Consider the following 166,973-nt stretch of genomic DNA (forward strand, 5'->3'; position numbering starts at 1 on the left):
GGTTAGCTGTTCTACCTAATGCTTCTGCCGCAAAGAATCTTACACGTGCATTTGAGCTTTTCAATAATGGGATTAGTTGACCACTTAAAGATTTCACGCGTGCATCACCAATGATTTTGGCGGCTTGTGCGATAATCTCCTCATCTTTATCAGCCAATAAACCACCTAATGCTGATGAATAAGAAGCATTCATACGCGTTAACTGACCAATACCCCAGATACCATGCACACGTGCCAACTGGTTTTCTCTTTGAGCAATAGCTTTACTGAATACGGCAAACCCCCTTTTATCTCTTTTCGCCAGCTCCATCTGCGCTTTCTGACGGATGCGCATATCTACGTTCATTAACAAACTATAAAGCACATCATCTGTTTGTGCAGGGTATTTCATTTGCATCAAACGTTTGGTTTCTTCGCGTTGCGCGTTCAAATCGTTTTTATCGTTTGCTACATCAATTTTCCATACTCTACCGTAATTTTTGGTTCCCCAACCATTAATCCAGTCAGCTACATACAATGCGCCATCAGGACCGAAACGGATACCTGTTGGTAGAATACCACTTACTACGTCTTTTTCGCTATCAAAATCAAATGAAGCACCTTTTGGTTTCAATCCAAATGACCAGATATGTGAGCGGTTAGGAGCTCCTACGAACTCAACAAGGAAGAATTTATTTTTCCATTCTTTCCCTAATGCTGTTCCCGGATTGTAAACCATACCAGTCGGGCCATTGTGGTAGTTTCTGATTGGTGGAATGATATAAGCGGCTTGGCCATCCCAACGAGGTTTAGATAAACCCTCGTCCATCCATACTTTGTATTTGTTGTTTTTAGGATCGGTATATTTACCGTACTGCCAGTTTGAACGCCAGCCGGCATCAGAACCCTCAACCACGTGCACTAATCTTTCGCTTTCACCCGGATGGTCACCATCATTATCTGATGAAATCAGGTTACCATATTCGTCAAAAACAAATTCGTGTGTATTTCTCAAACCTGCTGCAAAGATTTCAAAATCACTTCCATCAGGGTTTGAACGAGCAATGATACCTGAGTTTGGATGCTCATATTTCTTGCCGTCTTTCGTAGTGATATTGGCACCAATATCTCCGATATTCCAGTAGATTCTTCCATCTGGGCCTTCAATCAACCCTGACATACCGTGTCCACTAAAGCCGATATGCACACCATATCCATGACTGATAGAAGTTTTCTGGTCAATGATACCGTCCCCATTAGTATCTCTCAATCGCCATACATCAGGCGCAATACCAACAAACATATCATTTTCACGGGCAAGGATACCACCAGCTACGTCAGTGATTTCTTCGTTGAAATCGCTCAGGATACGGGTTGATACATCAGCAATGCCATCACCGTTTTTATCTTCTATACGCCAGATTTCATCCTGCTCAACGGCTAAGTCTTTCCAGTCGTGCGAGCCATCTTCGTTCAGGTCTTTTACCCATTCGTTTTCTTTGCTTTTTTCAGGAGCAAAAGTGGCTCTTAAAAAGGCACGACGGTCTTCAACAGTTTGTAAGCCAATCGAAGGTGTCATCCAGTCACGGTGCCCACGAATATCAAACTCTGAGTTTTTTTGTCTGTTTGTTCTGGTCAGGTACACGCGCCCCTGGTCGTCAATGGTCATGGCAACAGGGTCTGGTGCAAGGGAGTCAGATGCCCAAAGGGTCATTTGTAATCCATCAGCTAACTTGGCTGCTGTTTTTTCACGGATTTCTTTGGCTTTGCTAACTGCTTTGGCAGGGTCTTCTGTAATGACTAGCGGCTTGTTTTTGGTTGTAGATGTACGCATACACGAAACAACCAAACCAACTGCTACAAGCAAAAGCGAAACCTTGCTTTTGAAGAGGTTTTTAAAGGTCATGAGGTATTATAATGATTAGAAATTGAAATAGAACCGAAAATTAGCGAATTCCAATCAAATTCTGACCATTGCTAAAGCGTTTTTAGCAAAATTCTATCAATTAATTACTACTTCTCTCCAGATTATCAAAATTGAAAGGATTATTTCGTTCTTCTTTCTTTCTGAAACCAAAATTATAACGAAGATTCAAACCTACCCGACGAGTGTCGGCCTGACGGAAACCAAAGGCAGAAATACTACCCTGATTAATCGTGAAGTTATTCTTATTGGTATAGAACACATCGTTCACACTAAGGGTAGCCGTCAGCTTTTTATTGAAGAACTGGCGGTTGATATTCAGGTTGAGATTACCGAAATTGCTTAACTCATAAAACTGCTGTTGCCCTTTGAAACGAATGAAGCCATTCAGACTGATATTGGTGAGTTTATCTAATTTGAACTGGTGAAAAGTAAAGAATGTCCAGCTACCTCGTTGGAATTTTAATGGAGCATTTTCGTACAAACCATTATAATCATTATAATTAAACTGTGCTCCGGCTACAAAGAAGTAACGATTGATTGGCGGTACAGCGCCCAGGAGACGAAAATAAGTTTCCTGATTTTTTCCCAGATTATCATAGGTGCGGTAAGCAATACTCGAATTATCAGGATTCTGGTAAATCACATTTGTAAAAATATCCTGTGTATAGTTACGGCCAACAGCAAAAATAGGTCGGTCTTCTATACTGATATTCACTTCAAAGTTTCTGGTGAATTGTGGTCTTAGCGAAGGGTTCCCTGCTTCATACAAATATTGATCAATGAAACGAGGGGAAGGATTCAGATATTCATAAACCGGACGTGTAATAGACCTGCGGTGTACTAAATAAGCACGAAGCTCGTAACCTGCAATTTTGGTAACTTTACGGCTCAGATAAATATAAGGAAACAAATCTGTTCTTTTAACCTTGAAAGAGGTATCAGAAGGTATTAACTGATGCCCGTTCATATTGGTGTTTTCCAGACGTGTACCTGCTTTCAGGATAAACTCACCCCAAGTTTTAGATAGTTGCACATAGGCAGCATAAATACTTTCATTATAATTGAACTGATTCGTTCTTGATACATCAATGTTTTGTTGCTCTCCAATTTTGGTATAATAGGTAGTAGTACTTCTGAAAAGCTGATAGGTAGCTTTCAAACCAGCTTCTAAAGTAAGCTTACGGGGAAGCTTGTATTTAATATCCGATTGTGCGGAAACGAAGTTTCGGTTATTACCTAAGTCTCCTGTACCAGCCATGTTCGAAACACTTGGGAGAACATAAGCCGTATTAAAAGCCTGATCAGTGTGGTTATTGAAATAATTATAAGAAATATCGGTTATCCATTCAGAGCCTAGTGTATCAAGTTTATACTTTGCATTAATTCCCTGATTGATACCATAGTTATTTCCTTTGCTATTGGTAGTATTAATATTATTGGTTAAAACTTCTAAAGAAGTAATCTGGCGAATAGTGCTTTCGTTATTGGCAGAAGAATTATTCTGATTATAACTCAAACGGGCATCATAATTTAATTCCCATTTTTTGCTAGCCTCGTAACCTAAGCCAAAACCCACATAAGCCTGATTGCCCGGATAAGTAGTATAAGCGTTCTGGAATATTTCTTTATCTGCCGAAAATTTACGAGTGGTTTGTATCTGCTCAAAGCTATTCCGGTGCGAATAATTGGCATTCAGAAAAGAGGTCAATTTACCACTACTATTATTCAGACTCACGCCGATAAACTGATTACCATAATGCCCTTGGTTCATTCCGGCATTCAAGCTTCCAGTAAAACCAATCTTAACCCCTTTTTTCAGAATGACATTTACTACTCCGCCGCTACCACTGGCATCATATTTAGCTGAGGGTGTGCGCAGGATTTCTACTTTCTCAATACTATTGGGTGGAAGACTCTTGAGAATAGCCGCAATATCAGCCGTACTCATTTTTTGTTCACGACCATTAATATAGATAGTAGCAGGTGTAGAATTGCTTAAGTATATATTACCATCCTGATCAACAAACAGTCCGGGAATCTTCTCCATGATTTCGTAGGCGCTTGTACTGGTATTGGCAATGGGTTCTGGGTCGACAATGGTTTTATCGTCTTCCTGTTGCATCAAAGGTTTTCGGGCTGTCACTACGGCCTCTCCTAGCAATTGGTTATCTGTTTCCATCACAAACTTAAAGACTGCTTGCTTGCCTGTGGCATTGATTCCTTTTACCAGATTTTTATAGCCAACAGAAGTGGCAGTCAGCGTGTATTGCTGATTCACTGGCAGATTAAATCTGGCTATGCCGAGGGTATCTGTAGTGCTGTTGAAAACCTTGATAGTATCTGCCCGATTCACAATTCTGATCGTAGCACCAATAATAGGAGATTGGTTGTTTTCGGTCAATTGAATGCTTATAGGGGTGGTTTGGGCAAAAGAAAGACAAGAAAATAAAAGGAAAAGGTGTAATAGTAAAATAGACTTTTTCATAGAAGCAGTAATGATAATAATTTTTTAACAAAGCTAAGTAAAACCAATCAGGCAGGCGATTAAAAAAACCTAAAAGTCTAAAGCGAAGAATCTTATTGTAATAATTAAATAAAAATTTGTAATAAAAAAAGATATTAAAAAATAGGCTTAGAACGCTCTTTTATAGGGGAAACGAGTGAAAATCAGTCAAAACACTAACGAAAATAAAAATAAAAAATTTTAATAATTATATTGGAATTCATAAAAAATCCATATATTTGACTTGTCATTTCAGAAAACAAGCAATAAACCTAAACTAAATCATAATTTTTGACGAAGAAAACCTCTGCCTTAAAGCAGGGGTTTCTTTATATGGTTTTCAAAATGAGTACACTTTCTTAAGCAATTATACCTAAACACTATACATATTTAATAAAAAGAAAACCTCTACCGTCAGGCAGAGGTTTCTTTTTGATTTTGATTCTTAGAAAAGTTAAAGATTAACCTTTCACCACTTGGATGTTCATTACCAGTTTCACTTCATCACTTACCACAACGCCACCTGCTTCTGTTACTGCACTCCACGCTAAGCCAAAATCCTGGCGATTAATTTTACCTTGTAAATCAAATCCGGCTTTTGTTTGTCCGTAAAAATCCGTCATAATTCCGCCAAACTCAGCTTTCAATGTTACAGGTTTGCTTACACCTCTGATCGTCAAATCGCCTTTTACGGTATAAGTATCATCACCTGATTTCTCAAAAGAAGTAGAAGTAAAAGTTAATTTTGGAAAATTAGCTGCGTCAAAGAAATCACCAGATTTCAAGTGACCGTCTCTTTGCTCTTGTCCGGTAGAGATACTGTCGATGTCAGCCGAGAAATTAACGGTTGCACCTTCAAAATCGTTATCATTAGTTGTTTCTACAGTTCCTTCGTAAGTACCGAAAGTTCCGGTTACTGTTGAAATCATTAGGTGTTTCACCTTAAAGTGTACTTCTGAGTGAGAAGCATCGATAGTCCATTTTGCCATTGTTCTGAATATTTTATAATAATAGTGAATTAATACTGTCTTAACATTGTATGTATATACATATAAAACAAAAGTATATAAGAATAGTTTCAGAAATTGAAAAAAAATTATTCAGACTTGTAAATAAATGATACCTCTTCATTTACCTATCTATTATACTTAAAAATTACCACCTTCAGATTCATCACATTTATAGCCAGATTTATCCCATTTTTTCATAATGCTTATAGTAGTCTGATATTTTTGAATAAGATTAATTACCTTTTTATAAACAGAATTATGATAGGAAGCTATATCAAAACAGCCAAGCGCAATTTATGGCGTAACAAAATGTTTTCATTCATCAATGTGGTTGGATTAGCCATCAGTATGTCTGTTGGTTTATTATTGATTGCATTTGTCCTTGACCTTTGGTCGTACGACAAGTTTAATAAGAACGGTGAAAGAATTTATCGTATTACTAATATAGCAAAATTCAATGGGGATCGTGGCGGGAAGTTTGCCACCACGTCTATAAAAACCGGAAAGCTTATCCGGCAGAAAGTGGCAGGTATAGAAGAGGTAGCCATCATGCGAACTGATTTTTCAGGGGATGCGAAAATTGGTGAGAATACGATTCCTGTCAAGGGCTTTTGGGCAGATCCATCTGTATTCAGAATTTTTACCTATCCGATGTTAGAAGGTAATCCGGAAACTGCACTGAAAGATCCATATTCAATCGTTCTTACCGAAACAACGGCTGAAAAACTCTTTGGTAGCAAAAATGTGCTTGGTAAAGTAATCAGGTTTGATAACTCAGACTATCAAGTAACTGGCTTAATGAAAGACGTTCCTTTCTTTTCGCATATTAATTTTGAAGCGTTGGTTTCGCTTTCAACGGCCGAACAGTTGAATAAAGGCAATAAGAACTTCGACCAATGGACAAGTATGTCTTCCAATTTCGTGTATCTACTATTGCCTGAAAATGCCAACAAAATATTAATCCAATCGCAACTGGATGCAATTGCCAGAGAAGAGAATCTTGCTGATAAAAATACCACAATCCAATTAGAACTGCTTCCTTTATATAATATAGTAGTTGGAGAGAACTTTCATGCCTCGGAGGGAGGGCCGGGCTCTACAGGGCCACACATGCCACCCATCATGCTTTGGATATTGGGCGGCCTTGCATTAGTGGTTATATTGTCAGCTTGTTTTAATTATACCAATCTTTCGATAGCACGTGCTATGCGACGATTCAAGGAAATAGGTATTCGAAAGGCCATCGGTGCGCAAAAGACTCAGGTATGGCAGCAATTTCTGGTAGAATCTATCATGATTTCATTGGCAGCCCTTCTTTTATCGTTCTTCCTCTTTCTTATTCTACGACCACAGTTGATAAACCTCGCTCCGGAAATGCAGCATACTGTAAAACTGGAACTGACATTTCCTATGATTATCACTTTCGTTATTTTTTCAGTCACTATTGGGGTTGTTGCTGGTTTCATGCCCGCACTGTTCTTCTCGAAAGTTAATGCCATTAATGCACTCAGAGATGTATCTACAGTAAAAGGATTCAAACACTTATCACTCAGACGTGCGCTGGTGGTAGTTCAATATACATTCACACTTATTTTTATTACAACAACTGCCATTGGCTATGTGCAGTATAAAAACATTCTGGCTTTCGACCTCGGATTTAATACAGAAAATGTTCTGAACATCGATATGCAGGGGAATACACCCGATGCGTTTGTAAAAGAATTGAAAGAGATGCCAGAAGTAACAGGAGTATCCAAATCGCTGATTATCACCAGTGTTGGAAATGCCTGGGGTGGATTTATGAAATACAAAGATTCGCGTGACTCAGCATTGGTCATGACTAACAATGTAGATGAAAACTACCTAACTCTCCATAAATACAAATTGATTGCCGGAGAAAATTTTAAAACAAGACCTACCACAAAAGATGCCGTTAGAGAAATAATAGTTAATGAACAGGTTTTAAAGAGGTTTAATATAGCTAATAGAGACCCTCAGAAAGCAATCGGGCAAGAAATTACGTTTAGTAGTTTTGGAATACCCAACCGTAAAATGACGATTGTGGGTGTCATGAAAGATTTCCACTATGGCAAGGTTGAGAATCTGATTGAACCGGTAGCCTTTATGTCGTGGACACCCGGAGACAGAGCTGTAATTAATGCCAAAATACAAAGCAATGATATATTGGCCACTATGGCTAAGATTGAGTCGACATGGAAAAAGATTGACCGAGTGCATCCATTTGAAGCTAAATTTTATGGAGATGAAATTGAAGCTGCTTATAGTGAGTTTTCTACGATGATTAAGATTATTGGCTTCCTTTCAATTCTGGCTATTTCTATTTCATCAATGGGATTATTCGGCATGGTAGCATTTACTACTGAAACAAGACTGAAAGAAATCAGTATCCGTAAAGTGATGGGTGCCAATGAAGGTAGCCTTATTTATTTATTAAGTCGCGGTTTTCTTGTCATGCTTTCATTATCGGCATTGATTGCTTTGCCAATTACTTATCTTTTCTTTGAGAAATTTGTGCTTAAAAATTTCCCCTATCATACCCCTGTACAGATTACCGAATTATTCATTGGTTTGCTGGCAGTATTGGTGATAGCCTTTTTAATGATTGGTTCTCAGACCATGAAAGCAGCGAGGAGTAATCCTGTAAAAGTATTGAAGAGTGAATAGAGATTTATAAGGTTTGATACAAAAACAGCTCTGGTCTCCAGAGCTGTTTTTGTATCGACAATATTCAACAATTAAAATTTCTCTTTCAAAATCCCTTCACAAATATCTTTCACAATTCCGGGGCCTTCGTAGACAAAACCTGAATATACCTGCACAAGAGATGCTCCGGCTTTCAGTTTCTCAATCGCATCTTCTGCTGAATGTATACCACCAACCCCAATAATCGGGAATGCTTTCTTAGATTTTTCAGACAAATATCGGATTACTTCTGTAGAGCGTTTTGCTAAAGGTTTACCACTCAATCCACCAGCGCCAATTTCTTCTACTTCAGCTTTATCTGTTACCAAATCTTCACGGCTGATAGTTGTATTGGAAGCAATCACACCCGAAATACGGGTTTCTTTCACAATCTCTATAATATCGTCTAATTGCTCGTCTGTCAAATCGGGTGCTATTTTTAATAGAATAGGTTTCGGTTTTGATTTACGGCCGTTATCTCTTTCTAATGTTTTCAGCAAATACTTCAAAGGTTCTTTCTCCTGCAAGGCACGTAAACCGGGCGTATTTGGTGAGCTTACGTTGATAACAAAGTAATCTACGTAAGGATAAAGGTCATTGAACGATTTCAGATAATCATAAACGGCATCGTCGTTTTTGGTCAATTTGTTTTTACCAATATTACCTCCAATGATGATTTTTGACTTTCTTTTACGTATTTCATTCGCTGCCGCTCCTGAACCCTCATTATTAAAACCCATCCGATTAATAAGCGCCTCATCCTGTTTCAATCTAAACAGGCGAGGTTTATCATTTCCCATCTGTGCTCTTGGCGTAACGGTACCGATTTCAATAAAGCCGAAACCCAGATTTGATAATTCATCTGTCCATAAGCCATTCTTGTCAAAGCCGGCAGCTAAACCTACCGGATTCTTGAAACGTAAACCAAAAACCTTCCGCTCCAGACGTTTATCGTTTTTTTCGTAGATTAATCTTAAGATAGCCGGGATGAATGGAACCTTACACGCAAATTTCAGCACATCCATTACTACATAGTGAATCTTCTCGGCATCGTGGCGAGTGAGATAAGGGAAGATAAATTTTTTATAAAAACTCATTAAAATCAGGTGCCTTAAGCAGGCATTGTTGTACGTAAATTAATTGCTAAATATCTATAAGGTGGGAGGGATAAGTCTCGTGTACAAAATTACAATTTAGTGCTCAAATTCCTTAAAATTTCAACGAATAGATTTGGTTTAAAAATGTCATATCAAAAAAGTGCAATTTTTTATTGATATGTAAATATTAAATATGAAGAACTTTCTATTGCGAAACGGCTTTACGACCTTATAAACTAATCTCATCCCCAAATTTTTACAGTTCATCATAATTCCTTAGGGATTTATCTGCACCCTCTTCAATTTTGTCCCACCAAAGAGGTTCTTAAAAAAATTATAAAAACTTTGAACCTTTTAAAAGTTTCCATAGTTTCTGTCTCTAGATAACCTTACTATAATGATAGCATAAAGACTTAAACAATGTAAATGGAAATCAAAGACAGAATTTTACAGACCGCTGAAACACTCTTCCGGAAGTTTGGAATCAGGAGTGTGACAATGGACGACATAGCGTCCGAATTAGGGATTTCAAAAAAGACAATTTACCAGAATTTTGAAGATAAAGATTCAATCGTTCACGAGATAGCCCGCCATAATATGATGTGCGATATGGAAGAATCAGAACGTATACACAAAGAATCGGTTAACCCTATTGAACAGGTCTTTAAAGAAGCGTCGTTGCTCCGCAAACAAGCGTCAACAATTAATCCTGCTGTATTTTACGATTTAAAAAAGTATCATCCCAAAACCTGGCAATTTTTTTTGGATTACAACAAAGTTAATTTCCTGGAAATTGTAAAGAAAAATCTGAGAGAAGGGATTGAACAGGGGCTTTACAGAGCAGAAATCGACGTAGAGATATTAGCCCGCCTCAGGCTGGAAGAAGTAGAGTTTGCCTTTAACCGTGATGTTTTTCCACCAGAGAGATTTAATCAGACGGACGTTCACACCACATTTATAGACCATTATTTAAGAGGAATCATGAGCCCGAAGGGCCTTGAGTTTTATGAAAAATGTAAACAGGACGCAGAGCCTGAACACATCAAATTTTAATTAAACAATCAACTATATGAAAGTAAAGTACCTGATTTTTTTCCTAATCTGTGGAATATCCGCACAAGCCCAGCAGGCATTTACCTTGCAGGAGGCTGTACAGTACGGAACTAAAAACCACCTATCCGTAAAAAATGCCGAGTTAGATATTGTGGGAGCCGAGCTGACAATCAAACAAATCAAAGCTTCTGGATTGCCTCAGATAAACGGTAATTTCTCCTATACCTACAACGCAATTATTCCCACACAGCTGATTGATGCCAAAAACTTTGACCCATCTGCACCAGATGGTGCGGTAACCAAATTTAAGTTTGGTGTGCCTTGGGCAGGACAGGCAGGTGTTGGTGTAAACCAATTGATTTTTGATGCTACCTGGCTGGTAGGTCTGAAAGCCGCTCCGGTGTATCGCGAGTTAGCAAGAAAAGGTGTAACTAACTCTAAAATTGTTGTAGCTGAAAACGTAGCTAAAGCTTACTACTCAGTTTTAGTAGCTGAAGAAAGAAGTAAAATTCTGGATTTAAACATTGCGCGCATTGATTCATTAATCAAAGAAATGAAAGTAATGAATCAGCAAGGGTTTATTGAAAAAATAGACCTTGATCGTCTGGAGGTTCAACGCAACAATCTAGTTACTGAAACACAAAAAGTAAAGAACCTTATCCTATTAAGCCAGGCTCTTCTGAAATTCCAGATGGGTATGAAACTGGAGGAGCCGATTGTGTTGAAAGATAAATTGTCAGACGTTGACATCAAACCTTTTGCGATGCTGGAATATCCATCAGTTGATTATGCTGGTCGTATCGAATACGCTACTTTGATGGTACAAAGACAACTATCTGTTTTAGATATGGAGCGCACCCAAAAAGGAGTATTGCCAAAATTCTCTTTTAATGGTTCGTTAGGCGCAGGCCATAGTAATACCCGCTTCAATCCATTTGAGCGTTGGTTTGGATCTTCGGCTTTAACCTTAGGTATTCAGATACCAATTTATGATAGCGGTTTAAGAAAAATTCAATTACAGCAACAGAACCTTGCCTTAACCAAGCTAGACCAAAGTGCCCTGTTATTGAAAGAATCGTTCGATTTACAAGCTAAAACTGCGAGTATCAATATTAAAAATGGTTTAGAAAGCCTGAATATACAACAACGAAACCTGGATCTGGCTACAGAAGTAGTAAGAGTTACCAAAATCAAATACCAGGCAGGTCAGGGTTCTAATATTGAAGTAGTGAATGCAGAGTCGGCATTGAAAGAAGCACAAACCAACTATTTTGCTGCATTATATGATGTATTAATTGCCAAAGTAGATTTAGACAAGGCAATGGGTAAATTATTAGTTGAGTAAGAATCTTATAATATCACAACAGTTAACGAATATAAGCATTAAATAAAACACATTCGTATGAAAAATATATCTCTTATTTATTACAGAGCGAAAACAACATTTTCAAGTATAGCTTTTGCCTTAACATTTATCGTTCTGGTTGCTTCTTGCTCAAAAGGTGGTGGTAGCAATACTGTAGAAGGAAAGAAAGCGGAGTTAGCAAAATTGCAGACAGAAGAAAAAGCTATATCGGAGAAAATTGAGAAACTACAAAAAGAACTCAATATCCTTGACCCAAGCAAGGAAGAAGAAAAAGTGATTAGTGTAACTACTATGCCTGTTGCGGCACAGAATTTCAAACACTTTGTTGAGTTTCAAGGTCGACTGGATGCTAAAAACAATATCCTTGTTTCTCCACAAGTGGGTGGTGCTATCACGAGTTTGAATGTAAAAGAAGGTGATTACGTGAAACAAGGTCAGCTAATAGCGACTATTGATAACTCTGTTATGAAACAATCTCAACAGGAGATTGAAGTTCAACTAGAGACAGCCAAAGTTTTCTATCAGAAACAAAAGAACCTTTGGGATCAGAAAATCGGTACAGAAGTACAATATATTCAGGCGAAAAGTAATGTAGAATCCTTAGAAAAGCGTCTGGCTACTCTACAAACGCAATTGGGCATGACTAAAGTAACAGCTCCGATGAATGGGTTTATAGATGAGATCCGTCAACGTGCAGGTGAGTTAGCGGCTCCGGGTTTGGGTATCGTAAGACTAGTGAATTCAGATAACCTGAAAGTAGTAGCGCAAGCGGCCGATACTTACGCCGGAACTGTGAAACAAGGTGACTTGGTAACAATCAAATTCCCTGATTTAAGCAAAGAAACAACAGCCAGATTAACATTTGTGAGCCAAACGGTAAATCAGGCTTCTCGTACCTTTACGATTGAGGCATCGATTCCAAAAATTGACCCTCAGTTAAAACCAAATATGACGGCTGTGATGAATGTAAACGACCAGTCGAAAAGCGATGCGATCATCATCAACAGAAACCTGATTCAACAAGATGAGTCTGGCAATATTGTATATGTAGCTGTAACAGAGGGTGGCAAGAAAGTAGCACGTAGCCGTAAGATTACTACTGGTCTGACTTATGGTGGCGATATTGAAATTGTATCAGGATTACAAACGGGAGATTTGTTGATTACTCAAGGCTATCAGGATTTAGTAGATGGTCAGGCGGTAAGTTTCTAAATTAGAGAAGAAAAGATATGGTATTGAATCCACCATACTTTTTCTGTGTCTTCATATCAAAATATTTAAACAATCATAAAAGCCTTCATTGGTTTTAGATTATGGAAAAAGACAAATTTCAAGAATTACAAGAACAAGATCTTCCGCATGGTAGTGGGATGATCTACAATATGGTTCGTTGGTTAGGCAACAATCAGACCACGGTCTATATTTTTACGACCATGATATTTCTGGCTGGTTTGGGCATCTACTTCAATCTACCGAAAGAACAATTCCCAGATATTAAGGTACCACAGATCTATGTACAGACCATTTACTTCGGTACAACTCCATCAGATATTGAGAACGTAATCAATAAACCCATTGAGAAGCAATTAAAGACTATCACGGGTGTAAAACGTATCAAATCAAATGCCCTACAGGACGTATCGGTTATTCTGGTTGAATTTAACCCGGATGTCCAGATTGAGGCGGCCTTACAACGTGTACGTGATGCCATAGACAAAGCTCGCAGAGATTTACCGACAAAAGTTGATAGTGGCCCAACGGCACAAGACGTAAACTTCTCGGAGTTTCCTATCATGAACATCAACTTAGCAGGTAATTTCCCATTAGAAAAACTGAAAGATTATGCAGAAGAACTACAAGATGATATAGAGTCGTACCCAGAAATTACAAAAGTTGATATTGTTGGTACCTTGAAAAGAGAAATCCAGATAAATCTTGATTTAACCAAGATGCAATCAACCGGATTAACTTTCTACGATATTCAATCGGCTATTCAAGGCGAAAACATCAATATCTCTGGTGGTGATTTGAATGTGGATAATGTACGTCGTACCATCCGTGTAAAAGGAGAGTTCAAAGATGTCTATCAGATTCAGGATGTACAAATCCGTAGCTCAACAGGTGCAACTGTTAGACTAGGAGATGTAGCAGAAGTAGTAGATAGCAGTGAAGAGCAACAGGATTTTGCCCGTTTGGATAACAAACGCGTAGTAACGCTGAATATTATTAAAAGAGCAGGAGCCAGTGTAATTGATGTATCAGAGCGCATTGAAGTATTGTTGGAAAAATACCGTGAAGAACGTTTCCCTAAAGGATTAGAAGCGAGAGTCACAGCCGATACATCTGAACGTGTAAAAAGTGAAATTGCCGATTTGATTAATACGGTTGTACTAGGGTTCATTTTCGTTGTAATTGTATTAATGTTCTTTATGGGTGTGAGAGATGCAATTTTCGTAGGTCTTTCAGTACCTCTATCGGCATTGATTGCCTTTATTCCACTCTGGTTTTCTGGCTTTACCTTAAATACTATCGTTCTCTTTGCCTTTCTATTAGGGCTAGGTATTGTGGTGGATGATGCGATTGTGGTAATTGAGAATGCTCACCGACTATTCAATAGATTTAAGAATCTGAGCATTAAAGAGGCGGTAAGTCTGGCTGCATCAGAGGTATTCTTGCCTGTATTATCAGGTACTTTGACTACCATTGCACCTTTCTTCCCACTATTGTTCTGGCCGGGTATCGTAGGTGAGTTCATGAAGTTCTTACCAATTACCTTGATTTATACATTATTCGCTTCATTAATTGTAGCATATGTAATCAACCCTGTATTTGCGATTTCATTCATGAGACGCCACGAAGATGAGCAACACGAAGATACGAGCTTTAAAGGTATCCGTCGTCCGTTGATTATCATGGCTATCATTGCTTTACCAGCATATTTAATAAATGTAGGTATTGGTAACTTAATCGTATTAGGCGCAATCTTGTTTGTGTTTAACCACTTTATATTAACACCGAAAGTGATTTTACCATTCCAGGATAAAGCCTTACCGCGTTTCAAGGATGCTTATAGAGGTCTTATCTCATGGATTATTACAGGATATCGTCCGGTATTTGCGGTAATCAGTATGTTCGTTTTATTGATTTTTACTTTTGTAATGTTAGGTATCGTACAACCTAAAGTGATTTTCTTCCCAAGTGGTGACCCTGATTATATCTATGTATATAACGTAATGCCAGTGGGTACTGACGCCAGAGTAACGGACTCAGTAACAAAGGTGATAGAAAAGAAAGTATTCGCAGTTATTAAGAAAAATAAGGCTGAAGGCTCTATTAACTCTGTTATCTCTAACGTAGGTAAAAATGCCGGTGACCCATTCAATCCTGACCGCTCGGCTACGCCTCATAAATCGAAAGTAACGGTTGCCTTCGTGAAAAAAGAAGAGCGTGGAGATATATCTTCACAAAAGCTTCTGGATGAAATGAGAGATGTGATTAAGGGTATTCCAGGAACTGAGATTTCGGTACAACGCGAAAACAACGGCCCTCCGACTGGTAAACCAATTTCAATTGAGATTGTAGGGGATGATTTCAATACCCTGATTAAACTTGAAAAAGAAGTTCGTAAAGAAATTCAAAAACAGAATATCAAAGGTATTGAAGAGTTAAAATCTGACTTGATTACCAACAAGCCCGAAATCATTGTTGATGTAGATAAGGTGAAAGCACAACGCGAGGGTATCAGTACTTCGCAGGTAGCAATGGCCATTCGGACCGCCTTATTTGGTGCCGAGGTATCTAAATTCAGAGATGATAAAGATGAGTATCCGATTCAGTTACGCTTAAAAGCGGATGACCGTAATAAAGTTGAAAAACTATTGAGCATGAATATCACCTATCGTGATATGAATATGGGAGGAGTGTTACGCCAAGTTCCTTTGAACTCAATTGCCAATATCTCTTACTCAACTACATTCAGCCAGATTAACCGTAAAGATCAATCCAGAATCATTACTTTAGGTTCGGAAGTATTGAATGGATACAATGCCAACGAAATTGTGGCAGAAATCCAAAGCAAGGTTATTGACACAATGGAAGTGCCAAGCGGATACTCAGTGAAAATGGGAGGGGAGCAGGAAGAGCAAATGGAATCAATGATATTCTTAATGGGTGCCTTGGGTGCAGCAGTATTGTTAATCTACCTGATTCTGGCTACTCAGTTTAACTCTGTTGTGAAACCGATTATCATCTTTGTAACTATCTTACTATCATTTATCGGAGTATTCTTAGGCTTCATGGTATTTGGTATGACTTTCTCGATTATCATGTCAGGTGTAGGTATTATTGCATTAGCTGGTATTGTGGTGAAAAACGGTATCTTGCTGATAGAGTTTACCGATGAGTTAAGAGAAAGAGGCTATCCGCTTAAACAAGCGATTGTTGAAGCAGGTGGTGTTCGTTTAACTCCGGTATTGTTGACAGCCTCAGCGGCGGTATTAGGTCTCGTACCTTTGGCCTTAGGTTTAAGTATGGACTTCGTTACTTTGTTTACTGAATTCAATCCTCACATTTTCATCGGTGGTGATAGTGCAGTATTCTGGGGTATCCTTGCCTGGACTATTATCTTTGGTTTATCATTCTCTACCGTACTAACCCTGGTTATCGTGCCATGTATGTACTATATCAATGAGAGAGTAAGAGATAAATATTTCCGCAAAAACAAGAAAGCAGCATCGGCTAAAACCAAAGAAGCAATCGCTTAAAATAACCGGTTTTCAGACAATAAAACCCCATAGGATATACGTGTCTTATGGGGTTTATTTTTTTTTAATTGGACTTTTTCTAAAAAAATAGAAGTTTTTTTTGAGAAATCTTACTAAATATTAATTGTTTGATTGTCAGTTATTTAGAAATTTTTTCATCAAAAACGGTAATTTTTTCAATGAAATGTTTGTTCGGTAATGAAAAATTATATTCCTTTAATTATTGTCTCACATTCTTTTGGCACGAAAAATGTGGAGAGGGTCTGTAAAAGGCCCAATTATAAATGAAAAAACTCTACGTCTCACATGCAGAAATTAAGTCTCAATCAATCCCTTCAACAGCGGCTGTCTCCCCAACAGATTCAGTTTATCAAGCTGTTGCAAATACCTACTGCTGAACTTGAACAAAGAATAGAAGAGGAACTTGAAATTAATCCTGCCCTTGAAGAAGGAATGGACATGGACGATCGTGTGAAAGACGACTATGAGGAGGATGATTATGGAAATGATGACTACGACGAATATGGCGAGTATGAACGCTACGAGGGACTTGACGTAAAACAGTATTTGGATCAGGACGATTACGCAGGCTATAAAATGTACGGCGACGGCTGGGGCGATGATGACAGAGACGTGATGCCTGTAGTTGCGACCAGTACATTAGCCGAATCATTGGTGCAACAATTGGGTTATTTACGTCTGGATGCCAGACAGGAGTCCATCGGTTTGCAATTGATTGGTAGTATTGAAGAAGACGGCTATATCCGTCGCCCGCTTCGTTCTATCTGCAATGATTTAGCTTTTACGCAAAATATTTATACAAACGAAGAGGAACTTGGTACCATTCTAAGAAAGGTACAGACTTTTGAACCTGCGGGCATTGGGGCCAGAGATTTAAGAGAATGTCTTTTACTGCAATTAGAAAGGAAAGATATCGAAGATATTGAGGTAGAAGTAGCTGTAAGAATTATCACTGATTTCTTCGACGAGTTTACCAAGAAGCATTACGAGAAAATCCAAAGACGCCTCGATGTAGATGATAATACCATGAAAGAGGCTATCAGAGTCATTACGCGCCTGAATCCTAAACCGGGTAATACGGGCAATGGTGATAGCACAGCGGCTTATCTGATGGCAGATTTTATTGTAACCAATAGTAACGGTAAGCTAGATGTTATTCTGAATTCTAAAAATGCACCGGAGCTTCGTGTAAGCCGTTCATTTGCAGAAATGCTTGATACCTATGATAAAACCGATAAAAATGGTTCGGCACAGCATAAGAGCATTAAAGAGACGGTAACTTTTGTGAAACAAAAGCTGGATGCGGCTAAATGGTTTATTGATGCAATCAAACAACGCCAACAAACGCTTTTAAAAACCATGAAAGCAATTGTTGAATACCAAAGAGACTTCTTCCTGGATGGCGATGAATCGAAGTTAAGGCCGATGATTCTGAAAGATATTGCCAATCGTATCGAAATGGACATCTCAACTGTTTCACGTGTAGCAAATAGCAAAGCTGTTCAAACCGATTTCGGTATCTATCCATTAAAATATTTCTTCTCTGAAGGTATCGCAACTGATTCAGGTGAAGATGCGTCAAGCCGTGAAGTAAAAAATATTCTGAAAGAACTGATTGAAAACGAGCCTAAAAACTCACCACTTTCTGACGATAAATTAGAAAAAATGTTGAACAAACGTGGGTATAATATCGCCCGCCGTACGGTTGCTAAATACCGTGAACAATTGAATATTCCGGTAGCACGTCTACGTAAACAATTATAATTTTTCTTGCCAAATCTCTATAAAGACCTTAAAAAGAAAGTCAGCACTTGAAGAAGTAGCTGACTTTTTTTATAGATTTCTGAAATATGTTGTCTTTCTTACAGCTTTTATAATTAGGCGTCATTAATTGCATAATCATGCAGGCGTTTTGTTACTTCTTCAAAATCAGGATTATTATTTATGTTAGCTTTCCAAGCTTCTATAAAATCCTTAACTAAAAATACCTCAATCAGATAATGATATTTTCTTCCAGCTTCTTCTTTTATAACCCCATCATTTTCGTCAATAGGTGAAAGTATAATATCAGAATCTCGATTGTCTAAATCTTCTTGAAAGATGATGAAATTTTCATCTACACTATCAATATCTTTAATCAAGTCGATTAGTTTCATGCCTTTAGTTAATTGTTCCTTATTTACTATTGCCTATTTTAACCTTACACAATCAACTTAAACCCTTCCCCATGCATATTCATAATCTGTAAAGATGGGTCGTCTCTCAGATGTTTTCGGAGTTTGGTGATATATACATCCATACTCCGGGCATTGAAATAGCTATCATCTCCCCAGATCAGTTTTAAAGCAAAGCTCCTGCTGACAGATTGGTTTTTATTCTGGCAAAGCAATTTCAGCAATTCCGATTCTTTCGTTGTCAACTTATTCTGGCTACCATTATGCGCTAATGTATTGGTCTGGGCATCGAAAGAGTATTCGCCAATCTGGAAAGTATTTGAGGGCACATCAGATTCCTGTTTATTGATACGACGGAAAATAGCTTTCATCCGCATCAATAGTTCTTCCATACTGAAAGGCTTGGTAATATAATCGTCGGCACCTACCTTGAAACCCTGGATGGTATCCTCTTTCATCGATTTCGCCGTCAGGAAGATAATAGGCACTTCTTTGTCTTTCATGCGTATTTCTTTTGCCAACGAGAAACCATCTTTTTTAGGCATCATTACATCGCAGATACACATCTCATAATTACCTTTTTCAATAAACATCTTGATGCCCTCTTCGCCATTTTTCGCTAAGTCGGTGTCAAATCCTTTGGCATTCAGGTATTCTTGCAAGAGCATACCTAAATTTGGGTCATCTTCTGTTAATAAAACTTTCATATCGTTGCCCTTGTGGGTGTTTAAAGTACAAACAACTACACTCGTCTATTCAAAGGCAGATACACCTCAAATGTACTGCCCTCGCCCAATTTACTTTCAACATTTATCATCCCCTGATGAGACTCTACCATCTTCTTCACATAGCTCAATCCCAAGCCAAAACCTTTTACATCATGCAGGTTTCCAGTTGGTACGCGATAAAAACGTTCGAATATCTTGTTTAACTGTTCTTTGCTCATTCCGATACCTTTATCAGCAATCTTGATTTTCAGAAAGCCGTCTTCATTGGCTGTCTTAATCGTAATCTCCGGTTTTTCTGGCGAATACTTGTTGGCATTGTCGAGCAAGTTATAAATAATATTAGTTACGTGCACATCGTCTGCCTCAATTTCAGGATCATCTGCGTCCAGTTCGAGATTCACGGTTCCGTTCTTTTGTTCAATCTGCACACTCAGGTTGGTTAATACCTGCTCAATGGTTTCGTGGATATTTACTCTTTCCAGTTTTAACTTCACGTCTCCTTTGTCCAGTAATGCCATTTGTAATACCTTTTCTACCTGTGTGCCCAATCGGCGGTTTTCGTCCTGAATAATATTCAGATAACGATTCATCTTGCTACTGTCTTTCTTCACTTCGTTGTCTTTCATTACTTCTACTGCCAAAGAGATAGTAGAAATAGGCGTTTTAAACTCGTGAGTCATATTATTGATGAAATCGTTCTTGATAGTAGCCAGTTTTTTCTGTTTCAACATCGTATTAACTGAAGTATAGAAAATACCACCAATCATCAATATCAGCAAAACAGAACTGGCGAAAACCGTCCACATATTACGCAGGATAAATCCTTGTGTATTCGGAAAGTGGACATATAGGTAATGATTCTGCGGCTGTAAATCACTTGGGAAAAGCTGGGCCTTATAGGCATTCTGGATAAAGTTCGGAATGCTGTTTTCGACAAAAGAGGCAAAAATCATATTCGAAGGATTCTTCACTATATATTGATAAGGAAGCGTAATCCCCCTGCTTTTTAATTCCTTCTTCAATAAAGTATCCAAAGAAATGCGATCAAGACGTTCATGAATATCACGGGAGCCATGAATCACATCAGTCAATACATCTTTCATCAGCTCAGCCTTGTTTTTTGTGCGCTCCATATTTTCCTGCTCAGCTGTTACTAAAGGCTCAGTTTGAGAGGGCGCAACTACTTTCCGTTTTTTAGGCTTTGCATAGACTACGTGTGAACTATCGATGATTGGTGTGGTAAAAGAATAACCGAAACTGAATTCATGACTTTGGTCGTCAATACCACCAATACTGATGATATGCTGATTGTCATTGATATTTTTATTCAATACCGCTATCTGACGGTTAAACTCTTTTACTAGGTCCTCAGCAGTTTTCTGGCGCATCAGATTGTTTCTCATGGGTTGATTTAAATCTTCAACAATCATGTTCTGCTCATCCAGCATTTCTTTAATTAAATCCATCTGACGACCAGGAATTTCTAGTAAACGAGTAGCTCCGAATACATCAGTAACTGCTACTGTATTATTTCCTCTGCCATTTCTTTGTCTTACTTTTGCCAGAGGTTCTGTACCCTGCGGAGCATAATAAGCATTATATCCTGTATATGCTTGTGGAGAAACAGGATTTTGCGGAGCCTCAGGCGTAAAGATTGCACCAAAATCTTCAGGATGCTCAACTCTTACTGGTTTTATTGCGTGTTTTTTCTCCTGTTGTTTTTGCGTAATAGCCAGTAGCTTTTTCTGCTCCTCTATTTTCATTTTCTGATTAGCCAGAAAAATAATTTCCTGCTTCTCAATTTTCTTAACCGTTTCCTGCAAAGCATCGTTTACATTACGGTCAAATTGTTCTTGTCTGACAGAAATAGCATTTTCAATCCAATACCATTGAAAGGTGATGAGACCTATCATGGCAAGGAGCATAAATATGATAATATTCCTGAAGTTCATCTTTTGAATCATTTACCTACAACTAACACTTTCTAAATAAAACAAAGTTCTTCCACGAAATTAACGCCAACTAAACAAAAAGTTGTCTTATTTAACACTTTTTAACATCAAATGTTATCTTTGAGTTTATATTTTTAACCATTACTACTACCATATATGCTTTGGCTTATACTGATAGGCTTTCTGATAGCGCTAATAATTATTTTTAATTGGCTATGGCAAAAAATTACCAGTAGTAAACCAGAAAGCTACCCCACACAAAAAAACAGGCAGCAGATAGATAAATCAAAGAAGATATTGGTCTGTTTTGGTGATAGTAATACGCATGGCAATGTAAGTTATAACTGGGTAAGTGATTTGGGAAGAATGTTTCAGGATTTACAGGTATTGAATGCCGGCGTTAATTCAGATCTTACTTATTCATTGCTTCAGCGGATTGATGATGTGATAGCCTGTCAGCCCGATTTCATCACGATTCTGGTTGGTACTAATGATGTCAGCTCAACTATGACGCGAGAATTGGAAAGTAGTTTTAAACAAATAGGAAGGATTCCTAAGGATATGGTGCCTGATTTTGATTCATTCATCAAAAATTATCAGGAGGTTATTTGTCGGTTACAACAAGAGACAAAAGCTAAAATAGCTTTAATATCATTACCAGTCCTGAGTGAAGACCTGACACATGAGGTAAATAAAAGAGCCGATAAATATAGTGATTACATAAAAGAACTGGCTAAGGCGGAGCAATTGATTTATTTGCCTTTGAGAGAGAAAGAGAAAGAATATTTACTGGCGAATCCACATCCATTAAAGCATACATTTGATGAAACCTTTAAACTGCTGATTGTCTCCATAATCAACTATTATCTCTTAGGCAAAGATTGGGATTATACCAGCAAGAAACACGGATATCAGTTAACACCGGATAATATTCACCTGAATTCAGTTTCAGGCGGAATGGTTCGGGATTTAGTAAAAGATTTTATTATAACCCAAAAGTAATATAAGAACCCTATAACCTATAATTTATGAAGCAGGTCTGTATAATTGGTGCAGGTTCTTCAGGAATTGCTGCGGCCAAAGTAATGAAAGAAAATGAGATCAGTTTCGACTGTTTCGAGAAAGGGTCTGATATTGGCGGAAACTGGCGTTTTAATAATGATAATGGCGTTTCTTCATCTTATCGCTCTTTACATATCAATACCAATCGAAAGGCAATGGCTTATGCCGATTTCCCGATGCCTGATGATTACCCCATGTATCCGCACCATAGTCATATTATAGAATATTTCGAGAATTATGTAAAATACTTTGACATTCGAAAACATATAACTTTTAATACCACAGTAACAGATGTAAGCCAACGACCTGATGGTTCTTATATAGTTACGCTGAATAATGGAAAAACAGAAAACTATCAATACGTGATTGTAGCTAACGGGCATCATTGGAAACCCCGCATGCCTAACCCGGCATTTAAAGGTACTTTTACAGGAGAATCTTTTCACTCTCATTATTATAAAGAATCAGCACAGGTAAAAGATAAAGATGTATTAGTGGTAGGCATTGGAAACTCCGCAGTTGATATTGCCTGTGAAGCGGCAAGACTACACACAGGCAAAGTAGTAATCTCAACCCGAAGTGGGGCTCATATTACACCCAACTGGATCTGGAGTATGCCTTTTGATGATTTAGCTAATGCTTTTACGTCAAAATTGCCGTTAGCTGTCCAACGATTAACCTTAAGTATTGTATTATGGCTGGCACGAGGTAAACAGGAAGATTTTGGTGTACCCAAACCTAAGCGACCTTTATTGAGTGAGCATCCGACCTTATCACAGGATTTATTGCATCTGGCAGGCCGAGGAGCAATCAAATTTAAACCTAATATCAAAGAATTTCAGCAGAAAACCGTTGTTTTTGAAGATGACACCAGTCAGAATTTTGACGTAATTATTTATGCCACAGGTTATAAGGTATCATTTCCTTTCCTGAAACACTATATCGAGTTTGACGTAGAAGAGAAAAACAATCTTAGGCTTTATAAGCGAGTTATTCATCCAAACTTCCAGAATCTTTTCTTTATCGGTCTTTTGCAACCCTTAGGAGCAATTATGCCTTTGGCTGAATTACAAGCAAAATGGATAGCCAAGATTGTAAAAAGTGAATGTAAATTGCCATCAAAACAAGAAATGTTGGGTTCGATAGAAAACGATGCCCGGATACTACATAAACGTTTTGATGAATCGCCGAGACATACGCTGGAAGTAGATTTCTTTGAGTATAAGAGTAGTTTAGAAAAGGAAATGAAAAGGATAGCCGCAAATTAGAATTGAAATTAACAGCGTATATGCACAACGATTTTATTATTCATCAACAACCATCAAAGAAAATAAGGTTAGGAGAGAAGGACTATCACTTTTTTAGTGGCACCTCTTATCTGGGAATGAATCAGGATGCAGACTTTAAACAATTATTGATAGAAGGGCTACAGCAATATGGCATGTCATTCGGCAGTTCTCGGAATGGAAATCTGCAATTGGCTATCTATGAAATGGCCGAAAATAAAATGGCTGCATGGGTAGGCGCACAGAAAGCCCTCACCGTGTCTTCAGGTATGCTGGCAGGGCAATTGGTGGCTCAATACCTGAAGACGCAACAAGTAGCCTATTTTTACGCCCCACAGAGCCACTCTGCTAATTTTCATGAGCCGATTATCCAATTGCCTGCCATGGGCTTTCAAGAATGGACAAAACAGATAGCAGAGCAAATAAAAGAAACCAATGCTTCACATTCGGTTGTCGTTTGTAATTCAACGGATGGCTTGCGGGCTACCGCCTATGATTTTGACTGGATAAATGATTTGCCCGAAAATCAGGCTATTACCTTAATTATAGATGATTCGCATGGATTAGGAATTACAGGTCAAAACGGCGCAGGGATTTTTCAGACTATCAAGGTAAAGCCTAATATAAGGTTTATAGTAGTTTCTTCTTTGCACAAAGCAATGGGTATTCCGGGGGGAGTGGTTTTTTGTGATGAAGCAACAATTGAGACATTAAGACATACCGCCTTTTTTGCTTCTTGCTCACCAATTGCTCCGGCATATTTATATGCTTATGTAAATGCTGACGAAATCTATCAAAGGAATTTCGAACGACTATTGACAAACATTGAGCGTTTCTCTTCGAAATCGCAAGAGGCAAAATCTCTATTTAGCTTTCAACCTGCTTATCCTGTATTTTATACCTCACAAGATGCGCTATATAATTATCTGTTCAGAAAAGATATTTTCATTTATAGTTTCGCCTATCCTATCAAAACAGGAAAACCCAATACCAGAATTGTGATTAGTGCCTGGCACGATACCGGGCAGATAGATTTATTGGCAGAGAAATGCAATGAATTTGCAGAGAAAATGAAAGAAGGGCAGGGCGCATAGGTCTTGTTTTGGAACAAGAAAAACGGAGAATGGAAAAAGTAAGAATTGACTTCCTTTCTCATTCTTCTTTTTCCAAACAAAATATCAATCAACCAACCAGATTTTGTCTTCTTCGTTGCCTTGTTCTTTCCATTCTACCAATACGCGTTGGGTATCAAGCGTATTTACTTTCATACCGGTGTAATCTGGCTGAATAGGCAGGTCTCTCACATAACGGCGATTAATAAGGCAAAGCAACTCTATTTTTTCAGGTCGTCCGAATGCCTGCATGGCATCTATAGCAGCACGTACCATCCGTCCGGTAGCTAATACATCATCTATTAATATCACCTTTTTGTTTTCAATCACAAAAGGAACTTTGGTTTCATTGGGTTTTAGTGGCGTATCTCTCCGGCGGAAATCATCACGGTAGAAAGTAGCATCCAAATAGCCAAGCTTTATAGAAATACCCGTTTCCTGTTTCAATTTCTGCGTAATGCGTTCGGCTAAAAAAATTCCTCGTGGTTGTAAACCCAGGATAACAGAATTTGAAAAATCTTTATGGTTTTCAATCAGCTGCTGGCATAAGCGGTTCAGGGTAATGTCAAGAAGCGGATTGGCTAAAATAAGTCGTTTCATACAAAAATGATAAATGATACTTGTGTGATTGCTATGGTAGCTACAAGATTCTCGCTAAATTTTCGGAACTTTGCCAACAAATTTATCGACTCATTCTCTTATTCACTAATTCACTCGTTAAAAAAAATGAAATATCTCATTGCCGGGCTCGGAAACATTGGTCCTGAATATGCTTTTACTCGTCACAATGTGGGTTTTATGGTACTCGATCGCCTGGCGGCGCAAAACGATTTCTCTTTTAAAATGGAAAGGCTCGCCTACACAGCCGAGTTTAAACATAAAGGCAAGCAGATACACTGCATTAAGCCTACTACTTACATGAACCTGAGTGGCAATGCAGTCAACTACTGGTTACAGGCATTGAAGATACCTGTGGAAAACCTTTTGGTGATTTGTGACGACCTGGCTTTACCATTTGGCAAACTACGCTTGAAAACCAAAGGTTCGCATGGAGGGCAGAACGGTTTACGAAATATTGAAGAAAAACTGGGCACACAAAATTATAATCGGTTACGCTTCGGAATTGGCAATAATTTTCATGCCGGAAGGCAGGTAAATTACGTTTTAGAGGCTTTCACCGAAGACGAAATGAGCCAATTGGTCGCAAGATTAGACCGGGCAGACGACATAATTACCAGCTTTTGTAGCATTGGGGTAGAGCGAACAATGAATTTTTTCAACGAATGATTGTACTTTTTAAAGAATTTTTGTGTTTGTTAATTTTGGAATAATATATAAGTTGTATTTTTCTAAGACAAATAATATTCTGATTTATGAGTATAAAAACCTATAAAATTCTCATTTTTGTTTCGTATAACAAATAAAATTAGAACAATATTCGGCGAATGGGTTTGATGCGTATTTGGATTATATTAATTTTCGTTGTAGTTTTGCATCATCATCCACAAAGGAAAAATAGAACAAAACAATGAAGAATTCATTTAAATCCGTTATATTTGCAGTTACACTTGGGTCATTCTTGATTTCTGCAAATATTGTAAAAGCAAATGACCGTGATTCAGCTAAGAGCGAGGTAATATTGGTAAAAGGAGCTGAAGTAAATTTCGCAAACTTCATGTCGAAAAAGGCGAAAAAATTTGTAAAGACCGAAGATTGGGTTATATTTGTAAATGTTGTGAAACTATACAACAACTCACCAGCCAAATTTATGGCATTGAGTTCGGCACAAAAGGCAACATTTAACGAAGCAGCAAGTAATATAGAAGCGAAAGTTTCTGATTTGCGTGGCACAGAGGCGAAAGTTTGGAGAAGTAAAGTAGTAGCTACGACAAAAATTATTAATGTGCTTTGGAATTACCAATCAAATGTTGGGCCATCTGACCAGGAAAACGCAGTAAGTCCGGTTGTGACTGAAATGTTAGGTCGCTAAGCTCAACACTTAGTAAAGAAAAAAATATTAAGTTTTTCATAGTTTAATAGGTTAGGGTTGAATAGATGGACGCTTACCCCACTGCTTCTGGCGGTGGGGTTAAGTTTTTTTATAGGGGTTCTGTATTGATTCAGGAACAACCACACCTAGAAATTACGTTACACACTTAGACTCAAAACCTATCTTTCTTAATCAGATGCGCAAAGTTCTCATTCTGTCTCTTTTTTTAGCTTCCTGTACCCAAAGCGAAAACAAAATCCAATCGAAATCTTATTATGACCTTGCCGGATTAATCAATCAGCAAATCGGCGATTTATCAGTTAAAAAACCTTTGGTCGAAAAAACAGTAGCATTGGCGGATAAACAGGAGCGTATTGAGACCAAGGACATTGACTGGAGTAAAGAATTAGAGCTATTCTTACAAGCCGACCTGAACAAGCAATCTTATCAATCAGGGTATACTATTGATGTAAAAGACAAAAGGACTAGCTATCAGCTAAAAGAAGGGGAAAAACTGCCTGTTACGCAATTGATAATAGAATTTGATGAAAAGGATTTTCCTAAACATATAGAAGCCACCATGCGCACCAGTAATTATCTCTATGAATCAGACAAAAAACTAAGCGCAGATTTGGTGAATAACCAATTGAAAGAGTATAAGATAGAGGGTTATCAGGAGTTGTTTATTGGGAGTAAGAAGAATTTTAGTATTGAGGGGAAAATAAAATGAGGATAGAGTTAGTTTAAAACATAATTAAATAATCAATCTATTATTCGTCAAATAGGTAATCCCGTAGGGATGGTATATCGGTAGAAAGGCATATAGAAGCGAAGTAAGAAGTCCCGTATGGACGATATATTTTTTAATATACCGTCCATACGGGACTTCTAATTTATTTGTTATTAATCTTTTCTATCGATATACCATCCTTACGGGATAAAATTCAAGCCTTTTACTTAAATTTAAGGAGTTACCCTTAATAGTCTCCTCCAGCACCACCGCCACCAAAATCTCCTCCGCCGAAGTCGAAGCCTCCACCGCCTCCTCCTCCGCCACCAGACCAGCCGCCTGTTGAGCTTCCCCAGCCTGTATAAGTAGTATATGGAATCCAGCCACCTCCACGGTTTCTGTTATTACCCCCGCCCTTATTGTTTTTACCGATAATGTAGAAAACAATAATCAGAATGATAATAAAGATAAGAATACCAATAAAGGCACCTCCGCCATCATCTTCATCATCAGGGTCTGCCTTAAATTCTCCTTTGGCATAACGAATGATTTTATCAACAGCCGCGTCAAGTCCTTCATAATACTTCAATTCCTTAAAATTCGGCTTTATATCCTGCTCAATGATGCGTTTGCTATAGGCGTCAGTAATAGAACCCTCCATGCCATATCCTGTGGCAATAAATACCTTTCTATCGCCCGGAGCCCAGAGGATGATAATCCCGTTGTTTTTGCCTTTTTCACCTACTCCCCAGGCACGGCCTAGTTTAAAGGCATATTCGCTGATATCATAAGGCTGAACAGTCTTAACAATCACAATCGCAATCTGAGTCGAGGTAGAGTCATAATAAGCCTTTAATTTTGATTCTAACTGGCTTGTTTCGCTTTGGCTTAACAGCCCCCCTACAAAATCATTCACAAATCTGGCAGGATTTGGTTTTTCGGGTATATCCTGTGCAAAGGCTATGCTTTGCAACAAGCATATCAATATGACGAGTTTCTTAAACATTTTATAGGCTAAGGTATAGGTTCTGTTGAAATATCATCAGAAAGCTCATTGATGTCGTCCTGACGATACGGAAAAAATTTCTTTAACTGATTGCCGGCTTCACGAATACCCATCTGTAAGCCTCCAGCAAAGTCTTCCTGCAAAAAATACTGTCTCATACTATCTCTGATACCCTCCCAGAAGTTGATAGGTACAACCTTATCGATGCCCTCATCGCCTAAAATAGCAAACTTCTGGCTTACATGTGCCAGATAGAATAATACGCCGTTTCTTTGAGCGGTTCTATCAATACACAAGTACTGAAATACCTGCTTGGCACGATCCATAGGGTCTTCTGTCGGGCAAGTTTCTTCTACATGAACCTTTATTTCTCCCGAAGTATTCAGTTCTGCATCTTTGATTGCCTTCACAATCCTTTCTTTATTGGTCTCTGTAAGAAACATGGCTTTAAGAGATAAGATTTTCTGAAAAAATAAATAGCACTTACAGGATTATAAGGCCCTGTAAGTGCATACTGTATGCTTGCGGGATTAGAACTTAACCGTAGGAGCCGACTGAGCAGCATCTGAGGCCTGGAAGAATCCTTTCTTGTCGAACCCGAATATCTTAGCGAAAATAACCGTCGGGAAACTCAATGCCGAAGAGTTATAGGCCTGAACAGAAGTGTTAAAATCATTGCGGGCAACACCAATGCGGTTTTCAGTACCTTCTAGCTGAGACTGCAATTCCAGAAAGTTCTGATTGGCTTTTAAATCAGGATATTTCTCTACTGATACCAATAAACGGCTTAAAGCGCCGCTAAGTTGATCCTGTGCAGCCTGAAATTTCTGAATGTTTTCAGGAGTCAGATTATCAGGACTGATTTTCATCGACGTAGCCTTTGCACGGGCTTCAATTACTTGTGTCAAGGTACTTTTTTCAAAGTCAGCGGCACCTTTTACTGTATTTACTAAGTTAGGAATCAAGTCTGAACGACGTTGATATTGTGTTTGTACATTTGCCCATTTGCCATTTACTTCCTGGTCTTTATTTACCAGTCCGTTATAAGACGAACAACCATATACACAGAAAACCAATACAACGCCAATTATAATTAAGGTGCTTCTTTTCATTACTTTAACAGAGTTTTGTGTTTAAACTAATAATTTTGCTCAAATGTAATAATTTGAAAATAATATCCAAGAAATAGATAAGTATAAGTGGGTTAAAACCTCTATGAATGGATATTTTCGCCTAGCCACAATTTTACGTATTCCTGCTCAGGGTCATAAAAATCAGCTTGTTGTTCTGCATCAAACTTTCTGCCATCCTGTGGATCATTGCCTACACCTGCCACATAATTCCAATTGCCCCAGTTGATACAAACATCATAGTCAATCAACATGCTTTCAAAATAAGCCGCTCCCCATGTCCAGTCAATGCCTAAGTCTTTAGCTAAATAACTGGCCACATTCTGTCTGCCACGGTTAGACATATAGCCGGTCAGTTGAATCTCACGCATATTGGCATCAATGAAAGGAACACCTGTTTCTCCTTTTACCCATGTTTGAAAAGTCGCTTTATTCCGGCTCCATTGTTTCATCAGATCGTTTTTAATACCGCTGGCCTTAAACATACGAGTCCCGTGTTTCAGCGCTGTGAAATAGAAATAATCACGCCACAACAACTCAAAAATCAACCAGTAGGTTGAGTCATTAGCTATTACCTCAACTTCATACTTTTTCACCTCTTCATATATTTTGCGGGGAGACACACATCCCAGACTTAACCAAGGGGATATTTTAGAAGAATAATCCTCTCCGATTAATCCGTTGCGGGTCTCTTTGTAATTTTTAAGTAAGTCTTTCTCCCAGATATACTCGTTCAGGCGCTTTAAACCTTCAGTTTCGCCGCCTTTAAAGTTAAATGCTGAGCGCTCATCTATTATAGGTTCTGCCTCAAAGCCTAATTCCAGATAAGTAGGAATGTTGCCGGGCTCAATACCCTCAACTTTTGGTAATTGTGCAGGCTCATCGAACGTTTTACGAACCTTGGTAGCTGTTTCTATCTTTTTTCTGAAATCAGTAAAAACTTTAGGCAGGAAATTAATCTGGAAAGGTAAATCGCGTGCGTGGAAAAGAGTAGCCGACCAGATAAGGTCAATATCTATATTAAGCGGTTTTAGTGTTTTAGAGAGCTGTGCCTCAATAGTTGTTTCATCCTGCGTTACCTCCTTACTGGCAAATACAGCAGCCGCTTGTAAATCTTCGGCTATTTTTGCAATGATTTCTTCGGCATGGCCGACTCTTATAATTAGATCTGAACCTTTTTCTTGTAGGTTTTTTCTTAAATCTTCAACGGTTTCTAATAAAAACTTTGTTCTGAAAATGCCCGTTCTTTTAAAACCCAGAAAGTTTTTTTCAAAATAACGTGTATCAAAAACATAAACCGGAATCACGTTACCAGCTTTTGAAGCCTCCAAAAAAGCCTCATTATCGTGTAATCTCAAATCGTTTCTAAACCAGAAAATTATATTTTGCATGAGTGTAATTAAGATAAATGATTATGTCTATTGCTTCAAACCTGATATTGAGGCATAGCAATAAGCCTAACAAATATTTATGTTGCAAATATCTGTCGGTACTGACACTTTTCAAACCTTAATTACATAAATAAAAAAAACGGACGCCGTGCGGATGGCTTATGGAGGAGCTGAATTCAGTCTTATAAGCAAACAAACTCAAAGGCGATTTTTCTTGATGTTTTTACATTATTGGCATCAATCAATGTTTGGTCGGCATTGGTTACAATACCACTTTTATCATATTGATAGTTCGTTTGAGTAGTCTCGTTTAGCTTCCCGTTATCATCATAAATCTTTACCATAGTTGGATTATTTTTACCCAATGATGCGAAGAAATTATTGGCCAGACCTATAAACCCTAAGGCCATTGTACGGTAGCCACTTGGCAGATATTGTGGTTTATTATCATAGCTTACTCCTTCAAAGGTAAGTAATTCTGGATAACCGTCTATTTGAGTGTATACTTTAGAAACATTCTCTCCCAGGTACTCTACTCTGGTAGTGCCTTTTGCTGTACTTCCAAAAATATCAAATTGCGTTTTAACTCCTACAATATTCTCCCCCTCATAAGTAAACTCATTCGTCATGAACTGATAGTCTCTGATAGAAGTCTTTGATTTGATGATTTTTCCGGCAGCGTCATATTCAAAAACAACTGAGTACTGGTCTGACGAAGCATCAGACTCAATTACCATCTTATCTACTTTGTTTTTGATATTATAAGTAAAAACAGTAGAGACTTCGCCGTTTTCGCGGGTAACAATTCTTTTGATACGACCAAGGGTGTATTCAAATGAAAATACTGGTGCTCCTGCTCCGGAAGTAACGCTTTTGAGCGGGCATTTCGCTAATTTCGATAAAGCATCGGGGTCAATGTCGCCGTCTCCAACGCGCGTACAAGAGACTATAAATCCCAAAAGGGATATAGCCAGAATGATGGCAAAACGTTTCATGTAATGTTTATAGTAAAGATTCTTTCAATAGCAATTGAAAATAAAGCAAAAAACGTGCCTGTTTTGCCGGAGGGAGGGACTTTTAATAGCACAAAAAAGCCCTCTGAAAAGAGGGCTAAATGACTTATAATTTGGTCTTTAAGAAGGCTGTTAAGATGCCCAGACCTTTTTCGAAGTGAGTATTGTTGTTTATGATGATATCGGCATCATATTTGGTAGGCTCGATAAATTTTTCGTAAGTAGGCGCTACGTGGTTTTCCCATCTGTATAAAACATCGGTCAGGTCATATCCGCGCTCATTTCCGTCTCTGATAATCCGACGCTTGATTTTTACGTGCTCGCGGGCATCAATAAATACCTTTAAATCAAGCTGGCGGGATAATTCAGGCGAATGGAAAACAAAAATACCTTCGACTACAATAATTGGTGCAGGGTTAAACGTAAGCATATTTGGCACAACCGCCGGATTATTGAAAGTATACTCTTTCTGCTGAACCACCTTTCCGTTTTTCAGATCCTCAACGTGTTGGGCATATAACTCAAAGTCAAAAGCCTCCGGTAAATCGTAATTCTCCACATTATTCACATCTTTAGGCACCATAGCCTTCTGACGGTAATAATTATCCTGAGAAATCAGGCAAGTTTCCTCAGGAGAAAAAGAACTTAAGAGTTGATGCAAAAAATAGGTTTTTCCTGACGCACTTCCACCCGTAATACCAACAATAAATGGTTTTTTCATACTCAAGCTAAAACTTGTATAACTTGTTCCAGAATAAATCGTCCGTCAATATTGCCCAAAGCTTCGTCAGAGGCACGCTCAGGGTGAGGCATCATACCAAATACATTTTTTCCGGCATTAGTTACACCTGCAATATTCTGGATACTTCCATTATGATTAGCTTCCGGTACGATATTGCCCAATTCATCACAATAGCGGAATAATACCTGATCGTTGTCGTTGATTTGCTTTAAAGTATCTTCATCGGCAAAATAACGGCCATCGCCATGCGCGATTGGTATTTTATAAGCTCTGTCTTCTAATCCTGCTGTTAGCAATGCTGAACTGCTTTGCGGTTTCAGATAGATATTACTACAGATATATTTACGCTCAATATTTCTCAATAAAGCTCCCGGTACCAATCCAGCCTCAGCTAAAATCTGAAATCCGTTACAGATACCCATCACATATCCTCCTTTATTGGCATGTTCAATCACTTCATTCATGATAGGAGAGAAACGTGCAATGGCACCCGAACGCAGGTAGTCTCCATAAGAGAATCCACCCGGTAATATGATAAAGTCACACCCTTGCAGGTCGTGGTCTTTGTGCCAAAGTTTAACGATTTCTTGTCCGAGGTTGTGTCGGAGTGTAAAAACGGTATCGTCTTCACAGTTAGAACCAGGAAATACTACTACGCCGAATTTCATAAGCTACAAATCCCGAAGATGTTTCTATAGGATTGATTTGAATTTGAATGAAAAGAATTTTTACACAAAATTACGAAAAAACTATAGGATATAGCCTAATAATTTTCAGAAATTGCTATCAAATATTATCGTATATCAACCTTTACTTACATTATCCTGATGAAAACTGCTAAAAAAGTATCGTTTTATCTGGCAACAACGCTTTTTCTGCTAATAATTATCTATTTGGCATGGGCAAATATCGGGCTTGGATCAAATGCCCCGCAAACCCTGAGATTAGATGCAACAGAAGCATTTGGTGACTCAAGCAATAAGGGTAATCTACTAGGCGTACAAGCTTTTATGGAGCCGATTGATTATGCTTCAAAGGAAAACTTCAGCAAGAAAGTACGCTTTTATCTGGCAGAAGCAAAAAAGAAAGGCTGGTTGATTCCGAAAAAAACAATTGTGGTTTTTCCTGAATACTTCGGCACGTGGCTGGTAACGTTAGATGAAAAAGAAAGCATTTATCAAACGCCAAAAATTGAAGAGGGTTTACAAACAATGGTAATGCGGAATATCGGTAAGTTCGCTAAAACCTATATAAGCAGCCCTGATTCGGTAAAAGACAAGGTAAAATACAGTGTTTTTGCCATGAAAGCACCGACAATTGCCAGAGTTTATCAGGAGGTCTTTTCGGCATTAGCCAAAGAATATCAGGTAACAATTGTAGGAGGTTCTATTTTATTACCCGAACCAAGCGTAGAATATGGGATGCTAAAAACAGGAAGCGGACTATTATATAATACCTCAGCAGTTTTTGAATTTGACGGACAAATCAATTCAAGATTAATCAAGAAAGCATTCCCAACAGCAGATGAATTAGGATTTATTTGTCCAGTAAACCCAAAATCAATTCCGGTCTTTCAAACGCCGATTGGTCGTATGGGTGTATTAATCTGTGCCGATGCATGGTTTTCTGATGCTTACAAAGTGTTAAAAACCAAACAAGTTGATTTTGTGATAACTCCGTCTTATTCTAATGGAGTTGGTTATTGGAACAAACCCTGGAATGGCTATTCAGGTGCAGAAACACCTGAAGAAGCAAAAACAGATGTAGGTAAAATCTCTCTGGGTGAGGCATGGGTAAAATATGCCATGGGCACACGCGCCAAAACCGAAGCCGGCGTTAGAAAAGGTATCAACGTTTTTCTACAAGGCAACTTATGGGATTTAGGTGCCGATGGCTCAACGATTGTGCTGAGCGATTCGGCACGGGCTACGCCTTATGTTGGTAAGTCGGCTTTGATTAATCTTTGGTTGTAATTAAGAAAATTATTTATGGCCAACTTTACCCGGCTCATACTTATTAAAAGCCTGTAACCAGATAGAACGGGATAAACGATACAGAAAAGGAAACAAAAGAAAAGTAAGCGCCAGATACGCCAGAATATACCAGAGCCAGTATACACGTTCTTCAAAGAATAAGTAATAGGCTACTGTTGCGATTACAAATAAGGCGATATTAAACATATAGCTTACATACATAGCGCCATAGAAAAAGCCTATTTCTTTTTCGTACTTTAAGCCACATTTCGGGCAATGCTTATACATGGCCGTCATTTTGCTCAGGTTGTAAGGGTTTTTGGTTTCAAAAACCTCTCCCTCATGGCACCGAGGGCATTTCATTCGGATAGCAGCTTCTACTTTATTCATCTGGTTTTACTTTAATAGCGTTTCTTTAATAATAATCCAACAGCCCATTACTAGGATAAACCAACCGAAAGCCGGTTTTAGTTTCTCTCCGTCTACTCTTTTTGATAAATAACTACCCACCAATACACCACTAATGGTGCATCCCACAAATTTCAGAAGAAATCCCCAATCTAATACGACACCGGCTGAGAAATCGCCTATTGCTCCGAACAAAGAATTAATGGTAATAATTAATAATGAGGTTCCTACGGCCTCTTTCATCGGTAACTGGGCAAAAATAACCAAAGCCGGAATAATCATGAAACCGCCACCTGCACCAACAAACCCGGTTAATATCCCTACGATTATACCCTCCAGAAATATAATCCAATAGCTTACGTTCGGTTTTATCAATTCTTTGGCTTCCTTACGGGTTTTGATAACGGAATAAGAGGCTCCAATCATCAGCAAACCAAAAAGCAACATCACCATCAGGTTTTTGGTAAAAGTGAAGCTTTCAAACTGATAGATTACCTCTGGAATGCGGTGCATTATAAATTTCCGCATAATAAATACCATAATAAAGGCAGGAAAAGAGAAATATAATCCCTTACGAACATCAATTAACCCTTTTCTTAAATAATCAATAGAGCCTACTAGTGAACTAACACCTACAATAAAAAGCGAGTAAGTAGTAGCCGTAGTTGGACTGATACCCATGATGTATACCAATACAGTTACGGTAAGAATAGAGCCTCCGGCACCAATCAATCCCAGGGTAATTCCAATCAAAAAAGCCAAGCCAAAGCCTATTATTTCCATAGATTTGAATGAGAGAACCTTTGTCTTTTTCGAAGATTCATATGGTGGAAAAATGGTGCAATTTAAGGAAATGGAATGAAATTGCCGAAATAAGATTGTATTTTTCGAATATAGCCACTTTCAAATTGATTATTTTTTAGATTCCAATAGAATTATACCAAAACCTGATTATTTTTGTTAAAAACCTGAACTAACTATGCATAAAAAAATTACATTTCTCCTCAGCTTCATTACAACTACTTTAGTCGCCCAGATTGAAAAAGCTCCACCAAGAGCCGAGGGCGAATATGCCAATCGTTTAATTATCAGAGGCGTTATATTAATCAATAGTACTGGTGCGCCACCAGTTGGTCCGGTTGATATTGTAGTAGAAAAAAACAAAATTGCTCAGATTCGTCAGGTAGGTTATCCGGGTGTGCCTATTGAAGAAGGCCGACGCCCGAAACTGAATGCAGGCGATAAGGAATTAGATTGTACAGGCATGTATCTGATGCCGGGCTTTGTAGATATGCACGGCCATATAGGAGGGAAATCACAAGGTACTCCGGCAGAATATGTTTTTAAGCTATGGTTAGCGCATGGTATTACCACTATACGTGACCCTTCGGCAGGAAATGGTTTAGATTGGACACTCGACCAGAAAAAGAAAAGCGAAAAGAATGAAATAACGGCTCCACGTATCAAAGCTTATACTGCCTTTGGCATGGGGTCAGACAAACCAATTAATACACCCGAAGAAGCTCGCCAATGGGTAAGAGACAATGCAGCGAAAGGAGCTGACGGTATCAAGTTCTTTGGCGCATCGCCTGATGTATTCAGAGCAGCTTTGGAAGAGAATAAGAAAATAGGTTTACGATCAGCGTGCCATCATGCTCAATTAGAAGTAGGGCGTATGAATGTATTGGCTACTGCTAAAGCAGGCTTAACAACCATGGAACACTGGTATGGTTTACCGGAAGCTCTATTTGACGAAAGGACTTTACAGAACTATCCGCCGGATTATAATTATAATAACGAGCAAAACCGTTTTGAAGAAGCCGGAAAGCTATGGAAACAAGCAGCAGAACCGGGGTCGGCCAAATGGTATCAGGTAATGGATGAGTTGTTGAAACTGGATTTTACGCTTGATCCAACCTTTAACATCTATGAGGCAAACCGTGAATTGATGCTGGCTCGCAGGGCAGAATGGCATGATGAATATACTTTGCCTTCGGTTTGGCGTTTTTATGGCCCAAGTCGCCTTTCTCATGGGTCTTATTGGCTTAACTGGGGAACAGAGCAGGAAGTAGCCTGGAAAGAAAATTACCGTATCTGGATGCGTTTTGTGAATGAATATAAAAACCGAGGCGGACGTGTAACCACAGGTTCAGATTCAGGATTTATTTATCAACTATATGGCTTTGCTTATATCAGAGAATTAGAATTATTACGCGAAGCAGGATTCCACCCGTTAGAAGTAATCAGGGCCGCTACTTTGAAAGGAGCAGAAGCTTTGGGCATGGCCGACCAGATTGGTACTGTAGAAGTAGGTAAATTTGCTGATTTCGTGATAACTGAAGAAAACCCATTGGCCAATTTGAAAACTCTTTACGGTACAGGCGCAATCAGAGTAAATGAGAAGAACGAGGTAGTGAGAGTTGGTGGCGTAAAATATACTGTAAAAGATGGAGTAGTATATGATGCCAAAAAACTTTTAGCTGATGTACGCAAAATTGTAGCAGATGCCAAAGCTAAAGAAAACTTTGAAATTACACAGCCGGGTCTTCCGCAGAAAGGCGCTTCTAAAATACAGGGTTCTGAAAAGAATCAATAATCATAAAAAAGGCTCTTAGTTTTCGCTAAGAGCCTTTCTTTTTATTTCTTCATATAATCTCCACGAGAGAAGTGTTTCTCAATCCAGCAATACATCAGGATAAAGAAATACCTGCTACCCATTTCTTTAATCTTCAATTTCGATTCACCGTATTTGCGGTTTGTCCAGCTATTAGGCACCACGGCATAGGTATAACCTCTTACAATAGCTTTGAGTGGCAGCTCAACCGTTAAATTGAAGTGAGGAGATAAAAAGGGCTTGATGCCCTCAATGGTTTCTCTTTTATAGAGTTTAAAAGCATTCGTGGTATCGTTATACTTGATACCCATCATGTTTTTAATAATGAAATTGGCGATACGGTTAATAAACTTCTTTAAAGGCGGATAATCGATCACTTTTCCTCCTTTTACCCAACGGCTACCATATACTGCGTCTACATTCTCACTAAGCATGGTTTTGTAGTATTGTACTAAATCTTCCGGGTCGTCAGACATATCGGCCATAAAAACGGCTACGCAATCACCTGAAAAGCGTTCTAATCCATAGCGAACGGCATACCCGAATCCATTAGGCCCTTTATTGGTTTCAAAAACTAAGGTTGGAATCTCTCTCGAAAGTTCATGTAATACATTCAACGTCTGGTCTTTCGAATTATCATTCGTTACCCAGATTTCGTGCGGAATATCGTATTTTTTGAGCGTAGCGTATAAAGCGCGAAGTGTTTCAGGAATACTTTCTTGTTCGTTATAAGCAGGAATAACAACGCTTAGTTTCATTATTTTTTCTTCGGATATAAAATGGTACAAGGTCTCTAACAGGTAAAAGCCTTGAAGTATGGTTCAATGATTGAAACGCAAAGGTCTGAAAACTAAGGGTAAAATCAAAATGGGGTTAAGAAATGGAACCCAGAGAATAGCAATAAACTTATTTAAGGGTGAATTTATTAATTATGTATCATAGGAACCATCCCAAGGAGAAAAAAAGGCAATTGTACTACTTGGCATCAATTCAATAGATTCATCTTCTTCATTTGGAATTAAACCGAAAATTTCACCATCAATTTCTACTTCGAAGGGTTTTACAATAATATCGCAAAACTCATACTGCCCTACACTTTCAATCATGAGTTCTAAAGCTGCATTAGTGTCTTTATTCTCAGATGTTGTGCCGGCATACCAGTACTTAAAATCAATGAAATTACCTTTGTAGTCAAAAATATATAAAACTACATACTCTTTCCTGTATTTTTGCCAATCTTCATTAGGTGGGAGAGGTGGCTTAAATAAAAAAGTCTCATAACCAAAAAACTGATTACCGTTGTTGTACTTTCCAATATAATGCGTATGATAATCTTCTTCTCTGTTTATAAGAAATTTCTTCGGAATCGCCATCGTAGTATTTTTAGGGTAAATATATTAAGTAAGGTTAATGAATAGCTTTCCTTTTTTTTTCATAAAGAACCCAATCTGAGTAAAAGCTAAAACTACTCTGATCTCTCACAGCTTCAATGTATTTACAATAATGTGCACTAATAAAAATTTGAAACATAGCAAACAATCATCGGCTAGCTGTAAGCCAACTATCTATAATAATCCTGATCTGGCGGTTAATTACCTTTTCATCAACAGGTTCAACCTCAGCGGTTCGTTTCCTGTAGAAAGCAATATTCTTATTTCTTGTATCTAATACGCAACAAACAATGGTAGAGTTAGATTTGATGGGTATAGGCCTTACTAAACCCAGCGTAAGAAGCCCGATACCAAGACCTTTGGCTACTTGTGTGCCGTAATTACTTGCTGTGCGGGTGAATCCTGCCTGAAAAGTGAGAATAAGATATTTCGTGTTTTTGCTCTCTAAATAATTGACCAGGTAACTACTTAGTTTGATTCCTTTAATTTTTTTTTCCCTTTCAACCATGTTTATTATATCAAAAAAACTTTTAATCATCTCTTGTTCTTCTTCTGGATTCTTAAATTCGAAAGATACAGGTGTCATATACTTAGGAAGATGTTGATTAAAATCACGACTTCTGATGTTTAATGAAGAGTCTGAGTAAATTTCGTTAAATTCCTGACGATTAGCCTTTGCTATGGATGTAATCATACTCGGTAAATGATAAACAGAGGCAGTATCAACTTCATACGATTTTCGGTTTGATAATAAGGGCACAGTTGTACCACAGCTAAATTGAAAAAGAGAAATAGTTACAACAGCAATTGAGAATAAAATTCTTTTCATTAAAGGATTATGTTTGAAATATATAAGGTAAATGCGAAATTTAATGCGAATACTCTTTGAACAAATGTTCGAAAATGATGAATAATAATGGAGATATTCCCTAGAAATTATTTTTTCTTCTTAGGCTTGCAGGTTTTACAGAAATCGGGTAACTCTTCTATCTCTTTTAATATCAGCTGATGTGCCTCTTCTATACTGGTTTCAGATTGTCCCAAGTTTGTTAATTTTCCTATCTCAGCAATTTTTGCATTATATTCTATTTCTATTGGTTTATATGCCTCCTGAAAAAAGTTTACTTCCGATAAAAATCCTTTGCTTTCGTATAAGTTTTTTCTGAATTTTCTGGCGTACAGTTCAGTTAAATCAAAACTCAATTGCGCATATTTTACAAGTTTTAGGGAAAAAATACTATCTGGAGCAATAAGCACAGAGGCGCTTTTTGTAAAGATTGTTGCAACTTTTGAATTGAAATTCTTAGTAAACATAAATTCATACGAACTCATATAAAAAGAAAAGTCCATACGGGCAGCAAGCAAAACACTGTAATGATTTACATCGCCAATCTGAGTTGATTTAGATTTAAAATCAGCAATTGTTACTTTATAATCAGGAGACCATTCTATAATATCTTGAGCAAACGTAGAAAAGGCAAAAAATAACTGAAGAAATAGACAAAAAAGGAACAGCTTCATGTTAATGAAATAAAATAGGAACAAATAGAGTCACAGTTAATTGCAAAATTCACAAATATCGCTTAGCTAGACAAGAGTTCTGTCTTATTAATTATTTTTTGGTATTTTTTCTTAGGTTAATTTATAAACTCCATAATCTCCAAATTGACTCGCAAAATCATACATATCGATATGGATGCTTTCTACGCTTCGGTAGAGCAAAGAGATTTTGCCGATTTGCGAGGCAAACCGATTGCCGTAGGTGGAAGCAGTGAACGTGGCGTGGTAGCCGCTGCCAGTTATGAAGCCCGGAAATTTGGCGTTCGGTCGGCTATGTCTTCCCGGATTGCCAAGCAAAAATGTCCGCAATTGATTTTTGTGAGGCCACGATTTGAAGTCTATAAGCAGGTATCCAACGAAATCAGAGAAATTTTTCTGGAATATACACCTTTGGTTGAGCCACTCTCTTTAGATGAAGCTTATCTGGATGTAACCGAGAACCTGAAAGGTATGGATACGGCTACAGAGATAGCACAGGAAATAAAAGTACGTATCAAAGAAAAAACAGGTTTAACGGCATCAGCTGGCGTTTCGGTCAATAAGTTTTTAGCCAAGATAGCCTCAGACTATAAGAAACCGGATGGCTTATTCGTGATAAAACCAGCCCAAGCTGAAAAGTTTGTAGAAGAACTGGAAATCAACAAGTTTCACGGCATTGGGAGAGTAACAGCAGAGAAAATGCACAAAATGGGCATTTTTACAGGCAAAGACCTGAAAGCTAAAAGCATAGATTTCCTGACCAATCATTTCGGTAAAGTAGGTAGGTATTATTTCGAAATAGCGCAAGGGCTGGATAACCGACAGGTAAGTCCCGACCGCATCAGAAAGTCTATCGGTGTAGAGAATACGTTTGATAGAGATTTTACTGAGCCTGACGACTTGTACAGAGAAATAGACGATATTCTAGAGCAAATCTGGCGACGCATGACGAGAATAAAAGCCTATGGCAAAACTATCACCTTAAAGATAAAATTCGCCGATTTTGAAAGCATCACCCGTAGCCGTACTTCTCAATTGCCTATTCTGGAAGAGAAATTGCTCGCAAAAATCTCATACGAAATGCTTCATGCCTTACTTCCTATGCCCAAAGGTGTGCGTTTGCTAGGAATTTACTTATCTAACCTAGAATTTGAAGATGAGATGCTGGGCCGGCAATTAACCTTAAGCTTCTAAGCTAAGGGCAATAAAAAAGCCCATCTGTTAAGATGAGCCCTTCTATGTATTTGATTCAGATTAGTATTATTCTACTTTGCTAAGCTTTATCGTATTCGTACGATTGTTTTCCTGTAAAGGCATGCTTAGGGTATTGATAAACAAATCACCGGTTTCTAACTCTCCTTTTTCTACCAGAAAATCGCGGATATTAGCTACCACTTCTTCTACAGTTTTATCTTGTAGGTGATTGTATTTAAACGCATTGATACCTGAGTAAAGGCTCAATTGAGTCAAAAGTTTTTCGTTACCTGTGAAAATAAATGTATTAGCTTTCGGTCTGTGATGAGACAAACGAACCGCTGTATAACCCGAAGTAGTAATGCCGATAATAGCTTTTACTCTTAGGTCACGGGCTAATCTGGATGCAGTCATTACTACATTATCATTTTCTTTTTCATCCGATACATAATCAGCCTCAGTAACACGTGTATGATGGCGATAATACAATTTCTTAGCATCTGCGTCTTCATCGTGCTCTACTTTCAGAATAGTATTAACCATTGTTTGTACGGCCAATATCGGGTATTTACCCGAGGCACTTTCTGCACTTAACATCACAGCATCAGCACCATCTAATACGGCATTGGCTACGTCACCTACCTCGGCACGTGTCGGGCGAGGGCTGTCAATCATGCTTTCAAGCATTTGTGTAGCAACAATTACTGGTTTAGCTGCCAGATTTGATTTTTCGACCATACGTTTCTGAATCATAGGCACATCTTCCGATGGAATCTCAACACCCAAATCACCACGAGCGACCATGATACCATCAGTAGCGGCAATGATAGAATCCATATTCGTAACTGCTTCTGGTTTTTCCATTTTAGCAATTACTTTTGCTTCGCTGCCTTGTTCCCGAATATACTTCTGGATATCTATAATTTCTTCCGCTGTTCTCACAAACGATAGCGCAATCCAGTCTACATCATTTTTCAAACCAAATTTCAGATCTTCCCAGTCTTTGTCAGTAACTGATGGTTGCGAAATATTGGTATTCGGAAGGTTTACACCTTTCTTTTGTTTCAATAGACCACCGTAAACTACTTCGGTAATTACGTCCATCCCATCAACGCCTACTACCTTTACTTCTAGTTTACCATCGTCCATCAAAATTCTTTCACCCAATTGTACGTCTCTGTACATACCTTTATATGGTGTACTTACACGTTGGCCATTTCCTACTATATCTTCGTTGGTAAAAACTAATTTATCACCTGCAAAAATCTCAACTCCCTCATTTCCTTTCTCCATTAAACCAATTCTGATTTTCGGCCCTTGTAAATCCTGTAAGATGGCACATTTGAAACCATGCTCGGCATTTACTTTGCGAATTCGGTCAATACGTGCCTGATGATCTTCGTGTGTTCCATGTGAGAAGTTTAAACGGAAAACATTTACGCCAGCTTTGGCTAAGGCCAGTATCATTTCTTCACTTTCTGAAGCAGGCCCTACGGTAGCTACAATTTTGGTTTTTCTGTGCATATTTAAAATAAAATATTTCTTTGCCTTGAGAATCTCGCAAAAGTAATAACTATTTATGAGAATTACCGAATAAAGTAATTTGAAATCTATAATTCAATTCTAAAAAACTGAAAAAAGCAATAGGCTAAACAATTTATAGTCAATCATTTATTGCTTTATTAAATTATAATAAACAAAGTATGGCAGATATATTAAATTAGACAAATAGTCCTTATCATCAGGTTATTCGTATTATAGAAGAAAAAGAACGATATAATTTTTCTAAGATTGGGCCTGAAATTTTAATGTGAGTTTTTGGATTGAAAAAAATGTTTGGAAGTCTTTGCCAGAAAAAAATATTCTACTAAATTTGTGTCCTTGGAAAATTCAAAACCCATTGAAACAAACAGCAATCGCAATTTCACTTCTCCTTCTACTCAGCTATACAGTGTGAGAAACGGAGACTTTGTATAAATCAAAAGCCCTTTCTTACACTCAGTGAGAAAGGGCTTTTTTGCGAGTAAAAAGAAGTAGTAAAAATAACTAAACACCTCATTCAGCGATGAGCCAAAAGATTTATGTTTTCGACACCACCTTACGAGATGGAGAACAAGTTCCCGGTTGTCAGTTAACAACCGATGAAAAGGTAATGATTGCTAAACAACTCGAAAAACTGGGTGTCGATATTATTGAAGCAGGTTTCCCTATTTCAAGTCCCGGTGATTTCAAGTCGGTTGTGGAAGTATCAAAAGCTGTAACCGAGCCAACCGTTTGTGCCCTGTCAAGAGCGATTAAAGGCGATATTGAGGCCGCTGCAGAAGCACTTCAATTTGCTAAACGCCCACGTATCCATACCGGAATCGGGGCATCTGATATCCATATTAAACATAAATTTAATAGTACCCGCGAACAGATTATCGAGCAAGCTATTGCGGCGGTAAAGCATGCTAAAAAGTTTGTAGAAGATGTAGAGTTTTACGCAGAAGATTCTGGTCGTGCTGATCTGGAATTTTTGGCAAAACTAACTGACGAAGTAATTAAAGCAGGTGCAACAGTAGTAAACTTACCGGATACTACCGGATATGTACTGCCTCATGAAATGTTTGAGCGCATTTCATACATCATGAATAATGTGCCTAATATCGATAAAGCAATCATTTCGATGCATAATCATAACGATTTAGGTTTGGCTACGGCTAATACAATTGCAGGTATCCAGGCTGGTGCAAGACAAGTAGAGGTAACGATAAACGGTATAGGTGAGCGTGCAGGAAATACTTCGTTAGAAGAAGTAGCGATGATTCTGAAAGTACATAAATCTTTAGGATTACATACTAATATTGAAAGTACATTGCTTTCTCCTTTGAGTAACCTGGTTTCTCAAACCATGAGAATGCCTGTACAAGCCAATAAAGCGATTGTTGGACGCAATGCTTTTGCACACTCGTCTGGAATCCATCAGGATGGTTTCTTAAAGCATACCGAAAACTACGAGATTATCAATCCGCAAGAAGTAGGGGTTGATAAATCTTCTATCGTATTGACAGCCAGAAGTGGCCGCCATGCTTTGAAACATCGTCTTGAAATTTTAGGATATAAATTGGAGAAACCTGAGATTGATGATGCTTATAGCCGTTTCCTTGATTTGGCTGACAGAATTAAAGAAGTAAATGATAAAGATCTGGTTATCTTGATGAAAGAAACCATTACTGTAGAGTAATAGTATAACAAAATTTGGGAAAGGGCCTGGTGAATCGTTCATCAAGCCCTTTTTTTGTTTACTTTGCATTGATAAATCTTTTAAGAAATCCTACTTCATTATAATCAATGACTAATCGTCGCCATTTTCTTAACTCTACTTTATTAGCAAGTCTGGGCTTGGCTAATATGAATTTTTCTTTCTCAGATACTAAAGTAAAAACCTTAAAACCTGCTGCCTTGAAAAAAGGCGATACGATAGGCTTGGTGTGTCCTGCGTACTCTGCTTTTGTTAAAGAAGATGTTCAGATAACCATTGAGAGTTTAGAAGTATTAGGCTTTAAAGTAAAAAAAGGCGATCACATATTTGATAGATACGGCTATCTGGCGGGTAGCGACGAAGACCGGGCAGCAGATATTAACAAAATGTTTGCGGATAAGAGTATCAACGGAATTATGGCGATGCATGGGGGCTGGGGTTGCGCCAGAATACTGCCACTACTAGATTATAAAACCATTCAACAGAATCCAAAGGTTTTTATTGGTTATAGTGATATTACAGCCTTGTTACTGGGTATTTATGCCAAAACAGGTCTTATTACCTTTCATGGCCCTGTGGGTTCTTCTACATGGAATAAGTTCTCAGTCGACAACTTCAAAAATATGCTTATTGAAGGTAATGTAGTGCAAATGGATAATCCAACAAGCAAAGGAGATAATCTGGTACAAGTTGACGATAGAATTTATACAATTAATGGAGGGAAAGCCACAGGAAGATTAATTGGTGGAAACCTTACCGTATTAAGCCATATTGTAGGCTCTCCTTATTTGCCGGATTTTAAAGGCAGTATCTTGTTTTTAGAAGATGTAGGTGAAGACCTTTACCGCATTGACCGGATGATTACCCAATTAAAACTGGCAGGTATACTCAATCAGCTTTCAGGCTTTGTGTTTGGAAAATGTACAGATTGTCCACCTTCGAAAGGCGGCTATGGCTCATTAACGATGGAAGATATTTTTGAAGACCATATCAAGCCTTTAAAGATTCCTTCTTTTTCAGGAGCAATGATAGGGCATATTAAAGATAAATTTACCGTTCCGGTTGGCTTAGAAGCTACTATTGATGCCGGAAGTGGAAGTATTACATTAAGTGAAGCGGCGGTTAATAAATAGCCGCTTCACTTATTTTTAAATATGATTCAGAACCCGCTATTACTTAGCAGGCGGAGGAGTTCTTCTTTTAAGTACCAAGCTATCAGCAGGATAATGTGCTTTTAAGGTATCCATTTGTGCCTTAGCCCAATCGATTATGACCTTTCTTTCTTCATCACTCAGATTAGCTTCTTTATGGAAACCCAGAGCAGTATAAGATTCTAAAGGCATTCCTTTTTCATCAACTTCATCTATAATCTCTTCAAATTTATGATTTTGCACAGCAATAGGACGTGAAGTAAAAGTAGAAAAATTAAGCTCGCCTTTGCCTTCTTCTATATGATGATTCATCCACCACGCTACAGGTTGAATTTGTGAATACCAAGGATAAGTAGTTTTGTTGCTATGGCAATCGTTACAAGCTACGGCTAATAAATGATTCACATTGGTCGGAACTGCATATTTGGTAGAAATATCGTGTGTTTTCTCATTAGATTCATTTTTTTCAGGACGGATAAACTGAATGAGTATCAGAATGACACCAAGCCCTAGGAGAATTTTCTTGATCATTTGTGTAATAGATTAGTGTTTAAATTAGTTTGATAGGGGTATTTATTGATAAATATAAAATATGTGTGTGATAATTATAGCCTGCTAGTAAATTTTGTTTCTAAATATTGATGTTATTAAAAGCAAAAGCTCTTTCAAGAGAACTTGAAAGAGCTTTCAGAATAGCTAATTATCAATTATTCCTCTCCAACAAATCTTCCGCCACCAATAATATGACCAAAGAAAAGGCTGTTAAGGAATAGTTTATTAGTTCCATACCAGAATGCTCTGAAATTCGGGTTTTCAGACATTAATATGATTTTCCCTGCACCCAAAGTCTGTGTAATCACTGCCGGAGAATTTTTGATTAAGGCTTCATTTTTAGGATGTACATATCCGGCTATCAAGGGGTTATTCGTAAAAATAAGTGGCGTATTATACGGGTTTTTAGTGTCTTCAAAGAAGATATTATTATCCTTAAACAAAGCTAGTTTATCTTGTGCATAACCAAAGCAGATCGGGTGAGTCGGGTCTATTTTCGCTTCAAATATAGTCCCTGCTGTTTCCATAGCACCACTATATTTTTCTTGCAGATAGTAAGGGCGTTTTTCTGCCCCATCATTTGTTGGGCGTGCTTTTACGGTGATGGAAGCTATTTTCTTGTTAGCTGCCCATTCTGCCGCTTCTGTCATGGCTACCAATACACCACCACCTTGCACAAAGCGTTTAATTTTCTCGTCTGACAGATTGTTATAACCACCTCCGGCCATCACTATATGGGTATATTTATCCAGATTTACACGGTTGGCTGTTTCAATATCTGAGAATGTAAGCGGGATATTGATTCTTGTATCTAACAAATGCCATATTTCACCTGCATCATTAGCATTTACACCCGGTCCGGCCAACATTAATACTTTGGGTTGTTTCAAACGACGGAATTTCTCACTGCCTAAGTCAATACCATTAGGTGTTAAGCCTGTTGCCGTAGCATAAAAGTCAACACCATCTCTTTCAGCGAGCGTTTTCAATATGTCGCTAGGGTCGCTTCCATTGCAAACAATCTGAATAGTGCCATAATCAAACTTCTGTTCTTTTCCATTGACAATGGCTGTTAATGGCTCAACCGCTACCTTTAAAGTATAGCCTTTTTTGAGTAATTCATAGGCTGTTCTTGGGGCATAATAGCTATTCCATTCAAAGAAATAAGCATAAGTGCTGCTACCCACTACCTTTCCTTTCGGAAACTCATTCACACTTACTTTTTCACCTAAAGAAACAGAGCCTTTGGCTTCTGCTGTTGGGGTGTTCATACAATATTGGAGCGACCATGCCGAAATATCATAAAATAGGCTATCCTCAAACTTGGTGCGTTTCTCAAACAATGATTTAATCAATCTATGTTGTGGCTGATTCATAGGCACGGCATAGGAAGCATTTTTATCGAATGAAGTACCATCTATCGTTTCGTCTTTACCCAGTTTATAAACATCAATCTGGTTTCTTTTCAACATATTTATCATTTCCCAGGTTTTTACGGCATCCTTGCTTCCACCAAAAACATAGGCTTTCACGGCATCGGTAGAGCTTTCTTTATAGAAATTACGCATATGCTCTAATAACTCTACACGCATGGCTCTGGCTGCCTTTAGGGTTGACATAGTGGCCGATACCTGATTACGAATCGTAAAAGGAAAACTCAACAAACCATTTGATGTTTCCTGTAAATGCCCGCGAGAAGAAGCCTGCTCAAACAAAATGCCGATTGAACCATTCACATCGGGTAGAGTAGAACCTTTACCATAATAGAAATCGTCGTAATTTTCCTGCGTATAATAAGCCGAATTAATCTTGTCTAAGCCGGCGGCATGGAATTTGCCTATTTTGGCTGTCAATTCAATATTGCTTTTGGGAGTAAGTGGGTGCGTGCGGGCAGGAATACCTGGTTGGAAAAAGAAAGAAGAAGCGCTTCCCATTTCGTGGTGGTCGGTTAAAATATTCGGTCTCCACTCATAAAACTTTACTAAACGACCTTTACTTTCAGGCATTTGTTGATAGAGCCAGTCACGATTCAGGTCAAACCAGTAGTGGTTGGTACGTCCACCCGGCCATGTTTCGCTGAACTCCCGGCTGTTTATATCGCTTACAAGCGTGTTGCTTCTGTTTATATTTACCCAGGTCGCAAATCTGTTACCACCATCAGCATTAATACAAGGGTCGATTAAGATAATGGCTTCATTCAACAAGGAGTCTACACTTGCTCCCTGTGCTGCGGCTAAGTAATAGGCCGACATCAGGTTTGAGTTCGTACCACTAGGCTCATTGCCATGTACCGAATAGCCCATCCAGACCACAATCGGCATTTTTTTGGTATCTACACTACCTGATTGAGAAGGATTAACCAATTTCTGATGCTCTGCTTTTATTTGTTCTAACTGTGAATGGTTTTTAGGCGAAGTAACAGTCAACAATAAAAGCTCACGGTTTTCAAAGGTTTTGCCGTATACCTCAACTTTAAACCTGTCTGACAAACGAGCCAATTCTCTCATATAGGCATATTGCTCGTAGGGTGTTACGTGCTGTTCGCCTACCTGATAGCCCAGGAATTGTTTCGGTGTTGGAATTTTAGGGTCATACTTTACGTCCTGCGGCAAGTAATAACTATCGGCTACTTGTCCGTAAGTGTATGAGTTTACAATGATGAAGAGTAAGAGTAGTACTTTTTTCATGAAGAATGGGGGTAGTTTATTTAGCAATTAAGGTAATTTCCAGCTAAAAATACAAAAAGCCTCTGACACAGAGGCTTTTTGTATAGACAAAGAATCTACAAACCTTAAAAATTCCGTTCAAAGAGTGTGGTTGACACCTTTTCTCTATTATTTTAAGGCATTTATTTAATAAGGTGGTCGAAAAAGATTAGTTCGACGCTTTTAATTTAGCTTCAATAGTTTGCTGCGTGTGCGGCACTGCTCTCAAGCGCTCTTTTGGTATCAATTTACCGGTATCTTTGCAAATACCGTAAGTACCATTTTTAATCCGGATTAATGCAGCTTCCAATTGCTGAGCAAACTTTTGTAAACGTCCAGCCGATTGACTCAATTGTTCTTTTTCACTTACATCAGCACCATCTTCCAATAGTTTTGTGCTGCTTGATGTGTAATCAGTACCGTTGTCATTTTTACGACTTAGCGTTTCTTTAATAAAGTTCAACTCATTTCTTGTTGCTTCCAATTTGTTGGTAATGATTACCTCAAACTCCCTCAGTTCTTCTTCTGAATAACGGGTTTTTTCTTCAACTACGGCCATAATCGTAATGCAGTAAATTGTTAAAATTGGGTACATACTCTAAAAAAACGCCACAAAGATAGCGTTTTTTGCCCGTTTAAGCAACCGCCCAATTAAAATATTGACAAACCCTCAAAAAAATTTATTTAAAGGTAATTATTCAAAAACAGTAAATTATTTGGCGAACGATAAAATTGTCAGTTCAGGACTAAAGTATAAGTCTAAAAATTAAGAGAAAGTTAAGTTTTTGTAAAATTTAACAATTTTAAGAAATACTTTCTTTTTTCTAAGTTTGCACCCTAAAAAAATCATCAACAATAGAAAATTCTATTATGAATTACATAGAACCGGCTCCGATTAAGGATACAGAAAATCCTTTGGAGTCAATGATGTCAAGGTTTGATGCAGCAGTAAAGATTTTAGGAATCAGCGAAGAGATGTATTATATCCTGAAAGTTCCTGCGCGTCAAGTAACAGTTGGATTGCCTGTGACGATGGATAACGGGCAAATAAAGGTCTTTGAAGGATACCGGGTGATTCACTCAACGATTTTAGGGCCAAGTAAAGGGGGGATTCGTTTTGATCCGGCAGTAAATATTGATGAAGTGCGTGCTTTAGCGGCCTGGATGACCTGGAAGTGTGCGGTGGTGGATATACCTTATGGGGGAGCTAAAGGCGGAATTGCCTGCAACCCAAGAGAAATGTCTTCTGGTGAAATGGAACGTTTGATGCGAGCTTATACCTTATCAATGCTTGATATATTTGGTCCTGATAAGGATATTCCAGCACCGGATATGGGAACAGGTCCACGTGAAATGGCCTGGTTGATGGATGAGTACTCAAAAGCCAAAGGCATGACGGTAAATGCGGTTGTAACCGGAAAACCACTGGTATTGGGTGGTTCATTAGGCCGTACAGAAGCCACCGGACGTGGGGTAATGGTTTCAGCGCTTTCGGGCATGGAGAAATTACGTTTGAATCCTTATAGAACTACTGCGGCTGTACAAGGCTTTGGTAATGTGGGTTCGCATGCAGCACAGTTGCTACAAGAAAAGGGTGTAACTATTTGTGGTATCAGTGATATATCTGGTGCATATTACAATGCCAAAGGTATTGATATAGAGAAAGCGATTGCCTACCGTAATGCGAATAGAGGTAGTCTGGAAGGCTTTAAAGAAGCAGAATTGATAAGTAATGAAGATTTATTGGCGCTGAATGTAGATGTATTGGTTCCGGCGGCAAAAGAAGACGTAATAACACATGAAAATGCGGCGCATATACAAGCTAAATTGATTGTAGAAGGAGCTAACGGCCCTACTTCTGCCAGTGCTGATGATATTATCAATGAAAAAGGAATTATGGTTGTGCCGGATATTTTAGCGAATGCAGGTGGTGTAACGGTTTCTTATTTTGAATGGGTACAGAATCGTATTGGTTATAAATGGGCATTAGACAGAATAAACCGCCGTTGCGACCGCATGATGAAAGATGCTTTTGATAAAGTATTTGAAACATCACAGAAGCATAAAGTTTCGATGCGACTGGCGGCTTATATCGTAGCTATTGATAAAGTTGCGAGCACCTATAAGTTCCGCGGAGGGTATGGGTGATACCAACACTCTTTAATGACATATTAAAGGCCCATTTGTTGAATAAAAGACAAATGGGTTTTTATTAATTCAAAGTCTTAAATTTTTACATAATCTTAATAAAACGTATACAGTTAAGTTAAATTCAGTACTTTTACGAAAATTCAAAAAACTAAAGATATGGCAAGTAACAGAACTTTCACAATGATTAAACCTCACGCAGTGGCTGATAATCATATTGGTGGAATCATAGCTATGATTGAGGCAGCTGGCTTCAGAATCGTAGCTATGAAAAAGACTCAATTGACCCCTGCTTTAGCGGGTAAATTTTACGAAGTACATAAAGAAAGAGGTTTTTATGGTGAATTGTGCGAAATGATGTCTTCGGGACCAATCGTTCCAATGATTTTAGAAAAAGACAATGCGGTAACTGATTTTCGTACTTTAATCGGAGCAACAAATCCGGCAAATGCAGCAGAAGGTACTATCCGTAAAAAATATGCAAAATCTATGGGAGAAAACGCTATTCACGGTTCAGATTCAGATGAAAACGCAGCTATAGAAGGTTCATTCTTCTTCGGTGTAACAGATCAATATTAAGAGTTTAGTCTATAAAAAAATAAGCCTTGGTGAATCTCGCCAAGGCTTATTTTTTCTGTATATTTATTAAAAACTTTACCTGAGAATAACTCAATCGTCAATCCCGTCATATTTAATACCTGCTTTCAGGCGGATTTCATCCAACAGGCTCATCAACTTCACACTCATCGAAAGCGGCATTTTTACACTTTCCTTTTTGTTGTTTCTAAGGCAATTGTTTACTTCTTCAATTTCAAAGTTATATCCCCGGCTTTCTCTCTCAAAAGTAAAGGTTATAGGGTCTTTATCAGTTTCATAAAGTACCACCGTTCTACTTTCATGAAAACGTTCAGGTAAATGAATATACCCTTTTTCTCCATATATTAATGCTTCTGTACGTGTGCGAGATGCAAAGGTTGCATTCATTAATGCTGTTGCCTGTGGATACTTGAAAACAAAGCTGGTGGTTTCATCAACTCCTGTTTGTCCGAATGTACTTACGGCATGAATAGCTGTTGGGTAATCTAACAGTAAAAGACTTAAATAAGCAGGATAGATACCAATATCTAATAAAGCGCCACCACCCAATGCCGGATTTAAGGTTCTGCGTTCAGGTGTAAAAGGTGCTACGAAACCAAAATCAGCATGAATGGTCTTTATTTTTCCTATTCTATCTTCGGCAATGAGCTCCTGTGTTTTCTGAATAACCGGGATAAACCTCGTCCACATTGCTTCCATCAGAAAAGTATCATTCTCGCGGGCAGTGTCAACCATCTTCTGCACCTCTTTCAGATTCATGGCAAATGGTTTTTCACAAAGCACAGGCATTTTGTTTTTCAGGCAGAGAATTGCGTTTTCTGCATGCAAACTATGGGGTGTGGCAATATAAATCACATCCAGATCAGGCGTTTTGAAAATCTCCTGATACGAATCATAATGATAGGGTACATGAAACTTCTGGGCAAAATCCTGCGCCCGTTCTATTGAGGTAGATGCAACAGCATGTAATTGTGTATAAGGCACTTTCACTAAGTCATTGGCAAATTTCTCTGCAATTTTTCCTAGCCCTATAATACCCCATCTGATTGGTTTGGTCATCTTCGTGTTTATATATAATTCAGATAACGACTATAGTCTCTGATTGATGTTTGAAACAGCTTGAAATATTGATTTAAATGATAAATGTAGGCAAAAAAATGCTTTATGGAACAATCAATTTTTTAACCACTTTATGCCCCTTAGTATCTAATATAAGAAAATAGATTCCGGCATTCAGATTTTGTTTGAATGAAATCCGACTTTGAGAAGCATCTAGTGCATCTGTTTCTATGGCAATGGGTATGCCTTTGGCATCAAGGAAGATAACATCGGTTAATTCTTTAGTTGATTTTAGCTCAAAAGAAGAACCTATGACAGGATTAGGATAAACCGTGATTGTAGGATTGGTTTCAGTTTCATTGGCTAATAGCGCCACAATAGCCGATACGGTTTTATAGATAAATTCCTTGTTGGCCTCATCATAGAATTTTAAACGATAATAGTTTTTACCAATAATGGGTTTTGTATCAGTAAATGAATAAGATTTTGAGCTACTACTTGTTCCGGTAGCATTTACCTGACCGATAACAGTAAATCGGATCAGGTCAAAACTGCGTTCAATGACAAAGTTTTTAGCTTTGGTTTCGTTTAGCGACGTCCACGAAAGTTTTACATATTGTTCGTTAGTTAACGCAGCTGAAAAAATGCCTAAAGTAGCTGGTAAAGGTAAACCTGTTTTTATAAGCCAGAAATCTGTATTTCCTTTGTTTTGTGTCAAGTCTCCATCAACAGAATTGGCACTGGCGGCCACAATAAAACCACCATCAGAAGTAGGATAAGCTCCACGAGCGATTTCAATATCGGCTCCGCCGAGTAATGTACTTTCTTTCAGAACCCCAATATTTTCTTCTATCTGAGTAATCCAGACATCACCAAAAGAACTCTTTGGTTTAACACCTCCCATCGTTGAATTACTTTGTCCGAAAGCAAAGGCTTTGCCTGTGTTAGATTGTCTGATAGCATACAGTCCATCTGAATAAGTTCCTCCTACTTGTTTTTTCCATTGCAGAGAACCACTATTAGCTAGTTTTAAAATAAAACCATCCTTTTCGCCTAGATTCTCAGCTAAATCTCCATTAGTAGAATTACTCTCTCCCACTATAAAAAAAGAACCGTCAGCTAACTGCAAGCCAGAAAACGCTTCGTCCAGATTTGAGCCACCAAAGCCTTTTTGCCATTGTAAAGTGCCAGCAGCATCTATTTTTAAGATATAAATATCAATATAGCCTTTGCCTGCTCCGGGTATTTCGCTATTACTGCCTTCTGTTCCTCCTACCATTAAATAGCCACCATCCGTGCAAACGATTACTTCATTCACCCAATCATTCTGATTGCTGCCATAAGTTTTTGACCATAGTGTCTGGCCATTTTCAGTAATTTTGGCTAACCATATATCTGTCTTAATTAATGGGAGTATATTAGCTCCTATAATATAATTACCGTCGGCAGTAGCTTTGATAGTTGGTTTTGAGTAAGCATCGGCTTTGGTGAAAGCTAAGTCACCAACATTAAATCCTCCGGCGAAAACCTTCCGCCATATCATGCTCCCGTCGGTTTTGAGTTTTAATAAAATTAAGCCTCCGCGAGTACCATTACCCAAGGCGTCGCCATCAGTTGAGGTTGTTGTAGCTAAAATCAGGATATTTTTATCCTTGGTTTCTATTATATCAGTTGCAATATCATCTTTTGTGCCTCCAAAAGTTTTAGACCAGAGTATTTCTCCCCAGTTATTTACTTTAACCACCCAGATGTCGGTACCACCAGCGCCATTAAATGCCTTGGAGGCAGGAACATCTCCATCATTATTGCTTGTGGTTGAACCAACGATAATATAGCCACCATCGGTTGTAGGAGTAGAGGCATAGGCATATTCGTTATTTTTGCCTCCCATGCTTTTCTGCCATTGAATGGCATTTTGTGCAATGGTTTGTAAGGAGCATATGAGGCTGCAAAAGTATAATAAGCCTATTAAACGCGGTTTCATCTGATAATCCTGATAGGTAATTATAAAATTTCAGCAAACATCATACCATAGAGGTACCCAAAACAAAACGCCCTGACTACAAGAGCCAAGGCGTATAAAAGAGGCACCGTAAGTAGAAAAATCTTACTTACCTAATTTGATTTTCAAGTTTTGGTCTAATGCTTCCAAAAACTCTTCAGTATATAGGTAATGTTCGCCATGGTTTACTTTGTTACCATGAATACAAACTGCTAAATCTTTGGTCATTTTGCCAGACTCAACCGTTTCAACACAAACTTGCTCTAAAGCCTGGCAGAAATCGATCAACTCCTGGTTGCCATCTTTTTTACCACGGAATTCCAATCCACGAGTCCAGGCAAAGATAGAAGCAATCGGGTTAGTTGATGTTGGTTTTCCGGCTTGGTGGTCACGGTAGTGACGTGTTACAGTTCCGTGAGCTGCTTCTGCTTCCATTGTTTCACCGTCTGGCGTAACTAATACAGAAGTCATCAAACCTAATGAACCGAAACCTTGAGCTACTGAATCAGACTGTACGTCGCCATCGTAGTTTTTACAAGCCCATACGAATGAACCATTCCATTTCAAGGCAGAAGCTACCATATCGTCAATCAAACGGTGTTCGTAAACGATACCCGCTTCTGCAAACTTAGCTTTATAATCTGCCTGATAGATTTCTTCAAAAATATCTTTGAAACGACCATCGTATTTTTTCAGAATGGTGTTTTTGGTAGATAAATACAAAGGCCATTTTTTGTTCAGGGCAACATTGAAACATGAGTGTGCAAAACCACGGATAGATTCATCTGTGTTATACATACCCATTGCTACTCCGCCTCCTTTGAAATTATATACGTCAAATTCTTTTACAGTACCATCAGCACCTTCAAACTTCATAGTTAATTTGCCCGGGCCATCTACTACGAAATCTGTCGCGCGGTATTGATCACCAAAAGCGTGACGACCTACGATGATAGGAGAGGTCCAGTTAGAAACCAAACGAGGTACGTTCTGACAAACGATTGGCTCACGGAAAACAGTACCGTCCAGGATATTACGGATTGTACCATTTGGTGATTTCCACATTTGTTTCAGATTAAACTCTGTTACACGTGCTTCGTCAGGAGTAATAGTAGCACATTTGATACCCACGCCATATTCTTTAATAGCATTTGCTGCATCGACGGTTACCTGGTCGTTGGTTTCATCACGATATTCAACACCAAGGTCATAATATTTAATATCTACATCAACATATGGTAGAATCAATTTGTCTTTAATAAAACGCCAGATGATTCGAGTCATCTCGTCTCCGTCTAATTCAACAACGGGATTAGCTACTTTAATCTTATCCATGATTATTTGTTTAATTAATAAATGCGGTTGTAAAGTTATGCACAGAATATGAAAAAATGTATAATTAAATCGAATTTTCTATCGGAAACCATAAAAAAAGAGCCTCCAATCGGAAGCTCTTTTTAACTTAAACCAAAGAAAATTATGAAAATTAATAAAATCTTATTTATTCAGAAGCTCATCAAATGATAGAGCTACATAATACATCGAACCTACTAATGCACTACCATAAGCCTGTATATATGGTTTACCACCAATGTTTGTTCCTCCAAGCTTGATAATCGATTTCATCGCCGGAAGTTTCATACTCACCTGTGCATCGATATTATTGATGGCAGGTACTGTAGTATTGGTAAATAGAGTTAAACCAGTAGTGGTTGGTTGGTTAAAGCTAGCTTCCCACAAAAATGCATTCTGATGTTTGAAATTGATGTTGAAACCAAATTTATCACCACTTCCGATTCTCTTACCAAAGCCTAAGTTATAACGATATTCAGGTGTGTTGAAGCCCGCGTATTGTTGTTCAGGGCTTGGTACAAATCTTTTCAATTCATTATTAGCGATATTGGCATTAATAAAGAAGCCTTTGTCTAAAGAATAATTCAAGCCGATTGCCCAGCCATTTACTTTGATTTTCTCAGAAGTATTGGCAGGTCTTGAATAACCCTGACGAGTAGTAGCACTAGATACACCAGATTCGATAGGTAAACCAGCAGCAGCAGGTTGAGTTGGAACTACTACAGAAACACCACCAATGAAGTTTCTGTAAGTACTGGTGTAGTAATAAGCATCAACAAATAATCTTTTAGCAATTAAGCCTTTATAGCCAATTTCGATAGATTGAATACGCTCTGGTTGAAGCGTTTTTGCCTGATATTTGGGCAAAGTAGCTAAAGCAAATGCAGGAGCAACCTGTTGGGTAACCCCCGGAACATTAGCAACTAATACCTTTTGTAACTCTGCATTAAAAGCGGGCTGAAAGTTGGCTGCCAATGCACCCGGTAGAGCCGCAGCAACACCCGGTTGTAGGTTTTGCGCTAAAGCACCTGGTAATGCACCAGCAACGCCGGCCTGAATAGCCGCAGGTGCATTAGCTGCAGGAATTTGCCCCGCCTGCACTGCCGCATTTACCTGTGCTGTAACAGCTGCAGTAACTTGTTGCGTAATAGCAGCCGTAACAGCTGCTTCAACTTGTTTAGTAATAGCGGCGTTAACCCCTGCAGTAATTGCTGGTGTTGCCTGAGCTGTTACTGCCTGAGTTGCATAAGCCTGTGCTTTGGCTATTACATCAGCCGTAATGTATTTCAAAGGATTCGCCTGAAAATCATTTAAAACGGCTAAAGAAATACCATTGCTTAAATTATATCTTGAATTGAATTCAGGTAGGCCACCAATTAATGTACCTGCAGGAGTTTTCAGGTCAATATATTGATTTTGGGTGGTCGGGATTCTAAAACCTGATTGGTAAGATAAGCGAACGTTGTGGTCACCAAATGAAGCTACACCAGAAACACGTGGTGTAAATTGGCCATCAAAGTTTTGGTTTTTATCGTATCTGATTGAAGCAGTCAGTTTGAAGTGGTCTGCAAACATACTTTTTGAAGCTTGTAAGAAAGCGCCATATTCATTGATATTAATAGTACCGTTTCTGCCATCTTTCTGATCAGCAAACAGAGTTCCTTCCGAACGTAACTGATAAACTCTATAATTAGCACCCCCTAAAAGGTCGATAAATTTAATCTGATTTTTGAAGTTATAAACCCCTTCAGCATGATACAGGTTTGTTTTGTCTAGGAATGCACCGCCTCCATCAACAATCGCTTTTTCTCTGTATTTATCTAATAATGCTTCATAAGCGGCAGTTCCTGGTTGCGGCATACCTTGATCGGCTGCAGCACGAGCTGCCAGGTGTGCATCTGTCTCAGCCATTCCACCACTTCTTGCTTGTACAAAAGCGCCTACATATTGGCCAAACCAGGTAGCGTGAGGCTTAATTTCATTGAGCATATTCACAGCCGTTAAGCCAGAGAAATACGATTGTCCTGAACGTTCTTGAGTAGTATAGGCTCTCAGTGTAAAATTATCTCCTTTCAATTCAAGCTTAGCTTGCGTAAGGTTGAAGTTTCTTAAAGAGTAACGACCTGTTCCGGTATAAACAGTAGTACCATAGCCATAGTTGACCTGTGCAATGGCTTCTACTTTTTCGTTCAATCTATAATGAAGTGCAACATTTGTTTTAAAACTCTTCGTATTATAGTCAACCATATCTTTCTCTAAATAACCTGTACGGCTGATATTTGTATTAGCAGGAATCAGTGCAGTAGCAGCAGATGGCAATAAACCGGCAGCAACTAAACCATTGGCAACGGTTGTCATATTAGCCTGAATCTCATCACCATAAATATTCATACCATCATAGTCGTTTTTTACACCTGCGCCACGCGTACCATTTTGTAAACCGCCCAGATTCAGGTTAGTATAATTAGTGGCTTCCCAGTCTTTTGCGGCTATGTAAGACAAGTTTACTTTAAAGGCAAATTTATCGTTGAATGCTTTCGCATAGCGTAGAGACATATCATAGAAAGGAGTAGTAGCTGTAGAGCGATTAGAGGCGTTCATTACACCACCTTTAGCAGTAGCACTTAAGCCTTGATATAAGAATGGACTTTTGCTGTTCATCAATATTAAACCATTGATGGCATTAGGGCCATATAAGGCAGAAGCTGCACCTGGTAGTAATTCTACGCTTTCAACGTCTAATTCTGGCATGCCTACAATATTATCAACAGGGAAGTTTAAGCCGGGAGCCTGGTTGTCCATCCCATCAATCATCTGCACAGTACGGACGTTACCGGTTGCACCGAATCCACGCATGTTGATAGATTTAAAAAGCAATCCTTGAGTGGTCATGTCAACACCCTTCATATTGGCAAGTGCATCATAGAATGAAGGAGAGGTTGATTCGCGAATAGCACGGATGTCCATTTTTTCAACGGCAACCGGTGATTTCATCACGGTTTCTTCCACACGTGAAGCAGCTACAACTACTTCCTGGCCCAAGATGGCCTGTTCTTTCAAGGAAATGTTGATAGCAGCATTGTTGCCTGAAACGCTTACTTCCTGACTTTCATAACCCACCGAGGTAATTACTAATGAGAAAGGAGGTGGTGTTGAAGTGCTGAAAGAGAAATTGCCTTTAGTATCGGTAATGGTTCCGATTACTTTTCCTTTCACTTGTACACTTACTCCAATTAGAGGTTCTTTTGTAACAGCGTCTGTTATTGTTCCTGAAACTTTGGTCTGAGCTAAGACCGCTTGTGTAATAAAAAAGCAACAGATTCCGAACAACAATTTTTTTACGGAAAGTTTCTGCATGAAGGTATTGGTTAGTGGGTTAACAAAACGTAATTTTGTTTCAAACATAGAAAAGAAAACAATAATATGCAAGCATACTATTGTTAGATTTTATAAAAATTTTACAATTTTAACAAAAAATAATCATATAAGATGAGAAAAGGTTTTTTTTCATATTTATTTTTGTTTTTCTACTTATTTGAAGCCCATTTGTACGCTCAGAAGTACGTAATTCTGCCCTCAGGGTTCGATTCTGCCAACATTCCTCCAGCACCGGATTATGGCTTAAATGACACTTGGGCAGCACTTCCGGATAAAGAAGATGCCGCCGATAGACTACCCTTGAAGTCGAACCTGAAAGATGGACAGAAAGACGCGAAAGTGGATGTTTTCTTCCTTCATCCTACTATTTACACCTATACTCCCAAGAACCAATATCTCTGGAATGCCGACGTAAATGATGCAGAGTTAAATTCAATGGTCGACAACTCAACTATCCTGAATCAGGCCACTGCTTTTAATGGTTCGGGTAGGGTATATGCCCCTCGTTACCGGCAGGCGCACTACTATAGTTTTCTGACAAAAAATGCAGATGATAAAAAACAGGCATTAGATTTAGCTTATTCTGATGTAAAATCGGCATTTGAGTATTATCTTAGCCATTGGAATAAAGGGCGCCCCATTATTATTGCTTCTCATAGCCAGGGAACAGTTCTTGCCAAACGCCTGTTGAAAGAGTTTTTTGACGGAAAACCATTGCAAAAACAGTTCGTAGAAGCTTATCTGATTGGCATTGCCACAGCAGCCGATACCTTTGACAATATCAAACCCAGCCAATCGGCAGATGAAGTCGGTGGGTTCGTTTCGTGGAATACTTTTGCGCGGGATTTTGTTCCACCCTATTATAAAGACGGCTTAGATAAAGCAGTTTGCACGAATCCGCTATCCTGGAAACTGAATGAAGATTTTGTTTCAAAAAAAGAGAATAAAGGAGGCGTAGGCTTAAAATTTACTTTTGTGAAAGAAGCTGCCGACGCACAGGTGCATGAAGGTATTTTGTGGATTAATAAGCCTTATGTACGAGGAAGGATGTTATTACATACTAAAATATGGCATCGGGCTGATATAAACTTATTTTGGATGAATATCAGAGAAAACGTAGCTTTACGAACAGAAAAATACTTTCATCAACCATAAAAACTTATTTAAACACTTCAAAAACAATACAATTGATAGTTAAATCAACCCTGAAAACTATCCGGCAATACATTAGTTTTAATCGTTGGATTAAAATTTGCTAATAGATTTCTGATAATTAAACCAGATAAAACATTCATTTACTCCATAGTACGAAAACTAAAAATATCAGGTGTTTCAGATTAAGTATCTCACCTTTAAATTTTATGAAACGTACATTTAACATTTGAAGTATTATTAATGAAAGATAATTATGTGATTATAATGGCCGGAGGCGTAGGGTCAAGATTCTGGCCTTTTAGCCGTACCAACAACCCAAAACAATTTCATGATGTGCTAGGTGTAGGTAAAACCATGATTCAACAAACTGTTGAGCGTTTTGAAGGTATCTGCCCGCAAGAAAATATCTATATCGTTACGAGCGAAGAATACTACGATTTATGTAAACAGCAGATGCCGTATCTCTCAGACGATCAGATATTGCTGGAGCCAAGCCGCAGAAATACAGCGCCTTGTATCGGATACGCCTGCTATAAAATTGCCTCTAAGAATCCGGATGCCAATATTGTAGTGGCTCCAGCCGACCATATTATTCTAAAAGAAGAAGAGTTTCGGACAAGAATTAAAATTGCACTTCATTTCTCAGCTAAGAATGATGTATTGGTAACACTGGGCATCAAGCCTACCCGCCCCGATACAGGTTATGGCTATATCCAGTTTACAGAATCGGAAGGTGATATTAAACGCGTGCGTACTTTCACAGAAAAACCAAATCTGGAGTGGGCTGTCAAATTTATTGAAAGTGGAGAATTTGTCTGGAACGCTGGTATTTTCATCTGGAATGTACAGACAATAAAGAAGACCTTTGAAATGTTTCTGCCAGAAATGGCCGAAGCCTTTGAAGAAATCAAGAAAGATTTTTATACTGACAAAGAGGCTGATGCACTGAAGAAAGCGTATCCTCAATGCAAAAATATCTCGATTGATAATGGCGTGATGGAAAGAGCCGAGAATGTATTTGTCGTACTATCGGATATTGGCTGGTCAGATTTAGGAACCTGGAAGTCGCTTTATGACGTATCGCCTAAAGATGAGAACCATAATGTAATAGACGGCGAGACATTGTTGTATGATACTAAAAACTCTATTATTAAAACACCTCAGGATAGATTAGTCGTAATCAATGGCTTGGATGGCTATATCGTAGCTGAATACGATAATGTATTGATGATTTGCAAGAAAGAAGACGAGCAAAAGGTAAAAGAGTTTGTAGCAGCTGCCGGAAATAAAGGAAAAGAATTTGTATAAACTGGTGATTTTTGCCACAATGTACATTAAATGCACAATGTTACACAATTGATTCTGATAGTGAAACATAGTGACTTCTTGTGTACATTGTGGCAATTTCATTTTTACATAGTATATAAAGATTAAAACATGAAAAAGAAAAGTATCTGGATAATAGGTTTATGTCTGACGCAATTCGGTTGTTCGAATGTAGAGCGTCTAGACACGACCGAAGTAAAGCAGGAAATGGAAGACTATAAAATCAAGCGTGTTTCACCTGCACAGATTATGGAACAGGTCGAAATCCTGGGTAGTGAGATTGCCGTTACGCTAACGAATGATTTTGAGAAACAGATGAAAGATGTATCGCAAGCCAGAACAGAGGAAATATGCGCTTTGAAAAATATGCGTGTAATAGATTCGCTTGAAAAAAAATATAATCTCAAAATCCGTTTATTAGGTCAGCCGGATATTGGCAGTAATAATAGTTTATATCCTAAAGAAAAAGAAGTATTGGAAGCTTATGCTGATAATGCTATGCGGAAACAAGCTTTAGGTAATAATATTCAGGAGATAGACGAGGCAATATTTGTTTATACAGCCCCTATTGGCGCAGATAAAGGTGTAGGGAAATTATGTTTCAGTGATGACTCAGGTTTTGCTATCTGGAGTATCGTTCTGAATAAATCGGAGGTAATTAAAAGTATTAAACCTAAAAAATAGAAAGAGAGCTACCTAATAGGTAGCTCCTTTAAAAACAAAACTATAAAAAACCTAATTTTGAAAATCCTTAGTTGTTATTATCTCCTCCCGATTTCACATCATCATTCTTCACTGATTTCGTTTTCTTTTGCTCAACCATTCTCATATTACCAATTTTATAGCTGAAAGTAAGTTTCACATTCTGGTTATAGATATTGTTGATATTCACCTGATTAAATTGAGCCGTATTTAAGGTCGATTTCATCACCATTCCACCAAAGAAGTTTTCTGTGGCTAAACCAAGACTTCCTTTCTTGTTTTTGAAATCTTTTCTGAAACCAAGTGAGTACATATAGAAACTACCTTGTGTACCTTGTAATTGCACTTGTTTGCCTCTGTAGAAACTGAATGCCTGAATACCCCAGCCACCTTTCAATTGTATCTGTGTTTGTAATCGGCCACCTACTACTACCCCGGTATTACTCATCAGGAATGATTTACCATCTACACCCTGTACTTGTCCTTCCAGATAGTTATAGTATACATCAATACCACCGTTTACAGACCATTTTGGTGTGATATTGAAATTACCGAATAGATTAGAACCAAAAACTTGTTGTGTACCGATGTTCTGGAATGTCGTAACAATCGCACCAATCAAAGTATCTGAAGGCGCACTCAAACGAAGGATTGAGTTATTTGTTGAACGACCAAACACCGAAGCATTCAAATATACTTTCTTGATATTCGCACTGGCGCTTAACTCGAAGTTATCGGTGATTTCTGGGCGTAAACTTGGGTTACCAATTGTGATATTCTGAGGGTTAGCCAAATTGAAATTTGGGTTCAATTGTTGTAAACCCGGACGTTGAATACGTTTATTATAAGCAGCTTTCAAGGTTGTATTACCAAAAGTCTTCGAAATGTTTACACTTGGTACCAGGTTTCCGTAAGCCGGAATATTAATGTCTTTATTCTGGTCATTCGCATTAATAGTGGTATATTCGTAACGAGCACCGGCTTTGATGGTATATTTATTCTTGGTTGAATAAGTATAAGACAAATACCCAGAAGCAATATTCTGTGAATAATCTAATAAACCAGCAGGGTTTCTTACATCAGAAGCAAAATCTCCGGTTGCACCAGCCACCAAATAGCTAAAATTACTATTTACCTGACGGAAAATTCCTTTCAAACCCACTTCTAACATCTGATTGGTTTTGATTGGAGTCTGAAAATCCGTTTGCACGGTTACCTCTTGGTTTGTGTTACCATTTATGTTTTTCTGACGGCTGGCAAGTGTACCTGATTCGTTTAATAAATCAGCTAAGAAATTATTCGTCAGATTACTTTTACTATATTGTGTTGAAACTGACCATTCTTGCGAAGGCTTGAAAGTGCGGATATAATCCAGGTTAACATCAACATTGTTTGACAAGTCTTTGCTATCTACATTTCTGAATGCAGTTGAGTTCAAGACATTGTTTAAATATAAATTTGTAGTATAATCCTGAGTTCTGATGAAATTACGTGTACCGAAGTTAACACCTGCTGTTAATGACTGGTTTTTAGATATATCGTAATCAAAACCTAAGTTATAGCGACCAAACAAGCCATTATCAAAAGCATCAGCTGATTGTTTGGTTAATACTGTGTTGCCATTTACTAATGTGCTTTGGTCTAAAGATGTAGCTGCTTTATTGTAGAAAGCACGGCCACCACCACCTAAGGTTACACCTAATTTACCTTTACGGAAACTACCATTTAAACCCAGGTTAGAACCACGGATACCCACACCTGCATCAATACCCAGTGTTAGACCTTGAATCGAACTTTTCTTGGTAATGATATTAATAATACCACCTGAGCCTTCTGCATCATATTTAGCCGATGGTGAAGTAATCACCTCTACTGTTTTAATCAGGTCAGAAGGAATCATTTTTAAGGCATCAGCTACACTGCTGGCAATAATAGTAGAAGGCTTATTGTTAATTAAAACCTTAATATTAGAAGTACCACGTAGGGATAGGTTACCATCCAGATCAACGGTTAATAAAGGTACTTTGCGTAATACGTCGGCAGCATCGCCACCTTTTGAAGTAATATCTTTTTCTGCATTATAAACCAAACGGTCAACTTTCTCTTCAATCATCGCCTTTTCTGCTGTTACCGTTACCTCATCTAGTTGTTTCGCACTGGTTGCTAATTTAATTACGCCTAAATCAATGTCTTTCCCTTTTTCAACTTTGATATTATCAATCGTTTTATCGGCGTAACCTATAAACGTCACTACTAATTTATATTCACCAACGGCTACTCTTGATAAAGTGAATTTACCTTTTTCGTCAGCCATTGCTCCGTCTACGGCTTTGTTATCTGCTTTATTATAAAGCGCCACATTGGCAAACTCAACTGCCGTTGTCACGGCTTCGTCAATGATAAAACCTGTAATTTTTGAATTTCCTTTTGGGGCGTTACCTTCAAGGTTTACGGTTGGTCTTTGTTGTTGTTGATTTCCAAATCTTCCATTGCCATCGCCACCTCTCTGGCCGCCTCCTGGGCCACCGCCAGGGAACTGTGCCATTGCAGAAGTACCAACGAAGGTGGTTAAACTTAGAATAGTGATAAACTTTTTCATTCTCTTTATTTTTTATATTTTGTTTTTTCTGGTGCTAATGATTTAACGATACAAAATAAACGTGCGTTTTTTGTACAATTTTAGTGAATAGATGAAATACGCAAGATTGAAGATGAAAGTGAAAACAGTGCTTATGTAGATAGAAAAACACCTCAAAACAGACTAAAATGGGGTTTTGATTGCGCTTTACGGATTTTTGTCGTCGGACTCAGCGTTTTTGTCGGCTTCCTGATAATTGAATTATTTTAATAGTATAGATTTGTTTGTGGTTTGTACTTTCCCCTTCCTCTAAACTTACTGAACTGTAAACTTGGTAAAGTACAAGAATTTATAAAAACAATTTAACAATTAATGACTATACTTAATAGAAAAATATCTGTTGAATACCTCTTTCGATTGCTGTTTCATGTGTTATTCTGGGGCGTTTGGGTAGTATGGCCGATTATTAATGCCTACCTAAATGACACCGAAAGAGACAGATGGTATCTAGAGCATATTGCGCCCTTATCAATCACTCATGTCCCTCAGTTTTTTATTAATACATTGGTTCTGATGCCTTTTTTCCTTAGAAAAAGGGGGGTGGGGTCTTATGTGTTCTCCGTAATTGTATTAAGTTTTGTGTTCTTAATTATTCAATATCTTCTAAAACTCTGGTTGTGGGAAAATCCTGTTGATATGAATGGGCATGAAATCAAACTTTTTGAGATGAAGACCATGTTTCCGATTCTTTTTGTCAGTGCCATAAGTACTGTCTATGGGCTCATTCTGTTCATGGCTGATCAGGAGAAAACAAAACGGGAAGAGAAACAAGAGAAATTACAAGCCGAATTATCTTTTCTTCGTTCACAAATCAGCCCTCATTTTATTTTCAATGTCTTAAATAGTATTGTTTACCTGATTCGGACGAAATCAAGTGCGGCAGAACCTGTAACCATTCAGTTATCGGAATTGATGCGCTATATGTTATATGAGGCAGATGATGTGCAGGTATCTTTAGATAAAGAAATCAATTATCTGAACAACTATATTGAATTACAAAGGGTAAGATTTGAGGAGGATGTAGAAATTAACATGAAAGTAGAAGGTAATATAGGCTCCCAGATTATAGAACCTATGCTTCTGATACCTTTTGTAGAAAATGCCTTTAAGCATGGGGTAGGGATGATAGACACACCAATAATTGATGTATTAGTGCAATGCGAAGGTAATGGACTGTACTATGAAGTAAGAAACAAAATAGCTCCCGAATTACCCGAAGACAAAGACAGTAGCTCAGGCATTGGTTTGAAGAACGTAAAACGTAGATTAGAACTTTTGTATGCAGAAAAGCATATGTTAGACATTAAAAAAGAGGATAACTGGTTTATTATTTCTCTATTTTTACAATTAAAAACGATTGGCTCATGATACTCAGATGCATTGCCGTTGATGACGAAAGTATGGGACGCAAACTCCTGGAAGAGAATATCAAACAGATACCTTTCCTGGAGTTGGTTCGTACCTGTAAAAATCCTTTTGAAGCCATGCAGGCTTTGCAAGAAGAGAAAATTGACCTGATGTTTCTGGATATTCAGATGCCCGGAATGTTGGGTACCAAGTTTCTACAGAGTTTAAGAGAAAAACCACTCGTTATTTTCGTAACAGCTTATGCCAACTATGCCGTAGAAAGCTATGACTTGGATGTGGTTGATTATCTGATGAAGCCTGTTAGCTTAGAGCGTTTTACCAAGGCTACCTACAAAGCCTTAGAGATATATACAAAAAATCACATGGTTGCCACAGCGCCGGCTACTTTATCGGCTGAAACTGTCGTAAAAGCCGACGAATTTCCTGAGTTTTTCTTTATCAATGTAGAATACTCTTTAGTAAAGATTGTCATTAAAGATATTACTCATATTGAGGGCTTGAAAGACTATATCAAAATTTTCCTGACAACCCAGACCAAACCCATTCTTACTAAATCTACCATGAAGGCAATTGAAGAAAAATTGCCTTCTAAGCAATTTATGCGTATTCATAAGTCTTTCATTGTGAATACCGATAAAATAGAATCAATCAGAGGGCAACGAATTAAGATAGGTACACATGATATTCCGGTAAGTGAATCAAGTATTGACGACTTGCTGAAACTATTAAATTACTCAAAGTAGTGCAGTTGTTTCAAAAGGAACTTGTCGAATAACCCCACCCTAGCCCTCTCCAACAATGGGAGGGGACTAAAAGCCACTCTCCCCATTGTTGGAGAGCGGATGCCACGCGGAGAGGTTGGAGAGTGGGCGGACGCCGCGCGGGTTAAGTTTTATCTCTAATATTTATTTTTACTTATACAAAACCCGTTTACCAGTTCAAACTATGATGAACAAAAAATTTACAAAACTCTTTGTAGGGGGGATTTTTATTGTCCTCCAAAGCCTTGCCCAGGCGCCCGAAGAAAATCGTTTTACCAAGGTTGTACTTGGTGAAAAACTAGACGAACCGATGGAAATGGCTCTGCTGAAAGACGGTCGTGTACTATTCGTAGAGCGTAAAGGGGCGTTGAAACAATATAGTCCTGTTACTAAAGAAATCAAAACATTGGCTACTATTCCGGTTAATACTAAGTATACCAACCGCGAAGGAGTAAAACGAGAGGCAGAAGAAGGATTGATGGGTTTAGTACAAGACCCAAATTTTGACAAAAATCACTGGATTTATATGTATTATGCTGATCCTGAGGTAGCTAAACACGTGTTAGCTCGTTGGGAGTTGAAAGGCGAAGAGCTGGTAGAGGCTTCAAAGAAAGTAATTCTGGAGGTACCAACGCAAAGACATGAATGTTGCCATACTGGTGGCGGGATGGTTTTTGATAAAGCAGGCAACTTATACCTGACCGTTGGAAATAATACAAGTAATAGTAATTCAGACGGCTATGCAACGATTGATGAACGCCCGAATCAGGAAGATTGGGACGACCAACGCGGAGCATCTAATACCAACGATTTACGTGGGAAAATCCTGAGAATTAAACCGGAAGCAAACGGAACATATTCTATTCCAAAAGGCAATCTTTTCCCTGAAGGTACTGCTAAAACCCGCCCTGAAATTTATACCATGGGTCACCGTAATCCGTGGAGACCAAGCATTGATAGTAAAACAGGTTACCTGTACTGGGGAGAAGTAGGCCCAGATGCCTCTAAAGATTCAGAACGTGGTCCGCGTGGGTACGATGAGTTTAATCAGGCCAAAGGCCCGGGTTATTTTGGCTGGCCGTATTTCATTGGTGATAGCAAACCCTATACCGACTGGGATTTTGTAACCAATAAACCAAAACCAGATTCTAAGTTTGACCCAGCAAAACCTATCAACGATTCTCCAAATAACACAGGTTTAAGAGAATTGCCTCCTGCACAAAAAGCATTTATCTGGTATCCTTATGCTATTTCAGAAGAATTCCCATTGGTAGGGAGTTCTGGTCGAAGTGCCACGGGTGGCCCAGTCTATCACCGTTCAGATTTCCCGATTGCTAAACGTCCTTTCCCTGACTATTATGAAGGTAAATGGCTGATAGTCGAGTTTATGCGTGGCTGGATTATGAGTGTAACGATGGACGAAAAAGGCGACTATAAATCAATGGAACGTTTTATGCCTAATACCGATTTCGGTAGTGCCATTGACATTGATTTTGCACCTGATGGAGATTTATATGTATTAGAATATGGTACAGCGTGGTTTAAAGGGAATGACAATGCACGTTTAGTAAAAGTAGAATACAATGCAGGTAACCGTAAACCAGAAGTGCAGATTGCTTCGGATAAAACAGGTGGAGCTATTCCATTAAAAGTAAACTTCTCATCAGCCGGAACAAAAGATGCGGATGGTGATGCCTTGACCTACGAATGGAAAATAAGCAATAAAACTGCCGGAACAAGAGTATTCAAAACCCCAGATCCAACCGTAAGTTTCGACAAAGCAGGTGTTTATAAAGTTACTTTGACAGTAACAGATGCCAAAGGTGCTAAAAACAGCCAGTCATTAGATATTAAAGTGGGTAACGAACCTCCGATGGTAGCTTTTGATATTTTGAAAGGGAATAAAACTTTCTACTTCCCGAATAAACCGATCGAATATGATGTAAAAGTAGAGGATAAAGAAGACGGTAGCCTGAGCAATGGTAAAATCAAACCAGAGCAAGTAGCAGTAAATATCGACTATATGCCTATCGGTTATGATAAAATTGAAGTTTCTCAGAATCACAGAGGCGCAGATGCCGTAGCTTTTGCATCAACCGGACAACGTTTAATGGAAGCCAGCGACTGTAAGGCTTGTCACGTAATCGACAAAAAGTCAGTTGGTCCAAGCTATACCGATATTGCTAACAAATACAGAGGCAATGCACCAATGGTTGAAACATTGGCTAAAAAAGTAATCAGTGGTGGTATGGGTGTTTGGGGAGAACATGCCATGAGTGCTCATCCAACCTTGTCACAAAGCGATGCTACTTCGATGGTTGAATACATTTTGAGCATTGGTGAGAAAAAAGATGTAAAAACTTTCCCAACGAAAGGTAGCTATACAACTGCCATTCCGGCCGGACAAAAGGAAAACGGTTCTTTTGTATTGAGAGCATCTTATAAAGATAGAGGTACTAAACTGATGCCTGCGTTGGCTTCTGAGCAGACAATTGTATTGAGACACCCATTCTTAGACCCGGAATTAGCTAATAAAGCTAAAGGCACACAAAAAGTAATGACTCCTTCTAAATCATTCTTTGTAGTAGGTGATAATGCGTATATCGGGTATGATAAAATTGACTTTACGAACATAGATCAGATTGACTTTTTGGTAATGGCTACTACACGTGTAGGTGCCGCCGGAGGTGTGATAGAAGTGCACTTAGATTCTCCGAATGGTCCGCTAGTAGGTAAAACAGAAATGGTAGAGGTGAAAGAACCAGCACCTTTCCGTCCGCCAACAACTACACCAGCTGCTCCGGCACAAGGTAATGCAGCGCCTCAGCAACAACAAAGACCAGCTACTGCCCCGGCTATGCCTGATATGAATGCCATGATGAGAAGAGGAGCAACCAAAGCGACGGTTAATGTTTCAGCTAAAGGAGCGCACGATGTGTATTTCGTATTCAAAAACGAAAAAGCATTACCAACACAAATATTAATGCAGGTTTTGGGAGCAGAATTTAAAAGTAGCTCTAACTTGTAATTCTTTTCAACTCAATTACTATTTAACCTCATTAAGTATGATGAAAATCGCACATTATAGAACAATCCTACTGGGGATTGTTCTACTCTCATTTCAACTGATTTCTTTTGGGCAAAAATTAGCTTCTGGCCCACAAGTACTCACCTTTCATTCTGATGTTGATGATACTGAACAACCTTATGGTCTGTACCTGCCGAAGAATTATAACCCAAAGAAAAAGTATCCGTTTGTGGTGATGCTTCATGGTGCCGGCTCTAATCACCGTCTGGCTTTGCGTCGGGTTTTTGGTAAAAGCAATGCCGAAGGAGAATCAGATGTAGAAGCAAGTCGTTATTTTCCAGAATGGAAAGAAGTTGATTATATCGTGGTAAGTTCTTTTGCCCGTGGTACAATGGGTTATCAGGGTGTAGCAGAAAAAGATGTAATGGACATGATAGCTGATGCTAAAAAGCGTTTCTCTATCGATGAAAACCGAATGTATCTCACTGGTTTATCAATGGGCGGTGGCGGAACTATGTGGATTGGCCTGAGCTATCCTGATATGTGGGCTGCTATTGCGCCTGTTTGTCCGGCTCCTCCCGGCGGAACGCTTGAAATAGTGCCTAATGCCGCTAGTTATCCTGTGTATTTCTTTCAGGGAGATGCTGACCCGGCTGTAAAAGTAGATTCTACCCGCAAATGGGTACAACGCTTTAAAGATGCAGGTGCTCAGGTAGAATATACCGAATATCCGGGTGTAAAACACGATAGCTGGGTAAATGCTTACAAAGATGAGTTTATCTTCGATTGGTTTGCCAAATTTAAACGCAATCCTCATCCTGAACGTGTACGTTTTGCTACCAGCCAGTATAAGCATAATAAATCGTATTGGGTAACTCTAGATGAATTTACGCCGGGAACTACTGCCTGGATTGATGCCAATTTCACAGCTAAAAATCATGTAGAAATTAGCACCAAAGGCTTGAAAGCCTTTACCTTGAATCTGACAGACCATCCAAGCTTCAAATCTAAATCTCCTTTAGAGTTAGTAATTAATGGTCAAACCATTCGTGCAGAAGCAGGTTCTACACTGACATTAACACAGAGTGGCAACTCATGGGCAGTAAATATGCTGAATACTTTAGCGTCAGCCAAAAAAGCAGGTGCAGAAGGCCCAATGACAGAGGCGATTGCCGACCGCCATATCTATGTATATGGTACAGGTGGTAGCCCATCAGCCGATGAACTGGCCAGAAGACGTGCCGAAGCTCAAAAAGCGATGGAGTGGTCGTTATATAGAGGCGATTTCATTGGTAGAGTAATGGTGTTCCCTCGTTTACTAAGCGATAAAGAAGTGCGCCCGAGTGATATCGAAAGTTCAAATCTGATACTATTTGGTACAAAAGAAACCAATACATTGATTGAGAAATATAGTGATAAATTACCTGTAACACTAAAATCATCGGCCGAAGGCTATGGTCTGGCTTATGTATTTCCGGTAGGTAATCGTTATGTATTGGTCAATTCAGGGTTACCTTGGTGGACACTATCTGATAACCCGAATGCACCTACGCGTCAGAATACTCCTGCGCCTATGAATGTTCTAGGAAGATTTCAGGATTTTGTACTCTTCAAAGGAACGATTAACAATGTAGTTTCAGGTGGAAGATTCAATAACGACTGGACATTGCCCAATGCAGAAGTAGATAAAATGAAGGCTTCCGGTGTAGTGGTTTTTAAATAATACAATATACGTGCTTTGTTCCGGATATAATTTTCCGGAACAAAGCACGTTTTAGTTTAAATCATGGAATTTTTGGTATTAGATTTGACTTATTTGGAGAAATTCTTGTAGCTTTGCAACCCTAAATGAGAAAAAACTCTTACATATCACGTTCTCTCGGACTTTTGATGTTCATCACGGTGGTAGTGACAAGTGTTTTCGGTAAACAGATTTACCATAAACATTCAAACCAAGCCCCTGTTGCAGCACAGAAAGTAAAGCCTAAAAAAGCCGAGAAAGGAGAGCAGTCTAAAGAACAGACTGTTGTGAGTGAAGTTTCTCTTGAGGTAGTTGTACCGAGCCATGCCTTCGATTTCGGACATTATGCTATCATTTTACCTCTTCCGCAAATCATTTATGTAATCGTTGAGACCTCTGTTAAAACGTTTACAAAACCGCTTTATAGGTTATCATATTTCGACAAATTGTACGAGCACCATATTGCTCCCAATGCCCCATAAATCTTTGACCCTGCAAAGGGTTTCTCCTTCTTTTTATTCATGAGTTCTTCATGAAATTATATCTCATTAAATTTTATTTTTTTAAACATTCCCTATAATGAACAACAGAGGTGGAATCATAGCACTTTTAGTGGCGTTCCTGTCACTTAGTGTTTACTTTTTATTACGTACCTGGAAAGCAAACGACATTAGAAATAGTGCAGAGGCATTTGCTACTGATAAATCAGGTAAAATAGATTATGCTAAAAAACAAAGATACCTTGATTCCTTGTGGAAACAACCAGTGTTTTTAGGCACAACTACCGAAGACCTTACCAAACAAGAGCTAGGCTTAGGTCTTGACTTGCAAGGAGGTATGAGTGTGATTCTTGAAGTTTCTCCTGCTGAAATCGTTCGTTCTTTGGCCGGAAGCTCGAGAGATCCAAGAGTAGCAACTGCGATTGCCAATGCACAAAAAAGAGCAGTAGCAAGCACAACAAACTTTGTTGATTTGTTTGCCGAAGAATTCAAAAAAGTAGCACCTGATACCAAATTAGCTAATGTTTTCTCAAACAGCTCTAACCGTGGTACATTGAACCTGGAGTCGTCAGATAGCCAGGTGACAAGCTATATCAAAAAAGAAGTAGATGGGGCTTTTGACCGTGCGTTCAGAATCATCCAGACACGTGTGGATAAGTTTGGGGTTGCCAACCCTAATTTACAAAGATTATCAGGTACTAACCGTATTCAGGTAGAGTTACCAGGTGTTGATAATCCTGACCGTGTACGTAAATTATTATCAGGCTCTGCTAAATTAGAGTTCTGTGAAGTATATACCATGCAGGAAATTGCTCCATCATTTGATGGTTTAGCAGGTATCTTGCTACAAATGGATATTGATTCAAAAGGTAAAACAACAACTGGTGCGAAAAAAGATACAACTGCTACAGCAACTAAAACGGCCGCAGATACTACTAAAAATAGCTTAAGTTCTCAGTTAGCAGGTGGTGGTGCGAAAGGTGATTCTACGAAGAAAGATTCAGCTTCATTGGCGCAACGTCAGAACAATGCTTTCAGTAACTTGTTCATTCCAACGGGTTATGGTGTGGCTGTTCGTACGAAAGACGTAGCACGTGTGAAAGAAGTAATGGATCGTTCAGATGTTCGTGCTTTATTCCCGGCTAATGCTAGCTATGTATTTGATATTAAACCACGTGCGAATGGTACAAATGTGAACGAGGAAATCGTGGATATGTATTTTGTGAAAGATTTAGGCAAAGCACCTTTGGAAGGTGATGTGGTTACAAACGCAAGTCAGGATTACGATGAGCGTGGAAAACCAGCCGTAGAAATGCAAATGAACGCAGAAGGTGCAAGAAAATGGAAAGCCTTGACGGGTGCAAATATCGGTCGTCCGATTGCCATCATTCTTGATAATTATGTATATTCTGCACCAAACGTAAATGGTGAAATTGCAGGTGGTCGCTCAAGTATCGCAGGTAACTTCACAGTTGAAGAGGCGCAAGACTTAGCCAACGTATTAAAAGCCGGTAAATTACCAGCTCCGACAAATATTATCTCTGAAGATATCGTAGGTGCCAGTGTAGGTTCTGAAGCTGCTCAGGCGGGTATTATTTCATCTTTAATAGGTTTATTAGTAGTATTAGGCTTTGTATTGATTTATTATAACAAAGCAGGTATAATTGCAGATATTGCCCTTATCGTCAACTTGTTCTTGTTGTTAGGGGTTATGGCATCATTTGGTGCTACGCTTACACTTCCGGGTATTGCAGGTATGGTATTATCAGTAGGGGTATCTGTCGATGCTAACGTACTGATCTATGAGCGTATCAAAGAAGAGCTGGCACTAGGTAAAACCTTTAAGGATGCTGTAAGAGACGGTTTCAAAAATGCGATGTCATCAATCATTGACTCAAACGTAACAACGTTGATCACAGGTATTGTACTATTTGCTTTCGGTACAGGTTTGATTCTTGGTTTTGCAACAACCCTTTTGATTGGTATCTTCACGTCTTTATTCTCTGCGATTTTCGTTTCAAGATTGTTGTTTGAATATTATATTGGTAAAGGAAAAACCATTTCATTCTCGACGAAATGGTCTGATAAACTATTCAAAGATTCACAGTTCGACTTCGTTTCTAAACGTAAGTTATACTATACTATCTCAAGTGCTATTATTATTGCGGGTGTTATCTCTATTGCAGTAAAAGGATTTGGTCTAGGGGTTGATTTCAAAGGTGGTCGTACTTATGTTGTTAAATTTGCAAAAACAATTAATTCTACTGACGAAATCAAAGACGCTTTGAAAGAAACGTTCCAGGGAGAAAATACTGAAGTTAAAACATTCGGTGGTTTTGATCAGGTGAAAATTACAACCTCTTACAAAATTGAGAATACCAATACAGATGTTGAAAAACAAATTCAGGCAGATGTAAATAAAGCCCTGACTAATGTAAATGGTAACTCTGGTAAAGTAATGAGTTCATCTAAAGTAGGGCCAACCATTGCTAACGATGCTATCTGGGGTGCGGTAAAAGCCGTATTGCTATCAATCGTATTAGTGTTTGCTTATATCTATATCCGATTCCGCAAACTGGCTTTCGCTTATGGATCATTAGTGGCTCTGTCTCACGACGTCTTGATTATCCTTGGCGTATTCTCTATTCTACGTGGTTTCTTGCCATTCTCTTTAGATGTGGATCAGGCTTTTGTAGGTGCGGTATTGACGATTATGGGTTATTCAATGAATGACACTGTCGTGGTATTTGACCGTGTACGTGAGTACTTATCTGAAAAACGTGGAGTAAAAGAAGATATTCCAACTGTTATCAACAATGCCTTGAACAGTACTTTGAGTAGAACGGCTGTAACTGGTTTTTCAACCTTGTTGGTACTTTTAGTATTGTTGATTTTCGGTGGTGAAACCATCCGTGGTTTCGTATTCGCGATGTTTATCGGGGTAATCGTGGGTACTTACTCATCATTATTCGTAGCAACACCAATCGTTGTAGACGGTATGCAACGTGATATTAAGAAAGAAGAAGAAAAACTGGCAGCTGCTCCGGTAGTAGTTGAAACCAAAAAGACTAAGAAATCTTAATAAGTAATGTTTGAAAATAGAAACGCCCTGACTTGCAAAGGTCAGGGCGTTTGTTTTATATAGTCTTTAAAAATAGAAATTATCCCTTTTGCCCAGCAATCTCAACCAACTGATTAATATGAGTAATAATCTTTGTATCTGGTCTGGTTTCTATTCCTTGTCCGATTACCTGATAGCCTGTCAATAGAATCTTTATGTCAGGGAATCTTTTTTCTAGTTTAATGACCAATTTCTGCGTTTCATCCTGAGCAGGGCAGGAGGTAATAGCAGTAAATATATAATCTGGTTTTTGAGCTTCACATACGTACACCAACTCTTCGAAAGGCAGGGTTTGCCCCAGATAAATCACTTTATTATTTCTGGCTTTTAATACATAGTTGGCAAAGAGTAAAGAAAGTTCGTGCAATTCACCTTCCGGAAGAAATAATACATACTTTTTAGCGTGAGGATTGGGTCTCATTACTTGTCCGTCAATGGCTACAATCAGTTTCTGACGAATCAGGTTAGAGATAAAATGCTCTTGTGCGGGGCCGATGGAACCTGTTACCCATAATACACCTATTCTGCTCAAGAATGGATAAATGATATTAATCATCATCTCTTCAAAACCGAATCTAAGGGCATTTGTCGCCATGATTTTCTCAAACCTCTCTTCGTCAAGGTCAATCATGGCAATGGTAAGCGCATGAATCTGATCAGGATAACTTTGTTTTTTTTCAGTAATACCAATTACCTCTTTTGACAGCTTTTCAGCCGACAATTTGGCAATTTCAGAAATCTTGTATTCATGTTCTTTGAGCAACGCAATATTTAGCACTAGTTTTAAATCCTGGTCATCATATATACGTATGTTCGTATCTGTCCGTTTGGGTGTAATAATATTATATCGTTGCTCCCAGATTCTGAGAGTATGAGCCTTTATGCCCGATAGTTGCTCTAAATCACGTATGGAGTAATTACTCATTATTCTTTGCAGGTTTTCCCTTAAAAAGGTGGTGTATGACTAGGTGGTATTTCAGAATAAACTTAACACAGCGTTTGTTTATAGTATACATATAACATAAACCAATAAAATTTGTTTAAAATATTAATCTATTGGTTTTTATATGAAAGTGATACGAAAGATAATGAATAAAATTGAGTAATTTTGCACCCTGATTTTGAAACGGCGATTTAGCTGATTCAAGTATAATTATTTTTAAAACGCATAATATGACTACCGAACAATTGAAGGAGTTAAAAGCCAGAGTAGCGGCTTTAAGGGGGTATCTTTGACTACGATAGTAAGAAAGAACAACTAGATGACCTCGAAAACCAGACTGCTCAGCCGGAGTTCTGGACGAATGCCGAAAAGGCTGAAAACGTAATGAAACAGGTGCGTGCCCTGAAAGGCTGGACCGTAGGCTACGAAAAGGCAGAAAGTGCCATAGGAGACCTCGAAACCTTGTTTGAGTTTTATACAATGGGCGAAGCTACCGAAGAAGAGGTAGACGAAGAAGGAAAGAAATTTGACGAGATACTGGCAGAACTGGAATTGAAAAAAATGCTTTCGAATGAGGAAGACCAGTTTAGTGCAGTATTAGAAATAAATGCAGGCGCAGGTGGAACAGAAAGTCAGGACTGGACGAGTATGCTGATGCGTATGTATATGATGTGGGCCAATAAAAAAGGCTATAAAGTATCAGAACTGGATTATCAGGATGGTGATACTGCCGGGGTGAAATCAGTTTCATTGCAGATTGAAGGCCCGATGGCGTATGGCTTCCTGAAATCAGAAAATGGGGTACATCGTTTGGTAAGGGTCTCTCCTTTCGATTCTAATGCCCGTCGTCATACTTCATTTGCCTCTGTTTATGCTTATCCTTTAGTAGATGATACGATTGAGATTGAAGTAAAAGATGCCGATATTGAAATTCAGACTTCACGCTCAGGTGGGGCAGGTGGGCAGAACGTAAACAAGGTAGAAACCAAAGTTCAGTTGACGCACAAACCAACTGGTATTATGATTACCTGCCAGATAGAACGAAGCCAGCATGCCAACCGCGAACACGCAATGCAGATGTTGAAATCTAAACTCTATCAGCTGGAGGTTGAAAAACGCAATGCGGCAAAAGCTGAAACCGAAGCAGGTAAGATGAAAATTGAGTGGGGGTCGCAGATTCGTAGTTATGTATTAGACGACCGTCGGGTGAAAGACCATCGTACCAATATTCAGACATCAAATACCGAAGCAGTGTTAAATGGTGAAATTGATGAGTTTATCAAAGGTTTCTTAATGGAGAACTAAGAGTAAAAATTATAAATAAAAAATCCTTGTAGGGGTTCTGCATCCAGAACCCCTACAAGGATTTTTTATTTAGATTTGTTTATTTTCTCCGTTTCAAACTTATGAGTTGAATAATACTCAGCATCTTTTTTGCCTTTGGTAAAGGCATAATACAATATACCAATACCTAATAAAACAGCGGGAATACTTAATATCTGCCCCATGTTTAAAGTCATACTGTCTTCAAAAGCTTCCTGATTTTCTTTCAAAAACTCGTAAAAGAAGCGCAAGGTAAATACCCAGATAAGAGATATGCCTAATAACAGGCCGTGAGGCATTTTTTCTTTCATCCGATTCCACAAGTAAAATAACAGTCCCCATAGAATCAGGCACGAAAGTGCTTCATATAATTGTGCAGGGTGTCGGGTAAATGCTTCTGGAGTCATTTTCAAAGAACCATCAGTGCCCATACTGAATGTATTGAAGCGAAAAGCCCAGGGTACATTGCTCGGTTTACCTAAAATCTCATGGTTCATCAGGTTTCCTAAACGAATAAATGCCCCACCTAAAGCTGCAGTTATCACAATCCTGTCTGTAACCCATAAAAAAGGTTGGTCTTTATGCTTTCTGCCATATAGGAATAAAGCTAAAAGGGCACCAATAAGAAACCCATGACTGGCAAGGCCACTATAAGGCGGCATAATCATATCTACCAGAAATTTACCGGGATTTTGCTTGAAACTATCAAATTCATAAAAGAAGTAATGACCAAAACGAGCACCGATAACCGTAGCGATTATCATCGTAAATAGAAGAGAATCAAGGTCTTTTAAGGGTTTATGTTCTTTCTTGAAAATATGAGTCATAATCTGGAATCCAATCAGGAAGCCCGACGCAAAGAGTAATCCATACCAACGCAGTTCGAATCCACCAAGTTTTGCGATAATGGGATTGACATTCCAAGGAATTTCTAAAAATATCATATTATAGTGGTTTGATTTTTTCGCAAAATTATAAGTTTTATCTGATACTTATATGACAGGCACTTTTACTTTAATATAATGTCCGGATTATTTTATAATAATAGCAAATAGTTACCTTATATAATAACAAGCATCGATCAATGCTCAAGAATGATGAATCATTGTATGAATTTGATTATGATGTTTAGCATTTACCAATAGATTGATATTGAAGCAGATCAGGTTTTAACAAAAGTACTTAGGTGTCTGAAAAGTTCTCTCAACAAATGATATTTGTGCATTGATTTTTCAAACACCTGAATTTTATTTCGGCTTGGCGGGTTTATCCGTTTCGAATGTATGAGTAGAGTAATACTCTGCATCTTTTTTACCTCTGGTAAAGGCATAGTAGAGGACGCCAATCCCTAATAAAATAGCCGGAATGCTTAGTATCTGTCCCATATTTAAAAACATGCTATCTTCAAATGCTTCCTGGTTTTCTTTCAAATACTCATAGAAGAAACGTAGTGTAAATACCCAGATTAGGAATATGCCTAATAGTAATCCGTGAGGCGTTTTTTCTTTCGTGCGATTCCATAGATAAAACAATAATGCACAAAGAATAAAGCATGACAAAGATTCATATAGCTGAGCAGGGTGCCTTGTAAAGGCTTCCGGGATCATTTTCATAGAGCCATCAGGATTTGTACCAAATGTATTAAAACGAAAAGCCCATGGTACGTTACTTGGTTTGCCAAGAATCTCATGGTTCATGAGGTTTCCTAAACGAATAAATGCCCCACCCATAGCTACTGTAATTACCACCCTGTCTGTAATCCATAAAAAAGGCTGGTCTTTGTGTCTACGGCCATAAAGAAATAAGGCTGTAAGAATACCAATAGTAGCCCCATGACTGGCCAGTCCATTATAAGGCGGCACAATCATATCTATCAGGAATTTACCGGGATTTTGCTTAAAACTATCGAATTCATAGAAGAAATAATGACCAAAACGAGCCCCGATAACCGTAGCGATAATCATTACGAACAACAAAGCATCCAGATCCTTTTCAGGTTTATGTTCTTTTTTGAAAATATGAGACATAATCTGGAAACCAATCAGAAAGCCCGAAGCAAATAATAACCCATACCAACGCAGTTCAAATCCACCAAGTTTTGCAATAATGGGGTTGACATTCCAGGGAATTTCTAAAAATATCATGTTGTAGGTGTTTGATTTTTTTCAAAATTATAAGTTTTATCCGATAGATGGTTGTAAAATTCGTAAATTGCACCAGAAACTTCTGCAAACTATCTGTTGTTATACTTCATACCCTGTTAATAGGGTTATATATCTTTGCACTAACAATATTTAACAAATACATTAAATTCGCAATCAGCTATTGATCAAACGATTGGTATTGCTTTAAATTTTTACTTGTTTATGAAAATAAATATCGGAATCATCGGAGGAGCAGGTTATACAGGTGGAGAATTACTAAGAATCTTATTAAATCACCCGAATACAAATATCGCTTTTGTTAATTCTAAAAGCCAGGCGGGTAAACCTGTATATGCTACGCACGGCGATTTATTTGGTGAAACAGACATTCGATTTGCCGATGAGGAGGATTTCAGCAAAGCAGATGTATTGTTCCTTTGTTCTGGTCATAACGAATCGAAGAAATTCTTAGCAGAAAACGCTATTCCCGAAAACATAAAAATTGTTGACCTGAGCACCGATTTCCGTGACGAAAGTAATGGCTTTACCTATGGTTTGCCGGAATTGCAGAGAGATAAGATAAAAACGGCAGCTAAAATCGCTAATCCCGGTTGTTTTGCTACGAGTATAGAGTTAGCTGTATTACCTTTAGCTAATGCAGGCGTTTTGAAAGAAGATGTGCATGTGAGTGCCATTACGGGTAGCACAGGGGCTGGGCAATCATTATCAGCCACTACACATTTCAGTTGGAGAAATAACAATATTTCTATTTATAAGGCATTTACGCATCAGCATTTAAAAGAAATCACGCAAAGCATTAAATCTTTGCAGGCTGATTTCGGAAAAGCCATCAATTTCATTCCTTATCGTGGAAACTTTACGAGAGGAATTATGGCAAATATTTATACCAAATTTGATGGAACGATAGCAGAAGCGCAGGACCTATACCAGCAATACTATGCCGCTCACCCATTTACTTATATAAGCGACGAGGCAGAAATAGATTTAAAACAAGTAGTAAATACCAATAAATGTATTCTACATCTTGAAAAGCATGGTGATAATCTGTTAATCAGCAGTATCATTGATAACCTTACCAAAGGGGCATCAGGACAGGCCGTTCAGAATATGAACCTTATTTTTGGGCTCGATGAAACAGCTGGCTTGAAATTGAAACCGGTTGGCTTTTAACATAGCATCCTTACTTGATAATTTTATATACTTTCTGACTACTCTTGGCTTGAATAAAATAGATACCTTCAGGCCAAGCAGACGTATCAATAGCGTATTGGCTTTGTTTCTGTGCTGTATTTAACATACACTTTCCTGCTATATTATAGATACTTATATTATCGGGAGCTGGTAGTTGGATATTAATTTGGTTCAGAAATGGATTTGGGAAAACCTTAATATTTTCAGTTAAGTTTTCGGTAGATGTAATAGAAACCTCCACACTATTTGATATTATTTCATTGAATCCCTGTTGGCGTACCCGATAATAAGTGATTTTGCTTAAAGGTACATGGCTGATAAAGCGATATTGATAAGTATAACTTCCTGTGGCTGCTGTCTGGCTTAATTCAGTCCAGGTTTTTTCTTTGTCAGAACTGAATTCGATAATAAATCTATCTTCTAAATCGTCATAATTGGTTCGCCATTCAAAAGCAATACTATCCTTTTCTAACGCATAGCTAAGCGATATTTGTGAACACTCATAAAGCAGCTTTCGTTGGTCTAAATTGTCTAAAGCAGCATTAATAGAGTCTTTACTTCGTTTACTCCAGTTAGTAGCACTGTAGCTGTAATTTGGTTGCATTAATGATCCGCCTCCTTCATCGTGCTGAGCACCAAAAACGTGCCCCATTTCATGGGAAGCTACCCATGTTGATTGAGATGAATCAAGAAAACCCTTTATGATAAATGTTCCCATTCCGAGTTCATTTTGCATAGATTTAGCATAACCTATATAAATGCCCGAAAAATTTATGCCGGTTATTCCTATTACAATAAGAGATTTATGCTTTTTCCATACTTCAGGTTTTTGCCAGTTTAAATATAAATCGGCAAGAGGTTCACTCAAGATTTTATTAGCATTGATTGTCCAGGGTGTAGAGTCTTCATCGGTATAAATCATATGCCCGATTGCTTTAAAAACAATATCAGTCTTAAATGTAAAAGGAGAGAAAATAATTTGTATAATAGCAAGCCTCTTAAGGTTTTCTGCTTCTAATTTAGCAATATTAGCACCAGATGATATGTATTGCTTGTAATCACATACAAAGCCTACCGGAAATTCAACACATATTGCCATTGCCGGAGATTTTACTCGGGCTTTGGATGTACTGAGAGATTGTTGTGGAAGATCATAAGCACATATACCTTCCAAATCTCCGGTTTTGCTTATTTTTTGATAAGTATAAAAAGAATCATTTTGCATCTCTATACTCCAATATTCCTCATTTTCTGAGAAAAAAAGCCCATAAAACTGCTTGTTAATGCTTGTAAGGTAATATTTATGATTGCCATTAATGGCTTCATACAGTTCTGCCTGGCTGGGATGTTCACCATCTGATGTATAGATTTTATCGTATTGCTTAATCTCACTTGGTCTGAATTGCAGATTAAGCTTTCGGTCAGGTAATTCAAGTTGTACTTCATTGCTGAAATCATTACCTATTTGCTTTATTTGCCCACTAACTAAAGTTTGAGAACTGCTACTTTTTAATGATTTATCAGGCACAAATCTGATTATGGTCTGAGATTTTGCCAGAGTTGAGAAGCTTAAAATAAGGTAGGTTAATAAAACATTTTTCATAGCAAAAGGGTAGTTAAACAATATGCGCAGGGAATAATACTCAAGTTAAACAAATATAGAAAATCTTTATGGAAACTGTTCCTTTTAATAAAGTTCTTTTGTATGATAAAGTAAAAATAAAAAAGCCCATCTTCTCACAAAAGGAAGATGGGCTTTGGGATTATAAAGACAAATCTTTTACCTCTTTAAAATATTTTCATCCATTTCCCTTGTTCCTTCATTACCATCTCTATAATCTCTCTTACTGCTCCTTTGCCTCCATCTTTTGTTGATTTGTATAAGGCAACTTCCTGAATTTCGTCTACGGCATCAGCAGGACATACAGAAAGTACATTTCTATGCTTCATAATTTCCCAATCAGGCAAATCGTCTCCCATATAAATGGTTTGGTCAGCTGTTAAATTGTTATCTATTAAATACTGGTCGAAAACTGATAGTTTCTGATCGGTTCTTACGCCTAAGAAAATATCTTTTATACCCAATGGTGAAAGACGTTCTCTGACACTTTCCTCTTTCCCGCCTGAAATAATAGCAATATGGTATCCTGAACGTACCGCTTTTCCCATCGCATAACCGTCTTTTACGTTAAAGGTACGGGCTAATTCACCGCCTCTCAGGGCGAGTACAGTAGAATCAGTTAAGACACCGTCTATATCAAAAATAAAGGTAGTGATTTTACGAAGTTTAGATTTTAATTTTAGGTTCATGAAAAATTATAGTGATTTGGAATCACAATATTCGTGTAAATTCGTTTAATTCATGGCAAATTCTAAAAAATAAATTCGTGTTTAAGTCTCTGTCTCAAAAACTTTTCCGCTTCTTATTCAAAAGCATTTATGGGAAAACTATTATGGTGTTACTGGGATTGATGATAGTATTGAACCTGATTTTCCCGTTAAGAATAAACACGAAATATTCCACCTTAATTACTTCTTCTGATGGCACGCTATTACATGCCTTTCTAAGTCCCGATGATAAATGGAGAATGTATGTAGAGTTGAAAGAAATTACGCCAACGCTCCGCAAAGCTATTATTACCAAAGAAGACAAATATTTCTATTATCACTTTGGGGTTAATCCCATAGCTATTATCAGGGCATTCTACAATAACGTCACGAAAGGAAGGCGCACTTCTGGGGCGAGTACGATTACAATGCAGGTTGTGCGAATGCTTTATCCCAACGAAAGAACCTATTGGAATAAGATTTCTGAAATTGGCAAAGCTATACAATTGGAGGTGTTTTACTCAAAAGATGAGATTCTACAAATGTATTTGAATCTTGTGCCTTATGGGTCTAATATTGAGGGGATAAAATCCGCGTCTTATTTATATTTCCAGAAATCACCTGATAGATTGAGTCTTGCAGAAGTAACTACTTTGGCGATTATCCCTAATAGACCCACAAGCTTGCAATTGGGTACTAAAAACCCTCTGATTGTGCAAGAAAGAAATAAATGGCTGGAGCGATTCAGGAAAGAAAAGGCTTTTGAAAATCAGGCGATTAATGACGCAATTAAAGAACCACTTTATGTAAGCCGACACGAAGCTCCTAAAATGGTGCCGCATCTTGCTTTAAGGTTAAAAAAGCAATATCCTGATGAGCCAACTATCCAAACATATATTAAACAACCAATACAGGCGAAAGTAGAGCAGATTGTTGGGAATTATGCCAATCGGATTCGGGCGATGAATATCCATAATGCAGCAATTCTGATTATCAATAATGAGACTATGCAGGTAGAAAGCTATGTAGGTTCGGCGGATTTTTATAATAAAACTGATGGCGGACAAGTAGATGGTATACAGGCTATTCGTTCACCCGGAAGCGCGCTAAAGCCTATTTTATATGCTACGGCTTTCGATAAAGGAATTATTACTCCCAAAAATATCATTAATGATGTACCCACGAATTTCAGCGGTTTTGAGCCTGAAAACTTTGATAAGAAGTTTAATGGAAAAGTAACCTTAGAATTTGCATTGGCTAACTCATTGAATATTCCTGCGGTAAAGATTGTAAGAGATTTAGGAAAGAAAGAATTAATAGAAGTACTAAAGAAAGCTAATTTTCAGACAGTAAAGAAACAAGAAAAGGATTTAGGTCTCTCGATAGTGCTTGGTGGATGCGGGGTGACTTTGGAAGAAATGACTCAATTGTATGCTGTTTTTGCAAATCAGGGAAAATGGGAGAAAGCAAGATTGAAAAAACAAGAGAAAGATAGTAGGAGTGCCTCTCCACTGATTTCACCTGAATCCTGTTTCCTGACTACGCAGATTTTATCTCAAATCAAACGACCTGATTTGCCGAACAATTTTGGTTATACCTATCGCTTACCCAAAATCGCGTGGAAAACAGGTACCTCTTTTGGTAAACGAGATGCCTGGAGTATTGGGTATAATAAGAAATATACGATTGGGGTTTGGGTAGGTAACTTTTCAGGAGAGGGTGTTCCTGAACTGAGCGGTGCTGAAATTGCTACGCCTTTATTATTTCAGGTATTCAATAGCATTGACTATAATTCAAACAACGAATGGTTTCAACAGCCCAGGAATGTAGTCTCTCGACAGGTCTGTGCCGAATCAGGAGATTTGCCGAATGAATATTGCCTCAATAAAATTCTGGATTATTCAATCAAGAATGTCTCGCATACACGTAAGTGTAGCCATATCAAGAAATTTTTCGTCAATTATTCAGAATCTATCAGTTATTGTACTCAATGTTTGCCAGTTGATGGAAATTATAAAGAGAAAAACTACATGAATTATGCACCGGAGCTGATTAGCTTCTACGAGTTAAAGCATATTCTATATGAGCGGATTCCACCACACAATCCGGCTTGTACAAGAGTATTCGGGGCTACCAATAACCAGCCCGTTATTACAAACCCTAATGAGGGAAGCGAATATTACATCAATGCCAAAGACCCTCAGCAAATGCAACTGGCTTGTCAGGCGGCTAATGACGTGAAAGAAGTATATTGGTATCTGAATGATAAGTTACTAAAAAAAGCCAAAGCTAATCAACCTGTCTTTTTTGTGCCAACCGCAGGTAAATTACGGATTTCATGTACTGACGATAAAGGCAGAAGTAGTACGATTTCGGTGACCATTAAGCCAGAATAAAACAAAAGAGAGGAATTCTTGCGAATCCCTCTCTTGCTGTGAATATATCTAAGATATTAATAACGATACATTTCTGCTTTATATGGTCCTTCAACTGCTACACCGATGTAAGCAGCTTGGTCAACATTTAAAGTATCTAATTTAGCACCTACGTGAGCTAAGTGGAAGGCAGCTACTTTCTCGTCTAATTGCTTAGGCAATACGTATACTTTCTTCTCATATTTATCACTGTTAGTCCATAATTCGATTTGTGCCAATGTCTGGTTTGAGAACGAACATGACATTACGAAAGATGGGTGACCCATTGCACAACCTAAGTTTACTAAACGACCTTCTGCCAAGATAATGATTTCTTTGCCATCGATTTCGTACATATCAACCTGTGGTTTGATAGTCGTTTTAGTGCTTCCGTAGTTGTTGTTCAACCAAGCCATATCGATTTCGTTATCGAAGTGACCGATATTACAAACCACGGCTTTATCACGCATAGCTTTGAAGTGACGGTCGCGGATAATATCGATGTTTCCGGTAGCTGTTACGAAGATATTTGCACGTGTAGCTGCTTCGTCCATCGTAACTACTTCGTAACCATCCATAGCTGCCTGAAGCGCACAGATTGGGTCGATTTCAGTTACTAATACTCTACAACCTGCTCCACGAAGTGAATCTGCCGAACCTTTACCTACATCACCATAACCTGCTACAACTGCTACTTTACCAGCCAACATCAAGTCAGTTGCACGACGAATCGCATCAACTAATGACTCACGACAACCGTATTTGTTATCAAATTTAGATTTTGTTACAGAGTCGTTAACATTGATAGCCGGTAGGTGTAAAGTGCCGTTTCTTTGACGCTCGTATAGACGGTGAACACCAGTAGTTGTTTCTTCTGATAAACCTTTGATATCGCCAATTAACTCAGGATATTTGTCAAAAACCATATTTGTTAAATCACCACCATCGTCAAGAATCATGTTTAATGGTTGTTGTCCTTCACCAAAAAACAAAGTTTGCTCAATACACCAGTCAAACTCTTCTGCAGTTTGTCCTTTCCATGCATACACCTGGATACCCGCAGCAGCAATAGCAGCAGCAGCGTGATCTTGTGTTGAGAAGATATTACATGACGACCAAGTAACTTCAGCACCTAATTCTACCAATGTTTCAATCAAAACCGCAGTCTGGATAGTCATGTGTAAACAACCTGCTACACGTGCACCTGCTAATGGTTTCGACGGACCGTACTCTTTACGAATAGACATCAAGCCCGGCATCTCTGCTTCAGCTAATTTGATTTCTTTACGACCCCAATCGGCAAGGGCTATGTCTTTTACTTTGTAAGGAATGTAATTTTTTGTTGACATTATCTTTTAAGTTAATTTATCCTTATTAAATTGTTAATTTAGTTGGTTTTTCTAAATTACTGACAAAATTAGGATAAATTATTGTGAATATAAATTTTATTTGGATAATTTTATTTAGGGGTAAAAAATAACCCCTGTTCCACGTGGATAAAACAGGTGTAAAGGTATGATGTCAAAAAATGATAGATGATTTATAGTTCTTTTATCCATTCCTGGGCTATTTCTCTAAAAGCCATGGTAGCAGGTTTGCCGATTCTATAGCATTGTTTCCAGATTCTTGATTTTTCTTTGTAGGCGTCACTTTCGAAATCTTCTCTACCGCTTGATTGTTTCACTACTTTGGCTCCGAAGTCTACCTCTGCCGATTCATCCAGAAATTGTTGTAATTGAGATTTAATATTGGATTTGTAATCTTTCTTTTCCGCGGCTTCTGCCATTATTCGTGCATTGTCTTCTCTTTTACTATCCAATTCTGACTGTACTGATTGCTCAGCCATGATTTTGGCGTATTGCTTACTAAATTCAGCAGGATTTGATTTTACCATAGGTTTTAATTTCAGAATAGCATCTGCATTATCAGCACTTCTTTTAAATAAGGTTTGCATACTCTTTACCTGCTTTACATCTTCTGCCGATGCACTACTTAAATCTTTAGCGTTCAAGTCAGCTAATGTTTTTTTACTGGTTTCTGACATATTTTGTTGCATATCAAAAAGCTGATCAGTAAAATTCGGAATCTTCAACATGGATTCGATTGACTGCATTTGGCTATTATATTCAGACTCATACCGCTCTTTCATTTCCGGCGAGTTTCTATCAACAGTTTGCAGGTTTTGCACCAGATTTTTCTCATAATCCGCTTTGAAACCGGTACTCATAATCAATGATTTTACCATTTTGCCCAATGCTTTGGCGGCACTGGCCTGTTCAGCAGCTGGAATACTCATACAAGCCTTTTTTATAGCGGGCGAATAGTAAAACTTAAAGCCCGGAAACTCCTTTAAGGTAGCTAGGGTTGTTAACTGACTTTTAAATTCTTCCTGATTCGTTCCGTAGCGACTCAAATCGTCAAAAGTAAAATGGAGTGAAAGTACTCCAATCAACAAGGCAGATAATAAGGTTATTTTTTTCATGTTTCTTTATTTAATAATTTTAAAGCCTTTGCCAATGCCTTCACGGCATCAGTATTGGGCTGATTGGCTCCATTACATCTACTATCAGGTGGGTTTTGTTCTTTTGTTTAGATACACATAACTATTAATATGCAAGTAAGAATAACCCCCATCATATCTGTTAGTTGATACAATATAATACACTTCAGAACTTTTTAGCCATAGCAATAAAAGAGAAGAAAAGCGATACATTTCCCCCAAGCCTTAAATATCTTTTATTGAAATTTGATTAGTTGTTCTTCAAACGCATCTTCCCGTCTGTCAAGACAATCTCGTCTTTTTTGTCTTGTTTCTTGTAGCCGTTTCCTTCTGGGTCAATGTTTGAGTCGAAACCAGTAGCTTGGGTAATGACTTTGCTTTCCATTTTGTCTTTCAAACGACCTAAGCCGCCTAATACAGTTGCAGATGTTTTCTCTTTCCAGTAAGTGCCTGTCAGTTTGCTACTAAAAGTAATATCTATGAAACCATCTCCATTATTTTTCACTTCCAGTGTTTCATCATTATTCTGTGATTCACCCATGTGGTATTCCATGCGGGGTTCTTTGATTTCTTCTACATATCTTATAGCCGCAATACCTTTATATTTACCTAAATCCTGTGCCTTTTTTATATTTTCTTTCGTATCAGGGTGATCTGCATTCACAATCAGATAAGTGCCTGATTCTACTGCCGAACGACCATAGAAATCACCTAACCAGATTCTAACCATTTTATCTGGTTTGTTAGAGTTACCAGTAAAATAGCCGTAATTGCCGATTTTAATCTGGCGAGGCTGTGTTTTATATTCAGTGCCATTAATCATGACACTCATGGTATTATCGTTGGACACCTGGGCAAAACTACTTGCTGTTACAAAAAGGAGAATAATAAATGCATAAGAGGTTTTCATGTCTTTACTGATTAAATTTATTAGATAATGATGGGAAAAAATTCCCGAAAGATTATGCTAATAACGCCATTCTTGATTGTGCCAATGAGTTTTTAATGATTATTGGTCGATAAAATTTACTGAAAGGTCGAAAGTATTTATGTTCGGTCGTCTAGAATTTAATAGACGCTCTATTTGGTTTAACCAAGTGTATAATTGAATCAATAATTGGATTGATACCGAATTAAAAATTAGACTATCTGATTGAATAGCAAGGATTTGTCTTTTGATTTTTGCTATATTTGATTATTCTATTTCAACTATTCTAAACCTTAACTATGAAAAAATTACTCTTCACCCTGCTTGCCTGTTGGCAAGTGACTGCTTTTGCTCAAACTCCCGAAGAAAAATATACGGAAGACCCTGCCTCTGTTGAACAAGCGGGCGTACCTAAAGGAGAAGTATTAAAATTTGAATTTGCTGACTCCAAGATTTTTCCGGGTACCTGGCGGGAATACTGGGTATATATTCCGGCACAGTATACGCCTGATAAACCTGCCTGTGTATATGTCAATCAGGATGGGATTCAGTGGAAAGCCCCGACGGTATTTGATAATCTGATTCATAAAAAAGAAATGCCTGTAACCATTGGCGTTTTTGTGATGCATGGAAGAGTAAAAGCAGCCAATGGAGAAACGGCTCTCGATCGTTTTAATCGAAGTTATGAATATGATGGTTTGGGAGATAATTATGCAAGATTTATACTGGATGAAATTCTGCCCGAAGTAGAAAAGAAGAAAACGAGCGATGGTCGTGCCATTCGTTTATCCAAAAACGGTAATGATAGAGCCATTGGTGGCTCGAGCAGTGGAGCAGTTTGTGCTTTTACTGCTGCATGGGAGCGTCCAGATGCCTTTTCGAGAGTATTTAGTGCTATTGGTACCTATGTAGGTTTAAGAGGTGCTAATGAATATCCTACGCTTATCCGTAAATATGAGCCAAAGCCTCTACGTGTTTATTTGCAAGATGGTACAAATGATTTGAATATTTATGCAGGCGATTGGTGGAAGTCTAATGAATTAATGGAAAGGGCCTTGATTTTCGCAGGCTATGAAGTGAATCATGTCTGGGGTGAAGGAGGACATAATGGTAAACATGGAACAGCGATTTTTCCGGATGCTATGCGCTGGCTTTGGAAAGATTATCCGAAACCTATCGCAGCAGGAAAAACAAAGAACCCTTTTTTGAGCGATATTCTGATTGATAATGAAGGCTGGGAGTTGGTAGGTGAGGGCTATACTTTTACAGAAGGTACAGCAGCCAATGCAGCAGGAGAGGTATTTTATCAGGATATTCCTAATTCAAAAACTTATAAAGTGGGTTTAGATGGTAAGTTAACAACTTTAGACATTGATGCTAAGAAATCAAGCGGTACTGCGTTTAGTCCAGATGGCAAGCGCTATGTAGTGGCAGGTGGAACGAAACAAATAATCAGCTATGATGCCACAGGAAAAGAAACGATAGTGGCCGATAACCAGACAGGCAATGATATTGCAGTGGCTAAAAACGGTAATGTCTATATCACTGCCCCGAACGGTGTAAGTAATCCAAGTAAATTATATCTGATAAGACCCAATGGAGAAAAGGTAGAAGTTGATGAAGGATTGAAATTTGCCAATGGTTTAACACTCTCGCCTGATCAGACACAATTATATGTAACCGAATCAGCCTCTCATTGGGTTTGGGTGTATCAGATTCAACCTGATGGCAGACTTTCGCATAAACAAAAATATGGCTGGCTACATGTACGCGATACGGATGAAAATGCGTGGTCGGATGGATTAAAATGCGATAGAGACGGAAGAGTATATGTTACTACGCTCTCAGGTATTCAGGTACTTGACCAAACCGGACGGGTAAATGCTATTCTACCAGTGCCTAAAACCAAAGGGCAAGTATCAAACCTATGTTTTGGAGGACCAAATTTTGATATAATGTATATTACTTGTGTAGATAAAGTATATCGCCGGAAGGTAAAGGTAAAAGGAGCCAATACTTTTGATACACCTAATAAACCGGCTGCGCCAAAACTCTAAGGTCCGCGTGTCACGCCTTTAGTGTTCCGGTCAAATAAATGAAGTCCGTCATTATTCATCACCCATAGTCTGTTCTTTGAATCTTTGAAGATGTTACAATCCCAGTTGTCTGATAAGCTTTTGGGGTTTTTCGGGTCGTGTACAAAGTTTTCAAATACTTCAGAAAAAGGATTAAAATGGCTGATTCCGCCCTGTGTGCCAATCCACAATGTGCCGTCTGTATCTTCTACTATTGAGTTCAGGCGGTTATCGGGTAAAGAATTCCCTTTCTCTGATCTCCGGTAGATTTTTATATTAATCCCATCATAGCGATTCAGACCATCTTTGGTACCAATCCAGATAAGCCCTCGATGATCCTGATGTACAAACGTAATGTCTTTAGACGAAAGGCCATCTTTTAGCGTAAGATTATCGAAACGAAGATTTTGGTAAGGAAAAACGCTCTCTACTTTATCGGGTTGTGCGATAAGTGTGAATGAATAAAAGAATAAAAATAGAGAGAAAAGTTTTGTCAAATAGCTGGTTTTTGATTTATCAAAGATGATAAATCAGGGAGCTACTTGCAAGTTGCTTTAATAAATGGGCAGAATTATTTTATTTTTGGTGGTTAGAGGAAATAAAAAAGCTGTGTTTCAGAAAACACAGCAAATAATTTGTGGCGCGAATGTCTCGTTCGCGGTGGATATCAGAAAAACTTGTTGCAGATTAAGTAGGAAAATAACTACAAAGTAATACTTATTTTGTTGCTTTATTCACCTCAAAAAAGCTTCTGTTTCTCAATATTCACTGCGAACGAGACGTTCGCGCCACAAATTTTACAATTTATGCCAATGTAATCCTCTTACCAGTTTGCGCTGCTTCATAGATAGCAGTCAGATACTTCATGTCTCTTAGTCCTTCTTCTCCTGAAATATGGCTCGGGAACATTTTAGTTTCCTGAAACTCCCGGGCAATGGCTTCTAACATATTGGCTTGATGATGTACAATAGGCATATTCAATTCTCCTTTACTTGTACGACCCTTAATTGGTCCGTAGCTATAAGCAGGGCTCAATTGTATAAAGCCTTTCTCATAGGTTATCAATAATTGCTCAATATTGGTTTTATAAGAAGTAAATCCATTGACAGTAACCGCATCAGGAAAATCGAATTGCCATGAAAGCGATTCTTCAACATCTTTAAAACGCGTTGGGTCAGTTATCGGGCCGAACTGGGCTGTTACAGCTAATGGCTCTTTACCCGTCACATAACGCGCCCCTTGGATACAATAAACGCCTACATCCATTAACGGGCCACCGCCTGCCATTGCTTTTTTCAAGCGCCATTGGGTCGGGTCACCGATGGTAAAGCCAAAGTTTGTATTAATAAATTTAACCTCTCCAAAAACTTTCTCACGGCTCATCCGGATGATTTCCTTCGTAAAAGGCTCAAAGTGCATCCGATAACCTATGCCTAGCTGTACTCCGGCATCTTTGCAGGCTTTTATCATCTCTTCACATTCCTTTACCGAATTGGCCATTGGTTTTTCACACATCACGTGCTTGCCTGCTTTAGCCGCCCGAATTACGTATTCGTGGTGCATGGAGTTAGGAAGCACGACATATACTACATCAATATCTTTATTATCCGCTATCTGGTCGAAGGTCTGATAGTTATAGACATTCTTTTGGGGGATATTATACTTTTTCATCCATTCTTCTGCTTTGGATGGCGTACCTGTTACGATACCTGCCAGATAGCAATTGGGTGTTTGCTCCAGACCAACAGCTAGCTGATTTTTGGCATAACTCCCTAAACCCACTAAGGCAATACCTAATTTCTTGCCTTCAAATTTAGGTTTTGGTTCGGGAACGCTCACGAGAGAAGGCACAGCAAATGCTGCTGCTGTGGTGCCGAGCCCGACACCCAAGTTTTGTAAAAACGAACGACGAGATTGATCTTCTGCCATTAGTATAGGGTTTTAAATAGTTTATTTATCGACATGGTAAGTTACAAAAGCCAGTTGCTTACTATCCGGCGACCAACTCGGTACATTGATAGTGCCTTGTCCACCAAAGAATACTTCGGTCAAGTCTTTTATCTTTTTGGTTTTCAAATCCATCAGGCGGAGTTTGACGTCTTTACCAAAAGGATGAGAGGCTTTCTGATCTTCTATATACGTAATAAAAACAATTTGCTTACCATCGGGTGAAGGGTGTGCAAACCAATTGCTATACTCATCGTTGGTCAATTGTTCCTGCTCACTTCCATCAGGTTTCATGCGGTAAATATGCATTTTCCCGCTGCGATGAGAATTGAAATAGATGTATTTACCATCCGGTGAATATTCTGGGCCATCATCCAGACTTTGGGCATCTGTTAATCTTTTTTCTTCACCACCATTTACAGGAATGCTATATATATCAAATTCTCCGTTTCTTGAAGCGCAATATACTAAGGTTTGTCCATCAGGCGAAATACCATGCCAGTAGGAAGGAGATTTTTCTGTAATGAGTTTCGGCGTACCTCCCTCAATAGGTAAAGTAAAGATTCGGGAAGTACCTCCTTGTGTACCTTTCATCCGGTCATCGTTATGACTGATGACTATCATTTTGCCATCAAAGCTGATGCCGTGGTCGTTATTGCATTTATTGGCGAAATCAGTATTGATATTGCCTAGTTTTTCACCGGTGGTAGAGATTTTTTCTAATAATCCTTTGGCATTGATGATAAAGTATTTACCGTCTCTCGACCAATTGGGTGCTTCAAAATGGCGCTTTTCTTTGAGGATAACTGTTCGTTTGCCAGATTTAACGTTTATGGTTTCCAGCGTGCTTTCCACGTTCTGGGGTGTCTGGGCAAACACAGCTATGGGGAAGATAAAGAGTAAGATTTTCATAGAATTGAATACATTAGGCTTATAGTTGAATAGAAACCAAATGTATTCAATTTTTATGCAATTTGCTATAATTATAAAACGGAATTCTCGGGCTTACCACCTAATTTATAGGGATAGTCAGTCGTGTAATGTAGACCGCGACTTTCTTTGCGTTTCATAGCGCAGCGAATCACTAATTCGGCGCATTGTACCAGATTGCGCAATTCGCAAAGCTTTACCGAAAGCTTGGTTTTTTTATAGAATTCTTCTGTTTCGTCTTTAACCAGTTTCAGACGGCGTAAGGCACGTTCTAAACGGAAATCAGAGCGAACAATACCTACGTAGTCAGACATCATGCGTTGTACCTCACGCAGGTTGTGTGTAACCAGGATTTCTTCGTTCGATTGCTCAGTTCCAAATTCATCCCAATCAGGTACGTTTTCCTGAAATCTGATTTTATCTACATCTTCAATCGCCTGGTGTGCAATCCGATGTCCAAAAACAGCTGCTTCTAATAATGAATTGGAAGCCAGACGATTCGCCCCATGTAAGCCTGTAGAAGAACACTCACCACAGGCAAACAAGCGATGAATAGTTGAATGCCCATATTCATCTACTAAAATACCTCCACATAGATAATGCGCTGCCGGAACAACCGGAATCATATCTTTGGTAATATCCAACCCTATGCTCAAGCACTTTTCATAGATATTCGGAAAGTGCTGCAATATCAATTCTTTAGGTTTGAATGAAATATCCAGATATACATGGTCTTCTCCAGATTTCTTCATTTCGGCATCGATCGAACGGGCCACTATATCACGAGGAGCCAACGAGCCACGAGGGTCGTAGCTTTGCATAAATTCCTCGCCTTTTTTGTTTTTCAAAACCCCACCTTCACCACGTACAGCCTCAGTAATCAGGAAACTTGGGTACTCACCCGGATTATAAAGTGAGGTTGGGTGAAACTGTATCATTTCCATGTCCCGTACTCTACCTTTAGCTCTGTAAATCATGGCAATGCCGTCTCCGGTAGCAATTACAGGGTTAGTTGTGGCAGAATAAATGTTTCCTGCGCCACCCGTAGCCATCAAAGTAACTTTCGAGAGAATCGTTTCTACCTGATGCGTATGTACATTTAAGGCATATACCCCAAAACAGGTAATATCATTTGTCTCACGGGTAACTTCAATACCTAAATGGTGTTGGGTAATGATTTCAACGGCATAATAATGCGTCAGAATCTCAATATTCGGGTTTTTGCTTACCTGTTCAAGTAAAGCGCGCTCAATCTCTTTGCCCGTAATATCTTTATAATGTAGGATTCTCTTTTCTGAGTGTCCACCCTCACGAGTCAGATCATATTCCGAGCCGTGTTTATCGAAGTTCGTTCCATAATCAATTAATTCCTGAATACGGTCGGGGCCTTCGGTTACCACTATCTCTACAATTTTGCGGTCGCAAAGTCCGTCGCCGGCAATTAATGTATCGCTGATATGTTTTTCAAAAGAATCGGTTTCAGGGTCAAAAACAGCAGCAATTCCACCTTGGGCGTATTTGGTATTGGTTTCGTCGGCGTTTACTTTCGTCAGAATCAATACCTTTCCTTTGGCTGCCGCTTTGAGTGCAAAACTCAAGCCCGCAATACCGGAACCTATCACTAAAAAATCTACTTTCTGCATCGAGATAAAATTTGAATACTTTTCAATCAAATGTATTGAAAGCGGTCTTTAAATTATTCAAATAAAACTATTAATTATTGAGCTTCACAAAGCCTCCGTCAATCAGGTAATCACAACCCGTAATAAAACCTGCTTCATCAGAACAGAGATAAACTGCCAATGAGCCGATTTCTTCAGGTTTTGCCATACGGCCAATCGGTTGCGTTTTAGAAAGTTTGTCAAACATTTCTTTCTCTTTACCCGGATAAGTCTTTTTCAGGAATCCATCCACAAACGGCGTATGCACACGAGCAGGAGAAATACTATTACAACGGATATTATGTTTCAGATAGTCTTTAGCTATCTGCAAAGTCATGGTATAAATAGCGCCTTTGCTCATCGAATAAGCAAATCTATCAGGAATACCCACAGTTGCCGCAATAGAAGCGATATTCAGAATTACGCCACCGCCTTTAGCTCTGAAATGTGGGATAACGGCTTGTAAGCAATTATAAGTCCCTTTTACATTGACATTGAATACCTTATCAAAATCTTCTTCTGTTGTGCTTTCAACTGTGCCAATGTGAGCGATGCCCGCATTATTTACGATAATATCAATGGTATTTTCTTTCGCTATTTTATCAATCGCTTTTTTTACCTCTTTCTGTTTCGAAACATCTACTTTATGAAAGTAGGCTTCACCACCATTGGCATTAATCAGGTCGGCCTCGCGCTCTGCCTGGTCGATATTTAATTCAAATATATGTACTGCTGCTCCTTGTTTAGCAAAAAGTCTGGAAATCGAAAGGCCTATGCCGCTTGCACCTCCGGTTACGATGGCTACTTTATTATCAAGACGAAACATTTTACGGAAAATTAATGGATTAAATTTGCTGACTAATACTTTAAATTTTCGTCAAAATTAGCAGTCAATTCGGTAAGTAAAAATATTTCTAAATACATTTGTTAAAATGATACTCGTATCAACCTTTTATATATTGCCTAAAAGATTTTATTTCTCATAAAATATTATTTGAAAAGGACTTATGAAAATTCAATTCTACGGAGCGGCGCAACGGGTTACCGGAAGCAAACACCTGATTACCACCCAAAAAGGAACAAAGATTTTATTGGATTGTGGACTGTTTCAAGGTATCAATACCTCGGAGCTAAATCTGCAATTTGGCTTTGACCCTAAAGAGATAGATATTCTGATACTGAGCCATGCACATATAGACCATACAGGCCTGGTGCCAAGGTTGGTAAGAAAAGGTTTCAAAGGGCAAATATATGCCACTCACGCCACCAAAGATTTATGTGACATTATGTTGTTTGACTCTGCCTATATTCAGGAAAAAGATCTGGAGAGAGTGAACGAAAGAAGAAATAAGAGAGGAGAACCCCTTTTGGAAATACTTTATGGCGAAGAAGATGTAAGAGCGGCTCTATCGCTATTTAAAACCATAGATTATCATACACCATTTTATCTGGAAGAAGGTGTAAAAGCAGAATATTATGATGCAGGGCATCTTTTGGGTAGTGCAGGCATCTACCTGACATTTGAGGAAACAGAAGGTACTAAAACATTATTCTTCACAGGTGATGTTGGACGGCCAAATGATAAAATATTACGTAGTCCGGAAGCATTTCCGCAGGCTGACTATATTATTTGCGAGTCAACCTACGGCGATAGATTGCATGAGCCGGAGATTGATATGAAGGCCCATCTCTTGCAGATTGTGCATGATACCTGCGTGGTTCGCCGAGGTAAACTGATTATCCCGGCCTTTGCCGTAGACCGTACACAAGAGTTAGTGTATGCCTTAGACCAATTAGAAAGCGAAGGCCGATTGCCGAAAATACAGGTTTATGTAGATAGCCCATTAGCTGTAAAAGCGACAATGGCTATGAAAGAAAACGAAGAATGTTTCAACCCTGAAATTCTGGATTATATCAAGCACGATGGTGATGCCTTTGACTTTGATAATTTGCATTATATCAGTGAAGTGAATCAGTCTAAAGCCTTAAATTCATATAAGGAGCCTTGTATTATTATCTCGGCATCGGGCATGGCAGAAGCCGGACGAATCAAGCATCATATTGCCAATAATGTTGAAGACCCTCATAATACTATATTATTAGTAGGATATTGCTCACCTGAAAGTTTAGGGGCAGTTCTAAAAGCCAGACCTGAAAATGTAAAAATATTTGGTGAGTTACATAAATTAAACGCCAAAGTAGAAGTAATGGATTCATTCTCTGCCCATGCAGATTATTCTGAACTGATAACATATCTGGGTTGTCAGGATGCTTCGAAGGTAAAGTCTCTGTTCCTGGTACACGGCGAGCTCCCAACGCAATTGGCATTTAAAAATCGCTTATTACTGGCTGGGTTTAAGAATATCCTGATACCTGCCCAGGGCGAAGGTTTTGATTTATAGAAAAGAATACATACAGAAAAGAAAAAACTATATATCCGCTTATTCTATCGGGAAATGTACATGCTGAGCCATGAATTTTTCCCGAATAGAGAAATTAATCATAGCTTTGTATAAAATTTCAGGTGTTATACATGATTAACACTTTCACATTTCATTTGCTATGGTTAATAGCGCTAACAAACTTTCCAAATGAAAATCGCCATTCACGGCCGAAAATTCAATGTGGAGTCTGTACAGTATGTACAGCAGGTTTTTGATGAATTACAAAAATATAAAGTTGAAATTCAGCTTTCAGAAACTTTCAAACGTGTTTTGCTGCAATCGGGCATTCAGTTGCACTGCAAGAATGTCTACACTACTTCTCAGGAGATATTTAATGCTGATCTTGCCTTCAGCCTTGGCGGAGACGGTACATTTCTTGAAACGCTCTCGCACGTAGGAAAAAGAGAGATTCCAATTCTTGGGTTCAATTTCGGACGTCTGGGTTTCTTGGCAGCAGTTTCATCTGAGCAAATTGAGACAACAATCGCGCAATTAGCAAATAAGCAATACGATATTGATGAAAGGACCATGCTTTCTGCCTCTTCTGAAACAGAATTGTTTGAAGAGGGCATGAATTTTGCATTGAATGAAGTAGCTATTTCAAAAACAGATACTTCTTCAATGATTGTGGTGCACGCCTATATTAACGGAGAATTTCTGAATACGTATTGGGCAGATGGATTGATGGTTGCCACAGCTACCGGATCAACCGGTTATTCATTGAGCTGTGGCGGGCCGCTGGTAATGCCTCATTCGGCCAATTTTATTATTACTCCTATTTGCCCGCATAATCTGTTTGTAAGGCCTATGATTGTTTCTGACGACAGTGTCATTTCTTTAAAAGTAGAAAGCCGAAGCAACAACTATCTGGTTTCGATGGATTCCCGAGCCAAAATTATTGCTTCTGAAGAAGAGGCCACGATCACTGTGAGAAAAGAGAATTTCAAGGCAAGAATGATCACGATGGAGGGTAATAATTTTCTAAATACTTTAAGGAATAAACTAAAGTGGGGTGTAGATGCCCGCAATTGATAATAAAACTTTTAATCTTACGTTAATACTCAGACTAACATTGCTATTCCATTATGAAATTTTTAGACTTCAAAGGAGCATTATTAAAGACTATATTTTGTTTTTCGCTGATACTGTTGGTTGCTGGTGAGAACTTCGCTCAGTTCAGTAAGAGAAACAAAATGAATCAGTATTCTACAATTGGCATTGGTGGAGGGTCTTCTCACTATTTCGGTGATCTGTCTCCTTATAGTACTTTCTATTATGGTTTATATACCAACGTGCAATGGAATGCAACGATTAACTATACCCGTCAGTTTACTCCTCAATTTGCAGCCAGAGTAAGTTTTACCTGGGCTCGTATCATGGGAGACGATTTTACGTATTCTCAAAGAAATCTGGAGAAGTTTCATAGCTATTATTTAAGAAATCTGCATTTCAGAAACGATATTAAAGAATTTTCTCTTACAGGGATAATCAATCTTTTGCCGCAAACAGGTAAAGGTCAACAGGGTAGAAGAGGTTTCATGCCTTACGCCTTGCTTGGATTAGGCTTTTACGGTCATGCCCCTAAAGCAAGAGAAGTGGCTACAATTGATGCCAATGGAAATGTGACTTTAGGTGGTTGGTTGAATTTGAAAGAATTGCAAACTTCAGGTCAGGGGATTATTCCAGATCAACCTAAAACCTATTCTCTTTTGCAGCCTGTATTTCCAGTCGGTCTTGGTGTAAAATTGAAACTTACCGAAAAACTGGATCTGAATTTAGAAGGTGGTTTAAGAATAACGCCATTTGATTACCTGGACGACGTAGGCAGCACAAAGTATCCTAATCCAACTACCTTAGCCTCTACCTCACCACTAGGTGCATTGCTGTCTAACCGTGCTGGTGAAGATATTTCGGCAAGAACGGGTAAAAGCAGAGAAGAAATATTTGCTCAGATTATTACCAATGCTCCTTACAATGCAGCAACCGTGAACCCTAAACCAAGTACATTGGGGCAACAATATGTAGGGTATACAGCCAATACGCAAAGAGGTAGCTCAAGATGGGATAGTTATTTTGTAACACAGATTACTATTAGCTATATCATCGGTAACAACAATATTAAATGTCCACCAATAAAATAATAGAACCCATAATTATTTCATAGCTTATTTGATTTTTTGTGAAAAAAAGCCTTTTTCTGATTTTACTTATTGGAGCATTACCTGAACTGCAAGCCCAGATGTGGGAGATTGGCGGAGGTGTTGGTGGTATGAATTATAAAGGTGATGTATTGCCTAAATATAAGCCTTTGGTGGTTGGCCCAGGAGCCAACATATTTGCCCGGATGAACTGGAGCCGTTCGCTTTCGTTAAAAGTGAATGGTCTGATTGGTAAGATACATGGAAGTGATGATGACATGAATGATCCATTTCATCGAATGAGGGGTTTTAGCTTTAATGCAAGTATTATAGAAGCAGGCGGGCAGATAGAGTATAATTTCATGAATTTCAGAACAAGTGCTTCTCGTATAGTAAATAACTGGTCGCCGTATGTATTTGGTGGAGGTGGTATTACTATGAGAAGCACTAACTATACCATAAGCAATTTAATAGATACAGGTAATGGGTTTACATTTAATGGTACTACTTCTGGTAGTAGTAATACCCGTATCAACTCATGGATTTTAGGAATTGGCTTTAAAAAAGAGCTGAGCCCCCGTTGGAACTGGGGAATGGAATTTGGAACCAGATGGATTAACGACGATTTTCTGGATGGTTTGGGGTACTATAAAAACGGTACTTATGATAATGACCCATTGCCACCAATTATTACAGATTTTGTTTTACTGAACCGCAAACGGAGCGTGCCCGGCACCAGAGCGAAAGATATGTACTATTATACGAATATCTCAATCAGCTATTTATTCTATAAAGTACATTGCCCGCCAAGAAGATAATCAATCTACTTTACGCTTAGATGCGAAAGATTCTGCTGTTTTTTGTTAAAAAATCATAACAAAAGTCTACAAATCAATAAAAACTTATCAAACAAAGTTCTTTTTTCCTAACTTTGCAATCCTTTTTATTAATTAGCACCATTGTTGGTTAATATTTCACCAATTGATAATTGTTTTTTACGTGAAAGAAAACATTAATTTAAGCAATTTACCCAAACACATAGCCGTTATAATGGATGGTAATGGACGCTGGGCGAAGAAACAAGGTGCTATGCGCATATTCGGTCATCACCATGGTATAAAATCCGTAAGAGATACCGTAGAGGGTTGTGTAGAACTAGGTGTAAAATACCTGACACTTTATACGTTTTCAACCGAAAACTGGAATCGCCCTAAGCTCGAAGTAGATGGCATTATGCAGTTGCTTATTAAAACAATTGGAGAAGAAGTACCCGACCTGAATAAAAACAACGTTCGTCTGAAAGCTATTGGCGACTTAGAATCACTACCCAAGTCTGCACGAAAAACATTACAGGATTCTATCGACCTGACAAAAAATAATACTGGTCTTACATTGACCTTAGCCCTGAGCTATAGTGGTAAATGGGAGATTGTAGAAGTAACCAAAAAAATTGCTCAACAGGTAAAATCAGGAGCATTAGCCATTGAAAATATAACAGAGGAGGTATTTTCTTCACTTTTAGCGACAGAAAATGCCCCAGACGTAGATTTGATGATTCGCACAGGTGGCGACCACCGGATAAGTAATTATCTGCTCTGGCAACTGGCTTATGCAGAATTATATTTTATGGACGATTTGTATTGGCCTGAGTTTCGTAGACAACACTTATTCGAGGCTATTTATGAGTACCAACAGCGTGAAAGGCGCTTCGGAAAAACGAGTGAGCAATTACCTTCTGTACAGGTATAATATATATGATAATGATTTTTACAAACAAGTATCAGTTTAACCAGGCCCTTTTCGGCATAAACACTACTACAATTAAAAAAGGTATCCTTTTTATTGCCCTCTTATTTTCTTCAACAGGAATATTTGCTCAGTTAAGAATCGGTGTTGGTGCCCGGGGTAGCCAGGCTAAAGACAATACTGTATCTTACGAAAGACCGCAGGAATATACCATTTCGAAAATCACCGTAACCGGTATTAAGTTTCTTGACCCTAATACGCTTATCTCTGTTTCGGGCTTGAACGTAAATGACAAAATCTCGATTCCGGGGGAAAGAATCAGTGCAGCTATCCGCCGCCTGATGGAACAGGGGATTATTGAAGATGTAGCCATTAATATTACCAAAATAGAAGGAGATAAAGTTGAACTGGAACTGAATCTTCGTGAGCGCCCTCGTTTAAATAAATTTACTTTTAAAGGCCTACGCAAAGGAGAGATTGAAACAGTAAGTGATAAGGTAAAAGCCAATAAAGGAAAGGTAATCACCGATGCCTTGATTAAAAACATTCAGCTGACTATCAAAAAGATATATGTTGATAAAGGATTTTTGAATACAAGTGTACAGATCAAACAGGTAGTTGATACCATCCGTGCCAATAACGCGGCATTGATTGTTTATGTAGATAAGAAAAAGAAAGTGAAAATTGACGACATTCAATTGAATGGCGTAGAAGAGCTACCAGACTGGAAAGTTTTAACCAAACTTAAAAGCACCAAAATTAAAGCACCTTTAAGAATCTTTACCCCTTCCAAATTTATTCCAAAGAAATTTGAAGAGGATAAAGAAAAACTGGTAGAATATTATAACAAGAAGGGGTATCGTGATGCCCAGATTACTTCTGACTCTACCTTTACCAGTGGTGGCAATAATCTAAAGATTATTCTGAATATTAATGAGGGACAGCGTTTTTATTACCGCAATATCACCTGGACAGGTAATTACCTGCGTAAAACAGAAGTTTTGCAAAGAATATTAGCCATCGAAAAAGGAGATGTTTATAATCCTGAAGAGTTGAATAAAAGAATCAACGGTATTCCGCAAGGAGACGTGAGTTCGGCTTATATGGATGATGGCTATCTGTTCTTTAGTTGTACACCTGTTGAGGTAGCTGTTGAAGGAGATTCTATTGATATTGAAATGCGTATTAATGAAGGTAAACAAGCTACCATTAATCGTATTATATTAAATGGAAATACCAAAACCAGTGACCACGTAGTGATGCGTGAGCTTTTGACTCGTCCGGGACAGAAATTCAGTAAAACTGACTTGATTGAATCTCAACAAATTCTGGCTAGAATGAACTATTTTGACCCTCAGAAAATTGAGCCGAAACCAATTCCACAAGCAGATGGTACTGTTGATATTGAATATAATGTAGAAGAGAAACCAAGTGATAATATTGAGCTTTCAGGTGGTTGGGGAGGTTTACAAGGTTTTGTAGGTACTTTTGGGGTTGTGTTTAATAACTTCTCAGCCAAAAATATTGCTAATTTTGATAAATGGCGCCCACTTCCGGCAGGTGATGGACAGAAACTGGCTCTACGTTTACAAGCCAGTGGTCGATTCTACCAAACTTATTCCATTTCATTTACGGAGCCTTGGCTAGGTGGTAAAAAACCTAATTCATTTACTGTAAGTATTTTCCATACTTCTTCTGATAATAGAGCGTATCAAAGAGCTTTAGAAAGACAATATGGCAATAACCCAACTCTTTTGGCCTTATATGGTGGTTCAAGCAGTATCTATAATGGGTATTTTAAAAATACGGGAGCATCGGTTACTTATGGTAAACGTCTGAACTGGCCTGATAGAAACTTTAGCTTTAATGCATCCCTGTCTTATCAAAGATATAATGTAGATAATAGCTACTTTATCCCGGGTTTCCAGAAAGGGGTGGCGAATGACCTTTCATTCATTGCTTCATTCTCAAGATATGCCTTAGACAATCCGCAATTTACCCGTTCAGGTTCACAGTTTAACTTAACGGCTACTTTTAACCCTCCTTATTCTATACTAAGAGGCGGGCCTGCTACTGATAGGTTCAAATGGATTGAAGGACATAAATGGATGTTTGACGGAGACTGGTATACGCCAATTGTTGGTAAATTTGTATTACACGCCAAAGCCAATTTAGGTTTCTTGGGTAAATATAGCGCCAGCTCAGAATATAGCCCATTTGGTCGATTTATCCTGGGTGGTGCCGGTTTAGGTATGCAGAACGCGATGAACGTAGGTGCCGATCTAATCGGATTGCGTGGGTATGATGAAGGGGTAGTACATGAATTATCAATGGACGAAGCTGAAAGACTAAGAAAAGGTGAAATTACTTTGAGCCGTTTGGGTGGTTTGGCATATAGCAAGTATACTGCCGAAATTCGCTATCCGGTATCCTTAAATCCACAGGCTACTATTTTCCTTCAGTTGTTTGCTGAGGCAGGTAATAGCTGGGGTAGCTACAAAGATATTAATCCGTTCAAGTTACGTCGTACAGCTGGTATTGGTGCGAGAATTTTCATGCCTGCCTTTGGTTTGTTAGGTCTTGACTTCGGACAAGGCTTTGACCCGATTCCTGGAATCAGCAACCGTGGTTTGAAATCATTTACCTTTAGTATCGGTCAACAAATCAGATAAGATTGTTTTTGTTAAATTCTGTTAATAAGATATTAGCTTGTCTTTACCAACGTTAATAAGGCAATTAAGGACCTGAAAAGACGTTAGTATATGACCAAACAATAAATTATTAATTAATATTATCCATTCGTAATTATTTTTGAATGAAAAAGACAATATTTTTGCTATTTTTGACACTCTTTTCTGTACAGTCTTTTGCACAAAAGTTTGGATATATTGATTCGGAGTTTATTACGAGTAAAATGCCGGATTATAAAAAGGCCCAGGAGGATATGGAAAAATATTCGGAAAAATGGGTTCAGGATATTCAGGCAAGGTATACAGAATTAGAAAAAATGCGTCTGCAATATCAACAGGAAGAGATTTTATTGACGGCTGATATGAAGCGCGAGCGTCTGAAAGCATTAGAAGATAAAGAGAAAGAGGTAAAGGAACTGAATAACAAGGTCTTTGGCATGAACGGTTTATTGTTTGCCAAGAAAAAGGAAATAATGAAACCTATTATGGATGATATTTTCAAAGCCTGTGCAAAAGTTGCCCGCCAGAAGCAGTTAATGTTTATTTTTGATAAAGCATCAGACATAAGCATGATTTATACAGACCCCCGCCACGATTATACCGATTATGTGATGGAGTCTCTGGGAATTTCGTTAAAGGAAGATAAAACTCAAAATAACCAAGTATCAAAACCAAAAAATTAGTATCAAAATGAAAACAAAGTTTTTTGCCTCTCTAATTGCGGCTATAATGTTTGTCGGTATTACTGCGAATGCTCAACAAAAAATTGGCTATACCAATGTTGATTTCATTCTCAATAATCTACCAGACGCTAAAGATATAGAGACTAAATTGAAAACTGAAAAAGCACAATACGACAAATTGTTGCAAGACAAAGTGGGTGATTTTCAGAAAAAATATGAAGATTATCAAAAAAATGCGGCTACTATGTCACCAGTGATCAAAGCTGACCGTGAGAAAGAATTACAAAATCAAAACAATGCGATTCAGGAATTCCAACAAAATTCTGAAGGTGCATTACAACAAAAACAACAACAATTGTTGGCTCCGGTATTAGATAAAATTGACAAAACTATCAAAGATGTAGCTAAAGAAAACGGTTATACTTATGTTTTCAATACTGATGCTGGCCCTGGTACTACACCAATCTTGTTAGTTGCTCCAGATGCTGACAATATCTCTGATTTAGTATTCAAAAAATTAGGTGTAACTCCTCCTGCTAAAACAGCCGCAGCAACAACTGCTCCTGCTACGCCAGCAGCAACTCCTAAGAAACCATAATTAGTATATAATTAGTTTTTATATAAAGAAAAGCCGTAGAATTTCGATTCTGCGGCTTTTCTGGTTTTTTAGCTTATCTGAATTAGTTCAACTGTGTTCCTAATCGATTAATACTATTGCCAAGGTTTTCTACTACTTTTTTACTATTGGCATCTGTTGCTTTAGCTTTTGCACTGGCGAGGCTTGTTTTAGCCAAAGTCAATTCCTGTTTTGCTTTAGCGGCATCGCTAGCTTTTTTATACAAACGTGCCGACTCATATCTGGCATTTGCTATATCAAGTGGAGTTTTTAATTGAGGTAATGCTGTATTCATCCAATTACGTACCTGTGATGCTAACTTACCATCAGGGAAATTGACATTGTAGAAAGTTACATAATAAACCAGCATTTGAGGTTGCGAAGTCTGGCTCACCATATTCTGAATAAAAGACATGGCTTTATCTTGTCCTTGTTCACGAATCAGCGCTTGAGCTTCTATTTGCCAGGTATTGCTGGTGACATATTGCCCGGCACCTATCAGATTCATGTATTGTTTCAGCTTATTTACTTTAGCCAATGAATATTTACTTGCCTTAGGGCTATAAATAGCCATTTGTACCAACATACCCATCGCATTCATTTCAGTGCCTTCATGGCCTTTTGCTGCTTCATACTTTTTGGCGGTATCCAGGTTTCTCAACCAGAATTCGGCAAAACCATTATCCACATCCATCAGGCATTTTTTAGCTATTTCCCAGCTTTCCTGAGAGCTCAATTTGTCTTTCGGATAAACGCCATATAAATCATTTGCTACATTAATGTTGCGCGTGGTATCTTGTGTAATACGAAGCAAATAAGCCAGACTAGCCATCATGCTTACGTCACGACTTCCGGCCTGGTACCGCTTCCATGCCTTGCCTGATTGGGTGTTAGGGTCTAAAGCTGCTTTGGCATGATTGACAAAGTCTTTAGGTGTATTAACAGGATCTGTATGATGTAGAATATTCTGATTTTTATCGAAGTATAAAAACAAAGGGAAACCTGGTAAATAGATTTTCTTATCACTCAGAAATTTTACCTGTTTGGCATCGCTCAGGTTAAGTTTATAATTAATAAAATTCTGATTGTAGAATTTACCCACCTCGGCATTTTTCAATGTAGGCTCAAGGCTCATACAAATAGGGCAATTAGGGTGAAAACACTCTACGAAAACAGGTTTATTCTGTGCCTTTGCTTTGGCAAATGCGCCCTGTATGGTAGGCTCCCACGAAATACCCTGAGAAAAAGCAAGACAGGAAGTGAGAAAAAAGGCAATAGATAAAAGTATTTTTTTCATCGAAAACAGGCTGGTGTTTGGTATGAATAATGGTGATTGAATAGCAATAAACGTTCCATATTCCAAGCAATTGCCTGATAGGGACGCCTTTACTCTGTAACAGTAAAGATAGCTGAATCATTTCAGAATATTGCTTAAAAAATACAGCCATCACCTTTTGGAAGATGATGGCTGTGAAATCATAAACAGGTTGACAATTATGCTAATTCTTTCTGTACTTTTTCCAATAGTTTTTTTGTAGCCATAACGCCTTCAGCATTTGATAAATAACTGGTGTCGCCGCCCATATCTCTCATTAATCCTCCTTCGTATTCTATACCCACATATCCGCCAGTCCAGCCCGATGCTTTAATGATTTTGAACATTTTGATAAAGTCAGTATCTATATCATTACCATTCGCATCGAATCTATGAGTTTTTGCACTGATACCTCTCGCATAAGGCATCATTTTTTTCGTTCCTTCATATTTATCATGTTCTTTCACACATTTGGTAGCCATCAAATCTTTTAAAGAAGAAGAAGCAGGTTTGCTTCTTTCAGCACAAAAATTGCCGAAATCGGGCAAGAAACCTTTGTTTTTAGATTTCACATTTTTCATTACACCTACCAACCAATCAGGGTCTGTTGAGTAACCGAAGTGGTTTTCTACAATCACATTTATACCTGCTTTGGCTGCGTATTCACATACTTTTTCGTAGCCGTCAGTTGCTGCTTTGCCTACTTCTTCCATCGTGCCTTCTTCGCCCTTGCCCGACATGGCAGCCATTGCATCACCTAAATTGACACGAATAGTTGTACAACCCAGATACTTGGCCGCATCAACCCAAGGATAATGAGCCTCTACCGCTTTCTGGCGTGTATCTGCATTCAATGCTGCAATATTGGCACCATCCACCATAATCAAATGGTTTTTCATGCCTAAATCATCACAGCGTTGTTTCAGCTCTTTCAGATAAGTCTGGTCGGTATGTTTGTTATTGAAAAAACCTGATACGTATTCTAAAACCGAAACACCGAATTCATTTTTTGCTCTGGCCGGAAAATCCATGTTTTTCATTTTGCCTGTAAATAATTCAGAGGCAAAAGAGAATTCGGCAAGCGATATTTCAAAAGTGAATTTTTTGACAGTTTCTGCCGCAAAAAGAGATTCGGGTAATAAGGAAGATAAGCCAAGTCCTGCAGTAGCAAGACCTAATTGGCTAAGAAATTCACGACGGTTGTTCATAAATTTAATATTATAGAATGAAAGATTATGGTTCAAAAGTTACTGAAAATGGTACAAATAAAGCGCCTTTGGCTTTGTCATTTTTGAAAACAAAATATAAATCCTGAAATCCATTGGTAGCCGGAATATTTACTTTATAAGGCTTGGGTGGTTTAGCACCAGAGAAAGCATTAGGGTCGTCGTTTGGCTCAACGAAATCTGTTTTTCCAAGTAGCGGACCTTCTGCCGAACCGATATGCACCTCTACTATTCCACCTTGCGAATTGAGTTGTTGTTTAGGTGCTGCCACTACGAAACTTAGCGTTTTTACGCCTGTCAGGTCGATGTTTTTTACACCTGCATAAGTGTTTGCTCCCATCACAATCAATAGGTTTGTTTCGCCCATTTTAAACTTCATGATATTTTTTGAAGTTTCTTCGGCATTACCTAATAGTAGGGTAGGGTTTTTCAGAATTATCAATTGTTCGGCTGTTTGGGCTGGTAAACCATTGGCGCCTTTATCAGTATAAGTAGCCAGAAGTTTATAAACTCCCTTGTTAGGGTCTCCGCCATCTGGTATCTTAGCCGTTACATTGCCTTTAGGAGGTAATAAGGTTGGCGGGATTTTCTTGTCCGCCAGACTAAGAATGTATTGTATCATCTGATTCGCCTCAGGCAAACCAATATTAGGGTGTGCCGACATCGCTACATCGCCCCAGACACCTGCACCACCTTTAATGATTTTATCTGATAAAATGGCTACTGCATTACTATTCGATTTATACTTTTTGGCAACTTCTATAAAAGCAGGGCCAACCGATTTTTTATCAGGGAAATGGCAGGCTTTACAATCGCTCTTGTCAATCAGGTTTTTTCCGGCAGTGAATGTAACTGGAGCAGCCTGATGCCCTTGTGCTTGCGGCGCATCTTCTGCATCCTGATAAGTAGCTGTGATTTTAACCTTTGAAGCAGGAATACGTTTATCTGCCAAACTACCATCTTCTTTATCAGATACTTTTACCTCATAGCCAATGTCTTTATTCGGAAAGAAGAAAGTTTTATTACCTTCTGTCTGCTCTAAAGAAACTTGTGGAGGCTCGTTTCCAGCCTTTATAATTAACTCTTTGGAGTCTTTTAAGCCTTGGGCATCCGTGACAGTCAGAACGGCCTTATAAGTGCCTAATTTCTTGAATGTATAGCTTGGGTTAGCTTCAGCTAATACAATCGGAGCACCACCAGCCTGAGGCGTTATTTTCCATTCATATTTTAATTCGTCTTTATCAAAATCCTTTGTACCCTCTGATGAAAGTTGTACTGTTAAAGGCAATGCTCCGGCTAGTTTATCTGCTTTGGCTACTACTAATGGCTTACGGTTACCTCCATTGTATTCAATCCGTACGATTTTCGATTCAGGGTTTGCTAAGAACCAGCCTTGTCCGTATTCAATCATATATAAATCGCCATTGGGGCCAAAAGCCATATCAATCGGGTGCTCTAATTTAAGATTGGGTAAGAAACGCTCCATTTTTACGTAATCACCTTGCTCATTCATCGTTACGGCAATAATCCAGTCACGCATCCATTCGTAGATAAATAGCTTATTATTGTAGTAATCGGGGTAGGCTCTTTTAGCATTCTGGAAAAACTCCTTGTGATATACCGGGCCAGCCATTGCACTACGTCCACCTGCGCCTAATAGTGGGAATTTTTTAGAATCAGCAGCTGGGTACCAGATAAAGGCTTTTTGGGCAGGAGGTAATTCTTGTAAACCTGTATTATTTGGCGAGTTATTGATTGGTTTTTCAGCGTTGAATTTCTCTCCCGATTTCATGGTAGCAAAATCAAAATCCCAATAGGCTTTGTTATCGCCAACAAAGTAGGGCCAACCAAAATTACCTGCTTTGCGCGCCTGTCCGAATTCGTCTTCCGCCGCAGGCCCTAAACCTGTTGAGTCTTTACCTGCATCCGGGCCCACATCACCCCAATATAAGAAGCCATTCTTTTTGTCAATTGAAATACGATAAGGGTTTCTATGACCCATTGTATAGATTTCAGGACGGGTTTTGGGCCTACCTTTCGGAAATAGGTTTCCTTCCGGAATGGTATATGTACCATCCGCTTCGGGGTGAATACGGATAATTTTACCCCTTAAATCATTCGTATTAGAGGATGATTTCTGTGCATCATAAGGACTTCTGCCTGGACGTTCATCAATAGGTGCATAACCGTCTGATGCTCTTGGGCTTGTATTGTCTCCGGTAGATAGAAATAAATTACCTGCGCCATCCCAATCAATCGAACCACCTGTATGGCAACATTGGTCTCTTTGTGTAGGAATCTCCAGAATAACTTTTTTAGTGTTTAAATCTAAAGTATTGCCTTTCATTTCGAAGCGGGCTAAGATATTCTTAGGATCACTTCCGGCAGGAGAATAATAAAGATATACCCAATGATTTTTAGCAAAATCAGGATCGATGTTTAATCCTAATAAACCGTCTTCGGCTTCGGGTTGTCCGCCGTCGGCTACATTGTATTTAGTACTTACCGGAATTGAAGCAATAACTGTTGTTTTCTTGGTGACAGGGCTGAACATTTTTACTAAACCATGTCGCTCAATGAAAATTACTCTTTCATCGGGCAAGACGGCCAGTTCCAATGGTTCATTCAGATTTTCTGTCAGAACAACTTTCTGAAAGCGATTTTCTTCGGGTACTTGCGCCAACAGAGAGAGCGGTAGCAGACCCATCAGAAAACTCTTGAATAATGTTTTCATAAGTATGTAAAATAGATTGTAATTAATTAAGGGGTTTTAGTTTTGTCAAAGCAGTTTAGGAAATAAATAATAGGATTTTTTTTATGTTAAAAGTAGTTATACCAATGTGTAAAAACTACACAATATTAGAAAACTTTTTTCATTGTGTATAAAAAACACAAAGATTTTTTTTACTTTTGATTCTCTAACGCAACCAATGATGGATCAAAGACTAACAGAATACCTTGAACGCACCCTGAAAGAAGTGTCTATCGACTGTGTGATTTTTGGGTTTCATGAGGAAGAGTTGAAGGTTTTATTGCTAAAATGGAAAGGCATAGAAGGGTGGAGTTTACCCGGCGGGAGAATTTATTTAGACGAATCTGTGAATGATGCTGCCGTGCGTATTCTGCAAGAGAGAACGGGTTTGAAGGAAATCTTTTTGCAACAGTTCTATACCTTCGGAGGCAACGACAGATATAAAAATATGGATGTTGAAGCCTTGATCAGTAAACTGGAATGGGCATTTGGAGCAGATTTCTATGATGAAAAATACATGAAACGTAATGTGTCGCTCGGATACATGGCTTTAGTAGAATTTGAGCAAGTAGTGGCTACACCTGACTGGTACACGGATGAATGTATGTGGTGTGAAATATCAAATGTGCCCGAATTACTGTTTGACCACAACGAAATGATAGAGATAGCTTTAAAAGCCTTAAGGAGACAGGTAAGTTATCAGCCCATTGGTTATAATCTATTGCCTGAGAAGTTTACTATGCCAGAATTACAACGATTATATGAGACGATTCTTGGTAAACAACTAGACCGCCGGAATTTCCAGAAATTGGTCTTAAGCTATGATATTTTGGAGAAATTGCCCGAAAAGCGTATTGGAGGTGCTTTTAAAGCTCCTTTTCTTTATAGATTTGATAAAGAGAAATATGATAGGGCTATGCAAGACGAGATTTTGTTTGCGATATAAAAGCGAAAGGCCCGATTCAATGTCGAGCCTCTTACTTTATCAGATAGTTTCATACTTACTTTTCCCAATCAAAAGAACGCTTCACGGCTTTTTTCCACCCTTTATAAAGTGTATTGCGCTGTGTCGCCTTCATTTTTGGTTTCCAGGTTTTATCAATTCCCCAGTTTTGTTGCAGATCATCAAAGTTTTGCCAATAACCAACGGCTAAACCTGCTGCATAGGCAGCACCTAAAGCAGTAGTTTCGATCATGGTAGGCCTGATAACGGGTACTTTCAGCATATCTGACTGAAACTGCATCAATAATTCATTCACAACCATCCCACCATCAACCCGTAAAGAACTGATTTCAATGCCTGAATCGCTTTCCATTGCTTCTAATACATCCTTGGTTTGATAAGCAGTTGCTTCCAACACGGCACGAGCAATATGTCCTTTATTGACATACCGTGTGAGACCCGCAATGACTCCTCTCGCTGATGATTTCCAGTAAGGAGCATACAAACCTGAGAAAGCAGGTACCACATAAGCGCCACCATTGTCTTCTACACTTTTGGCTAATTTCTCAATATCTGTACTTTTCTGAATAATGCCTAAGTTATCTCTTAACCATTGTACCAAAGCTCCTGCAATAGCCACTGAGCCTTCTAAAGCATAGTGTACAGGTTGACCGTCAAACTGATAGGCTACCGTTGTCAATAATCCATGTTTCGATGGTACTAATTCAGTGCCTGTATTCATCAACATAAAACAACCTGTTCCATAGGTATTTTTGGCTTCTCCCGGTTGGTAGCAAGTTTGTCCTACTAAGGCAGCTTGTTGGTCGCCTAAGTCTCCGGCTAATGGAATGCCTTGCAAAACTTCGGAGGTAATACTGCCATATACTTTGCTACTTGGCTCTATTTGTGGCAACATCTGCAAAGGGATATTCATGATTTCAGCCAATTCTGCATCCCAGGCCATTGTTTTGAGATTCATTAACTGGGTACGGCTGGCATTGGTTACATCGGTGATATGTAAGCCACCGTTAATGCCCCCAGTCAACTGCCAGATGAGGAAGGTGTCCATATTACCAAAAATGGCTTGTCCTTTTTCTGCATCTTCTCTTACACCCGGCACATTATCTAAAATCCATTTGATTTTCAATCCGCTAAAATAGGTAGCTAATGGTAAACCTGTGCGGTCTTGGAAGAATTGTGAGCCATGGCTTTTCGTAAGTGCTTTTACTGTATCATCTACACGGGTATCCTGCCACACGATGGCATTATAATAGGCTTTGCCTGTGCGTTTATTCCATACAACCGTAGTTTCTCTTTGGTTGGTAATACCACAAGCGGCAATATCATCGGTTTTAATGCTTTTCTCTATACGGGCTTTGGCGATTACTTCTAATGTGTTTTTCCATATTTCTTCCGAATTATGCTCAACCCAACCCGGTTTCGGATAGATCTGTTCATGCTCTTTCTGTCCGACAGAAACGATATTTCCTTTGCGGTCGAAGATAATACAACGGGTACTGGTAGTGCCCTGGTCGATGGATGCAATGTATTTCATAGGATTGAATAGAATGATTTGACACAACAAAGGCAAGATTTTCTCTTGCCTTTGTTTAAATATAAATAGGTTTTATTTGCTGACTTTTGAGCCTAAGAAGCCATACCAGGCGATATATGCAAACATGGCTACTGGTAAAAGCATCGAAGTTGCCATTGAAGTACTATCGGCAATAGCTCCCATAATTGGCGGGAAGGCTGCTCCTCCTACAATACCCATAATGATAAATGAAGAACCTAGTTTGGTATATTTTCCTAAGTCTTTTACACCTAAAGAGAAAATAGTAGGGAAGGTAATACTTTGGAAAAAGAAAAATGCCATAAGCGCATATACAGCAGGTTGTCCTTTTACTTGTGAGGCAACCAATAATGCTAATACGATACCAGTTGAATAAAGGCCCAACAATACATTAGGTTTAACGAATCGCATCAAGAAAGTACCTACAAAGCGACCAATCATAAATACTAACATACCGACAGAAAGTAAACTGGCCGCATCTAATTTAGAAACGCTGATAGCTTCCATTACAAAGTTGATGAATAAACCCCATACGCAGCCTTGTACACCTACATTTAAGAATTGAGCAAATGCGCCAAAGGCAAAATGCTTATGTTTAAATAATGCACTTATGGACTGGCCAAAAGAGGCATTGTCTGTGCCTCTATCTTCTGCATGAGAACTTGCTTCCTGAATTTCAGGCATAGGTGTTCTCAGAAAGAATAAAGCAATAACTAATATGATACCTCCTACAATCAGATAAGGTAATTGCACTGATTTAAAACCTTCTTCTACCGATTGTTTATGCTCACTGAAAACCAGCATTCTACCCACTAATGGTCCGATAATTACACCCAGACCATTGAAAGACTGAGCCAGGTTCAGGCGTCTGTCAGAAGATTCCTGTGGACCTAGAACGGTGGCATAAGGGTTAGCTGCTGTTTCAAGAAATGCAAGTCCACAGGCTAATATGAACAAAGAAACTAAAAAGAATGTCCACGATTGTGCTTCTGTAGCCGGATATACCAGAAATGCTCCGCAAGAATACAATAATAAACCTGCCAGAATCCCTTTTTTATATCCCCATTTTCTCATGAAAATACCTGCCGGAAGTGCTATTAAAAAATAAGCTCCATAAGTAACCACCTGTACCCAGGTAGATTGTGAAATGGTAAGGCTAAGGGTTTCCTGAAAGTGTTTATTGAGGACATCGAGCATACTGATAGCAAAGCCCCATAGAAAGAAAAGACTGGTAACCAGAATAAACGGAACGAGGTAGTTGTTTTGGGTAGCGGTTGTCTTGAAGTTTGGTTTGTCTCCGGAAATAGAAGCCATAGTAGTTTTTTAGGGTTAAAATTGAAATGTATTGGGTAATGAACAGATTTTGTTCAAAAATGATAATTTTTTAAGAAATAATAAGATAATTTTTAAATAAATCTCAGCCTATACCATAATTGAGTGTATTTCAGAATAGAACAATAAAATAGCGAGGCTTAACACCTCGCTATGAATATTTGCATAATAATGATTTGACTTACCCAAGGAACTGTTTTACATAATTACGGGCGGTAAGAATAGCCGTAGTAACATCGTCTATACTGCCTTCATAAGCTTTGTCTTCTACTTCAATCACAACAGGGCCTCTGTAACGTACATCCGTCAGTGCCGCGAAGAAGCCTCGCCAGTTTACATCGCCTAAGCCCGGAAGTTTTGGTGAGTGATATTCTAAAGGATTGGCCAGAATACCAACTCTATCCAGTTTATCGCGATATACTTTTACATCTTTGATATGGATATGATGTAAGCGATTTTTATATTGGTAAATAGGTTTTATTTCATCCATCATCTGAAAGATCATATGTGATGGGTCATAGTTCAATCCGAATAACGGTGTTGGGAAGGTTTCAAACATTACATCCCATACGGCTGGAGAGATCGCCAGATTTTTTCCACCTGGCCATTCGTCATTTGTAAAAAACATCGGACAGTTTTCAATACCTATTTTTATACCTTCCTGCTCGGCCGTTTCGATGATAGGTTTCCAGAGCTTCTTGAATATTTCAAGATTGTCTTTAATATTCTTTTGAGGGTCCCGACCGATGAAAGTATTCATGACCGGTACTCCTAATTTATTACAAGCTCTGATTACTTTTTTGATATGCTCAATATAGAATTCAGACTTTTTAGTATCCGGATCAAGCGGATTTGGGTAGTATCCTAAGCCAGAAATCGTGATGTTTCTTTCGTGGGTATAGTCTTTTATATATGTAATGTGTTTATCGTCCAAATTATCGACATTGATGTGTGAAACACCAGCATAACGGCGAGCATCACCATTATCTTTAGGCCAACACATCATTTCGATACAAGAAAAACCATTTTTAGAAGCAAAATCTACAACGTGTTCGAAGCCGAAATCGGCCAGAATAGCACTTACAAAACCGAGTTTTAACATAATTGTATGAAGGAGGTTGATAATTGAGGCGTAAATTAAGTCTTTTTTGTTCAATCATCGAAAAAAATGCTGACGTTTATGAGGTAGGGTGGGAAGAAAATTTAAATTTTTCGTTTTTTCGACAACCGGATTCAATTATTTCTCGTATATGTAGAAAAGTAGAAACACATGTGAGGAAAAGTTTCTACAAAGCTGGTTTGTTTAATATTTGGCCAAAAAACATGAACAAGAAAAATCGTTGAAATTGATACGTTAGATAAATTTTGACGATTTTCTATAAAAAAGTTTAGAAAACTTTGGTTTTATAAAAACTTATTATATAGTTTTGTTTAACAGTTTAATATAAAAAAATAAACAAGCCATGACAACTCTCGAATTTAACTACGCAATTTCTAAGACCTCGAAGTCTTTAAAACCATTCGCATTCAGATTGACAAAAGATTCAGAGGATGCCAATGACTTATTACAAGATACACTTGTAAAAGCATTTATGAACCGTGATAAGTATACCGATGGTACTAATTTAAAAGCCTGGCTTTATACCATCATGAAGAATACATTTATCACTAATTATCAGAGATTGCTGAGAAAAAATACGTTTATCGATACTACTGATAATTTGCATTTTATTAATAGTACAGATAGCAGTGTTGAAAATAGTGCGTACTCTACTTTTGCTCTCGAAGACATCAATAATGCTGTTGAGACTTTAGACGAAAGCTATAAGCAACCGTTCATGATGCATTTCAGCGGTTTCAAGTATCATGAGATTGCGCAAAAATTAAAAGTGCCGATTGGAACTGTGAAGAATAGAATACATATTGCCAGAAAAGAATTGAAAGAAAAATTACAGGTATATGCCTATTAATACAATTGTATATAAATAATATTATGTCATGGAAATGGTTCATTATGGAACCATAGACAAAGATTTTTTCGAGTCTAGTGGGACTCTGATAAAAAGAGGAAGGTTTTTAAAAGTTATCTGTATTACGGGTAACTTTTTTATTTTATATGAGGAATTATAAATACAAGTGGTTAAGATTCTATGAAATTGCTCAAGAGGATTTCATAGACCCTTAACCACCCCGTCAATTTCCCGACTTTGTCAGGGAAATTGCCTCCCCTCCTTGAAAAGGAGGGGAAAATAAAACAAACATTTCTTATGGAAGAATTTCCTAGATATTCATCCCTCCAGAAACCTCAATTCTTTGGGCATTTATCCATTTGGCTTCTTCAGTACATAAGAAAGCTACTACGCCACCAATATCATCTGGTAAACCTACACGGCCTAAAGCAGTTACACCGGCCACCATTTGATTTACTTGTGCATTATCACGTACTATTCCACCACCAAAGTCGGTTTCGATAGCTCCGGGAGCTACTACATTTGCTGCAATTCCTCGTGAACCTAACTCCTTGGCTAAATATCTGGTTAGTGTTTCAATCGCGCCTTTCATAGAACCATAGGCTGAATAGCCTGGTGTAGAAAAACGTGCTAAACCTGAAGAAATATTAATAATTCTTCCGCCGTCATTTAAAAGTACTAGCGATTTCTGAGTCAGGAAGAATACGCCCTTATAATGAATATTTAAAAGTAAGTCAAATTCTTCTTCTGTCGTTTCTGCAAAGGATGTATGACGGCCAACTCCGGCATTATTAATCAGAAAATCGAAATGTGTAGTGTTGAAAGTATCTTTCAGAACTGATTTTAATTGCCCAAAGAAATTATCGAAGCTCTTAATATCTCCGGTATTCAATTGAAGTGCTACTGCTTTTTGCCCTGCTTTTTCGATTTCGGTTACTACGGCTAATGCTTCTTCTTTTTTAGTATTATAAGTAAGAATTACGTCGATTCCTTTTTCGGCAATTTTCAATGCCATGTTTTTTCCTAAACCTCTGCTACCTCCGGTAACTAAAGCTATTTTACTCGTTGTTGTCATCTTGTTTTGTGTATTAATTTGATGACACAAAGGTATATCAGGCGTCTGGAATGAGTCTTGCAAGTTTCAAACTGTTATTTGCAAAATTCAAATGTGTGAGATTTGTCTTTGTTGAGAGGGTAATCCTATCCTCGATTTTGGCTAGGCTAGGGCTTCTACTTCGCTCAGCCACCGGGCTTGGCGCACCAAAATTGAGCCAATATTTTATATTAGGGAATGCGAGAGGACAACCATTAGCCTGTCAACCGTTGCCTGAGCGGAGTCGAAGGCACAAGGTGGGGCGTGATTTTTGATACACTTGTAACTAAAAACGAAGTAGAAAACTAAATGAAGTTTCTGTAAGCTCAATTGCAAAATTCAAACTAAATAGAGTCCTTATCCAGATTCTCATCAATCATCTCCTGAACTTTTTCTTTGATTGTGTTTTGAACTTTGTCTTTGGCTAGAATGAATGTTGTCAGAATGCCTGCATAAATGAGAAAGATAATAAAATAGCCGAGCCAGGCACTTCTCAACAATATATTAAGGCCAACGGCCATTAGAATACTTAGGAAGATAATAACGGTTATAGAGAGGATAAACAAGAGTAATGCATAAATTGCCTGTACAGCAATTCCTTCTATTTTTTCTTGGAATCCAAGTTTTGTTAATTCAAATTTTGCTTCGATGAGTTTAACAACATTGTCGCGAAACTCTTGTAAATTCAGCAAATCTGCCATAGTATCCTATTGGAGTATTGTTTAGGTGGCAGGTTGTATTCAATACCTGCTTTTGACTGATGCAAGGTAGAGAAAAGCTGGCATCTCACAAAAAACTTAAGAAGATTTTCAGTCTCTGCGAGCAATTTCACAGAGACTGAAAACAAAAATCAGATTTTTGGAGGTAATAATTTATACATTACCGGCGTAACAATACGAGTCAGAATCAAAGACGAAATCAACCCACCAATCATTACTAATGCCAATGGAGAATAGAGTGGTGAATGCTCCAATACCAGAGGAAGTAATCCACCTATAGCTGTTAGCGTAGTTAATACGATTGGGATAAAACGGGTTTCACCAGCTTCTTCAATGGCTTCATTAATGCTTAATCCCTGTTCTTTTCTTAAGTAATTGGTATAGTCAACGAGCAATATGGAGTTTTTGACCTCAATTCCTGCCAAGGCAATAATACCTACAATAGCCGTAAAAGAAAGCGAATAACCAGTAAAGAGTAGTATCAGAATGGCTCCAATCATACCCAATGGAATAACCGATAATACAATAATTGTACTCTTGAAAGTCTTAAATTCAAGAATCAGAATAGCCATGATTCCGAAAACGGTAATCAGGATGATCGTACCTAAGCCGCCGAAAGTTTCTTGTGAACGTTCTACTTCACCAGCCATTTTGATTTCATAACCTTTGGGTAATTTAAGGCTTGCGAGTTTAGCTGTTGCTTCTTTGGTTACATTCGGTGTCAGATAACCATTTTGGATAAAAGCTGTCACGATTGTATAGCGGTCGCGGTCATAGTGATTAATTCTATTGGGCGATGTTTCGAAATTGAGGTTTGCTACCTGCTTTAAAGGTATCAGATTTCCCATCTGGTTTGCTATAAACATTTTCGAGAAAGCATCCATACCTGCATGGTCGCCACGAGGAAGGCTGATATTAATATCTATTTCGTCTTCGTCGTTTTGTTTGTAGGTGCCCATATTAACTCCGGCAATGCCCATTCTCACGGTGCGGTCAATGTCTACTGTCGGAATGCCTAACATTCCGGCTTTGTCTTTATTAATATCCACACGTAAGTCTACATTCTGTGCTGATAGGGGATTGTTTACATACATGGTGCCTTTGGTTTCTTTAAAGAGTTTTTCAACCCGAAACGAAATCGCACGCAATGAATCAAGGTTTTCGCCGAATATTCTCACAGCTAGTGGGGCCTCTACCGGAGGGCCTTGTTCAAACTGAATCACTCTGATTTTGGCACCTGCATATAAGTCAAACTTCTTGCGTAATTCATCAATAAATTCTTCTCTTTCTGGTACTTCCACCTCATCCTGTAACTGTACAAAAATCTGTGCGAAATTAGATTGTGTTCCACCTACTGGTAGAACGTTATAGTAAATACGAGGGTTTGATTTACCTACATTAGAAACATAATTCTTCACCAATTCATGTTTACCCAATTCTTTTTCAACAAAAACGGTTGCCTTATTGGTCTCATTCAGGTTAGTACCTAGTGGCGTATTTATATTAATCAGAAACTGAGGTTTCTCAGAACGTGGGAATACACTTGTACCTACAATCGGAATCAAGGCCAAGCTGCCTAAGAAAATAGCAAAGGCTACTAAGAGGCTGATAACTGGATGTTTTAAGGCTAAGTGTAATACCTTACGATATGAACCTTCAATACCGCGTTTCATTAATCTCAAAACGATATTTTCACCGTGTTCTTCTCTTGGCATTAATTGACTGGCTAGAAAAGGAACGATAGTCAGTGAAACAAATAAGGAGGCGATAATAGTCGTGATAACGGCCATTGGCAAACTACGGATAAAATCTCCGGCTGCTTCTGGCAAGAAAGCGAGCGGTAAAAAGGCAAAGATTAAGGTAGCTGTACAACCTAAAACCGCTAAACCAATTTGTTTGGTAGCTTCAATGGCAGCATCTCTACGCGACATACCTGTACGTAAGAAGCGGGCAATATTTTCAACTACGACTATGGAATCGTCTACCAGAAGCCCTAGGGCAATTACTAGCCCTACCACACTTAACTGATTGATGCCAAAACCTGCTAAATCGAGCATGGTTAGTCCCATTGCTAAAGATAGTGGGATTGAAATCATCACAATAATGGCAGCTCTGAAACCTAACGGAATAAGCGTAATTAATACCAATAGAATGGCTATCCCGAAGTCGCGAGCTAAACCTAATAAACGAGTGGAAACACTCTTAACCTGATCGAAACTTTGCTCGAATTTGATATTTGGCGGAAGACTGGTTTTAAAATTATCTATAATCGGGCGGATTTGCTCTCCGGTTTTAAAGATATTGCTTCCGGCCTTCATGGTAGCCGTGACAAAAACCGCTCGCTTTCCATTCAGTCTGCCTATATAACTTTCTTCTTCATAATCTTTGTTTACCTCTGCAATGTCTTTCAGATAGGTAACGGTTGTGCCTGAGCTACTGACAATGGTATTTTTGATTTCGTCGATACTGGCATAACTCCCCGAAGTTTTTACACTAAACTTTCGGCTCCCGATTTCGATATTCCCTGCCGGAATATTCGCGTTTTCAGACTGGATAGCTCCTAAAACCCGATTGAGCGGAATACGAAGCTGCGCCATTTTATCCAGATTGATAGAAACACGAACCTGTTGTTTCGGGAAAGCCCAGGTTTCGGCACTTTTGATAGATTTTACTTTTAGTAAATTATCTTTCAATGTTTCAGCTTCTTTCTCTAAGTCTTTATAAGGGGTCGTTTCAGACATTAAAGCGCATTGAACAATATTTACACCTTCGGGTGTATATCTGAAAATATCAAGACTATACAAATCTGACGGTAAAGAGCCACGAATGGCGTTGATTTCTCTTACTACCTCATTATATTTTTCTTCGGTATCAGCCGTATGTTGAAACTCTATAACTACACTGGCTACACCCTCGTCAGAGGTTGAAGTTACCTTTTTTATATCGCTGATACCTGAAATTCTGTCTTCGATAGGGTCAACTATTAGCTTTTCCATATCAGCAGGGGATGTACCCGGATATACCACGACAATATTGTTGAAAGTGGCCTTCAAATCCGGGTCTTCGGCTTTGGGCATATTCAACAGAGAGTTGATACCAACGGCTAATACCATTATAAATATAATGATAGTAAACTGGTAGTTTTTAACGGAAAATTCTGCAAGACGCATGGTAATGATGAATTAAGTGTACTGATTTTGCCGCTTAGTAAACAGCTTTTTGCGGCTTATATCTACAATTGACACATTTCTACTAATTAGCTTTAAGAATTAAAGCCAGACAACGTAGCATGAATAGTGATAAAGTATTATTGTTTAATAACTTTGACTTTACTCTTATCACTCAGAAAATTAGCCCCTTTGGAAACAATCTGTGTTCCTTCTACCAGACCTGAAGTAACTGCTACATCATTGCCAAAAATGGCTCCGATACCTATCGGGTTTTTAGTGACTGATTGGTTATCTGCATTCAGTACATAGACAAAAGCAGTAGTATTATCTGCTTCAACTAATGCTTCTACAGGGATTACTAAGGATACTGGCCCTTTACCTGATGAAATCTCAGCTTTGGCAACAAAACCCGAAATCAGTTTTTTGCCATTCGGCTGAATCTGTAATTCGGCTTCAAAAGTACCCGTAGCTGGATTAACTGTCTGGGCTATTTGTGTGATTCGGGCATGGAAAGGCTCGTTTGGATAGGCATCCAGGTACACGCTGGCTATATCTCCCAACTTAGCTTTCACTACATCTTTATCCGCTAAACCAACATTGACTATATATGCAGATTCACCAGTTCCAAGAATAAATACTGGAGAAAATGGGGTAATTAATTCGCCTTGTTCTGAAATCTTGCGGAGGATTCGGCCACTGACAGGCGCATAAATTCTTGATAATTTCTGATTGAACTCTGCTACCTGTACGTTTTGTTTGGCTACATCATAGCCTGTGGTAGCATCTTGCACATTGGTAAGCGTAGTAGCTTCGTCGGCATATAGTTTTTTTACTCGTTCCAAATCTCTTTCCGATTTTTCTAAGCCTAATTTCGCCTGTTTTACCTGTGCATCAATTTCAGATAGGTCTAATTCGGCCAATAATTGCCCTTCTCTTACAAACTGCCCTTCGTTTACATAAACTTTCTGAATCATGCCTCCGGTTTTGAAAGCCAGTTTCATTTCTGATTTGGATGATAATACTCCACTGGCAACGATAGGCTCTGTGAGCGGTTTTATAGTAACAGCCTGTACCTCAACCGGTATAATTTCTTCTGTTTCCTGTTTTGTTTCTTGTTTCTTACCGCAACTCACTACCAGCAAAAACAGGGATGCGTAAATGAGAGGAAATAATTTCGTTTTCATATATAAATCTGTTTATTTCTGATTAAATCGTAATTTTTCTGATGGAAATATTATCTTACTGCGGCAACTTTATCTAACATGGCTTTTTTCAATAGGATGTCATATTTAGACAAAGACTCCTGCAATTGGGCGGTTATCACTTCATTCTGTGCTCTTAAGTATTCTACCAGAATTGCTTGTCCGTTACGGTAGCGGCTATCAACTACTTTAAAATATTTTTCAGCTTTTACTGTTCCGTCTTTGGCTGATGGCAAAGTCTTTTGAGCAGCTTCTAACTCAAAATACGCTTGTGAAACCTGTAATTGAATCTGTTTTTGTACCTCTTCCAGCTTAGTTTCTAAGATACTTTTCTGGATTTTTGCTTGCTGAATCTTCGATTTTTTTTCATATCCATGAAACACATCCCACGTTAATCCGAGTTGACCGATGATATAAGCCTGATTTTTGAAAGTATAGCCATTGCCCTGGAAACCTGTAGTTCCACCTAAAAATACCTGTGGTCTCATGGAGTTCATTTCCTGTAATTTGATAGCCGAAGCACTGGCTTGAATATTCGCTTTTAACTGACTAATTTCCTGACGGTTAGCAATAGACTGTTGGCGTATATCAGTCACATTTACTTTAGTGTCGGCATCCAAAAAAACTGTATCGGCGATAATATCTGTATTGAAATCGCGATTCATTAAGAAATTCAGGTAGGCTTGGGCGGTGTAGCGATTCTTGTCCATCACTGCTACTTGCTGGTCAAGCTTGCTTACTTCATACTCAGCCGAGTAAATCACATCTTTGGTAGCTACGTTATTATTGACCAGTTTTTCATTCAGTTTCACGAAATCGCTCAACACTATACGAGAGGCTGAGAATATCTTCTGCGCTTCTAGTGTTTGCAGGTATTGCAGGTAGGCAATGGTAATATTATAGCGAACTTCGTTTTCAACAATCCTTTTTTTCGCTTCCTGGGCTGTCATCAGATCTCGTTGGATAAGCAGGTTGTAGCGAATGTCCGTATTATAAATTGGATATTGGAAACTGAACTTGGTATCATGAAAGTTATTAGGAGCTAATAATTCATTCACATTCTCTACCTGAGGAAAATTGCTCGAATTCGTAAGCTTATTAAGCGTAGAGTATACCGGATTCAATAAATCGCCTACAGGGAAAGATAAGCGACGACCACCTGCCGCCACTGTATAAGTAGGCGCAAAGGTGATTTTAGGAGAAAAATTGGCCTTGGCCTGTTTGATGCTCTCTTGGGCTTTTTCTATTTCTAAACCTTCTTGTTGAAGTGCCAGGTTATTCTTCAATCCCTCCTGAATATATGATTCAAGAACAGGTGAAGAAACCTGAGAAAAAGCAATGATAGGGGAGAGTGCTAAGAGTAAAAAGAGTTTTTTCATATTTCACTGACGCTTTTTCAATTAATGAACAGTGTTAAGTAAAGGTGCCAAATAAACCCGCCATAGGTGAGGCGGGTAGTGATACTTATATTTTTACGCCTGTCACGACCATATTAGACGTGCATTTGGCTACTATTTTTTTGTCAGTACTATAAATTCCACATTCAATATGAATGACAGTCTTACCTGCCCGGATGATTTTTGATTTTACCAGTAATGTATCACCTGCTTTGGCTGGTGAAAGATAATCAATACTTAGATTGACAGTAGTATAAAAACTCTCTCTGCCCAGCATGTATACAGTCATGCCCATCACATCATCCATCATAGAAGCCGCTGTGCCTCCATGAAGAATCTTAACCGGATTAGTCATTTCTTCTCTTACTACAAACTCAACTTCTATTGAATTTTCTTCAACGGCTATTAACTTGCCATTCAACCATCTACCCAAAGGTGAGGGGCTCATATCGGCTGCGTGCTTGCCAATGTTTGATTTAAAAAATTCTGTAATCGGATTCATGCTTTTTCGTTTTAATGGATTTTCTGCAATTAGTTTTAATGGCTGTCTGCAATTATATTCTTCCTTTAATTAATTCTATAAAGCGCTCATAAGCGTGTTCTAAACGTGGGATACGTTCTCCCTCCTTGAACATTGTTGTTCGTTTTCTTAAGTGAATGGTTACAAGCCCATGTACGGTTGCCCAGATCATCATTGAAGTACCTTCTACATCATCAATTTTAAAATACCCTGCCTGAATACACTCACGTACGATCTGGCGGAGCATTTCAAAGGCTACATGTCCATCTTCCCATATCTCTTCACGGCATTCTACCGTTTCAATTGGTGACGACATCAGGAACATCAACTCATACAATTCGGGGTTTTCAAATCCATATTGCATATAATACCGACCCATCGTAGTTAATCTTTCAAATGGGTCCCGGATATTCAATACACGCTGAAACTGCTCTATCAATTTTTGAAACGATTCCTGATGTAAATCAAACAGTAACTCGCTTTTATCTTTATAATACAGGTAAATAGTTCCCGGGCTATACTCTATCTCATCGGCGATATTACGAATGCTTGTTTTCTCAAATCCTTGTTCAATAAAGAGTTTGCGGGCGGCATCCATGATGAGTCGCTTCATTTCGGCTTTTTCTCTTTCTTTTCTTTCAGTAATACCCATCTATACTAAACATATTTTAATTAACGTTGCAAATAAAATGAACGGTGTTCAGTAAAACAAATGTTTTGAGGTTTTTTTGATAAAAACTACATGAATGGTAAAATGCTGCACAGCTTTCGGCAGAGATTAATGACTGAAAGGCAAGTATTTCTAAACCAGTGCCTTTAGATTCTTCTTTTCGACCTATCGTTTCCTCTTTTTGTCTATTCGATTAACTTTATTTTTTTGACTTCTTATGATTCAGCAATTTTGAATCAAAATCAAGAACAATACGCTATGAAATCCTCATTAACACTATTCATTAATCTACTTCTTTTAGCGCAGTTTTCTTTTGGGCAATCGATTACTATAATTCCTGAAAATCCACAAAACCCTACTAAAGGAACATTAAATTATGATAACCCCAGCAATTTGCTCCGCTATTGGAATGGTTCGGCCTGGGTTTCACTGACTAATGCTGCCGGAACTGGTTGGGCCGCCAATGGTAAAAATATTTATAATGCTAATGCAGGAAATGTAGGTATCGGTATCAGTGCCCCACAAGCTTACTTTAACGTAGCACCTGCCAGAACTGTTATTTTCGGGAAAGATTCTACCAGTGATGACGATACTAAATTAATCTGGTATTCTACCAAAGGGGCATTAAGAGTTGGTCTTGCTGGAGCTACAGGATTTGGCAGTCTAGATGTAGGACTATACTCTATGGCATTAGGGCAATATACGCATGCAGGTGGTGATGCTGCCTTTTCAACGGGTTATCTTACTTATGCTTTTGGTAATGCTTCTACGGCCATGGGTAGCGAATCAAAAGCCAGCGGTGAGAACGCTACTGCGATAGGCGTAAAAACAAATGCTACCGGAGATAATTCTACAGCGCTGGGCGTAAATTCAAATACCAGTAACCATCGTAACTCTTTCTGTATAGCAGGGACAGCCAATGATGCAATTGCCAGTAATACCTCTGATAACCAAATGATGATGCGGTTTGATAATTATACTTTCTGGGTAACATCGGTTAACTATGCTTATCTAACGCCTCAGAGTAATGGTTGGGCCTATACATCAGACAGGAATAAAAAGGAAAATTTTGAGGAGTTGAATGGTGAAACTGTTTTAAAGAAAATATCGGCTATCCCTTATTATTCGTGGAATTTCAAAGCTAAAGATACCAGACAATACCGCCATTATGGTATTATGGCTCAGGACTTTTATCAGGCCTTTGGCCGGGATGATTATGGTACTATTGGTAATGATACAACTGTTAGTCCTTTAGATTTATTGGGTGTAGCCTATAGTGGCATAAAAGCACTTGAAAAACGCACAGAAGTATTGCAGGCCCAGAATCAATATTTAATGGAAGAAATAGAGAGCTTAAAAGCCATGCTTCAACCAAAACGCAGAAAATCTGCTTTTAGAAAATCGAAAGAACCAATAAAGTCAGAAAATTTGATAGTAAAGCAGTAAGGGATTAAAGAAGAAATAGTTTTTGGAAAAACTATACAATGTAGGGACAGTATATTGTCCCTACATTTATTGTTCTTCAAATAGTGTGATTCTATATTTCAATTACATTAAAACTATAGTCAAGCGGATCCATCGTTTCTAAAAGCTTTTTGATGAAAAGATTGTCATTAAGATAGAAATTCAGGAAGTTTTCTTTTCTTTCCTGTAAACCTCCACCCGGGAACAGTTTTTCTTTCAAAGCTAATAGTTGATTTACCGACCCTTCCTGATTGCGTTCTTCTGCTCTCTTGATACGTTTTTCGAGGTGGTCTAATGAATTAATGCCTTTGGCTTTTACTGCTTCCACAGGGCCTTTCATAGTGGCTTCTATAAGCAGGGCTTTTTTAAGAATGCGCTCGAAAATATCGTTGATTTCATCAATCTCGAAAGCAAGACTTAATGATTTTCTTGAATTCTTTTCTACGAAGCTTTTACGTAGCGTTACTTCATCGGCAAATAACTCTTCGGTAGTAATACCCAGTTTATCTATTTTCTTACGGCTGGCATCATTGACTACCAAAGCAAAATTACGAGGCATTAATAATGGGAATTGTTCCTGGTAATGGTCAAAAACGCCTTTTAGCTGTAGCCAGTAAGGTACTTCGGATGGGCCACCAATATAAGCCAGATTAGGCAGAATCGTTTCCTGATACAAAGGTCTTAAAACCACGTTCGGACTAAATCTCTCTGGGTTACTATCTACTAATTGCAGTATTTCACTTTCTGAAAAGGTTATATCTGTATGAAGAACTTTATATTCGGCTTCTTCTTTGATGATTCTTTCTCTCAGACCATCTTCCAGATAGAAGAAGTTAATTTCTCTTGGTGTGATTTGGGTATGATAGCCTGCTGCGTGTAGTTTTTCAGAAGTCTCGGTAACGATTTTGCTGGCTGTATTGTGAACTAGGTCGTCTTTAATAATAAGGCTGAAAACAGATTTAAGGGCTGTGTCGTCGGCATCTAAACATATTAAACCTTCACTTTCAAACAAATGACTCATATAACATCGTACGGCATTAGCCAAGGTACCATGATTGAGATAAGCATGCTGGAAAAACTCTACTCTCTCAGGAATCTGATCACAAATCGCTCTTAATTCTGCCGGATTCATACGCCCTACTGCCCCTTTCTGCGTAGTTTCCCATTTATAGTTTTTGCCGAATAAGTTAAAAACAGAAATTTCCTCAAAATCGTGGTCTTCGCTCGCCATCCAATATACTGGTACAAAATTATACTCAGGAAATTCAGCTTTTAATTTCTTGGCTAAGTTGATAATGGTTACAATCTTGTAAATCACATAGAGCGGGCCAGTAAAGATATTCAACTGGTGGCCTGTGGTTACTGTAAAGGTTTTATCATCTAATAAGGGAGAGAAATCTGGTTTAGCATCAAGCGTTGAATATTGTCTTTCTAAAGCATCAACTAAAATCTGACGCTTTTGCTGGGTAAAAACTCTTGATTGAATAACTTTTCGAAATCCTTCAATATCCGGAAATTGATTATAAAAAGTAGCTAGCGTTTCGTTTTTTGTGATATAATCTAAAAACAATTTTGGAAAAGCTCCAACGGCTTTTAACTCTAAGGTTTGCGAAGGCATATTTAAGGCGCGATTTCTTTATTTTTCCAATAACACGAAAAAGAATAGACAGGTTTCAAATATACAAAATCCACAAGTATTATTTTGAGGAATAAATTTTATAATACCCATTTCATTACTTAAAATAAACAACGAAAATAAATTCTATTTTTGAGAATTAATGTGATTTTTTTATGAGAAATTTTTGGCAAGGATGAGGTAGTGATTGCAGACTGGCCTTATTTATGTGAAGAATTCTGAGAAGTGATATTAGAATGTTTGCTAAAAAAACTGCCATAATGTACACTAAAATGCACCAAATTTCACAATTGTGTAACATCGTGTTCTCTTGTGTACATTGTGGCAATATTTTAAATAAGTCTACTCATACATCCCATCAATCAAATCTTTATATTTATTCATGATTACCTTACGCTTTGGTTTAAGTGTTGGGGTAATCTCACCGTTTTCAATCGTCCAAGGGCTTGCTAGTAACTCAATTTTCTTTACCTGCTCGTAAGGGGCAAACTCTTTGTTGTAGCGATTGACTTCGTCCATAAGCAATTTATGAACGTCATGGTTTTTTACTATTTCAGCGTCGGAAGTATAAGGGATACTACGTGATTTAGCCCATTCTTTTAAGGCGCCAAATTCAGGTATAATCAATGCTCCCGGGAATTTCTGTCCTTCACCCACTACCATAATCTGCTCTACATAAACCGATTCCTTAATTTTGTTTTCCAATACCTGTGGTGCTACATATTTACCACCTGATGTTTTGAAGATTTCTTTCTTGCGGTCGGTTATTTTCAGGAATTTACCTTCTACTAAAGTGCCAATATCACCAGTATGCAACCAGCCATCCGCATCAATGGCTTCTTTGGTTAGTTCCGGTAAATTATAATAGCCTACCATAACATTAGGTCCTTTGTAGAGAATCTCACCATCTTCAGCTATTTTTATTTTTCCACCGTCTATCACAGGACCAACGGTGCCGATTCTTAAATCAAGAGGTTTTACACGATTGGTAGCAATTACCGGTGAGGCTTCTGTCATACCATATCCCTCTGAAACCGGAATGCCAGCTGCCCAGAAAACTCTGGCTAAACGAGGCTGTAAAGCTGCTGCACCCGAGCATATCATTCTGATGTTTCCACCTAAGGCTTCCTGCCATTTGCTGAAAACCAGTTTCTGTGCCAGTTTTAATTGCTGATTATACCACCAGCCACCGCTCAAATTCGGGTCATATTGTAAACCTAAATCTAAAGCCCATAAGAAAATACGGCGTTTCAATCCGTCTAATCCATAACCTGTGGCTACGATTTTATCATATACTTTTTCGAGCAGACGAGGAACAGTGGTAAAGATTTGTGGTTTTACATCTTTCAGGTCTTCGGCAATGGTACCCATATTCTGGGCATAATAGATAGAAACGCCCAGACGTATATATAAATACAATACCATGCGCTCGTACACGTGATTCAGAGGAAGGAAACTTAAAGCACGGCATTCGGCATCAATCGGGAAATAATCTTTGCAACCTTCAAAATCACTGATGATATTCTGGTGTGTAAGCATCACACCTTTAGGTTTTCCGGTAGTGCCGGAAGTATAAATCAAAGTCAGTAAGTCATCGGTTTTGACAGAATTTTTGATAGCCTCTACTTTTGATTTATTTTCTTCGCTTTCACTGACTATTACATCTTTCCAATAATTGGCATCTTTAATTTTGTCAAAGGTATAGATAGCCTTCACAGAAGGCGCAACTTTTATGGCTTCTGTTGCTCTTTCTAATAGCGTTTCGTCGCCTACAAATACATAAGATATATCTGCATCCTGAAAAATATATTTATAATCTTCAACCGTGATATTCGGATATAATGGAACGCTGACAGCGCCTACCTGCTGAATACCAAAGTCTACAATATTCCATTCAGGGCGACTTTCGGAAATAATGGCAATCTTATCACCTTTTTTTACGCCTAATTTCAATAAACCATAGCTAAGCTGATTGATGCTATCAATAAACTCAGTTGCTGAAATTTTTACCCATTCACCTTTTATCTTGGATGCAAAAACATCGGGTTTGTTGTACTTGGCAATCGATTCAGGTAATAAATCGAATATGCGACTAATAGGTTGAGACATAGTTTTAACAGGCGTTTGTATAATGACAAATGTAAAGAAAATACTTTCCGTCAAAGCAAATAGCTGAAAAACCTGTTTATTTTTTTTATTTAATGACCAAAATGATAAATACTATACGGCATCTACATCTACCACCACATCTACATCTTTATGTTCTTTGGTCTGGTGTAGGGCATCAATCATTTCTCGCAAAAAGCTTTTGGCAGCTTTAATATTCAGTTTATCTTTTTCAAGCTTGATCATAATATCGAATAAGAACTTGTTACGGATACGCTCAATCAAAGATTTTTCAGGACCTAATACTCGGGCTTGGCCCAATTTCTCTAATAATTTTTCGGCCAGCCAATGTGCGGCTTTCTCTGCTTTCTCCTGTTCTTCGTGTTTGAGCGTAATAGAAATAACTCTTGTAAAAGGCGGATAGAAATAACTTTCACGCTCGGCTATTTCGTGGGTATAGTAACCGATATAATCGTTTACGACTACTTTTTGCAATAATGCCTGTTGGGTATCATTGGTCTGAATTAATACCAAGCCCTTTTTTGCACGCCGCCCTGCTCTACCACTTACCTGTGTTAACATCTGGAAAGCCCGTTCCGCAGCCCTGAAATCAGGAAAATGAATCATCCGGTCGGCATCGAAAATCCCTACCAGGCTTACTTGGTCAAAATCGAGACCTTTACTAATCATCTGTGTACCTACCAGAATATCAGTTCCGCCTTGTTCAAATTCACTGATAATATTCTGGTAGGCATTTTTGGTTCTTGTGGTATCCAAATCCATCCGAATGACACGAGCGGTATCAAACATAGCCTTTAAGTCTTCCTCCAGTTTCTCGGTACCAAACCCAATCGTACGTAATTTACCGGAACCACATACCGGACAAACCTTTGGAATTTCCTCCTTATGTCCGCAATAGTGGCATCTTAACTCTGTTGAGTGCATATGGTAAGTCAGACTCACGGCACATTGTTGACATTCAGAAACCCAGTTACATTCCTGACAATTCAGATAAGGTGAATAGCCTCTTCGGTTCTGGAAAATGATGGTTTGTTCTTTATTTGCCAGGTTCTGTTGAATCTGGTTATAAAGTACACTCGAAAAATCATTTTTCATGGTTTTGGCCTTGCGCTCCGCTTTCAGGTCAACCAAAGTTATATCTGGCAATTGCGCTTCTCCATAGCGTTGGCTTAAGGTTACCAAGCCATATCGGCCGGTCTGTGCCTGATAATAGCTTTCGATAGATGGGGTGGCTGAACCAAGCAGAATTTTGGCCCCTTGTTTCAATCCTAGCATAATACCCACATCACGGGCATGGTAGCGAGGCGCAGGATCAAACTGTTTATAAGAAGTTTCGTGCTCTTCGTCAATAATCACTAAGCCCAGATTATCCATTGGTAGGAATATAGCTGAGCGAACACCTACCACAAACTGATAGCGCCCATCTACAATTCCTCGCCATACTTCTACGCGTTCGTTGTCTGAGAATTTAGAGTGATAAACGCCCATTTTATCACCAAATACCCTTTTTAGCCTTACCACTATCTGGGTGGTCAGGGCAATTTCGGGCAATAGGTATAATACTTGTGAGCCTCCGTCTAATACCTTCTGAATTAAATCGATATAGATTTCGGTTTTACCACTACCCGTAATCCCATGCAATAGCACAATGTCCCGCTCTGAGAATTGTTGCATGATTTCGTCACTTGCCGTTTGTTGGGCATCAGTTAAGGAGATTTTCAGCGGTTCTTCCGGTGCATCATCGCCGAATCGTGAAACAATTACTTCAAATTGCTCCAGAATGCCTTTATCAATTAAGGTAGAAAGGGCAGAATCAGAAGTTTCTCCCTGGGTAAAAATAGACTTATCGACACCCAGAGTATTTTTTTCTCGAAGCTCGTTAATAGGAATATTTTTAAGATACTCCATGATAATCATCTGTTGTTTCGGCGATTTGGTCAATGAATCAATCAGATTAAAGACTTCTTCACTTCCTTCATATGCTCTCTTCAGGCGGAGTTTCTTGGCGATTTTTGGCTTATATTTCTCTTTTACTTCTTCATACATAATAATGGCATGCTTACCAATCAATGATTTAATCATCGGATTGATATTTTTCTCGCCTACAAACTTGATGGCATCATCATAGGTAAGAGAAGTATGTGTTTTCAGAATCTCCAGAAACTCTACCTCTTTTTCTTCTAATAAGTCTGGATGGTCAAAGTCTGGATTTAACTGCATTCTTGACTGACTGCTTACTTTTAAACCAGACGGTACGGCTACATTCATTACCTCACCAATGCAACACATATAGTACTCCGCAATCCATTCAAAAAGCCATAATTGTGAAGGGGTAACGAGTGGGTCAATATCCAGTAATTCGAGAATATATTTGGCCTGATACTTTTCAGGCGGTTTGGTGTGGATTTTTCCGACTACAGCAGTTACCACGCGGTTTCTGCCAAATTGTACGATTACCCTCGCACCGATTTTTATATCAGCTGCAAAATGGCGGGGAACACGATAGGTAAACATACGTGGGATAGGCACAGGCAAAATTACGTCAGCAAAGTAGGTGGTTTCAGTGGAAAAAATATCTTCTGTCATCTTCAGATAATGGGATTAAAAATAAAACAAGCACATAAAAATTATTAACGATTCTTTGCATAATCGTTGATACATGGGCTATCCTAAGATACTAAAAATACCTTGAATAATTAACAATTAAAGTAGATACTTAATTCAAAACACTGAAGAATTGAACAGGATAGAAGAGGATAAAAAAAGGAGTAAGAATGTAATTCCTACTCCTACAAAGATAAACAAAAAATCTTAAAAAATAGTATCAAAAAGCAAATAAGCATTTAAGCCGATAATAATAAACGCTACTATCCACGAGGTATATTTTATCAGCGTTGAATTGGCAAATTCTCCCATTTTCAATTTGCTTGAAGTAAAAGCTACCAAAGGCACTACGGCGAAGCTTAATTGCAGTGATAAAATCACCTGGCTCAATACCAATAAATCAGAAGTCCCTCTTTCGCCATACATTATAGCTACGATTAAGGCAGGAATAATGGCAATCAAGCGCGTAATTAATCTGCGTAACCAGGGTTTTAATTTAATATTCAGAAAGCCTTCCATCACTATTTGTCCCGCTAATGTTCCTGTCAAAGTTGAGTTTTGTCCGGCTGCTAATAAAGCTACTGCAAAAAATAAACCTGCCAGTTTCACTCCCAGGATCGGATCCAGTAGGTGATAGGCATCAGTAATATCTGCCACGTGCTGATTATTTGAAAAATGGAACGTTGCCGCCGCCATAATCAGAATAGCTGCATTGATAAAAAATGCGATGAATAACGAAGCAGTAGAATCTATCGTAGCAAACTTAATAGCACTTCTTTTAGCTTCCGTAGTATTCTCAATTTTACGGGTTTGCACAATACTTGAGTGTAAGTATAAGTTGTGCGGCATTACCGTTGCCCCTAAAATACCAATGGCGATATAGAGCATTTCAGGATTCACCACAATCTGCTGGCTTGGCACTAAACCTTTTGCTACTCCAAACCAGTCAGGATGTGTAACAACCATTTCATAACCAAAACATAGGAGGATGATTAAAATCAATCCGCCAACAATCACTTCAATGATACGGAAGCCCTTATTCTGCAAAAACAGAATGAAGATAACGTCGATAGCGGTAATGACGATACCATAAGTCAGCGGGATACTGAAAAGCAGATTCAAGGCTACCGCCGCACCAATTACTTCAGCTAAATCACAGGCGGCAATGGCCACCTCTGCCAGAATCCACAAAACAAATGAAACTGGTCTTGAATAAGCATCCCGACAAGCCTGTGCCAAATCTCTGCCCGTGGCAATACCTAATTTTAAAGATAGGTGTTGCAGGAGCATAGCAAATAGATTAGATATTAAAATAACAGAAAGCAGAGTATAGCCAAATTTGGCACCTCCGGCAATATCGGTCGCCCAGTTGCCAGGATCCATATATCCAACGGCTACCATAAGCCCCGGCCCGATGAATGCCGAAAGTTTTTTCCAGAAACCTCCTGAATGCGGAATATTAATACTACCATGTACTTCCGGTAGTGATACATTAACAGATGCTTTTTTCCAACCTTTATTTTTTTCGATAGCCAAAGTTTTTTCCATAATGGTTCTATTACACTAAACATAAACTTATGCAATATTAAAAATAAAAATATATTTATCAAAATTAATTTTTAGGTTTGTCTAAAAATTTGATTAATTGGTTAGAAAACGTACTTTTGTAGTGAATTATCATTATGCTTAAGGCTATGACTTCATTTACAGAAGAAAATTATCTGAAAATAATATACATGCTTACCGAGCAGAACGGGGGGAATGAGGTAAGTACTAACGAGCTGGCCGAGATTACCCAAACCAAGGCCGCTTCGGTATCAGATATGCTACGCAAACTGGCAGAGAAAGGCTTTATCAATTACCGGAAGTATCAGGGAGTTACGTTGACTAAAGAGGGGCAACAAATTGCATTAAGTGTGATTCGTAAGCATCGTTTGTGGGAAGTGTTTTTAGTGGATAAATTAGGTTTCGGTTGGGATGAGATTCATGATATTGCTGAGCAACTGGAGCATATAGATTCAAAAGAGTTAACGGAGAAACTGGATAAATTTTTAGGAAGCCCGCAATTTGACCCGCATGGTGACCCTATACCAGATGCTAAGGGGAAAATGCCTTCTATGGCTTCATGTAAACTATCAGAGGTACCAGTTGACCAGACAGTGGTTATGGTAGGTGTTTTAGTACATTCACCTGCTTTCCTGCAACATCTGGATAAAAATCAGATTACTTTAGGATGCTCTATTAAGATACAAGAGGTCAGCGAATTTGATAAATCATTTACGGTTCTATTGAATAATAATCACTCAGTTTTTGTGAGTAATGAAGTGGCAAAAAATCTCCTCGTAAAGTAGGGTTTGTTAAAGTTTTATAAATTCCGTTCAGAATGGACATCATTTTATAATTTTGGGCGTTAAAAAGAATATTTTCGCAGGCAAGAGAATAGATTCTATTCTCTTTGTTGTTTATAATGTTTCAATTAATGAACGTTTTAAAGAGTGCCTAATTTGGCAGAGACAAGGCAATGCGGAGACGCCTATTTCTTGTCTCTACTTTAAATATTAATGAATCTTTCATGAATATATTAGATAAATACTTAATCAAGCGATTCCTGACTACTTATGTTTTTGCAGTGGTTGTAATTGTTTTGATTATCATGGTGATTGACTTTGTAGAGAAAAACGATGATTTTATTCAGAAGCAGGCACCTATGCGTGCCATTCTGCTGCAATACTACGCCAATCTGGCTCCTTACTGGGCTAATTATATCAGCCCTCTTATGATTTTTATTTCTACTGTATTTTTTACTGCTCAATTGGCAGCGCATACAGAGATAGTGGCGATTTTGAGTAGTGGGGTAAGTTTCCCGAGATTAATGCTTCCTTATTTTATCGGGGCATCTATCATTGCTGTTTTTTCTTTTGCCATGGTCGGCTGGATTCTCCCGCGTGCCAACACAGAGCGGCTGGCTTTTGAAAATGTATATGTAAATGATAAATTCTACTTCTCTACCCGCGATTTTCATACTGCAGTAGCGCCCAATACCTATGCCTATATGTCAAGCTATAATAATGAAGCAAAGACGGGGTATGATTTTACCATGGAGAGGATAGTGAATAATAAGCTGATAGAAAAATTGTCAGCTAAGCGTATCACCTGGGATGATAGTACCAAGAAATGGAAGATACATGATTATAAAATCCGTACATTGGGTATCATGAAAGATAAGATGGTATATGGTACAAGTCCCAAGGATACCACTATCAATTTAACGCCTAACGACTTTGAAAACGAGCACCAGATACAGGAATCCTTCACAATACCTGAACTTCAGGATAGAATTAACCTGATTAAGACTAGAGGGGCTGAGGGAATTGAGACTTTTGAGATAGAATTATATCAACGTTTTGCTACCCCATTTGCTGTAATCATCCTTGCCTTAATGGGGCTGATTGTGTCTGCCCGTAAAGCCCGGGGTGGGGTTGGTTTTCAGATTGCTATCGGGTTTGTATTAGCCTTTGTTTATATTCTCTTCTATATCATGTCGAAAGGGATTGCGGAATCGGGCAATATGCCACCTATTCTGGCAGTCTGGCTGCCTAATATTGTCTTCGGAGCCATTGGGACAGTGATGTATTTTACGGTTCCGAGGTAAGCAATTATTGTCTTAAAATAATTCTGGCAGTATCACGTGCTTTAGTAGCCCAGAGTTCATGCATTTTGCCTGAGAAATGTAATTGATCGCTGGCGATATAAGCAGCATCGGTATGCTCACGAGTGATTGTAGTAATATCCAGAAACGGAACGCCTACTTTTCTGCATTCATCTTTAGCTACGGCATTAAATTCGTCAATTTCTTTCGCTATTTTCTTGGTATCGCGAGAAGCTGCAAATGGGGTAATGCCATAATCAGGAATCGACAGAACAAATACCTTTTTATAATCTCCATGCGCAAATCTGGCGCTGATTTGTAATAATTCCCTGAATTCGGTTCTATATTTCTCTATGCTTTGTCCGCGATATTGGTTGTTTACACCTATCAGCAAGGAAACCATATCGTATTGATTGGTATTTTTACTATCGGCAATAGCCTGCGTTAATTCTTCGGTTGTCCAGCCTGTGCGGGCAATAATATCGTGCTTGGTAATGGTAAATTCATCTTTCAGCATATCAATCAGATACATACTCCAACGGTCTTTTTCCAGGACACTTTCACCAATCGTATAAGAGTCGCCCAAGGCTAAGAAAGTTCTGTCTGGCCCTGTTCCGATTGGGTTGGGAATAGAGGCTATTTCGGTAGTATCAGTCATGGCGCATGATAAAAATAAACCTATTGATAAGAAGAAAACGATGATTTTTGACATATAATAGCTGAGCCGTTTTTAAAAGATAGATTATTAAAGTACAATTATATTTATGCATATATACGGGAATATAGGGATAGAAGTCCTATTTTTGCAAAATTTTTATTAAAACCTATATTTCCGTTTTAACGGCTGATTTAATATGAAAGTTGTTTTAGCATATAGTGGAGGATTAGATACCTCGTTTTGTGTAAAATACCTGACCGAAGAATTAGGTCATGAAATACACTCAGTATTGGTTGATACGGGTGGTTTTACAGAAGAAGAAATCAAGGATATTGAGACAAAGGCTTATGAACTAGGTGTGAAACACCACCATACAGCTCGTATGGTAGATGAATATTATCAGAAATGTATCCGTTATCTGGTATATGGCAATATCCTGAAAAATAATACTTATCCGCTTTCTGTAAGTGCTGAACGTATGTTTCAGGCAGTAGCTGTGGCTGATTATGCCAAACAAATTGGCGCAGAAGCCGTAGCACACGGAAGTACAGGTGCCGGAAACGACCAGGTACGTTTTGATATGGTATTCAGAATTGTATTACCGAATGCGCAGATTATCACACCTATCCGTGACCTACGTTTATCTCGCGAAGCTGAAATCGAATTCTTGAAATCAAAAGGCGTAGTACGTGAATGGCATAAAGCGGCTTACTCTATCAATAAAGGTTTGTGGGGAACATCGGTAGGTGGTAGAGAGACCTTAACATCAGACGGTTTCTTACCAGAAAGTGCCTTCCCGACACAGGTAACGAAGAAAAAAGGTAGTGAAGTAACTTTGCAGTTTGTGAAAGGAGAATTGAAAGGCGTGAATGGTCGTCGTTTTAAAAATCCGGTAGATGCTATTCGTCGTTTATCTGAACTGGCCTCTCCGTATGGTATCGGTCGTGATATTCACGTGGGTGATACAATCATCGGTATCAAAGGACGTGTAGGTTTTGAGGCTGCTGCTCCATTGATTATCATCAAAGCGCACCATTTGCTAGAGAAACACGTATTAACCAAATGGCAACAATACTGGAAACAGAATTTAGCTGAATGGTACGGAATGTTGTTGCACGAAGGACAATTCCTTGAGCCATTAATGCGTAATATTGAGACTTTCCTTGAAAGTACACAAGCAAGCGTAACTGGTGAAGTAAGAGTGCAGTTAGCACCTTATCATTTCCAATTATTAGGCATCAAGTCTGATTACGATATGATGTCGCCGGTATTTGGTAGCTATGGAGAAATGAACAATGCATGGAGTGGCGATGATGTAAGAGGTTTCTCGAAAATTATGTCAAATCAGGTAATGATTCATGAAAAAATAGCTGAATTGGCGGCGAAGAAGTAAGAAGCGGTTTAACTAATATTGCACCCCATAAATATCAAGTATTTATGGGGTTTTATTTTGAGATTTTAACCTTATTTGTTGAGTTTGATATTCTCAGTAGCAATGATATTGGCCACAGCCAGACACTTGCTAAAATCAGCTTCATACATTTCAAATTCATTAGTCAATACGGCACTTGCCATGCTTACATCTTCTTTTCTGTATTGCATCTGGCTATTCACAATGCCTTTTCCTGTCATATGTAGTGCATGAACGCCTGCTTCTAATAGTTGGGCAGCATTTTTGGCAGTTACACCACCACCTGCCATGATTTCAATTCTATTTCCTGCTTTTTCAGCTAAGATTCTTAACAAATCAAGTCCTTCCGTGACATTATTTTTCTGCCCTGATGTTAATATTCTTTCACAACCGAGGTCAATGATAGTCTCCAGCGCTTCAAATGGTTCGGCAGATACATCAAATGCTCTATGGAAGGTAACTTTCATAGGATGCGCTAATTCGACCAACTCTTTTGTACGGGGCACATCAACACTTCCGTCAGGATTTAAAAGCCCGAATACAACGCCATCTGCCCCTAATTCTTTCGCCGTTTGAATATCTTCTTTCATGACTTCAAACTCACTCTCTGAATAACAGAAATCACCCCCACGTGGGCGAATCATGACATAAAGTTTAATAGTGAGATTCTGGCGGGCCAGTTTAATTAAACCGGCAGAGGGGCTAGTGCCTCCTTCAAACATTCCTCCACATAATTCGACACGATAGGCGCCTGCTTTTTGGGCTGTCAGGCAAGATTCTAAGGAAAAGCAACAAATTTCTAACATCTGATTTTTAAGGTTCTTTTATGCAAAGAAACAGATTAAATGCCTTTTTTGAAGCATCTAATCTGTTTTCTTTCAATTTCAATAAGGTATAATACTAGTACTTTATCAGTTTTCTCGTCACAAAATCCTTTCCGACTTGAATTCTAATTAAGTATTCGCCTGCCGTTAGATTATTGAGATTCAGATATTGCTTTTTGTAAGTTATATTTCCCAGATTCTTTTCAGATAATTGCTGTCCTTTAATGTCAAGCAACTGATAAGAGACTTCCTGCGAAACTGGTAAGTCAATAATGATTTCACAATAACTTTCAGCCGGAACTGGTGCTATAGTAATCTTATGACCAATCAATGGCTCATTTCCTAAAATAATCACGTTTACTTTAGCCTCACCTGAAACCGTGCCTTCTCCACAGGCATTTTTGATTGAGGCTAGTTTAAATATGGTACTTTCCTGAATCTTGACAGGATGGATAAAGGTGTTCTTATCTGAAGTTCCTTCCTGATTATTACTGAGTTTATAAGTAAACGGAGGGCTTGAAGTAAAGGATAATTTCAGGTTAGCTGTATCGCCGATATTTAAGGTAGTATCCCCAGAGATAGTTGCTATGGGAGGTTGGGTACTTGGATATATCTTAACTTTAGGTGTAAGTGCAGAACAATTTCCAGCTTGAATAAGTGCTTTATAGGTTCCTGTTTGGGTAGCTTTTAAGGAAGAAGAGATTTCTTCCAATACAGTAGTATCCCTAAACCATTCGTAGGTATATCCCGATTCTTTACTTGCTTCAAGAAGTTGGAAACTTCCATTTACACAAATACCGATGCTATCAATTGCCGGAGAAATTTGATTCTTTATCTTGACTACATCTAATTTAATAACATTACTTGTCGCCTCACATTCTTTGTACTTGACTTTAGCAAAATAGTTACCAGCCTGATTCACCTCTATATTATTTAACTTATAGGGTATTTTTTGTCCGTCTTTATACCATTCCAATACAAAACCAGGATCATATCCAAATTCAAGGTCATTTAAGTTTCCTAATGACAGACTTAGTTTATCGTCGGTACATATAACAGAAGACCAACTTTTAGGTGTATATGGATTGACAATAGGTTTCAGTTTTCGCTCAATAAAATAATTCTTTTCTATGTAGCAAAACTCGGTTTTATGGATTTTTAGCGTTAGCAAACCTAATTTATTAGTCTCTATATAAGGGTTTGTACTGATAACTTTATTATCATAAATCCACTCATATTTATATCCTAAAGATTGGGTATACCTGCCTATTACATCATTGCATGAATAAATGCTGTCTGTTGGCCAGATAATAGGTTTATCAGCCACCTGAAGGGTCAATGTATCGCTAAGGGCAAAACACTCAGATTGTTTTGGTGAATATAATTTTAATGAGTACTTCCCTGGCTCTGTTAACGAATAGTTTCCATTCCTCCCAGCAGTCCTACTACTTATTAATTTACCATCTTTATATAATTCTTTATTCCAATTGTAATAACCCGTATTATAGGGGGCAGAAATCTCAACAGAATCTCTGTTACAAATGGTAATAGTACCAAGAGGTTTATCAGAGTTATAGTAATCAACGGTATAATCATAATAATTACTTAATAACCTGATACTCGTAGGGTTTTGGTTGATAACTTCGATTTCATTTGAATTAGTAATACACTCGCCCTGTTTTACCTGCAGACGATATTTACCTGCTTCCGTAGAAGAATAATAAAGATTAGTAGCTTGAGGAATATTTTTATCATTTAATTTCCATTGAAAAATTACGCCATATTTCTGAAGAAGATCTTCATTTTTATAGTAATTCTGAGAATACGACGAATATAAGCCAAAAGACAGGCCATTGCATAATAGTATTTTATTGTCCTGCATTACGCCTTCACCTGAACCACCGATGATGTTTGTTAAACTTTGACCAATCTCAATTAAAACAGAATCTGAGGTAGCCTCACAGGAGCCTTGTTGGGTGGTGAGTGAATAATATCCCGTTTTTTTAGCGTCAAAAATATCATTTTCATGTTTTGTCTCTATTACTTGTCCATTGTATTTCCATTGATAGGTAGTATAGGCAAAACGCTGGTCGTCCATTAATGGAACCGCAAAGCCTTCGCAAGCTTTTTTATTTCCAGTCAATGAATATATATAGGGACGGGGAATATTTACAACCGAGGTCAGTCGCATAGGTAAGGACTCTTGTGTGCATCCATTATAGCTTGCTACTAAGGTGTAATTTCCATCTTCTGCAACTTCAAGTGTATCATTAGTTGCACCTGGTATAGCTACACCATCTTTTCTCCATTGCAATTTTTGATAATTAGCATTGTAAGCATATAATTTTATAGCAAATCCTTTACAGTGGACAACACTCGATGCTCCATAGTTGCCATCATAAGAAATAGAAGGACGTATATAGTTTACAGTCAGGTTTTTACTATATACTTTATACTTCCCATCTTCACTTTCTAAAACAAAATAACCTGAATAAGAATAAAAGTTCTCAGGTATTTGAATAGTTATTGTATTCCCGGAAAATGATCCTAATTTATAATTAGCATCTATGGTCTCTAACCTGAGATTCAACTTTGTGCCATTGGGGATACTTTGTGGAATTTTGATTTCAAGAGTTACATTTTCTTTAACACAATATTCTTTCTTAACATTCACAAAGTCTGGTATATCCTGACAGGCAGTTTCACTGAGACGAGATGGAATAGCAACCGGAAATGAACAGCCATTGCGTTCCAAACTCAAAAATTCTTTTTCCGGCGCTGCGGGTATGTTTCCTAAGGTTCCAAGATTAATAAGAGACCTTGTCTCATTCGTATTATCCTGATTTGCGTAGAGATATAAGGCTGTTCCGGTTACAGCTATACCATAGAATTTGTAACTTAAAAAATAGGGCCCTTCCTGACCTTTAAGGTCTAAAAGTAGATCCTTATTAACACACATAGGATTAGGAAAACTGATTGACAGTTTGGGTTTGTTGATTACTTCTATCTGTAAGGAATCAGTAAACGTGCATCCATTTTTGGTTGTCTGTAAAATATACCAACCAGCATGTTTTGTATGAATGCTATCAATAGTGATAACAGATAAATTAGAGCTAAAATTATCAGGCCCTTTCCAGACATAACTGGCATTGTCCAGACTTGAACGCAGGTTGATTTGTTTGTCCTGACAGACGCTTGATGAACCAATTATTTTATCTCCTACAGAAATTGTCTGGGTAATTACGGTACAAAAATCCTTTTGTATAATGGCATAATAATTACCAAAATCATTTTTTGTCAGGTTCAATTGTTCAGATTTTCCAGATGTTATCAAATCTTTGTTTTTATACCAGTAATAAGTGTAATCCGGGGATTCCTGAGCACTGAGCTTAAATTTGCCCGCTGCACAATCTTCTGATAATAACTGTATATTTGTTGAAATAGGGGCTTGTGTCTCAATTTCTACAGTATCAGACGTAAAAGTTTTAATTGGATTACAACCCGTCTGGATAATCTTAAAGTAATATTTTCCTCCTTCAGAGACATTAAAAGCCATGGCTTTTACACCAGAAGATTTTGTTTGAACAACAGCATCGTTTCGATAAAGTATTACCTCATCATTTTGTACATAGTCTACATTAAGTCTGAATGAACCATTAGCACATAAAGAGATTTTATTCCTGATAATTTCTCTTCTCTCATTCCTTACAGGAACCTTTATTTTAAAATCTATCTCAGAAGTCGGGCTTTTACAGCTGCCTGTTTCAAAATTTACATAATATTTACCCTGACTTAACCAAATTACATAATAACCATTAAGATTTATATGCGTTTCGGTTTCCCCATTAAGTATATTGGTAAATTCTAGTTTATTAGTGCCAGTAAAATTAGGGTCTTTAAAAGCAAAAAAAGTTTGGCTACAATTAATATAACTGGCATTGGGTTCACCAATCTTTAAGGGTTTAATCGTTTGTCCCATTGATACATACACCGGCTTACTTTCTACAATACAGTTATCACCTATTTTTCTTTGTATTTGATAAGTTCCGGATGAGTTAATAGCCAGAAACTCATCATTCTTGATAAACTGCCCATTCTTATACCAGTTTGTTGTTCCTTTACTTGCCCCAAAAAAATACTCATTGTCTTTACATAAGAGCATAGTATCACCTTCTATAATCCCACCATTGGTATTAGAATCGTACATATAATCTACTATTTTATTATCTGCACTTGCTTTTACAATGATAGGAGAAGATGCTGCTGAACAATTACCGGTGGTTATTCGTAGGGTGTAAATTCCGGTAGTGGCTGGATACATATAATTAGCAGACTCCTCCGGAATATCTTTTCCGTCTTTTTGCCATTGATACCTCTTTTCTAAAGAATAAAGCCCACAATTTCCGTAAATTGAGATAGCTGACGGCACATTTTCACAAATAGTTAGTTCTGTAGTTGAAACATTTACATCTACGTTCTGGGTTGCTTTCAGCGTTATTGGGCCGATTGAATAATTGCAGGTTTTATCATTGATTTCTACCTTGAAATTACCTTCCCGGGTTGTTTCAAATGTGGGTGATTGAATAGTAGTTACGAGCGTATCGTTAAGATACCATTTGAATGTCAAATCTCCTTCAATTTTGCCAAAATTAAAAATATTCTTATTACCCTTGCATACAAAAGCAGGGTTGGCGGTTATATAAATTCCATTTTCATAAACGGCTGAATTGTTTAAGGACAGTCTAAAAACTTTATTACACTGAGCTTGTACAAGAGAAACAGAAACAAAGCAAAAAACAACGAAAAGCAGTAGACGTTTAGCCATAGCAGATGGTAAAATTTAGATAATGATTTGGTTAGATAATCCGAAGAAGTTTTTTAATCAACAGGCAAAACAATTCACTTACTCCATCAGGATTGATGCAGCAAAAATACAGATATTTTTGGTAGGATAATATCTGGCAGAAAATTTCTTAAAGATTTGAAAATAGAAGTTTACGTAGTCAACTCCCTGAAAACCTCTTCAATGGCTTTGCCGCCTTTTTTGAGTTCGGATAAGTTACTATCAGCTACAATTTTACCTCGGTTGATGATTACCACGCGGTCGCAGATGGCTTCTACTTCTTGCATGATATGGGTGCTGAAGATAACTGTTTTGTCTTTGCCTACGTTTTTGATGAGGTCTCGTATTTCGACCAACTGATTAGGGTCTAGTCCGGTAGTAGGTTCATCTAAAATCAATACATCAGGGTTATGAATCAATGCCTGTGCAAGACCTACGCGCTGACGGTAGCCTTTTGATAATTGTCCGATTTTCTTGTGTTTTTCTAGTCCTAAACCTACTCTTTCAATCGTTTCGTCAATCTTGATTTGTAGTGTTCTCCCTTTTAAACCATAGAGTGAGCCTGCAAAGTCCAGAAATTCTTTTACGTACATATCTAAGTATAAAGGGTTGTGTTCTGGCAGATAACCAATATGCGTTTTTACCTGCATCGGTGATGTTTTTACATCAAAGCCATTTACTTCTGCTGTGCCTTCAGTTGACGGAATATAACCTGTCAGGATTTTCATGGTGGTAGATTTCCCTGCGCCATTAGGCCCGAGAAAACCAATGATTTCTCCCTTGTTGACTTCGAATGATATATTATCTACGGCTCTTTGGGTACCGTATACTTTACTTAGATTCTGAACTTTAATAGACATTGCCGAGCGGTTCTATGGTATATATACTAACAGATTGAGGTGTATAAAATCCACTCATCAATCAGTTAAAAGGTTTAATTACCTATTCTAAACGTAAAAATAGGCTTTCTCGTGAAAAGATTGGCTAAAAAATATCTTTCCTGCGCTTTTTAATTAAATTTGTTCATATTCAACCATTTAAACAAGCGATGAAAAAAACACTCCTATTCCTTCTTATTAGTATTCAGTTTGCCTTTGCGCAAGACAAAATTGTGCGTATGGGTATTGTCGGCATGACGCACGACCACGTATTCCAGATTCTTAACAATGTTAAGCATGAGGGCGTTGAGGTTGTAGGCTTTGCCGAACCCGACAAAGAATTGGCTATGAAATACCTTACAAAATATAAGCTACCCGAAAGTTTGTGGTATGCCAGCCTCGACGAAATGCTTGCAAAAGCCAAACCAGAAGCCGTTTGTGATTTCAGAAGTATTATTGAACATTTGGAAACTGTGCAAAAATGTGCGCCTAAAGGTGTGCACGTAATGGTAGAAAAACCATTGGCGGTTAATCTGGCAACTGCCAAGCAAATGGAAGCACTGGCTAAGAAACACAATATTCAATTGATGACCAATTATGAAACTACCTGGTATGCCAGCAATCATGCGGCTTATAAAATGATTAATGACGACCATGCCATTGGGGATATTAGAAAAGTAGTGATTCATGACGGGCATTCGGGCCCTAAAGAAATTGGGGTAACAAGCACGTTTATGGATTGGTTAGGTGACCCTGTGAAGAATGGGGGTGGAGCTATTATAGATTTTGGTTGCTACGGTGCAGATATTATGTCGTGGATTATGAAAGGTGAAAGACCCACTTCTGTAACGGCTATCACCCAGACGATGAAACCTGATATGTATCCGAAAGTGGATGATGAGGCTACTATTATCGTGACTTACCCGAAAGCGCAAGGTATTTTCCAAGCCTCATGGAACTGGCCTTTTGATAGAAAAGATGCTGAGTTTTATGGCAAAACGGGATATATTATTGCCGATAGGAGTCTACAAATGCGTGTAAGAAAAGGCAATAGAAATGCTCCACCCGAAGAGAAAGTAGAGATTAAACCTTTGGCTTCTCCAATGAATGACCCATTCAGTTACTTTGCCGCTGTGGTGAGAGGCAAAGTAAAAGCTGATGATGATTTGGGTTCACTGAAAATCAATATGGTAGCTATGGAAATATTGGATGCTGCCGTGAAATCATCGAAGGCTAAGAAAACCATTGAACTGAAGTAGACATAGTTCGGTAATTTAAATCCCTACGAGATTTGTAAGTGTTTTGTAGTCAATGCTTTACTTATTAGCCTCACATTAAAAAAATTATTTGGCGCCTATTACCTCACTAAGAGTGGAAACACCATTTTCGTTGAAGGCTTCGATAGCGAAATAGTATTTCTGTCCGACGGTTAGGGCTCTTAATTCAAGGCTTGATGGGGCATCTCCCCAAATCTGATAAGTCTGATATAGCTTATCCGGTGCGATGCCCCATAATATATTATATCCTACGGCATCAGGCACTTTCTGCCAAGTTATATCAGCATTACGGTCGTCTTTTTGTCTGGTTACGTTTAACGCTGTTGGTGTAACCGGAACAGCACCAGTACCTTTTCCAAAAATACGTATATCACTAATAGCTAAATTTGGCATAGGCACGTGTATATTCTCAAACCTGATATAGCGGGCTTTTACAGGTTTTGCTAACTCTTCATAGGCATTTGGGCGATCTCTTTTCTCATTGGTATTGTCCGCAATCTTAGTCCATACTTTGCCATCTATTGATGAATAGACTCTGTATTGGATATATACTTTAGGCAATGCGCTATCATAAATATCAGATTTATAGTCTGTATAGTTAATCTGGAATGAATGGACTGTTTGTGGCTTTTCTAAATCAATGGTCAATGTTTCTCCATTTTTATTGGTTTTAGCTACCCAGAAAGTTCTTGGATTTTCATCAGTTACTAAGTTTGCCGAAAATTTATCTTCCTGTACAGAGGATGAGATACAAGGCTTTTTATAAGATAGTAGCATCCAGCCTGCAAATAATTCGTTTTTATCTGTCCATTTTTTGGTGGGTAATAATTGCGGAAAATCAGCAAAGCGGGTGTTGGCATACATTTGCCCGTCTTTATCAAAGCCTGTGGGTACCATTTCAATCCGTCGTTCAAAATTCCAGTTGACGGCAATCCACGGGGTGCCTGTATTCCAATAATTACCATATAAATCCTGAAAAGTATTGCCATGTCCCATACCTGTCATGAAGCCTCCAGGTTTGTAAGAAACAGGATTATAAGGAGCGTAGGTAAATGGGCCTAGAGGGTCGTCTCCCACATAAGTGCCATTGGCATATACATTAAATTCTGTTCCGGGAGCACCGTATTGCAGGTAATATTTGCCATTATGCTTGGTCATCCAGGCACCTTCGGTGAATGGCTTGATGGTATCTCTATGGTCTCTGCCGAAGCGTTCCCAGCCATGTTCTTCGGGGTGTAGGTAGATTAAGCCTTTGTAATCATTTTTTCCTTTATAAGTAAGGTTTTTGCTTTTGTCTAATTCTGCCCCAAAAAGTGGATACACATTTGAGGAGCCCCAGTACATAAACCAACGGTCAGTATCTTCATCATGGAATAAAGCAGGGTCCCAGGGTCCTATGTCTTTTGGTAATTGGGGTAACCAACGGTTATAGAAGTGCAATTTTCCATTTTCTGGCGTTGTGGTATAGAATATAGGTCTTTGCTGGAATGTTGATTGGAACAAGTAAAGTGTATCGCGTACTGAAATAGCCGCAGGCGCACACATATCTTCCATCGGCCAGCGGCTTGGGATGATATATTGCCAGTTGAGTAAATCTTTCGATTTCCAGTAGCCACCCTGAATGGTATGAAAGAGGTAATATTCGTTTTTATGGGTAATAATCACTGGGTCAGCGCCTGAGCGATAGGATATTTTTTCATTGGTTTGTTCCCAATTGTACTGGTAATTAATATCCATTGGATTGCAGAAGGTTTTCTGCTTGAAAGGCTTGGGCTTGGCGATGTTTAACTGAGGGCTTTGAGCCAGACTGATTATCGTGCAAAATAATAGGATAAGTAATTTTGAAATGGTTTTCATAGGTTATGGTTTTGCTTATGCAAATATAAAATAAGTATGTAGAAAACCATGGGGTTGGGGATTTTGTGTATATTGAGTCATTAATGTGACTGTATTATGAGGCTTCCATTCTTACTGCCTATACTATTCTTATTTTTGAATTACAAAAAAGAAATGAATCCTCTTTCTTTGAGAAAATATATTAAGCAAGAGATTGAGTGTGACGTTACCATGACAATAGAAGAGTGTCCGGAATTTATAGGAGGTTATAAAGAGCTTTATAAATATATAGCAAAGAATCTGCAATATAAGGGAGAAGCTAAGGTATATAATCCGGTATGTGGATATAGTAAAATGGTTGTTCAGTTTGATGTACTTAAAGATGGAAAAGTAGATAATATTGTAATAACACAAAAGACAGGCATATGCCCAACATTAGAAAAGCAGGTAAGATTTGTTTTTCAAAATATGTCAGGATGGAAGCCCGGGAAAAAGAATAATGAATCTGTTGATTCCAGAACGAAAGTAGTTTTCACTTGGCATTTTGATGTTGATTAATGAATAAAAAAACGGCTCTTTTGGAGCCGTTTTCACTATAAACTTATCAGATATTACCTCGAATAATTCGGCGCCTCACGCATAATCTGGATATCATGCGGGTGGCTTTCTTTGATACCTGCGGCTGTGATTTTTACGAATTTTGCTTGTTGCAAACTTGTTATATCGCCCGCTCCACAGTAACCCATACCTGCTTTCAATCCACCTACCATCTGGTAAAGAATTTCAGCTGCACGGCCTTTGTATGGTACACGTCCTACAATACCTTCTGGTACCAGTTTCTTAATATCATCTTCAGCATCCTGAAAATAACGGTCTTTCGAGCCATCTTCCATCGCTTCAACCGAACCCATACCACGATAGGTTTTAAATTTACGTCCTTCGTAAATCACCATTTCGCCCGGTGCTTCTTCTGTTCCGGCTAATAATGAACCCATCATCACTGTATTCGCACCAGCAGCGATGGCTTTGGTAATATCGCCTGAGAAACGGATACCACCATCAGCAATCACTGGAACGCCATATTTAGCAGCAGCTACAGCCGAATCAGCCACGGCTGATAATTGTGGCATACCAATACCTGCAATAATACGGGTGGTACAGATACTACCTGGCCCTACACCAACCTTAATGGCATCTGCGCCTGCTTTGGCTAAGGCTTCGGCTGCCTCGGCAGTAGCAATGTTTCCTACAATCACATCTAATTTTGGGAATGCCGCTTTAATGCGCATCAGGGTCTCAATTACACCTTTTGAATGTCCGTGGGCAGTGTCAATACTTACTACGTCAACTCCGGCTTTTATTAGACCTGCTACACGTTTTTCAATATCTGCGGTTACACCTACGGCTGCTCCGGCAATCAGACGACCTAAACGGTCTTTGGCTGCATTGGGGCGGTCTTTCTTTTTAAGAATGTCTCTGTAGGTGATTAAGCCGATTAATTTGTAGTCTTTGTCAACAATCGGTAGTTTTTCGATTTTGTAGTTTTTCAGAATCTCTTCTGCTTCTGCCAATCCTGCGCCTTCATAACCTACAATCAGGTTTTCTTTAGTCATAATGTCAACAATCGGTTTTGCCATTTCTGTCTGGAAACGCAAATCACGATTGGTAACAATACCTTTTAATTTGTGGTTATCATCTATCACCGGAATACCACCAACCCTGAACTCTGCCATTAAACGTAAGGCATCGCCGATAGTAGCGCCTTCGCTTAAAGTAATGGGGTCGATGATCATGCCACTTTCTGAACGTTTCACCTTGCGTACCTGCTCGGCTTGTTGTTCGATAGTCATGTTTTTGTGGATGATACCAATACCTCCTTCCTGCGCCATAGCAATAGCCATTTCATACTCTGTCACAGTATCCATCGCTGCTGAAATGAGAGGAATGTTTAATTGTATATTTTTGGTCAGATAAGTTTTCGTTTGCGTATCGCGGGGGAGAACTTCTGAATAAGCAGGAACCAGGAGAACGTCGTCGTAGGTGAGTGCTTCGTAAAGTAATTTTGAAGAATCTAACATAGCAAATAATTTCGTTTTCTTATTTGCCAAACAAAATTACGGAAAATATTTGGATTGGCAATTGTAATCTGTTAATTAATTGAAAATTAATATAAAAAGCCCTGTAAATTCTATTTTACAGGGCTTCGTTTATAGCAAATCGACAGGATTAGATATACTGATTGATAATCATCTCAAACAACTCTTGTTTACCGCTGATTTGTGCTGGCTCGCCATCTCTTAGGGCGATACCTCTTAAATCAGTCAACGATAATTTACCTGTTTCAAACGCAGCGCCATCACCACCATCGAATGAAGCATAGCGTTTTGTACGTAGGTTTTTGTAGTCTGATTTTTCAAGAATGTTATTGGCAATCAATAAAGCTCTTGCAAAAGCATCCATTCCTGCAATGTGTGCAATAAAGATGTCTTCAAGGTCAGTTGAGTTTCTACGGGTTTTTGCATCGAAGTTGATACCACCGGTAGTGAATCCACCTGCTTCCAGGATAACCAACATGGCTTCTGTTAATTCAAACAAATCAATTGGGAATTGGTCTGTATCCCAGCCGTTCTGGTAGTCTCCACGGTTAGCATCAATACTGCCCAACATACCTGCATCGGCTGCCATTTGTAGTTCGTGCGCAAAGGTATGACCCGCTAATGTAGCGTGGTTTACTTCTGCATTCAATTGAAAATCTTTATCTAAACCATAATGACGCAAGAAACCAACGACAGTCTGTACATCGTAATCGTATTGGTGTTTCGATGGTTCACATGGTTTTGGTTCGATATAGAATTTACCTTTGAAGCCCTGGCTACGTGCATAATCACGAGAGATAGTCAGGAATTGCGCCAAGTGGTCAATCTCACGTTTAGTATTGGTATTCAACAATGACATATAGCCTTCGCGACCTCCCCAGAATACGTAACCTTCGCCACCTAGTTCGATTGTTGCATCAATGGCATTTTTTACCTGTAAACCTGCATGGGCAACTACCGCGAAATCAGGGTTAGTAGAAGCACCATTCATGTAACGTGGGTGAGAGAATAAGTTGGCTGTTCCCCACAATAATTTCACGCCACTTTCTGCTTGTTTTTGTTTGGCTATGGCAACAATGGTTTGAACGTTCTTTTCAAACTCGCTTTGCGAATTGCCTTCCGGAGCAATATCAATATCATGGAAACAATAGAAAGGCGTACCTAACTTAGTCATGAATTCGAAAGCCGCATCTACTTTATCTTTAGCTGCCTGAATCGGGCTGCTGTTTAAATCCCAAGGGAAAACTTTAGTACCAGGGCCGAATGGATCGCCACCGGTTCCGCAGAAGGTATGCCAGTAAGCCGTTGCAAAACGTAAATGTTCTGCCATTGTTTTGCCCGCTACTACTCTGTTGGCATCGTAGTATTTAAACGCCAAATAATTATTAGATTCTTTTCCCTCATAAGCAATAGGTTCTTTAATGAATGGAAAATATTCTTTTTCACCTATCGTAACTTTCAATTTTGTCATGATTTCTGCTCGGTTGAATATGAATAATTTTAAAATATGATGCGAAGTAAATTATTAAGTGTCAAATTTACAATTATTTTATTGTTTTTTAATCTCTTGATTAATAATCTATTTAAAATTAACGTCCAAAAACCGTTTTTAAACCCGTTTAGCTACAAAAATCACCTATTGCTGTGTAGGAAAATACTTTTCACATCAAAGGTAATACATTATGGCATTATGAAAAATAAACGGAAAAATCAGACATGAAAATGCCTGTCCAAAATTGAAAGAAATTTTGATTATAAAAAAGAAGAACCGACCTCTCTTATTTCATAGAGTGGTTGCTATACTTGAATTTGAAGAACAGGATGATTAATGCCAGTATTAATGTTACACCATTGGCTGCAACAACTGGGAAAGCATTGGCTTTGATACCATAAACCAACCACATGATAACCCCTGTAGTAAAGATTAAGAACATGGACAAAGACACGTCTTTGGCCGATTTAGTTTTGTAGATTTGTAGTAATTGCGGCACAAAAGCAACTGTTGTTAATATGCCAGCTATGTATCCTAAGGTTTCCATACTATTTTAACGATAAACTCTTATAACTCAATCATTTACTTTTTCCTGTGGATTGAATCATAGTACCAAAATAACGGAAAAATTATACTACTCAGTTCATTTTATCTAATAATCACAGGTAATACTTTATATAGTACAATTTTGATTGAATGTTTAATGCAATAAATTGTCATCATGCAATTCCGGCTGCTTTATTAATTATCTTCCGTCTTTCGGTCATGCCCATTCTGTAAATCTCAAGTATTGAAGGCCAGCAAAAAATAAATTTACAATAAATAGACAAGTCTGTCTATTTATTGTTTAGCTTTGTGCCATGAAACAAAGAGGACAAGTAGTAATTGATAAAATACTCGATACCGCAGGGCGGCTTTTTTATGCTCAGGGCTATAATAATACGGGTATTAACCAGGTGATAGAAGAGGCTGATATCGCCAAGGCGTCTTTGTATAAGCATTTTGAAACAAAGACAGATTTGCTGGTGGCCTATGTACAGCGCACGCATGAGCGCTGGTTTAATAGGCTTGAAACTGCCGTAAACAGCGTGGCAGATCCAAAAGAGAAATTATTGGCACTTTTTGATCATCATTTAGAGCGTCAGGAACTAAGGCAGTTTGGTGGATGCCCCTTTATCAAGGCAAATGATGAGGCTGGTATGAGCGACCCACGTGTATTAGCGGAGATTCAACAAACAAAGCAACACGCAAAGAATTTTATAAAGGGCTTGGTAGCTAACTCAGGTCATAAAAAACTATTATCAGATGAGGAACTGGCAGATGCTATATTCTTTGCACTAGAGGGCTCAATCGTGATTGCTGCTGTATTTAAACAACCCGCCGAAATTCAATCGGCGAAAAAAATTATCCAAAAACTTATCTGATATGCAAAAGATAACAAACAAATGGCTGGAACTGATAATTGTCTTATCAGCCCCTCTACTTTCGGTAATAGATGTGTTCATTATTAATATAGCAATACCAACCATCAAAAAAGGGGTACACGCCACAGATGCTGAAATCCAGTTGGTTATAGCAGGTTATCTGCTAGGATATGCGGCCTTTTTAATAACCGGAGGAAGAGCCGGAGACCATTTCGGGCGGAAGAAAGTATTTTTCTGGGGAATGTTTGCCTTTACGGTTGCTTCCTGTTTCTGTGGCTTATCGACTTCTGCTTTGCAACTCAATGTAACAAGGTTTTTTCAAGGCTTGAGTGCTTCATTTATGGTTCCGCAGACCATTGCCTTTATCCAGATACTTTTCACTGATCCCAAAGAAAGGGCAAAGGCTTTCGGCTTTTATGGCATTACATTGGGTATTGCTGCTGTAATCGGGCAGGTATTAGGTGGTTATTTATCTGACACGCATTGGGTCATAGAAGGCTGGAGACTCACATTTTTTATCAACCTGCCAATAGGTATCGTGACACTCTGGGCTACGCATAAGTATCTGACTGAAACAAAGAATACTCAAAGTACAAAATTTGACTACAAAGGTATTTTGATTCTGACAGCAGCACTGTTCTCTCTGATTTACCCTTTGATTCAGGGACGTGAGGCCGGATGGCCTTTATGGAGTATTGCCTTGATTGTGGTATCTTTGGTCATTTTTGCATTTTTTATCTACGATCAGAAGAAGAAACTGGCCAAAGGTGAAAATCCGCTGATAGATGTAAGATTATTCAGAATAAAAGATTTCAATATCGGATTAGTGGCGGTGCTGTTTCATTTCATGGTGCATACCTCTTATCTGCTATTGAGTGCGGTATATCTTCAGAATGGGCTGGGTGTTTCTGCTTTTGATAGTGGATTGTATTTTATTATTCCGGGTATTTTATTTGTGGTATCTTCTATCGCTGCATCCAGAATGATTGTGAGGTTTGGAAAAATCGTGCTGCAGGTAGGGGTTGTTTTATTAGCTATAGCATTTTATTTACAGATGGAATTTTGGAAGCCAGGTGCAAGCACTGTCTTAATTATCGGGTTAATGGCTATCTGGGGGCTTGGAAACGGGCTTGTGCTTCCATCTTTATTAAATATTGCGCTTAAAAATGTACCCACTCAATACGCAGGAGCAGCAGCGGGGATTTATTCCACTTTTCAACAGACAGCTTCTGCTTTGGGTATAAGCATTATTGGAGGTATATTCTTCTATTTCTCTAAAGATGGCTGGCAGGCGGCTTATCGTGCAGGCACAATAGGTTTATTGGTTTGTGTAGTTCTGGTAGGAATTATGTTATACTTGTTGCCTGATGGAAAGCAGAGCCAACCACAAAATTCAAATGCCTCTGATAATCAATCCGAATCGGCCGAGGAAACTGAAAACCAGTATCTGGCAGTAGAATAATAAGCTTTGACACTTTCTCTTTTAAGAAACTGTTTGAATGAGGCAAGATTAATTTCAACAGTTTCTTGAAAGCAAAACAATTATCGGATAAAAATCAAATGAAAGAGGATACAGTACTGGTTTATAAAGATATACAGTCACCCGTAGGATTTATCAGATTGATTGCTAGCCATTCTGGTCTTGTAGCTATCTTGTGGGAGGGTGAAGATTATAAAAGAACAAAACTGCCCGATGCTATAAGAAATGATAATGCCCCAATACTGTTGCAAACTGAGCAACAATTGAAAGAGTATTTTGAGAAAAAGAGAAGAGTTTTCGATATTCCACTTGATTTTAGAGGGACTGAGTTTCAGGTTAGAGTCTGGGAAGCCTTAATGGCAATTCCGTATGGCCTAACTAAATCTTATGGAGAGCTTGCGCGCTTGCTTGGAGATATAAAGGCTGTGCGGGCAGTTGGTGGGGCTTTAAATAAGAATCCTATCTCTATTATTGTTCCTTGTCACAGAGTAGTAGGTGCATCAGGGAAACTGGTGGGTTTTGCAGGTGGTTTGGAAAATAAACCTACGCTACTTTATCTGGAAAATGGAATTCGCACACCGACGCTTTTTGATTAGTCAATACTTGTGGCGCGAACCGGAGGTTCGCGCCACAAAAACATCGTAAAACAATGAATCTATCATGCTACCAGAAACTTTCAATCTTGAAAATTATCATGAGCTATGTGAGTATGTAGCCGCTCAGGATGATGACTTGCGAACAATTCTAAGTGCGCATGGCTATCCGCCTATGTGGACACGGGAAAATACTTTTGAAACGCTTGTACATATTATTCTGGAGCAACAGGTTTCATTGGCATCGGCTTTGGCTACTCTCCATAAGCTGAAAGAGAAAGTCGGGCAGATTAGTCCGGAAGAAATTCTTCTCCTGACTGATGAGGAAATGAGGGCTTGTTTTGTGAGTCGACAAAAAATGATTTATATAAGAGGACTGGCCACGGCTATAAAAAATGGAGAAATCAATCTTGGAGCCCTGGCGGAAATGCCTAATGATGAGGTACGCAAAATACTCATCAATCTGAAAGGTATTGGTAACTGGACTATTGATGTATATCTGATGTTTACGCTACAACGAGCAGATATTTTCCCGATTGGTGATCTGGCTGCCGTAAATGCAATAAAACGTCTGAAGCAACTTGATACTTCTGTGACAAGAGAGGATATTCTCGAAATCAGTGAGCGCTGGAAACCACTCCGGTCGGTAGCCAGTATGATTCTTTGGCATTATTACCTTTCTAACTCCAGAAAGAAATAACTAATGATGAGAGTGACTAAAAAATGCAATTATCAAGCATTAAATGATAGCTTAGTGCTTGATAATTGTGAATTACTCAATAGATTCTAGAAAACTAACTTTTCAACAGCAATTATCAGTATTATCTTTTTGAAACAGTCTCTTCTTCATAAGCTAGAGTTGTTACCACTTTATCAGTTGGCTTTTTCCAGAATCTGAAAGCAATACTTACGCAGAGTATACCTGTTACCAGCCACGACAAGTCTGTGCCTGCTACAAAATATTGTTGATTAGCAAGCGTTTTCCAGAACCAGTCACCAGTCATAAAGCCATTGACTAAGGGCACGCCTAAAGAAAGGATACCACCTGCATATAAGTAATTGCGAGTGAGATTGGCTTCGGTTTTCCAGAACAGACCAATGATAGTAAAGAATAGCCACGATAAGAAAAAGGTGGTATTGACCAATGAAATATGATTTTCTAAACTACCTGGCACTAATCTTTCGGCCATAAACAAAATGGGTAATGCCGGAAACAAACCAAAGCAAATAGCCAGATAACTCATCGTTACCCGATGATGGAATAGCTTCTGCTTGGCTGTGTAATTTTTCTTATTCCGGGCTTCTTTCCATAATAAGACTCCACTTATGATTACAAAGCAGGTAACAATGGCTAAAAAGAAATATACAATTTTTAAGAGTGTTCCGCCAAATGTAGCAAAGTGCACACCTGCAATGCCGTATAGTACTGATTGTACATAGGTTTTCTTGCCAGGCATCATTTCTACCAGGGCTTTGCCATCTTTCAGGCTGATAGCCATAGCGCCGTCTCCTGAAAAATAGGATGGGTCTTTACCATAAACAGATAAGAGGGCGTCTTCGCGGCTATAATGTTTAATATTAACGGTCTGCACCTCAAAACCCGGATATTTTGCTCTTATCTGATCCAGCGTCTGGTTGATACTTCTGTTTTGAGTAGTTAAAGGAGATTTCTCATTGAGCACAACGGCATCATTTGGCCTTAGCATGGCTAAGACTTTCTTCTGGTCTCCACCGAAGAAGATAAATACAACGGGTAATAATATCAGTATAGACAGAATATAGTAAGCTCCGGTAATGGCATACATTAACTGAAAAGGCAAGCCTAATAAACCGAAAACAGTATGTGAGCTTGTCCAGATTTGTTTTAATGAGCCTTTGAGAGAGAAGCCATAGAATTTACTGACAATATTTCTCCAATGAATCAGCACACCTGTTAATACGGCAAATACAAAAAATAATGCCACAAAGCCTGCCAGATATCGGCCAATATAAAAAGGAACCTGATCGAAGAAGTGAAGGCGGTAAAGCGTTTCGCCGATAGTGGTTGGAGGTTCTCCTATATGCAATTCATTCGTTTGTGGATAGAATTCTCCATGAAAATGGTCTTCCACCGTTTTGTCTTTTGTAACGATATGCCCAAAGAAGCCTACACGCGGCTTATGTTTCGTTGGCAGATACAAATACATATCATCATCCAGATTAAAAGCGGGTTGTTCTTTCTTCAGGTTTTCGACCAAAGCATCGTAGTTGACTGCTGTTGTTATGGGCTGTCTGGCTTTGGCATCTTCCCACTGATAAAACTCATCGCGGAAAAGTGTAAAGGCACCTGCAAAAAATATCACGTAGAGCGCGAAGCTAATAACTATACCCGAAATCGTATGGGTATGAAATACAATATTATAAGCTCTGTTAGGTAGTCCACCTAGTTTCATGATAATCAGCGAGTAAGATAAATAATGATTGAAAAAATAATAGTGAGTAGTATATAAAGCCCCAATATTTTCCAGGCACTTTTAGACAAAAAGGGCAAAATCATCAGAATGCCCCACAACAAGAAAAGTGTAAATGTTGAGGTAAGCATTACGATGTTTCGCCCTTCGCCTGGCAATAAAGCAGCAATGAATAGATGAAAAGTAATTGATAAAAAATAGCCGCCTAAAATTGCGGTTGCGATTTTAATAGCTCTTTGTCCGGGGCTGGTTAAATATTCCTTTTTGGCAGGCATGTTTAATACGAGATAAATAATAGTTTAGGATTTACTGCTAAGGCGTTCTCTTACAACTAATGCCAGTTGTAAGACCATAAGAGCCAACATATATATACATAAGGCGAGCAATAGTCCGCTTGCCCAGCCCCAGTCTGCAATGAGTAATCCGGTTCCGGCTAGTATAAAAAAGAGATTCAGCCAAGTATTACTTTTTAAGACTTTTATACTTTTAGGGAAATACTTCGACTTCGAATAGTACAAGAACGTGCCTGTTGTTATCAACAAGATAGCAATCATAGAGTGGTCTGAATTTTAATTATGCAAATATTATATTTATTTAGACTAAATCCAAATAAAAATAATACATTTGCATTTCAAACCAAACACGAATGAAAATACCTTTATTCTTATTATTACTTACACCATATTATTTGCTGGCACAGAATGTTTCTATCAAAGGTCAGATAAAGGGTGTTTCAGGAGAGCCCGTTTCTTATGTAAGTGTATCTTTAAAAAGTACAAATAAAGCTGTATTAAGTGATAGCAGCGGAAGATTTGAAATCAAAGGAATAGCCAAAGGCGAGTATGTGCTGATAGCCAGTTCAATCGGTTTTCAGACTGTCGAAAAATCTATTAAAGTAAATGGTACTTCGTTGTTCGAAGAATTTGTGATGAAAAGCACTGATACCGAATTGCAGGAAGTAGTGGTGACGCAGGAAAGACAAAGCCGCGTACAGGAAACCAAACCTATTGCTATTAAAAGTATTGAGATAAAAAATGTCATTAGCCAGAATGTATTGCTGACTGACGTAATCGACCGCGTGTCAGGCGTAAGAATCCGTCGTTCGAGTTCTTTAGGTGATCGTTCAGATATATCCATTAATGGTCTTAGAGGAGATGCCATCCGGGTATATATTGATGGCATTCCTATGGAACTATTGTATCCTAACTTCGATATTTCAACCCTGCCTATTGGCAACGTAAAACGATTAGATATTTATAAAGGTGTTTTGCCTGTTGATGTTGGCACTGATGCTTTGGGTGGAGGAATCAATATTATTACTGAACAAAAATCTCATAACTCGCTACGTGCTTCTTATAATGTAGGCTCATTCAATACCCATCTGGCCGATATTAATCTGGGATTGACTAATAAGCAAAACTACTTCTTGAATCTCTCGGCTGCCTATAATCATTCAGATAATGATTATAAAATGAAAGCTTTGCTATATGAAAACAATAAAATAGAAGAAGTAAGACGCTTTCATGATAAGTTTCAGTTTTTCTATGGAGGCATCACTGCCGGAGTACATAGTAAATCCTGGGCAGATGAATTAAGACTGACCCTTAATTATTCGAAAGGCTATAAGCAATTACAGAATGGCGCGAGGATTTCACATATCCCTTTCGGAGAAGTAGAATATCATGCTGAAAACATCGCAACTACTCTGAAATATGATAAATCGTTCCTGAACGAAAAAGTGATTTTCAGAACTATTGGTAATTTCAGTGACCAGCTGTTAAATTATAGAGATACGACTTCTAACGTATATAGCTGGAGTGGGAAAATTGTAGGCCGTAATACGCCGGGTGAATATACGGCCGACCAATTGACTGATAATTATAGCCGTAGTTTAATTAACAGAAGTAGCCTGATAGTACAACTAGCTCCTAATCATAAACTTCTCGCTTCAAACCTATACGCGTATCAACGCCTGAAAGGGACAGATCATTTAGAAAAGGATATAGAAAAAGATTATCTGCGTATCCCTCAATCTTTAACAAAAAATATTTCGGGTGTTCAATATGAAGGTATTTACTTCTCTCATTTTACCTTCTCTACTGCCATCAAACGCTTTGACTTTATCCTGAATGGGGCAGAGAATAATACTTTCGCGATGGTAAAGAAAAAGGATGGTTTCTGGGGTTGGAATGTGGGCTTGAAATACGACATCAAAGACAATCTTTTTGCCCGTGTCTCTTATGAAAAAGGCTATCTTATTCCACAGTTTTTTCAGTTTGTAGGTAATGGCGCCGATATTTTGCGCAATACTAACCTGATGCCGGAAAGCAGTAATAACCTGAATGCTGGCATTTCTTATCTCGATAAATCAGACCATATACTTACCCTATCAAGCACAATCAATGGCTTTTATCGCCGTCAGAACGATATTATATTCCTGGGCTCAGGTGTTGCCCGGGTTTACGAAAATGCTGATCAGGTAAGAACACTGGGTGTAGAAGGTGAGGCTACGGTAAGATATAATAAAGCTTTTAGCTTAAGCACAAACATTACGTTTATGCGTAAAAACTTTACGGCAGTAAAAGACCCGCGGAATCAATATCTGGTAGGCGCTGCTTTCCCTAACAACCCCAATTTCTTTGGTAATGTTGAGTTTGCCTGGCAGAAGAATAGCTTCGGTATTAAAAATTCGCTTTTCAGAGCTTATGCTTTCTACAATTATGTAGCGCCTTTCAACCATATTCTGATAGGTAAAAACAATAGCATCAAAACTACCCCTGATTCGTTTGTACCTGTGCAACATAGACTTGATATAGGCTGCTCTTATAAATTTCCTAAACAAAATCTGACGGCGTCTATCAATGTACTGAATGTATTGAATGCTGACCTATACGATAATTTCCTGGTACCAAGAGCAGGTACCAACTTCAATGTGAAACTGATATATGAATTAACTAAATTTTAACTAATACAATGAAAATTAAACTATTATTTGTTGCCTTACTAGCCAGCTTTGTAATCGCCTGTAAGTCTGATGATCCCACTACCCCAGCAGAAGAATCGCCTTATTATGAAGATGGTTACCTGGTGGCTTCTACCTCTGAAACCACTGCCGGATTTAGTTATTATGCTGGTTATTATTCAACTTTGCCATCGGGTAATATTGATTTGACTACTAAATCAAGCTATAATTACTTTTATCCAAGAGCGGTTTGGAAGAATTTTATCTTCAGCAATAACCTGAAAGGTGAAAATGTATTGGCAAAGCTAGCAGTTTCGAAACAAACAGGAACGGTGGTTGAAGTGGCATCATTGCCCTTATTAACTACGTTGAATCAGGTTTTAATTATCTCAGACAATCTGGGCGTATATACTACATGGGATAAGAAAGGCGTAACTCTTTTCAATCCAACTACTATGCAGAAAATTGCCGATGTAGATATGTCGAAAGCAAAATCTACAGGTCTTTCAAGAGAGAACTATTCGCATATTGTATATAGAAAACAAGACAATAAGCTATTCCTATTTGCCGTAGTTGACGATTTCAATACCGGTGCGTTTTATGATGCTGTAGATGTGTATGCGGAAGTAGTGAATCTAGGCACTAATCAATGGGAAAAAACTTTGACTTTCCCAAATGCTACTTATCCGATTTCGAGAGGGATGGAAAACCCACTGATTGACGAACAAGGAAATATCTTCTTGATTACACAAGGACAATATGGCCTTGATGGACAATTAGGGCCAACCTCAAAGAAAAGCTCACGACCAAAAATCTTGAAAATCCCCGCAGGAACAACAGAGTTTGATTTGAACTATGCATTTAATCCTGTTGATAAAGTAGGACAAAGTAACCTATTATTCCAATTGATTCTGGGCGGTGTATATTATTCAAATGGCATTGCTTATGCTTGTATCTCTGGCCAGCAAGACCCACCAGCTTTGCTTGCCTTGATTGGTAAATTAGCTGCCGGAACAATTACAGAGACAGAATACGCACAATTGAGAAAACTGGCTTTCTATGGAGCTAATCAACGTTGGGCAAAACTGGATTTGAACGCTCAAACCGTAACAATTATTCAGGATATTCCATTAACCGCAGGGTTTGCTTATCCAAGCACGAGTGTTCATAACGGCAAAGTATATTTACAAACCTACAATGAAGACCTGAAAATGAATGGGTATTATGAGCACGATCCGGCTACAGGAACAAGTAAGAAATTATTTGATGTAACTGCAGGTGGATTGGCTACTAATTTGGTGAAATTGACGAAATAACCCCATCCCTATCCCTTCTCCAACAGTGGGGAAGGGAGTTTGAAAACTCCGTTCGCTCTTCACTTATTTTATTCTCTCCTTCTCCAAACTCTGTAAACGAGCCTCAAAGGAATCATTCTGTTTCTTCAATTGCGTATTCTCTGTTTTTAAGGCCTCATTACCTTTCTCTAAAGCTACAATTTTCTCATGCAATTCTTTCATGGCTTCCACTAAAACGGGTGTCAGGCGTGCATAATCAACTGATTTAAAGCCTTTGGTATCTGTTGTTACCATCTCTGGATAAATTTGCTCTAATTCCTGCGCAATAAAGCCTGTCTGACGTTGGGTAGTGAATGCTTGCTCAGGGAATTCTTCTATACGCCAGTCATAATTGACTCCGCGAAGTGTCAGCACATGGGTCAATGAATTTTGCAAACGGGTGATGTTCTTTTTATAGCGTAAATCTGATAGGCAGTTATAACTGGCTGCACAAATATTACCTGTGATATAGGCAGTGCCCTGTACCTGAAAATTTTCAGTTCTTGAGTCAAGATTAGCCATACTGCGGTTAATGCCTACCTTACCACTAGAAAAATTGCCTCCAATAAGAGGAGATGTAGTAGTGGTATTGTCAATGTATAGTCTATTACTACCAGTTTCAGCATAGCCTGCCTGATAGCCGATAGCTACATTGCCGCTTCCGGAAGTATTGCTAAATAGTGCCTGGTATCCTAGAGAAACATTATTGTACCCAGAAGTATTACTTTGCGAAGCCGCATAGCCTATGGCTACATTTAAATCACCATTTGAGGTAATAGAACCATTGCCTGCGAGGGCGTTTCCGCCCAGGGCTGTATTATACCCACCAGCAATATAGCGCATAGCATACGTACCAACGGCTGTATTATAGTTGGCGCTGGTTGCTCTGCCCACAGCATCATAGCCAATGGCCACATTGGTATAACCACCGACATTCTCATCCAAGGCGTTATTTCCGATAGCTATATTCCAGTAGCCTACTGTATTGGCATATAAACTGCTATTGCCAATTCCTATATTAGAGTTACCGCTGGTATTAGATAATAAAGAATAAACACCAATGGCCGTATTATTATCACCGGCTAAATCTGGCGTGCTCGCATTATTGTAGAGTGCTCTGCGGCCTACTGCCGTATTTCCGTCACGGGTATTTACTTTTAAGGCGTCTTCCCCTACAGCTGTATTGAACTCTCCTGATGGGTGTTTCGCGCTTATCTGGCTTGGTAGAATAGTAACACTGCTGGAATTATTGTGCAGATAGTAATTGCCCTGCGATAGGGCAACATGAGTACTAATCAAAAGGAGTAAAATTGATTTTTTCATATCAGTATGTGTTTTAACTGACTGAAAATAAGGATTTTATTAGGGCAATAAAAACATTTGCCGGAAAACCTGCCTATAATTTTATTAGGCGGCCTCCGGCATAAGTCATGGCTTTCAGAAGATTTTTAATTAATTATTGGCAGAAACGACCTTATAACTATAAGCCAGACCCATCGCGACACTATTAAAGTTATCGCCTGATTTAATCTTGTCTTCACCAAAGCGCTTTACGAATATATTCTTCAAAGGTCTTACCATTGAGGTACCACCCGTCATAAAAATCACATCAATATCCTGCTGGCTAATCTGGTATTTTTCTAAAAATGCCATCAGGTATTCTTCAATTTTATCCAGATTCTTGTTGATGATTTCCTGCTCAAAATCATCTATCGTGATAGACTCTTTGAAGTCGATTTCATTCTGATTAAACTCAAATGAGGTTTCGTCACTGTGTGTTAATGCAATTTTGCTTTTTTCTATTTGTTTGAAAAGAACATAACCTAAGTTATCTTCTATCAATGTCAATAGGTTTTTGACTCTTGGATTTTTTCCGGTAAATCCATAAGATTTACTGATATTGATTCGCATACGCAGCGTATCTAGAAAGTTCATTTTCTCCCATGAGCAGATGTTCTGGAAATAAGATAAAGGTAAGTCTATTAATTTGCCGGGAGTTATTTCTTCTTTCACACCTCTGCCAAAATGTGAAGTGCCTTTGTGCCACATAATATCAGAGTCGAAACTATCGCCGCCGATGTAAACCCCACCTTGTGCAATCATATCCGCTCCTCTATCGGCCTGATTAACAGCTTCAGGGTTCAGGCGCATCAAAGAAAAATCGGAAGTACCGCCACCAAAATCGGCCACTAATACCAGTTCTTCTTTTTTTATCTGGCGTTCATAGGTAAAGGCAGCCCCGATAGGCTCCATCTGGAAATAGAAATCGGTGAATCCGGCTATGCGGGCAGCTTTTGATAAACGCTCTTGTGCCAAAGCATCTTTTTCAGGATTTTCATCGAAAACCACCGGACGACCTATTACGGCAGTAGTCACATTTTCGCCTAAAAACTCATCCGCTTGTTTTTTCAAGTAAATCAGGATTAGCGAAACTAAATCTTCTGCTTTATATCTTTTATAACCAATAACCGTATCAATGAAGCTTTTATTAGGCAATACCTTTTTAATAGACTTCATGAAACGTCCGCGTCTTCGGTTTTCTACATAGCGTTCTATGGCTTCATTACCTATCGAAAAAGTGATTTCCTCACCTGCACTCTTCATCTCCGGGAAAAACAGTAATGAGGGAGTAGTGAATAACTTAACGACGTTGTTGGTTGTAGTATCAAGAATAACCAGGGCAGAGTTGGTAGTGCCAAAATCAATTCCGTAAATAAACTGACTCATGATTGAAATTTCAATGAAATATTAGTGGGGAAAGACATAACGGATAATCTGATGGAAAAAGTTTCATTGGGTAGAATAAAATTGAGTAATTGCGGAGAATAGTATTAATCGCTTAGCATTTTAATTTAAATTTGGAAGTACCTACATATAACCTAAAATGGGGTTATGTTTCTAAATGTATGATGCTTTATAATTTCTATAGTTCATAGTTAATTTTATAG

At 38.4% G+C, this 166,973-nt stretch carries 127 protein-coding genes (1 of these 127 cut by a window edge); 54 read left to right on the plus strand and 73 right to left on the minus strand.

Annotated elements, in window-relative coordinates; translation table 11 throughout:
* The 3 genes from ACYVFA_RS03340 to ACYVFA_RS03350 form a co-directional block, all read right to left on the minus strand.
* Window positions 1–1,885 carry the 5' portion of a DUF7133 domain-containing protein gene (locus tag ACYVFA_RS03340; protein WP_460470375.1) on the minus strand. It extends 1,523 nt beyond the left edge of the window, so only the first 1,885 of its 3,408 coding nucleotides appear in the window; it begins with the start codon at window positions 1,883–1,885; the stop codon falls past the left edge of the window.
* 100 nt (window positions 1,886–1,985) lie between these two features.
* The gene (locus ACYVFA_RS03345) at window positions 1,986–4,391 is read right to left on the minus strand and encodes a TonB-dependent receptor (protein ID WP_460470376.1); all 2,406 of its coding nucleotides are present in this window, start codon (window positions 4,389–4,391) and stop codon (window positions 1,986–1,988) included.
* A gap of 479 nt (window positions 4,392–4,870) precedes the next feature.
* Window positions 4,871–5,398 (minus strand): YceI family protein, encoded by a 528-nt coding sequence (locus ACYVFA_RS03350; protein WP_460470377.1) that lies wholly within the window; start codon window positions 5,396–5,398, stop codon window positions 4,871–4,873.
* Between the two features lie 279 nt (window positions 5,399–5,677).
* On the opposite strand from ACYVFA_RS03350, the gene ACYVFA_RS03355 reads away from it, so the two are divergent.
* Window positions 5,678–8,104, plus strand: coding sequence for an ADOP family protein (locus tag ACYVFA_RS03355; protein WP_460470378.1), 2,427 nt, complete (start codon window positions 5,678–5,680; stop codon window positions 8,102–8,104).
* Window positions 8,105–8,175: 71 nt separating this feature from the next.
* On the opposite strand, the gene ACYVFA_RS03360 is transcribed toward ACYVFA_RS03355, so the two are convergent.
* Window positions 8,176–9,219 carry a dihydroorotate dehydrogenase gene (locus ACYVFA_RS03360; RefSeq protein WP_460470379.1) on the minus strand — a complete coding sequence of 348 codons (1,044 nt, stop codon included), beginning with the start codon at window positions 9,217–9,219 and terminating at the stop codon, window positions 8,176–8,178.
* A 426-nt stretch (window positions 9,220–9,645) separates the two neighbouring features.
* Between ACYVFA_RS03360 and ACYVFA_RS03365 the strand changes: the two genes are divergently transcribed.
* The 5 genes from ACYVFA_RS03365 to rpoN all read left to right on the plus strand — a co-directional run bounded on the left by ACYVFA_RS03365 (window position 9,646) and on the right by rpoN (window position 18,186).
* Window positions 9,646–10,272, plus strand: a complete 627-nt coding sequence (locus ACYVFA_RS03365) for a TetR/AcrR family transcriptional regulator (protein ID WP_460470380.1) — start codon at window positions 9,646–9,648, stop codon at window positions 10,270–10,272.
* A 16-nt stretch (window positions 10,273–10,288) separates the two neighbouring features.
* Entirely contained in the window at window positions 10,289–11,617 is a 1,329-nt protein-coding gene (locus tag ACYVFA_RS03370; protein ID WP_460470381.1) for a TolC family protein, read from the plus strand.
* 57 nt (window positions 11,618–11,674) lie between these two features.
* Window positions 11,675–12,850, plus strand: coding sequence for an efflux RND transporter periplasmic adaptor subunit (locus tag ACYVFA_RS03375; protein WP_460470382.1), 1,176 nt, complete (start codon window positions 11,675–11,677; stop codon window positions 12,848–12,850).
* Between the two features lie 158 nt (window positions 12,851–13,008).
* Window positions 13,009–16,401 (plus strand): efflux RND transporter permease subunit, encoded by a 3,393-nt coding sequence (locus ACYVFA_RS03380; protein WP_460470503.1) that lies wholly within the window; start codon window positions 13,009–13,011, stop codon window positions 16,399–16,401.
* 306 nt (window positions 16,402–16,707) lie between these two features.
* A complete protein-coding gene (gene rpoN / locus ACYVFA_RS03385) occupies window positions 16,708–18,186 on the plus strand; it encodes an RNA polymerase factor sigma-54 (protein WP_460470383.1) in 1,479 nt (492 codons plus the stop codon).
* Between the two features lie 113 nt (window positions 18,187–18,299).
* Here the strand turns inward: rpoN and ACYVFA_RS03390 are convergent, their stop codons facing one another.
* The 3 genes from ACYVFA_RS03390 to ACYVFA_RS03400 are packed head-to-tail and all read right to left on the minus strand — an operon-like array spanning window position 18,300 to window position 21,276.
* Window positions 18,300–18,578 (minus strand): hypothetical protein, encoded by a 279-nt coding sequence (locus tag ACYVFA_RS03390; RefSeq protein ID WP_460470384.1) that lies wholly within the window; start codon window positions 18,576–18,578, stop codon window positions 18,300–18,302.
* A gap of 44 nt (window positions 18,579–18,622) precedes the next feature.
* A complete protein-coding gene (locus tag ACYVFA_RS03395) occupies window positions 18,623–19,303 on the minus strand; it encodes a response regulator transcription factor (RefSeq protein WP_460470385.1) in 681 nt (226 codons plus the stop codon).
* Window positions 19,304–19,338: 35 nt separating this feature from the next.
* Window positions 19,339–21,276, minus strand: coding sequence for a sensor histidine kinase (locus tag ACYVFA_RS03400; RefSeq protein ID WP_460470386.1), 1,938 nt, complete (start codon window positions 21,274–21,276; stop codon window positions 19,339–19,341).
* Between the two features lie 156 nt (window positions 21,277–21,432).
* On the opposite strand from ACYVFA_RS03400, the gene ACYVFA_RS03405 reads away from it, so the two are divergent.
* From ACYVFA_RS03405 to ACYVFA_RS03415, 3 genes are read left to right on the plus strand one after another with little or no spacing between them, the layout of a single operon-like run.
* Window positions 21,433–22,278 (plus strand): SGNH/GDSL hydrolase family protein, encoded by an 846-nt coding sequence (locus tag ACYVFA_RS03405; RefSeq protein WP_460470387.1) that lies wholly within the window; start codon window positions 21,433–21,435, stop codon window positions 22,276–22,278.
* 26 nt (window positions 22,279–22,304) lie between these two features.
* Complete coding sequence (locus tag ACYVFA_RS03410) at window positions 22,305–23,606, plus strand: flavin-binding monooxygenase-like family protein (protein WP_460470388.1); 1,302 nt, start codon at window positions 22,305–22,307, stop codon at window positions 23,604–23,606.
* Window positions 23,607–23,626: 20 nt separating this feature from the next.
* Window positions 23,627–24,718 carry an aminotransferase class I/II-fold pyridoxal phosphate-dependent enzyme gene (locus tag ACYVFA_RS03415; RefSeq protein ID WP_460470389.1) on the plus strand — a complete coding sequence of 364 codons (1,092 nt, stop codon included), beginning with the start codon at window positions 23,627–23,629 and terminating at the stop codon, window positions 24,716–24,718.
* 84 nt (window positions 24,719–24,802) lie between these two features.
* Here ACYVFA_RS03415 and pyrR read toward each other — a convergent pair whose 3' ends face one another.
* On the minus strand, window positions 24,803–25,336 hold the full coding sequence (pyrR, locus tag ACYVFA_RS03420; RefSeq protein ID WP_460470390.1) for a bifunctional pyr operon transcriptional regulator/uracil phosphoribosyltransferase PyrR: 534 nt from the start codon (window positions 25,334–25,336) through the stop codon (window positions 24,803–24,805).
* 126 nt (window positions 25,337–25,462) lie between these two features.
* Between pyrR and pth the strand changes: the two genes are divergently transcribed.
* The 3 genes from pth (at window position 25,463) to ACYVFA_RS03435 (ending at window position 27,456) form a co-directional block, all read left to right on the plus strand.
* On the plus strand, window positions 25,463–26,023 hold the full coding sequence (pth, locus tag ACYVFA_RS03425; RefSeq protein WP_460470391.1) for an aminoacyl-tRNA hydrolase: 561 nt from the start codon (window positions 25,463–25,465) through the stop codon (window positions 26,021–26,023).
* A 241-nt stretch (window positions 26,024–26,264) separates the two neighbouring features.
* Window positions 26,265–26,726, plus strand: a complete 462-nt coding sequence (locus ACYVFA_RS03430; protein WP_460470392.1) for a hypothetical protein — start codon at window positions 26,265–26,267, stop codon at window positions 26,724–26,726.
* 196 nt (window positions 26,727–26,922) lie between these two features.
* Window positions 26,923–27,456 (plus strand): hypothetical protein, encoded by a 534-nt coding sequence (locus ACYVFA_RS03435; RefSeq protein WP_460470393.1) that lies wholly within the window; start codon window positions 26,923–26,925, stop codon window positions 27,454–27,456.
* Window positions 27,457–27,703: 247 nt separating this feature from the next.
* Here the strand turns inward: ACYVFA_RS03435 and ACYVFA_RS03440 are convergent, their stop codons facing one another.
* From ACYVFA_RS03440 to purQ, 7 genes are all read right to left on the minus strand, one after another.
* Complete coding sequence (locus tag ACYVFA_RS03440; RefSeq protein ID WP_460470394.1) at window positions 27,704–28,462, minus strand: TPM domain-containing protein; 759 nt, start codon at window positions 28,460–28,462, stop codon at window positions 27,704–27,706.
* 8 nt (window positions 28,463–28,470) lie between these two features.
* A complete protein-coding gene (locus ACYVFA_RS03445) occupies window positions 28,471–28,905 on the minus strand; it encodes a TPM domain-containing protein (protein ID WP_460470395.1) in 435 nt (144 codons plus the stop codon).
* Window positions 28,906–28,992: 87 nt separating this feature from the next.
* Window positions 28,993–29,574 carry a LemA family protein gene (locus tag ACYVFA_RS03450; protein ID WP_460470396.1) on the minus strand — a complete coding sequence of 194 codons (582 nt, stop codon included), beginning with the start codon at window positions 29,572–29,574 and terminating at the stop codon, window positions 28,993–28,995.
* A gap of 101 nt (window positions 29,575–29,675) precedes the next feature.
* Entirely contained in the window at window positions 29,676–30,983 is a 1,308-nt protein-coding gene (locus ACYVFA_RS03455; RefSeq protein WP_460470397.1) for a cryptochrome/deoxyribodipyrimidine photo-lyase family protein, read from the minus strand.
* 182 nt (window positions 30,984–31,165) lie between these two features.
* Window positions 31,166–31,978: a hypothetical protein gene (locus ACYVFA_RS03460; protein WP_460470398.1), complete on the minus strand. Its 813-nt coding sequence runs from the start codon at window positions 31,976–31,978 to the stop codon at window positions 31,166–31,168.
* A gap of 124 nt (window positions 31,979–32,102) precedes the next feature.
* Complete coding sequence (gene udk / locus ACYVFA_RS03465; RefSeq protein WP_460470399.1) at window positions 32,103–32,717, minus strand: uridine kinase family protein; 615 nt, start codon at window positions 32,715–32,717, stop codon at window positions 32,103–32,105.
* A 2-nt stretch (window positions 32,718–32,719) separates the two neighbouring features.
* Window positions 32,720–33,406, minus strand: a complete 687-nt coding sequence (purQ, locus tag ACYVFA_RS03470) for a phosphoribosylformylglycinamidine synthase subunit PurQ (protein ID WP_460470400.1) — start codon at window positions 33,404–33,406, stop codon at window positions 32,720–32,722.
* 159 nt (window positions 33,407–33,565) lie between these two features.
* On the opposite strand from purQ, the gene ACYVFA_RS03475 reads away from it, so the two are divergent.
* Window positions 33,566–34,711, plus strand: coding sequence for a carbon-nitrogen hydrolase family protein (locus tag ACYVFA_RS03475; protein WP_460470401.1), 1,146 nt, complete (start codon window positions 33,566–33,568; stop codon window positions 34,709–34,711).
* Window positions 34,712–34,720: 9 nt separating this feature from the next.
* Here the strand turns inward: ACYVFA_RS03475 and ACYVFA_RS03480 are convergent, their stop codons facing one another.
* Entirely contained in the window at window positions 34,721–35,101 is a 381-nt protein-coding gene (locus ACYVFA_RS03480; RefSeq protein ID WP_460470402.1) for a DUF983 domain-containing protein, read from the minus strand.
* 6 nt (window positions 35,102–35,107) lie between these two features.
* Window positions 35,108–35,902 (minus strand): sulfite exporter TauE/SafE family protein, encoded by a 795-nt coding sequence (locus tag ACYVFA_RS03485; protein WP_460470403.1) that lies wholly within the window; start codon window positions 35,900–35,902, stop codon window positions 35,108–35,110.
* A gap of 196 nt (window positions 35,903–36,098) precedes the next feature.
* Here ACYVFA_RS03485 and ACYVFA_RS03490 point away from each other — a divergent pair, with 196 nt between their 5' ends.
* Complete coding sequence (locus tag ACYVFA_RS03490) at window positions 36,099–37,715, plus strand: amidohydrolase family protein (RefSeq protein ID WP_460470404.1); 1,617 nt, start codon at window positions 36,099–36,101, stop codon at window positions 37,713–37,715.
* A gap of 41 nt (window positions 37,716–37,756) precedes the next feature.
* Here the strand turns inward: ACYVFA_RS03490 and ACYVFA_RS03495 are convergent, their stop codons facing one another.
* The 4 genes from ACYVFA_RS03495 to ACYVFA_RS03510 form a co-directional block, all read right to left on the minus strand.
* Window positions 37,757–38,491, minus strand: a complete 735-nt coding sequence (locus ACYVFA_RS03495) for a glycosyltransferase family 2 protein (RefSeq protein WP_460470405.1) — start codon at window positions 38,489–38,491, stop codon at window positions 37,757–37,759.
* 171 nt (window positions 38,492–38,662) lie between these two features.
* Window positions 38,663–39,106, minus strand: a complete 444-nt coding sequence (locus tag ACYVFA_RS03500) for a hypothetical protein (RefSeq protein WP_460470406.1) — start codon at window positions 39,104–39,106, stop codon at window positions 38,663–38,665.
* A 166-nt stretch (window positions 39,107–39,272) separates the two neighbouring features.
* Complete coding sequence (locus tag ACYVFA_RS03505; RefSeq protein WP_460470407.1) at window positions 39,273–39,953, minus strand: hypothetical protein; 681 nt, start codon at window positions 39,951–39,953, stop codon at window positions 39,273–39,275.
* A 107-nt stretch (window positions 39,954–40,060) separates the two neighbouring features.
* Entirely contained in the window at window positions 40,061–40,645 is a 585-nt protein-coding gene (locus tag ACYVFA_RS03510) for a hypothetical protein (RefSeq protein WP_460470408.1), read from the minus strand.
* A gap of 171 nt (window positions 40,646–40,816) precedes the next feature.
* Here ACYVFA_RS03510 and dinB point away from each other — a divergent pair, with 171 nt between their 5' ends.
* Window positions 40,817–41,857 (plus strand): DNA polymerase IV, encoded by a 1,041-nt coding sequence (dinB, locus tag ACYVFA_RS03515; protein ID WP_460470409.1) that lies wholly within the window; start codon window positions 40,817–40,819, stop codon window positions 41,855–41,857.
* 66 nt (window positions 41,858–41,923) lie between these two features.
* On the opposite strand, the gene pyk is transcribed toward dinB, so the two are convergent.
* A complete protein-coding gene (gene pyk / locus ACYVFA_RS03520; RefSeq protein ID WP_460470410.1) occupies window positions 41,924–43,381 on the minus strand; it encodes a pyruvate kinase in 1,458 nt (485 codons plus the stop codon).
* Window positions 43,382–43,922: 541 nt separating this feature from the next.
* On the opposite strand from pyk, the gene ACYVFA_RS03525 reads away from it, so the two are divergent.
* A complete protein-coding gene (locus ACYVFA_RS03525) occupies window positions 43,923–45,080 on the plus strand; it encodes a 2-isopropylmalate synthase (RefSeq protein ID WP_460470411.1) in 1,158 nt (385 codons plus the stop codon).
* Between the two features lie 107 nt (window positions 45,081–45,187).
* The gene (locus ACYVFA_RS03530) at window positions 45,188–46,231 is read left to right on the plus strand and encodes a S66 peptidase family protein (RefSeq protein WP_460470412.1); all 1,044 of its coding nucleotides are present in this window, start codon (window positions 45,188–45,190) and stop codon (window positions 46,229–46,231) included.
* 39 nt (window positions 46,232–46,270) lie between these two features.
* Here the strand turns inward: ACYVFA_RS03530 and ACYVFA_RS03535 are convergent, their stop codons facing one another.
* From ACYVFA_RS03535 to ACYVFA_RS03545, 3 genes are all read right to left on the minus strand, one after another.
* A complete protein-coding gene (locus ACYVFA_RS03535; RefSeq protein ID WP_460470413.1) occupies window positions 46,271–46,780 on the minus strand; it encodes a heme-binding domain-containing protein in 510 nt (169 codons plus the stop codon).
* A 176-nt stretch (window positions 46,781–46,956) separates the two neighbouring features.
* The gene (locus ACYVFA_RS03540) at window positions 46,957–49,488 is read right to left on the minus strand and encodes a M14 family metallopeptidase (RefSeq protein WP_460470414.1); all 2,532 of its coding nucleotides are present in this window, start codon (window positions 49,486–49,488) and stop codon (window positions 46,957–46,959) included.
* A 187-nt stretch (window positions 49,489–49,675) separates the two neighbouring features.
* Window positions 49,676–50,101, minus strand: a complete 426-nt coding sequence (locus tag ACYVFA_RS03545; RefSeq protein ID WP_460470415.1) for a TraR/DksA family transcriptional regulator — start codon at window positions 50,099–50,101, stop codon at window positions 49,676–49,678.
* Window positions 50,102–50,376: 275 nt separating this feature from the next.
* On the opposite strand from ACYVFA_RS03545, the gene ACYVFA_RS03550 reads away from it, so the two are divergent.
* On the plus strand, window positions 50,377–51,654 hold the full coding sequence (locus ACYVFA_RS03550) for a Glu/Leu/Phe/Val family dehydrogenase (RefSeq protein WP_460470416.1): 1,278 nt from the start codon (window positions 50,377–50,379) through the stop codon (window positions 51,652–51,654).
* A gap of 159 nt (window positions 51,655–51,813) precedes the next feature.
* Entirely contained in the window at window positions 51,814–52,233 is a 420-nt protein-coding gene (locus tag ACYVFA_RS03555) for a nucleoside-diphosphate kinase (protein WP_460470417.1), read from the plus strand.
* 90 nt (window positions 52,234–52,323) lie between these two features.
* On the opposite strand, the gene ACYVFA_RS03560 is transcribed toward ACYVFA_RS03555, so the two are convergent.
* From ACYVFA_RS03560 to ACYVFA_RS03575, 4 genes are all read right to left on the minus strand, one after another.
* On the minus strand, window positions 52,324–53,310 hold the full coding sequence (locus tag ACYVFA_RS03560; RefSeq protein ID WP_460470418.1) for a Gfo/Idh/MocA family protein: 987 nt from the start codon (window positions 53,308–53,310) through the stop codon (window positions 52,324–52,326).
* Window positions 53,311–53,413: 103 nt separating this feature from the next.
* Window positions 53,414–55,294 carry a T9SS type A sorting domain-containing protein gene (locus ACYVFA_RS03565; protein WP_460470419.1) on the minus strand — a complete coding sequence of 627 codons (1,881 nt, stop codon included), beginning with the start codon at window positions 55,292–55,294 and terminating at the stop codon, window positions 53,414–53,416.
* Window positions 55,295–55,417: 123 nt separating this feature from the next.
* Complete coding sequence (locus ACYVFA_RS03570) at window positions 55,418–56,647, minus strand: NADP-dependent isocitrate dehydrogenase (RefSeq protein WP_460470420.1); 1,230 nt, start codon at window positions 56,645–56,647, stop codon at window positions 55,418–55,420.
* A 162-nt stretch (window positions 56,648–56,809) separates the two neighbouring features.
* Window positions 56,810–60,022, minus strand: a complete 3,213-nt coding sequence (locus ACYVFA_RS03575) for a carboxypeptidase-like regulatory domain-containing protein (protein WP_460470421.1) — start codon at window positions 60,020–60,022, stop codon at window positions 56,810–56,812.
* Between the two features lie 132 nt (window positions 60,023–60,154).
* Here ACYVFA_RS03575 and ACYVFA_RS03580 point away from each other — a divergent pair, with 132 nt between their 5' ends.
* The 3 genes from ACYVFA_RS03580 to ACYVFA_RS03590 all read left to right on the plus strand — a co-directional run bounded on the left by ACYVFA_RS03580 (window position 60,155) and on the right by ACYVFA_RS03590 (window position 63,208).
* Entirely contained in the window at window positions 60,155–61,198 is a 1,044-nt protein-coding gene (locus ACYVFA_RS03580) for a DUF3089 domain-containing protein (protein ID WP_460470422.1), read from the plus strand.
* A gap of 240 nt (window positions 61,199–61,438) precedes the next feature.
* Window positions 61,439–62,506, plus strand: coding sequence for a mannose-1-phosphate guanylyltransferase (locus ACYVFA_RS03585; protein WP_460470423.1), 1,068 nt, complete (start codon window positions 61,439–61,441; stop codon window positions 62,504–62,506).
* A gap of 129 nt (window positions 62,507–62,635) precedes the next feature.
* Window positions 62,636–63,208, plus strand: coding sequence for a hypothetical protein (locus ACYVFA_RS03590; protein WP_460470424.1), 573 nt, complete (start codon window positions 62,636–62,638; stop codon window positions 63,206–63,208).
* Between the two features lie 67 nt (window positions 63,209–63,275).
* Here the strand turns inward: ACYVFA_RS03590 and ACYVFA_RS03595 are convergent, their stop codons facing one another.
* Window positions 63,276–65,825, minus strand: a complete 2,550-nt coding sequence (locus tag ACYVFA_RS03595) for a TonB-dependent receptor (protein WP_460470425.1) — start codon at window positions 65,823–65,825, stop codon at window positions 63,276–63,278.
* A gap of 351 nt (window positions 65,826–66,176) precedes the next feature.
* On the opposite strand from ACYVFA_RS03595, the gene ACYVFA_RS03600 reads away from it, so the two are divergent.
* The 6 genes from ACYVFA_RS03600 to secDF all read left to right on the plus strand — a co-directional run bounded on the left by ACYVFA_RS03600 (window position 66,177) and on the right by secDF (window position 76,344).
* Window positions 66,177–67,232 carry a sensor histidine kinase gene (locus ACYVFA_RS03600; RefSeq protein ID WP_460470426.1) on the plus strand — a complete coding sequence of 352 codons (1,056 nt, stop codon included), beginning with the start codon at window positions 66,177–66,179 and terminating at the stop codon, window positions 67,230–67,232.
* On the plus strand, window positions 67,229–67,975 hold the full coding sequence (locus ACYVFA_RS03605; protein ID WP_460470427.1) for a LytR/AlgR family response regulator transcription factor: 747 nt from the start codon (window positions 67,229–67,231) through the stop codon (window positions 67,973–67,975). Before ACYVFA_RS03600 ends, ACYVFA_RS03605 begins: the two co-directional genes overlap by 4 nt.
* A gap of 202 nt (window positions 67,976–68,177) precedes the next feature.
* Window positions 68,178–71,021 carry a PQQ-dependent sugar dehydrogenase gene (locus tag ACYVFA_RS03610; protein WP_460470428.1) on the plus strand — a complete coding sequence of 948 codons (2,844 nt, stop codon included), beginning with the start codon at window positions 68,178–68,180 and terminating at the stop codon, window positions 71,019–71,021.
* Between the two features lie 37 nt (window positions 71,022–71,058).
* On the plus strand, window positions 71,059–72,744 hold the full coding sequence (locus ACYVFA_RS03615; RefSeq protein WP_460470429.1) for a carboxylesterase family protein: 1,686 nt from the start codon (window positions 71,059–71,061) through the stop codon (window positions 72,742–72,744).
* Window positions 72,745–72,869: 125 nt separating this feature from the next.
* Complete coding sequence (locus ACYVFA_RS03620; protein ID WP_460470430.1) at window positions 72,870–73,244, plus strand: hypothetical protein; 375 nt, start codon at window positions 72,870–72,872, stop codon at window positions 73,242–73,244.
* 97 nt (window positions 73,245–73,341) lie between these two features.
* On the plus strand, window positions 73,342–76,344 hold the full coding sequence (gene secDF / locus ACYVFA_RS03625; RefSeq protein WP_460470431.1) for a protein translocase subunit SecD/SecF: 3,003 nt from the start codon (window positions 73,342–73,344) through the stop codon (window positions 76,342–76,344).
* Window positions 76,345–76,423: 79 nt separating this feature from the next.
* On the opposite strand, the gene ACYVFA_RS03630 is transcribed toward secDF, so the two are convergent.
* Window positions 76,424–77,308 carry a MerR family transcriptional regulator gene (locus ACYVFA_RS03630; protein WP_460470432.1) on the minus strand — a complete coding sequence of 295 codons (885 nt, stop codon included), beginning with the start codon at window positions 77,306–77,308 and terminating at the stop codon, window positions 76,424–76,426.
* A gap of 248 nt (window positions 77,309–77,556) precedes the next feature.
* Here ACYVFA_RS03630 and prfB point away from each other — a divergent pair.
* A protein-coding gene (prfB, locus tag ACYVFA_RS03635; protein WP_460470433.1) for a peptide chain release factor 2 occupies window positions 77,557–78,631 on the plus strand; the annotation gives its coding sequence in 2 pieces (ribosomal slippage) (window positions 77,557–77,616 and window positions 77,618–78,631; 1,074 coding nt in all).
* Between the two features lie 65 nt (window positions 78,632–78,696).
* On the opposite strand, the gene lgt (ACYVFA_RS03640) is transcribed toward prfB, so the two are convergent.
* Window positions 78,697–79,593 (minus strand): prolipoprotein diacylglyceryl transferase, encoded by an 897-nt coding sequence (lgt, locus tag ACYVFA_RS03640; RefSeq protein WP_460470434.1) that lies wholly within the window; start codon window positions 79,591–79,593, stop codon window positions 78,697–78,699.
* Between the two features lie 303 nt (window positions 79,594–79,896).
* A complete protein-coding gene (gene lgt, locus ACYVFA_RS03645; protein WP_460470435.1) occupies window positions 79,897–80,793 on the minus strand; it encodes a prolipoprotein diacylglyceryl transferase in 897 nt (298 codons plus the stop codon).
* Window positions 80,794–81,015: 222 nt separating this feature from the next.
* Here lgt (ACYVFA_RS03645) and argC point away from each other — a divergent pair, with 222 nt between their 5' ends.
* Window positions 81,016–81,984 carry an N-acetyl-gamma-glutamyl-phosphate reductase gene (gene argC / locus ACYVFA_RS03650; RefSeq protein WP_460470436.1) on the plus strand — a complete coding sequence of 323 codons (969 nt, stop codon included), beginning with the start codon at window positions 81,016–81,018 and terminating at the stop codon, window positions 81,982–81,984.
* A gap of 10 nt (window positions 81,985–81,994) precedes the next feature.
* On the opposite strand, the gene ACYVFA_RS03655 is transcribed toward argC, so the two are convergent.
* Window positions 81,995–83,608, minus strand: a complete 1,614-nt coding sequence (locus tag ACYVFA_RS03655; RefSeq protein ID WP_460470437.1) for a T9SS type A sorting domain-containing protein — start codon at window positions 83,606–83,608, stop codon at window positions 81,995–81,997.
* A 185-nt stretch (window positions 83,609–83,793) separates the two neighbouring features.
* Window positions 83,794–84,315: a KdsC family phosphatase gene (locus ACYVFA_RS03660; RefSeq protein ID WP_460470438.1), complete on the minus strand. Its 522-nt coding sequence runs from the start codon at window positions 84,313–84,315 to the stop codon at window positions 83,794–83,796.
* Window positions 84,316–84,458: 143 nt separating this feature from the next.
* On the opposite strand from ACYVFA_RS03660, the gene pbpC reads away from it, so the two are divergent.
* A complete protein-coding gene (gene pbpC, locus ACYVFA_RS03665; RefSeq protein ID WP_460470504.1) occupies window positions 84,459–86,729 on the plus strand; it encodes a penicillin-binding protein 1C in 2,271 nt (756 codons plus the stop codon).
* A 56-nt stretch (window positions 86,730–86,785) separates the two neighbouring features.
* On the opposite strand, the gene ahcY is transcribed toward pbpC, so the two are convergent.
* From ahcY to ACYVFA_RS03680, 3 genes are all read right to left on the minus strand, one after another.
* The gene (ahcY, locus tag ACYVFA_RS03670) at window positions 86,786–88,096 is read right to left on the minus strand and encodes an adenosylhomocysteinase (protein ID WP_460470439.1); all 1,311 of its coding nucleotides are present in this window, start codon (window positions 88,094–88,096) and stop codon (window positions 86,786–86,788) included.
* Window positions 88,097–88,287: 191 nt separating this feature from the next.
* A complete protein-coding gene (locus ACYVFA_RS03675; protein WP_460470440.1) occupies window positions 88,288–89,229 on the minus strand; it encodes a hypothetical protein in 942 nt (313 codons plus the stop codon).
* 268 nt (window positions 89,230–89,497) lie between these two features.
* Window positions 89,498–90,157, minus strand: a complete 660-nt coding sequence (locus ACYVFA_RS03680; RefSeq protein ID WP_460470441.1) for a hypothetical protein — start codon at window positions 90,155–90,157, stop codon at window positions 89,498–89,500.
* 317 nt (window positions 90,158–90,474) lie between these two features.
* Between ACYVFA_RS03680 and ACYVFA_RS03685 the strand changes: the two genes are divergently transcribed.
* Window positions 90,475–92,232 (plus strand): SMP-30/gluconolactonase/LRE family protein, encoded by a 1,758-nt coding sequence (locus tag ACYVFA_RS03685; protein ID WP_460470442.1) that lies wholly within the window; start codon window positions 90,475–90,477, stop codon window positions 92,230–92,232.
* Here ACYVFA_RS03685 and ACYVFA_RS03690 read toward each other — a convergent pair.
* The 5 genes from ACYVFA_RS03690 to ACYVFA_RS03710 all read right to left on the minus strand — a co-directional run bounded on the left by ACYVFA_RS03690 (window position 92,229) and on the right by ACYVFA_RS03710 (window position 97,614).
* On the minus strand, window positions 92,229–92,747 hold the full coding sequence (locus tag ACYVFA_RS03690; RefSeq protein ID WP_460470443.1) for a ligand-binding sensor domain-containing protein: 519 nt from the start codon (window positions 92,745–92,747) through the stop codon (window positions 92,229–92,231). The two genes, ACYVFA_RS03685 and ACYVFA_RS03690, sit on opposite strands and share 4 nt — an antisense overlap.
* A 307-nt stretch (window positions 92,748–93,054) precedes the next feature.
* The gene (locus ACYVFA_RS03695; RefSeq protein WP_460470444.1) at window positions 93,055–94,179 is read right to left on the minus strand and encodes a Gfo/Idh/MocA family protein; all 1,125 of its coding nucleotides are present in this window, start codon (window positions 94,177–94,179) and stop codon (window positions 93,055–93,057) included.
* Window positions 94,180–94,200: 21 nt separating this feature from the next.
* Complete coding sequence (locus ACYVFA_RS03700; protein ID WP_460470445.1) at window positions 94,201–95,109, minus strand: TolB family protein; 909 nt, start codon at window positions 95,107–95,109, stop codon at window positions 94,201–94,203.
* A gap of 71 nt (window positions 95,110–95,180) precedes the next feature.
* Window positions 95,181–96,770 (minus strand): L-aspartate oxidase, encoded by a 1,590-nt coding sequence (gene nadB / locus ACYVFA_RS03705; protein WP_460470446.1) that lies wholly within the window; start codon window positions 96,768–96,770, stop codon window positions 95,181–95,183.
* A gap of 70 nt (window positions 96,771–96,840) precedes the next feature.
* Window positions 96,841–97,614: an SDR family NAD(P)-dependent oxidoreductase gene (locus ACYVFA_RS03710; RefSeq protein ID WP_460470447.1), complete on the minus strand. Its 774-nt coding sequence runs from the start codon at window positions 97,612–97,614 to the stop codon at window positions 96,841–96,843.
* A gap of 181 nt (window positions 97,615–97,795) precedes the next feature.
* Between ACYVFA_RS03710 and ACYVFA_RS03715 the strand changes: the two genes are divergently transcribed.
* The 8 genes from ACYVFA_RS03715 (at window position 97,796) to ACYVFA_RS03750 (ending at window position 107,087) form a co-directional block, all read left to right on the plus strand.
* The gene (locus tag ACYVFA_RS03715) at window positions 97,796–99,190 is read left to right on the plus strand and encodes an MBL fold metallo-hydrolase (RefSeq protein ID WP_460470448.1); all 1,395 of its coding nucleotides are present in this window, start codon (window positions 97,796–97,798) and stop codon (window positions 99,188–99,190) included.
* A 189-nt stretch (window positions 99,191–99,379) separates the two neighbouring features.
* Window positions 99,380–100,264, plus strand: a complete 885-nt coding sequence (locus ACYVFA_RS03720) for a diacylglycerol kinase catalytic domain-containing protein (protein WP_460470449.1) — start codon at window positions 99,380–99,382, stop codon at window positions 100,262–100,264.
* Between the two features lie 53 nt (window positions 100,265–100,317).
* Complete coding sequence (locus ACYVFA_RS03725) at window positions 100,318–101,373, plus strand: hypothetical protein (protein ID WP_460470450.1); 1,056 nt, start codon at window positions 100,318–100,320, stop codon at window positions 101,371–101,373.
* 38 nt (window positions 101,374–101,411) lie between these two features.
* Window positions 101,412–102,188, plus strand: a complete 777-nt coding sequence (porG, locus tag ACYVFA_RS03730; protein WP_460470451.1) for a type IX secretion system protein PorG — start codon at window positions 101,412–101,414, stop codon at window positions 102,186–102,188.
* Window positions 102,189–102,369: 181 nt separating this feature from the next.
* A complete protein-coding gene (locus ACYVFA_RS03735; protein ID WP_460470452.1) occupies window positions 102,370–103,119 on the plus strand; it encodes an isoprenyl transferase in 750 nt (249 codons plus the stop codon).
* Window positions 103,120–103,130: 11 nt separating this feature from the next.
* Complete coding sequence (bamA, locus tag ACYVFA_RS03740; protein ID WP_460470453.1) at window positions 103,131–105,788, plus strand: BamA/OMP85 family outer membrane protein; 2,658 nt, start codon at window positions 103,131–103,133, stop codon at window positions 105,786–105,788.
* 143 nt (window positions 105,789–105,931) lie between these two features.
* The gene (locus ACYVFA_RS03745; protein WP_460470454.1) at window positions 105,932–106,489 is read left to right on the plus strand and encodes an OmpH/Skp family outer membrane protein; all 558 of its coding nucleotides are present in this window, start codon (window positions 105,932–105,934) and stop codon (window positions 106,487–106,489) included.
* A 7-nt stretch (window positions 106,490–106,496) separates the two neighbouring features.
* Window positions 106,497–107,087, plus strand: a complete 591-nt coding sequence (locus tag ACYVFA_RS03750; protein ID WP_460470455.1) for an OmpH/Skp family outer membrane protein — start codon at window positions 106,497–106,499, stop codon at window positions 107,085–107,087.
* 82 nt (window positions 107,088–107,169) lie between these two features.
* Here ACYVFA_RS03750 and ACYVFA_RS03755 read toward each other — a convergent pair whose 3' ends face one another.
* The 3 genes from ACYVFA_RS03755 to ACYVFA_RS03765 form a co-directional block, all read right to left on the minus strand.
* Window positions 107,170–108,402: a thioredoxin family protein gene (locus tag ACYVFA_RS03755; protein WP_460470456.1), complete on the minus strand. Its 1,233-nt coding sequence runs from the start codon at window positions 108,400–108,402 to the stop codon at window positions 107,170–107,172.
* A gap of 197 nt (window positions 108,403–108,599) precedes the next feature.
* Window positions 108,600–109,628 (minus strand): sugar phosphate isomerase/epimerase family protein, encoded by a 1,029-nt coding sequence (locus ACYVFA_RS03760; protein ID WP_460470457.1) that lies wholly within the window; start codon window positions 109,626–109,628, stop codon window positions 108,600–108,602.
* Window positions 109,629–109,653: 25 nt separating this feature from the next.
* Entirely contained in the window at window positions 109,654–112,380 is a 2,727-nt protein-coding gene (locus tag ACYVFA_RS03765; RefSeq protein WP_460470458.1) for a PQQ-dependent sugar dehydrogenase, read from the minus strand.
* A 199-nt stretch (window positions 112,381–112,579) separates the two neighbouring features.
* Here ACYVFA_RS03765 and ACYVFA_RS03770 point away from each other — a divergent pair, with 199 nt between their 5' ends.
* Complete coding sequence (locus ACYVFA_RS03770; RefSeq protein WP_460470505.1) at window positions 112,580–113,344, plus strand: NUDIX hydrolase; 765 nt, start codon at window positions 112,580–112,582, stop codon at window positions 113,342–113,344.
* Between the two features lie 55 nt (window positions 113,345–113,399).
* Here ACYVFA_RS03770 and glpK read toward each other — a convergent pair whose 3' ends face one another.
* The 3 genes from glpK to ACYVFA_RS03785 all read right to left on the minus strand — a co-directional run bounded on the left by glpK (window position 113,400) and on the right by ACYVFA_RS03785 (window position 117,348).
* Window positions 113,400–114,896, minus strand: coding sequence for an FGGY family carbohydrate kinase (gene glpK / locus ACYVFA_RS03775; protein WP_460470459.1), 1,497 nt, complete (start codon window positions 114,894–114,896; stop codon window positions 113,400–113,402).
* A 72-nt stretch (window positions 114,897–114,968) separates the two neighbouring features.
* Window positions 114,969–116,228 (minus strand): sugar MFS transporter, encoded by a 1,260-nt coding sequence (fucP, locus tag ACYVFA_RS03780; protein ID WP_460470460.1) that lies wholly within the window; start codon window positions 116,226–116,228, stop codon window positions 114,969–114,971.
* Window positions 116,229–116,427: 199 nt separating this feature from the next.
* Window positions 116,428–117,348, minus strand: coding sequence for a sugar phosphate isomerase/epimerase family protein (locus ACYVFA_RS03785; RefSeq protein ID WP_460470461.1), 921 nt, complete (start codon window positions 117,346–117,348; stop codon window positions 116,428–116,430).
* A gap of 361 nt (window positions 117,349–117,709) precedes the next feature.
* On the opposite strand from ACYVFA_RS03785, the gene ACYVFA_RS03790 reads away from it, so the two are divergent.
* Window positions 117,710–118,216 (plus strand): RNA polymerase sigma factor, encoded by a 507-nt coding sequence (locus tag ACYVFA_RS03790; protein ID WP_460470462.1) that lies wholly within the window; start codon window positions 117,710–117,712, stop codon window positions 118,214–118,216.
* A 310-nt stretch (window positions 118,217–118,526) separates the two neighbouring features.
* Here the strand turns inward: ACYVFA_RS03790 and ACYVFA_RS03795 are convergent, their stop codons facing one another.
* From ACYVFA_RS03795 to ACYVFA_RS03825, 7 genes are all read right to left on the minus strand, one after another.
* Window positions 118,527–119,291, minus strand: a complete 765-nt coding sequence (locus ACYVFA_RS03795) for an SDR family NAD(P)-dependent oxidoreductase (protein ID WP_460470463.1) — start codon at window positions 119,289–119,291, stop codon at window positions 118,527–118,529.
* 362 nt (window positions 119,292–119,653) lie between these two features.
* A complete protein-coding gene (locus tag ACYVFA_RS03800) occupies window positions 119,654–120,010 on the minus strand; it encodes a phage holin family protein (protein WP_460470464.1) in 357 nt (118 codons plus the stop codon).
* A 149-nt stretch (window positions 120,011–120,159) separates the two neighbouring features.
* A complete protein-coding gene (locus ACYVFA_RS03805) occupies window positions 120,160–123,198 on the minus strand; it encodes an efflux RND transporter permease subunit (RefSeq protein WP_460470465.1) in 3,039 nt (1,012 codons plus the stop codon).
* A 137-nt stretch (window positions 123,199–123,335) separates the two neighbouring features.
* Window positions 123,336–124,382: an efflux RND transporter periplasmic adaptor subunit gene (locus ACYVFA_RS03810; protein WP_460470466.1), complete on the minus strand. Its 1,047-nt coding sequence runs from the start codon at window positions 124,380–124,382 to the stop codon at window positions 123,336–123,338.
* A gap of 50 nt (window positions 124,383–124,432) precedes the next feature.
* Complete coding sequence (locus tag ACYVFA_RS03815) at window positions 124,433–125,779, minus strand: TolC family protein (RefSeq protein WP_460470467.1); 1,347 nt, start codon at window positions 125,777–125,779, stop codon at window positions 124,433–124,435.
* An 85-nt stretch (window positions 125,780–125,864) separates the two neighbouring features.
* On the minus strand, window positions 125,865–126,299 hold the full coding sequence (locus ACYVFA_RS03820) for a PaaI family thioesterase (protein WP_460470468.1): 435 nt from the start codon (window positions 126,297–126,299) through the stop codon (window positions 125,865–125,867).
* Window positions 126,300–126,351: 52 nt separating this feature from the next.
* Complete coding sequence (locus ACYVFA_RS03825) at window positions 126,352–126,969, minus strand: TetR/AcrR family transcriptional regulator (RefSeq protein WP_460470469.1); 618 nt, start codon at window positions 126,967–126,969, stop codon at window positions 126,352–126,354.
* A gap of 276 nt (window positions 126,970–127,245) precedes the next feature.
* Here ACYVFA_RS03825 and ACYVFA_RS03830 point away from each other — a divergent pair, with 276 nt between their 5' ends.
* Window positions 127,246–128,433: a tail fiber domain-containing protein gene (locus ACYVFA_RS03830; RefSeq protein ID WP_460470470.1), complete on the plus strand. Its 1,188-nt coding sequence runs from the start codon at window positions 127,246–127,248 to the stop codon at window positions 128,431–128,433.
* Window positions 128,434–128,524: 91 nt separating this feature from the next.
* On the opposite strand, the gene bshC is transcribed toward ACYVFA_RS03830, so the two are convergent.
* The 4 genes from bshC to ACYVFA_RS03850 form a co-directional block, all read right to left on the minus strand.
* The gene (gene bshC, locus ACYVFA_RS03835; RefSeq protein WP_460470471.1) at window positions 128,525–130,069 is read right to left on the minus strand and encodes a bacillithiol biosynthesis cysteine-adding enzyme BshC; all 1,545 of its coding nucleotides are present in this window, start codon (window positions 130,067–130,069) and stop codon (window positions 128,525–128,527) included.
* Window positions 130,070–130,429: 360 nt separating this feature from the next.
* The gene (locus tag ACYVFA_RS03840; RefSeq protein ID WP_460470472.1) at window positions 130,430–132,196 is read right to left on the minus strand and encodes an AMP-dependent synthetase/ligase; all 1,767 of its coding nucleotides are present in this window, start codon (window positions 132,194–132,196) and stop codon (window positions 130,430–130,432) included.
* Between the two features lie 111 nt (window positions 132,197–132,307).
* Complete coding sequence (gene priA / locus ACYVFA_RS03845; protein WP_460470473.1) at window positions 132,308–134,800, minus strand: primosomal protein N'; 2,493 nt, start codon at window positions 134,798–134,800, stop codon at window positions 132,308–132,310.
* A 225-nt stretch (window positions 134,801–135,025) separates the two neighbouring features.
* The gene (locus tag ACYVFA_RS03850) at window positions 135,026–136,366 is read right to left on the minus strand and encodes a divalent metal cation transporter (protein ID WP_460470474.1); all 1,341 of its coding nucleotides are present in this window, start codon (window positions 136,364–136,366) and stop codon (window positions 135,026–135,028) included.
* Between the two features lie 146 nt (window positions 136,367–136,512).
* Here ACYVFA_RS03850 and ACYVFA_RS03855 point away from each other — a divergent pair, with 146 nt between their 5' ends.
* Together ACYVFA_RS03855 and ACYVFA_RS03860 are read left to right on the plus strand one after the other, a co-directional pair.
* Window positions 136,513–137,169 (plus strand): metal-dependent transcriptional regulator, encoded by a 657-nt coding sequence (locus ACYVFA_RS03855; RefSeq protein WP_460470475.1) that lies wholly within the window; start codon window positions 136,513–136,515, stop codon window positions 137,167–137,169.
* 221 nt (window positions 137,170–137,390) lie between these two features.
* Window positions 137,391–138,470, plus strand: a complete 1,080-nt coding sequence (locus ACYVFA_RS03860; protein ID WP_460470476.1) for an LptF/LptG family permease — start codon at window positions 137,391–137,393, stop codon at window positions 138,468–138,470.
* A gap of 4 nt (window positions 138,471–138,474) precedes the next feature.
* On the opposite strand, the gene ACYVFA_RS03865 is transcribed toward ACYVFA_RS03860, so the two are convergent.
* Window positions 138,475–139,179, minus strand: coding sequence for an SGNH/GDSL hydrolase family protein (locus ACYVFA_RS03865; protein ID WP_460470477.1), 705 nt, complete (start codon window positions 139,177–139,179; stop codon window positions 138,475–138,477).
* A gap of 142 nt (window positions 139,180–139,321) precedes the next feature.
* Here ACYVFA_RS03865 and ACYVFA_RS03870 point away from each other — a divergent pair, with 142 nt between their 5' ends.
* Complete coding sequence (locus ACYVFA_RS03870) at window positions 139,322–140,518, plus strand: argininosuccinate synthase (protein WP_460470478.1); 1,197 nt, start codon at window positions 139,322–139,324, stop codon at window positions 140,516–140,518.
* Window positions 140,519–140,589: 71 nt separating this feature from the next.
* On the opposite strand, the gene ACYVFA_RS03875 is transcribed toward ACYVFA_RS03870, so the two are convergent.
* The 3 genes from ACYVFA_RS03875 to gldA all read right to left on the minus strand — a co-directional run bounded on the left by ACYVFA_RS03875 (window position 140,590) and on the right by gldA (window position 147,063).
* Window positions 140,590–141,342, minus strand: a complete 753-nt coding sequence (locus ACYVFA_RS03875) for a copper homeostasis protein CutC (RefSeq protein WP_460470479.1) — start codon at window positions 141,340–141,342, stop codon at window positions 140,590–140,592.
* 94 nt (window positions 141,343–141,436) lie between these two features.
* Window positions 141,437–146,185 (minus strand): T9SS type A sorting domain-containing protein, encoded by a 4,749-nt coding sequence (locus tag ACYVFA_RS03880; RefSeq protein WP_460470480.1) that lies wholly within the window; start codon window positions 146,183–146,185, stop codon window positions 141,437–141,439.
* Window positions 146,186–146,355: 170 nt separating this feature from the next.
* On the minus strand, window positions 146,356–147,063 hold the full coding sequence (gene gldA, locus ACYVFA_RS03885) for a gliding motility-associated ABC transporter ATP-binding protein (RefSeq protein ID WP_460470481.1): 708 nt from the start codon (window positions 147,061–147,063) through the stop codon (window positions 146,356–146,358).
* Window positions 147,064–147,251: 188 nt separating this feature from the next.
* Between gldA and ACYVFA_RS03890 the strand changes: the two genes are divergently transcribed.
* The gene (locus ACYVFA_RS03890) at window positions 147,252–148,340 is read left to right on the plus strand and encodes a Gfo/Idh/MocA family protein (protein WP_460470482.1); all 1,089 of its coding nucleotides are present in this window, start codon (window positions 147,252–147,254) and stop codon (window positions 148,338–148,340) included.
* Between the two features lie 84 nt (window positions 148,341–148,424).
* Here ACYVFA_RS03890 and ACYVFA_RS03895 read toward each other — a convergent pair whose 3' ends face one another.
* Window positions 148,425–150,215 carry a family 43 glycosylhydrolase gene (locus ACYVFA_RS03895; RefSeq protein WP_460470483.1) on the minus strand — a complete coding sequence of 597 codons (1,791 nt, stop codon included), beginning with the start codon at window positions 150,213–150,215 and terminating at the stop codon, window positions 148,425–148,427.
* A gap of 153 nt (window positions 150,216–150,368) precedes the next feature.
* On the opposite strand from ACYVFA_RS03895, the gene ACYVFA_RS03900 reads away from it, so the two are divergent.
* A complete protein-coding gene (locus tag ACYVFA_RS03900; RefSeq protein ID WP_460470484.1) occupies window positions 150,369–150,752 on the plus strand; it encodes an energy transducer TonB in 384 nt (127 codons plus the stop codon).
* A gap of 53 nt (window positions 150,753–150,805) precedes the next feature.
* On the opposite strand, the gene guaB is transcribed toward ACYVFA_RS03900, so the two are convergent.
* The 3 genes from guaB to ACYVFA_RS03915 all read right to left on the minus strand — a co-directional run bounded on the left by guaB (window position 150,806) and on the right by ACYVFA_RS03915 (window position 154,329).
* Window positions 150,806–152,272, minus strand: a complete 1,467-nt coding sequence (gene guaB, locus ACYVFA_RS03905) for an IMP dehydrogenase (RefSeq protein WP_460470485.1) — start codon at window positions 152,270–152,272, stop codon at window positions 150,806–150,808.
* A 148-nt stretch (window positions 152,273–152,420) separates the two neighbouring features.
* Complete coding sequence (xylA, locus tag ACYVFA_RS03910) at window positions 152,421–153,761, minus strand: xylose isomerase (RefSeq protein WP_460470486.1); 1,341 nt, start codon at window positions 153,759–153,761, stop codon at window positions 152,421–152,423.
* 307 nt (window positions 153,762–154,068) lie between these two features.
* On the minus strand, window positions 154,069–154,329 hold the full coding sequence (locus tag ACYVFA_RS03915) for a SemiSWEET transporter (RefSeq protein ID WP_460470487.1): 261 nt from the start codon (window positions 154,327–154,329) through the stop codon (window positions 154,069–154,071).
* Window positions 154,330–154,642: 313 nt separating this feature from the next.
* Between ACYVFA_RS03915 and ACYVFA_RS03920 the strand changes: the two genes are divergently transcribed.
* From ACYVFA_RS03920 to ACYVFA_RS03935, 4 genes are all read left to right on the plus strand, one after another.
* Complete coding sequence (locus tag ACYVFA_RS03920) at window positions 154,643–155,206, plus strand: TetR/AcrR family transcriptional regulator (protein ID WP_460470488.1); 564 nt, start codon at window positions 154,643–154,645, stop codon at window positions 155,204–155,206.
* 1 nt (window position 155,207) lies between these two features.
* Window positions 155,208–156,668 carry an efflux MFS transporter permease gene (locus ACYVFA_RS03925; RefSeq protein ID WP_460470489.1) on the plus strand — a complete coding sequence of 487 codons (1,461 nt, stop codon included), beginning with the start codon at window positions 155,208–155,210 and terminating at the stop codon, window positions 156,666–156,668.
* Between the two features lie 98 nt (window positions 156,669–156,766).
* Window positions 156,767–157,282 (plus strand): methylated-DNA--[protein]-cysteine S-methyltransferase, encoded by a 516-nt coding sequence (locus ACYVFA_RS03930; RefSeq protein ID WP_460470490.1) that lies wholly within the window; start codon window positions 156,767–156,769, stop codon window positions 157,280–157,282.
* Window positions 157,283–157,346: 64 nt separating this feature from the next.
* Entirely contained in the window at window positions 157,347–157,979 is a 633-nt protein-coding gene (locus ACYVFA_RS03935; protein ID WP_460470491.1) for a DNA-3-methyladenine glycosylase family protein, read from the plus strand.
* A gap of 121 nt (window positions 157,980–158,100) precedes the next feature.
* Here the strand turns inward: ACYVFA_RS03935 and ACYVFA_RS03940 are convergent, their stop codons facing one another.
* From ACYVFA_RS03940 to ACYVFA_RS03950, 3 genes are read right to left on the minus strand one after another with little or no spacing between them, the layout of a single operon-like run.
* Window positions 158,101–159,711, minus strand: a complete 1,611-nt coding sequence (locus ACYVFA_RS03940) for a PepSY-associated TM helix domain-containing protein (RefSeq protein WP_460470492.1) — start codon at window positions 159,709–159,711, stop codon at window positions 158,101–158,103.
* A gap of 5 nt (window positions 159,712–159,716) precedes the next feature.
* A complete protein-coding gene (locus ACYVFA_RS03945; RefSeq protein WP_460470493.1) occupies window positions 159,717–160,004 on the minus strand; it encodes a hypothetical protein in 288 nt (95 codons plus the stop codon).
* Between the two features lie 24 nt (window positions 160,005–160,028).
* On the minus strand, window positions 160,029–160,283 hold the full coding sequence (locus tag ACYVFA_RS03950) for a hypothetical protein (protein WP_460470494.1): 255 nt from the start codon (window positions 160,281–160,283) through the stop codon (window positions 160,029–160,031).
* Between the two features lie 92 nt (window positions 160,284–160,375).
* Between ACYVFA_RS03950 and ACYVFA_RS03955 the strand changes: the two genes are divergently transcribed.
* Window positions 160,376–162,694 carry a TonB-dependent receptor gene (locus ACYVFA_RS03955; RefSeq protein WP_460470495.1) on the plus strand — a complete coding sequence of 773 codons (2,319 nt, stop codon included), beginning with the start codon at window positions 160,376–160,378 and terminating at the stop codon, window positions 162,692–162,694.
* An 8-nt stretch (window positions 162,695–162,702) separates the two neighbouring features.
* Window positions 162,703–164,007, plus strand: coding sequence for a hypothetical protein (locus tag ACYVFA_RS03960; RefSeq protein WP_460470496.1), 1,305 nt, complete (start codon window positions 162,703–162,705; stop codon window positions 164,005–164,007).
* Window positions 164,008–164,070: 63 nt separating this feature from the next.
* On the opposite strand, the gene ACYVFA_RS03965 is transcribed toward ACYVFA_RS03960, so the two are convergent.
* A complete protein-coding gene (locus tag ACYVFA_RS03965) occupies window positions 164,071–165,348 on the minus strand; it encodes a tail fiber domain-containing protein (protein WP_460470497.1) in 1,278 nt (425 codons plus the stop codon).
* 129 nt (window positions 165,349–165,477) lie between these two features.
* Complete coding sequence (locus tag ACYVFA_RS03970; RefSeq protein WP_460470498.1) at window positions 165,478–166,752, minus strand: Hsp70 family protein; 1,275 nt, start codon at window positions 166,750–166,752, stop codon at window positions 165,478–165,480.
* Window positions 166,753–166,973: the final 221 nt, after the last annotated feature.

The sequence above is a fragment of the Emticicia fontis genome (genome assembly GCF_054779675.1).

Coding starts and splice junctions, on each gene's coding strand:
- priA (WP_460470473.1), bottom strand. CDS start 134,800: ATGACAGAAGATATTTTTTCCACTGAAACCACCTACTTTGCTGACGTA.
- ACYVFA_RS03610 (WP_460470428.1), top strand. CDS start 68,178: ATGATGAACAAAAAATTTACAAAACTCTTTGTAGGGGGGATTTTTATT.
- ACYVFA_RS03695 (WP_460470444.1), bottom strand. CDS start 94,179: ATGGCAGAAGATCAATCTCGTCGTTCGTTTTTACAAAACTTGGGTGTC.
- ACYVFA_RS03540 (WP_460470414.1), bottom strand. CDS start 49,488: ATGAAAAAAGTACTACTCTTACTCTTCATCATTGTAAACTCATACACT.
- ACYVFA_RS03565 (WP_460470419.1), bottom strand. CDS start 55,294: ATGAAACCGCGTTTAATAGGCTTATTATACTTTTGCAGCCTCATATGC.
- pbpC (WP_460470504.1), top strand. CDS start 84,459: ATGGTGTTACTGGGATTGATGATAGTATTGAACCTGATTTTCCCGTTA.
- ACYVFA_RS03480 (WP_460470402.1), bottom strand. CDS start 35,101: ATGAATAAAGTAGAAGCTGCTATCCGAATGAAATGCCCTCGGTGCCAT.
- ACYVFA_RS03795 (WP_460470463.1), bottom strand. CDS start 119,291: ATGACAACAACGAGTAAAATAGCTTTAGTTACCGGAGGTAGCAGAGGT.
- ACYVFA_RS03620 (WP_460470430.1), top strand. CDS start 72,870: ATGAGAAAAAACTCTTACATATCACGTTCTCTCGGACTTTTGATGTTC.
- ACYVFA_RS03600 (WP_460470426.1), top strand. CDS start 66,177: ATGACTATACTTAATAGAAAAATATCTGTTGAATACCTCTTTCGATTG.
- glpK (WP_460470459.1), bottom strand. CDS start 114,896: ATGAAATACATTGCATCCATCGACCAGGGCACTACCAGTACCCGTTGT.
- ACYVFA_RS03810 (WP_460470466.1), bottom strand. CDS start 124,382: ATGAAAACGAAATTATTTCCTCTCATTTACGCATCCCTGTTTTTGCTG.
- ACYVFA_RS03850 (WP_460470474.1), bottom strand. CDS start 136,366: ATGGAAAAAACTTTGGCTATCGAAAAAAATAAAGGTTGGAAAAAAGCA.
- ACYVFA_RS03450 (WP_460470396.1), bottom strand. CDS start 29,574: ATGAAAAGAAGCACCTTAATTATAATTGGCGTTGTATTGGTTTTCTGT.
- nadB (WP_460470446.1), bottom strand. CDS start 96,770: ATGCAGAAAGTAGATTTTTTAGTGATAGGTTCCGGTATTGCGGGCTTG.
- ACYVFA_RS03615 (WP_460470429.1), top strand. CDS start 71,059: ATGATGAAAATCGCACATTATAGAACAATCCTACTGGGGATTGTTCTA.
- ACYVFA_RS03960 (WP_460470496.1), top strand. CDS start 162,703: ATGAAAATTAAACTATTATTTGTTGCCTTACTAGCCAGCTTTGTAATC.
- ACYVFA_RS03675 (WP_460470440.1), bottom strand. CDS start 89,229: ATGAAAAAAATAACCTTATTATCTGCCTTGTTGATTGGAGTACTTTCA.
- ACYVFA_RS03945 (WP_460470493.1), bottom strand. CDS start 160,004: ATGCCTGCCAAAAAGGAATATTTAACCAGCCCCGGACAAAGAGCTATT.
- ACYVFA_RS03415 (WP_460470389.1), top strand. CDS start 23,627: ATGCACAACGATTTTATTATTCATCAACAACCATCAAAGAAAATAAGG.
- ACYVFA_RS03875 (WP_460470479.1), bottom strand. CDS start 141,342: ATGTTAGAAATTTGTTGCTTTTCCTTAGAATCTTGCCTGACAGCCCAA.
- ACYVFA_RS03715 (WP_460470448.1), top strand. CDS start 97,796: ATGAAAATTCAATTCTACGGAGCGGCGCAACGGGTTACCGGAAGCAAA.
- ACYVFA_RS03585 (WP_460470423.1), top strand. CDS start 61,439: ATGAAAGATAATTATGTGATTATAATGGCCGGAGGCGTAGGGTCAAGA.
- ACYVFA_RS03720 (WP_460470449.1), top strand. CDS start 99,380: ATGAAAATCGCCATTCACGGCCGAAAATTCAATGTGGAGTCTGTACAG.
- ACYVFA_RS03410 (WP_460470388.1), top strand. CDS start 22,305: ATGAAGCAGGTCTGTATAATTGGTGCAGGTTCTTCAGGAATTGCTGCG.
- gldA (WP_460470481.1), bottom strand. CDS start 147,063: ATGTCTATTAAAGTTCAGAATCTAAGTAAAGTATACGGTACCCAAAGA.
- ACYVFA_RS03815 (WP_460470467.1), bottom strand. CDS start 125,779: ATGAAAAAACTCTTTTTACTCTTAGCACTCTCCCCTATCATTGCTTTT.
- ACYVFA_RS03785 (WP_460470461.1), bottom strand. CDS start 117,348: ATGTTAAAACTCGGTTTTGTAAGTGCTATTCTGGCCGATTTCGGCTTC.
- ACYVFA_RS03445 (WP_460470395.1), bottom strand. CDS start 28,905: ATGTTTCTTACAGAGACCAATAAAGAAAGGATTGTGAAGGCAATCAAA.
- ACYVFA_RS03965 (WP_460470497.1), bottom strand. CDS start 165,348: ATGAAAAAATCAATTTTACTCCTTTTGATTAGTACTCATGTTGCCCTA.
- ACYVFA_RS03660 (WP_460470438.1), bottom strand. CDS start 84,315: ATGAACCTAAAATTAAAATCTAAACTTCGTAAAATCACTACCTTTATT.
- ACYVFA_RS03440 (WP_460470394.1), bottom strand. CDS start 28,462: ATGTTTAAGAAACTCGTCATATTGATATGCTTGTTGCAAAGCATAGCC.
- ACYVFA_RS03750 (WP_460470455.1), top strand. CDS start 106,497: ATGAAAACAAAGTTTTTTGCCTCTCTAATTGCGGCTATAATGTTTGTC.
- ACYVFA_RS03870 (WP_460470478.1), top strand. CDS start 139,322: ATGAAAGTTGTTTTAGCATATAGTGGAGGATTAGATACCTCGTTTTGT.
- pyk (WP_460470410.1), bottom strand. CDS start 43,381: ATGCACAGAAAAACCAAAATTGTAGCTACCGTAGGGCCTGCTTCAGAA.
- ACYVFA_RS03880 (WP_460470480.1), bottom strand. CDS start 146,185: ATGGCTAAACGTCTACTGCTTTTCGTTGTTTTTTGCTTTGTTTCTGTT.
- ACYVFA_RS03970 (WP_460470498.1), bottom strand. CDS start 166,752: ATGAGTCAGTTTATTTACGGAATTGATTTTGGCACTACCAACTCTGCC.
- ACYVFA_RS03825 (WP_460470469.1), bottom strand. CDS start 126,969: ATGGGTATTACTGAAAGAAAAGAAAGAGAAAAAGCCGAAATGAAGCGA.
- ACYVFA_RS03580 (WP_460470422.1), top strand. CDS start 60,155: ATGAGAAAAGGTTTTTTTTCATATTTATTTTTGTTTTTCTACTTATTT.
- pth (WP_460470391.1), top strand. CDS start 25,463: ATGAAATATCTCATTGCCGGGCTCGGAAACATTGGTCCTGAATATGCT.
- ACYVFA_RS03860 (WP_460470476.1), top strand. CDS start 137,391: ATGAATATATTAGATAAATACTTAATCAAGCGATTCCTGACTACTTAT.
- ACYVFA_RS03770 (WP_460470505.1), top strand. CDS start 112,580: ATGGATCAAAGACTAACAGAATACCTTGAACGCACCCTGAAAGAAGTG.
- ACYVFA_RS03390 (WP_460470384.1), bottom strand. CDS start 18,578: ATGAAACTAATCGACTTGATTAAAGATATTGATAGTGTAGATGAAAAT.
- ACYVFA_RS03355 (WP_460470378.1), top strand. CDS start 5,678: ATGATAGGAAGCTATATCAAAACAGCCAAGCGCAATTTATGGCGTAAC.
- ACYVFA_RS03545 (WP_460470415.1), bottom strand. CDS start 50,101: ATGTACCCAATTTTAACAATTTACTGCATTACGATTATGGCCGTAGTT.
- bshC (WP_460470471.1), bottom strand. CDS start 130,069: ATGCCTTCGCAAACCTTAGAGTTAAAAGCCGTTGGAGCTTTTCCAAAA.
- ACYVFA_RS03930 (WP_460470490.1), top strand. CDS start 156,767: ATGAAAGAGGATACAGTACTGGTTTATAAAGATATACAGTCACCCGTA.
- ACYVFA_RS03655 (WP_460470437.1), bottom strand. CDS start 83,608: ATGAAAAATGTTTTATTAACCTACCTTATTTTAAGCTTCTCAACTCTG.
- ACYVFA_RS03575 (WP_460470421.1), bottom strand. CDS start 60,022: ATGCAGAAACTTTCCGTAAAAAAATTGTTGTTCGGAATCTGTTGCTTT.
- ACYVFA_RS03915 (WP_460470487.1), bottom strand. CDS start 154,329: ATGGAAACCTTAGGATACATAGCTGGCATATTAACAACAGTTGCTTTT.
- ACYVFA_RS03360 (WP_460470379.1), bottom strand. CDS start 9,219: ATGAGTTTTTATAAAAAATTTATCTTCCCTTATCTCACTCGCCACGAT.
- ACYVFA_RS03460 (WP_460470398.1), bottom strand. CDS start 31,978: ATGAAACGTTTTGCCATCATTCTGGCTATATCCCTTTTGGGATTTATA.
- guaB (WP_460470485.1), bottom strand. CDS start 152,272: ATGTTAGATTCTTCAAAATTACTTTACGAAGCACTCACCTACGACGAC.
- ACYVFA_RS03940 (WP_460470492.1), bottom strand. CDS start 159,711: ATGAAACTAGGTGGACTACCTAACAGAGCTTATAATATTGTATTTCAT.
- ACYVFA_RS03560 (WP_460470418.1), bottom strand. CDS start 53,310: ATGACCAAACCAATCAGATGGGGTATTATAGGGCTAGGAAAAATTGCA.
- purQ (WP_460470400.1), bottom strand. CDS start 33,406: ATGAAATTCGGCGTAGTAGTATTTCCTGGTTCTAACTGTGAAGACGAT.
- ACYVFA_RS03375 (WP_460470382.1), top strand. CDS start 11,675: ATGAAAAATATATCTCTTATTTATTACAGAGCGAAAACAACATTTTCA.
- ACYVFA_RS03400 (WP_460470386.1), bottom strand. CDS start 21,276: ATGAACTTCAGGAATATTATCATATTTATGCTCCTTGCCATGATAGGT.
- fucP (WP_460470460.1), bottom strand. CDS start 116,228: ATGGCTTCTATTTCCGGAGACAAACCAAACTTCAAGACAACCGCTACC.
- ACYVFA_RS03630 (WP_460470432.1), bottom strand. CDS start 77,308: ATGAGTAATTACTCCATACGTGATTTAGAGCAACTATCGGGCATAAAG.
- ACYVFA_RS03505 (WP_460470407.1), bottom strand. CDS start 39,953: ATGAAAAGAATTTTATTCTCAATTGCTGTTGTAACTATTTCTCTTTTT.
- ACYVFA_RS03755 (WP_460470456.1), bottom strand. CDS start 108,402: ATGAAAAAAATACTTTTATCTATTGCCTTTTTTCTCACTTCCTGTCTT.
- ACYVFA_RS03710 (WP_460470447.1), bottom strand. CDS start 97,614: ATGTTTCGTCTTGATAATAAAGTAGCCATCGTAACCGGAGGTGCAAGC.
- ACYVFA_RS03605 (WP_460470427.1), top strand. CDS start 67,229: ATGATACTCAGATGCATTGCCGTTGATGACGAAAGTATGGGACGCAAA.
- ACYVFA_RS03435 (WP_460470393.1), top strand. CDS start 26,923: ATGCGCAAAGTTCTCATTCTGTCTCTTTTTTTAGCTTCCTGTACCCAA.
- rpoN (WP_460470383.1), top strand. CDS start 16,708: ATGCAGAAATTAAGTCTCAATCAATCCCTTCAACAGCGGCTGTCTCCC.
- ACYVFA_RS03830 (WP_460470470.1), top strand. CDS start 127,246: ATGAAATCCTCATTAACACTATTCATTAATCTACTTCTTTTAGCGCAG.
- ACYVFA_RS03350 (WP_460470377.1), bottom strand. CDS start 5,398: ATGGCAAAATGGACTATCGATGCTTCTCACTCAGAAGTACACTTTAAG.
- ACYVFA_RS03590 (WP_460470424.1), top strand. CDS start 62,636: ATGAAAAAGAAAAGTATCTGGATAATAGGTTTATGTCTGACGCAATTC.
- ACYVFA_RS03345 (WP_460470376.1), bottom strand. CDS start 4,391: ATGAAAAAGTCTATTTTACTATTACACCTTTTCCTTTTATTTTCTTGT.
- argC (WP_460470436.1), top strand. CDS start 81,016: ATGAAAATAAATATCGGAATCATCGGAGGAGCAGGTTATACAGGTGGA.
- ACYVFA_RS03475 (WP_460470401.1), top strand. CDS start 33,566: ATGAAAACTGCTAAAAAAGTATCGTTTTATCTGGCAACAACGCTTTTT.
- bamA (WP_460470453.1), top strand. CDS start 103,131: ATGATTTTTACAAACAAGTATCAGTTTAACCAGGCCCTTTTCGGCATA.
- ACYVFA_RS03800 (WP_460470464.1), bottom strand. CDS start 120,010: ATGGCAGATTTGCTGAATTTACAAGAGTTTCGCGACAATGTTGTTAAA.
- ACYVFA_RS03490 (WP_460470404.1), top strand. CDS start 36,099: ATGCATAAAAAAATTACATTTCTCCTCAGCTTCATTACAACTACTTTA.
- ACYVFA_RS03430 (WP_460470392.1), top strand. CDS start 26,265: ATGAAGAATTCATTTAAATCCGTTATATTTGCAGTTACACTTGGGTCA.
- ACYVFA_RS03820 (WP_460470468.1), bottom strand. CDS start 126,299: ATGAATCCGATTACAGAATTTTTTAAATCAAACATTGGCAAGCACGCA.
- ACYVFA_RS03395 (WP_460470385.1), bottom strand. CDS start 19,303: ATGAAAGTTTTATTAACAGAAGATGACCCAAATTTAGGTATGCTCTTG.
- ACYVFA_RS03725 (WP_460470450.1), top strand. CDS start 100,318: ATGAAATTTTTAGACTTCAAAGGAGCATTATTAAAGACTATATTTTGT.
- ACYVFA_RS03405 (WP_460470387.1), top strand. CDS start 21,433: ATGCTTTGGCTTATACTGATAGGCTTTCTGATAGCGCTAATAATTATT.
- ACYVFA_RS03595 (WP_460470425.1), bottom strand. CDS start 65,825: ATGAAAAAGTTTATCACTATTCTAAGTTTAACCACCTTCGTTGGTACT.
- ACYVFA_RS03525 (WP_460470411.1), top strand. CDS start 43,923: ATGAGCCAAAAGATTTATGTTTTCGACACCACCTTACGAGATGGAGAA.
- ACYVFA_RS03920 (WP_460470488.1), top strand. CDS start 154,643: ATGAAACAAAGAGGACAAGTAGTAATTGATAAAATACTCGATACCGCA.
- ACYVFA_RS03790 (WP_460470462.1), top strand. CDS start 117,710: ATGACAACTCTCGAATTTAACTACGCAATTTCTAAGACCTCGAAGTCT.
- ACYVFA_RS03765 (WP_460470458.1), bottom strand. CDS start 112,380: ATGAAAACATTATTCAAGAGTTTTCTGATGGGTCTGCTACCGCTCTCT.
- ACYVFA_RS03370 (WP_460470381.1), top strand. CDS start 10,289: ATGAAAGTAAAGTACCTGATTTTTTTCCTAATCTGTGGAATATCCGCA.
- ahcY (WP_460470439.1), bottom strand. CDS start 88,096: ATGTCAACAAAAAATTACATTCCTTACAAAGTAAAAGACATAGCCCTT.
- ACYVFA_RS03805 (WP_460470465.1), bottom strand. CDS start 123,198: ATGCGTCTTGCAGAATTTTCCGTTAAAAACTACCAGTTTACTATCATT.
- ACYVFA_RS03555 (WP_460470417.1), top strand. CDS start 51,814: ATGGCAAGTAACAGAACTTTCACAATGATTAAACCTCACGCAGTGGCT.
- ACYVFA_RS03535 (WP_460470413.1), bottom strand. CDS start 46,780: ATGATCAAGAAAATTCTCCTAGGGCTTGGTGTCATTCTGATACTCATT.
- ACYVFA_RS03760 (WP_460470457.1), bottom strand. CDS start 109,628: ATGAACAACCGTCGTGAATTTCTTAGCCAATTAGGTCTTGCTACTGCA.
- ACYVFA_RS03895 (WP_460470483.1), bottom strand. CDS start 150,215: ATGAAAACCATTTCAAAATTACTTATCCTATTATTTTGCACGATAATC.
- lgt (WP_460470435.1), bottom strand. CDS start 80,793: ATGATATTTTTAGAAATTCCCTGGAATGTCAACCCCATTATTGCAAAA.
- ACYVFA_RS03685 (WP_460470442.1), top strand. CDS start 90,475: ATGAAAAAATTACTCTTCACCCTGCTTGCCTGTTGGCAAGTGACTGCT.
- ACYVFA_RS03890 (WP_460470482.1), top strand. CDS start 147,252: ATGAAAAAAACACTCCTATTCCTTCTTATTAGTATTCAGTTTGCCTTT.
- ACYVFA_RS03935 (WP_460470491.1), top strand. CDS start 157,347: ATGCTACCAGAAACTTTCAATCTTGAAAATTATCATGAGCTATGTGAG.
- ACYVFA_RS03745 (WP_460470454.1), top strand. CDS start 105,932: ATGAAAAAGACAATATTTTTGCTATTTTTGACACTCTTTTCTGTACAG.
- ACYVFA_RS03900 (WP_460470484.1), top strand. CDS start 150,369: ATGAATCCTCTTTCTTTGAGAAAATATATTAAGCAAGAGATTGAGTGT.
- dinB (WP_460470409.1), top strand. CDS start 40,817: ATGGATGCTTTCTACGCTTCGGTAGAGCAAAGAGATTTTGCCGATTTG.
- ACYVFA_RS03530 (WP_460470412.1), top strand. CDS start 45,188: ATGACTAATCGTCGCCATTTTCTTAACTCTACTTTATTAGCAAGTCTG.
- lgt (WP_460470434.1), bottom strand. CDS start 79,593: ATGATATTTTTAGAAATTCCTTGGAATGTCAATCCCATTATCGCAAAA.
- ACYVFA_RS03955 (WP_460470495.1), top strand. CDS start 160,376: ATGAAAATACCTTTATTCTTATTATTACTTACACCATATTATTTGCTG.
- ACYVFA_RS03380 (WP_460470503.1), top strand. CDS start 13,009: ATGATCTACAATATGGTTCGTTGGTTAGGCAACAATCAGACCACGGTC.
- ACYVFA_RS03455 (WP_460470397.1), bottom strand. CDS start 30,983: ATGCAAAATATAATTTTCTGGTTTAGAAACGATTTGAGATTACACGAT.
- ACYVFA_RS03855 (WP_460470475.1), top strand. CDS start 136,513: ATGACTTCATTTACAGAAGAAAATTATCTGAAAATAATATACATGCTT.
- udk (WP_460470399.1), bottom strand. CDS start 32,717: ATGAAAAAACCATTTATTGTTGGTATTACGGGTGGAAGTGCGTCAGGA.
- ACYVFA_RS03865 (WP_460470477.1), bottom strand. CDS start 139,179: ATGTCAAAAATCATCGTTTTCTTCTTATCAATAGGTTTATTTTTATCA.
- ACYVFA_RS03485 (WP_460470403.1), bottom strand. CDS start 35,902: ATGGAAATAATAGGCTTTGGCTTGGCTTTTTTGATTGGAATTACCCTG.
- ACYVFA_RS03495 (WP_460470405.1), bottom strand. CDS start 38,491: ATGAAACTAAGCGTTGTTATTCCTGCTTATAACGAACAAGAAAGTATT.
- secDF (WP_460470431.1), top strand. CDS start 73,342: ATGAACAACAGAGGTGGAATCATAGCACTTTTAGTGGCGTTCCTGTCA.
- ACYVFA_RS03840 (WP_460470472.1), bottom strand. CDS start 132,196: ATGTCTCAACCTATTAGTCGCATATTCGATTTATTACCTGAATCGATT.
- ACYVFA_RS03365 (WP_460470380.1), top strand. CDS start 9,646: ATGGAAATCAAAGACAGAATTTTACAGACCGCTGAAACACTCTTCCGG.
- ACYVFA_RS03925 (WP_460470489.1), top strand. CDS start 155,208: ATGCAAAAGATAACAAACAAATGGCTGGAACTGATAATTGTCTTATCA.
- ACYVFA_RS03700 (WP_460470445.1), bottom strand. CDS start 95,109: ATGAAAATCTTACTCTTTATCTTCCCCATAGCTGTGTTTGCCCAGACA.
- pyrR (WP_460470390.1), bottom strand. CDS start 25,336: ATGAAACGACTTATTTTAGCCAATCCGCTTCTTGACATTACCCTGAAC.
- ACYVFA_RS03550 (WP_460470416.1), top strand. CDS start 50,377: ATGAATTACATAGAACCGGCTCCGATTAAGGATACAGAAAATCCTTTG.
- ACYVFA_RS03950 (WP_460470494.1), bottom strand. CDS start 160,283: ATGATTGCTATCTTGTTGATAACAACAGGCACGTTCTTGTACTATTCG.
- ACYVFA_RS03510 (WP_460470408.1), bottom strand. CDS start 40,645: ATGAAGCTGTTCCTTTTTTGTCTATTTCTTCAGTTATTTTTTGCCTTT.
- ACYVFA_RS03570 (WP_460470420.1), bottom strand. CDS start 56,647: ATGGATAAGATTAAAGTAGCTAATCCCGTTGTTGAATTAGACGGAGAC.
- ACYVFA_RS03680 (WP_460470441.1), bottom strand. CDS start 90,157: ATGAAAACCTCTTATGCATTTATTATTCTCCTTTTTGTAACAGCAAGT.
- ACYVFA_RS03500 (WP_460470406.1), bottom strand. CDS start 39,106: ATGGCGATTCCGAAGAAATTTCTTATAAACAGAGAAGAAGATTATCAT.
- xylA (WP_460470486.1), bottom strand. CDS start 153,761: ATGACAAAATTGAAAGTTACGATAGGTGAAAAAGAATATTTTCCATTC.